Annotated in this window: 225 protein-coding genes, 3 tRNA genes, 3 rRNA genes, 4 pseudogenes and 1 riboswitch (2 of these 236 only partly in view); of the genes and pseudogenes, 132 read left to right on the top strand and 103 right to left on the bottom strand. The window is 67.8% G+C overall.

Annotated features, from left to right (window positions below; all coding sequences use genetic code 11):
* Positions 1-143 carry the 3' end of a superoxide dismutase gene (locus ACW173_RS06325; RefSeq protein ID WP_492084012.1) on the top strand. The gene continues 478 nt to the left of window position 1, outside the view, so the window shows 143 of its 621 coding nt (coding positions 479-621); its start codon lies beyond the left edge, outside the window; its stop codon occupies positions 141-143.
* A gap of 93 nt (positions 144-236) precedes the next feature.
* Complete coding sequence (locus ACW173_RS06320; RefSeq protein WP_454718380.1) at positions 237-413, top strand: DUF1328 domain-containing protein; 177 nt, start codon at positions 237-239, stop codon at positions 411-413.
* A gap of 73 nt (positions 414-486) precedes the next feature.
* Here the strand turns inward: ACW173_RS06320 and ACW173_RS06315 are convergent, their stop codons facing one another.
* Both ACW173_RS06315 and ACW173_RS06310 read right to left on the bottom strand, forming a co-directional pair.
* Positions 487-1,275 carry a metallophosphoesterase family protein gene (locus tag ACW173_RS06315; RefSeq protein WP_492084011.1) on the bottom strand — a complete coding sequence of 263 codons (789 nt, stop codon included), beginning with the start codon at positions 1,273-1,275 and terminating at the stop codon, positions 487-489.
* Positions 1,276-1,277: 2 nt separating this feature from the next.
* Positions 1,278-2,135, bottom strand: a complete 858-nt coding sequence (locus ACW173_RS06310) for a diacylglycerol/lipid kinase family protein (protein WP_492084010.1) — start codon at positions 2,133-2,135, stop codon at positions 1,278-1,280.
* A 137-nt stretch (positions 2,136-2,272) separates the two neighbouring features.
* Between ACW173_RS06310 and ACW173_RS06305 the strand changes: the two genes are divergently transcribed.
* The 3 genes from ACW173_RS06305 to ACW173_RS06295 all read left to right on the top strand — a co-directional run bounded on the left by ACW173_RS06305 (position 2,273) and on the right by ACW173_RS06295 (position 4,009).
* Positions 2,273-2,617 (top strand): YMGG-like glycine zipper-containing protein, encoded by a 345-nt coding sequence (locus ACW173_RS06305; RefSeq protein ID WP_492084009.1) that lies wholly within the window; start codon positions 2,273-2,275, stop codon positions 2,615-2,617.
* Positions 2,618-2,702: 85 nt separating this feature from the next.
* Positions 2,703-3,173 (top strand): OmpA family protein, encoded by a 471-nt coding sequence (locus ACW173_RS06300; protein ID WP_492084008.1) that lies wholly within the window; start codon positions 2,703-2,705, stop codon positions 3,171-3,173.
* Positions 3,174-3,748: 575 nt separating this feature from the next.
* Positions 3,749-4,009, top strand: coding sequence for a hypothetical protein (locus ACW173_RS06295; protein WP_492084007.1), 261 nt, complete (start codon positions 3,749-3,751; stop codon positions 4,007-4,009).
* Positions 4,010-4,246: 237 nt separating this feature from the next.
* On the opposite strand, the gene phyR is transcribed toward ACW173_RS06295, so the two are convergent.
* Positions 4,247-5,050, bottom strand: coding sequence for an anti-anti sigma factor/receiver protein PhyR (gene phyR, locus ACW173_RS06290; protein ID WP_492084006.1), 804 nt, complete (start codon positions 5,048-5,050; stop codon positions 4,247-4,249).
* A gap of 233 nt (positions 5,051-5,283) precedes the next feature.
* Between phyR and nepR the strand changes: the two genes are divergently transcribed.
* From nepR to ACW173_RS06265, 5 genes are all read left to right on the top strand, one after another.
* Positions 5,284-5,469: an anti-sigma T factor NepR gene (gene nepR, locus ACW173_RS06285; protein WP_492085926.1), complete on the top strand. Its 186-nt coding sequence runs from the start codon at positions 5,284-5,286 to the stop codon at positions 5,467-5,469.
* Positions 5,470-5,471: 2 nt separating this feature from the next.
* Complete coding sequence (locus tag ACW173_RS06280) at positions 5,472-6,077, top strand: sigma-70 family RNA polymerase sigma factor (RefSeq protein ID WP_492084005.1); 606 nt, start codon at positions 5,472-5,474, stop codon at positions 6,075-6,077.
* Complete coding sequence (phyK, locus tag ACW173_RS06275) at positions 6,074-7,768, top strand: sensor histidine kinase PhyK (protein WP_492084004.1); 1,695 nt, start codon at positions 6,074-6,076, stop codon at positions 7,766-7,768. The genes ACW173_RS06280 and phyK overlap by 4 nt, the downstream gene beginning before the upstream one ends.
* Before the next feature lie 95 nt (positions 7,769-7,863).
* Complete coding sequence (locus ACW173_RS06270) at positions 7,864-7,998, top strand: entericidin A/B family lipoprotein (RefSeq protein ID WP_492084003.1); 135 nt, start codon at positions 7,864-7,866, stop codon at positions 7,996-7,998.
* A 182-nt stretch (positions 7,999-8,180) separates the two neighbouring features.
* Positions 8,181-9,302: a hypothetical protein gene (locus ACW173_RS06265; RefSeq protein ID WP_492084002.1), complete on the top strand. Its 1,122-nt coding sequence runs from the start codon at positions 8,181-8,183 to the stop codon at positions 9,300-9,302.
* Here ACW173_RS06265 and ACW173_RS06260 read toward each other — a convergent pair.
* The 3 genes from ACW173_RS06260 to chpT form a co-directional block, all read right to left on the bottom strand.
* Positions 9,257-10,093, bottom strand: a complete 837-nt coding sequence (locus ACW173_RS06260) for a CheR family methyltransferase (RefSeq protein ID WP_492084001.1) — start codon at positions 10,091-10,093, stop codon at positions 9,257-9,259. The two genes, ACW173_RS06265 and ACW173_RS06260, sit on opposite strands and share 46 nt — an antisense overlap.
* Positions 10,090-10,467, bottom strand: a complete 378-nt coding sequence (locus ACW173_RS06255) for a response regulator (protein WP_492084000.1) — start codon at positions 10,465-10,467, stop codon at positions 10,090-10,092. Before ACW173_RS06255 ends, ACW173_RS06260 begins: the two co-directional genes overlap by 4 nt.
* A gap of 156 nt (positions 10,468-10,623) precedes the next feature.
* A complete protein-coding gene (gene chpT, locus ACW173_RS06250; protein WP_492083999.1) occupies positions 10,624-11,301 on the bottom strand; it encodes a histidine phosphotransferase ChpT in 678 nt (225 codons plus the stop codon).
* Between the two features lie 164 nt (positions 11,302-11,465).
* Here chpT and ACW173_RS06245 point away from each other — a divergent pair, with 164 nt between their 5' ends.
* Both ACW173_RS06245 and cysQ read left to right on the top strand, forming a co-directional pair.
* Positions 11,466-11,651, top strand: a complete 186-nt coding sequence (locus tag ACW173_RS06245; RefSeq protein WP_492083998.1) for a DUF3553 domain-containing protein — start codon at positions 11,466-11,468, stop codon at positions 11,649-11,651.
* A 3-nt stretch (positions 11,652-11,654) separates the two neighbouring features.
* On the top strand, positions 11,655-12,440 hold the full coding sequence (gene cysQ / locus ACW173_RS06240; protein WP_492083997.1) for a 3'(2'),5'-bisphosphate nucleotidase CysQ: 786 nt from the start codon (positions 11,655-11,657) through the stop codon (positions 12,438-12,440).
* Here the strand turns inward: cysQ and ACW173_RS06235 are convergent.
* From ACW173_RS06235 to dapB, 8 genes and pseudogenes are all read right to left on the bottom strand, one after another.
* Positions 12,437-13,309: an EamA family transporter gene (locus tag ACW173_RS06235; protein WP_492083996.1), complete on the bottom strand. Its 873-nt coding sequence runs from the start codon at positions 13,307-13,309 to the stop codon at positions 12,437-12,439. The genes cysQ and ACW173_RS06235 overlap by 4 nt on opposite strands.
* 32 nt (positions 13,310-13,341) lie before the next feature.
* Positions 13,342-13,488, bottom strand: a pseudogene (locus ACW173_RS06230) (hypothetical protein); the annotation flags it as partial.
* 24 nt (positions 13,489-13,512) lie between these two features.
* Entirely contained in the window at positions 13,513-13,644 is a 132-nt protein-coding gene (locus ACW173_RS06225; protein WP_492083995.1) for a type II toxin-antitoxin system RelE/ParE family toxin, read from the bottom strand.
* On the bottom strand, positions 13,634-13,906 hold the full coding sequence (locus tag ACW173_RS06220) for a type II toxin-antitoxin system ParD family antitoxin (protein WP_492083994.1): 273 nt from the start codon (positions 13,904-13,906) through the stop codon (positions 13,634-13,636). Before ACW173_RS06220 ends, ACW173_RS06225 begins: the two co-directional genes overlap by 11 nt.
* 58 nt (positions 13,907-13,964) lie before the next feature.
* On the bottom strand, positions 13,965-14,318 hold the full coding sequence (locus ACW173_RS06215; protein ID WP_492083993.1) for a YdbL family probable chaperone protein: 354 nt from the start codon (positions 14,316-14,318) through the stop codon (positions 13,965-13,967).
* Between the two features lie 13 nt (positions 14,319-14,331).
* Complete coding sequence (locus ACW173_RS06210) at positions 14,332-14,517, bottom strand: YnbE family lipoprotein (protein WP_454718363.1); 186 nt, start codon at positions 14,515-14,517, stop codon at positions 14,332-14,334.
* 32 nt (positions 14,518-14,549) lie between these two features.
* Entirely contained in the window at positions 14,550-17,792 is a 3,243-nt protein-coding gene (locus ACW173_RS06205) for an intermembrane phospholipid transport protein YdbH family protein (RefSeq protein ID WP_492083992.1), read from the bottom strand.
* Between the two features lie 52 nt (positions 17,793-17,844).
* Positions 17,845-18,618, bottom strand: a complete 774-nt coding sequence (gene dapB / locus ACW173_RS06200; RefSeq protein WP_492083991.1) for a 4-hydroxy-tetrahydrodipicolinate reductase — start codon at positions 18,616-18,618, stop codon at positions 17,845-17,847.
* A 251-nt stretch (positions 18,619-18,869) separates the two neighbouring features.
* Here dapB and ACW173_RS06195 point away from each other — a divergent pair, with 251 nt between their 5' ends.
* Positions 18,870-21,155 (top strand): NADP-dependent malic enzyme, encoded by a 2,286-nt coding sequence (locus ACW173_RS06195; RefSeq protein ID WP_492083990.1) that lies wholly within the window; start codon positions 18,870-18,872, stop codon positions 21,153-21,155.
* A gap of 149 nt (positions 21,156-21,304) precedes the next feature.
* Here ACW173_RS06195 and ACW173_RS06190 read toward each other — a convergent pair whose 3' ends face one another.
* Complete coding sequence (locus ACW173_RS06190) at positions 21,305-21,907, bottom strand: YdeI/OmpD-associated family protein (RefSeq protein WP_492083989.1); 603 nt, start codon at positions 21,905-21,907, stop codon at positions 21,305-21,307.
* A gap of 740 nt (positions 21,908-22,647) precedes the next feature.
* Between ACW173_RS06190 and ACW173_RS06185 the strand changes: the two genes are divergently transcribed.
* The 6 genes from ACW173_RS06185 (at position 22,648) to ACW173_RS06160 (ending at position 27,883) form a co-directional block, all read left to right on the top strand.
* Positions 22,648-23,307, top strand: a complete 660-nt coding sequence (locus tag ACW173_RS06185; RefSeq protein ID WP_492083988.1) for a phosphoribosylanthranilate isomerase — start codon at positions 22,648-22,650, stop codon at positions 23,305-23,307.
* 64 nt (positions 23,308-23,371) lie between these two features.
* Entirely contained in the window at positions 23,372-24,592 is a 1,221-nt protein-coding gene (gene trpB, locus ACW173_RS06180) for a tryptophan synthase subunit beta (RefSeq protein ID WP_492083987.1), read from the top strand.
* Positions 24,593-24,604: 12 nt separating this feature from the next.
* On the top strand, positions 24,605-25,432 hold the full coding sequence (trpA, locus tag ACW173_RS06175; RefSeq protein WP_454718356.1) for a tryptophan synthase subunit alpha: 828 nt from the start codon (positions 24,605-24,607) through the stop codon (positions 25,430-25,432).
* A gap of 12 nt (positions 25,433-25,444) precedes the next feature.
* The gene (locus ACW173_RS06170) at positions 25,445-26,368 is read left to right on the top strand and encodes an acetyl-CoA carboxylase carboxyltransferase subunit beta (protein ID WP_492083986.1); all 924 of its coding nucleotides are present in this window, start codon (positions 25,445-25,447) and stop codon (positions 26,366-26,368) included.
* A gap of 8 nt (positions 26,369-26,376) precedes the next feature.
* Positions 26,377-27,690 carry a bifunctional folylpolyglutamate synthase/dihydrofolate synthase gene (locus tag ACW173_RS06165; RefSeq protein ID WP_492083985.1) on the top strand — a complete coding sequence of 438 codons (1,314 nt, stop codon included), beginning with the start codon at positions 26,377-26,379 and terminating at the stop codon, positions 27,688-27,690.
* A gap of 85 nt (positions 27,691-27,775) precedes the next feature.
* Entirely contained in the window at positions 27,776-27,883 is a 108-nt protein-coding gene (locus ACW173_RS06160; protein WP_492083984.1) for a hypothetical protein, read from the top strand.
* 79 nt (positions 27,884-27,962) lie between these two features.
* Here the strand turns inward: ACW173_RS06160 and trxA are convergent, their stop codons facing one another.
* From trxA to ACW173_RS06125, 7 genes are all read right to left on the bottom strand, one after another.
* A complete protein-coding gene (gene trxA / locus ACW173_RS06155) occupies positions 27,963-28,295 on the bottom strand; it encodes a thioredoxin (protein WP_013077346.1) in 333 nt (110 codons plus the stop codon).
* A 121-nt stretch (positions 28,296-28,416) separates the two neighbouring features.
* Complete coding sequence (addA, locus tag ACW173_RS06150) at positions 28,417-31,887, bottom strand: double-strand break repair helicase AddA (protein WP_492083983.1); 3,471 nt, start codon at positions 31,885-31,887, stop codon at positions 28,417-28,419.
* Entirely contained in the window at positions 31,884-34,886 is a 3,003-nt protein-coding gene (gene addB, locus ACW173_RS06145; RefSeq protein WP_492083982.1) for a double-strand break repair protein AddB, read from the bottom strand. The genes addA and addB overlap by 4 nt, the downstream gene beginning before the upstream one ends.
* Positions 34,883-35,611: an N-acetylmuramate alpha-1-phosphate uridylyltransferase MurU gene (gene murU, locus ACW173_RS06140; RefSeq protein WP_492083981.1), complete on the bottom strand. Its 729-nt coding sequence runs from the start codon at positions 35,609-35,611 to the stop codon at positions 34,883-34,885. Before murU ends, addB begins: the two co-directional genes overlap by 4 nt.
* Positions 35,608-36,696, bottom strand: a complete 1,089-nt coding sequence (gene amgK / locus ACW173_RS06135; RefSeq protein ID WP_492083980.1) for an N-acetylmuramate/N-acetylglucosamine kinase AmgK — start codon at positions 36,694-36,696, stop codon at positions 35,608-35,610. The genes murU and amgK overlap by 4 nt, the downstream gene beginning before the upstream one ends.
* A complete protein-coding gene (gene tsaE / locus ACW173_RS06130; protein WP_492083979.1) occupies positions 36,686-37,132 on the bottom strand; it encodes a tRNA (adenosine(37)-N6)-threonylcarbamoyltransferase complex ATPase subunit type 1 TsaE in 447 nt (148 codons plus the stop codon). Before tsaE ends, amgK begins: the two co-directional genes overlap by 11 nt.
* Positions 37,129-38,010 (bottom strand): GNAT family N-acetyltransferase, encoded by an 882-nt coding sequence (locus ACW173_RS06125; RefSeq protein WP_492083978.1) that lies wholly within the window; start codon positions 38,008-38,010, stop codon positions 37,129-37,131. The genes tsaE and ACW173_RS06125 overlap by 4 nt, the downstream gene beginning before the upstream one ends.
* Before the next feature lie 110 nt (positions 38,011-38,120).
* Between ACW173_RS06125 and zapE the strand changes: the two genes are divergently transcribed.
* Entirely contained in the window at positions 38,121-39,239 is a 1,119-nt protein-coding gene (gene zapE / locus ACW173_RS06120; protein WP_492083977.1) for a cell division protein ZapE, read from the top strand.
* 10 nt (positions 39,240-39,249) lie between these two features.
* Positions 39,250-39,831, top strand: coding sequence for a GDP-mannose pyrophosphatase (locus tag ACW173_RS06115; RefSeq protein WP_492083976.1), 582 nt, complete (start codon positions 39,250-39,252; stop codon positions 39,829-39,831).
* Here ACW173_RS06115 and ACW173_RS06110 read toward each other — a convergent pair.
* On the bottom strand, positions 39,828-41,273 hold the full coding sequence (locus ACW173_RS06110) for a sensor histidine kinase (RefSeq protein WP_492083975.1): 1,446 nt from the start codon (positions 41,271-41,273) through the stop codon (positions 39,828-39,830). The genes ACW173_RS06115 and ACW173_RS06110 overlap by 4 nt on opposite strands.
* 183 nt (positions 41,274-41,456) lie before the next feature.
* Here ACW173_RS06110 and sdhC point away from each other — a divergent pair, with 183 nt between their 5' ends.
* From sdhC to ACW173_RS06050, 12 genes are all read left to right on the top strand, one after another.
* Positions 41,457-41,864, top strand: coding sequence for a succinate dehydrogenase, cytochrome b556 subunit (gene sdhC / locus ACW173_RS06105; protein WP_492083974.1), 408 nt, complete (start codon positions 41,457-41,459; stop codon positions 41,862-41,864).
* A complete protein-coding gene (gene sdhD, locus ACW173_RS06100) occupies positions 41,831-42,286 on the top strand; it encodes a succinate dehydrogenase, hydrophobic membrane anchor protein (RefSeq protein ID WP_492085924.1) in 456 nt (151 codons plus the stop codon). The genes sdhC and sdhD overlap by 34 nt, the downstream gene beginning before the upstream one ends.
* Positions 42,286-44,076, top strand: a complete 1,791-nt coding sequence (gene sdhA / locus ACW173_RS06095; RefSeq protein ID WP_492083973.1) for a succinate dehydrogenase flavoprotein subunit — start codon at positions 42,286-42,288, stop codon at positions 44,074-44,076. The genes sdhD and sdhA overlap by 1 nt, the downstream gene beginning before the upstream one ends.
* A gap of 7 nt (positions 44,077-44,083) precedes the next feature.
* On the top strand, positions 44,084-44,866 hold the full coding sequence (locus tag ACW173_RS06090; protein WP_492083972.1) for a succinate dehydrogenase iron-sulfur subunit: 783 nt from the start codon (positions 44,084-44,086) through the stop codon (positions 44,864-44,866).
* Positions 44,867-45,071: 205 nt separating this feature from the next.
* Positions 45,072-46,310 carry an NAD(P)/FAD-dependent oxidoreductase gene (locus ACW173_RS06085; protein ID WP_492083971.1) on the top strand — a complete coding sequence of 413 codons (1,239 nt, stop codon included), beginning with the start codon at positions 45,072-45,074 and terminating at the stop codon, positions 46,308-46,310.
* 30 nt (positions 46,311-46,340) lie between these two features.
* On the top strand, positions 46,341-46,661 hold the full coding sequence (locus tag ACW173_RS06080; RefSeq protein WP_492083970.1) for a 2Fe-2S iron-sulfur cluster-binding protein: 321 nt from the start codon (positions 46,341-46,343) through the stop codon (positions 46,659-46,661).
* A gap of 925 nt (positions 46,662-47,586) precedes the next feature.
* Positions 47,587-49,072: ribosomal RNA gene (locus tag ACW173_RS06075) — 16S ribosomal RNA — on the top strand.
* 186 nt (positions 49,073-49,258) lie between these two features.
* A tRNA-Ile gene (locus ACW173_RS06070) sits at positions 49,259-49,335 on the top strand.
* Positions 49,336-49,402: 67 nt separating this feature from the next.
* Positions 49,403-49,478 (top strand) — tRNA-Ala (locus ACW173_RS06065).
* Between the two features lie 293 nt (positions 49,479-49,771).
* Positions 49,772-52,560, top strand: a 23S ribosomal RNA gene (locus ACW173_RS06060).
* Positions 52,561-52,674: 114 nt separating this feature from the next.
* Positions 52,675-52,789 (top strand): 5S ribosomal RNA (gene rrf, locus ACW173_RS06055).
* The 16S, 23S and 5S rRNA genes sit together here with 3 tRNA genes alongside, the layout of an rRNA operon.
* Positions 52,790-52,853: 64 nt before the next feature.
* Positions 52,854-52,930: transfer RNA gene (locus ACW173_RS06050), tRNA-Met, on the top strand.
* A 76-nt stretch (positions 52,931-53,006) separates the two neighbouring features.
* Here the strand turns inward: ACW173_RS06050 and ACW173_RS06045 are convergent.
* Complete coding sequence (locus ACW173_RS06045; RefSeq protein WP_492083969.1) at positions 53,007-54,488, bottom strand: CYTH and CHAD domain-containing protein; 1,482 nt, start codon at positions 54,486-54,488, stop codon at positions 53,007-53,009.
* Between the two features lie 112 nt (positions 54,489-54,600).
* On the opposite strand from ACW173_RS06045, the gene bioB reads away from it, so the two are divergent.
* The gene (bioB, locus tag ACW173_RS06040) at positions 54,601-55,629 is read left to right on the top strand and encodes a biotin synthase BioB (protein WP_492083968.1); all 1,029 of its coding nucleotides are present in this window, start codon (positions 54,601-54,603) and stop codon (positions 55,627-55,629) included.
* Here bioB and ACW173_RS06035 read toward each other — a convergent pair.
* Complete coding sequence (locus tag ACW173_RS06035; protein WP_492083967.1) at positions 55,613-55,915, bottom strand: hypothetical protein; 303 nt, start codon at positions 55,913-55,915, stop codon at positions 55,613-55,615. The two genes, bioB and ACW173_RS06035, sit on opposite strands and share 17 nt — an antisense overlap.
* Positions 55,916-56,673: 758 nt before the next feature.
* Here ACW173_RS06035 and ACW173_RS06030 point away from each other — a divergent pair.
* Positions 56,674-56,757, top strand: a pseudogene (locus tag ACW173_RS06030) (hypothetical protein); the annotation flags it as partial.
* Between the two features lie 278 nt (positions 56,758-57,035).
* On the opposite strand, the gene ACW173_RS06025 reads toward ACW173_RS06030, so the two are convergent.
* The gene (locus ACW173_RS06025; protein ID WP_492085922.1) at positions 57,036-58,415 is read right to left on the bottom strand and encodes a transposase; all 1,380 of its coding nucleotides are present in this window, start codon (positions 58,413-58,415) and stop codon (positions 57,036-57,038) included.
* Between the two features lie 227 nt (positions 58,416-58,642).
* Here ACW173_RS06025 and ACW173_RS06020 point away from each other — a divergent pair, with 227 nt between their 5' ends.
* Positions 58,643-59,044, top strand: a complete 402-nt coding sequence (locus tag ACW173_RS06020) for a VOC family protein (RefSeq protein ID WP_492083966.1) — start codon at positions 58,643-58,645, stop codon at positions 59,042-59,044.
* 184 nt (positions 59,045-59,228) lie between these two features.
* A complete protein-coding gene (locus ACW173_RS06015) occupies positions 59,229-60,329 on the top strand; it encodes a glycoside hydrolase family 43 protein (RefSeq protein WP_492083965.1) in 1,101 nt (366 codons plus the stop codon).
* 3 nt (positions 60,330-60,332) lie between these two features.
* On the opposite strand, the gene ACW173_RS06010 is transcribed toward ACW173_RS06015, so the two are convergent.
* The 5 genes from ACW173_RS06010 to chvI form a co-directional block, all read right to left on the bottom strand.
* On the bottom strand, positions 60,333-60,602 hold the full coding sequence (locus ACW173_RS06010) for an HPr family phosphocarrier protein (RefSeq protein ID WP_492083964.1): 270 nt from the start codon (positions 60,600-60,602) through the stop codon (positions 60,333-60,335).
* 5 nt (positions 60,603-60,607) lie between these two features.
* The gene (locus tag ACW173_RS06005) at positions 60,608-61,015 is read right to left on the bottom strand and encodes a PTS sugar transporter subunit IIA (RefSeq protein WP_492083963.1); all 408 of its coding nucleotides are present in this window, start codon (positions 61,013-61,015) and stop codon (positions 60,608-60,610) included.
* Positions 61,016-61,090: 75 nt separating this feature from the next.
* The gene (locus ACW173_RS06000) at positions 61,091-61,561 is read right to left on the bottom strand and encodes an HPr kinase/phosphorylase (protein ID WP_492083962.1); all 471 of its coding nucleotides are present in this window, start codon (positions 61,559-61,561) and stop codon (positions 61,091-61,093) included.
* Positions 61,558-63,177, bottom strand: coding sequence for a two-component sensor histidine kinase ChvG (gene chvG / locus ACW173_RS05995; protein ID WP_492083961.1), 1,620 nt, complete (start codon positions 63,175-63,177; stop codon positions 61,558-61,560). Before chvG ends, ACW173_RS06000 begins: the two co-directional genes overlap by 4 nt.
* On the bottom strand, positions 63,152-63,865 hold the full coding sequence (gene chvI / locus ACW173_RS05990) for a two-component response regulator ChvI (RefSeq protein ID WP_492083960.1): 714 nt from the start codon (positions 63,863-63,865) through the stop codon (positions 63,152-63,154). The genes chvG and chvI overlap by 26 nt, the downstream gene beginning before the upstream one ends.
* A gap of 317 nt (positions 63,866-64,182) precedes the next feature.
* Between chvI and ACW173_RS05985 the strand changes: the two genes are divergently transcribed.
* The 5 genes from ACW173_RS05985 (at position 64,183) to ACW173_RS05965 (ending at position 68,830) form a co-directional block, all read left to right on the top strand.
* Positions 64,183-65,883 (top strand): hypothetical protein, encoded by a 1,701-nt coding sequence (locus tag ACW173_RS05985; RefSeq protein ID WP_492083959.1) that lies wholly within the window; start codon positions 64,183-64,185, stop codon positions 65,881-65,883.
* A gap of 131 nt (positions 65,884-66,014) precedes the next feature.
* Complete coding sequence (locus ACW173_RS05980; protein ID WP_492083958.1) at positions 66,015-67,562, top strand: hypothetical protein; 1,548 nt, start codon at positions 66,015-66,017, stop codon at positions 67,560-67,562.
* Positions 67,562-68,086 carry a hypothetical protein gene (locus ACW173_RS05975; RefSeq protein ID WP_492083957.1) on the top strand — a complete coding sequence of 175 codons (525 nt, stop codon included), beginning with the start codon at positions 67,562-67,564 and terminating at the stop codon, positions 68,084-68,086. The genes ACW173_RS05980 and ACW173_RS05975 overlap by 1 nt, the downstream gene beginning before the upstream one ends.
* Positions 68,087-68,097: 11 nt before the next feature.
* Positions 68,098-68,397: a hypothetical protein gene (locus ACW173_RS05970; RefSeq protein ID WP_492083956.1), complete on the top strand. Its 300-nt coding sequence runs from the start codon at positions 68,098-68,100 to the stop codon at positions 68,395-68,397.
* A gap of 121 nt (positions 68,398-68,518) precedes the next feature.
* The gene (locus ACW173_RS05965) at positions 68,519-68,830 is read left to right on the top strand and encodes an EthD family reductase (RefSeq protein ID WP_492083955.1); all 312 of its coding nucleotides are present in this window, start codon (positions 68,519-68,521) and stop codon (positions 68,828-68,830) included.
* On the opposite strand, the gene pseC is transcribed toward ACW173_RS05965, so the two are convergent.
* Entirely contained in the window at positions 68,827-69,999 is a 1,173-nt protein-coding gene (pseC, locus tag ACW173_RS05960; RefSeq protein WP_492083954.1) for a UDP-4-amino-4,6-dideoxy-N-acetyl-beta-L-altrosamine transaminase, read from the bottom strand. The two genes, ACW173_RS05965 and pseC, sit on opposite strands and share 4 nt — an antisense overlap.
* The gene (gene pseB, locus ACW173_RS05955; protein ID WP_492083953.1) at positions 69,996-71,036 is read right to left on the bottom strand and encodes a UDP-N-acetylglucosamine 4,6-dehydratase (inverting); all 1,041 of its coding nucleotides are present in this window, start codon (positions 71,034-71,036) and stop codon (positions 69,996-69,998) included. The genes pseC and pseB overlap by 4 nt, the downstream gene beginning before the upstream one ends.
* 130 nt (positions 71,037-71,166) lie before the next feature.
* Between pseB and ACW173_RS05950 the strand changes: the two genes are divergently transcribed.
* Positions 71,167-71,577: a hypothetical protein gene (locus ACW173_RS05950; RefSeq protein ID WP_492083952.1), complete on the top strand. Its 411-nt coding sequence runs from the start codon at positions 71,167-71,169 to the stop codon at positions 71,575-71,577.
* On the opposite strand, the gene tadA is transcribed toward ACW173_RS05950, so the two are convergent.
* Positions 71,570-72,055 (bottom strand): tRNA adenosine(34) deaminase TadA, encoded by a 486-nt coding sequence (gene tadA / locus ACW173_RS05945; protein ID WP_492083951.1) that lies wholly within the window; start codon positions 72,053-72,055, stop codon positions 71,570-71,572. The two genes, ACW173_RS05950 and tadA, sit on opposite strands and share 8 nt — an antisense overlap.
* Positions 72,056-72,109: 54 nt before the next feature.
* Here tadA and ACW173_RS05940 point away from each other — a divergent pair, with 54 nt between their 5' ends.
* Positions 72,110-73,402 (top strand): pseudouridine synthase, encoded by a 1,293-nt coding sequence (locus ACW173_RS05940; protein WP_492083950.1) that lies wholly within the window; start codon positions 72,110-72,112, stop codon positions 73,400-73,402.
* Here the strand turns inward: ACW173_RS05940 and ACW173_RS05935 are convergent.
* On the bottom strand, positions 73,399-74,409 hold the full coding sequence (locus ACW173_RS05935; RefSeq protein WP_492083949.1) for a CPBP family intramembrane glutamic endopeptidase: 1,011 nt from the start codon (positions 74,407-74,409) through the stop codon (positions 73,399-73,401). The two genes, ACW173_RS05940 and ACW173_RS05935, sit on opposite strands and share 4 nt — an antisense overlap.
* 110 nt (positions 74,410-74,519) lie before the next feature.
* Here ACW173_RS05935 and ACW173_RS05930 point away from each other — a divergent pair, with 110 nt between their 5' ends.
* Both ACW173_RS05930 and rsmD read left to right on the top strand, forming a co-directional pair.
* A complete protein-coding gene (locus ACW173_RS05930) occupies positions 74,520-75,143 on the top strand; it encodes a TMEM175 family protein (protein WP_492083948.1) in 624 nt (207 codons plus the stop codon).
* Positions 75,143-75,706: a 16S rRNA (guanine(966)-N(2))-methyltransferase RsmD gene (rsmD, locus tag ACW173_RS05925; RefSeq protein ID WP_492083947.1), complete on the top strand. Its 564-nt coding sequence runs from the start codon at positions 75,143-75,145 to the stop codon at positions 75,704-75,706. Before ACW173_RS05930 ends, rsmD begins: the two co-directional genes overlap by 1 nt.
* A gap of 57 nt (positions 75,707-75,763) precedes the next feature.
* On the opposite strand, the gene ACW173_RS05920 is transcribed toward rsmD, so the two are convergent.
* From ACW173_RS05920 to ACW173_RS05910, 3 genes are all read right to left on the bottom strand, one after another.
* Positions 75,764-76,039 (bottom strand): YjhX family toxin, encoded by a 276-nt coding sequence (locus ACW173_RS05920; protein WP_492083946.1) that lies wholly within the window; start codon positions 76,037-76,039, stop codon positions 75,764-75,766.
* A gap of 213 nt (positions 76,040-76,252) precedes the next feature.
* Complete coding sequence (locus ACW173_RS05915) at positions 76,253-78,343, bottom strand: AsmA family protein (protein ID WP_492083945.1); 2,091 nt, start codon at positions 78,341-78,343, stop codon at positions 76,253-76,255.
* A gap of 240 nt (positions 78,344-78,583) precedes the next feature.
* Positions 78,584-79,090 carry a hypothetical protein gene (locus tag ACW173_RS05910; RefSeq protein ID WP_492083944.1) on the bottom strand — a complete coding sequence of 169 codons (507 nt, stop codon included), beginning with the start codon at positions 79,088-79,090 and terminating at the stop codon, positions 78,584-78,586.
* Between the two features lie 138 nt (positions 79,091-79,228).
* Here ACW173_RS05910 and ACW173_RS05905 point away from each other — a divergent pair, with 138 nt between their 5' ends.
* Genes ACW173_RS05905 through ACW173_RS05895 form a run of 3 tightly spaced genes read left to right on the top strand, consistent with a single transcriptional unit; the run spans position 79,229 to position 81,014 of the window.
* Entirely contained in the window at positions 79,229-79,870 is a 642-nt protein-coding gene (locus ACW173_RS05905; protein ID WP_492083943.1) for an HAD-IA family hydrolase, read from the top strand.
* 29 nt (positions 79,871-79,899) lie between these two features.
* Positions 79,900-80,184: a 4a-hydroxytetrahydrobiopterin dehydratase gene (locus ACW173_RS05900; RefSeq protein ID WP_492083942.1), complete on the top strand. Its 285-nt coding sequence runs from the start codon at positions 79,900-79,902 to the stop codon at positions 80,182-80,184.
* Positions 80,185-80,228: 44 nt separating this feature from the next.
* A complete protein-coding gene (locus ACW173_RS05895) occupies positions 80,229-81,014 on the top strand; it encodes an SDR family oxidoreductase (protein ID WP_492083941.1) in 786 nt (261 codons plus the stop codon).
* Positions 81,015-81,145: 131 nt separating this feature from the next.
* On the opposite strand, the gene spdR is transcribed toward ACW173_RS05895, so the two are convergent.
* On the bottom strand, positions 81,146-81,703 hold the full coding sequence (gene spdR, locus ACW173_RS05890) for a stationary phase response regulator transcription factor SpdR (protein WP_291880393.1): 558 nt from the start codon (positions 81,701-81,703) through the stop codon (positions 81,146-81,148).
* Between the two features lie 76 nt (positions 81,704-81,779).
* Positions 81,780-83,180: an ActS/PrrB/RegB family redox-sensitive histidine kinase gene (locus ACW173_RS05885; RefSeq protein ID WP_492083940.1), complete on the bottom strand. Its 1,401-nt coding sequence runs from the start codon at positions 83,178-83,180 to the stop codon at positions 81,780-81,782.
* A gap of 74 nt (positions 83,181-83,254) precedes the next feature.
* Here ACW173_RS05885 and ACW173_RS05880 point away from each other — a divergent pair, with 74 nt between their 5' ends.
* From ACW173_RS05880 to ACW173_RS05870, 3 genes are all read left to right on the top strand, one after another.
* Positions 83,255-83,845, top strand: coding sequence for an SCO family protein (locus tag ACW173_RS05880; RefSeq protein WP_492083939.1), 591 nt, complete (start codon positions 83,255-83,257; stop codon positions 83,843-83,845).
* Positions 83,846-83,960: 115 nt separating this feature from the next.
* On the top strand, positions 83,961-85,223 hold the full coding sequence (locus tag ACW173_RS05875) for a polyhydroxyalkanoate depolymerase (RefSeq protein ID WP_492083938.1): 1,263 nt from the start codon (positions 83,961-83,963) through the stop codon (positions 85,221-85,223).
* 49 nt (positions 85,224-85,272) lie between these two features.
* Complete coding sequence (locus tag ACW173_RS05870) at positions 85,273-85,992, top strand: M48 family metallopeptidase (protein ID WP_492083937.1); 720 nt, start codon at positions 85,273-85,275, stop codon at positions 85,990-85,992.
* Between the two features lie 135 nt (positions 85,993-86,127).
* Here the strand turns inward: ACW173_RS05870 and ACW173_RS05865 are convergent, their stop codons facing one another.
* Positions 86,128-88,092, bottom strand: a complete 1,965-nt coding sequence (locus ACW173_RS05865) for a transglycosylase domain-containing protein (RefSeq protein ID WP_492083936.1) — start codon at positions 88,090-88,092, stop codon at positions 86,128-86,130.
* Between the two features lie 276 nt (positions 88,093-88,368).
* Here ACW173_RS05865 and recQ point away from each other — a divergent pair, with 276 nt between their 5' ends.
* Together recQ and ACW173_RS05855 are read left to right on the top strand one after the other, a co-directional pair.
* A complete protein-coding gene (gene recQ, locus ACW173_RS05860) occupies positions 88,369-90,210 on the top strand; it encodes a DNA helicase RecQ (RefSeq protein ID WP_492083935.1) in 1,842 nt (613 codons plus the stop codon).
* A gap of 47 nt (positions 90,211-90,257) precedes the next feature.
* Entirely contained in the window at positions 90,258-90,581 is a 324-nt protein-coding gene (locus ACW173_RS05855) for a hypothetical protein (protein ID WP_492083934.1), read from the top strand.
* Here ACW173_RS05855 and mmcB read toward each other — a convergent pair whose 3' ends face one another.
* From mmcB to ACW173_RS05835, 4 genes are all read right to left on the bottom strand, one after another.
* Positions 90,582-91,040, bottom strand: a complete 459-nt coding sequence (gene mmcB, locus ACW173_RS05850) for a DNA repair putative endonuclease MmcB (RefSeq protein ID WP_492085920.1) — start codon at positions 91,038-91,040, stop codon at positions 90,582-90,584.
* Positions 91,041-91,142: 102 nt separating this feature from the next.
* Positions 91,143-91,676 (bottom strand): lipocalin family protein, encoded by a 534-nt coding sequence (locus tag ACW173_RS05845; RefSeq protein ID WP_492083933.1) that lies wholly within the window; start codon positions 91,674-91,676, stop codon positions 91,143-91,145.
* Positions 91,673-92,221 carry a lipocalin family protein gene (locus ACW173_RS05840; RefSeq protein ID WP_492083932.1) on the bottom strand — a complete coding sequence of 183 codons (549 nt, stop codon included), beginning with the start codon at positions 92,219-92,221 and terminating at the stop codon, positions 91,673-91,675. The genes ACW173_RS05845 and ACW173_RS05840 overlap by 4 nt, the downstream gene beginning before the upstream one ends.
* A 130-nt stretch (positions 92,222-92,351) precedes the next feature.
* Positions 92,352-93,494, bottom strand: coding sequence for a ferritin-like domain-containing protein (locus tag ACW173_RS05835; protein ID WP_492083931.1), 1,143 nt, complete (start codon positions 93,492-93,494; stop codon positions 92,352-92,354).
* 149 nt (positions 93,495-93,643) lie between these two features.
* Here ACW173_RS05835 and ACW173_RS05830 point away from each other — a divergent pair, with 149 nt between their 5' ends.
* Together ACW173_RS05830 and ACW173_RS05825 are read left to right on the top strand one after the other, a co-directional pair.
* Positions 93,644-94,342, top strand: a complete 699-nt coding sequence (locus ACW173_RS05830; RefSeq protein WP_492083930.1) for an NAD-dependent deacylase — start codon at positions 93,644-93,646, stop codon at positions 94,340-94,342.
* 174 nt (positions 94,343-94,516) lie between these two features.
* Complete coding sequence (locus ACW173_RS05825; RefSeq protein ID WP_492083929.1) at positions 94,517-94,999, top strand: GFA family protein; 483 nt, start codon at positions 94,517-94,519, stop codon at positions 94,997-94,999.
* Here the strand turns inward: ACW173_RS05825 and ACW173_RS05820 are convergent, their stop codons facing one another.
* Together ACW173_RS05820 and ACW173_RS05815 are read right to left on the bottom strand one after the other, a co-directional pair.
* Positions 95,000-95,419, bottom strand: a complete 420-nt coding sequence (locus tag ACW173_RS05820; protein ID WP_492083928.1) for an SWIM zinc finger family protein — start codon at positions 95,417-95,419, stop codon at positions 95,000-95,002. It abuts the gene before it with no gap.
* Positions 95,416-95,817, bottom strand: a complete 402-nt coding sequence (locus ACW173_RS05815) for a metallopeptidase family protein (RefSeq protein ID WP_492083927.1) — start codon at positions 95,815-95,817, stop codon at positions 95,416-95,418. Before ACW173_RS05815 ends, ACW173_RS05820 begins: the two co-directional genes overlap by 4 nt.
* 154 nt (positions 95,818-95,971) lie before the next feature.
* Here ACW173_RS05815 and divL point away from each other — a divergent pair, with 154 nt between their 5' ends.
* Positions 95,972-98,299, top strand: a complete 2,328-nt coding sequence (gene divL, locus ACW173_RS05810; RefSeq protein WP_492083926.1) for a cell cycle protein kinase DivL — start codon at positions 95,972-95,974, stop codon at positions 98,297-98,299.
* 10 nt (positions 98,300-98,309) lie between these two features.
* Here the strand turns inward: divL and ACW173_RS05805 are convergent, their stop codons facing one another.
* Entirely contained in the window at positions 98,310-99,116 is an 807-nt protein-coding gene (locus tag ACW173_RS05805; protein WP_492083925.1) for a hypothetical protein, read from the bottom strand.
* Between the two features lie 196 nt (positions 99,117-99,312).
* Between ACW173_RS05805 and ahcY the strand changes: the two genes are divergently transcribed.
* The 3 genes from ahcY (at position 99,313) to ACW173_RS05790 (ending at position 102,841) form a co-directional block, all read left to right on the top strand.
* A complete protein-coding gene (gene ahcY, locus ACW173_RS05800; RefSeq protein WP_492083924.1) occupies positions 99,313-100,704 on the top strand; it encodes an adenosylhomocysteinase in 1,392 nt (463 codons plus the stop codon).
* A 159-nt stretch (positions 100,705-100,863) separates the two neighbouring features.
* Positions 100,864-101,712 carry a PfkB family carbohydrate kinase gene (locus ACW173_RS05795; protein WP_492083923.1) on the top strand — a complete coding sequence of 283 codons (849 nt, stop codon included), beginning with the start codon at positions 100,864-100,866 and terminating at the stop codon, positions 101,710-101,712.
* A 1-nt stretch (position 101,713) separates the two neighbouring features.
* Positions 101,714-102,841 (top strand): serine hydrolase domain-containing protein, encoded by a 1,128-nt coding sequence (locus ACW173_RS05790; RefSeq protein ID WP_492083922.1) that lies wholly within the window; start codon positions 101,714-101,716, stop codon positions 102,839-102,841.
* Here ACW173_RS05790 and ACW173_RS05785 read toward each other — a convergent pair.
* The 4 genes from ACW173_RS05785 to ACW173_RS05770 form a co-directional block, all read right to left on the bottom strand.
* On the bottom strand, positions 102,826-104,196 hold the full coding sequence (locus tag ACW173_RS05785) for an MFS transporter (protein WP_492083921.1): 1,371 nt from the start codon (positions 104,194-104,196) through the stop codon (positions 102,826-102,828). The two genes, ACW173_RS05790 and ACW173_RS05785, sit on opposite strands and share 16 nt — an antisense overlap.
* A 22-nt stretch (positions 104,197-104,218) precedes the next feature.
* Positions 104,219-105,130, bottom strand: coding sequence for an EamA family transporter RarD (rarD, locus tag ACW173_RS05780; RefSeq protein ID WP_492083920.1), 912 nt, complete (start codon positions 105,128-105,130; stop codon positions 104,219-104,221).
* 94 nt (positions 105,131-105,224) lie between these two features.
* The gene (locus ACW173_RS05775) at positions 105,225-106,253 is read right to left on the bottom strand and encodes an aspartate-semialdehyde dehydrogenase (RefSeq protein ID WP_492083919.1); all 1,029 of its coding nucleotides are present in this window, start codon (positions 106,251-106,253) and stop codon (positions 105,225-105,227) included.
* A 98-nt stretch (positions 106,254-106,351) separates the two neighbouring features.
* Complete coding sequence (locus tag ACW173_RS05770) at positions 106,352-107,680, bottom strand: TonB family protein (RefSeq protein ID WP_492083918.1); 1,329 nt, start codon at positions 107,678-107,680, stop codon at positions 106,352-106,354.
* A 127-nt stretch (positions 107,681-107,807) separates the two neighbouring features.
* Between ACW173_RS05770 and polA the strand changes: the two genes are divergently transcribed.
* Positions 107,808-110,732 carry a DNA polymerase I gene (polA, locus tag ACW173_RS05765; protein ID WP_492083917.1) on the top strand — a complete coding sequence of 975 codons (2,925 nt, stop codon included), beginning with the start codon at positions 107,808-107,810 and terminating at the stop codon, positions 110,730-110,732.
* Between the two features lie 253 nt (positions 110,733-110,985).
* Complete coding sequence (locus ACW173_RS05760; RefSeq protein WP_492083916.1) at positions 110,986-112,914, top strand: methyl-accepting chemotaxis protein; 1,929 nt, start codon at positions 110,986-110,988, stop codon at positions 112,912-112,914.
* A gap of 61 nt (positions 112,915-112,975) precedes the next feature.
* Here the strand turns inward: ACW173_RS05760 and ACW173_RS05755 are convergent, their stop codons facing one another.
* A complete protein-coding gene (locus tag ACW173_RS05755) occupies positions 112,976-113,113 on the bottom strand; it encodes a hypothetical protein (RefSeq protein ID WP_492083915.1) in 138 nt (45 codons plus the stop codon).
* A 309-nt stretch (positions 113,114-113,422) separates the two neighbouring features.
* On the bottom strand, positions 113,423-114,610 hold the full coding sequence (locus tag ACW173_RS05750) for an acetyl-CoA C-acyltransferase (protein WP_492083914.1): 1,188 nt from the start codon (positions 114,608-114,610) through the stop codon (positions 113,423-113,425).
* Positions 114,611-114,875: 265 nt separating this feature from the next.
* Here ACW173_RS05750 and ACW173_RS05745 point away from each other — a divergent pair, with 265 nt between their 5' ends.
* The gene (locus ACW173_RS05745; RefSeq protein WP_492083913.1) at positions 114,876-117,263 is read left to right on the top strand and encodes a TonB-dependent receptor; all 2,388 of its coding nucleotides are present in this window, start codon (positions 114,876-114,878) and stop codon (positions 117,261-117,263) included.
* 39 nt (positions 117,264-117,302) lie between these two features.
* Here the strand turns inward: ACW173_RS05745 and ACW173_RS05740 are convergent, their stop codons facing one another.
* The 5 genes and pseudogenes from ACW173_RS05740 to ACW173_RS05720 form a co-directional block, all read right to left on the bottom strand.
* On the bottom strand, positions 117,303-117,710 hold the full coding sequence (locus tag ACW173_RS05740) for a YybH family protein (RefSeq protein ID WP_492083912.1): 408 nt from the start codon (positions 117,708-117,710) through the stop codon (positions 117,303-117,305).
* A 71-nt stretch (positions 117,711-117,781) separates the two neighbouring features.
* The gene (locus ACW173_RS05735; protein WP_492083911.1) at positions 117,782-118,483 is read right to left on the bottom strand and encodes a TPM domain-containing protein; all 702 of its coding nucleotides are present in this window, start codon (positions 118,481-118,483) and stop codon (positions 117,782-117,784) included.
* A gap of 1 nt (position 118,484) precedes the next feature.
* Positions 118,485-119,270, bottom strand: coding sequence for a TPM domain-containing protein (locus ACW173_RS05730; RefSeq protein WP_492083910.1), 786 nt, complete (start codon positions 119,268-119,270; stop codon positions 118,485-118,487).
* A 34-nt stretch (positions 119,271-119,304) separates the two neighbouring features.
* Positions 119,305-119,956 (bottom strand): annotated as a pseudogene (locus tag ACW173_RS05725) (LemA family protein).
* A gap of 94 nt (positions 119,957-120,050) precedes the next feature.
* Positions 120,051-121,343, bottom strand: a complete 1,293-nt coding sequence (locus ACW173_RS05720; RefSeq protein ID WP_492083909.1) for an acyl-CoA dehydrogenase family protein — start codon at positions 121,341-121,343, stop codon at positions 120,051-120,053.
* A 144-nt stretch (positions 121,344-121,487) separates the two neighbouring features.
* Here ACW173_RS05720 and ACW173_RS05715 point away from each other — a divergent pair, with 144 nt between their 5' ends.
* The 11 genes from ACW173_RS05715 to sugE all read left to right on the top strand — a co-directional run bounded on the left by ACW173_RS05715 (position 121,488) and on the right by sugE (position 129,749).
* Entirely contained in the window at positions 121,488-121,910 is a 423-nt protein-coding gene (locus ACW173_RS05715) for a hypothetical protein (protein WP_492083908.1), read from the top strand.
* A 268-nt stretch (positions 121,911-122,178) separates the two neighbouring features.
* Positions 122,179-122,517, top strand: a complete 339-nt coding sequence (locus ACW173_RS05710; protein ID WP_492083907.1) for a DUF8200 family protein — start codon at positions 122,179-122,181, stop codon at positions 122,515-122,517.
* Positions 122,518-122,670: 153 nt separating this feature from the next.
* Positions 122,671-122,910 carry a hotdog family protein gene (locus ACW173_RS05705; protein WP_492083906.1) on the top strand — a complete coding sequence of 80 codons (240 nt, stop codon included), beginning with the start codon at positions 122,671-122,673 and terminating at the stop codon, positions 122,908-122,910.
* 180 nt (positions 122,911-123,090) lie between these two features.
* Positions 123,091-123,645, top strand: coding sequence for a F0F1 ATP synthase subunit delta (locus ACW173_RS05700; protein WP_492083905.1), 555 nt, complete (start codon positions 123,091-123,093; stop codon positions 123,643-123,645).
* 50 nt (positions 123,646-123,695) lie between these two features.
* A complete protein-coding gene (atpA, locus tag ACW173_RS05695; protein WP_492083904.1) occupies positions 123,696-125,228 on the top strand; it encodes a F0F1 ATP synthase subunit alpha in 1,533 nt (510 codons plus the stop codon).
* Positions 125,229-125,263: 35 nt separating this feature from the next.
* A complete protein-coding gene (locus ACW173_RS05690) occupies positions 125,264-126,139 on the top strand; it encodes a F0F1 ATP synthase subunit gamma (RefSeq protein ID WP_492083903.1) in 876 nt (291 codons plus the stop codon).
* Between the two features lie 46 nt (positions 126,140-126,185).
* A complete protein-coding gene (gene atpD, locus ACW173_RS05685; protein WP_492083902.1) occupies positions 126,186-127,820 on the top strand; it encodes a F0F1 ATP synthase subunit beta in 1,635 nt (544 codons plus the stop codon).
* Positions 127,820-128,071, top strand: a complete 252-nt coding sequence (locus ACW173_RS05680) for a hypothetical protein (protein WP_252632713.1) — start codon at positions 127,820-127,822, stop codon at positions 128,069-128,071. Before atpD ends, ACW173_RS05680 begins: the two co-directional genes overlap by 1 nt.
* A complete protein-coding gene (locus ACW173_RS05675) occupies positions 128,071-128,331 on the top strand; it encodes an ATP synthase F1 subunit epsilon (protein ID WP_492083901.1) in 261 nt (86 codons plus the stop codon). The genes ACW173_RS05680 and ACW173_RS05675 overlap by 1 nt, the downstream gene beginning before the upstream one ends.
* 149 nt (positions 128,332-128,480) lie before the next feature.
* Complete coding sequence (locus tag ACW173_RS05670) at positions 128,481-129,242, top strand: hypothetical protein (RefSeq protein WP_492083900.1); 762 nt, start codon at positions 128,481-128,483, stop codon at positions 129,240-129,242.
* A 183-nt stretch (positions 129,243-129,425) separates the two neighbouring features.
* Positions 129,426-129,749, top strand: coding sequence for a quaternary ammonium compound efflux SMR transporter SugE (sugE, locus tag ACW173_RS05665; protein ID WP_492083899.1), 324 nt, complete (start codon positions 129,426-129,428; stop codon positions 129,747-129,749).
* Here sugE and ACW173_RS05660 read toward each other — a convergent pair.
* The 4 genes from ACW173_RS05660 to ACW173_RS05645 all read right to left on the bottom strand — a co-directional run bounded on the left by ACW173_RS05660 (position 129,746) and on the right by ACW173_RS05645 (position 133,690).
* The gene (locus ACW173_RS05660) at positions 129,746-130,495 is read right to left on the bottom strand and encodes an alpha/beta fold hydrolase (protein WP_492083898.1); all 750 of its coding nucleotides are present in this window, start codon (positions 130,493-130,495) and stop codon (positions 129,746-129,748) included. The two genes, sugE and ACW173_RS05660, sit on opposite strands and share 4 nt — an antisense overlap.
* 66 nt (positions 130,496-130,561) lie before the next feature.
* A complete protein-coding gene (locus tag ACW173_RS05655) occupies positions 130,562-131,950 on the bottom strand; it encodes an alpha/beta hydrolase (RefSeq protein WP_492083897.1) in 1,389 nt (462 codons plus the stop codon).
* Positions 131,951-131,983: 33 nt separating this feature from the next.
* Positions 131,984-132,472, bottom strand: coding sequence for an RNA pyrophosphohydrolase (locus ACW173_RS05650; RefSeq protein ID WP_492083896.1), 489 nt, complete (start codon positions 132,470-132,472; stop codon positions 131,984-131,986).
* 39 nt (positions 132,473-132,511) lie between these two features.
* Entirely contained in the window at positions 132,512-133,690 is a 1,179-nt protein-coding gene (locus ACW173_RS05645) for a divergent polysaccharide deacetylase family protein (protein ID WP_492083895.1), read from the bottom strand.
* Between the two features lie 207 nt (positions 133,691-133,897).
* On the opposite strand from ACW173_RS05645, the gene ACW173_RS05640 reads away from it, so the two are divergent.
* Genes ACW173_RS05640 through ACW173_RS05630 form a run of 3 tightly spaced genes read left to right on the top strand, consistent with a single transcriptional unit; the run spans position 133,898 to position 137,771 of the window.
* Positions 133,898-135,307, top strand: a complete 1,410-nt coding sequence (locus ACW173_RS05640; protein ID WP_492083894.1) for a CHASE2 domain-containing protein — start codon at positions 133,898-133,900, stop codon at positions 135,305-135,307.
* Entirely contained in the window at positions 135,304-135,696 is a 393-nt protein-coding gene (locus tag ACW173_RS05635) for a hypothetical protein (RefSeq protein ID WP_492083893.1), read from the top strand. The genes ACW173_RS05640 and ACW173_RS05635 overlap by 4 nt, the downstream gene beginning before the upstream one ends.
* Positions 135,684-137,771, top strand: coding sequence for a M48 family metalloprotease (locus ACW173_RS05630; protein WP_492083892.1), 2,088 nt, complete (start codon positions 135,684-135,686; stop codon positions 137,769-137,771). The genes ACW173_RS05635 and ACW173_RS05630 overlap by 13 nt, the downstream gene beginning before the upstream one ends.
* 40 nt (positions 137,772-137,811) lie before the next feature.
* Here ACW173_RS05630 and ACW173_RS05625 read toward each other — a convergent pair whose 3' ends face one another.
* The 10 genes from ACW173_RS05625 to ACW173_RS05580 all read right to left on the bottom strand — a co-directional run bounded on the left by ACW173_RS05625 (position 137,812) and on the right by ACW173_RS05580 (position 146,423).
* Positions 137,812-139,203 (bottom strand): S41 family peptidase, encoded by a 1,392-nt coding sequence (locus ACW173_RS05625; protein WP_492083891.1) that lies wholly within the window; start codon positions 139,201-139,203, stop codon positions 137,812-137,814.
* Positions 139,204-139,317: 114 nt separating this feature from the next.
* A complete protein-coding gene (locus ACW173_RS05620; protein WP_492083890.1) occupies positions 139,318-140,373 on the bottom strand; it encodes a murein hydrolase activator EnvC family protein in 1,056 nt (351 codons plus the stop codon).
* Between the two features lie 15 nt (positions 140,374-140,388).
* On the bottom strand, positions 140,389-140,853 hold the full coding sequence (gene rlmH / locus ACW173_RS05615) for a 23S rRNA (pseudouridine(1915)-N(3))-methyltransferase RlmH (RefSeq protein WP_492083889.1): 465 nt from the start codon (positions 140,851-140,853) through the stop codon (positions 140,389-140,391).
* A 57-nt stretch (positions 140,854-140,910) separates the two neighbouring features.
* The gene (rsfS, locus tag ACW173_RS05610; protein ID WP_492085918.1) at positions 140,911-141,342 is read right to left on the bottom strand and encodes a ribosome silencing factor; all 432 of its coding nucleotides are present in this window, start codon (positions 141,340-141,342) and stop codon (positions 140,911-140,913) included.
* Positions 141,343-141,486: 144 nt separating this feature from the next.
* A complete protein-coding gene (locus tag ACW173_RS05605) occupies positions 141,487-142,170 on the bottom strand; it encodes a nicotinate-nucleotide adenylyltransferase (protein WP_492083888.1) in 684 nt (227 codons plus the stop codon).
* On the bottom strand, positions 142,136-143,410 hold the full coding sequence (locus tag ACW173_RS05600; protein WP_492083887.1) for a glutamate-5-semialdehyde dehydrogenase: 1,275 nt from the start codon (positions 143,408-143,410) through the stop codon (positions 142,136-142,138). The genes ACW173_RS05605 and ACW173_RS05600 overlap by 35 nt, the downstream gene beginning before the upstream one ends.
* Positions 143,411-143,523: 113 nt before the next feature.
* A complete protein-coding gene (locus ACW173_RS05595; RefSeq protein ID WP_492083886.1) occupies positions 143,524-144,495 on the bottom strand; it encodes a DUF6624 domain-containing protein in 972 nt (323 codons plus the stop codon).
* A 64-nt stretch (positions 144,496-144,559) separates the two neighbouring features.
* Entirely contained in the window at positions 144,560-145,399 is an 840-nt protein-coding gene (locus tag ACW173_RS05590; protein ID WP_492083885.1) for an aldo/keto reductase, read from the bottom strand.
* A 20-nt stretch (positions 145,400-145,419) separates the two neighbouring features.
* A complete protein-coding gene (locus tag ACW173_RS05585; protein WP_492083884.1) occupies positions 145,420-146,064 on the bottom strand; it encodes a Pr6Pr family membrane protein in 645 nt (214 codons plus the stop codon).
* Positions 146,061-146,423, bottom strand: coding sequence for an MmcQ/YjbR family DNA-binding protein (locus tag ACW173_RS05580; RefSeq protein WP_492083883.1), 363 nt, complete (start codon positions 146,421-146,423; stop codon positions 146,061-146,063). Before ACW173_RS05580 ends, ACW173_RS05585 begins: the two co-directional genes overlap by 4 nt.
* Positions 146,424-146,452: 29 nt before the next feature.
* Between ACW173_RS05580 and ACW173_RS05575 the strand changes: the two genes are divergently transcribed.
* Complete coding sequence (locus ACW173_RS05575; protein WP_492083882.1) at positions 146,453-147,313, top strand: SDR family oxidoreductase; 861 nt, start codon at positions 146,453-146,455, stop codon at positions 147,311-147,313.
* Between the two features lie 163 nt (positions 147,314-147,476).
* Here ACW173_RS05575 and ACW173_RS05570 read toward each other — a convergent pair whose 3' ends face one another.
* From ACW173_RS05570 to ACW173_RS05560, 3 genes are all read right to left on the bottom strand, one after another.
* Entirely contained in the window at positions 147,477-147,830 is a 354-nt protein-coding gene (locus tag ACW173_RS05570) for a VOC family protein (protein ID WP_492083881.1), read from the bottom strand.
* A gap of 44 nt (positions 147,831-147,874) precedes the next feature.
* A complete protein-coding gene (locus ACW173_RS05565) occupies positions 147,875-148,534 on the bottom strand; it encodes a class I SAM-dependent methyltransferase (protein ID WP_492083880.1) in 660 nt (219 codons plus the stop codon).
* Between the two features lie 86 nt (positions 148,535-148,620).
* Positions 148,621-149,565 carry a fatty acid desaturase family protein gene (locus tag ACW173_RS05560; protein WP_492083879.1) on the bottom strand — a complete coding sequence of 315 codons (945 nt, stop codon included), beginning with the start codon at positions 149,563-149,565 and terminating at the stop codon, positions 148,621-148,623.
* A gap of 66 nt (positions 149,566-149,631) precedes the next feature.
* Between ACW173_RS05560 and ACW173_RS05555 the strand changes: the two genes are divergently transcribed.
* Positions 149,632-149,994 (top strand): lysozyme inhibitor LprI family protein, encoded by a 363-nt coding sequence (locus tag ACW173_RS05555; RefSeq protein WP_492083878.1) that lies wholly within the window; start codon positions 149,632-149,634, stop codon positions 149,992-149,994.
* Here the strand turns inward: ACW173_RS05555 and ubiA are convergent.
* Positions 149,991-150,923: a 4-hydroxybenzoate octaprenyltransferase gene (gene ubiA, locus ACW173_RS05550; RefSeq protein WP_492083877.1), complete on the bottom strand. Its 933-nt coding sequence runs from the start codon at positions 150,921-150,923 to the stop codon at positions 149,991-149,993. The two genes, ACW173_RS05555 and ubiA, sit on opposite strands and share 4 nt — an antisense overlap.
* 141 nt (positions 150,924-151,064) lie before the next feature.
* Here ubiA and ACW173_RS05545 point away from each other — a divergent pair, with 141 nt between their 5' ends.
* From ACW173_RS05545 to ACW173_RS05535, 3 genes are read left to right on the top strand one after another with little or no spacing between them, the layout of a single operon-like run.
* Entirely contained in the window at positions 151,065-151,310 is a 246-nt protein-coding gene (locus ACW173_RS05545) for a hypothetical protein (RefSeq protein ID WP_492083876.1), read from the top strand.
* Positions 151,311-151,348: 38 nt separating this feature from the next.
* Entirely contained in the window at positions 151,349-151,645 is a 297-nt protein-coding gene (locus tag ACW173_RS05540; RefSeq protein WP_492083875.1) for a DUF454 family protein, read from the top strand.
* A gap of 32 nt (positions 151,646-151,677) precedes the next feature.
* A complete protein-coding gene (locus ACW173_RS05535) occupies positions 151,678-153,471 on the top strand; it encodes an ABC transporter ATP-binding protein (protein WP_492083874.1) in 1,794 nt (597 codons plus the stop codon).
* Positions 153,472-153,512: 41 nt separating this feature from the next.
* On the opposite strand, the gene ACW173_RS05530 is transcribed toward ACW173_RS05535, so the two are convergent.
* The gene (locus ACW173_RS05530) at positions 153,513-155,297 is read right to left on the bottom strand and encodes a DUF4153 domain-containing protein (protein ID WP_492083873.1); all 1,785 of its coding nucleotides are present in this window, start codon (positions 155,295-155,297) and stop codon (positions 153,513-153,515) included.
* A gap of 131 nt (positions 155,298-155,428) precedes the next feature.
* Here ACW173_RS05530 and ACW173_RS05525 point away from each other — a divergent pair, with 131 nt between their 5' ends.
* Positions 155,429-155,812 carry an iron chaperone gene (locus ACW173_RS05525; protein WP_492083872.1) on the top strand — a complete coding sequence of 128 codons (384 nt, stop codon included), beginning with the start codon at positions 155,429-155,431 and terminating at the stop codon, positions 155,810-155,812.
* Here the strand turns inward: ACW173_RS05525 and ppk2 are convergent.
* The gene (gene ppk2 / locus ACW173_RS05520) at positions 155,809-156,570 is read right to left on the bottom strand and encodes a polyphosphate kinase 2 (RefSeq protein ID WP_492083871.1); all 762 of its coding nucleotides are present in this window, start codon (positions 156,568-156,570) and stop codon (positions 155,809-155,811) included. The two genes, ACW173_RS05525 and ppk2, sit on opposite strands and share 4 nt — an antisense overlap.
* A gap of 46 nt (positions 156,571-156,616) precedes the next feature.
* Here ppk2 and ACW173_RS05515 point away from each other — a divergent pair, with 46 nt between their 5' ends.
* Together ACW173_RS05515 and ACW173_RS05510 are read left to right on the top strand one after the other, a co-directional pair.
* Positions 156,617-157,333: a 16S rRNA (uracil(1498)-N(3))-methyltransferase gene (locus ACW173_RS05515; RefSeq protein WP_492083870.1), complete on the top strand. Its 717-nt coding sequence runs from the start codon at positions 156,617-156,619 to the stop codon at positions 157,331-157,333.
* A 138-nt stretch (positions 157,334-157,471) separates the two neighbouring features.
* A complete protein-coding gene (locus ACW173_RS05510; protein WP_492083869.1) occupies positions 157,472-158,833 on the top strand; it encodes a glutamate--cysteine ligase in 1,362 nt (453 codons plus the stop codon).
* A gap of 14 nt (positions 158,834-158,847) precedes the next feature.
* Here the strand turns inward: ACW173_RS05510 and ACW173_RS05505 are convergent, their stop codons facing one another.
* Both ACW173_RS05505 and ACW173_RS05500 read right to left on the bottom strand, forming a co-directional pair.
* Complete coding sequence (locus ACW173_RS05505) at positions 158,848-159,009, bottom strand: hypothetical protein (protein ID WP_492083868.1); 162 nt, start codon at positions 159,007-159,009, stop codon at positions 158,848-158,850.
* A gap of 86 nt (positions 159,010-159,095) precedes the next feature.
* Positions 159,096-159,623 (bottom strand): DUF427 domain-containing protein, encoded by a 528-nt coding sequence (locus tag ACW173_RS05500; RefSeq protein ID WP_492083867.1) that lies wholly within the window; start codon positions 159,621-159,623, stop codon positions 159,096-159,098.
* Positions 159,624-159,715: 92 nt separating this feature from the next.
* On the opposite strand from ACW173_RS05500, the pseudogene ACW173_RS05495 reads away from it, so the two are divergent.
* Together ACW173_RS05495 and ACW173_RS05490 are read left to right on the top strand one after the other, a co-directional pair.
* Positions 159,716-159,784: pseudogene (locus ACW173_RS05495) on the top strand (hypothetical protein); the annotation flags it as partial.
* 53 nt (positions 159,785-159,837) lie between these two features.
* Positions 159,838-161,742: a peptide MFS transporter gene (locus ACW173_RS05490; protein WP_492083866.1), complete on the top strand. Its 1,905-nt coding sequence runs from the start codon at positions 159,838-159,840 to the stop codon at positions 161,740-161,742.
* Positions 161,743-161,874: 132 nt separating this feature from the next.
* On the opposite strand, the gene ACW173_RS05485 is transcribed toward ACW173_RS05490, so the two are convergent.
* Positions 161,875-163,935 (bottom strand): TonB-dependent receptor plug domain-containing protein, encoded by a 2,061-nt coding sequence (locus ACW173_RS05485; protein ID WP_492083865.1) that lies wholly within the window; start codon positions 163,933-163,935, stop codon positions 161,875-161,877.
* 195 nt (positions 163,936-164,130) lie between these two features.
* Between ACW173_RS05485 and ACW173_RS05480 the strand changes: the two genes are divergently transcribed.
* Positions 164,131-164,622 carry a GNAT family N-acetyltransferase gene (locus tag ACW173_RS05480; protein ID WP_492083864.1) on the top strand — a complete coding sequence of 164 codons (492 nt, stop codon included), beginning with the start codon at positions 164,131-164,133 and terminating at the stop codon, positions 164,620-164,622.
* A gap of 30 nt (positions 164,623-164,652) precedes the next feature.
* Here ACW173_RS05480 and tldD read toward each other — a convergent pair whose 3' ends face one another.
* The 4 genes from tldD to ACW173_RS05460 all read right to left on the bottom strand — a co-directional run bounded on the left by tldD (position 164,653) and on the right by ACW173_RS05460 (position 167,879).
* Positions 164,653-166,083 carry a metalloprotease TldD gene (tldD, locus tag ACW173_RS05475; RefSeq protein WP_492083863.1) on the bottom strand — a complete coding sequence of 477 codons (1,431 nt, stop codon included), beginning with the start codon at positions 166,081-166,083 and terminating at the stop codon, positions 164,653-164,655.
* A 72-nt stretch (positions 166,084-166,155) separates the two neighbouring features.
* Positions 166,156-166,974 (bottom strand): GIN domain-containing protein, encoded by an 819-nt coding sequence (locus tag ACW173_RS05470; RefSeq protein ID WP_492083862.1) that lies wholly within the window; start codon positions 166,972-166,974, stop codon positions 166,156-166,158.
* 18 nt (positions 166,975-166,992) lie between these two features.
* Positions 166,993-167,556, bottom strand: a complete 564-nt coding sequence (locus ACW173_RS05465; protein ID WP_492083861.1) for a DUF1700 domain-containing protein — start codon at positions 167,554-167,556, stop codon at positions 166,993-166,995.
* Complete coding sequence (locus ACW173_RS05460) at positions 167,553-167,879, bottom strand: PadR family transcriptional regulator (RefSeq protein ID WP_492083860.1); 327 nt, start codon at positions 167,877-167,879, stop codon at positions 167,553-167,555. The genes ACW173_RS05465 and ACW173_RS05460 overlap by 4 nt, the downstream gene beginning before the upstream one ends.
* 410 nt (positions 167,880-168,289) lie before the next feature.
* Here ACW173_RS05460 and coxB point away from each other — a divergent pair, with 410 nt between their 5' ends.
* The 12 genes from coxB (at position 168,290) to ACW173_RS05400 (ending at position 180,007) form a co-directional block, all read left to right on the top strand.
* The gene (coxB, locus tag ACW173_RS05455) at positions 168,290-169,228 is read left to right on the top strand and encodes a cytochrome c oxidase subunit II (protein ID WP_492083859.1); all 939 of its coding nucleotides are present in this window, start codon (positions 168,290-168,292) and stop codon (positions 169,226-169,228) included.
* Between the two features lie 26 nt (positions 169,229-169,254).
* Positions 169,255-170,919, top strand: coding sequence for a cytochrome c oxidase subunit I (gene ctaD / locus ACW173_RS05450; RefSeq protein WP_492083858.1), 1,665 nt, complete (start codon positions 169,255-169,257; stop codon positions 170,917-170,919).
* A gap of 103 nt (positions 170,920-171,022) precedes the next feature.
* Positions 171,023-172,045 carry a heme o synthase gene (cyoE, locus tag ACW173_RS05445; protein ID WP_492083857.1) on the top strand — a complete coding sequence of 341 codons (1,023 nt, stop codon included), beginning with the start codon at positions 171,023-171,025 and terminating at the stop codon, positions 172,043-172,045.
* Between the two features lie 50 nt (positions 172,046-172,095).
* Positions 172,096-172,233 (top strand): cytochrome c oxidase system small membrane protein, encoded by a 138-nt coding sequence (locus tag ACW173_RS05440; RefSeq protein ID WP_492085916.1) that lies wholly within the window; start codon positions 172,096-172,098, stop codon positions 172,231-172,233.
* Complete coding sequence (locus ACW173_RS05435) at positions 172,214-172,870, top strand: cytochrome c oxidase assembly protein (RefSeq protein WP_492083856.1); 657 nt, start codon at positions 172,214-172,216, stop codon at positions 172,868-172,870. Before ACW173_RS05440 ends, ACW173_RS05435 begins: the two co-directional genes overlap by 20 nt.
* A gap of 70 nt (positions 172,871-172,940) precedes the next feature.
* Entirely contained in the window at positions 172,941-173,813 is an 873-nt protein-coding gene (locus ACW173_RS05430) for a cytochrome c oxidase subunit 3 (RefSeq protein ID WP_492083855.1), read from the top strand.
* 127 nt (positions 173,814-173,940) lie between these two features.
* Positions 173,941-174,303, top strand: coding sequence for a DUF983 domain-containing protein (locus ACW173_RS05425; RefSeq protein ID WP_492083854.1), 363 nt, complete (start codon positions 173,941-173,943; stop codon positions 174,301-174,303).
* Positions 174,296-174,982 carry an SURF1 family protein gene (locus ACW173_RS05420; protein ID WP_492083853.1) on the top strand — a complete coding sequence of 229 codons (687 nt, stop codon included), beginning with the start codon at positions 174,296-174,298 and terminating at the stop codon, positions 174,980-174,982. Before ACW173_RS05425 ends, ACW173_RS05420 begins: the two co-directional genes overlap by 8 nt.
* Positions 174,982-176,379 (top strand): threonine synthase, encoded by a 1,398-nt coding sequence (gene thrC / locus ACW173_RS05415; RefSeq protein WP_492083852.1) that lies wholly within the window; start codon positions 174,982-174,984, stop codon positions 176,377-176,379. The genes ACW173_RS05420 and thrC overlap by 1 nt, the downstream gene beginning before the upstream one ends.
* Before the next feature lie 46 nt (positions 176,380-176,425).
* Positions 176,426-177,694: a M16 family metallopeptidase gene (locus tag ACW173_RS05410; RefSeq protein WP_492083851.1), complete on the top strand. Its 1,269-nt coding sequence runs from the start codon at positions 176,426-176,428 to the stop codon at positions 177,692-177,694.
* 40 nt (positions 177,695-177,734) lie between these two features.
* Positions 177,735-178,313 carry a GNAT family N-acetyltransferase gene (locus ACW173_RS05405; RefSeq protein ID WP_492083850.1) on the top strand — a complete coding sequence of 193 codons (579 nt, stop codon included), beginning with the start codon at positions 177,735-177,737 and terminating at the stop codon, positions 178,311-178,313.
* A 26-nt stretch (positions 178,314-178,339) separates the two neighbouring features.
* Positions 178,340-180,007: a putative bifunctional diguanylate cyclase/phosphodiesterase gene (locus ACW173_RS05400; RefSeq protein ID WP_492083849.1), complete on the top strand. Its 1,668-nt coding sequence runs from the start codon at positions 178,340-178,342 to the stop codon at positions 180,005-180,007.
* Here the strand turns inward: ACW173_RS05400 and ACW173_RS05395 are convergent.
* Entirely contained in the window at positions 180,004-180,597 is a 594-nt protein-coding gene (locus ACW173_RS05395; RefSeq protein WP_492083848.1) for a YqgE/AlgH family protein, read from the bottom strand. The genes ACW173_RS05400 and ACW173_RS05395 overlap by 4 nt on opposite strands.
* 129 nt (positions 180,598-180,726) lie before the next feature.
* Here ACW173_RS05395 and ACW173_RS05390 point away from each other — a divergent pair, with 129 nt between their 5' ends.
* A complete protein-coding gene (locus ACW173_RS05390; protein ID WP_492083847.1) occupies positions 180,727-181,209 on the top strand; it encodes a peroxiredoxin in 483 nt (160 codons plus the stop codon).
* Positions 181,210-181,245: 36 nt separating this feature from the next.
* Here the strand turns inward: ACW173_RS05390 and ACW173_RS05385 are convergent, their stop codons facing one another.
* Complete coding sequence (locus tag ACW173_RS05385) at positions 181,246-181,689, bottom strand: MarR family winged helix-turn-helix transcriptional regulator (RefSeq protein WP_492083846.1); 444 nt, start codon at positions 181,687-181,689, stop codon at positions 181,246-181,248.
* A gap of 127 nt (positions 181,690-181,816) precedes the next feature.
* On the opposite strand from ACW173_RS05385, the gene ACW173_RS05380 reads away from it, so the two are divergent.
* On the top strand, positions 181,817-182,827 hold the full coding sequence (locus ACW173_RS05380; RefSeq protein ID WP_492083845.1) for an alpha/beta fold hydrolase: 1,011 nt from the start codon (positions 181,817-181,819) through the stop codon (positions 182,825-182,827).
* 157 nt (positions 182,828-182,984) lie between these two features.
* Here the strand turns inward: ACW173_RS05380 and ACW173_RS05375 are convergent, their stop codons facing one another.
* Positions 182,985-184,742, bottom strand: a complete 1,758-nt coding sequence (locus ACW173_RS05375) for an acyl-CoA dehydrogenase family protein (RefSeq protein ID WP_492083844.1) — start codon at positions 184,740-184,742, stop codon at positions 182,985-182,987.
* Between the two features lie 185 nt (positions 184,743-184,927).
* Between ACW173_RS05375 and ACW173_RS05370 the strand changes: the two genes are divergently transcribed.
* From ACW173_RS05370 to ACW173_RS05360, 3 genes are read left to right on the top strand one after another with little or no spacing between them, the layout of a single operon-like run.
* Positions 184,928-185,575: a YceI family protein gene (locus ACW173_RS05370; RefSeq protein WP_492083843.1), complete on the top strand. Its 648-nt coding sequence runs from the start codon at positions 184,928-184,930 to the stop codon at positions 185,573-185,575.
* A gap of 33 nt (positions 185,576-185,608) precedes the next feature.
* On the top strand, positions 185,609-186,880 hold the full coding sequence (locus ACW173_RS05365) for a YceI family protein (RefSeq protein ID WP_492083842.1): 1,272 nt from the start codon (positions 185,609-185,611) through the stop codon (positions 186,878-186,880).
* Positions 186,811-187,803, top strand: coding sequence for an L-threonylcarbamoyladenylate synthase (locus ACW173_RS05360; protein WP_492083841.1), 993 nt, complete (start codon positions 186,811-186,813; stop codon positions 187,801-187,803). The genes ACW173_RS05365 and ACW173_RS05360 overlap by 70 nt, the downstream gene beginning before the upstream one ends.
* Here the strand turns inward: ACW173_RS05360 and ACW173_RS05355 are convergent.
* Both ACW173_RS05355 and ACW173_RS05350 read right to left on the bottom strand, forming a co-directional pair.
* Positions 187,800-188,195 carry a type II toxin-antitoxin system VapC family toxin gene (locus ACW173_RS05355; protein ID WP_492083840.1) on the bottom strand — a complete coding sequence of 132 codons (396 nt, stop codon included), beginning with the start codon at positions 188,193-188,195 and terminating at the stop codon, positions 187,800-187,802. The genes ACW173_RS05360 and ACW173_RS05355 overlap by 4 nt on opposite strands.
* Complete coding sequence (locus ACW173_RS05350) at positions 188,192-188,476, bottom strand: type II toxin-antitoxin system VapB family antitoxin (RefSeq protein WP_492083839.1); 285 nt, start codon at positions 188,474-188,476, stop codon at positions 188,192-188,194. The genes ACW173_RS05355 and ACW173_RS05350 overlap by 4 nt, the downstream gene beginning before the upstream one ends.
* Before the next feature lie 79 nt (positions 188,477-188,555).
* Here ACW173_RS05350 and ACW173_RS05345 point away from each other — a divergent pair, with 79 nt between their 5' ends.
* Entirely contained in the window at positions 188,556-189,965 is a 1,410-nt protein-coding gene (locus tag ACW173_RS05345) for an FAD-binding oxidoreductase (protein WP_492083838.1), read from the top strand.
* Here ACW173_RS05345 and ACW173_RS05340 read toward each other — a convergent pair.
* The gene (locus ACW173_RS05340; protein ID WP_492083837.1) at positions 189,957-190,277 is read right to left on the bottom strand and encodes a hypothetical protein; all 321 of its coding nucleotides are present in this window, start codon (positions 190,275-190,277) and stop codon (positions 189,957-189,959) included. The two genes, ACW173_RS05345 and ACW173_RS05340, sit on opposite strands and share 9 nt — an antisense overlap.
* A gap of 86 nt (positions 190,278-190,363) precedes the next feature.
* Here ACW173_RS05340 and map point away from each other — a divergent pair, with 86 nt between their 5' ends.
* Entirely contained in the window at positions 190,364-191,110 is a 747-nt protein-coding gene (gene map / locus ACW173_RS05335; RefSeq protein ID WP_492083836.1) for a type I methionyl aminopeptidase, read from the top strand.
* Between the two features lie 6 nt (positions 191,111-191,116).
* Here the strand turns inward: map and ACW173_RS05330 are convergent, their stop codons facing one another.
* Together ACW173_RS05330 and ACW173_RS05325 are read right to left on the bottom strand one after the other, a co-directional pair.
* Positions 191,117-191,413 carry a transcriptional regulator gene (locus tag ACW173_RS05330; RefSeq protein WP_492083835.1) on the bottom strand — a complete coding sequence of 99 codons (297 nt, stop codon included), beginning with the start codon at positions 191,411-191,413 and terminating at the stop codon, positions 191,117-191,119.
* On the bottom strand, positions 191,410-191,862 hold the full coding sequence (locus ACW173_RS05325) for a hypothetical protein (protein ID WP_492083834.1): 453 nt from the start codon (positions 191,860-191,862) through the stop codon (positions 191,410-191,412). The genes ACW173_RS05330 and ACW173_RS05325 overlap by 4 nt, the downstream gene beginning before the upstream one ends.
* 168 nt (positions 191,863-192,030) lie before the next feature.
* Here ACW173_RS05325 and yaaA point away from each other — a divergent pair, with 168 nt between their 5' ends.
* The 8 genes from yaaA to ACW173_RS05285 all read left to right on the top strand — a co-directional run bounded on the left by yaaA (position 192,031) and on the right by ACW173_RS05285 (position 198,202).
* A complete protein-coding gene (gene yaaA / locus ACW173_RS05320) occupies positions 192,031-192,798 on the top strand; it encodes a peroxide stress protein YaaA (RefSeq protein ID WP_492083833.1) in 768 nt (255 codons plus the stop codon).
* A gap of 96 nt (positions 192,799-192,894) precedes the next feature.
* The gene (locus tag ACW173_RS05315; RefSeq protein WP_492083832.1) at positions 192,895-193,692 is read left to right on the top strand and encodes a 3-hydroxybutyrate dehydrogenase; all 798 of its coding nucleotides are present in this window, start codon (positions 192,895-192,897) and stop codon (positions 193,690-193,692) included.
* Between the two features lie 56 nt (positions 193,693-193,748).
* Complete coding sequence (locus ACW173_RS05310) at positions 193,749-194,822, top strand: patatin-like phospholipase family protein (protein ID WP_492083831.1); 1,074 nt, start codon at positions 193,749-193,751, stop codon at positions 194,820-194,822.
* Complete coding sequence (locus ACW173_RS05305) at positions 194,819-195,256, top strand: NUDIX hydrolase (RefSeq protein WP_492083830.1); 438 nt, start codon at positions 194,819-194,821, stop codon at positions 195,254-195,256. The genes ACW173_RS05310 and ACW173_RS05305 overlap by 4 nt, the downstream gene beginning before the upstream one ends.
* 19 nt (positions 195,257-195,275) lie before the next feature.
* On the top strand, positions 195,276-196,037 hold the full coding sequence (locus ACW173_RS05300; RefSeq protein ID WP_492083829.1) for a site-2 protease family protein: 762 nt from the start codon (positions 195,276-195,278) through the stop codon (positions 196,035-196,037).
* 63 nt (positions 196,038-196,100) lie between these two features.
* Positions 196,101-196,883 carry an SDR family NAD(P)-dependent oxidoreductase gene (locus ACW173_RS05295; RefSeq protein WP_492083828.1) on the top strand — a complete coding sequence of 261 codons (783 nt, stop codon included), beginning with the start codon at positions 196,101-196,103 and terminating at the stop codon, positions 196,881-196,883.
* A 136-nt stretch (positions 196,884-197,019) separates the two neighbouring features.
* The gene (locus tag ACW173_RS05290; RefSeq protein ID WP_492083827.1) at positions 197,020-197,169 is read left to right on the top strand and encodes a hypothetical protein; all 150 of its coding nucleotides are present in this window, start codon (positions 197,020-197,022) and stop codon (positions 197,167-197,169) included.
* Between the two features lie 67 nt (positions 197,170-197,236).
* On the top strand, positions 197,237-198,202 hold the full coding sequence (locus ACW173_RS05285; protein WP_492083826.1) for an NAD(P)H-dependent flavin oxidoreductase: 966 nt from the start codon (positions 197,237-197,239) through the stop codon (positions 198,200-198,202).
* Positions 198,203-198,314: 112 nt separating this feature from the next.
* Here the strand turns inward: ACW173_RS05285 and ACW173_RS05280 are convergent, their stop codons facing one another.
* On the bottom strand, positions 198,315-199,076 hold the full coding sequence (locus tag ACW173_RS05280) for a Crp/Fnr family transcriptional regulator (RefSeq protein WP_492083825.1): 762 nt from the start codon (positions 199,074-199,076) through the stop codon (positions 198,315-198,317).
* Between the two features lie 107 nt (positions 199,077-199,183).
* Here ACW173_RS05280 and ACW173_RS05275 point away from each other — a divergent pair, with 107 nt between their 5' ends.
* A complete protein-coding gene (locus ACW173_RS05275) occupies positions 199,184-199,726 on the top strand; it encodes a hypothetical protein (protein WP_492083824.1) in 543 nt (180 codons plus the stop codon).
* On the opposite strand, the gene ACW173_RS05270 is transcribed toward ACW173_RS05275, so the two are convergent.
* Positions 199,723-199,932 (bottom strand): hypothetical protein, encoded by a 210-nt coding sequence (locus ACW173_RS05270; RefSeq protein WP_492083823.1) that lies wholly within the window; start codon positions 199,930-199,932, stop codon positions 199,723-199,725. The two genes, ACW173_RS05275 and ACW173_RS05270, sit on opposite strands and share 4 nt — an antisense overlap.
* Before the next feature lie 191 nt (positions 199,933-200,123).
* Here ACW173_RS05270 and ACW173_RS05265 point away from each other — a divergent pair, with 191 nt between their 5' ends.
* The 5 genes from ACW173_RS05265 to ACW173_RS05245 all read left to right on the top strand — a co-directional run bounded on the left by ACW173_RS05265 (position 200,124) and on the right by ACW173_RS05245 (position 203,974).
* A complete protein-coding gene (locus tag ACW173_RS05265) occupies positions 200,124-200,558 on the top strand; it encodes a TIGR02301 family protein (protein ID WP_492085914.1) in 435 nt (144 codons plus the stop codon).
* A gap of 115 nt (positions 200,559-200,673) precedes the next feature.
* Complete coding sequence (locus ACW173_RS05260) at positions 200,674-201,681, top strand: SPFH domain-containing protein (RefSeq protein ID WP_492083822.1); 1,008 nt, start codon at positions 200,674-200,676, stop codon at positions 201,679-201,681.
* A gap of 1 nt (position 201,682) precedes the next feature.
* On the top strand, positions 201,683-202,147 hold the full coding sequence (locus ACW173_RS05255; protein ID WP_492085913.1) for an NfeD family protein: 465 nt from the start codon (positions 201,683-201,685) through the stop codon (positions 202,145-202,147).
* A gap of 118 nt (positions 202,148-202,265) precedes the next feature.
* Complete coding sequence (locus tag ACW173_RS05250) at positions 202,266-203,216, top strand: ABC transporter ATP-binding protein (protein WP_492085911.1); 951 nt, start codon at positions 202,266-202,268, stop codon at positions 203,214-203,216.
* A complete protein-coding gene (locus ACW173_RS05245; RefSeq protein WP_492083821.1) occupies positions 203,213-203,974 on the top strand; it encodes an ABC transporter permease in 762 nt (253 codons plus the stop codon). Before ACW173_RS05250 ends, ACW173_RS05245 begins: the two co-directional genes overlap by 4 nt.
* Here the strand turns inward: ACW173_RS05245 and ACW173_RS05240 are convergent.
* Together ACW173_RS05240 and ftrA are read right to left on the bottom strand one after the other, a co-directional pair.
* Complete coding sequence (locus ACW173_RS05240) at positions 203,971-204,456, bottom strand: recombinase family protein (protein ID WP_492083820.1); 486 nt, start codon at positions 204,454-204,456, stop codon at positions 203,971-203,973. The genes ACW173_RS05245 and ACW173_RS05240 overlap by 4 nt on opposite strands.
* A gap of 151 nt (positions 204,457-204,607) precedes the next feature.
* Complete coding sequence (gene ftrA, locus ACW173_RS05235) at positions 204,608-205,573, bottom strand: transcriptional regulator FtrA (protein WP_492083819.1); 966 nt, start codon at positions 205,571-205,573, stop codon at positions 204,608-204,610.
* An 86-nt stretch (positions 205,574-205,659) separates the two neighbouring features.
* On the opposite strand from ftrA, the gene ACW173_RS05230 reads away from it, so the two are divergent.
* The gene (locus ACW173_RS05230) at positions 205,660-206,085 is read left to right on the top strand and encodes a rhodanese-like domain-containing protein (RefSeq protein ID WP_492083818.1); all 426 of its coding nucleotides are present in this window, start codon (positions 205,660-205,662) and stop codon (positions 206,083-206,085) included.
* Here the strand turns inward: ACW173_RS05230 and rnhA are convergent.
* The 3 genes from rnhA to ispH are packed head-to-tail and all read right to left on the bottom strand — an operon-like array spanning position 206,082 to position 208,471.
* A complete protein-coding gene (gene rnhA, locus ACW173_RS05225; RefSeq protein ID WP_492083817.1) occupies positions 206,082-206,531 on the bottom strand; it encodes a ribonuclease HI in 450 nt (149 codons plus the stop codon). The two genes, ACW173_RS05230 and rnhA, sit on opposite strands and share 4 nt — an antisense overlap.
* Positions 206,531-207,481 carry a homoserine kinase gene (thrB, locus tag ACW173_RS05220; protein ID WP_492083816.1) on the bottom strand — a complete coding sequence of 317 codons (951 nt, stop codon included), beginning with the start codon at positions 207,479-207,481 and terminating at the stop codon, positions 206,531-206,533. The genes rnhA and thrB overlap by 1 nt, the downstream gene beginning before the upstream one ends.
* Before the next feature lie 42 nt (positions 207,482-207,523).
* On the bottom strand, positions 207,524-208,471 hold the full coding sequence (ispH, locus tag ACW173_RS05215; RefSeq protein WP_492085909.1) for a 4-hydroxy-3-methylbut-2-enyl diphosphate reductase: 948 nt from the start codon (positions 208,469-208,471) through the stop codon (positions 207,524-207,526).
* 167 nt (positions 208,472-208,638) lie between these two features.
* Here ispH and ACW173_RS05210 point away from each other — a divergent pair, with 167 nt between their 5' ends.
* From ACW173_RS05210 to ACW173_RS05165, 10 genes are all read left to right on the top strand, one after another.
* Positions 208,639-209,328 (top strand): Tat pathway signal sequence domain protein, encoded by a 690-nt coding sequence (locus ACW173_RS05210; RefSeq protein ID WP_492083815.1) that lies wholly within the window; start codon positions 208,639-208,641, stop codon positions 209,326-209,328.
* A complete protein-coding gene (locus ACW173_RS05205; RefSeq protein WP_492083814.1) occupies positions 209,325-211,127 on the top strand; it encodes an arginine--tRNA ligase in 1,803 nt (600 codons plus the stop codon). The genes ACW173_RS05210 and ACW173_RS05205 overlap by 4 nt, the downstream gene beginning before the upstream one ends.
* Positions 211,128-211,207: 80 nt before the next feature.
* Positions 211,208-213,706 carry a zinc-dependent metalloprotease gene (locus ACW173_RS05200; protein WP_492083813.1) on the top strand — a complete coding sequence of 833 codons (2,499 nt, stop codon included), beginning with the start codon at positions 211,208-211,210 and terminating at the stop codon, positions 213,704-213,706.
* Between the two features lie 49 nt (positions 213,707-213,755).
* Positions 213,756-213,846: riboswitch (glycine riboswitch) on the top strand.
* A 166-nt stretch (positions 213,847-214,012) separates the two neighbouring features.
* Entirely contained in the window at positions 214,013-215,125 is a 1,113-nt protein-coding gene (gene gcvT, locus ACW173_RS05195) for a glycine cleavage system aminomethyltransferase GcvT (RefSeq protein ID WP_492083812.1), read from the top strand.
* A 17-nt stretch (positions 215,126-215,142) separates the two neighbouring features.
* A complete protein-coding gene (gene gcvH / locus ACW173_RS05190; RefSeq protein WP_492083811.1) occupies positions 215,143-215,508 on the top strand; it encodes a glycine cleavage system protein GcvH in 366 nt (121 codons plus the stop codon).
* Between the two features lie 27 nt (positions 215,509-215,535).
* Positions 215,536-216,882, top strand: a complete 1,347-nt coding sequence (gene gcvPA, locus ACW173_RS05185) for an aminomethyl-transferring glycine dehydrogenase subunit GcvPA (protein WP_492083810.1) — start codon at positions 215,536-215,538, stop codon at positions 216,880-216,882.
* Positions 216,879-218,456, top strand: a complete 1,578-nt coding sequence (gene gcvPB, locus ACW173_RS05180) for an aminomethyl-transferring glycine dehydrogenase subunit GcvPB (RefSeq protein ID WP_492083809.1) — start codon at positions 216,879-216,881, stop codon at positions 218,454-218,456. The genes gcvPA and gcvPB overlap by 4 nt, the downstream gene beginning before the upstream one ends.
* Before the next feature lie 134 nt (positions 218,457-218,590).
* Positions 218,591-219,013: a hypothetical protein gene (locus ACW173_RS05175; RefSeq protein WP_492083808.1), complete on the top strand. Its 423-nt coding sequence runs from the start codon at positions 218,591-218,593 to the stop codon at positions 219,011-219,013.
* Positions 219,010-219,450, top strand: coding sequence for a hypothetical protein (locus tag ACW173_RS05170; protein WP_492083807.1), 441 nt, complete (start codon positions 219,010-219,012; stop codon positions 219,448-219,450). Before ACW173_RS05175 ends, ACW173_RS05170 begins: the two co-directional genes overlap by 4 nt.
* A gap of 71 nt (positions 219,451-219,521) precedes the next feature.
* The gene (locus tag ACW173_RS05165; protein WP_492083806.1) at positions 219,522-220,298 is read left to right on the top strand and encodes a transglutaminase-like domain-containing protein; all 777 of its coding nucleotides are present in this window, start codon (positions 219,522-219,524) and stop codon (positions 220,296-220,298) included.
* Between the two features lie 82 nt (positions 220,299-220,380).
* Here ACW173_RS05165 and ACW173_RS05160 read toward each other — a convergent pair whose 3' ends face one another.
* Together ACW173_RS05160 and ACW173_RS05155 are read right to left on the bottom strand one after the other, a co-directional pair.
* Complete coding sequence (locus ACW173_RS05160; protein WP_492083805.1) at positions 220,381-220,890, bottom strand: F0F1 ATP synthase subunit B; 510 nt, start codon at positions 220,888-220,890, stop codon at positions 220,381-220,383.
* 10 nt (positions 220,891-220,900) lie between these two features.
* Positions 220,901-220,951 carry the 3' end of a F0F1 ATP synthase subunit B family protein gene (locus tag ACW173_RS05155; protein ID WP_492083804.1) on the bottom strand. The gene runs 483 nt beyond the window's last position, so the window shows 51 of its 534 coding nt (coding positions 484-534); its start codon lies off the right edge, out of view; its stop codon occupies positions 220,901-220,903.

Here is a 220,951-nt window from a genome sequence, read left to right as displayed (position 1 = left end):
CCTACTATCTGGACTACCAGAACCTGCGTAAGGGCTTCCTGGAAGCCGTCTTCGACAACCTGATCAACTGGACCCTGGCCGACAGCCAGTACGCGGCCGCCAAGTCGGGCGCTCAAGGCTGGGCTTACCCGGCGCCCACCTAAGGTTCTCGGGTTTCCGGAACGTCCGGCGAGTCGGGTGCGTTGTTCTCAAGCGAGACAACAATCCCGGCGTCGCCGGATTTTTCGGAGAGACCCATGCTGAACTGGGCCGTGACCTTCCTGGTGATCGCCTTGATCGCCGCCCTGCTGGGCTTCACCAGCATCGCGGGCACCGCGATCGGGATCGCCAAGATTCTGTTCTTCGTCTTCCTGATCCTGTTCGTGGTGTCCCTGGTCGCCAACGGCTTCCGAGGGCGCGGCGCGCCACGCTAGGCGGAAACGACCGAACGAAGAGCGGCGCGGCCTTCGGGTCGCGCCGTTTTCGTAACTGGGTCCCGTCTTTGACTTAAGACCGACGATCGAAGGCCCAGGTGCGCCAGACGTCGAACTTGCCGCGCTCATAGGCCATGGCCGCCACCCGCACGCAGTGGGGCTCGACCTCGATGACGTTGAAGCCGGGCGCGGCTCCCCGCTCGCGATGCGACAGGGTGCCCGAGCCGACCGCCTGGGTCTTGCCGTCGCCGAACGGGATGGCGGTGACGAACGGCAGGTGGATGTGGCCCGACAGGATGACGTCTACGCCGGCGTTGACGAACCGGTTGGCCGCGTTGATCCCACCATGCACCTTGGCGGTCATCGGTCCGCCCAGGATTTCCATCAGCGGATGGTGGCAGACCACGATCCTCAGGTCGCCAGCCGGGGCGGCCTCCAGCTCGCGGACGACCCGGCGGATCTGGCCGCGCGACACCGCGCCCTTCGACCAGTTCCAGCGGATCTGGGCGGCGCGGGCGGTGTTCAGCGAGGTGACGGTCACCCCCGGCGCCCGCCAGGCCGCGCCGTCCTCGTCGCCGAAGCGGTCCTTGAACCGGCCCCAGGTGCGGGTGAAGCGCTCGAAAAGCTCGCGCGGACCGACGAACGGCGTGTCGTGGTTGCCGGGCACGACGATCATCGGGTCGGGCAGGCGCTTGAACCAGGCGGCGGCGGCGTCGAACTCGGGGACCTTGCCGTCCAGGGTCAGGTCGCCGGCGGCGATCACCAGGTCCGGCGCGGCGTCTAAGATCCAGGCCGTGGCCGCCTCTATGGCTTCTTTGTTCTCGCCGCCGAAATGGATGTCGGAGACCTGGACGAGCTTCATGGTCAGTCTTGTTCCGGGGGGACCAGTGCGCGGAAGGCCTTGGGCCGGAAGCGGATCGAGACCTCGGGATCGAGCCTTGCCGGCTCGCCGTCGAAGATCGCCGGGATCCGGCCCCGAGCCCAGACCTTGCCCACCCGGCAACGGCCGACCGACACCGAAGGATCCTCGCGCCACTGGCCGCGGGCGGCGTTGAAGCCCAGGCGAAAGACGTCCAGGGCGCTGGACGGGTCCATGGCGGCGGCTTCCAGGGCGCGCTCCTCGGCGTCCAGGGCGGTCGAGACCAGAGGGCACATCAGGGTCAGGGCCTCGGCCTTCTGCTTGGGGCGGCCGTCCAGGGTGAAGCGTAGCCGGCCGGAGAAGGCGCTGCGCAGGGCTCGACGGGCGCGGGCGACGGCGATGGCGGCCTTGCCCTCGCGCGCGGCCTCGCGGGCCGTGGCCCACAGGGCCGGGCTGCCCAGGATGGCGGCGACGAAGAACAGGCGTCCGCCGACCTCGCCGCCCGAGATCATCCGCGCCTCGCCGCTCTCCAGGCAGGCCTTCATGGCCGCCTGCCAGTCGCGCTCGCCATAGAGGGCGCGGGGCAGCATGTTCATGGTGCCGCCGGGCAGCGGCGCGATCAGCGGACCGTCCGGCCCGGCCAGCTCGGCCGCGGCCCGCGCGGTGCCATCGCCGGCCAGCACCAGCACCGCATCCGGCGCGCCGTCGATCACCGCGCGCAGGCAGTCGGAGAGCTCGTCCGTCGTCGGCGCATGAACCACGCCCGAGACGCCGTATTCGGCCAGCAGCTTCTCGGCGATCTTCGGCGCGTCGGGACCGACCGATCCCGATGCGGTGTTGGCGATGACGTCGATACGCTTCACGCGGCGTCCCCTCTCGTGAAAGTCGCTGACGCAACGGCTGCCCGCGTCCCATGGTTCCGCTTGCGAACGGAACCGTCGCTCCTGGGAGCCGTTTGCTCCGGCACGGGGACAGGAAGCTCGGATCGGAGAGAGCCACCATGAAGATGACCATGATCGCCCTTATGGGCGTGGGCGTGCTGGCCTCGGCCTGCACCTCGACCGGCAATGTCGAACGCAACGCCGCCGGCGGCGCCGCCCTGGGCGCGCTCGCGGGCGCGGTGATCGGCAACAATGTGGGCAGCGGCAGCGCCGGCACCGGGGCCGCCATCGGCGCGGCCATCGGCGGCACCGCCGGCGCCGTCAAGGGTTGCCGCGAAGATGGCGGTTGCGGCTCGACGTCGGTCAATCGCCGCCAGTACTATGACGAGCGCGCGGGGCGTTACTACTATTACGACTCCCGCAGCGGTCGCTACTATTGGGAAGACGGCAGCTCCCGCTACTAGTAGCGGTCGGCGACGACGCCCAACGAAAGGCGATCGGCCTGGCCGGTCGCCTTTCTTGTGTTCGCAAGCTTCGGTGGAGGGTGGAATGAGAACGACGAAGACGATCATGGTCTTGGGCGCCATGGGCGGCCTGGCGCTGGCCTTGGCCGGCTGCGCCGAGACGCAAGGCCCGTGGCGCACGCTGCGCAAGCCGGTGGCGGCCGCGACGCCCAGCTGCGACGGCTTCCAGTCCTCTGTCTATTTCGAGCAGGACAGCGCCGCCCTGACCAAGGAGGCCAGGATGGTTCTCTCCGGCGCCCAGACCCAGGCGCGCGGCTGCAAGGTCAAGTCGGTGCGGGTGATCGGCCTGGCCGACGCGGTGGGGGCTTCGCAGACCAATCTTGCGCTCTCCAGGCGCCGGGCGGAGACGGTGATCTCGGCCCTGGCCAAGGTCGGCTTCAGCAAGGTCGACATCGACGCGGCCGCCGTGGGCGACGCCGGCGCCGTGTCGGCCTCGGGCGCGTCCGCGCCGCTGCGCCGCCGGGCCGACATCCTGTTTGATCTGGAAACGCCCTGATGTTCAAACAAGGCCGCCTTCCTGGGCCCCGCGCCCGGGACGGCGGGCCGGGCGGTTAACGACCGTCCACGAAGAAGGGCGGGCCGGATTGCACCGGTCCGCCTGAGTTCGCATCAACAAAGGGGGGTGCGAAGGCGGCAGACTGGCTATCGCCAGTCTCAAGTCGGGGGGGCGTCGCCGCCTTCGCAAAGATGAAAACGACAAGTCGCGCGATGGGTTCCCGCCCCGCGCGATTTTTTTCGCACGCGATTTGCTGGACGCTTCTTGGTCCCGTTGAACCGTCGGTCCAGAGACCAATCGTGGAACGGCCAAGGCCGCGGGACGTTGGAATCCCAGGCGGACATGGTGTCCGCCGGGGCAGGGGAGCAACGTCGTGATCCGGACATATGTGGCCGAACATGGCGGTACGGTTTTTGTCTCGACGCTGAGTCAGCGTCAAAAAAGGATGCGTTCGCGGATCATGGCCTTGGCCGTGATCGTGGCGGTCGGCGTCTCGGCCGGGATGGTCCAGGCGTTCAACGACCGTGAGCGTGCGAGCGCCGCCGCCATGTGGACGCCATAGGAGGTATGAGATCATGCCCGCCGACATTCATCACAACGCCACGCCTGAACACGCGCCCAGGCTGAACGCCACCCGCGCCCGTCAGGGCCGTTGGGGCAAGCACGTGTTCTGGGTGCTGATCGTCTCGACCGTCCTGGCCGCCATCGCCCTGTTCGGCGCCTGGACGTATCGCTCCAACGACCTGGCTTCGGTCGAGGTCAACAACGGGGCGAAGACTCCGGCGGAGGCCCAACGGTATGACACGCCGCAGCAGCCGGCCCGCCAGACGCCTTAAGGGGCCTCTTCCCTCTCCCCTTGCGGGAGAGGGTGGCCCTGGCGAAGCCAGGGTCGGGTGAGGGGTTGAAAGCAGAAACCGCCGCGACGCGCCTAGCCGCCGTCGCGGCGGTTTTCGTTTGTGCGACCCCTCATCCGCCGACTTCGTCGCCACCTTCTCCCGCAAGGGGAGAAGGGACAAAAGAAAAACGGCCTCCCTTTCGGAAGGCCGCTTCGCGTCTCGGGAAGTCGCTAAACCCTACGCCGCCTTGGTCTGGGTCCGGCGCGGGTGGAAGAACAGGGCCTGGCCGATCGCCGCCTTCACCGTTTCCGGCTGGAAGGGCTTGGTGATCAGGAAGGTCGGCTCCGGGCGCTCGCCGGTCAGCAGGCGCTCGGGGAAGGCGGTGATGAAGATCACCGGCACGTCCATCCGGCCGAGGATGTCCTTGACCGCGTCGATGCCCGACGAGCCGTCGGCCAGCTGGATGTCGGCCAGCACGAGGCCGGGGGTGTTGCGGGCGACCGCGTCGACAGCCTCGCCTCGGGTGGCGGCGATGTCGATCACATCGTGACCCAGTTCCTTGACCAGCGCCTCGATGTCGGCGGCGATGACCGGCTCGTCCTCGATGATCAGGACCTGGGTGGCGAGCTCGGCGTCGATCTCGGCCTGGGCGTCGGAAATCAGGCGTTCCACCTCGCCGAAGTCGCAGTCCAGGATCTGGGCCGCTTCGGTCGGCGTGAACCCTTCCAGCGCGGTCAGCAGGAATGCCTGGCGAGACCGCGGAGCGATGCGCATCAGGCGCTGCGAAGCATCCGTGCCCTCGATCGCGCCGTCTTCGCGGCGGGCTTCCAGCTGGGCGCCGGAGCTGAGCCAGATGGCGTGGAACACACGATACAGCGCCACGCGCGGCGACAGATCGGCGTCCAGCGAGCGCTCACCGGCCGCCAGGGCCTCAAGGGCCACGCGGACATAATGATCGCCGGTCTGCTGGTCGCCGGTGAGGGCGCGGGCGTAGCGGCGGATGTAAGGCAGATGCGGCGCCAGCCGAGCTAGAAGACTCATGACCCCTCCCGATGCGGTGTCTTCGAAAACAACAAAACGAACGGCAAAGCTAAGCCGTTCCGTCGAAGTCCGATAACGCCCCCTCAACTGAGCGGTTCCGCGAACGACGGAATTTTGACATCTTACGCCCAAGCTTATGGAACCGGGCACGGAAAACCACGTTGTCGTTTGGCGGAAAGACATTCGGCCAAAGGGGGCGGACGCCGATGCAAATGCAGTTCGGTGTCGAGGACATGATCGAACACGTACCCATGGAAGATAAACGCAAGAGCGCCGCGGCGCTGGATGAAGCGCGTCTGCGTCAGCAGGCCATCGGCGTGAAACTGCGTCAGATGTTCGATGAGGTCGTCAACGAGGCGGTGCCCGACGAATTCCTCGATATTCTTCGCAAGGCCGAGCCTCCGAAGGGAGAGCGCTGAGCATGAGCGAACCGCAAGTCGGCCGCTCGCCGCCCGACCCCGTCCGTGACGTCGCCTTCAAACGCGAACTGGTCACGCTGATTCCGCATCTGCGCGCCTTCGCCCGCACGCTGACCGGTGACCCTACCGCCGCCGACGATCTGGCGCAGGACGCCATGATGAAGGCGTGGGACGCGCGGGCCAGCTTCCAGCTGGGCACCAACATGAAGGCCTGGACCTTCATGATCCTGCGCAACCAGTTCTATTCCGAGAAGCGCCGCAGCTGGCGCCAGAGCCAGCTGGACCAGGAAGCCGCCGAGCGGACGCTGGTGGCGGTCGACGATCCGGAGGCCCCGGTGGCCCTGGACGAGCTGCGCCTGGGCCTGGCCATGCTGCCGGCCGAACAGCGCGAAGCCCTGATCCTGGTCGGGGCCGGCGGCTTCGCCTACGAGGAGGCGGCCGATATCTGCGGCTGCGCCGTCGGCACGGTGAAGAGCCGGGTCAGCCGGGCTCGCCGGGCATTGCAGGCCATCCTGGAAGCGGGCGCCTATGACCGAGACGGCGCCTCCGCCGGCGACGCCATGCACGCGATCCTGGCCGACGCGGAGCGGTTGAGCTCTCTACGGTGAACGCCCTCGCCGGCCGCGCCGCGCAGGCCGTAACCTCCATCCGCGTCCGCCTGGCCGTCGCGCTGTTCGTGGCCTTGCTGCCCGTGCTGCTGCTCGGCGCCGCGCAGTCGATCTTCGCCTTCCGGGCGGAGGCCGACGCGCGCCGCCAGAGCCTGGAGCTGGCCGCCAGACACAGCGCCACGCTCGCCCGCGCCCGCATCGAATCCGCCAGCGTGCTGCTGCAGACCCTGGCCCCAGGCTCCGTGGGGCTGGAGTGCGCCCAGCGGTTGGCCGACGTGCGCGCCCGCCTGACGGGTTATGCGAACCTGATCCGCTTCGACAGCCGAGGCCGGGTGGCCTGCGCGGCCGCCACCACGCCCTATGACGCCCAGCGCGGCGAGCGGTCGTGGTTCCAGGCGCTGCGCGATGGCGATTCGACCGTGGTGGCCAGCGCCCCGGGCGCGGTCTACGCCAACGAGCCGGCGGTGCTGGCGGCGAAGCGCGCGGGCACGCCCGACAAATTCGAAGGGGCCATGGCCGCGGTCCTGACCCTGACCGATCTCAAGTTGGAAACCGCCAGTCGCATCATGCCCGACGGGGCCGAGGTGGCCCTCGCCGACAGCAATGGCAACGTGTTCGCCGCCACCGACCCGCGGGCCTTCGAATCGGTCGCGGCCCGCTGGCGCCAGGAAGCGACCAAGAATCGCTCGGCCTTGTGGAACGGCCGCGACGCCCAGAAGCGCGCGCGCACCTATTCGGCCGCGCCGCTGGTCGACGACGACGTCTTCGTGGTGCTGTCCGCGCCGGCCCCGGGCCTGTGGTCCTGGGCCTCGCTGAGCCCGATCTCGCGGATGCTGCTGCCGCTGCTGGCCTTCGCCTTCGCCCTGGCCGCCGTGCTTTATGTGGCCGAGCGGGGCGTGGTGCGCTGGATCGTCTATCTGCAGCGCGTGGCGGCCATCTACGCCCGCGGCCGCTTCACCGTGCGGCCCTTGCAGGCCGAGCGCGCGCCGCCCGAGATCCGCGAACTGGCCGCCACCCTGGACGCCATGGCCGGCACCATCGTCACTCGCGACGCTTCGCTGATGGACAGCCTGGCCGAGAAGGACGCGCTGATGCGCGAGATCCATCACCGGGTGAAGAACAACCTGCAGATCATCACCTCGCTGCTCAACATGCAGCAGCGGGCGCTGGCCGATCCGGCGGCCAAGGCGGCGATGAACGATACCCGCCAGCGCATCACCGCCCTGGCCCAGATCTATCGCGCCCTCTACCAGGGACCGGACCTGAAACGGGTGGACCTGAGGCCGTTCCTGGAGGAGCTGACCGCCCAGCTGCTGGCCAACGACATGTCGACCTCGTCGCTGGTGCGGACCGAGGTGCACGCCGATCCGCTGGTCATCGATCCCGACCGGCTGGCGCCGATCGCCCTGTTCGCGGTCGAGGCCATCACCAACGCCCAGAAACACGCCTTCGGACCCCATGGCGGGACGCTGGAGGTCGGTTTCCACGTGCGCGGCGAAGAAGCCGAGCTGTCGATCAGCGACGATGGTCCCGGCGTGGCCGAAGGCCTGGGCGGCGGGGTCGGCCGAACCCTGATGACCGCCTTCGCGCGCCAGCTGCGCGGCAAGGTCAGCTTCGAAAGCCACGCGCCGCGCGGCCTGACGGTGCGCCTGATCTTCCCGACGCCGCAGGCCGTGACGCCGCGAGTTTGAATCCGGAACCGAGCTTCGCTGCTGGCGTTCTCTGGGGGCACTTATTCACACGCCCCTTACCTCCCCTTCCCCGGGGCGCATTAGCGGAGAAGACCATGCGCAAGCTCGTGATTATCGCTGCCGCCCTCGCGTCCCTGTCGGTCGCGGCCTGCAACACCGTCGAAGGCGCCGGCAAGGACGTCTCGTCGGCCGGCAAGGCCGTCAGCGACACCGCCAACGACGTCAAGTAAGGCCTAAAACCCTTACGGATCAGAGGCCCGCCGGTTCCGCCGGCGGGCCTTTTGTCTTTCCAGAGCATTCTTGCGACAGCTGGCGAAGTGTTTCTTCATCGCAACCTTAGGGCGGTCCGCCGCCATCGGGCTGAAAAACTGCCCGATCAAACTCGGCTTGTTCGTCGAGGAGATCCGGGAGCTTGGCCGCCAGCAACACCATCTTCGTGCATAGCGGCTGGCGTTGCTCCAGCACCTATGTCTGGCATCGCTTCCGGGCCTTGGCGGGCGTCCGCGCCTATTACGAGCCCTGGCATGAACAGCTGGCGCGGGTGACCGCCGAGACGATCAACACCGAGACCCCCGACAACAGCGGCCTGCGCCATCCGGGCGGGACCGAGCCCTATCTCAAGGAATTCGAGGTCGTCCTGGATCCGGCCGGCGGCGTGGCGGGCTTCGATGCGAGCTTCGCCCTGGACCGCTTCTGGATCGAGCCCGAGGCCAGCGACCTGGCCCAGCAGGCCTATGTCGAGGGTCTGGTGCGCGCGGCGCGCGCGCGGGGCGAGACGCCGATCTTCGCCTGCTGCCGCAGCTTGGGCCGGGCGGGCTGGCTCAAGCGCCGGTTCGGCGGTTTCCACGTCATGCTGGTCCGCGACCCGGTGCAGCAATGGTTGTCATTCTATTCGCTGCGCAGGCGGCCCAGGCCAACCTATTTCGAGCTCTGCCACTATGTGCTGCTGTCGGAGATGGCTGGCGGGCGAGACGTGTCGCGCGTCCTTCTGGGGCGGGACTTCGACGGTGGTGGAACCCTGGACCAGCGCCTGGCGGCGGTTCGTCGCCGGCTGAAGCGCGCCCCGGCCAGCGTCTCGTTCCAGGCCTTCCTGGCGGTGTGGCTTCGCTCGTATCTGAAGGCTCTGCCCGAGGCCGACCTGGTGGTCGATGTCGACCGCCTGGCCCGTGACCAGGCCTATGCCCGCGAGATCGAGGCGGCGATCGAGGCGGGTTGCGGCCTGAGGCCGGACTTCTCCGACTGCCGCGCCCCGGCTCCGCACGGCATCGTCCCGCCGGTGCGGTGGCGCAAGGCCGCGCGCGAAGTCGTCGACCTGATGGATTTGCACGGCGCGATCGTCGGCCAGGAGGCCCATCCGATGCTGTTCCGCAAGCTGGCCCCGGCCTTCGCGGCGGTGACGCGGGCGCCGGTGGGGGCGGCGAGCAAGATCGGGGAGGCCGTCGGCGGCCTGTTCGGCGGGGCGGCGGTGGCCCGCGCGCCGGCGAAAGCCTATGCGGCGGCCGCGGCGACCCGCACGGACGGATCGCGCAGATAGATCCCGGAATTGCCCGGCGCGGCGACCAGCAGGTCGTCCATCACACTGGCGTCGTCTTCAGGATCCAGCACCAGCACGCCGTCTTCGGGCAGCAGGGCGACCAGCGCCTGAACCACTTTCGCCCGTAGCGTAGCGTCCATGCCGCGCAGCACGCCGCGCAACAGGATGACGTCGAAGCGGCCCATCACCGAAAGGTCGGCCAGCAGGTTGATCCGCTTCCAGCGCACCACCTGGCGAATGCGCGGCGAGATCGCCCAGGTGTCGTCGTGGTTCTCGAAATACTTGACCAGCAGGCGGATCGGCAGGCCGCGCTGGATCTCGAACTGGGTGTAGATGCCGGCCTGCGCCTTCTCCAGCGAGCGCTCGGACAGGTCGGAGCCGAAGAATTCGAAGCGGGCGCCGGTCGCCAGGCCGGTCGCCTCGTTGGCGGCCATGGCGATCGAATACACCTCCTGGCCCGTGGCGCAGGCGGCGCTCCAGATGCGGATCGGCGCTTCGCGGCGGCGCTGCGACAGGGCCGGCAACACGTCGTCGCGCAGCTGAGCGAAGGCCTCGCGGCCGCGAAAGAAGGTGGTCTCGCTGCGGCACAGGGCCTCGACCACGGCCCAGATCAGGCGCTCCTCGCGGTTGGCGCGCAGGGCCGCGATCAGGGCGTCGATCGAGTCGTAGCCCTCGCGGCGAGCCAGCGGCGAGAGACGGCTTTCGACCAAGTAAGGCTTCTCGGTCTCGACCCGCACGCCGGCGCGGGCGCGGGCCAGGGCGGCCAGCAGGTCCATGTCCTCGGGCGTCACAGCAGCCCCGCCTCGGCGAACTTCGCCTCGATGATGTCGCCGTCGAAAGGCTTCATGATGTACTCGTCCGCCCCGGCCTCCAGAGCCGTGCGGATGTGGTCGACGCTGTTCTCGACCGTGCAGAAGATCACCTTGGGCGCATCGCCGCCGGGCTCGCCGCGCAGCTGGCGCAGGAATTCGATGCCGTTCATCACCGGCATATTCCAGTCGAGCAGCACCGCGTCGGGCATGGCCGCGCGGCACCACGCCAGGGCCTCCATGCCATCGGCGGCCTCGGCGATCTCGAAGCCGATGTCCTCGAGGACTCGGCGGGCGACCTTGCGGATCACCCGGCTGTCGTCGACCACCAGACAGGTCTTCACGGCATGCTCCAATTCAGACCGCCATGGTGCGAGCGGTCTGGTTAAGGAGCGGTTTGCCTCAACCCGGATCGGGGTGCGGCAAATGTAAACTTTGCGGTGAAGCTTACGGAGCGTGGCGGCCGAAAGCGGTCGCCGGTTCCGGCGCCCGCCACGCGACAAGGAAAGAGCTTAGGCGGGCACCCAGGCGGCGATGCTGGCCCGCTCTTCGCCGATCTCGACGGCGATCTGGCCGCCGGCCGCGCGGACCAGGGCGTTCAGATAGGCCGCCTGCACCCACGGACCGCCAAGCCCTTCGGCCAGGGGCTCGCCGCGCAGGCCGGCCAGAACCTCCGGACGCAGGCGCGCGCGGGGGCCGACCGAGTCGGCGATGATCGAGAACCGGCCATCGGCCGCGACGCCCTTGACCGTGGCCACGCCGCCGGCCGGGAGGGCGCTGGCGGCGATCTGGGCGATGTTGAGGATGGCGCGCGACGACGGCTTGTTCATCGCCTGCGGCTCGATCTGCCAATCCAGGCTGGGGCGCACATGAGCGAAGACGCCCTGGGCCAGCTTTTCCAGCTCGCGGGAGTCGAAGTTCTCGGCCGAGGCCGAGGCGCCGAAGGCCACGCGGGTGAATTGCAGCAGGTCGGCCAGCTTGCGGGCCGACGAGGCGATCAGGCCCATGGCGTCGTCGCGCATGTCCTGGGCGGCCGGATCGTCCAGCAGGTCCAGGCCCGAGACGATGGCGCTGGCCGGGCTGATGAAGTCATGGCACAGGCGCGCGGCCAGCATGGCGGCGAAGTCGGGGCCTTGGACGTCCGTTTCGGGGGACGCGGGCGCGGGGGTCTCGGAAACGGTGTCGGTCATGGCGGCGAACTCTGCCGTGATTTGAGATTTTGGCAAACCGGGCCGTGAGCGGAAGGCCCTCGGCGCGGCCCGCCATGGGTTGGATAACGCCCCGGCGGAAAATCCGACTCATTCGGCGGAAGCCAATTTCCACGGGACCCGGCGAGCGCTACAGGGAGCGCGTCATGGATCCGTTTCTCGAACCCGGCGTGCTCGTGCGCCATCCTGGCCAGCCCGACTGGGGCCTGGGCCAGGTGCAGTCGGTGATCGGCCATCGCGTGACCGTCAATTTCGAAGAGGCCGGCAAGCAGACCATCGACGCGACGCGCGTCTCCCTGGTCTTCGTCGGCGACGACCCCCGGGGACAATAGAACATGATCGAGAACCTCGCCGCCCAAGATCTTGCTGACTGGGGTCGCGCCCTCGCGAAAATCACCGAGGAAGCGGCGGCGGTCATCCTGCCGTTCTGGAAAACCGAACTGGCCGTGGCCCAGAAGGCCGACGAAAGCCCGGTCACCGAGGCCGACCGCGCCGGCGAGCGCCTGATCCTGGAGCGCCTGGCGGAGCTTTATCCGGACGTCACGGTGATCTCCGAGGAGCACGCCAGCGAGTTCGGCGCGCCGGACGCGGTGGGGCCGCGGTTTTTCCTGGTCGATCCGGTCGACGGCACCAAGGCCTTCGTGCGCGGCGATCCCAACTTCACGGTCAATATCGGCCTGATCGACAATGGCGTGCCCGTCGCTGGCGCGGTCTGCGCCCCGGCCACGGGTGAGGTCTGGTTCACGACGGCCGCCGGCGCGGTCAAGCGCACCGGCGTCGATGGCGCCGAGGTTCCGGCCCGCGTGCGTCCCTGGCCGACCGGCCAGGCGCTGGGCCTTGTCAGCCACACCATGGGCGAGGAAAAGGCCGCCGAGCTGGCCGCCGAATACGGCTTCGACCTGCGCGCGCCCATGGATAGCTCGATCAAGATGTGCCGCATCGCCGAGGGCTCGGCCGACATCTATCCGCGCCATGGCCCGACGTCGGAGTGGGACACCGCCGCCGCCCACGCGGTGCTGGTCGCCGCCGGTGGGCGCTTCACCCAGCCGGACGGCTCGCCCTTCACCTACGGCAAGGCCGACCAGGCTTTCCGCAACGGCTGGTTCGTGGCGCGCGGCTAGGGCGCGGCCTCGGGGGCCTTTTCCGGCGGCGTCGTCAGGATGGTCCCGACCGAGGCCGCCACGATCGCGACAATGGCCAGCCACTGGGTGACGGCCAGGCGCTCGTGCAGGATGACGAGGCCCGCCAGCGCTCCGACGGCTGGCTCGGCGCTCAGCATGACGCCGAAGCTGCGCTTGGGGATGCCGCGCAGGGCGATCATTTCCAGCGAATAGGGGATGGCGCTGGACAGCACCGCCACGATCAGGCCCAGCACGATCAGCTTGGGCTGGAACAGCGCCGCGCCCGCCGTGAACAGGCCGACCGGCGTGACGATCAGCGCCGCCGTGGTCATGCCCAGCGCCACCGAACGGCCCGCGTGCAGGTGGCCGATCCGCTTGCCCAGGATGATGTACAGCGCCCACAGCACCGCCGCCGCGCAGGCGAACCCGACCCCGACCGGGTCCAGGTGCGCCGCGCCGGAGTGGATCGGCAGCAGCAGGCCAAGGCCCAGCACCGCCAGGCCGATCCAGACGAAGTGGATCAGCTTGCGCGAGCTGGCCACGGCCAGGGCCAGCGGGCCGCAGAACTCGATAGCGATGGCCAGGCCCAGCGGAATGGTGCGCAGGGCCAGATAGAACACCAGGTTCATCAGGCCGACGGAGGCGCCGTACAGGGCGACCTTGGAGAGGTCAGCGCGCGCGATCGGATGCCGCCACGGCCGCCAAATGATCAGCAGGATCAGCGCCGCGAAGAACACCCGATAAGCGGCGACCCCCTGCGCCCCGACCAGCGGAAACAGGCTCTTGGCGAACGACGTACCAACGCACAGCGTGACGATGGCCCCGAACAGGGCGGCGTAGGGCAGCAGGTGCGGGCGGGAGGCGGGCATGGGCCGCTTTTAGGGGGCGGCGAGGGTGCGCGCTAGCTGGGCGCGTCGTGGGGTTGCCCGACCCAATCTTCGCTCGCGTGGCGGACGCGCTGGATGAAGATGTCCGGACCGTCGACGCGATAGAGAATGATCTGGCTGCGATAGGGATGGACGCGTGAGCCGCGTTCCAGTTCACCGCGCTCCGGCGCCGTGAATGGAAAATCCTAGAGAAGCTCGAAGGTGCGTTCGAGACCTTCATGATAGCGCTCAGCCTGATCGACGCCGAACATCTCCACGCCCGTGACGTAGATCTGGATGATGTCTTCTTCGGCCTTTCCGCTGAGCCTATACGCCACGACCGACCTTGCGGCGTGCCTCGGCCAGGATCTCGCTCATGGACTTGGTGCTCGGGCCGCTGTCTTCGGCTTCGTCTACGAGGCGTTGCAAGGTCGCGATCTTGTCGGTGCGTTCCTGATCGCGTCGGATCAGGTCGCGGACATAGTCGCTGGCATTGCTGTAGCGACCGGTTTCGGTCTGTTCCTCGACCCATTCCTTCATTGCGGCGGGAAGGGAGACGTTCATCGTGGCCATGGCGCACCTCTGGCCGAATAATGGCATACTTTGCCAAAGCTTGCCACGGGGTTAGGCGACTATACCGACTAACCCCGTGAAATCGCTACTTCTTCACCCAGCCGCCATCCAGCGGCTTCCAGAACTGACCCGGCGCCAGGCGGCTGTAGAGCTGCTTGGCGGTGGCCTGGCCGGCGGCTTCGGGCGTCACGCCGGTCTTGGCGGCGATGTCCTTGTAGGCGGCGGCGCGGCCGGTGTTGATCTCGGCCACGGCCGAGCGCAGCCCGGCGTCGCCGCCGGCCACGATGCCCAGATAGCCGTCGGCCTGCTCGCCGACCGTGCCAGCCGACTTGGCGGCGTCGACGGCGGCCTTGGCGGCGGCCGACTGGGCGAAGGCGGGGGCGGACACGGCGGCGAGGGAGAGGCCCATCGCCAGAACCGTCATCGTCTTGCGGATCATGTCGGTTCTCCTCCTAGAACAGGTTGGGGTTCTGCTGGATCAGCGACTGGACTTCCTTGTCCAGTCGCACGCGCACGTCGGCGTCCAGCTTGGCGTAGATGTTGATCGGGTCGACCTTCACGCGGACGGTGGGCGTGCAGGCGGCCGCGCCGAGCGCCGCCGTCGCGATAAAGCCCATCAAGAGGGCGCGCTTTCTCATGCGTTTCTCCAGTTCGTATTCAGGATGATCGGTCACGGTTGAACCGGACCTGAACGAGGTTGGGTGGCCGTCGCTTCTTCCTCGGCGAACGAGCGGCGCCAGGCCGCCAGAAGCTCGTCGAAGTTCAGCGACGTGTCGAGGGTCAGATCGACCGGCGTCTTGGCCGGAAGGGCGATACGTTTGTCGAAGGCCCGCCCGCGCAGCAGGTCCAGGATCCCGACCCGAGCCTTTTCAGCGACTTTCGGGTCGTGCTCGCCCTTGATGTGGAAGAGAATGCCCAGGCGCCCCTTATCGGTGCTGTTCACGCCGGCTTCCAGCTGGTCGAAGGCCAGGTTTTCCATGGCCTGGTAGGCGAAGTCCCGGATGGCGTTGACCTGAGCCGGGGCGGCGGGCGGTGCGCCGGGGCTGTCATTGGGGCTGTCGGCGGGCGAGGCCGCGACATTGGTCAGGGCCGCGCGCGACAATTCGATCCGGCCGGGCTGGATCGCGCGGATCTTGCCCTGCTGGAAACGCAAGCCCTCGGGGCCGAAGGTGAAGGGCAGGCGGCCGTCGACCACGGCCTGGGCCTTGACCTTGTCGCCCAGGGACGAGGCGGCCAGCACCTCGCCCAGGTCCAGGTGCTCGATGACGATGACGCCGCTGATCGTCTTGCCAGGCTCGAAGGACACGTCGGTCGGCTCGATCGAGATGCGGCCCTTGGCGGCCTCGAACGTCGCCTTCGATACGTGCAGGGCCTCGGCGCCCAGCTGGAACACCGACTCGACGGCGGTCAGCGGCACGAGGCTGTCGATCTTGACGATCTTCAGGGTCTGGTTCGAGGCGGTGGTCAGCGGCGCCAGGCTGTTGAAGTCGACGGTCCCGTCCAGGGTGGCGACGAAGCCGATCGGGCTGGTGAAGTCGATCTTGTCGACGACCAGGCGGCCGCGGCTGGTCGCGCCCTGGGCGTCCCAGGCGAAGACGCCGGTGAAGCTGGCCGGGCCTTGCGCGCTCTGGGCGAAGGCGGCCATCGGCGACAGCTCGGCCGGCTGCAGTCCGCCCTTGGCGAAAGCCAGCTTGGAGGCGTCGATGTCGGCCTGGCCCTTGCCGGTCGCCACGACGTGGCGCAGGCGGATCTCGCCCAGCGGCGCGCCGACCGGCGTCGAGCCCTGGAAGGTCCCGCTCCAGAGGCCGCTGGCGAGAGCCAGACGCCCTTTAGCAAGAATGGTGTTGAAACGGCGGCTTTCGGCGACATCGGAGATTGCCGCGCCGTCGACCCGGACGGTCGAGCGATCGAAACCGCCGGCTCCGCCCAAGGTCGCCTCGCCCTTGATGTCGCTCAGTTTGGCCTCGGCCACGGCCAGCGCGCCTTCGCCATCCTGGAAGCGCAGGGCCGCGCTCCAGCCGTTGGCGCCGGCCGTGACCAGCGGGGCCTTGGCCGGGCACAGCTGGGCCTTGATGGCGGTGACGGGCGCGTCGCCCAAGGCATAGGCCTTGGCGGTGATCGGGACGCACTTGGCCGTGGTCAGCGTGAAGCGGCCGCCGGCGATGCGAGCCTGGCCGTCGACCTGGCCGGTGACCCCCTCGATCGGCGGCAGGTCGAAGTTTTCGGTGGCGATCGACAGGGGCGAGGTCATCACCCCGCCGTTGGCTTGCCAATTCGGGGCAGAGACCTTCACGACCGGCAGGCCGCCGCCGGACAGCGCGGCGCGCAACGTCCCGCGCGCGGCGTTCGGGCCAGCGTCCAGCGATGCACCGGCCGTCAGGACGACGCCGTTGGGGGCGGAGAGACGCGCGTCCTGGCCCATCTTGAGCCGTGCGCGGCCGCCGTTGACGTCCAGGCCGACGGCCGGCAGCGACAGGGTGAAGGTCCGCAGGGCCTGGGCCAGCGGCTTGCCATAGGCCGGGTTGGGGATCAGGGCCGCCAGGCGTTCGGCGTCGGGACCCGAAATGCCGCTCTTGCCCCCGGCCGAGCCGTTCAGCGCCAGGATGAGCCCGGCGGGACCCTGGTCGATCCGCCCCCGGGCGTTCAGTTTCGCCGAGGACAGGGCCAGGGCGCCGCCGGCCAGGCGCGCGGCCGTGGCGTCGATCTCCAGCGGGCCCTTCAGCGTCGGGCTTTTGCCGTCGGTGGTCATGGCCAGGCCGCGCGAGGCGGTCTTGGCGCGCAGGTCGCGCACGGCGGTTCCGGCGGCGACCGCCTGGCCCGCCCGCAGCTCGGCGCGGGCGTCGCCCTGGGCGCTGACGCGGCCGTCGGCGCGGCCGGCGGTGACATGGTCGAGGTCGAAGGTCAGGCCGGTCTCGCGGGCGTCCAGCGCCGGGGCCGACAGGCGTCCGCCGCGCACGGCGCCGTGCGAACGCCCCAGGAAGGCGAAGCGCTCCAGCCCACCGTCGAGACGTCCGGCCAGGGCGATGTCGCCGGCCAGGTCCCGCGCCTGGTTGTCGCCGACCCGGCCGCCGCCGGCCCGCAGGTCGAGGCGCGCTTCCAGCGGTCCGCTGGCGGTCCGTTGGCCCAGGTCAGGATAAGGCAGGTCGGCCGACAGCTTGGCCCTGGCCTCGGACAGGTCGGCGGCCTCGCTCTCCAGGCTGTCGATGGCCAGCGAGACCTCGAGCGTCAGGCGGCCGCCGCGCTTGCGGGCCGAGACGGTCGCGCCCTTGCTGTCGATGACCAGGTCGCGGGCGGCGTAGCGCAGCGGCGCCAGGCGGCCGTCGAAGCGCAGCAACTGGCCGTCGTCCAGGCTGGCGTCGCCGGTGATCCTGGCGCGGCCGCCGGGGGTGATCAGGTCCAGACGCGCGTCCTCGACCAGGACAGCCGGGCCGGGGACGTTGGGTTTCTTCGGCGACTTCAGCGCCTCGTCGATCAGCGGCTGCAGGGCGCCGAAGCGGACCTGACCCTTCTCGTCGATGCTGGCCAGCACGCGGGGGCGGACCAGGCGCACGGCGCGGGTCTGGATGCCGAACTTTTCGCCATTCCACGGGGCGGCCAGGTCGTAGGCCACTTCAAGCCGGTCGGCGGAGAAGACGGGGTTGTCGCGCGCGCCCAGACGGATCTTGCCGGTGAAGCCGGTGGCGTCCAGGTCGTCCAGCTCGACGGCGGCCTCGACGCCGCGGTCGCGCAGCCAGGCCTCGGCCAGCTCGCGGCTGATTTCACGGCGGCCCGACCAGACGACCAAGCCCGTGGCGATGAAGGCCAGCATCGACAGCGACAGCGCTTCCAGGCCGAGATCGACCAGGCGCGCGCGGTCCCACGATCCGTGAGGCGCTGTCTTATCGGTCGAGGGGGTGGTCGCGGGGTCGGCCATCAGGTCCTGAAGTCTAGCGCCTTAAAAAGCCCCCCGGCTAAGCTTTAGATCCCTACTTCGAAAAACCCAGCACGTCCTGCATGTCGTACAGGCCCGGTGGCCTGCCCTTGACCCAGACGGCGGCGGCGATGGCCCCGCGGGCGAACAGGCCCCGGTCGATGGCCGAGTGCGACAGGGTCAGGCTCTCGGACTCGCCGGCGAAGATCACGCTGTGCTCGCCGATGATCCCGCCGCCACGCACGACCGAGAAGCCGATCGCGCCCTCCTCGCGGGCTCCGGTGACGCCGTCGCGGGCCCGCTCGGCGACCTGGGCCAGGCCCACGCCGCGCCCCTCGGCGGCGGCTTCGCCCAGCATCAGGGCCGTGCCCGAGGGCGCGTCGATCTTGCGCTTGTGGTGGGCCTCGAAGACCTCGATGTCCCAGTCTTCGGCCGGCAGGGCGGCGGCGGCCTGGCGGACCAGGCCCATCAGCATGTTGACGCCCAGCGAGTAGTTGCCAGAGCGGACGATGGCGATCTTGCTCGCGGCGGCGTCGATGCGGGCCAGCTGTTCGTCGCTGAAGCCGGTCGAGCCGATGACCAAGGCCGGCCCACCCTTCGCGGCGGCCTCCTCGGCCAGCAGCACCGAGGCTTCCGGCAGGGTGAAGTCGATCACCGCCTCGGCGATCGCCAAGGCCTCGTCCCGCGAGACCAGGTCAGCGCCTTCGACGCCCGGACGTTCGAAGCGGGCGGCGGCGACGGCGTCGGCGCGGCCTTCCAATGTTTTCGCCACGGCCTGGCCCATGCGGCCGTTGGCGCCGGCGATCGCGATCTTCACGGGCTGGGACAAGGCAGGCTCCGACGGACTCACAGTAAGCGCAGATCGCCCATTCCGCCCTCCGAGGTCAACCTCACGCGGCCTTCCCGAAGGTCAGCGAGGTTGACGCAAGGCCAAGTCCAACAAGCGTTTGCTGGCGCTTTCGAGGTCTTGAGCGGTTGTGACGCTCCGCGCCCGTCGCTACGGTGACCCCACATAAGGGCGTGTTCGCATCGACGGCGCGCCCCTTCTTCGACTTGCGCAGCAGGAATGGGAAACGCCGGATGAGCGACGCGGAACGCAAGACCTTCACGGACGAGGAGGCCTTGGCCTTCCACCGTTACCCCCAGCCCGGGAAGCTGGCGGTGACCCCGACCAAGCCGATGGCGACCCAGCGCGACCTGTCGCTGGCCTATTCGCCCGGCGTCGCCGTTCCCGTGCACGCCATCGCCGCCGATCCGGACGCTGCCTACGAATACACGTCCAAGGGCAACATGGTCGCCGTGATCTCGAACGGCACCGCCATTCTGGGTTTGGGTGATCTGGGCGCGCTGGCCTCGAAGCCGGTGATGGAAGGCAAGGCGGTCCTCTTCAAGCGCTTCGGCGACGTCGACAGCATCGACATCCTGGTCAGCTCCAAGGATCCCGACGAGATCATCACGGTGGTCAAGAACATCGGGATCACCTTCGGCGGCATCAATCTGGAGGACATCAAGAGCCCCGAGTGCTTCCGCATCGAGACCGAGCTGCAGGAGCTGCTCGACATCCCGGTGTTCCACGACGACCAGCACGGCACGGCCATCATCTGCGCCGCCGGCCTGATCAACGCCTGCCACATCACCGGCAAGAAGCTGGAGGACGTGAAGGTCGTGCTGAACGGCCCTGGCGCGGCGGGCATCGCCTCCCTGGAGCTGATCAAGGCCATGGGCGTGCGGCCCGAGAACTGCATCGCCGTCGACAGCAAGGGCGTGCTCTACCAGGGCCGCACCGAGGGCATGAACCAGTGGAAGAGCGCCCACGCGGTCAAGACCGACAAGCGCACCCTGGCCGAGGCCGTCGCCGGCGCCGACGTGCTGCTGGGTCTTTCCGCCAAGGGCGCCTTCACGCCCGAGATGATCGCCTCGATGGCCCCCAATCCGGTCATCTTCGCCATGGCCAATCCCGATCCGGAGATCACCCCCGAAGAGGTGCACAAGGTCCGCAAGGACGCGATCATGGGCACGGGCCGCAGCGACTATCCCAACCAGGTCAACAACGTCCTGGGCTTCCCCTACATCTTCCGCGGCGCGCTGGACGTGCGGGCTCGTCGCGTCAACCACGAGATGAAGATCGCCTGCGCCCAGGCCCTGGCCATGCTGGCCCGCGAGGACGTGCCCGACGAGGTCGCCGCCGCCTATCACGGTCGCCAGCTGAAGTTCGGCCCCAACTACATCATCCCCTCGGCCTTCGATCCGCGCCTGATCTGGTACGTGCCGCCGTTCGTGGCCCAGGCGGCCATGGACACGGGCGTCGCCCGCAAACCGATCGCCGACATGGACGCCTATCGCGCGGGCCTCGCCCAGCGCCTGGATCCGACCGCCGGCTTCCTGCAGAAGATCTCCAACGCGGTCCTGGCCAAGCCCAAGCGCATCGTGTTCGCCGAGGGCGAGGATCCCAGCGTCATCCGCGCCGCCTACGCCTACCAGACCGGCGGCTACGGCCGGGCCATCCTGTGCGGCCGCGAGAACCTGGTGCACGAGAACATGCGCCTGGTGGGCCTGGATCCCGAGGTCGTCGACCTGGAGATCATCAACGCCCGCCTGTCCGACCGCAATCCGGACTATGTCGACGCGCTCTATCACCGCCTGCAGCGCCAGGGTTACCTGAAGCGCGACGTCCAGCGCCTGATCAACCAGGATCGCAACAGCTTCGCCGCCTCGATGGTGGCGCTGGGCGAGGCCGACGGCATGGTCACCGGCGTGACCCGCAGCTTCGACCAGGCCCTGGAGGAGGTGCTGCGGGTCATCGACCCGGCCCCTGGCGGCCGGATCATGGGCATGTCGGTGGTGCTGGCCAAGGGCCGGACGATCTTCGTGGCCGACACCAACGTCACCGAGCTGCCGGAAGCCGACGAGATCGTCGAGATCGCCTGCGAGGCCGCCCGCGCCGTCAAGCGCCTGGGCTTCAAGCCGCGCGTGGCCTTCATGAGCTATTCGACCTTCGGCAACCCGATGGGCCTGCGCTCGGAGAAGGTGCGCGAGGCCGTGGCCATGCTCGACGAGATGGAGGTCGAGTTCGAGTATGAGGGCGAGATGCCGCCCGAGCTGGCGCTGGATCCGGAAAAGCGCGCCAACTACCCGTTCATGCGCCTGACCGACAGCGCCAACATCCTGATCATGCCGGCCATCCACTCGGCCTCGATCGCCACCAAGCTGGTGCAGTCGCTGGGCGGGGCCACGGTGATCGGCCCGATGCTGCTGGGCCTGTCCAAGTCGGTGCAGATCGCGCCGCTGTCGGCCTCGGTCTCCAAGATCCTCAACATGGCCATGATGGCCGCGTACGACCAACCGGTGGACGCGTCGGCGGAATAGGCTCCGCGCCTCCCCGCCGCCCCTCTGTGTCAGGGCGCCGCACCGCCTTTATCGGCGGTCGCGGCCTCCCATCTAAGTCCTGTCGGCAAGAGTAAGCCGACGCGTAAGCCCTCCGGCCGGCGTCATTCCCTTGCGGCGCCGGCCGGCCCTTACACCTTCTTCTTCTGCGGGTAAGGCGTTTCGCCCCGGTCCAGCATGGCGACCAGGTCGGCGATCTTTTTCTTACGACCTGCCTCCGTCTTCATGTTGTGCACCCTGAACGCCAGGGCGAAGCGGTTCTGGGCCGACAGCGTTTCCATCATCTCTTTCGCCTTCGGGCTGGCGTCGATCGCCGCCTGGAAGTCGTCCTGGATCTTCATGTCCTGGCCGCTGCCATAGGCGCGGTCCCACCGGCCGTCAGCCTTGGCGGCCTCGACCTCGCGCAGGCCGTGCGGCGTCATCCGGCCTTCGGTGATCAGCCGCGCGACATTGTCGACATTGATCTGGCTCCAGATGCTCTTCCTGCCGCGCGGCGTGTAGCGCTGCAGGAAGCTTTTCTCGTCGAAGCTCTTCTTCACCCCGTCGATCCAGCCCCAGCACAGGACGACGTCGATCGCCTCCTTGGCGTTGATCGAGGCCAGGCCCGAACCGACCTTGTGGATCTTGATCCAGGCCTCCGGGGCCTTGTCGTGGTTCTTGGCCAGCCAGGCATAGAAGGCCTCGGCGTCGACGAATTCGTGGACGCGGTCGGGATCGACGTGAACTGGGGCCATCGGAACCTTCGGACGGGGATTGGGGACGCTGTATCCCCGTTCTTTTCGAGACAAAGCCGCGCCGGATCAACGACTTCCGAAAAAGATCACCGCGCCAATGATCCGCGTTCAGAACCGCCGCACAATCATAGCCATCCCCGTCGCGGGGGAGGGCGTTTGGATCCGGCCCAATACGGCGGCGGGGCTAGGTTGAGCGGGGCCGCTGGCGGTTCCCGGTCGTCCGAAGGTCGTCGCATCCTCCGGGATAGGCGGGCGATCGGGTGGCGTCGGGATCAAGGCCGAGCAGCGGAGCGACAGGGCGGTGATCGTACAAGCCGCCTATCGTGGATCGCCGAGCTGGAGACGGATTGAGCCGATCCAGTTGGTCCACGCCCGTCCGGGGGCTCTTGGGGACCCGAGCTGAAATACGCTCACGCCTCCCGTCCTCACGGAAAAAACAGCCTGGCGGAGCGGTCAGCGAGCCGAAACAAAAACAACCACACGGTCTCCGGGTTCGCCCGGCCGCTCCGTCGCCTCCCCATCCACTCGTGGCCGCACGGCGCGAGGGCGATAAAACACGTCCCCTCCCCTCGATGGGGAGGCGCAGGGGTGGGGTGAACACGGCGGTCGATGCCGCGCACGGCCCTCATCTCAGCAGGTCACCTCCATCCTCGACCCTTCCCCCATCAAGGGGGAAGGGGGCGATTGTCAGAATCCCTGGGCTTGCATGCCCGCTTCCTCGCACGTAACTCCCCCTGACCATGAGCATTCCAGCCCTTGGGGCCAAGATCTGCGGACTATCGACCCCAGAGACGGTAAAAGCCGCCTTCGACGGCGGGGCGGCATTCCTGGGCTTTGTCTTCTTCGAGAAGAGCCCGCGCGACGTCGCGCCCGAAACCGCCGCGCGGTTGATCGAGCCGGTCCGTGGGCGCGGCGTGAAGACGGTGGCCGTCACGGTCGATCCCGACGACGTCCTCATCGACCGCCTGATGGCCACCATGCGCCCCGACCTGATCCAGGTGCACGGCAAGGAGACGCCCTCGCGGGTCCGCGAGATCGCCGCCCGGGCCGGTGTCGGCGTCATCAAGGCCTTCTCGGTCTCCAGCAGCGCCGATGTCGACCAGGCAGGCGCCTTCGACACGGTCGCCGAGCACCTGATGTTCGACGCCAAGCCCGTGGAAGGGTCTGCCCTGCCCGGCGGCACGGGCGCACGGTTCGACTGGGGACTGCTGGCCGGACGGCGATTTTCTCGCCCGCATTTCCTGGCCGGCGGGCTGGATCCGTGGAACGTGGCGGACGCTGTTCGGACCTCCGGAACCCCCATTGTGGACGTTTCTTCTGGCGTGGAGCGCGGTCCCGGCCTAAAGGACCCCGCTCTGATCACGGCGTTCCTCGACGCCGTCAAACGCGTGCAAGCGTGACAGCCGAAAGTGGACACCGGTTTCGGCGCCCGTCACGCGCCAGAACAGAATTTTGGATGAGCCTGTGAACGCTCCCGCGAAGCCTAACGATTGGTCCGCCTATCCGGACGCCAAGGGCCGCTTCGGCGACTACGGCGGCCTCTATGTGGCCGAGACGCTGATGCCGCTCGTGCTCGAGCTGGACCGCGCCTACACGGAAGCCAAGAACGATCCCAGCTTCCAGAAGGAGCTCCGGGGCTACCTGACCCACTATGTGGGCCGGCCCTCGCCGCTCTATTTCGCCGAGCGTCTCTCCAAGCACCTCGGCGGCGCGAAGATCTATTTCAAGCGTGAAGAGCTGAATCACACCGGCGCGCACAAGATCAACAACTGCATGGGCCAGATCCTGCTGGCCCAGCGCATGGGCAAGACCCGGATCATCGCCGAGACCGGCGCTGGCCAGCACGGCGTGGCCTCGGCCACCGTCACGGCCCGCTTCGGCCTGCCCTGCGTGGTCTATATGGGCGCCGTCGACGTCGCCCGGCAGAAGCCCAACGTCTTCCGCATGAACCTGCTGGGCGCCGAAGTGCGACCGGTGACCTCGGGCGCGGCGACGCTGAAGGACGCCATGAACGAGGCGATGCGTGACTGGGTCACCAACGTCGAAGACACCTACTACATGATCGGCACCGCCGCGGGGCCCCACCCCTATCCGGCCATGGTCCGCGACTTCCAGGCGGTGATCGGATCCGAGACCCGCGAGCAGATCCAGGAGATGGAAGGCCGTTTGCCCGACGCCGTCGTCGCCTGCGTGGGGGGCGGCAGCAACGCCATCGGCATGTTCCACCCGTTCCTGGCCGACGAGAGCGTCAAGATCTACGGCGTCGAGGCCTCGGGCCACGGCCTGGAGACCGACAAGCACGCCGCGTCCCTGACCGGCGGCCGTCCGGGCGTGCTGCACGGCAACAAGACCTACCTGCTGCAGGACGAGGACGGCCAGATCCTGGACGCCCACTCGATCTCGGCGGGCCTGGACTATCCGGGCATCGGTCCCGAGCACTCGTTCCTGCACGACATCGGCCGGGCCCAGTACCTGACCTGCACCGACGACGAGGCCCTGAAAGCCTTCCAGCTGTGCGCCGAGCTCGAGGGCATCATTCCGGCCCTGGAAAGCGCCCACGCGATCGCCAAGCTGCCGCAACTGGCCAAGGAGATCGGCGAGGGCGGCGTCATCGTGCTCTGCCTGTCGGGTCGGGGCGACAAGGACATCTTCACCGTGGCCGACGCCCTCGGGCGGACGATCTAGGGTACAGACCGCTTGACCAAAGACCGTATCGACCGTCGCTTCGCGGCGCTGAAGGCCGAGGGCCGCGCCGCTTTCGTGGCTTACGTCATGGCCGGGGATCCGGACGCGGCGACCGCGCTCGAGATCGTCAAGGGCCTGCCGGCCGCCGGCGCCGACCTGATCGAGCTGGGCTTCCCGTTCTCGGACCCGATGGCCGAGGGCCCGACCATCCAGCGCGCCAGCCAGCGGGCTCTCGCCCAGAAGATGACCCTGAATGGAACGCTGGACATCGTCCGCGCCTTCCGTGAAGGCGACCAGGACACGCCGATCATCCTGATGGGCTATCTCAATCCGCTGGTGAACCGCGGCTTCGAAACGTTCGCCAAACAGGCCAATGACGCCGGCGTCGACGGCCTGATCGTCGTCGACTGCCCGCCGGAAGAGGCCGATCCGCTGTCGGACGCTCTGGAGGCCGAAGGCCTGTCGCTGATCCGCCTGGCCTCGCCGACCACCGACGACAAGCGCCTGCCGGCCGTGATCCGCCGCACCTCGGGTTTCGTCTATTACGTCTCGGTCGCCGGCGTGACCGGCGTCAAGGAAGCCAATGCCGACGCGGTGGCGCCGGCCGTCGAGCGCATCCGCAAGGCTTCGGGTCTGCCGGTCGCCGTCGGTTTCGGCATCCGCACGCCGGAACGCGCCGCCGAGGTGGCCCGCGTGGCCGACGCGGCCGTCGTGGGCTCCGTGCTCGTCGATGAAATCGAGTCGGCGGCCAAGTTGAACGAAAACGTGACCGAGAAGGTTCTTCTCAAGGCGTCGGAGCTGGCTAAGGCTGTGCGTTCGGCGCGAGTCGGGACGAAGTGAGGCTCTAAGGCTATGGCTATGGCTGAACCCCAGGACCCGAAGAAGGGCGACAAGAAATTGGCGACTGACCGCCGAGGCGGCTGGCTGTCGCGGATCGCACCGGGTGTGCGCGGCGCGTTCGCCAAGCGCGAGACGCCCGAGAACCTCTGGGTCAAGTGCCCCGACACGGGCGAGATGATCTTCCGCTCCGATCTGGAGGCGGCCCTGTGGGTCACGCCGGCCGGTCGTCACATGCGGATCGGGCCGGAAGCCCGCTTCAAGTTCACCTTCGACGACGGTGAGTTCGAGGCCCTGCCGACCCCGTCCGTGCCGGAAGATCCGCTGAAGTTCTCGGACGGCAAGCCTTACAAGGATCGCCTGATCGCGGCCCGCAAGGCGACCGGCGAGCCGGACGCCATGGCCATCGGCTACGGCAAGGTCGGCGGTGTCGACGCCGTGGTGCTGGTCCAGGACTTCGCCTTCATGGGCGGCTCCCTGGGCATGGCCGCGGGCGAGGGCTTCATCGCCGCCGCCCAGGCCGCCGTGGCCCGTGAAGTCCCGCTGATCGCCTTCACCGCCGCCGGCGGCGCCCGCATGCAGGAAGGCGCGCTGTCGCTGATGCAGATGGCCCGCACGACCCTGGCGATCAACGAGCTGAAGGACGCGGCCCTGCCCTACGTCGTGGTCCTCACCGACCCGACCACCGGCGGCGTCACCGCCTCCTACGCCATGCTCGGCGATATCCACCTGGCCGAGCCGGGCGCCCTGATCGGCTTCGCCGGTCCGCGCGTCATCGAGCAGACCATCCGCGAGACCCTGCCGCCGGGCTTCCAACGCTCGGAATATCTGGTCGAAAAGGGCATGGTCGACCGCGTCACGCACCGCAAGGACCTGCCGGAAACGCTGGGTTCGGTGCTGGGCACGCTCATGATGGGCCGCAAGCGCAAAGCCGCCTGAGCTCTGCTTTGAGCGACCATCTCCGCGCCCATGACGCCGCTCTGGCGCGGCTCCAGGCGCTGCATCCCAAGCTGATCGACCTGTCGCTGGACCGGATGCGGCGGCTGTGCGCCGCCTTGGGCGACCCGCAGGACCGCCTGCCGCCGGTGATCCACGTGGCCGGCACCAACGGCAAGGGCTCCACGGTCGCCTATCTGCGCAGCATGGCCGAGGCGGCGGGGCTCAAGGTCCACGTCTTCACCTCGCCGCACCTGGTGCGTTTCGCTGAGCGCATCCGGCTGGCCGGATCCCTGATCACCGACGACCACCTGGCCGACGTGCTGGACCGTGTCGAACAGGCCAATGCCGGCCTGCCGATCACTTTCTTTGAGATCACCACGGCGGCCGCCTTCGTCGCCTTCGCCGAGGTCCCGGCCGATCTGTGCATCGTCGAGGTCGGCCTGGGCGGGATCCTGGACGCGACCAACGTCGTCACGCCCAAGGTTAGCGTCATCGCGCCGGTCGACATCGATCACCGTGAATTCCTCGGCGATAACCTGACGGCGATCGCCGGAGAGAAGGCGGGGATCATCAAGCGCGGCGCGCCCGCCGTCTCGGCCCGCCAGCAGGAAGAGGCCGAGACCGTCATCGAGGCCGCCGCCGAGCGTGCTCGCGTGCCGCTGACCCTGATGGGCCGCGACTTCGACGCCTGGAACGAGCGCGGCCGGCTGCTGGTCCAGATGGAGGACCGTCTGCTCGACCTGCCCGGGCCTTCGCTGCCCGGCGATCACCAGTTCGCCAATGCCGGCCTGGCCGTCGCCGCCCTGCTGACCTTGGCCGATCCGCGCATCGACGAAGCCGTCATGGGGCGCGGCATAGCCGCCACGGTCTGGCCCGCCCGCTTTCAGCGCCTGACCGCCGGTCCGCTCGCCGACCGGGCCAAGGCGGCGGGGGCCGACCTATGGCTGGACGGCGGCCACAATCCGCATGCCGGCCGCGCCGTCTCCCGCGCCGTCGCCGATCTGGCCGCCCGCGACAACCGGCCGGTGGCGCTGATCTCTGGCCTGCTGGCCAACAAGGACGCGACCGGCTTCTTCGGCGCCTTCCGGGGCGTGGCGGCCAAGGTCTTCACGGTCACCTTCGAAGGCCACGCCGCCGCTAGCGCCGCCGACACCGCCGCCGCCGCCGAACTGGCCGGCCTGCGAGCCTGCGCCTGCGATTCGGTGGAAGACGCCCTGGATCGGGCCCTCAAGCTGGAACCGACACCTCACGTGCTGATCTGCGGCTCGCTGTACCTGGCCGGTGAGGTCCTGGCGATGAGCCCCGAGACTTGGCCGGCCTAAGCGGGTAAGCCTTCCATACGCCGATAGGGCGGCTCGGCCGGCCGGACATCCTCGGCGGGCGCGTTCGCCCTGGCAGGAACCGCCAATGGCCAAGGGTCAGAAGAAGTCGAACAAGGAAGTCCGCAAACCGAAGGCCGAGAAGAAAGCCCCGCCGGTCTCGGTCTCGCCGTTCATCGTCACGGGAAAGAAGTGACGCCCCAAAAGGGTTTCGAACGCAAAACGCCCGCCCCGGAGACCGGAGCGGGCGTCTTCAATTCAAGCCTGAAAGCCGCTTAGGCCGGTTGGACGCCGGCTTCGTTCAGCCATTCCAGGATCTTCTGCTTGGGCATGGCGCCGACCTTCATCGAGGTCATCTGGCCATCGCGGAACAGCATCATGGTCGGGATGCCGCGGACGCCGTAGCGCGACGGGGTCGTCGGGCTGTCCTCGATATTGACCTTGGCGACGGTCACGACGTCGGCCAGTTCTTCCGAGATCTGCTCCAGGGCCGGGGCGATCTGCTTACAGGGACCGCACCACTCGGCCCAGAAGTCGACCAGCACGGGCTTGCTGGCCTTCAGGACGTCGGATTCGAAGGTGGCGTCGGTCACCACAACGGTGCTCATGGTCTGCTCCAGTCTGGCGTCACGCGGTCGGCGCGGAGGACGCGATAAGGTCAATGTTCCCGGATTCGTTCCGGGCTCTTGCACAAAGATGTAGGGGGACGTTGGCCGTCCGGCAACGGGATTAGGTCAGGCGGGCCAGGGCTTCGACCATCACCTTTTCTGGAACCGGCATCAGTTTGGGGCCGTCCGTCCACACCAGGGCCGCCTCCACGGTGCGTCCCGGGAACACCTCGCGCAGCACGGCGGCATAGACCGCCATCTGAGCCAGATAGGCGGGATCGGCGTCCTCGATCCGGTCGGGCGAGGGGCGATTGGTCTTGTAATCGACCACCAGCACGCGGCCTTCGTCGACCACCAGCCGGTCGACCCGGCCCGAGACCGCGAGGCCTTTCGGCAGATGGACGCTGGTCCCGGCCAGGGCGACCTCGGCGCGGGAGCCGGGGCCGAACACGGCGGCGAAACGGGCGTCGTCCAGCACCCCGAACGCGGCGGCGGTCATTTCCTCGCGCTGCTCGTCGGTCAGGTCGCGTTCGCCGGCCAGGAGACGCCCCGCCGCGCTGGCCCGCTGGTCCGGCGCGACGTCGGGCAGCAACTGCAGCAGCTTGTGAACGATCTCGCCCCGACGATAACGACCCAGGCCCGAGACCCTGGCCAGCGGTGACGGCGCGGGAACCCGGGCATTGTCCTCGATCCGCGAGGGGGCGGCGTAGCGGGCGGCGGCCGGCTCGGGCGGGGCCACGGCCTTGGTCCAGGCCGGCGCGGTCGCCGAATCGCGGGCTGTTTCTTCAAGGCGGGGCGCGCTCTCGGGATCAGGGCCGTAGCGCAGGAAAGCCGCCTCGTCCTCGCCGATGGTGCGCACCTCCGGCGCGATCTCGGCATGGGCGAAGGCGGCGCGGGCGGCGGCGTACCAACCGCCGACCTTGTCATCCTTGGTGCGGGCGTCGATGCGGCCGCACAGGATCAGCCGGTCCCGGGCCCGGGTCAGGGCCACGTACAGCAGGCGCAGGGCCTCCTGACTTTCCTTGTCTTCGCGCAGCTTCCGCGCCTTGGCCGAAGCGTCGCAGTCGCCCTTGCTGGAGCCGCACCACAACAAAGCCCCGTCTTCGGTGACCAGCAACGGCGAGCCGCTGGCCCCGCGCTTCACGGTCGTCTCGGGCAGGAAGACGATCGGCGCCTCCAGGCCCTTGGAGCCGTGCGCGGTCATCACCCGCACCTCGCGGCGGGCGCCTTCCATCTCGCGCTTGACCACGATGTCCAGGGCCGCGAAGTCGGCGACCAGAGCCTCGAGGTCACGCACGCCGCGCTGCTCGGCCTCCATCACCTGGGCCAGGAACTCGTCGAGCGCTTCCTCCGCTTCCGCGCCGAGGCGGGTCAGCACCTTGGCGCGGTGCGAGCGGCCGTCGGCGTCCGCCAAGCCCAGCCAGCCGGCGAAGAACTCGAACGGCTGCCGGCGGCGCCCTTCGGTGATCGCCCAGTCCAGCACGGTCCCCGCCATGGTCCACTCGGGACGCTCCTCGGCCCGGCGGCGCAGCTCGGCCCACAGCGTGGCGCGACGGCCCTTGGCGAGGGCGTAGACGTCCTCGTCGGTCAGCGCGCAGAACGGCGTCTTCAGCAAAGCCGCCAGGGTCAGGTCGTCATCCGGGAACAGGATGAACCGCCCCAGGGCCAGCAGGTCCTCGAAGGCGATGTGGCTGGATAGCGAGAGGCGATCGGCCCCGGCCACCGGCACGCCGCGTCGCTTCAGCGCCCGGATGATCTCCTCGAACAGCACCTTGCGGCGGCGGACCAGCACGAGAATGTCGCCGGCGTGGGCGGCGCGATGACGGCCGATCTCCTTGTCGAAGACGGCGTCGCCTCGGCCGAGGATCGCGGTGGTCTCGGCGGCGATGGCCTCGGCCAGACGGCGGTTGGCGCTGCGCTCGCTTTCGGAATCGACCGGGGCCTCCCAGGCCTCGCGCTCCTCGCCGGGCCGTTCGCGGGTCAGGGGCCACAGGTCGACGCAGCCGGGATGGCCGTGACGGAACAGTTCGTGGCGAACCAGGTCCTGGCCGACCGGCGGCGGCACGCCCTCGCGGGTCTCCGGATCGGAGAACAGCGCGTCGACGAAACTCAGCACCTCGCGGGTCGAGCGGTACGACACGGTCAGCGGCACGCCCTTGCCGACCGCGCCGACCGCCTCGATACGGGTGATATAGTTCTGCGTCTCGATCAGCAGTCGCTGCGGATCGGCGCCCTGGAACGAATAGATCGACTGCTTCTCGTCGCCGACCACGAACAGGGTCCGCTCGGCCCGCCGCTCGCCGCCCCAGCCCCGCGCCGTCTCGCCGGCGAAGAAGTCGGCGGTCAGGGCGGATAGGATCTCCCACTGCTCCGGCGCGGTGTCCTGGGCCTCGTCCAGCAGGATGTGGTCGATGCCGCCGTCCAGCTTGTAGAGCACCCAGGCGGCCTCGACCTTCTCGGTCAACAGCACGCGGGTCTTGTCGATCAGGTCGGTGAAGTCGAGCGCGCCGCGCGCTTCCTTCTCGATCCGGTGGGACTCGACGTAGAGCACCGCCAGTCGCAGGGCGCCCTCGGTATCCTCGGCCACCTTGGCGGCGCGGACCCGTTCGCGGGCGACCTCCAGCTTGGCCTGTTCCAGCAGCAGGGCCTCGCGCAAGTCCTCGCGGCTCTTCAGGCCCGAGGTCTTGCCGGGCCAGGTCGCCGGCGTGCCTTCGCCGCCTTCGGTGAACAGGGCGCGCAGGGCCAGGTCCAGCGTCGCGTCCGGATCGCGGGCCACGGCGGCCAGCGCCTCGGCGTTCTTGGCGTCAGCCTTGCCGCCGCCGTCGAACAGCACCGTCGCGGCGGCCCGCCAGGCGCCGAGGTCCAGCCGCGCCATCGCCTGGACGGCCAAGTCGCCGGCCGAGGTCGGCTCATTGAAGCCGCAGCGCATCCAGGCGTCGGCCACCGCTTCCGATAGGCCGCCACAGCGCCGGACATAGTCCATGATCTGGCCACGCCGCGCTTCGAAGCCGGCGAACATCGCCTCGAAGCTCAGGAAATCCAGCGCCACCGAGAAGCGGGCATAGGCCTGGGCGAAGGCGTCCTCATGCGTGTCGACCCACTGGGCCGTGGAACGGCGAGCGGCGCGGGCGATGGCGGCGCCGGCCTGATCGTCCATCACCGTGAAGCCGGGCGACACCCCGGCCTCCAGCGGGAAACGCCGCAACAGCTTCTCGCAGAAGGCGTGGATCGTCTGGATCTTCAGGCCGCCAGGCGTCTCCAGCGCCTGGGCGAACAGGGCGCGGGCTTCCGACAGCCGCTTGGCGTCGTAAGTGACCTCGGGCTCGCCGACCAGTTTCATCAGTTCGGCGCGCAGATCCGCGTCGCTGGTCACCGACCACTTGCCCAGCCGCTCGAACAGGCGCCGCTGCATCTCGGCGGCGGCGGCCTTGGTGTAGGTCACGCACAGGATCGCCTCGGGCGCCACCTTGGCCAGCAGCAGGCGCGCGACCCGGTCGATCAGGGTCTTGGTCTTGCCGGATCCAGCGTTGGCGGTGACGAACGCCGAGATCGCCGGATCGGCGGCGATGCGCTGCGGATCGAGGAGGGTCATTCGCCCTCCCCATCATCGCCGCTGGTCGACCATTCGAACACCCGGGCCAGGTGGGCGTAGTCGCCGGGGTGTTCCTTGACGAACTGCGGGGCGACCCGCGAGCGGTAGGGCTCGGCGGGGTCGTCATAGCGGGCGATCAGGGTCGAGAGGCCTTCCAGCGCCTTGGTCGCGGCGGCGCTGCTTTCCTCGCCGGCCAGGGCGCGGACTTGCTCTTCGCCAGCCGGCTTGCGGCCGGTGACGCGGACGTAGGTCAGGTCGCCGGGCGTGGGTTTGCCCAGGTCCGGAAAGCCGCCATGCATCAGGATCGCCGCCGTCAGGGTCAGCTGCGGCGAGAAGCCGGTGTCGACCTGCTTTTGCGACGGCGCGGCGCCGGTCTTGTAGTCGAGGATGTGGGCGGTCCCGTCGGCGGTCGGCTCGATCCGGTCGGCCTTGGCGGTCAGGGTGAACGGGCGGCCGTTGATGGATAGCGACAGCTCGCCCGCCGCCTCGACGACGACCTTGCGAGCCGTGGTCCGGCGCGAGCGCTCCCAGTCGGCGACCCACAGCGCGGCCTCACGGGCCAGGGCTTTTTCACGCGCCAGCGCCGTCGGCGGCATGCCGGCCTCGACCAGGGCGTCGATATAGAACCGCTCGAACACCCCGGCCGCCTCGACCGGCACGGCGTCCGGATAGGTCTCGGCGAACTTCTCGAACGCGGCGTGGATAGCGGTGCCGCGGGCCCGGGCCTCGACCGGCTCGTCGGGGCGCTCCAGCGGATAGAGCTTGAGGATGTCGCGGGCCCAGACGGCGTAGGGATCGCGGGTCAGGGCCTCGACGCGGGTGACGGCCATCTTGCGCGGGCGGTCCTCGACCGGCGGCGTCGGGGCCGGGCGGCCGATCGGGGCGTAGGGATCGGGCGCGTCCAGGGCGCGGACCCAGTCCAGCACGTCGTCGCGGCGGGGCAAGGCAAGGCCCGCGCCGGCGGCCAGGGTCTTCAGCCGCCACAGCCAGCGGGATTCGACGGCCGGCGCGCCGCCCCGGCGTTCGCAGTGGACCAGCACCACGTCGGGCGCGCTGGCGGCTTGGGCGAAGTCGTGGGCGGTCAGGCCGACGCGGCGCTCGGGCGGCGGCAGGCCCAGGCGCTGGCGCATCGGCCGCGACAGGAACGGATCGATCGGCGCGCCCTGCGGCCAGACGCCTTCCTCCAGGCCGGCCAGCACCAGGCGGTCGGCGCGGACCAGGCGGGCCTCGATGGCGCCCAAGATGCGCAGGCGCGGATGGGTGGCGCCGCCGACCCGGACGGTTTCCTCATTGACCAGGCGGTCGAAGATGTCGGCGAAGGCCTGGGGCGAGGCGTCGGGCAGGGGCTCGCCGTCCTGGATCAGGGCGGCCATCAACGCGCCCAGGCTCTCGCCCGCGCCACCGGCCCAAAGGCGGTTGGTCGCGATCAGGCTTTCCAGCGCCTCGACGATCGCCTGGGCGGCGCGGCAGGGCGGGGCGAAACCGTCGGCATAGACGGACGCCGCATGGTCGACGGCGGCCAGGACCCGGTCACACAGGGCGAGAGCCTCGGGGAAGTCCTTCAACCGAGCGCGCAACACGTCCTTTGAGCTCGGCGCGGCGCCACGCAGGCCCTTGCGTTCCAGCGTCGCGGCGGCTGGGGCCTCGTCTTCGGCCAGCACCAGCGGGTGCTTGGCGAAGGCCAGCAGGCGGACGGGGTTCAACGGCTCCTCGACCAGCCGCGCCAGGTGCAGGGCCAGGATCGCCGAGCCGGAGGCGGCCAGCGGCGCGCCGGCCGAGCTGTCGGGGATGACGCCCCAGCGCTGCAGGCGGGTCATCACCCGGCGGGCCAGGGTCTGGTCGGGCGTGACCAGGGCGGCGGTCATGTCCGGGGTCTCCAGGGCCTCGCGCAGCAGCAAGGCGCAGGCCCCGGCGGCCTCTTCCTCGGCGCGGGCGGCGATGACCGAGAAGCCGGTCAGGCCCTCGGCGATCGGGTCCAGCCCTGGGGCCTCCGCCCGAAGAGAGGCGATCTGGGCCAGCCAGTCGGCGGTCGCCTCGGCCGGGCGCAGGGCCTCGTTGACGATGCGTCGGCGCCAGCGACCCCGGCTGTCGACATCGGGGACCCAGGCGCGGACGTCCGAGCGCGAGACGCCAGCGCGGTCCAGCAGGCGTTTCATCGCGCCCTGCGGATGCTGCTCGCCGGGCGTTCCCTCGATACGGTCCCAGGCGCTGTCGGCCAGATCCTCGTCCAGGCCGGGCAGGACGACGGCGCCCTTGGGCGCGGCGGCGACGACACGGAGCAGATCCGCGGTGGCGGGCGCGGTGCCAGTCGAGCCGGCGGCGACCAGCACCTCGGTCGGCGGGTTTTCCGACCACTGTCTCTCCAGGGCGCGCAGCAGGCGGACGCGGCGGTCGGAGACGTCGATCAGGCCCAGGGCGTCCAGCCGCTGGGTCCAGGCGCGCAGCACGCTCTTGAGGAAGCGCGCCGAGACCTGCCAGTGCTGGGCCAGGTCGCCTTCGGCCAGGCCGTCCAGCCTGTCCTCGAATTCGATCTCTTCGATCTGGCAGCTGTCGAGGAAGTCGGACAGGGCCTTGGCCAGTTCCAGCGCCTGGACCGGGCCGGGCTTGAACGACAGCTTGTCGCCATGGTCGACGACCAGCCGCGCCAGCTCGAACCGGCGGCGGCGCGAGGAGATGGAGGGCGGCAGGTCCAGCGCCAGATCGCCCGGCTCGAACGGCGGCTCGCCCTCGTCCAGGTCGCCCAGCGGGCGGATCTGCGGCAGCAGCAGGGCCCGCCCGCCGCCGACCGCCAGGAAGGCGTCGGCCAAGGCGCGGGCGCCGCGGCGGGTGGGCGTCAGGACCGTGGCGCGGGGCAGGGCCTCGGGACCCAGGGGCTCCAAGGTGTTCAACAGGCCGCGCGCCAGGTCGTCGACGAACGGGCGGTGGGCGGGGATCGAGAACCAGCGCGGCCCCTCACGCTCGAAGAATGGGCGCTCGAAGAAGGGGCCCGGTCCGGTCATCCTTCTGAGAGTTTCGCTTCGGCCGCCAACTTGGCGTCGGGATCGCCGACGTGCATCCAGAGGCCGTCGGGCGTCACCCCGTGAACACGACGGTCAGAGGCCAGACTCCTCCACAGCGGGGTCAGGGAGAACGGCCCCTCCGGACCATCCTTGACGATGGCCGGGTCGCAGATGTGGACGCCGACATAGACCAGCGGCCCGGTCTCGCCGGTCGCCTTGAAGCGGATCGCCCCATCGTCTTCCAGGAAGACGTCGCCACTGTCGTGGAAGCCCAGCGACGTCGCGGTCGGGGCCAGCATCAGCAGGACGTCCATGCGCTCGGGATCCCAGGCGGCGACCATGGCCTCGAGCGCCGGGACCCCGGTCTCGATCCAGACCGAGTCGATATTTGCGACCCAGACGGGCCCTTTACCCAGCAGCGGCATGGCGTGCTTGAGCCCGCCGCCGGTCTCCAGCGCCTCGGGGCGTTCGTCGGAGATGATGATTTTCGGGGCCGTCTGGCGCGTCTTGAGATGCGCCTCAAGTCGGTCGGCGAAGGCGTGGACATTGACCACGGCGGTCTCGACCCCGGCGGCGGCGAGGCGGTCCAGCATGTGGTCGATCAGGGCCTTGCCGTGCACCTCGACCAGGGCCTTGGGCCGGTCGTTGGTCAGGGGGCGCATGCGGGTGCCGAGGCCGGCGGCCAGGACCATCGCGACTTTAGGTCCTATGGGCGGGCCGCTCATCGGCGAGCCTCCGTGGGCACATACTGGTCGAACCAGGCCTTGAGGCCGGTCATGGCCGGATCGCTCAGGTTCCGCTCCAGATAGCGCCAGGTGCGCGGCATGTAGGCCTCGTACTGCTGGCGGCCCAGCAGCGCCTGGCGGGCGAAGACCCGGCCGAGAATCCGAGCAGCGTTCGAGGCGGCTAGGGCGCGGTAGTCGGCGATGAAGGCCTCGCGGTCGACGCCGGGGCGAGCAGCCAGGTAGCGGTCCAGCATCGCCGACTCCAGGTCCGGCGACACGTCGCGGCGGGCGTCCTGCAGCAGGTGGGTCAGGTCCCAGGCGGGGTGGGCGCGCAGGGCGTCCTGGAAGTCCAGCAGGCCGACGCGGGCGACGCCGTCGCGCTCGGGCAGCCAGAGCAGGTTCTGAGCATGATAGTCGCGATGCGTGAAGACGCTGGCCCCGGCCTCGCCGCGCACCCAGACCGGCGCCCACAGCGCGTCCCACGCGGCGACGGCCTCGGGGTTGAACGCCGGGATGCCGGCGAACCGTGGCCACCATTCCAGGAAGGTGTCGGTGGCGTGCTTCAGGGCCAGGGTGTCGTAGGTCAGCAGCGGCCAACGGATGTCGTCGACGGCCAGCACGTCCGGCGGCGTTTCGGCGTGCAGGGCCACCTGCAGATCGACGGCGGCTTCGTACAGCGGGCGCTCGTCCTGGCCGTCGGCGATCAGGGTGGCGTAGAGGCCATCGCCCAGGTCCTCCAGGACCGCCAGGCCTTGGGCGACGTCATAGGCGAAGATTCGCGGGGCCGAGAGGCCGCGCTGGCGCAGATAGTCCGCCGTCGCCACGAAGGCGCCGACCGAACCGGCGGCCAGGCGCGCGGCGGCGTTGTAGCCCAGGGCCAGGCGCTCGGCGTCGGTGGCGCCCGGCGGGCAGACCACGCTTTCCAGCGCCGGCGGCTGGTCCATGAAGATGAAGCTCTGATCGCCCCGGTGCAGGCGCTCGTACGACCGTGTCGAGGCGTCGCCGCCGAGCGACTCGCGGCGAACCTCGCCGAAGCCGTGGGCTTCCAGGAACGCGGCCTTGGCCGCCTCGCGTTCAGAACTCAAGGGAACGTCCTTTGAAACTGCCGTGCGCCACGATGACGGCGCGTCGCCCGTCGCCGTCCAGGGCGATGTCTATATCGAGCCGATTCGCCGGCAAACGCCCTTCGAGCCGCTGGGGCCATTCGATCAGCGTCACGCCGCCGTCCAACGCCTCGTCCAGACCGATCTCATAGGCCTCGTCGGGATCCGACAGGCGGTAGAGGTCGAAGTGGGCCAGCGGGAATTCGGCCGTCTCGTAGAACTGCACCAGGGTGAAGGTCGGGCTGGGCACTTCCTCGTCCGGCGTCGTCAGGGCGCGGATCATGGCGCGGGCTAGGGTCGACTTGCCCGCGCCGAGCGGGCCGGTCAGGCACAGGGCGTCGCCGGGCCGCAAGCTGGCGGCCAGCGCCCGACCCAGGTCCTGGGTCGCGGCCTCGTCGGCGAGGAAAACTTCAGTCACGTCAGGCGGCTCTCGAGCACCATTTGGGGGTCAGTCGGCAACACACGCTCCACATAGCGCTTCAGCGCCTCCGTGGCTTCTCCGGCGTCGCCCGGCAAGGCCTCGGGATCGATCGGCGCCCCGACGATCAGCGAAAACCGCCGGCCCTTCTTGTTCAGCAGCTCGTGGAACAGGGTGATGTCACGCAGTTCCTTCCAGCGCTTGTCGAACAGGTGAAACAGGGTCGACCATGGGCCGGTGAGATGGATCGGGACGATCGGCGCCGCGTACTTGCGGGCGATCGAGACGGCCGAGGTCATCCAGGGCGGATCGGTCAGGCGCTCCTCGGCGTCCTTTACCGCCAGGCGTCCGGCCGGGAAGATCATCAGCGCGCGCTCGGCCTCCATCGCCTCGCGGGTCATGGTCAGTGTCAGGCGCATGCGCTCGCGGCTGCGCTTTTCCTCGACCCACTCGACCGGGATCAGCATCTCGTCGAAGCGGCGGCACACCCGGTGAGCGTCGGCGTTGGCGTAGAAGACGACGTCCGGCCGCCGGGCCTTCATGGCGTCGTAGACCGCCACCCCGTCGCCGATGCCGGTCGGATGGTTGGAGACCACGACGACCCGGCCGGTCGCGGGCAGGTTCTCCAGCCCCTGGACGTCGACCTTCAGGGCCAGGAGGTCGGAGACGTGGTCCAGCGCCGCGCGGCCGCCCAACTGGCGGATGGTCTGCGCCATCCGCCGGGCTTTGCGATAGTCCAGCAGCCTGTAGAGCGCCGGTCGAACCAGGGGCCAGGCCGCGGATGACGTCAGGCGCGGGGCGCGCTCGGCGATCAGCGTGTCGATGATATGGGGCTCGGGCGGTTGTCGCGCCCACCCGATGGCCGGAACATGAACCATCTCGAGAGCTTAGGCCGCGTCGGCGACGCTGTCAGCCTTGGGGGCTCCTTGGAGGTTGACGCGTCGGCGGGCTTCCATTGATCGCCCTCACGCGCTAACCGCACATCCCGATGCCGACATCTCTTCGCACCGCCTATCGCGAGCGCCTGGCCCAGGGCGAGATCAAGCCGGACGTCGCCCAGGCCGCCGCGGTCGAGGCGTTGTCGCGGCTGGAGGCCGACCTGGACAACGCTGGCGAGCCCGGCTTCTCGCTGTTCGGCCGCAAGCCCAAGAGCCAGCGGGGCGTCTACCTGTGGGGCCCGGTGGGGCGCGGCAAGTCCATGCTGATGGACCTGTTCTTCGACAGCGCCCCGGTCACGAAGAAGCGCCGCATCCACTTCCACGCCTTCATGGCCGAGGTTCACGCCGACATCGACGCCTGGCGCAAGGGCGACCCGGCGACGCGCAAGGCGCGCTTTGGCCAGCACAAGGGTGATGATCCGATCGCCCCGACCGCCGAGCTGATCGCCGCGAGCGCCCGCCTGCTGTGCTTCGACGAGCTCCAGGTCACCGACATCGCCGACGCCATGATCTTGGGCCGGCTGTTCGAGGCCCTGTTCGCGCGCGGCGTCACTCTGGTGGCCACCTCGAATCGGCCGCCGGAGGACCTCTATAAGGACGGCCTCAACCGCCAGCTCTTCCTGCCGTTCATCGGCATGCTGAAGGACGCGATGGATGTCGTGGCCGTGCGCGGTCCGGTCGACTTCCGCCTGGACCGCCTGCGCGCGGCCCGCACCTGGCTCGCCCCGAACGACAAGGCCAACCAGGCCGAGTTCGAACGGCTATGGGGCGACCTGCTGGACGGCGCGGCCGAAACCGGCGCGACTCTGGAGGTGCTGGGCCGCAAGATGCGCCTGCCGCGCGCCGCCGGCGGCATGCTGCGCTCATCCTTCGCCAGCCTGTGCCAGCAGGCCTTGGGGCCGCAGGACTATCTGGCGATCGCCGAGCGCTTTCACACCATTTTCCTGGAAGACGTGCCGCCGCTGTCGCCCGCCCGGCGCGACGCGGCCAAGCGCTTCAACACCCTGATCGACGCCCTCTACGAAGCTGACGCCAAGCTGGTGGCCCTGGCCGAGGCCGAGCCCGAGGCGCTGTATCCTGAGGGCGACGGGTCGTTCGAGTTCGAGCGCACGGTCTCGCGCCTGCAGGAGATGCGCTCGGCCGACTACGTGGCGCGGGTTCGCGACTAGGAGAAGTCAGATGACCGTCAAAGATCGCCTCCGGGTCCGCGAGACCAAGCTTCTGTCCGACAACTGGTACGTCCTGAAGACGACGGCTTTCGACTGGAAGCGGCGCGACGGGACCTGGCAAACCCAGCACCGTGAACACTACGACCGGGGCAACGGGGCGGTTCTGCTGCCCTACAACCTGACCAATCGCACGGTGCTGCTGGTCAAGCAGTTCCGCTGGCCGGCCTTCGTCAACGGCTATGACGACCTGCTGATCGAGGCGGCCGCCGGCCTGCTGGACGACGCCGCGCCGGAAGTCCGCATCCGGGCCGAGGTGGAGGAGGAGTTGGGCTATCGCCTGGGCGAGGTCCGCAAGGTCTTCGAGGCCTTCATGAGCCCGGGCTCGGTGACCGAGATCCTGCACTTCTTCGTCGCCGAGTACGACGCCTCGATGCGGATCGGCGACGGCGGCGGCCATCCCGACGAGGGCGAGGACATCGAGGTGCTGGAGCCGACGATCGACGAGGCCCTGGCCATGATCGCCGACGGCCGCATCCGCGACGCCAAGACCATCATGCTGCTGCAATACCTGGCGCTGACGGTGTTTCGTTAGTCGAAGTCCCGGGCCAGCGGCACGTCGAAGCCGACCGCCAGTCCAGCCTCGCCATAGTCCGTCTGGATCGTTCCGCGCAGTTCGCTGGTGATGCTGCGTTCGATCAGGCGGGAGCCGAAGCTCTTGCGTTCGGGATGCTTGGCGGGTGGTCCGCCGCGCTCGCGCCATTCGAAATGCAGGGCGTCGCCGTCGCCGGACAGGGTCCAGCCCAGCATCAGCCGGCCGCCACCGGTCGACAGCGCTCCGTACTTGGCGGCGTTGGTGGCCAACTCGTGGAACACCATGCCCAGCGACAGGGCGACCCGCGCCGGCAGGTGCACATCCGGCCCGTCCATGCGGATGCGCTCGGGACCGTAGGGGCCAAGTTCCTGAAGCAGGATCTGCTTGAGGCCCGCGCCGGCCCACTGGCTGTCGGTCAGGGCGTTATGGGTCTGGGACAGGGCCAGCAGTCGCGCCTCGAACGCGGCCGCGAAGGTCTCGGGCGTCGTGGCGCCGCGCAGGGTCTGCTGGGCGATGGCCTGCACCGTGGCCAGGGTGTTCTTCACGCGGTGGTTCAGCTCGTCCATCAACAGGCGCTGGCGCTGGTTGGCGAGCACCCGGTCGGTCATGTCCGAGCCCTCGACGAACACGCCGGAGATCGAGCCGTCGCTCTCGACGATCGGTTGGTAGATGAAGTCCAGGAAGCGTTCCTGCGGCGGCGCACCGGGCTCCCGCGCCAGCATGACGCTGACCTCGCGGCCGATGAACGGTTCGCCCGAGCGCATGACCTCGTCCAGCAGTTGGGTGAAGCCCTGGTCCTGGATCTCGGGCAGCGCCTCGACCATCGGGCGGCCGACGATGTCCTGACGACCGATCAGGCGCAGATAGGCCTCGTTGGCGAAATCGAAGATGTGCTGGGGGCCGCGCAGGATGGCCACGAAGCTGGGCGCGCGCATGAACAGCCGGCGGATCTGCACGCTCTGGGACTGCAGGACCTCGACGCGGCGCAGCACGGAGTCACCCAGCATGGCGGTGGTCGGCGGCGCCTCCGGGCGAAAGGCGTTGTCCTTCATCTTCCGCAGTTCGGTGATGTCCTGGGTGTTCTGCAACACGAAGCCGCGGCCATCGGGCGAAGGCACATAGCTGTGCGTGGCGCTCCAGTAGCTGTCGTAGACGCCGCCGCCCTTCGCCTCGGAAATGGGAATGGCGTAGTGCAGCACCGCGATGACGTCGGTCTCGCCAGTGTCGCGCGTACGGTGCAGGGACTCCTCGAGCAGGCGACGGCTCTCGCCTTCGGACGGAAAGGCCTCGAACACGTAGCGGCCCTGCAATTCCTCGCGAGTGCGGCCGGTGACGTCCAGGTACGCCTGGTTCATTTCGATGATGGTCAGGTCGTGATCCATCAGCATGTAAGGCGTCGAAATCCGGTCGAACACCGCTTTGAAATCGATCGAACTGGCCATCAAGCGCTCTTGTTTCCCCCTGGAGCGATTGATCGTAACGCAACCTTTGCTTTTGTGGTTCCAGACCGTACTCGAAGCGGGACGTGCGAACGTTTCTCAAGAGGGCGCCGTTTAATTGACACCCTGGCCTTCGCGCTTAAAAGCGTCCCGCAACGCACAAAGGCTACTGAGGTTGGACCTCCCATGACCGATACGAGCCGGGGGCTGCCCGAGCGCCCGATGTCGCCACACCTGCAGGTGTGGCGTTGGCATATCACCATGGCCTGCTCGATCCTGCACCGCGCCTGCGTCATCGGCCTATGGGTCGGCGCCGTGATCCTGGCGGGCTGGGCCGCGGCGCTGGCCGCTGGTCCCGACGCCTACGCCGGCTACCTGGCCATCCTGGGATCGCCGATCGGCAAGCTTGTCTTGCTGGGCGAGACCTTCGCGGTGTTCTTCAACGTCGCCTACACCCTCCGCCAGACCTTCTGGGACACCGGCAAGGGCTTCCAGCCGCGGATCGCCGACATGACCGGCGCCATGGCGATCGCCTTCGCGGTCGTGGCGACGATCGTCACCTGGGTGATCGCTGGCGCGAACGGAGCGTTCTGATGAGCAGCAACAAGGACCTCTTCCAACCCATCCAGTTCCGTACGCCGCTGTCGCGCGCTCGGGGCATGGGCTCGGCCCACCACGGCGTCAGCCACTTCATCACCGAGCGCGTGTCGGGCCTGGCCCTGGCGCCGCTGACCATCTGGGGCGTCTACGGCGCCCTGAAGCTGATCGGCGCCGACCAGCACACCGTCGCGACCTGGATCGGCCAGCCGGTGAACGCCGTGCTGCTGGGCCTGCTGCTGATCTCGGCCCTGGTGCACTTGCAGAGCGCGGTCCAGGTGGTGATCGAAGACTATATTTACAGCTTCACGAGCAAGTCGGCCCTGGTGATCGGCAATCTGTTCGTCTGCGTGCTGGCCGGCGCCGTGGGGATCTTCTCGATCCTCAAGGTCGCCCTGAGCGTGACCGGAGCCCATTGATGTCGGCCTACAAGTTCATCGACCATAAGTTCGACGTCGTCGTCGTCGGGGCTGGCGGCTCTGGCCTTCGCGCCGCGCTGGGCTGCGCCCAGGCCGGCCTCAAGACCGCGTGCATCACCAAGGTGTTCCCGACCCGCAGCCACACGGTCGCGGCGCAAGGCGGCATCTCGGCCTCGTTGGGCAATATGGGCCAGGACGACTGGCGCTGGCACATGTTCGACACCGTCAAGGGTTCGGACTGGCTGGGCGACCAGGACGCCATCGAGTACCTGACCCGCAACGCTCCGGCGGCGGTCTATGAGCTCGAGCACTGGGGCGTGCCCTTCTCGCGCACCGAGGAAGGCAAGATCTATCAGCGCGCCTTCGGCGGCATGACCAAGAACTACGGCGAGGGCCCGATCCAGCGCACCTGCGCGGCGGCCGACCGCACCGGTCACGCCATGCTGCACACGATGTACGGCCAGTCGCTGGCCCATGACACCGAGTTCTTTATCGAGTACTTCGCCCTCGACCTGATCATGGACGACGACGGCGTTTGCCGCGGCGTGACGGCGTGGAAGCTCGACGACGGCACCCTGCACCGCTTCCAGGCCCAGCAGGTGATCCTGGCCACGGGCGGTTACGGCCGCGCCTACTTCTCGGCCACCTCGGCCCACACCTGCACGGGCGACGGCAACGCCATGGCGCTGCGCGCCGGCCTGCCGCTGCAGGACATGGAATTCGTGCAGTTCCACCCCACCGGCATCTACGGCGCCGGTTGCCTGATCACCGAAGGCGCCCGCGGCGAAGGCGGCTACCTGACCAACTCGGAAGGTGAGCGCTTCATGGAGCGCTACGCCCCGTCGGTTAAGGACCTGGCGCCCCGCGACATGGTCAGCCGCGCGATGACCATCGAGATCCGCGAAGGCCGCGGCGTGGGTCCGAACAAGGACCACATCTTCCTGCACCTGGATCACCTGGATCCCAAGATCCTGCATGAGCGCCTGCCGGGCATCTCGGAAACGGCGAAGGTGTTCGCCGGCGTCGACGTGACCAAGGCCCCGATCCCGGTGCTACCGACCGTCCACTATAACATGGGCGGCATCCCGACGAACTATCACGGTGAAGTCGTGACCAAGTCGGGCGAGAATCCCGACCAGGTGATCCCCGGCCTGATGGCCGTGGGCGAAGCGGCCTGCGTGTCGGTGCACGGCGCCAACCGCCTGGGCTCGAACTCGCTGATCGACCTGGTGGTGTTCGGTCGCGCCGCCGCCCTGCGCTGCGCCGAGATCCTGAAGCCCAGCGCCAAGCAGCCGGAGCTGAAGGACGCCTGGACCGACGGCCATCTGGCCCGCTTCGACCGTTTCCGCAACGCCTCGGGCTCGACCCGCACCGCCGACCTGCGTCTGGAGATGCAGAAGGCCATGCAGGAAGACGCCGCGGTGTTCCGCACCGGCGAAAGCCTGGTCAGCGGCGTCGATCGCCTGCAGGCCGTCTGGGACAAGAAGGCCGACCTCCAGGTCAGCGATCGCGGTCTGGTGTGGAACACCGACCTGATGGAAACCCTGGAGTTCGACAACCTGATCGGTCAGGCCGTCGTGACGGTGAACGGCGCGGTCAACCGCACCGAAAGCCGCGGCGCCCACGCCCGCGAGGACTTCTCGGACCGCAACGACACCGAATGGATGAAGCACACCTTGGCCTGGCTCGACATGGAGTCCGGCAAGGTAAAGATCGATTACCGCCCGGTGCACAGCTACACCATGTCGGACGACATCGCTTATATCCCGCCGAAGCAACGGGTCTACTGAGGGTACGATGGTCGAACTCGCACTCCCCAAGAACTCGCAGGTCAAGTCGGGCAAGCATTGGCCCGCTCCGGCTGGCGCCAAGAAGGTCAAGACCTTCAAGATCTACCGCTACGATCCGGAAACGGGCGGTAATCCGCGTTGGGACACCTACGACGTCGACATGGACGCCGTGGGCCCCATGGTCCTTGACGCCCTGCTGTACATCAAGAACACCATCGACCCGACCCTGGCCTTCCGCCGGTCGTGCCGGGAAGGCGTCTGCGGCTCGTGCTCGATGAACATCGGCGGCCGCAACACCCTGGCCTGCACCCACGGCTGGGCCGAGGTGCCGGGCAAGGCCGTCCAGATCAGCCCGCTGCCGCATCTGCCGGTGGTCAAGGACCTGATCCCGGACCTGACGCTGTTCTACGCCCAGTACGCCTCGATCGAGCCTTGGCTGCACACTGACACGCCCGAGCCGCAGTCGGAGTGGAAGCAATCGCCGAAGGACCGCGAGAAGCTCGACGGCCTGTACGAGTGCATCCTGTGCGCCTGCTGCTCGACCTCGTGCCCCAGCTACTGGTGGAACGGCGACAAGTATCTGGGTCCGGCGGCCCTGCTGCACGCCTATCGCTGGCTGATCGACAGTCGCGACGAAGCCACCGGCGACCGCCTCGATGCGCTCGAGGATCCTTTCAAGCTGTATCGCTGCCATACGATCATGAACTGCGCCCAGGTCTGCCCCAAGGGTCTGAACCCGGCCAAGGCCATCGCGGAAATCAAGAAGATGATGGTCGAGCGCGTCGTCTGACGGGTTCTCCACCAAGGCAAGCGCGGGGCGGCTTCGGAAACGGGCCGCCCCGTAGAGCCTGCACTAGCAGGCTCTTTTCGTATGGGGAGGGCGTCCGGGCGGGAAACCGCGGACACTTTCCCTGACGCCCTCTATATGCGGCCTTATCGAAGGCGCTTGCCAATAGGTGACGCCGGCGTCATTTTTGACGAAAGGGAGGGCGTCGTTGAGCGCTGAGACCAATCAGAACGCATGCGTCGTCATCGTCGGCGCGGGGCACGCGGGCGGCTCGGCCGCGGCGTTCTTGCGTCAGTACGGCCACGAAGGCCGGATCGTGCTGATCGGCGACGAGCCTCTGCTGCCCTATCAGCGCCCCCCGCTCTCGAAAGCCTGGTTGAAGGGCGAGGCCGACGCCGACTCGCTCTCGCTGAAGCCCGCCGAATGGTACGCCGACAACAATGTTTCTCTGCGCCTCGAAGGCGTGGCCGAGCGCATCAATCGCTCCGAGAAGACGGTGACCCTGGCCTCTGGTGAGGTCATCGCCTACGACTTCCTCATCCTGGCCACCGGCGCCCGCGCCCGTGAGCTGCCGATTCCAGGTTCCGACCTGGCCGGCGTCCTGGCGCTGCGCACGGCGGCCGACGCCGAGTTGCTGAAGGACGCCCTCGGTCCCGATAAACGCCTGGCCGTGATTGGCGGCGGCTATGTCGGCCTGGAGGCCGCCGCCTCGGCCCGCGCCTTGGGCAGCCATGCCTTGATCGTCGAACGCGAGAGTCGAGTGCTGGCCCGCGTGGCCTGCGAGACCCTGTCGTTGTTCTTCCAAGATTATCATGCCCGGCACGGCGTCGCGTTCGAACTGAACGCCGGCGTTGCGGGCTTCGAGGGCGCGGATGGCCGCGTTACCGGCGTGAGGTTCACCGACGGCCGGGTGGTCGCCTGCGATGTCGCCCTGGTCGGGGTCGGCGCGGTCCCCAATGACGAGCTGGCCAAGGACGCGGGTCTCGAAACCACCAATGGCGTGGTCGTCGACCTGGAGGCGCGGACCGCCGATCCCTCGATCTTCGCGATCGGCGACGTCACCCATCGTCCGCTCCCCTTATATGAGCGCCAGTTCCGCCTGGAGAGCGTGCCCAACGCGCTCGAGCAGGCCAAGCAGGCGGCCTCGGCGATTCTGGGCCGACAGGGTCCTTCGCCTGAAGTGCCGTGGTTCTGGTCCGACCAGTATGATCTCAAGCTGCAGATCGCCGGCCTGCCGTTCGAGGCCGACCGCCAGGTGGTGCGTGGCCACGTCGCCGCCGCCAAGTTCGCGGTCTTCCATCTGAAGGGCGACCTGCTGCAGGCCGTCGAGGCGGTCAATGCGCCGCCCGAGTTCATGGCGGGCAAGCAACTGATCGCCAAACGCACACCGGTGAGCGCCGAGAAGCTCGCTGACATCACGGTGTCCATGAAAGAGGTGGCGGCTTAAGTTCGCCAGAGGGGAATAGAGAAGAACCACATGGCCAAGATCACCTACATCGAACACGACGGCACTGAGCACGCGCTCGACGTGAAGCCGGGCCTTACCGTCATGGAAGGCGCGGTGAAGAACAACGTCCCGGGAATTGACGCCGACTGCGGCGGAGCCTGCGCCTGCGCGACCTGCCATGTCTATGTCGACGACGCCTGGCTGGATAAGACGGGCGACAAGTCGGCCATGGAAGAGTCGATGCTGGACTTCGCCGAGAACGTGGAGCCCAACAGCCGCCTGTCGTGCCAGATCAAGGTGAGCGACGCGCTGGACGGGCTGATCGTGCGATTGCCGGAAAGCCAGCATTAATTACGACGTCAAAAGAGCGTCGTTATATTGTCGCGAGGGGGTTGCCAGTCGTCCGAGGGAGGACTAGATCACCGCCTCGCTCGGAACGGCATCGCGACCGGACGACGCGGCCCCCGAAAGGGAGTTGCATCGGTTCAGACGCTTCGCTAGAAACCGCGCTTCAATCGACTCGATGACGGATCCGCGAGGGCGGCCACGGCGGCCCTAGGATCCTCTTTTTGTCTCTTTCATCCGGATTTTCCGGGCTTTGAAAAAGTCGAAAAGAGTTGGTTGACTTCGGAATGTCGCCTCTTTAGAAGCGCCGCTCCGAAGCATCGCAGACAAGAGTTCGCAAGAGTTCAGCGTCGCGATGCAAGGGTTAGGCAAGTAATCGCTTCGAAGTTTCTTCGAAATAATTTCTTGACTGACTTTAGCGGCTTCGTTAGAAGCCGCGCTCCAAGAAATTCTTAGGTGGTTCTGTTGAGCTTCTAAGCATTTCGGTCCGGGAGAGCTTCGAAGTTTCTTCGAAAAATAGCTTGACTGGTTTCGGTGGTTTCTTTAGAAGCTGCCGGCTTCCGCCGAAGACCTCCGGGTCGGTTGGCGGTGAGGTCGGAAAGTTTTGAAAAAAACGATTTGACACGGAATTCGAGGTTGGATAGATAGCCGCCTCCGCCGACATCGGGCGCTAAACGGATGGTTCGCCGGAAGGCGAGCGGGTCTTTGACATTGTTGATTTGGAAAGAGAAACGCAGGCGGCGGCGCTCTGGCGGTGGACTTTAGGTCCACCTCGACGCTGACAAATGCGGTCTCTTGAAGACACCATTAATACGGTGGCTGGCTTTCGAGCTGGTCATTGTGTGATGGGAACTCGTCAAGAAACTATGCAAACCAGATACCTGGTTCTGGGTTTTCCCCCGGGACTGGAAGTCTGAAGTCAATGTCAACTCAACCTGAGAGTTTGATCCTGGCTCAGAGCGAACGCTGGCGGCAGGCCTAACACATGCAAGTCGAACGGATCCTTCGGGATTAGTGGCGGACGGGTGAGTAACACGTGGGAACGTGCCCTTTGGTTCGGAACAACTCAGGGAAACTTGAGCTAATACCGGATGTGCCCTTCGGGGGAAAGATTTATCGCCATTGGAGCGGCCCGCGTCTGATTAGCTAGTTGGTGAGGTAAAGGCTCACCAAGGCGACGATCAGTAGCTGGTCTGAGAGGATGATCAGCCACATTGGGACTGAGACACGGCCCAAACTCCTACGGGAGGCAGCAGTGGGGAATCTTGCGCAATGGGCGAAAGCCTGACGCAGCCATGCCGCGTGAATGATGAAGGTCTTAGGATTGTAAAATTCTTTCACCGGGGACGATAATGACGGTACCCGGAGAAGAAGCCCCGGCTAACTTCGTGCCAGCAGCCGCGGTAATACGAAGGGGGCTAGCGTTGCTCGGAATTACTGGGCGTAAAGGGAGCGTAGGCGGACTGTTAAGTTAGAGGTGAAAGCCCAGGGCTCAACCTTGGAATTGCCTTTGATACTGGCAGTCTTGAGTACGGAAGAGGTATGTGGAACTCCGAGTGTAGAGGTGAAATTCGTAGATATTCGGAAGAACACCAGTGGCGAAGGCGACATACTGGTCCGTTACTGACGCTGAGGCTCGAAAGCGTGGGGAGCAAACAGGATTAGATACCCTGGTAGTCCACGCCGTAAACGATGAGTGCTAGTTGTCGGCATGCATGCATGTCGGTGACGCAGCTAACGCATTAAGCACTCCGCCTGGGGAGTACGGTCGCAAGATTAAAACTCAAAGGAATTGACGGGGGCCCGCACAAGCGGTGGAGCATGTGGTTTAATTCGAAGCAACGCGCAGAACCTTACCACCTTTTGACATGCCCGGACCGCCACAGAGATGTGGTTTTCCCTTCGGGGACTGGGACACAGGTGCTGCATGGCTGTCGTCAGCTCGTGTCGTGAGATGTTGGGTTAAGTCCCGCAACGAGCGCAACCCTCGCGATTAGTTGCCATCAGGTTTGGCTGGGCACTCTAATCGTACTGCCGGAGTTAATCCGGAGGAAGGCGGGGATGACGTCAAGTCCTCATGGCCCTTACAAGGTGGGCTACACACGTGCTACAATGGCGACTACAGAGGGCTGCAATCCCGCGAGGGGGAGCCAATCCCTAAAAGTCGTCTCAGTTCGGATTGTTCTCTGCAACTCGAGAGCATGAAGTTGGAATCGCTAGTAATCGCGGATCAGCATGCCGCGGTGAATACGTTCCCGGGCCTTGTACACACCGCCCGTCACACCATGGGAGTTGGCTTTACCCGAAGGCGCTGCGCTAACTCGCAAGAGAGGCAGGCGACCACGGTAGGGTCAGCGACTGGGGTGAAGTCGTAACAAGGTAGCCGTAGGGGAACCTGCGGCTGGATCACCTCCTTTCTAAGGATGCTTCTCCAATCTCTCACGAGGTTATTGAGGCTCCAATTCGTGCGCTTGACGCACACAAATGAGCGGATCGCCGCCGTCTTCGTTTCTCTTTCCACTTGTTCTGGACCGTCGAGGTTCAGGACACGATCGCGAGCCCTGGAGCGGGTCCACTAGCTGGACTTGATCTGAGCGGCCTATGGGCCCGTAGCTCAGTTGGTTAGAGCGCACGCTTGATAAGCGTGAGGTCATAAGTTCAAGTCTTATCGGGCCTACCACTCTTCCATCCTACGGATACCGCAACCGACCAGGCTCCCCTGGGCAAGCAACTCACACCGAGTGTGAGGGGCCATAGCTCAGTTGGTAGAGCGCCTGCTTTGCAAGCAGGATGTCGTCGGTTCGAATCCGTCTGGCTCCACCATCTTTGTTGGAAATCTTCGCATCGTCTTCGCTCAAGCAGCGAAGCGGTAGCCAAGACGATAAAACAAAGTCGCGATCGAGGAATGATCAAGTTTGCAGCGGCTTTCGAGCCGATGCGAAATGACATTGTGAAGGCAGGGTTCCTCCGCCAACCGTAGCTCACCCCTGGGATACGGACCTGGTTCAAGGATGGACTTAAGAAGACATCATTGTCTGACTAAAGGTAGAGCTCATGCTCGAGACCTTCCCGCGTGACGCGGCTAGGTCTCGAAACGCATGGGTTTTGCTGAGAACGATCAAGCGCATAAGGGCTTCTGACGGATGCCTTGGCATTGAGAGGCGATGAAGGACGTGGCACGCTGCGATAAGAGCCGGGGAGGCGCGAGCACCCTTTGATCCGGCTATCTCCGAATGGGGAAACCCACCTTTATGGTCACCCAACTTAGTCTCAGCTTCGGCTGGGGCCAGGATTGGTTGATCAGAAGAGGTATAATGGGCTGAATACATAGGCTCCATTAAGCAAACCCGGGGAACTGAAACATCTCAGTACCCGGAGGAAAGGACATCAACCGAGACTCCCGTAGTAGTGGCGAGCGAACCGGGACCAGGCCAGTGCTGTCGTGACATAAAGCTGAATGTGTTGGGAAACACAGCCATAGTGGGTGATAGCCCCGTAAGCGTCAAATAGCGACAGACTCGAGTAGGGCGGGACACGTGAAATCCTGTCTGAACATGGGGGGACCACCCTCCAAGCCTAAGTACTCCTCAATGACCGATAGCGAACAAGTACCGTGAGGGAAAGGTGAAAAGCACCCCGACAAGGGGAGTGAAACAGATCCTGAAATCGGAAGCCTACAAGCAGTCGGAGCCACCGCGCGTGGTGACGGCGTACCTTTTGTATAATGGGTCAGCGACTTCATGTGCCGTGCAAGCTTAAGCCGTTAGGTGTAGGCGCAGCGAAAGCGAGTCTGAATAGGGCGAATAAGTACGTCGCATGACGACCCGAAACCAGGTGATCTATCCATGAGCAGGTTGAAGGTAAGGTAACACTTACTGGAGGACCGAACCGGTGAATGTTGAAAAATTCTCGGATGACTTGTGGATAGGGGTGAAAGGCCAATCAAACCTGGACATAGCTGGTTCTCCGCGAAAACTATTTAGGTAGTGCCTCGGACGTATTCCTTGGGGGGTAGAGCACTGAATGGATGCGGGCGGCGCGAGCTGTACCAATTCTAATCAAACTCCGAATACCCAAGAGAACTATCCGGGAGACACACGGCGGGTGCTAACGTCCGTCGTGAAAAGGGAAACAACCCTAACCATCATCTAAGGCCCCCAAGTTCTGGCTAAGTGGGAAACGATGTGGGTTTGCTTTGACAACCAGGATGTTGGCTTAGAAGCAGCCATCATTTAAAGAAAGCGTAACAGCTCACTGGTCAAGCGAACCTGCGCGGAAAATGTAACGGGGCTCAAGCCAGACGCCGAAGGTATGGGTGTGCACTCTGTGCACGCGGTAGCGGAGCGTTCCGTAAGCCGATGAAGGTGAGGCGTGAGCCTTGCTGGAGGTATCGGAAGTGAGAATGCTGACATGAGTAGCGATAAAGAGGGTGAGAGACCCTCTCGCCGAAAGCCCAAGGGTTCCTGCGTAAAGCTAATCTGCGCAGGGTTAGTCGGCCCCTAAGGCGAGGCCGAAAGGCGTAGTCGATGGGAATCAGGTGAATATTCCTGAACCAGTTGGAAGTGACGGATCTGGTAAATTGTCAGGGCTTATTGGATTGCTCCTGGCAGTGAACAGGTCCCTGGAAATAACTCCAACGGAGACCGTACCCGAAACCGACACAGGTGGGCAGGTAGAGTATACCAAGGCGCTTGAGAGAACTGTGCTGAAGGAACTCGGCAAATTGCACGCGTAACTTCGGGATAAGCGTGACTCTCTTTTGGGCAACCAGATGAGAGTGGCACAAGCCAGGGGGTAGCGACTGTTTATCAAAAACACAGGGCTCTGCGAAGCCGCAAGGCGACGTATAGGGTCTGACGCCTGCCCGGTGCCTGAAGGTTAAAAGGAGGGGTGCAAGCTCTGAATTGAAGCCCAGGTAAACGGCGGCCGTAACTATAACGGTCCTAAGGTAGCGAAATTCCTTGTCGGGTAAGTTCCGACCTGCACGAATGGCGTAACGACTTCCCCACTGTCTCCAGCACAGGCTCAGCGAAATTGAATTCCCCGTGAAGATGCGGGGTTCCCGCGGTCAGACGGAAAGACCCTATGAACCTTTACTGCAGCTTCGCCTTGGCGTTAGCAGCAACATGTGTAGGATAGGTGGGAGGCTATGAATCCGGGGCGCCAGTTCCGGGGGAGCCATCCTTGAAATACCACCCTTATTGTTGCTGACGTCTAACCGCGGCCCGTTATCCGGGTCCGGGACATGGCGTGGCGGGCAGTTTGACTGGGGCGGTCGCCTCCCAAAGTGTAACGGAGGCGCGCGATGGTGGGCTCAGACCGGTCGGAAATCGGTCGTCGAGTGCAATGGCATAAGCCCGCCTGACTGCGAGACTGACAAGTCGAGCAGAGACGAAAGTCGGCCATAGTGATCCGGTGGTCCTGCGTGGAAGGGCCATCGCTCAACGAATAAAAGGTACTCTAGGGATAACAGGCTGATTTTGCCCAAGAGTCCATATCGACGGCAAAGTTTGGCACCTCGATGTCGGCTCATCACATCCTGGGGCTGGAGCAGGTCCCAAGGGTTCGGCTGTTCGCCGATTAAAGTGGTACGTGAGCTGGGTTCAGAACGTCGTGAGACAGTTTGGTCCCTATCTGCCGTGGGTGTACGAGACTTGAGAGGATCTGTCCCTAGTACGAGAGGACCGGGATGGACACACCTCTGGTGGACCTGTCATGGCGCCAGCTGTGCAGCAGGGTAGCTAAGTGTGGAATAGATAACCGCTGAAAGCATCTAAGCGGGAAACTAACCTCAAAACAAGGTCTCGCTGAGAGCCGTGGAAGACCACCACGTTGATAGGCCGGGTGTGGAAGTGCGGCGACGCATGGAGCTTACCGGTACTAATAGCTCGATAGGCTTGATCGTTCTTCAGTCAAACCCATGCAAGCGCATGGCTCTACTTCAGACACTGATGTCTTCTTCACAATCCTCCCCCAACGGGCGCAAGCCCGAAGGGAAGAGTGATATCCTTTTCGCTGACCTGGTGGCTTTGCCGGGGGTTCCCCACCCGATCCCATTCCGAACTCGGTCGTTAAGTCCCCCTGGGCCAATGGTACTTCGTCTCAAGGCGCGGGAGAGTAGGTCGCCGCCAGGTCCGCCAAAAGGATATCCTCCAAGCTTAAGTCCAAAACCCTGCCCACAATCTCAAAACACCCTGACGCGGGGTGGAGCAGCCCGGTAGCTCGTCAGGCTCATAACCTGAAGGTCACAGGTTCAAATCCTGTCCCCGCACCCAAGGGTCTTCTAGAAAACAGCCGCCTTCGGGCGGCTTTTTTCGTTTCTGGACCCCAATTTCTCGTCACACGTCAGCGTCACCAGAACGGCTTGGCGTCCAGCAGGTCATCCAGCGCCTTGCCGGCAGCCTTCAGTAGTTCGTCTTCGTCGTCGGCCAGAATAACCCGGGCGGCGTCGCGGGCCAGGGTCCCGTCGCCGTGGGTCGCGGCCTCGATCAGGGCCTGGCGGACGTTGCGATCGTTCAGGTCGCCCAGGAGATCCTGCACGGCCTTGGAAGCCTCGATGAAAAGCGCGGCGCGTTTCGGATGCTCGGGGAACAACGGCGCGAGGTCCTCGGCGGCATAACGCAGGGTCTTGCCCTTGAGCCGCAGTTTGTGGCGCGCATGGGCGTCGAGGTCGCCGAAGCGCTTGGCGCGTGTCTTCACCTGCTTGCGCCGATGGGCGAGGACCTGGGCGGCGAAGGCGGCGGCGCGGCCGTCGCGCAGGTCCGCCAGCGCCGGGTCGGTCGACCAGGGGCCGGCTTCCAGCCAGGCCGCGGCCTCCAGCAACACCTCGCGCGTGCGCGGGCTTTCCAGCGCCGCTTCCATGCGCAGATAGGCGTTGGCGTGAGCGGCCTTCAGGCCCCGCTCGAAGGCGTCGCGGCCGGCGAAGCTGACGCCGGCGGCCTGCTTGGCCCACACGTCGCCGACAAAGACGTCGAGATCGCGGGCCGCGTCGAACTCTCCCGCCAGCCAGTCCAGCTCTTCGTCCAGGCGCTGGGCGGCCTCGTCGCCGGTCAGGGGCTTGAAGACCTTCAACAGCGCCCGCAGTCGGCGGGTCGCGACCCGCGCCTGGTGCACGGCGTCGGGCTCGGGCCCTTCGCGCAAGGCTTCCAGGCCCGCGCACAGGTGGGTCAGGCCGGCCTGACCCAGCGCCTGCAGCGCCTCGGCGACCGTCGCCTTGGGATCGAGGGGCGTGGCCTGACGGCGTGGGGCGGGCTCGTCGGGACCAGCGGCCAGGCCGTAGCCGCGCTCGGCCTTGCTGATCAGCGACAGCCGCAGCGGCACGCGCTTGGACAATTGCCGCGCCAGGTCGAACAGCGCCCCGGGCTCTCCGGACTTCAGCTCCAGCTCCAGCTCGCAGACCGGCGCGCGCCGGCCGTCGGCGCTGAGTTCGCCGCGATCCAGGGCGGCCTCGATCACCGCCTCGCCGACATGCACGATCCGCACCGTCCGCTCGACGCGGGTGGTGAAGACGGGCGAGAGATCCTCGCCATCCAGCATGGCGGCGGCCGGGGTGCGGGCCAGGGCGTCGCGATCGGGGCCCGGCCCGACGATTTTCTCTTCCCATTCGCCGCGCGAGAACACGCCCCCGGCGGAGGCCGATTTCAGGGTCTGCTTGCGACCGCCCTCGCCGTCGCGCACGCGCAGGCCAAAGCCCGCCTTGCGCAAGGCGTGGTCGCGGGTGTCGAAATAGGTGGCGTCCAGCTGCCGCACCGCGCCTTCGCCCTTCAGCTGGGCCAGGGCCAGGGCCGCCGCTTCCGGCGGGATCAGGAACTTCAGCTCGATCTCGCGATCCATAGCGACCAACTCCAGAGCCCCGTCTCGCGCCACACCTCTAGCCCAAGTCTTGCCCCCAAGTCTTGCCCCCAAGTCTTGCCAAGCGTCATGTCCGGGTCCAAACGTGCGCGCCATGAGCCAAATCAACGCCGCCCCCCGCCACGACTGGACCCTCGCTCAAGTCGAGGCCCTGTTCGAGCTCCCCTTCATGGAGCTGGTCTTCCAAGCGGCCAACGTGCACCGCGCATGGTTCGATCCCTCCGAGATGCAGCTGTCGCAACTGTTGTCGGTCAAGACCGGCGGCTGCGCCGAAAATTGCGGCTATTGCAGCCAATCCGCCCACTTCAAGACCGGCCTGAAGGCCGAGAAGCTGATGGCCACCGAGGACGTGGTGGCCAAGGCCCGCGCGGCGCGCGACGGCGGGGCCCAGCGCTTCTGCATGGGCGCGGCCTGGCGCGAGCTGAAGGATCGCGACCTGCCCAAGCTGGCCTCGATGATCGGCGAGGTTAAGGCCATGGGCATGGAGACCTGCGCCACCCTGGGCATGCTGACGGCCGACCAGGCCAAGGCCCTCAAGGCGGCCGGCCTCGACTACTACAACCACAACCTCGACACCGGTCCGGACTATTACAAGGACGTCGTGACCACGCGCACCTACCAGGAGCGCCTCGACACCCTGGCCCACGTCCGCGACGCGGGCATGAGCACCTGCTGCGGCGGCATCGTCGGCATGGGCGAGCAGCGCCGCGACCGCGCCGGCCTGCTGCACCAGCTGGCCACCCTGCCGGCCCACCCCGACAGCCTGCCGATCAACGGCCTGGTGCCGGTCAGCGGCACGCCGCTGGGGGACAAGGTTCTGGCCGAGGGCAAGGCCATCGATTCCATCGAGTTCATCCGCACCATCGCCGTCGCGCGCATCGTCTGCCCCAAGTCCATGGTCCGCCTGTCGGCCGGCCGCGAGGGCATGAGCCGCGAGCTGCAGGCCCTGTGCTTCATGGCCGGCGCCAACTCGATCTTCGTTGGCGGCAAGCTCTTGACCACGCCGCTGCCGGGCATGGACGAGGACTCAAGGCTGTTCCAGGACCTGGACCTGCGGCCGATGGGCGGCCAGGTCCCGGTCCAGGCCAAGGCGCATACGCACGACGTCATCGCGGCCGAGTAAGGTTCTCTTTCTCGCGCTTCCTGGGCATCGGGTTCAGCAGAATATCGCGACGCTGGGCTTCGAGCTCGCGTCGCGTTTCGGCCGCGCCCGCTAGATATTCGGCCAGGATGTGGGGCGGATAGTCTTGGGTCATCGCGCGCATGTCGTGCTCGGCCTCGTCCAGGATCGTCATCACGCGATCGATCAGGCCTAGCCAGATGTCGTCGCTATTCGCCAAGCGACGTTTGCGGCGCCGTCCCTTGCCGAACATGCGCTCGTGACGGGCGAGGATCAGGGATTGGGTCATCGGAGCTTCTCTCTTTCCGCTCCCTTCCCCCATCCGCCAACGGGAGGGAACGTGATTGATCGACCTCGCGCCGGATCGGCCGCGAGTGGGTGTGGGGAGGCGGCGGAGCGGCCGGGCGAACCCGGAGACCGTGAGGTTTTGTTTTGCGTTTCGGCTCGTCGACCGCTCCGCCAGGCTGTTTTTTCCGTGAGGACGGGAGGCGTGAGCGTATTTCAGCTCGGGTCCCCAAGAGCCCCCGGACGGGCGTGGACCAACTGGATCGGCTCAATCCGTCTCCAGCTCGGCGATCCACGATAGGCGGTTTGTACGATCACCGCCCTGTCGCTCCGCTGTCGGCCTTGATCCCGGAGACTGCCCGTTCGCCAGCCGATCCGCCTAAAGAGTACGGATGGAGCGACTTTCGAGCCTCCAGGAACCGCCAGCGGCCCCGCTCAACCTACCCCCGCCGCCGTATTGGGCCGGATCCAAACGCCCTCCCCCGCGACGGGGATGGCTATGAGTATGGGGGTGGTTCTGAACGCGGATCATTCAGCGACGTGTAAAATCGACAAGCGCTTGATTTCGCTGGGTTCGATCTCGCGAATTCCGAGGATGGAGGCGGCCCAATCCCCATGAATCCCTCTCTCTGAGAGAGAGGGAGGGGCCCACGCCTTCGGCGTGGGAGGGTGAGAGGTTGCACCCGAGGCCGCCGCGCCGGCGCCGAGCCAACGCCCTCGCGCCACCATCCTCCGTCATCCCGCGCCTTGTGCGCGGGACCCATGGTTCAGCTTCCGCGTGAGAGAAAAGCCTCGCTCCGCCCGTGCGGCGGACAAATGGGTCCCGCGCACAAGGCGCGGGATGACGGGTGAAGTGTGTTCGAAAGCTCGGCCCCCGAAGGCCGAAGCCTCCTTAAATCTCACGGAGAGACGATCGCAGGGCTGATCAGGTCACTCAAGGACCGCCCTCCGGGCGGCCGCTCCGCGGCGGCGCAGCCGTCCTTGACTGACCTGATCAGTCCTGCACGCCGCAGCCTCCAAGAGATGAAAGGATCGCACCGACCGGGAGGTCGGCTTTCGACCGATGTTGTTGAAAAAGGCCTCTGATCTGGCGAGCGCTGAGCAGCGTTGAGAGTTGTTGTCGCTCAGGCTGGTGAGACCTGAGGCTGCTGCTGGGCGAGCTTGGCGAGTTTGCGGAGGTTTTGGGCGGTGGCGGCGAGGAGGAACTCGTCTTTGGCGCCGTTGGGACCTCGTAACCTGAGGCGATCGAGCCCGACGATGCGCTTGAGGTGGGCGAAGAGCATCTCGACCTTTTTCCGTTCGCGCCGGGAGGTGATGTAGGCGTCGGTCTTGGCGATGTCGCGGGCCATGTCGCGCGCGCCCTCGTGGATCGAGCGGGTCACTTTTCGATAGGGCTGCTTGGGACAGCAGGCCGCCTTGAGCGGGCATGGCTGACAGTCGTGGGTGCTGGCGCGATATCGGATGGTGTCGTCGGCCGGAGCGTTGTTGCGAGGGACCTTGAAGGCGCGCCGGCTGGACTTGAGCAGCTTGCCGCCCGGACAGGTGTAGGCGTCGGCCTGGTGGTCGAAGCTGAAGTCGGCTCGGGAGAAGGTCCCGTCATCGCGCTGGGATTTGTCGAAGACAGGAATGTGGGGCTCGATGCCCTGATCATGGACCAGCCAGTCGAGCATCTCGGCCGTGCCGTAGGCGGTGTCGGCGGCCAGGCGCTCGGGATAGAGACCAAGGCGGTCGTTGGCCCGCTCGATCATGGTGCGACAGGCGGCCAGCTCGCCCTGGCGGACCGCCGTCGAGGGCTCAACATCGACGATCACCGCATGATCCAGGTCGATCAGGTAGTTGGTGCAGTAGGCGAAGCTGGCCGGCCCGGCTTGGGCGGCGGTCCATCGCGAAGCCGGATCCGAAAGTGAGATATACTTGGGGGTGACGGGCGTGGCCGCGCCGAAGGCCGCGTCGTCCAGGACCGCCAGATACTCCTCGACGGCCCGCCCGGCGGCCTCTGCCGGCAAGCCTGCGGCGCCGTCGACGGCGGTTCTGTGCCGGCTGGCGTCGGCGCGGATGATACTGGCGTCAACGGCGAAGCCCTCGCCACCGACCAGGCCCTCGGCCATGCAGCGGCGCACCACGCTCTCGAACAGCTCTCGCAGCAGATCGCTGTCACGGAAGCGGCCGTGGCGGTTCTTGGAAAAGGTGGAGTGATCGGGCACGTCGCCGTCCAGGCCCAAGCGGCAGAACCAGCGGTAGGCGAGGTTGAGGTGGACCTCCTCGCACAGTCGGCGCTCGGAGCGCACGCCCATGCAGTAGCCGATCAGCAGCATCCGGATCATCAGCTCCGGATCGATCGAGGGCCTGCCGATCGCGCTGTAGAACGGCGCCAAATGGGCCCGCACGCCTTCCAGATCGACGAACCGATCGATGGCGCGCAGCAGGTGATCCTGGGGCACGTGCCCATCGAGCGAGAACTCGTAGAACAGAGCCGGCTGCTCGATCCGACGCTCGCCCATCATGGCCGAAACCTCCTGCTTCAACAGGAGTGAATCAGGCCAGAGGCGCCGCTTCAACCGGCCTTTTTCAACACAATCGACCCTAGTCGGACATTCGATGCGTCCCATGACATTCGATGTCGGCGCGGACTTTTCAAAAGCGGGACGACGTGCCAAGGAAATGGGCTAAGGGACACCGCTCCTCGATTGGGCAAGCGCACCGCCGCCTCTGCCTACCGCAGGCAAGATCGATGACCGAAATCAACATTCACAATATCATTTTTGGCCGCGCCGCGCCGGGCTTAGCCGTTCGCGACATCCAAGCCGCTTATGCCTTCTACTCGAGTATTTTGGGATTTTCGAAGGTCTTCGAGAACGGGGATCCCGTCGGCTTCATGGTGCTGAAAAAGGATAGAGCCGAAATCCATCTCAGCCAGTCGCGAGATCATCGAGCGACCACGGTGAACAGTTTTCATATGCTAGTGGACGATGTGGCCGCGCTGTACGCGGTCTGTCAGATGGCCGACGTCAGGATCATAAAATCCTTACAGGATAAGGACTACGGGCAAAGAGCGTTCGTTTTCGCCGACCTCGATGGCAATCGCATCGACGTTGGGGAAGCCCGTCCAAGGCGGACCGATCCAGCAGACTGATTTAGCGGGACGGTAAAGCCCGCTCACCACCCAAAGCGGACTTTTGGCATGTCCGCTCTCGGCGGTGGCTAGGGACATGATCCTCCTCCGAGCGCCTCACAGCCCCCTCGTCCTTGACAAACACCGCCGCCCTTGACTTGGATCCGGCTAATAGTCAGACAAAATGAACAGGGCGGAAGCGGCGATGAAACGGTTCTGGACCACGGCCGCCGCCGCCGTTCTGCTGGTCTTCGCCGGCGGCGCCCTGGCGGCGCCCAAGACCCTCGAACTGGTCGACAAGCTGGCCGGCCGCGCCGCCGCCGTTCCCGCCGACAAGGCGCGGACGGCCTATCTTTTCGTCTACTTCAAGGACGAGACCCACGCGGTCTATTTCGCCACGTCTACCGACGGCTACACGTTCACCGACGTCAATGGCGGCGAGCCGATCTTCACCGGGGCCCAACTGGCCGAGCAGAAGGGCGTGCGCGACCCCTACATCCTGCGCGGACCGGACGGCGCCTTCTATCTGGCCATGACCGACCTGCACATCTACGCCCAGCGCGAGGGCTTAAGGACCACGCAATGGGAGCGTCCGCGGGCCGAGTGGGGCTGGGGCAACAACAAGAACCTGATCCTGATGAAGTCGTACGACCTCATCCACTGGACCCACGCCCGCGTGGCCCCCGACGACCTGTTCGATGAGGTGAAGGACCTGAGCGCGGCCTGGGCCCCGGAGCTGATCTGGGATCCGGCGGTCGGCAAGCTGATGGTCTACTACACCACCCGCGTCCACGACGACCCGGCCTATCTGGTTTATTCGTACGCCGACCCGGCCTTCACCACCCTGACCACGACCCCCAAGCGCCTGTTCGACTATCCGACCAAGGGCAAGGCCGCGATCGACGCCGACATCACCAAGGTCGGGGGCAAGTACCGGATGTTCTACGTGACCGACGAGGCGCCCGGGAACATCCGCCAGGCGGTCTCGGATCGTCTGACCGGCGGCTACGTCTTCGATCCGACCAAGGTCGATCCCGAGACCGTCCACGCCGAGGCGCCCAATGTCTGGCGCCGTCACGGGACCGGGACCTATGTCCTGATGTACGACGCCTTCGGAGCCAAGCCGAAGAACAACATGGGCTTCTCGGAGACGACCGACTTCGTCCACTTCAGGAACCTGGGCCGCTTCAACGCGCCGGACTCGCCGATGAAGGCGACGAACTTCGAGAGCCCCAAGCACGGGGCGGTGATCGCCATCACGCCGGAGGAGGCGGAGCGGTTGAAGGGGTGGTTTGGCGGGAAGTAGGCCCTACCGCTCCTCGTCGAACCGGTTCTCGACCAGTTCGCACAGCGCTTCGAGCGCCGCCTGGGCCTCGGGGCCCTCGGCGGTGATGTCGATGGTCGAGCCGATGCCGGCGGCCAGCATCATCAGGCCCATGATCGAGCGGGCGTCGACGGAGGAGCCTTCGCGGCTGACCGTCACCTCGGCGTCGAAGCCGGACGCCATCTTCACGAACTTGGCCGAGGCGCGGGCGTGCAGGCCGCGCTCGTTGATGATCTCGACCGTCCTTGACGTCATGCCCGCTACTTTTCTCCGGCGAGCACGTAGGAGGCCACGGAGATGTACTTGCGTCCAGCCTCCTGGGCGTGGGCGACGCAGGCTTGCAGGGTCTCGTGCTGACGCACGCTGGCCAGCTTGATCAGCATGGGCAGGTTCAGGCCGGCGATGACCTCGGCCTTGGTCTGCTCCATGACCGAGATGGCCAAGTTGCTGGGCGTGCCGCCGAACATGTCGGTCAGCAGGATGACGCCGTCGGCGTCGGCGTCGACCTCGGCGCAAGCCTTCAGGATATCCGAACGGCGACGTTCCATGTCGTCTTCGGGGCCGATGCAGATCGCCTTCACGGCGGCCTGCGGGCCGACGACATGTTCCATGGCGGAGACGAACTCTTCCGCCAGACGCCCGTGCGTCACGATCACGAGCCCGATCATGCCTTGTGTCTCAAACGGGATCCCCATTCCCCTTCACGACGGGAGAGCGTCGCGCGGGCGGTCTTGATACGCCCGTTAGGATGGGACTCCAAGAGACTGAAGCATGCGGCCGACTTTCGCGAGGGCGGCGGGTTCTCGCGGCCACAGGTCGAAGACGGGGATGGAAACGCCCAGGATCGTCGCGGACTGGGGATCCGGCAGGCGCTCGACGGCCTCGGGCGTGGCGACGCAGCGGATCAGCAGCGCGATCTCGCAGAAGGCCAGGGCAGGGGTCGGCGCGACGCCCAGGCCCCGGATCTCGAGCAGGCCGGCCAGGGTCTCGTGGGCCTTGCCCCACAGGCGGCCGCCGGACGTGAAGGCCACCACCCGGTCGTCGGCGACCAGGCGGAAACCGGCGTCGAGGGCGCGCAGGGCCAGGTCGCTCTTGCCGGCGCCCGACGGTCCCTCGATCAGGACGCCACGCCAGAAGCCGGCGTGGCGGTGGGCGATCAGGCCGCCATGGAGCACCTCGGGGAGGACCTCGGGGAGGCTCTCCGGCCGAATCACGCGTAGGCCTCCGGCAGTTCGACGACGAACCGCGCGCCGATCACCGCGCCAGCCTCGTCCTTGCGGTTCTCGGCGTGGATCTGGCCGCCGTGCGCCTCGACGATCTGGCGGGCGATCGACAGGCCCAGGCCCGAATTGCCGCCGAACGCCCGGCCCTTGGGGCGCGAAGTGTAGAAGCGCTCGAAGATGGTCTCGAGGTTTTCCGGCGGAATGCCGGGGCCGTCGTCGTCGACGATCACCGCCACGGTGGTCTTGCCGCGCGGACGCAGCAGCGTGACCCGAACCTCGCCGTCCTCGGGACTGAACGAGCGGGCGTTGTCGACCAGGTTGCGGAACACCTGCCCGATCGGGGTCTCGCGGGCCAGGATCAGCGGCGTCTTCTGCGTCGGCTCGACGCTCAGGCGCACCCGCACGCTGCCGGGCGCGGGACCCGGCCGCAGCTGGGCCTCGTACAGGGCGGCGACCTCGACCAGCAGCTTGGTCAGGTCCAGCGCCTTGGGGTGTTCGCGTGAGAGCTCCGCGTCCAGGCGCGAGGCGTTGGAGATGTCGGTGACCAGGCGGTCCAGGCGGTTGACGTCGTTCTGCAGGATGGCCAGCAGCCGCGCCCGGGCGGCGGGGTCGGTGACCAGGTCCAGGGTCTCGATGGCCGAACGGATCGAGGTCAGCGGGTTCTTGATCTCGTGGGCCACGTCGGCGGCGAAGCGCTCGATGCCGTCCATGCGCTCGGACAGCGAGTGGGTCATGTCCTCCAGCGAGCGCGACAGGTCGCCCAGCTCGTCGCGGCGTTCGGACAGGTCGGGCAGCGAGATGGCGCGCGCGCCCTGCAGGCGGACATGGTCGGCGGCGCGAGCCAGGCGCAGCACCGGCACGGCGATCAGGCGGTGCAGCAGCACGCTGGACAGCACGATCGCGACCATGGCCACGATGATGAACGGCAGCAGGGCCTTGCGCTCGGCCGAGATGATCTCGTCGACGTCGCCGGCCTCAAGGGTCAGGACACCCAGCACCGCGCGGACGTGCTGGATCGGGATCGAGACCGACACCACCCGCTCGCCGCTCTCGTCGATGCGCGTGCCGGCGGCGATCTTGCCCTTCATGGCCCGGGCGATCTCGTTGGTCAGGTCCTGGCGCGCGCGGTCGGCGCGCGCCTGGGCGGCGGGGCTCAGATGCGTGGCGGGCGGCTTTTCGCCCGGCTTGCGGGCCGGCGGCAGCACCTTCCAGTCCACCCGGTCGGCGACCACGAACGAGTCCGCCAGAGTCTTGCCGTCGGAGTCAAAGAGGCGCGCTCGCTGGTTCTTCGGAATGAACAGCACCTGCAGGATCTGGCTGGCCAGGATCGGATCCAGCATCGGCTCGGGCTCGCCCAGGGTGGCTCCCTGGTCGATGACCTTGGCGATCAGGACGCCCTGAGTCGTGAGGGTGTCGATCCGCGCGTTGATCAGGCCGCTGCGCAGCTCGTTCAGCACCAAGGCCCCGACGATCACGATCGCCAGGGCCAGCACGTTCAGGGTGATGATCAGCCGGCCGAGCCGCGAGCCGCGCGGCCAGGCGAAGCGGCGCCGAGGCCCGGCGCCGCTCCGGGAGTCCGGCTCAGGCTTCGCGGTAACGATAGCCAACGCCGTACAGGGTCTCGATGGAGTCGAATTCCGGATCGACCTGACGGAACTTCTTGCGCATGCGCTTGATGTGGCTGTCGATCGTGCGGTCGTCGACATAGACCTGATCGTCGTAGGCCGCGTCCATCAGGTTGTCGCGGCTCTTCACGAAGCCTGGACGCTGGGCCAGGGCCTGCAGCAACAGGAACTCGGTGACGGTCAGGCGCACGGGACGGCCGTCCCACAGGCTGTCGTGGCGGGCGGGATCGAGCGTCAGCTTGCCGCGCTTCATGACCTTGGAGCCGGCGGCCCCGGCCGCGGCGGTCCCGCCGACCTCTTCGTCTTCCGGACGGGCGCGGCGCAGCACGGCCTTCACCCGCTCCAGCAGCAGGCGCTGGCTGAAAGGCTTGTGCATGTAGTCGTCGGCGCCGAGGTTGAAGCCGAGGATCTCGTCGATCTCGTCGTCCTTGGACGTCAGCATGATCACCGGGATCTCGGACGTCTGGCGCAGGCGGCGCAGCACTTCCATGCCGTCCATGCGCGGCATCTTGACGTCCAGGATCACCAGGTCGGGCGGGCTGGCCTCGACGGCTTCCAGGCCGGAAGCCCCGTCGTAATAGGCCTTCACCGCGTGGCCGTGGCTTTCCAGCGCCAGCGAGACCGAGGCGACGATGTTCTCGTCATCGTCAATGAGGGTGATGGCGGCCATTGAATCGATCTTGTCCTTCGCCTTCCGAGCCTGTCCGGTTCTGATGTAAGCATCAGAACCGGATAAACAGGCTCGATCTATACTTTAGAGCGTGACAGACGCCGAAACCGCTTACACTTTCGGCCGCCACGCTCACCAGTCGATCCTATAGAGCGACCGATCCAGCTTCAACGCGCTGAGCGGTAAAGCTTTCCCCAGCTTCTCGCCGGGCTTTGCGGCCCCAGGAAGGCGCGATTGGGGCCGCGCCAGGCCTGAACCTTCAACCTGACCTTAAGGTCTTGAGACCCATAGTGAGGTTTCCTGGAGCAGGTCGGCAGATGAGCCAAGTCCATTACGAGCTTTTTGTCCGGCGGAAAGTCGGCGCGCAGTGGACGCTCGAGATCGCTTCCGAGAACCGCGCGCATGCGCTCCAGGTCGCCGAAGACGTCCTTGAACAGGGCCGCGCCGTCGCCGTCCGGGTCAGCAAGGAAACCCTCGACAACGCCACCGGCGAGTACAAGTCGATCGCCATCTTCACCAAGGGCATGGTCGACGGCGGCAAGCCGAAGAAGGAAGTCGAGGAGCGCGATCCGCTGTGCGTGCAGCCGGCCGACCTCTACACCGCCCACGCCCGTGACCGGATCGGCCGCCTGCTGGAAGGCTTCCTGGTCCGGCACAAGGCCACGCCGTTCGAACTGCTGCACCGCCCCGATCTCGTCGAGAAGCTCGAGGCGTCCGGCACCGACCTGCAGCACGCGCTGCAGAAGATCGCCATTCCGGAAGCCGAGGCGCGCGGCCAGTCCGTGCACGAGGTCATCCGCCACTTCCAGGGGCTGGTCGAGCGCACGATCGCCAACCTGACCAAGGCTTTCAAGAAGGGCGCGCTGCCCGACCTCGACAAGGAAGGCTTCGCCAAGGCGGCCGAGCGCCTGGTCGCCGACCCGGACCGCGCCTTCCTGCTGGGCGCCGGCGTCGCCGCCTCGATCGCCGTGGCCACCAACTGGTCGGACAAGATCGCCCGTCTGCTGGACCTGGCCGACGCCGCGCCGCAGGAGCCGCGCGCCCGCGTCGCCGCCCTGGCCGCCATCGAACAACCGCTGTCGGAGATCATCGGCTCACGCGCCGGCATGGCCGATCTGCTGGACACCACCAACGAGGACCTGGGCGCCACCCTGGCGGCCATGACCCGCCTGACCGGCGGCGTCGCGGTCGAGGCCCTGATCAAGATCGAGAACAGCGTCCGCCACGTCATGCCGGAGCTGTCGGGTACGGCCTATCGCCTGGGCGACTGGCTGTCGCGCGACGAGTTCCCCAGCGTGCGCAAGGCCATCGCCCAGCGCGTGCTGACCGAGCTGAACGGCGTGCGCCGCCTCAAGCCCAGCGACGCCGAGCAGGAGATCGAATACCTGCGGGCCCTGGCCATGAGCCTGACCGCCGCCGCCGGCCGCATCCTCCAGGCCGAGGACATCCAGAACGCCTTCACCACCCGCTCCAAGACCCTTTTGAACGGCGACTTCATCGAGTCGCTGCTGGGCCGTGACCGTTCGGCTCACGAAGAGATCAAGATGCTGATCCGCCTGGCCGAGAACGTCATGGGCGCGGTCAATAAACGCAACGCCGCCCGCTGGCTGAACGCCAACATCAGCGCCATGCGTTTCGAGAAGGAACTGCGTCAAGGACCCGACTCCCCGGTCGCCAAGCTCAGCCAGCTGGCCGGGCTGCAACGCCAGCTGGTCCGCTCGGGCCTGGTCCGCGAGGACTTCGAACCGCTCTGCACCAAGCTGGGCGACATCGGCGCCCTGATCGAGGCCGACTCCCGCCTCCTGACCATGCTTGTCCGCGCGCCCGCGCCGCTGCCCCACCGCCTGCAGCTTCTGGCCAAACTGGCCCTGGGCGAGGCCGGGCCCAGCGGCCCCGTGGCCGAAAAGGCTCGCATGGAAGCGCTGAAACTGGCGCGAGATCCGAGCTCTCGCGAACAGCTGGCGGGGTCGCCGCAGACCATGGACCTGATCAAGACGCTGGTGGGGCAGGCGGCTTAAGCCAGTCGCCAACAGCGGACCCGCCGTCCCGACGGGAGATCGCATAACATCGTTCGCCCTATTGAGCCCGCCTGGATTGTGTGAATAACTATCGCCATCCTGCGTAGTGACCGCGCGGGCGGGGGCGTTCCATGCAAGTTCTGATACGAGCGCTCGCCGCCGCGAGTGCGATCGCGCTTCTGTGCGCGCCTGTCTGTGCGCAGGCCCAGAAGCTTTACGACGCCAGTCTCGAGAAGACGACCGCCGACCTCCTGGCGGCGCACAAGGCGGCCGACGTGTCCGGCGCCATGCAGGCGGTCATGGATCAGCAGGGAACGCTGGACCGCGGCGAACTGGAGAACATCCTCAAGGTCGACGCGGCCAATCACGAACGCGCCCTGTCGGAACTGCTCAGCGCCGATCCCCAATTCCGCGGAACGGGCCGATTGGACTTCCTGATCACCACGCGTGTCGACTGGCTGGCCGGCACGGGCTTTCAACTCGATCCAGCCGCGTGGTTGAACCGGCGCGAAAACCTGATCGGCCTGCGGACCACGCTCGCGCCTCAGGAACTGATCCTCAAGGATATGGTGCGCGACTACGAAAGGGCCGGTGGTCACGACTTCGTCGACTGCGACGGGTTTCTATCGGCGCATGCAGCACCTCCTCCGGGCTCGTCCGAGGACAAGGTCTCCACCCAGTGTCAGATCATCGCGTTGGCCCGCGCGCCGGAGGCGACCTACAATCAACCCGTCAAGGCGCTGGAGACTGGAAAGGGTGAGTTTGGGCAGGTCACTAGGCAACTGGCCAAGGCGACAAAAGACCTGAAGTATCAGGAGACCGAGCGCAAGACGGCCAAGGAAGAACTGGCCAAGGCTAAGACGGCGCTGGATCAAGCGAAGGCCGCGCCGACGCCGCAGGCTCGGGTCGCCGAGCAGCTGAAGAAGCTCGACGAGTTGCTCACCAAGCTGGACGACGAAGCGGGCCTGCGGGGCGTTGGCGGGCTGGCTCCCGGAAAGGCCCTGGCCCTTGTCGAGTTCCGCAAGACCAACCTGCGTGAAGTGATCGCGGCCACGGGCTCATCCGAGGACACCGCGGCCGCAAAGCTCAACCGCGCTGCCGCCGGCGTCATCGCCGGGATCATCCGCTATGACGAGGCCGACAAGACGCCGAGCCAGGCCGCGCTGACCATCGCGCTGGCGCACCAAACGGGACTCGAGGCGGTGGTCGCCGTCCAGATGGATTCCCTCAAGGCCGAGGTTTCGCTTCTTCAGGAGCAGCGCGAAGCGGCCTTGCGTGAGCTCGAATATCTGGCCATGGCGCGCAACGCGCTCGGCGTCATTCCAGCCAACACCAGCTGTGTCAGGCGTCCCCTAGCCCAAGTGTCCCTGGCCGAGTTCGTCCGCAACCCGGCCTGTCCGCTGGATGCGCGGCAGTCGGCGGCCCGGGCGATCAGCGCCTACAACATGGCCTGGGCGACCGGTCGGGCGCCCGCGCGGATCGCCGACGCCCGGGTCAGCCAGGAAATCTACATGCGCAAGCTGCGGGTCACAAACCAGGTGATCCGAGCCCGCTACAGCGTCCAGCAAGCCGCTCTGCAGGAGCTGGCGGATTATGGCGCTTCAGGCATCAAGGTGTCCGAGGTCGCCGCGATCCTCCAGGCCATCGGCGTGCAGGCCATCGCGATCGGAGTGAACTGATGAAACGACGCCTTGTGCTCCTCATGGGTTTGCCCGTCCTGCTCTCGGCCTGTGCGACCGGTGAGATCCGGGGGCCGGCCAAGACGATCGGCGCGGACGTGTCCAGTCTCAGCGCCAATCTCTCGCGCCTGCAGGACGACCTGGGCGCCTATCAGGCCGCTGTTCAGTCGCGCTCGGCCGGACATCTGGAACGGGCCGATGCGGCGGAGGCCGCGGCGCGGCAGCGGCAGACCGAGTGGAAGCTGCTCGACGCGCCCAGCACCGGCGACGCCCTGGCTGCCCTGCTCACGCAAGCCCACGCCGAGACTGACCGCCTGGCCGTCGCCAAGGCCCCGGCCGCAGCGGCGCCGAAAGTCTCGTTGCCCGTGCAGCCCCTGGCGAAGGTGGCCAGAGGCGTGGACGGCCTGGCCCAGCCCAAGCGGCGCGAGGACGAACTGAAATTCCTGATCCGTTATGCCGGCGACGTGAACGAGCAGCTCGCAACGCTCGACGACAAGGCCGGCGCCAAGCCCGCCGCGCCCTAGAGGGGGATCCCATGGACGAAATTGGCCGCCTGCAAAAGATGCTGTTGGCGCTGTTCGCGGCGCGCAACCACCTGCTCGATCTGCAACCCTCCGACCCCGTCGTCATCGCGGAAGTGAACGAGCGGATCATCGCGGCGTCCGCCCGGCTGCTCGCCGAGGTGGCTGATCCGACCGCGCATGAGCTAACCGACGAGGAGGTCGCGACCCTACAACATGCGGTCGATACGCTGAACGGCAGCGTGCAGCGCTCCGCCGCTGTCAGCGAGATCTTCGCGGCGCTGCTCGCGTTTCGATCGGTCTTCGCCAGCTAGAGCTCGACGGCCGAAGCGAAAGCATGTGGGAAGCCCGGCTTGATAGCGGTTTGACTCTTCCCCGACGGCGCCCGGTAGGCTCCTCCGCGCCGGTCGCCAAGGACCGCTCCGGGAGACCGCCATGGCCGTGTTCACCGTCCTCTATCCCGCCGTCGACGGGGCGAAGTTCGATCTCGACTACTATGAGGCGACCCACATTCCGCTGGTCAAGGACGCCTTCACGGCCACGGGGCTGGAGAGCGTCCAGGTGCTCAAGGGCCTGGCCGGCGGAGGCGGTGGTCCCGCGCCCTATCTGGTGATGGTGAACCTGACCTTCCGTGACGCGGCGGCGCTGCGGGCCTCGCTGACCGGACCTCGCGGAGCGGAGGTGATGGCCGACGTCGCCAAGTTCACGGACATCCAGCCGATCGCCCAGATCAGCGAGCCGCGCTAGCCCAAGATCGCGGCGAGAGCGTCGACCACCCGCTCGACGTCGCCGTCGGTCATGGCCGGATAGAGCGGCAGGGTCAGGCAGCGGGCGTACCAGGCGTCCGCGCCCGGCAGGTCGGCCAGGCCCTGGCGGTTCACATAGTAGGGCTGGCGGTGCACCGGGATGTAGTGAACCTGCGTCCCGATCCCCTGGCTTTTCAAGCTGTCGACCACGGTGCGGCGCGACAGGCCCTCGGCCTCGAAGTCGATCAGCACGGTCAGCAGGTGCAGGGCCGGATCCGAATGGGCCGGGCTGGAGGCCAGCCGCGCGCGCGGCGCGCGCCGCGCCAGCAGCTTGGCGTACAGCGCCGTCAGCTCGCGCCGGCGGGCGACGAAACGGTCCAGCTTGGCCAGTTGCGACAGGCCCAGCGCGCACAGCACGTCCGGGATGCGGTAGTTGAAGCCCAGCTCCGGCATCTCGTACCACCACGGATCGCCGCCCGGCTGGCGGACCATGCCGTGCGAGCGCAGCAGGCGGGCCTTGGCGGCCAGCGCGGCGTCGTTGGTGGTCAACATGCCGCCTTCGCCGGTGGCCAGCGTCTTGACCGGATGGAACGAGAAGCTGGCGAAGCTGGAATAGGCGCAGTCGCCGACGGGATGCTGAACGCCGCCGAAGGTCCCGATCGAACCAAGCGCATGCGGGGCGTCCTCGACCAGCACCGCGCCAGACGCCGAGGCCATGGCCTTCAGGGCCGGCAGGTCGCAGACGTCGCCGCGCAGGTGCACGGGCAGCACCGCCTTGACCCGCTTGTTCCGCGCGCCGTTCAGCGCCCCCCTACTCAAGGCTTGGGCCAAGGTGTCGGGCGTCATCAGGCCGCTGTCGGGATCGACGTCGGCGAACACCACCTCGGCCCCGACGTAGCGGGCGCAGTTGGCGGTGGCCAGGAAGGTGACCGAGGGGGCGACGCAGACATCACCCTCGCCGACGCCAAGGGCCATCATCGCCAGGTGCAGGGTGGCCGTGCCGTTGGAGACGGCGATCGCGTGCTCGGCGCCGACCTTGGCCGCGAAGGCGGTTTCGAACGCCTCGACGGTCGGGCCGGTCGTGAGAAAGTCGCCACGCAGCGCCTGCGCGACGGCGGCGATGTCGTCGTCCTCGATCGTCTGGCGACCGTAGGGCAGGAAGCCGCTCATCGCGCGGTCTTCTCCTCCAGCATGGCCAGCAGGCCCTGGGGCGAGAGCCAGTCCTGGTTGTTGTCGCTGCTGTACGAGAAGTCCTCGGCGACGCGCTTGGCGCCGTCGGCGGCCGAATAGGGCGTGCGGCCGAACTCGGCGAAGTTGGGCTCGATGGCGAAGCGGTCCTCGAACTCGACGGTCGAGCGCGCGTCGTCGGCGCTGATCATGATCTCGTGCAGCTTCTCGCCGGGGCGGATGCCAACGACCTTCATGCCAACGTCCGGCGACATGGCTTTCACCAGGTCCGGCATCGCCATCGACGGGATCTTGGGCACGAAGATCTCGCCGCCGCGCATCATGGTCAGGGACGACAGCACGAAGTCGACGCCCTCGTTCAGGGTGATCCAGAAGCGGGTCATGCGCGGGTCGGTGACCGGCAGTTCCGTCGCGCCGTTGGCCAGCAGGCGACGGTACAGGGGCACGACGCTGCCGCGCGAGCCCACGACATTGCCGTAGCGCACCACGCAGAAGCGCGTGCCGATGTCGCCCGACAGGTTGTTGGCGGCCACGAAGGTCTTGTCCGAGGCCAGCTTGGTCGCGCCATAGAGATTGGTCGGGTTGCAGGCCTTGTCGGTCGACAGGGCCACCACCTGCTTCACGCCGTTGTTGAGGCTGGCCCAGACCACGTTCTCGGCGCCCATGATGTTGGTGTGGATGCACTCCGAGGGATTGTACTCGGCCGCCGGCACCTGCTTCAGGGCCGCGGCGTGGATGACGATGTCGACGCCGCGCAGGGCCAGGGTCAGGCGCTCGCGATCCCGGACATCGCCGAGGAAGAAACGCAGCTTGGCGACCGTCGCCTCGTCGAACTGCTCGCGCATTTCGAGCTGCATGTCGCTCTGCTTCAATTCGTCGCGGGAATAGATGATGACCTTCCGCGGGTCATAGCGGCGCAGCACGGTTTCGATGAATCGCCGACCGAAAGAGCCTGTGCCGCCGGTGACCAGGATCACCTTGCCGTCCAGATCGAGCGATTTGGGAGAAAAACGGCCCAAGTTCAGCCTCCTGCGACGTTCGCGGCGCTTCCAGGCCCAAAGGGGCGTGATCGCCGAATCGTGGTTAACGCCCCTTGATGCGCTCGCAGATGTAAAGAGGACGTCAACCACGTTGCGGTAGCAAGGCGTCATGCGCCGTCGCCACCTCCTCGCCTCGCTCCTTCTGGCCGCCCCGACGGGGTATCTTTTCGGCGCGACGCCGGTCCTCGCCAAGGAGGCCAAGAAGGAAGAAAAGCCGGTCACCTATTTCGCCCTGGACCCGATCAACGCGATCGTCCTGCGCCGCGACGGTCGCCGGGGCGTGATGACCGTGGAAGCCGGCATCGAGGTCAAGGATCCGGAGCTGATGAAGCGGGCCCAGGCCTCGACCCCGCGCCTGCGCGCCGCCTTCGCCCAGGTGCTGATGATCTATTGCGCCGGCCTGCGCGGCGGCGTGGCCCCCGACATCGACTATGTCGCCCGCGAACTGCAGAAGGCCGCCGACCAGGTGCTGGGCAAGCCTGGCTCGAAGGTCATGCTGGGCTCGGCCATGCTCAGCTAGGTTTCTTGCGGCGGGCCCTGAAGAACCCGCGCAGCAGGTCCGCGCTCTCCCGCGCCAGCACGCCGCCCGTCACCTCCGGCCGCCAGTGGCAGGTGGGCTGGGCGAAGAACTTCGGGCCGTGCACGACCGCGCCCCCCTTGGGATCCTCGGCCCCGAACACCACCCGTCCGATCCGCGCATGGCTGATCGCGCCAGCGCACATGGCGCAGGGCTCCAGCGTCACGACCAGGGTCAGGTCGGTGAGGCGATAGTTCTCCAGCTTGGCGGCGGCCGCGCGCAGGACCGCGATCTCGGCATGGGCGGTGGGATCGTGGGCCGCGATCGGGCCGTTGCCGGCCGTGGCGATGACCTCGCCGGTCTTGGGATCCAGGATCACCGCGCCGACCGGCGTCTCGCCCGCTTCGGCGGCCGCGCGGGCGGCGTCCAGCGCCAGCCGCATCATGGCGTGGTCTTGATCGTCAGTCGGATCGGTGTGCATTAGCGTCTTGAAAGCCCATCGAGAGATGCGCCCAGCCCGAGAAGGACGCCGAAAATGACCAAACCACACGATCCCCTGTACGAGCCTCACCTCGAGGGTCAAGACGGCGAGCTCGATGGCGGCCCCGGCGAGCGCGTCGCCAAGGCCCTGGCGCGGGCCGGCGTGGCCTCGCGGCGCGAGGTCGAGCGGCTGATCGAGGCCGGTCGCGTGGCGATCAACGGCAAGGTGCTGACCACCCCGGCGATCAAGGTCCAGCCCGGCGACTTCCTCACCGTCGACGGCCAACTGGTGGCCGAGCGCGAGCCGACCCGGATCTTCCGCTACCACAAGCCCACCGGGCTGATGACCACCCACAACGATCCCAAGGGCCGGCCGACGGTGTTCCAGTCGCTGCCCAAGGACCTGCCGCGCCTGATCTCGGTCGGCCGCCTGGACTTGAACTCCGAAGGCCTGTTGCTGCTGACCAATGACGGCGAGCTGTCGCGCGCCCTGGAGACGCCCAGCAACGCCTGGGTGCGCCGTTATCGCGCTCGCGCCTTCGGCGACACCACCCAGGCCAAGCTGGACACGCTGAAGGACGGCGTCACCGTCGAGGGCGTCAAGTACGGCTCGATCGAGGCCAAGATCGACAAGGCCCACGACAAGGCCGGCGGCGGCAAGAACATCTGGATCACGGTCAGCCTGTCGGAAGGCAAGAACCGCGAAGTCCGCAAGGTGCTGGAGGCGCTGGGCCTGAAGGTCAACCGCCTGATCCGCATGTCCTACGGCCCGTTCGCCCTGGGCCCCCTGGAAGCCGGCCAGATCGAAGAGGTCGGCCCCCGGGTGATCCGCGAGTTGCTGGAAGGCATTGTCTCCGAGGAGAACATGCCGACCGGCGATCGTCCCAAGTTCGGTGGCGTCGCCGCGGCCGTGAAAGCGCCTGGCACGCCCGGCGGCGGCGACCTGCAGCGCCGGGGCGCGCCGCGCGCCGACCGCGCGGTGGCGCCCGACGCGCCGGCGAAGCCCGAGAAGCCGGTCTACAAGGCCGGCTGGGCCAAGCCGAAGAAGAAGATCTCGCCCCACGCCCCGGCCAAGGGCGCCAGCAAGGGCGTCGCCCAGCCCAAGGCCAAGCGCGCGCCCAAGTCGATGGAGACCAAGTTCATCGATATCGGCAAACCCGCCGCGCGGGGGAAACCAGCCGCGGCGCGTCCGGGGGCGAAGCCCGCCGAAGGCGCGGCGCGTCGGGTGTCGGAGAAGCCGGGTCGGGCCGCGCCACGTCCGGGGGCGTCCAAGCCGAGCGGTGGCGCTGGGCCGCGTGGTCCGGCTCCGCGTGGAAACGCTCCGCGCGGTGGTCCCGGTAAACGTTAGGCCGCGGCGGGGGTCCGAACCCCCGTCCACCGCCTGAGCGCCGGCCAGCGGATCGACAGTTCGGCCACCGCGATGAAGCCGGCCAGCACCACCAGGGCGCTGGCGATCAGTCCGGCCTTGAACTCGTGCGGGGCGTCGGGGCGGGTGGTCATCGGCCGGATCAGCAGCAGGATGACGGCGTTGTTGGCCGCGTGGGCGCCGATGCCCAGCTCGACGCCGCCCAGGCGCAGGGCCATCCAGGTCAGGCCAGCGCCCATGGCCGCGCGCACCAGGAAGGCGTCGATATTGGGATCGAAGTGGATGGCGGCGAACAGCAGGCCGTTCAGCGCCATCAACGCGACCGGATTGTGGATGTAGGCCGCGCTCTGCTTCAGCAGCCAGCCGCGGAAGACCAGCTCTTCGGCGGCGGCCGCCAGGATCAGCAGGCCGATCGCCAAGGCCGCGTAAAGCGCCTGTCCGGCAAGGTTGGGGGACATGCGGGCCAGCGGGGGCTCGATCGCCTCGCCGCCCAGGGCCGCGAAGCCGACGACGGCGATCATCACGACGCCGACCAGGACGAGGCCGCCCAGCAGCAGGCGCCAGCGCACGGCCTCGCCACGATTGACGTAGTCGGTGATCTTGCGGTGGTGGATGGCGCCGGCGGCGAACACGAAGCCGACCGCCGCGCCCAGGTTCACGCCGGCCAGCACCGTCAACAGGAACAGCGACTCGCGGGCGGATGGATAGTCCATGGGCGAGGCGGAGAATACGGCGAACAGGTCGCCGGCGGCCGGCGCGCCGTCCAGGCCGCTGACGACCAGCACGGCGATCAGGATCGCCGCCGCTCCGCCAAGCAGGGCTCCCACGGCCCCGGCCAGAACCCCGATCGGCACGGCGAATGCCGTCCGCCACGGGTCGCGGTCATAGGGCGACAGGTCGGCCAGGAAGCGCGACTGCTTCATCGCCTCCATCAGCTCGCCCATGCGCATCGCCCGATCGCCTTTCCCCAGCGTGTTGGCCTCGTCCATCCGACCATTCGGGCGACTAAGAGGGAACGGCCGCGATCTTGTAAAGCGCGTGCTTGCCGCAGGGCGCTCGGGACGGCACACATCCCGTTACCGGTTGTAAGGGGACAGGCATGAGCGACGGCGTTTTGAGCAATGGGGGGCACGACAGCACGCCCGGACACCTGCATCGGCTGGTGTTGTTCTCGGACGCCGTGTTCGCCATCGCCATCACCTTGCTGGCCATCGAGATCCATCCGCCGCACCACTGGCACGGCGTGGCCGACCTGTTCGGGCAGATGGGCGCGAAGCTTACCGCCTATGCCGTCAGCTTCGCGGTGGTCGGGGTCTGCTGGTTCAGCCATCGCCGGGTGTTCGCGCGCCTGGTGCGGGCCAATGGCGGGCTGGACTTCGTGAACTTCTTGGTGCTGGGCCTGATCGCCCTGCTGCCGCTGGCCACGGAACTGCTGTGGGAATCGCGGGGCGGCCAGGCCGTGCCGATCTATCTGGGGCTGGTCGCCCTGATCGGCGTGGCGATGGGCCTGGTCTGGGCCTATGCCGCCTTCGTCGGCAAGCTGACCGAACCGATGCCGGCCGGCGAGGCCTGGTTCGTGCTGCTGCGCGTGGCGCTGCTGCCGGGCCTGATGTGTGGCCTGACCCTGTTCAGCCTGGTCCATGCCTGGGGCTGGATCCTGATGATCCTGCTGGTGGTCGGCCTCAACCTGGCCGGCCGTCGCCTGACGTCGAAGGCGGCCTGATGCGTATCGTCTCGGGCCAGTATCGCGGCAAGGCGATCATCGCGCCGCCGGGTGGCGCCACGCGCCCCACCTCCGACCGCGCCCGCCAGGCCGTGTTCAACATCCTGGAGCACGCCGCCTGGGCGCCGGCGCTGCACGGTGCGCGGATCATCGACGTGTTCGCCGGGTCGGGCGCGCTGGGGCTGGAGGCCCTGTCGCGGGGCGCTGGCTTCTGCCTGTTCGTCGAGACCGACGACGCCGCGCGCGGCGCGATCCGCGAGAACATCGACGCCATGCACCTGTTTGGCGTCACCCGCGTGCACCGCCGCGACGCCACCGACCTCGGGCCGCGCCCGGCCAGCGCCGGCGCGCCGTTCGACATCGCCTTCCTGGATCCGCCCTACGCCAAGGGCCTGGGCGAGAAGGCGGTGGCCGAGTTGCGCGCCCACGAATGGCTGGCCCCCGGCGCGATCCTGATGTTCGAGCGCGGGCGAAGTGAAGCGGACCCGGTGCTCGAGGGTTTTGAGCAGATCGACGCGCGCGACTACGGCGCCGCGCGCGTCCTGTTCTACAAGCTGACTTGATGCTTGGCGCGTGACGGGCGCCGAACCCGGTCTCCACTTTCGGCTGTCACGCGGGGCTCACCACGCCTTAGCGCCCACCCGGTTGTCGAGCTGGGCGCGGAGGCTGCCGAGTCCCAGCCGGGTGATCCGGTAAGGGCCGCCGTCCTGGCTGGCGATCAGCCGCTTTCGTTTCAACGACTGGAAGACCCCGACCGAACAGTCGGTCAGCGCCCAGCCGTCGCGGGTGATGCAGTCGGCCGCGACGATCTTGCCGTGGTCGTCACGTTCGAGTTCGATCCGGCCGCCTTGGGCCAGAGCATGCAGCGTGCGTTGCTGCGGTTTGGAAATGTTCAAGGGATTGTCCGAGGGATCGAGGCATACGATCGCGCACCGCGCCGGCGGATACGCGGGCGGAAGCGGGCCTGATCGACTTTCGAACCGAGGTTCGGAGCCTGTTAGGCCCGCGCCTCGCGCACAATCTCGGACATGAACCACACAAGAGAAGTTGGTGTGGGGAAGATGGGGCAGGACGCGGCGAAGCTCAAGCGCTCGCCGTGTCCGTAGCCGCTACTTCTTGGCCTTGGCGGGCGTGGTCTGGGTCACCTTGACCGGCGCGCCCTGTTGGCGAGCATCGCTGACCAGGCCGGCGCAGTCGGCGTCCTTGGCCTCGCCGGTCGTGACGAAGGGCAGGAGCGCCGCCAGCGGATTGATGATCGACCCCAGGGCCGCGGCGACGCCGCCCTGACCGACCGCCTTGCTGGCGTCCAGGCCGGGCTTCGGGGCCATGATCGGACCCTTGATGGTGATCGGGATGAACAGGCGCACCAGGCGCGGCTTCTTGCTGTCGCCCTCGATGCGGAAATCGATCCGCTCGGTCGCCAGGTTCACCGTGCCCCGGCCCCGCGCCAGCACGACGCCGGTGTCGGCCACCAGGTGGTTGGTGGTCATGATCCCGTTCTTGACCGAGAAGTCGGCGACGGCGCAGCGCACCGGCGTCTCCTTGTTGCTCTTGGACAGCAGCAGGATCAGGCCCTTGGAGGCGTTGACGCCCAAGAGCTCGGCGAAGGCCTGGCGGATCTCGCCGCGCGGCGCGACCACGGTCACCGAGCCGTCGGCCGAGGCGGCCGCGCGGTGGACGCTGTTGCCGGCGCCGGTCAGCTTGGCCCGGGCCATCAGAGCGCCTTCGATAGCCGGCTTGCCGTCGGTCTTCAGCGGGATGAAGTCCTCGATGCGAGCGTTGGTCAGGCGCACGTCCATGTCGGTCCGTGGCACGGCCGGACGGGCGTCCAGGCGCACCTTCCCGCGCAGATCGCCGCGCGAGAAGGTGAAGGCGATCGGGTCCATGGTCAGCACGCCCTTGTCCAGGGTCAGGTCGACGCTGACCTTGCGCAGCGGCAGGTTCGGGGCGTTCACCGTGTCGGCGCGATAGGTGACCTTGGCGTCCATGGCGCGGACGCGATCGACCTGCAGGGTGGCGTCGGGCAGCAGGCGCTGGACGGCGTCGCGCTGGGCGGCCTCGACCTTCTGGCCGGCCGAAGCGGTCTCGCCGCGACCCGTGGCCGGGGCGGCGCCGAACAGGCTGCCCAGGTCGTCGAAGTCCAGCCGGCGCGAGCGCAGCGCGGCTTCCAGATAGGGCCGCTCACGCCCGGTCAGCACGAAGAGGTCGCCGCGGATGTCGCTGTCGCCGATCCGGCCCGACAGCGTCTCGAAGTCGTAGCGGTCGCCCTTGCGCACCAGGTGGCCCGAGACCTTGTAAGGCGGGGTGTTGGGCAGGGTCAGGCCGGTCAGGTCGTGCAGCCGGTTCAGGTCGGCGCCCGCGATCGACAGCTGGGTCTCGAAGCGGCCCAGGTCGAACGGTTTGGTGACGTTGCCCTCGGCCGTGATCCGGGTGGAGCCGGCGCGGATGTCGGCGTCGAACGGATAGGGGCGGCTGGGCGAGATGTTCAGCAACGGGCCGCCGGTGACCTGAGCCACGAAGGCGGCGTTGTTCAGACTGCCCTTGCCCTCCAGCACGAAACGGCCGCCGCGCTCGCCAGCGCGCTCCTGGGCGTTGACCGTGCCGACAAACAGCGCGCCGCGCTGGCGGTCATCGACCCGCAGCTTGCCCTCATTGATCACGAAGCGTTGGATGGCCGGCAGCTTCAGCGGCGGCGCGTCCTTGCGCGGCGCGCCGAAGGTCCAGTTGGCTCGGCCGTCCTTGTCGCGCAGCAAGCGCACGTCGGCCCTGTCGATGGCCAGGAACGGCAGGATCACCTGGCCCCGCAGCAGCGGCAGGATCTTGATCTGCACGGCGATGCGCTGGACCTGGGCCATCTGGCCGGAGCCGGAGTCCTTGTCGACCGACTTGGCCCAGGCCGGCTGGCCGATGCGCAGGTTGTAGGCCTCGGCCTTGGGCGAGAACGACCAGGGGTGGACCCGCAGGTCGCCGGCGATCACCACTTCGCGCTGCAACTGGACCGAGGCGTAGCGCCCGATCGGGCCGCGCAGCCAGTTCCAGTCGAAGATCACCAGGAAAATGATGATCGCCGCCAGCAGCGTCAGGGCCGCGCCGATCCCGATGCGAGCGCGTCGCGAAAGGCCTCGGAAGGGGTTCCGGGGCGGCCTGGGCGCGGGCATGACGTCGACGTTGGACAGGATCGTGGCTCCGGTTGAACCCACACAACGCGTGGAGCCGGCGATACTGTTCCAATTTGAAGCGCGTTAGCCTCGAAAGGCCTCGTCAGTAAACGAGACCGATCCGGCAGACGACCGCCCCCGCGATCAGAAATACGGCGATGGCCACGAGTTCATAGGCCTTGAAAAACGGCCGGCTTGGCGTGCGCATGGTCTGTTGTTCCCCCGTCCCATTTTGGTGCAACTCGACGCACTTGGCGCAAGGGCGGCGCCACCCGCTTTGGGTTAGGGCGTCTTTCCGGGCCAGATCAGATAACCGGCTTCGTCGCGCCCGGCGGCGACATAACCGTAATGCACATAAGGCGGACGGTGGTTCACGGCAGGGTCCCCACGACCCTGGTCGTGTCCGTCGCCATAGGCGCGAACGCGTTCGTACTCGTACTGGTCGACCCGACGGTCGTGGCGGCGTTCGCCATAGCGGTCGCCCGCGTAACGATCGCCATAGGAGGGCTCGTAACCGCCGCGTGTCTCGATATCCAGACGGCGATCGCCGTAGCCCCACTGATCATGATCGGCCCAGCCTTGCTGGGCGTCGCACTCGACACGGTCCCAGCGATAGGCGCCGCCCGGACCGGTCACCCGGCGCGCGACGCAGTCGCCGGGCCCCGAGTTCGGCGGCAGCAGCTCCGAATCCAGCGGCAGGCCCACGCCCCGATGCGGCTGAGCCATCGCCGGCGCGGCGAGGCTGACCAGGGTCAGAACCAGAGCGGGAAAGAGGCGGAACGCGGTCATGGAGGTTAACAAAACATTTCCCGAGCGACCGTGAGCGCCTTTTCACCCAGCAAGCGAGCGTGGCCTTGCACGCAAGTGAGGCTTCCCTTGGCGGCGGGCCGCGGCTAGCGTGGATCAAACAATTGTTTGAGGGCGGCCATGGCGATCGAGGCGGTGATCTGGGACTTCGGCGGCGTGTTCACGACCTCGCCCTTCGAGGCCTTCCGCCGCTACGAGACCCAGCGCGGCTTGCCCGCCGACTTCATCCGCGCGGTCAACGCCACCGACCCTGACGTGAACGCCTGGGCCCGGTTCGAGCGCGCGGAGATCGACGCGGCGGCCTTCGACGTCCTGTTCCTGGAGGAAGCCACGCGCCTGGGCCACGCCGTGCGCGGGGCCGAAGTGCTTCCGCTGCTCTATGGCGACCTGCGGCCTCGGGTGCTGGACGCGCTGAAGACCTGCAAGGCGCGGTTCAAGGTCGGCTGCATCACCAACAATGTCCCGACCGGCCACGGACCCGGCATGGCCCAGAGCGCCGACAAGGCGCTGGCGGTCGGTGAGATCATGGCCCTGTTCGACGCGGTGATCGAAAGCTCCAAGGCCGGGGTGCGAAAGCCAGACCCCCGCATCTACCAGATGATGTGCGAGCTGCTGGGCGTCGCGCCCGCGCGGTGCGTCTACCTCGACGACCTGGGCGTCAACTGCAAGCCGGCGGCGGCGCTGGGCATGAAGGCCATCAAGGTCTCGACCGAGGCCCAATTGCTGGCCGACCTTGCCGAAGCGACGAGATTGTCGTTCTGAGGGGACGAAGTTCCTTCGGAGAGACCTCCATGTCCCGTCCCCGCATCGGCGCCGCCGCCGCGATCGCCCAACTGCAAGGCTGGAGCGCCGCGCCGGATCACAAGGACGCCATCGCCAAGACCTTCAAGTTCGCGGACTTCAACGAGGCGTTCGGCTTCATGACCCGCGTGGCGATCATGGCCGACAAGCTCGACCACCACCCCGAATGGTTCAACGTCTACAACCGCGTCGAGGTGCTGCTGACCACCCACGACGCCGACGGGGTGACGGAGCTGGACGTCCAGCTCGCGAAGTTCATGGACAGCGCGGCCTGAAGAATTCAAACTCCCGTTTGAATTATAATCGGGAGGACGCCTCGATGGCGCAGAGCACGGGCCGGGTCGCCGGCAAGAAGGCTTTCATCACCGGCGGGGCCCAGGGGCTGGGCGCGGCGGCGGGGCGGATGTTGGCCAAGGAAGGCGCCAGGGTCGCGCTGGCCGACCTCAACCTGGCGGGCGCGCAAGCCGTGGCCGACGAGATCAACGCCGCCCACGGCGCCGGCACGGCCTTCGCCTATCAGCTGGACGTCACCCAGGAAGACCAGTGGATCGAGGTCCTGGAACAGGCGACCCAGGCCATGGGCGGCCTGTCGGTGCTGGTCAACAACGCCGGCATCGGCGGCGACGGCCCGATCGAGAATCTGGATTTCGGCCTCTGGAAGAAGGTGATGTCGGTCAATGTCGACTCGGTCTTCCTGGGCGCCAAGCACGCCCTGACCCATATGCGGGCCCATCAGCCCGGCTCGATCATCAATCTCTCGTCGATCGCCGGCCTGATCGCCAACGGCAATTCGCCAGCCTACAACGCCTCGAAGGCGGCGGTCTGGCTGCTGTCCAAGAACATCGCGCTGTACTGCGCCAAGATGAAGCTCGACATCCGCTCGAACTCGATCCACCCGACCTTCATCGACACCCCGATCCTGGACGGCTTCTCGGCGCGGTTCGGCAAGGAAGAGGCCTTCGCCAAGCTGGCGCGGCAGGTGCCGCTGGGCCGCATCGGCGAGCCGAACGACATCGCCAACGCGGTGCTCTACCTGGCCAGCGACGAGAGCAAGTTCATGACCGGCGCCGAGATCAAGGTCGACGGCGGCATCTCGGCGATGTGATGCGCCGACGGGTTCTCCTCCCCCTCTGGGGGAGGTGGCCCAGAGGGCCGGAGGGGGCAGCTCCGCATAGGCCGAGCCGCCCCCTCAGTCGCTTCGCGACAGCTCCCCCAGAGGGGGAGCAGATTCAGAACCTACCGCGGCGCGCGCTTGGCCAGGATCCGCTGCAGGGTGCGCCGATGCATGTTCAGCCGGCGCGCCGTTTCCGACACGTTGTGGCCGCACATCTCGTAGACACGCTGGATGTGTTCCCAGCGGACGCGGTCGGCGCTCATCGGGTTTTCCGGCGGGGCTGGAGCGGCGTCCTTGGCGGCCAGCAGGGCGCGGGCCACGTCGTCGGCGTCGGCCGGCTTGGACAGGTAGTCGACCACCCCCGCCTTCACCGCCGCCACGGCCGTGGCGATGTTGCCGTAGCCGGTCAGCATGATGACCTTGGCGTCGGGACGCGCGTCGCGCACCGCCTCCACCACCTTCAGGCCCGACCCGTCCTCCAGCCGCATGTCCAGCACCGCGTGGGCCGGAGCGGCGCCGCGCAGGATGGTGAGGGCCTCGGCGACGGAAGCTGCCAGGGTCACCTCGAAGCCGCGCTGCTCCAACGCCCGTCCGAGTCGGGTCCGCAAGGGTCCGTCATCGTCCAGAAGCAGCAGCGTCTTGTCCGGCAGGGCCGCGACCAGCTCTCCAATATCCGCCATGAAGTCCGCGCCTCCCCAGCGCCAATACTCAACAGGCCAAATAACAACCCATAGTTTCCAGGATACGCACCGTACTTCAAGCCCCGATAAATCCGGGAGCTTCAAGCGCGGGTCTGGGCCAGCGGGCCGACACCACGGCGCCGCCACGGCGTCCATTACGGAAATCCACGGTGGCGCCGGTTCGTTCCAGCAGAGTCTTGGCGATAAAGAAGCCAAGCCCCATGCCGATATGTCCCGTGCGAGAGCCTTCCGCGCCGGGGCGGGTGGTGACGTACGGTTCGCCCAGCTTGGCCAGCACTTCCGGCGAGAAGCCGGCGCCGTCGTCGCGGGCCTCGATGACGATGTAGCGGGCGTCGAAGCGGGCGATGACGATCACCTCGCTGCGGGCGAAATCGACCGCGTTCTCGACGATCGAGGTCATGGCGTGGATGATCTCGGGGCGCCGCCAAATGTCCGGCGCGGTCTCGCCCGACGGACCGTTGACCACGGCCTCGACGCGAATGCCATGCACCAGGTGCGGCTCGATGACGTCCTGGACCAGCTGCACCAGGCTCATGCGCTCGTGCACGGCGTCCTTGGCCTCGGGCATTTCGGTCAGGCGTTGCAGGATCTCGCGGCACCGCGCCGCCTGGCCGATCAGCAGTTCGGCGTCCTCGCGAATCTCCTCGCTGGCGGCGTTGCGAGCCATTTCGCGCGACACGACCGAGATGGTGGCCAGCGGCGTCCCCAGCTCGTGGGCGGCGGCCGCGGCCAGGGCGCCCAGGGCCGACAGGCGCTGCTCCCGGGCCAGCACGGTCTCGGTGACGTTCAAGGCCAGCTCCATCCGCGCCGACTCGCTCGCCGCCTGCCAGGCATAGGCGGCCGTCAGGATGATGCCGACGATCCGCGCCGCGACGATCGTCCAGAGCATCAACGGGCTGGGCTCGAACGGCATGGGCTGGCCGTTGATCGTGGGGAGCGGCATGTGGAACAGCGCCAGCAGGACCGACGAGGCGATGGCCAACAGGCCCAAGGCGATCGCATAGCGCGCCGGCAGGGTCGCCGCCGCGAGGGTGACCGGAGCGATCAACAGCAGCGCGAAGGGATTGTGCGCGCCGCCGGTCAGGTAGATCAGGCCGGACAGCTGCAGGATATCGAAGGCGATCTGGGCGGTGGCCTCGCCGTCGCGAGCCAATCTTTGGCCGCTGGACGCCAAGCCCAGCAACACGTTCAGCCAGGCCGACAGCGCGATCAGGGTGAAACAGAGCGCCCAGGGCACCTGCAGCTTCAGGGCGAGGCCGCTCACCAACAGCACGGCGGTCTGCCCGACCACCGACACCCAGCGCTGCGTCAGCAGGGTGCGAACCCTTAAGCGTCCGCGGCGAAGCCCAGGCGCGGTCCAGGACCAGGCGTCATCTTGCGCCGGTTCGTCACCCGGATTATCGAGCCCTTTATGACGTTGATCGTCGGGCGTCCTCGCGAACGAAACGTCAGTCATGTCCGCAAGATTGTCCATATTCTCGCGCGTGGCGAGAGTAAAAGATCGGGCGGCCGCAAATGGATGAAATGCACATGCCTCGCCACCGCCTCATCCTGATCCTGGCCTGCGTGATTGGCCTCGCGGTAACCGCGGGTCTGGCCTGGAACGCCGGCGTGTTCAAAACCGAGCCGCCCGTGCCGATCGGCGGGCCGTTCCAGATGGTCGACCAGAACGGCAAGCCCGCCACCGAGAAGGTGCTGAAGGATAAATGGAGCCTGGTGTTCTTTGGTTTCACCTACTGCCCCGATGTCTGCCCCGGCACGCTGCAGGCCTTGTCGGCGGCGACCGATCAGCTGGGGCCCAAGGCCAAGGACCTACAGATCGTCTTCGTCTCGGTCGATCCAGGCCGTGATACGCCCGAGCAGATGAAGACCTATCTGTCGAACGACTACATTCCCAAATCGACGATCGGCCTGACCGGCACGCCCGAGCAAGTCCAGGTCGCGGCCAAGGCTTACAAGGTCTATTACGCCAAGAGCGGCGAGGGGCCCGGCTACACCATGGACCACTCGACGGTGACCTACCTGATGGACCCCAAGGGCCGGTACAAGACCGTGATCCCCTATGGCACGCCGCCGGACGAAATCGCCCGCCGGATCTCCGACGCGATGCGGGAAGGTTGAGAGCGCTACCATCTCGGCGTGAGGCGACGCTGTGACGCGCCGCAAAAAGTCCTCGCGGGGTAGACTCTCTTAGGCTTTGGCGTGCTATGTTGCATCGCAACATAGCGGATGCGCCATGCTCTACGCCATGCACGAGGCGGCTTACTACGCCTCCACCCCCATGCGCCTCGCGGCGCGGGCGGCCCGGGACTTCTGGGGATCGCCGCTGAACCCGGCCGCCGACTCGGCCATGGGCCGGCGCATGCACGCCGGCGCGGACCTGTTCGCCAACGTCACGCGGCGCTACGGCAAGCCCAAGTGGAACCTCGACACGATCAAGGTCGGTCAGGTCGACGTGCGGGTCCGCCCGACCGTGGTCTGGGAAAGTCCCTGGGCGCGTCTGATCCAGTTCGACCGCGACATGGCCGACATGCGCCGGGCCGGCAAGTTCAGCCTCGATCCCGCCGTGCTGATCGTCGCGCCGCTTTCGGGCCACTACGCCACCTTGCTGCGCGGCACGGTCGAGGCTTTCCTGCCCGACCACGCCGTGTTCATCGTCGACTGGGTCAATGCTCGCGAGGTCTCGGTCCTGGAGGGGCGTTTCGACTTCCACGACTATATCGATCACATCATCCAGATGCTGTCGGTGCTGGGGCCCCGCCCCAATGTCGTGGCCGTCTGCCAGCCCGGCCCGCCGGTCCTGGCCGCCGCCGCGCTGATGGCCGAGCAGAACCATCCCTCGCGCCCGGCCAGCATGACCTTCATGGGCTCGCCGATCGACGCGCGCCTGTCGCCGACCGTGACCAACCAGCTGGCCGAGGAAAAGCCGTTCACCTGGTTCCAGTCGAACATGATCTACACCGTGCCGCCGCCCTATCCGGGCGCGGGCCGGCGCGTCTATCCGGGCTTCGTCCAGCTGGCCAGTTTCATGAGCATGAACGCCGAGCGCCACCAGGAAGCCCACCGCCGCTATTTCGACGACCTGGTGAAAGGCGACGGCGACAGCGCCGACAAGCACCTGGAGTTCTATGACGAGTATCTGTCGGTCCTGGACCTTACCGAGGAATTCTACCTCCAGACCATCGACATCGTCTTCCAGCAGTATCTGCTGCCCAAGGGCGAGCTGATGCATCGCGGGACACGCGTGAAGCCCGAGGCGATCACCGATATCGGCCTGATGACGGTCGAAGGCGAGAACGACGACATTTCCGGCATCGGCCAGACCCAGGCCGCCCACGGCCTGTGCTCGAACATCCCCGAGGACCTGAAGCTGGACTATGTGCAGCCCAGCGTCGGCCACTACGGCGTGTTCAACGGCCGCCGCTTCCGCGAGGAGATCTATCCGCGCGTGCGCAAGTTCATCCGCAAGTGCGACCCGCATTTCGACGAAGAGGCGTAACGCCACGGACGCTTGCGGGCGGGCGCGGCGCACACGATCTTAGGCGTTGATGTTCGCGCGCGCTGCCCAACGTTTTTCCGACGGTGATCGACTGGAGATCGGCGGCTGGCCGGTTCGCCTGCGGGTGGACGGCCGGGCCCGGCGGATCTCGCTGCGCGTCGACCGGGCCAAGTCCGAGGTCGTCGCCCTGGCCCCCAACCCCAAGCGCCTGAACGAGGCCGTCGCCTTCGCCCAGGAGAAGTCCGGCTGGATCGCCAAGCAGCTGGCGGCCTTGCCCGAAAGGATGAGCCTGGCGCCCGGCGGGATCCTGCGCCTGAACGACCGGGCCTATCGCCTGGAGGTCGGTCCTGGCCGCGCCCGGATCGATGGTGACCGTATCGTCGCCCCCGACGACGCCAACTGGGGCCTGAAGGTCGTGCGCCTGGCCAAGCGCGAGGCGCTGGCGATCCTGACCGACCGCACCGCCGTCCACGCCGCCGCCCTGAACCGGCCCATGCCCTCGGTGGCCGTGGCCGACCCGAAGGCGCGCTGGGGCTCGTGCCGTCCAGCCACGTCCCGCGCGCCAGCGGCGATCCGTTACAGCTGGCGGCTGATCCTGGCCCCGGCGGCGGTGGCCGACTACGTCGTCGCCCACGAGTGCGCGCACCTGATCGAGGCCAACCACGGCCCGAGGTTCTGGGCGCTGTGCGAGGAACTGGTGGGCGACCCCGCGCCGCACCGGGCATGGCTGCGGGCCCACGCGGCGGAACTGCACGCGATCGGGGCTTAAGGCGCGGCCAGGCAGCCTGCTCCCCTTCTGGGGGAGCTGTCGCGAAGCGACCGAGGGGGCGTCGCCGGCCTATGCGGAGTTGCCCCCTCTGGCCCTCTGGGCCACCTCCCCCAGAGGGGGAGGAGATTTCAAACCTCAGTAAGGCAGCTGGTCCGCCGGCGGCGTCGTGCCCGCGGGGGTCTCGGCCGCCGGGCCTTCCGGCGTCGGCGTCGGGTTGATCAGGTCACCGATCGGGTCGGTGCTCTCGACCGGCGGAGGCTCGACCACGCCGCCCGGGATCGGGGTCGCCTTCAGGCGCGGCAGCGCGGCGGACATGAAGGTGCGCCAGACCTCGGCCGGAGCGCCGCCGCCGGTGATCCGCTTCATCGGTGTGTTGTCGTCCTTGCCGGTCCAGACGGCGGTGACGAAGCCGCCGGTGTAGCCGACGAACCAGGCGTCCTTGTAGTCGCTGGTCGTGCCGGTCTTGCCGGCGATGTCGTAGCCGGCGACCTTGGCGCGGGCCCCCGTGCCCGAGGTCACGACTTGGCGCATCATCTGGTTCATGTACTGCAGGGCCGGCGAGCCGATCACGGCCGAGCGGGCCTGCCTGTCGACCCCGTGGTCGTAGAGGACCTTGCCGCTGGCGGTGCGGATGCGCTCGATGCCGTAGCCCTTGGCCAGGAAGCCGCCGTTCGAGAAAGGAGCGTAGGCCTGGGCCATTTCCATCGGCGACACCTCGACGGCGCCCAGGGCCATCGACGGATCCAGCTGAATCTTGCTGGTGATGCCCAGGCGGCGGGCGGTGGCGGCGACGTTGCTGGTGCCGACCTCGTTGGCGAGGCGCGCGGCGACCGTATTGATCGACTGGGCCAGGGCCGTCTGCAGGGTGATCGGACCCAGGTACTTGTTGGTGTAGTTCCGCGGTTCCCAATTGCCGATCTTGACCGGTTCGTCGACGACCATGACCGCCGGCGTGCGGCCGGCCTCCATGGCGGTCAGGTAGACGAACGGCTTGAAGGCCGAGCCGGCCTGGCGGCGGGCGGTGGTGGCGCGGTCGAATTGGCTGTCGGTATAGTCGGCGCCGCCGACATAGGCGCGGATGCGGCCTTCGCCATCGATGGCGACCAGGGCCGCCTGCTGCACGCCCTGAGCCACATGGCCCTCGACGCCCAGCTTGACGGCGCGCTCGGCCGAGACCTGGATCGGCAAATCAAGGGTGGTCTCGACGACGAGGTCCTCGGTCGGTTCGCCGACCAGCGACCGGACCTGGGCGTCGATATAGTCGGTGAAGTACTGGGCGCGCTGGTTGGCCAGGGTGGCCGAGACCTGCACCGGCGTCTTGAAGGCCTCGTCGCGCTGCTCGGCGGTGATGGCCTTGATGCGCACCATCTCGTCCAGGACGATCGTGGCGCGGCGCGCGGCGCGTTCCTTGGCCGAGACCGGCGAGTAGCGGGCCGGGCCCTTCATCATGCCGGCCAGCAGGGCCGCTTCGCCGATCGTCAGTTCCTTGGCCGGCTTGTTGAAGTATCGCTGCGAGGCGGCCTCGATGCCGTAGGCGCCGGCCCCGAAATAGACCCGGTTCATGTACAGGGCCAGGATCTGCTTCTTGGAGAACTTCAGCTCCAGCCAGACAGCCAGGATCAGCTCCTGGGCCTTGCGGCGATAGTTCTGGGCCGGGCTCAGGAACAGGTTGCGGGCCAGTTGCTGGGTGATGGTCGAGCCGCCACGCTGCGGGCCGCCGTCATGGGTGGCGTTCCAGACCAGCGAGCGGGCGATGCCCCAGGGGTTGAAGCCGAAGTGGTGATAGAACTGGCGGTCCTCGATCGCGACGAAGGCGGCCGGCACGTATTCGGGCAGGGCGTCGATGTCGACCGGCGGCGCGTACTGGCTGCCGCGCACCGCGAGCAGGGCGCCCGAGCGGTCCAGATAGTTGATCGAGGGCTGGCGCTTGACGTCATAGAGCTTGGACGTGTCGGGCAGGTCGCTGGCGAACACCGCGAAGAAGGCCACGACGAAGATCAGGCCCCAGACGCCCAGGACGGTGCCCCAATAGACCAGGGCCTGGAGCGGGGTGCGCTGCGGCTTGGCCGCCTTGTTCCCGCCGAAGGGTCCGTTCGCCATGGTCGTCCTGTTCCAAGTGCGCCGAGAGGCGCGCGATCACACGCGCTCACGCGCGTTCCGTTTAGCCGAAGCCCACAGAACGCGCGACAAGATTGACGAGAAGTGAACGTCCGTTGCGGCGCTCTTGTGGCGGTGGTTTCTCGGCGCCATTGCGCTACCTATAATTGAGGAAACAAACAACGAACGACCAGGACGTTTATGGCTTCGTCATCTGAGGACCCCCAAGTCGCGCCGGACTCCTTGGCCTCGCCGCCCGAGGCTGCCAAAAGGACCCCCGTGTACGTCCCTCCCGAATCCCCCGAACTCGACCACGCCCGCGAAGTCCTGCGGCGCACGTTTGGCCATGCCGACTTCCGAGGCATGCAGGCGGGGGTGATCAACGAGATCCTGGCCGGCCACAGCGCCATGGCCGTGCTGCCCACCGGCGGCGGTAAGAGTCTGTGCTACCAGATCCCGTCGCTGATCCGGCCCGGCGTGGGCCTGGTGATCTCGCCGCTGATCGCCCTGATGGCCGACCAGGTCCAGGGCCTGCGCCAGGCCGGCGTCGCGGCCGAGCGGCTGGACAGCAACGTCTCCATGGATGAGCGCGGCGACATCTGGCGGCGCATCGACGCCGGCGAGGTGGACATGCTGTACCTCTCGCCCGAAGGCCTGATGCAGCCGTGGATGCTGGATCGCCTGGCCCGCACGCCGCTGGCCCTGATCGCCGTCGACGAGGCCCACTGCGTCAGCCAGTGGGGGCACGACTTCCGGCCTGAATACCGGATGATGGGCCGCTTGGCCGAGCTGTTCCCCGGCGTCCCGCGCCTGGCGGTCACCGCCACGGCCGACGCCCGGACACGCGACGACATCCGCGCCGAGCTGCGCCTGCAGGGCGCGGCCGAGTTCGTGGACAGCTTCGCCCGGCCGGAGCTGGCGCTCAGCGCCGAGCGCAAGCGGGGCAAGGGCCACGATCGTGTCGTCGAGCTGGTTCTGGAGCGTCCGGGCCGCGCCGGGGTCGTCTACGCCGGCAGCCGCGACTCCACCGAGAAGCTGGCCGAGAAACTGATCGCCGAGGGTATCCCGGCCGTGGCCTATCACGCCGGCCTCGACAAGGCCGTTCGGGCCAAGCGCCTGGAGGACTTCCTGGAGGCCGACGCGGCGGTGATGGTGGCGACGATCGCGTTCGGCATGGGCGTCGACAAGCCCGACGTCCGCTTCGTCATCCACGCCGACCCGCCGGCCGCCATCGAGGCCTATTGGCAGGAGGTCGGCCGCGCCGGCCGCGACGGCCAGCCGGCCGAGGGCATCACCCTGTACGGCTCGGCCGACATGGCCTGGGCGGGGCGCCGGATCGAGACCAAGGACGCGCCCGACGAGGTCAAGCAGGCCCAATCGCGCAAGCTGCGGCAATTCTATTCGATGCTGGAAGGCGTCACTTGCCGCGCCGCCGCCGTCCGCCGTTATTTCGGCGAGGAGGGCGTGGCGCGCTGCGGGGTGTGCGACGTCTGCGTCTCGCCGCCCACGGGAATCGACGCCACCGAGGCGGCCCAGAAGGCCCTGTCGGCGGTCCACCGCATGGGCGGCCGCTATGGACGCGGCCGGCTGATCGAGCACCTGCTGGGCAAGACCAAGGACGTCACCCCGCAGGAGGCCCAGCTGCCGACCTTCGGCATCGGCCGGGAGTTCAGCCAACCGGTCTGGCGCGACCTGTTCGACACGCTGATCTTCGAAGGCCTGCTGCGCGAGGATCCCAATGACGGCCGGCCCCTGATCGGCCTGGGCGACGTCGAGGGCGTGCGCCAGGTCTATCGCGCCGAGCGCCGGGTGGCCCTGCGCCAGATGGCCGAGGCCCCCGAGATCGGCCGCGCGACCGGCGCCCGCAAGCGCCGCGAGGGCAAGGCCCTGACCATCCCGACCGAGAACCAGGTGCTGTTCGAGGCGCTGCGCTCGTGGCGCAAGGAGCAGGCCCAGGCCCAGCACGTGCCGCCTTACGTCATCTTCCACGACGCCACCCTGGCCGAGATCGCCGCGGCGCGTCCGGCGAGCTTGGCCGCGCTGGGCAAGGCCGGCGGCGTGGGCCAGGGCAAGCTGGATCGCTACGGCGAGGCGGTTTTGAAGGTCGTGCGAGAGAACTAAACGGCGCGCGGGGTGTTAGCTCCCAGTCAAGCCGAGGAGCCTCCCCCATGACTGACATCAGCAGCCTTACCCCCGACACCTCGTCCGCCGCCGCCGCGCTGGACGGCGCGAAGAAGACGACCGCCGAAAAGACCAAGCAGGCCAAGGAAGCGGTGAGCAAGGCCGTGAAGTCGGCTCGCGAAACCGCCACCGAAGTGGCCGCCCAGACCCGCACCTTCGCCAGCGAAAAGGCCAAGGTCGGCGCCGCCTGGACCCGCGACAAGGCCCAGGTGGCCCATCACGCCGCCGAGGAACACCCCATGGGCGTCGCCATCGGCGCGTTCGCGATCGGCCTGGGCGTGGGTTTTCTGATCGCGCGGAATTTGGACTAGTTACAAACTCAGGCGCTCGGCGTTCACGCCCGCGGCCCGCAAGGCCGCGAGGCGGGCGAACGCCAGCGTCAGGGCCTTGCGACGCGCCGGCGCCAGGGGCGTGAGCGGCGCTTCCCGTACGACCGCGCCCCCGAAGCCGTCGGCGACGATCAGGCCGGGTTCCTCCGGCAGGACGCCTTCCGGAAAATGCGGCGCGACGGCGAAGTAGAAGGCGTCGCAATAGGGCGCGTACTCGCCCCACTTCCGATCGACCCGGAAATCCTCCAGCCCCGACTTCACCTCGACGATCAGCACGTCGCCCTTGGGACCCAGCGCCATCAGGTCGGCCCGCCGCCCGTTGGGCAAGGTCACCTCGGCCAGCGGCGCGTAGCCGAGGTCGATCAGCAGCCGCGCGGCGCCGCGCGTCACGGTCAGGGTCGTCTCCGGGCGGGAGGGCTGAAGCTGGATGATCACGTCCATCGCCGGAATAATGTTCCAGCTTTGTTCGCGGATCAAGCGTCGCTTAGCGAGCCGAGGTGTGGCGTTCGCGCCCGTCCTGCGGAAACGCCAGGCGGCCTCGTTCTAGGGCGCGGGTTGCTTCGTCGGCCGTAGCATCGCGACGTCATACCCCAGCGCCTTGGCGCGCGCCGTCAGCGCCGCGCGATCGGCGTCCGTCGGGAGCTCGCGCGACAGCAGCCACAGATAACGCCCCGAGCCCTCGCCGACGATCGACCAGCTGTAGTCGTCAGCGTGGTCCATGACCCAGTAGTCGCCAAAGAACGGGCCGAAGAAGCTGACCTTCAGCTTCGCGTTCGTGGTCTTGTCCGCGACCTTGGCCTTGCCTTCGCTGACCTTGACGGGGCCGTCGACCGCGCCCTGGTGGCAGGTGTTCAGCACCCGGATCAGGCCATCGGGGCGTTTGGAGTATTCGGCGGTGACGCCCTCGCAACCCTTCTCGAACCGCATGTCGTAGCGGGCGACCTCGTACCAGCGACCGGCATAGCGCTCGAGGTCGACGGCCTTGGCCGGTTGCGGCGGATTTGGGTTGCCGACCGGGCCGGCGACACAGGCCGACAGGCCGAGCGCCGCCGTGAGTGCGAGGAGAAGAAGTTTCAAGCGCCGGCTCCGGGTGGATGTTGCGGGAACTCCAGCTTCTCATAGCCCAGTTCCTTGACCCGCTCGAGGGCGACGGCCTTGGTCGAGGTGGGCATGTCGGCGGTGCGAGAGATCAGCCAGACATAGTTGCCGCCCGGCGTCGCCATGATCGCCCATGAGCCGTCGGCGGCGCAGTCCAGGACCCAGTACTCCTGCTTTCGCAGGCCGCCCAGGAAGCTCATCGTGAAGCGGGTGTTCTGGCTGTTGGGCAGGACCCGGCCGGTGGTCGCGAAGACCTTTTCCTCGCCCAGCGGCGAGCCGCGATGGCAGATCTGCCGAACCCTGAAACTGGAGCGCCCGCCTTGGGTATCGGTCGTGGTGAAGTCGGTTGTCGGGGCCTCGCAATTGCGCTGGCCGGCGTTGGGCGTCCGGGCGATCTCGTACCAGCGGCCTGAATAGAACGCGGCCGAGACCGGCTTGGCCGGCGGTTTCGCGGCCGCCAAGGCGTCCCCGGCGGTCAGGGTCATGGCGAACATGGTCGCCAGGACGATCTTGGAAAAGCGCATGGGCGAACCTTTGCCTCGGTTCGCCCAAACGCGGAGGGCGCGGTGAAGTTCCGCCTATTCGGCCGATCTCGATCGCCGGCCCCCTTTACCTTTTACTCGGCCGCGATCTCGATCGCGGCCCCTTTACCTCTTATTCGGCCGCGATCTCGATCGCGGCCAGGGGCCGGTTCTTGAAGTTGATGGCCTGCAGGTGGCGGATACCTTCCTCGGCGATGTCGTCGCCGACCATCCGGTCGCCCTCGGCCTTCAGCTCGTCGATGTCGACATACATGGCGTAGAAGGCCCGCGTGCGATCGGTGATGATGCCGGCGTTCAGCAGCGTCTTGACCAGCACCCGGAAGATGTTGGTCTGTTCCTTCATGTTCTCCCGACGCAGGTCGTCGGTCATGATCTTCCCGTACTCCTCGACCACCTTGTCGGGATCCAGGCCGAACTCGGCATAGAGGTCCAGCTGCTGGTGCGGCGAAACCAGGTTGAACAGCAGGGTCTGGAAGCAGTGCGCCGCCCAGTCCTCGATGATGGCGTGTTCTTCGGGGCTCAGCTTGGGCACCGTGCGATCGGCCCAGATCTTTCCGAATTTGTGGTGGAAGGCCTCGTCGGTCATCACCAGCTGCAGCAGCTTCTTGCCGACGGGATCGTTGATCTGGTTGAAGAAGGTGGCGAAGGCGCCCATGGCCAGGCCTTCCACCAGCATCTGCATGCCGATGATCTTCTTGTAGACCTCGGGCGCGCCGATGATCTCGACCAGCAGGGTCTTCAAGGCCGGGCCGCACTCGACCGGCTTGCCCCAGCGGGCCTTGATATATTTGGCGAAGGCCGTGACGTGGCGGGCCTCTTCGCGCGTCTGGTTGGCGGCGTATTCCTGGGCGCCCTGGTCCTTGAGCACGTGGCACAGGCTGGCCGACAGGTTCAGCGCGCCCTGCTCGCCGTGCAGGATCGACGAGAAGCTGCGCAGCACCGACTGATTGATGAAACGGATGCGCTGCTTGGGGTCGGACAGGTGGTTGGAGACGTAGTCGGTCGACAGCGCGATCACGAGATCCTCGGGCACCAGGGCCTGGTTCTCCATGTCGAACGGCTCGTCGAAGTCGATATAGGCCTTGTCCAGCGGATCCCAGAAGTGGTCGTGGGTCGCGGAAATGATCTTGTCGAAGGCGCTGGAGCGGGCGCCGTAGCGGTCGAGTTCGAGCATCGACTCGAAGTCGTCCGGCGCGACCGCGTCGTACATGGCGTCCTTGGTGATGTTCCGGTCTTTAGTGACTTGGTCTGTCATGTCGCGGCGCTCCCTATCGGCCGGGTGACGTCCATCAGCGGGGCCCGTCTTGCGCGGGTCTCCGGCTATCTAAACACTGTCAACTCAACTCTCGCCGTCGGTCAAATGAAAAATGACGGCGGCGTCACCTTCGGTCGTCTGGAGTCGGAATGAGGATCTTCGTGCTGACCGGGGCCGGGATTTCCGCCGAGAGCGGCCTGGGGACCTTTCGCGACAAGGACGGGGTGTGGACCAAGTACGACCTGTCGGAGGTGGCCACGCCCGAGGGTTTCGCGCGCGATCCGGCGCTGGTGCGCGACTTCTACAATGCTCGCCGCGCCAACCTGGCGGGCGCGGCGCCCAACGCGGCGCATGTCGCCTTGGCGCGGCTGGAGCGCGAACTGGAAGCGCGTGGTGGCGAGCTGTGGCTCTGCACCCAGAACGTCGACGACCTGCACGAGAAGGCGGGTTCCAAGCGGGTGATCCACATGCACGGCGAGCTGGCCGTGACCCGCTGCGCTCACTGCGAGGCGACACGGCCGGACGTCGGGTCTCTGACGGCCGAGGCTGTGTGCGAGACCTGCGGGCGGGACGGTGGCGCGCGGCCGCACGTCGTGTGGTTCGGCGAGAGGCCGCTCTTCATGGACGAGATCGAGGAGGCGCTGAGCGAGGCCGACCTCTTCGTGTCGATCGGCACCTCGGGTTCGGTCTACCCGGCGGCGGGGTTCGTGACCGAGGCGCGGGCGATGGGCGTGGCGACATGCGAGATCAATCTGGAGCCGTCGGCCAACGCCTATGTGTTCGACGAGAAGCACTATGGCCCGGCGAGTGAGGTCGTGCCGGCGTGGGTGGAGCGGGTGCTCAGATAGCCCCCTTCCCCCTTGATGGGGGAAGGGTTGGGGATGGGGGTGATGCTGGGTTGGCGCCGCGCCTGGATCAACCGCCGTACTCACCCCACCCCTACCCCTCCCCATCGAGGGGAGGGGATCCTGACGAAGATTGGCAGCAGTCGGGATATGGAAGAACAGTACAGGAGCCCCGCCATGCCCAAGCCCCTAAAACCGCCCGCCGAGGAAGCCGAAGGCGCCTGCGCCTGCGGGGCGGTGCGTCTGGCCATCGGCGTCCCGGCGCGGTGGTCCTTCCACGACCATTCGGCCGCCAGCCGCCGCGCCCAGGGCTGCGCCTATGTCACCTACACGGCCAGCTATCGCAGCCGCTTCCGCTGGTTGGACGGTGAAGAGCTCGTCACCCGCCACGAGCACGAAGGCACGACCCGAGGGTTCTGCGCCCGCTGCGGCACGCCGATCTTCATGGAGCGCGAGCGCGCCCCGACCATGATCAACCTGCCCCGCGCCCTGTTCGCCGGCCGCACCGGCCGCGAACCGCGCTACCACACGGCGCTCGATGAGGCCCCCGACTGGGCCTATGCCGGCGGCAAGCTGGTCCCGCTGAAGGGTTATCCCGGCGTGATGTGGGAGCGGCCCAAGCCGAAGGCCAAACGCAAGGCGCTCGACGACTTCCTCTAGCTAACGGCCCTCCAGCGCCGCCAGCACCGCCGGTTGCACGCGCGCCAGTTCGGCCAGGCGTTCGACCAGGGCGTCCTTGCTGTCCAGGGCCAGGCCATCGCGCAGCTTGGCCATGCGCTCGCGAACCTTGCCGAGGTCGGCCGCGTTGGCCGCCGTCACCACGGCCGCCTGGTGCTTGCAGGCGCCGAACTTCTCGAAGCCGGGGCAGGTGCACGAACCCTCGCCGGCCGGGGCGCGCAGCTCCACGACATAGAGGTCGCCGACGCTGCCGGTGACATGGGCGGTGACCTTCTCGTCCTCGACCGAGACGAGGTCGACGGCGCCGGCCTCGGCCATCGCCGCGCCGGTGTCGAACCAGCGCTCGTCCATGCGTTCGCGCCAGGACTCTACGTCGAAGACTTGGCTGGGATTGGGGCTCATTCCTCGTCCTCGATGCGGTGGATGTCGTCGTCCGACAGGCCGAAATGGTGGCCGATCTCATGGACCAGCACGTGGGTGATCAGGTCGCCCAGGGTGACGTCGCCGCGCTCGGACCACTCGTCCAGGATCGGGCGGCGATAAAGAAAGACCCGCGAGGGCTCGGTTCCGTAGTCGAGCACCGAGCGGCGGCCCAGGTCGACGCCCTGGTAGAGGCCGGTCAGCTCGAACGGATCCTCGATCCCCAGGCTGTCCAGCACCTCCTCGGACGGAAAGTCGTCGACCCGGATGACCACGTCGCCCGAAAGCTGGCGGAAGTCGTCGGGCAGGGCGTCGAAGGCCTGCTTGGCCAGGACGGCGAAGTCGTCGAGCGATGGCGCGGAGCGGTCGGACCAGGTCATGGGCATCCAAATAAAGCGATTGGCGCGTTAAACCAGCCGGCGGCTAGATCAAATCGCGACAAGCGGCCACGCTCTGGTTAGATCGCGCTCTGGTCATGGCCCGACTAATCTGGGATTCTGATTCGAGGACCCGCTGGGGTAAGCGACGCGCCTGATGACTTCCTACGACCTGATCCTCGCGGCGGCGGCTGGCGCGGTTTGCCTCGCCATTTGCGTCACATTGTGGTCGCTGGGCCAGCGCCGAGGCTTCGAGACCCGTATCGCCGCGCTGAAGAGCCGACTGACGCAGCAGGGCGGCGACGCCCTGGACGCGCCCGCCTGGGTCGAGGCCTTCGACACCGCCGTGCTGGCGGTCGAGGGCGGCCGTCCCAGCCTGGCCGCCGGGGCCGAGGGCCTGGCGGCCTGCGCCCGGGTGCTGGGCGTGCCCGCCGGCGTCGACGAGGTCGTGGCCGCCCTGGGCGACAGCGATCCGGGCCATGCCCTGAAGCTGGCGGCCCTGTTCGAGCGCGGCGAGGCCTGCGTGTTCGAGGCGCGTGGGAGCGGCGGCTGGATCTCGGTCGAGGGCCGCACCGCCGGCGCCCTGGCCTGGCTGCGCCTGGCCCCCGCCAGCGGCGGCGACGCCGGCCTGCCGTCGGCGGCCCGCTTCGCCGCCTTCATCGACAGCGTGGCCGAGCCCGCCTGGATCGCCGGCGCCGACGGCCAGCCGGCCTGGGGCAACGACGCCTTCGTCCGCGCGGTCGGCGCGACCTCGGCCTCGGCCGAAGCCCTGGCCGGCAAGAGCTTCGACCGCGCCGCCGACGCCCTGGTCGTCGAGGCCGCCGAGAAGGGCGCCAAGGGCGAAGAGGGGCGCCGCGAGGCGCTGCGCTGGATCAATCTGGAAGGCCGCCGCCGCGCGTTCCGCCTGTCGGCCCAGCCGCTGGACGGCGGCGGGGTGGGCGTGTTCTGCGCGGACGTCACCGAGATCGAGGATGTCCGCGACGCCTTCCGCAAACATGTCGAGGCCCACGACGAAACCCTGAACCACATCGCCGAGGCCGTGGCGATCTTCAGCCAGACGCGGCGCCTGTCGTACCACAACACCGCCTTCGCCGAGCTGTGGGGCCTGGAGCCGGCCTGGCTGGCCGAGCGCCCGACCCATGGCGAGGTGCTGGACCGCCTGCGCCAGCGCCGTCGCCTGCCCGAGAGCATCGACTATTCGGGCTGGAAGGCCGCCGAGCTGGCGCGCTACGAGGATCTGGGGCCCCAGGCCGACGACCTGTGGCACCTGCCCGACGGTCGCACCCTGAAGGTGGTGCGCCAGCCCCACCCGCTGGGCGGCATGCTGCTGATCTATTCCGACATCACCGGCGAGCTGCGCCTGAAGGCCCAGTACAACGCCCTGATTCAGGTGCAGCAGGCCACGCTGGACAAGCTGAACGACGCCGTCGCCGTGTTCGGCTCGGACGGGCGCCTCCGCCTGCACAACGAGGCGTTCGAGACCTTCTGGAACGTCAGCGCCTTCTCGCTGGAAGCGGCTGGCGACTTCGAGGGCGTGGTCGAGCTGTGCGTGCCGCGCCTGCACGACCTGGCCTTCTGGCGCGAGCTGAAGGGGCGGGTGGCCGATCCCGATCCGCAGATGCGCGCCCCGACCTCGGGCGAGGTCCGCACCTCGGACGACCGGATCGTCGTCTATCAGAGCCGGCCGCTGCCGGATGGCGCGACCCTGATCGCCTTCGCCGACGTCACCGACACCCGCGACCTGCAGAATGCGCTGAGCGACCGCTCCGCCGCCCTGGCCGAGGCCGAGCGTCTGAAGCGCGACTTCGTCGGCAACGTCTCGTACGAATTGCGCACGCCGCTCACCACGATCATCGGCTATTCGGAGCTGCTGGAGCGGGCCGACGGCATCTCCGAGCGCGGCCGCAACCATGTGGCCGCCGTCCGCGCCGCCGCCACCCAGCTGGCCCGCTCGATCGACGACGTGCTGGACATGGCCCAGATCGACGCTGGCGAGATGGCGCTGGAGATCGAGGACATCCGCGTCGCCGACCTGCTGCTCAACGCCCAGGAGCGCGCCCTGAAGGACGCCCAGCTGGGCGCGGTCACCCTGGCCGTCGAGTGCGAGGAAGACGTCGGCCTCATCCGCGGCGACCGCAAGCGCCTGACCCAGACCCTGGACCACCTGGTCGAGAACGCCCTGCGCCAGACCCCGCCCGGCGGCCGTGTGACGCTGCAGGCGCGCCGCGCTCTGGGTGAAGTCCGCCTCGATGTTTCCGACACTGGCCGGGGCGTGCCGTTCCACGTCCAGGCCCATATCTTCGACCGTTTCGTCGGCCGCGATCGTGGCGGTCCGGGCCTGGGCCTGGCCCTGGTCAAGGCGCTGGTCGAGCTCCACGGCGGCTGGGTGGCGCTGGAGAGCGAGCCGGGCGCCGGCTCGACCTTCACCTGCCATCTGCCCGAGACCCAGCAGCCCGGCGCGATGCAGCCCGAGCTGGGGTTCTAGCCCGTCGGTCCTAGTCGGCGCTGGGCGTCGCCTGGGGCCATGAAGCCAGCATCTCGCCGCCACGCATCACGGTCACCTTGTCGATCCGCGCGGTGACGAAGCACTGCTTGGCGTGGATCGAAATGGACTGGTCGCCGGTGATGAGCTTGGACGTCACCGCGCCCCGGAAGCCGCCGCAGAAGGTCGGCGGCCGCTGGCCAAGGTCGGTGATCTCGCCCTCCAGCACCAGGGTCATGCGGCTGACATAGCGGCGCAGCTCGCGCTCGGGCAGGTGTTCGACCTTGTGGATCTTCAGCGGCTTGAAGCCGGCCGGCAGGCCCGACACGCCCTTTTCGGCGTAAGGCACGGCGATGGCGAAGCTGTACAGCCACGACCGCGTGCCCAGATCCACCGAGTCGCCGCGCCCGTCCGCAAGGGTTCCCGGCTCCATCTTGTGGGCCTTCGTCTGGTTCTCGATCGTGAACGAGGTCTCGTTGGTGACCTCGTGGGAGTCGAAGACGAAGCTCTGCAGCGGCGGCAGCTTGTCCAGGCCCTGGGGGGCGAACTGATCGTAGTTGGTCGGCGTGACCTCGCCGGGGCCGATGATCAGGTCCAGCTGGTCGTGCTTGTAGTCATAGACCCAGCGCGCCGGGCTCTGGAAGGTCGGAATGTTGCGCTTGCGGCCGTTGACGAACGGGATCTCGATCCGGAACTTTCGACCCACGGGCTGGGCGGCCCGCGCCTGCCTGGCGCCCTCCATGGCCGACTTCAGCGTGATCGTGTCCAGCGGCGCGTCGCTCGTCGATAGGGCGGCGGCGAAAAGAAGACCACCTAACATAGCAAGCCCTCCAGAGAGCATACTTAAGGAAGCGCTGGGCGGGGCGGCCTGTCAAGCGGCGAACCCTTGCCCCATCAAGGCGCGGGGTCATCGCATAAAGATATCTTTATGCGTTAATTGCTCGGAAGGGCTCGCGGTTGTATAGACTGCCGCAAGACCTTCACTCACACGACTTCATCCGACGCAGGAGCCGCACGTGGCCGACTACATCGTCAAGGACATCTCGCTCGCCGACTACGGCCGCAAGGAAATCGCCATCGCCGAGACCGAGATGCCGGGCCTGATGGCCACGCGCGCCGAGTACGGCCCCAAGCAGGTCCTGAAGGGCGCCCGCATCGCTGGCAGCCTGCACATGACCATCCAGACCGCCGTGCTGATCGAGACCCTGGTCGCCCTGGGCGCCGAGGTCCGCTGGGCGTCTTGCAACATCTTCTCGACCCAGGACCACGCCGCGGCCGCCATCGCCGCCGCTGACATCCCGGTCTTCGCCTTCAAGGGCGAGAACCTGGTCGAATACTGGGAATACGCCCACAAGATCTTCGAGTGGCACGACGGCGGCTACCCGAACCTGATCCTGGACGACGGCGGCGACGCCACCCTGCTCTGCGTGCTCGGCCCCAAGGCCGAGAAGGATCCGTCGATCCTGAACAACCCGCAGAACGAGGAAGAAGAAGCCCTCTACGCCGTGATGAAGAAGTACCTGGCCGAAAAGCCGGGCTTCTACTCGGCCATCCGCGCGGCCATCGGCGGCGTGTCGGAAGAGACCACCACGGGCGTGCACCGGCTGTACCAGATGGCCGCCAAGGGCGACCTGCCGTTCCCGGCCATCAACGTCAACGACAGCGTCACCAAGTCGAAGTTCGACAACCTGTACGGCTGCCGTGAATCGCTGGTCGACGCGATCCGCCGCGGCACCGACGTCATGCTGTCGGGCAAGGTCGCGGTGGTCTGCGGCTACGGCGACGTGGGCAAGGGCTCGGCCGCCAGCTTGCGCCAAGGCGGCGCTCGCGTGATCGTCACCGAGATCGACCCGATCTGCGCCCTGCAGGCGGCGATGGAAGGCTATGAGGTCCAGACCCTGGACGACGTCGCCGGCCGCGCCGACATCTTCGTCACCGCCACGGGCAACAAGGACGTCATCACCGTCGATCACATGCGGCAGATGCGCAACAACGCCATCGTCTGCAACATCGGCCACTTCGACAGCGAAATTCAGATCGCCGGCCTGCGCAACTTCAAGTGGGACGAGATCAAGCCGCAGGTCCACCACGTGGAATTCCCGGACGGCAAGAAGATCATCGTCCTGTCGGAAGGCCGCCTGGTGAACCTGGGCAACGCCACCGGTCACCCCTCGTTCGTGATGTCGGCCTCGTTCACCAACCAGACCCTGGCCCAGATCGAACTCTGGACCAACAAGGGCGCCTATCAGAACCAAGTCTACACCCTGCCCAAGCACCTGGACGAGAAGGTCGCCTTCCTGCACCTGGAAAAGCTGGGCGCGAAGCTCTCGGTCCTGCGCAAGGACCAGGCCGACTACATCGGCGTGCCGGAAACGGGCCCGTTCAAGCCGGACCACTATCGCTACTAGGCAGCGGACGGACGTTACGGGAGAACGCGACATTTCCGTTACGGAAATCACGTGATTTTCCAAGGGGAAAGGCCTGCCAGCGATGGCGGGCCTTTTCTTTTCACGTCTCCCGCGAACACGCCCTATTCAAGTCCGCAATGCTCGGCTAATCGCTCTTCCATGCCGTTAGCCTTGATCCTTTCCAGCCACGTCGCCGGCAGCCAGGTGGGCGCGACGGCGCAAGCCACCGCCCTGGCGCAATTCCGCATCGACTCGATGGTCGTGCCGACGGTCCTGTATGGCCGCCACCCCGGCTGGGGTCTGCCCGGCGGCGCGCCCGTGCCGATCGAGGTGTTCGAGGGCATGCTGGACGGCATCGAGGCCAACGGCCTGTTCGGCCTGGTCGATCTGGTCATCACCGGCTACTTCGCCACCGCCGCCCAGGTGCGGGCCGCCGCGCGGGTCATCGACGCCGTGCGCGAGGCTCCCCGCCAGGGCGCGGCCACCCGCAAGGCGGTGGTCATCGTCGATCCGACCATGGGCGACGCCGGCAAGGGCCTCTACATCCCGACCGAGACCGCCGACGAGATCATCACCGACCTGATCCCGCGCGCCGACGTCGTGGCCTGCAATTCCTGGGAGCTGCGGAAGCTGACCGGAACCGACGCCCGCGACCCGGTCTCGGCCATGAAGGCCGCCCGGCTGCTGGGCAAGACGACCCTGGTTTCCTCGGTGCATCGCGGGGCCGAGATCGGCGCCGTGCTGGCGGACAAGAAGGAAGCCTGGCTGGCCGCCCACGCCAAGGCCGACCGCTCGCCCAACGGCGCCGGCGACCTGCTGACCGCGCTGTACGCCGCCTCGATCCTGGAGGGGCAGACCTTCTCGTACGGCCTGGCCCGGGCCGTCGGCGGCGTGGCCGAGACGATCACCGCCGCCAACATCTGGAACGCCCCTGAGCTGCCGATCGTGGCCATGGGCGCGCGCATCAAGCAGACCTCGCCGACCGTGCGCATCGAGCGGCTGGCCTAGGATGAGCGTCGATATCACCGGTCTGTGCCCCGACCGCTTCGCCCGCGTCCGCGAGACCTTCGAAGCCAATTTCGCGAACAACGGCGAGCTGGGCGCGCGCTTCGCCTTCGCCATCGACGGCGAGATCGTCGTCGACCTGATGGGCGGCTTCGCCGATCGCAAGCGCGAGGTCCCGTTCGGCCCCGACACCCTGACGGCCTTGTTCTCGACCACCAAGGCCGTCGCGGCCCTGCTGGTCGCGCGTCTCGTCGACGAGGGCCGCCTGGCCTATGACCAGCCGGTCGCCGACGTCTGGCCGGAGTTCGCGCGGGCCGGCAAGGGCGAGGTCACGGTCGAGCAGGCTCTGTCGCACCAGGCCGGCCTGTCGGGTTTCCTGGACGAGACAGATCCGGCGATCTGGTTCGACTGGGACGCCACCTGCGCCAAGCTGGCGGCCATGGCCCCGCTGTTCCCGATCGGCTCGGCCAGCGGCTATCATCCCGTCACCTACGGCTATATCGCCGGCGAGATCTTCCGCCGCGTCGACGGCCGGACCATGGGCGCGGCCCTGCGCGAGGACATCTGTGGCCCGCTGGGCCTGGATATCTGGATCGGCCTGCCCGACAGCGAGCACGGCCGCGTCGCCGACCTGATGCGCCCGACGGCGATGCCCCAGTTCGGCGAGATCAATCCCGCCCTGACCGCCGCTTTCTTGAAGCCCTGGTCGTCGCCAGGCGGCAAGAGCGCGGCCGAGTGGCGGCGGGTCGAGATCCCCTCGGCCAACGGCCACGCCACCGCGCCGGCCCTGGCGCGCCTGATGGGGGCCCTGGCCAACGGCGGAAGCCTGGACGGCCGGTCGCTGATCACGCCGGCGGGGATCAAGGCCGCCAGCGCCGAGCGTATCCGGGGCCAGGACCTCGTCTTGCCCTACGAGATCAGCTGGGGCGCGGGCTTCATGCGCAATGAGCCCAACATGTATTATGGGCCCACGGCCGAAACGTTTGGCCACTCCGGCTGGGGTGGCTCGTGCGCCTTCGCCGATCCGACGCGCGGCGTCTCGGGGGCCTATGTCATGAACAAGCAGGGCGCCGCCCTGATCGGCGATCCCCGCGCCGTGCGCCTGATCGAAGCGGCCTACGCCTCGCTGTGAGGCTTGGGTCGGATCGTGGCGAGGCCGACTAGACCCGCCACGATCGCCGCCACGGCGCTGATGCCCATGACCCAGGGATAACCGCCGCCTCCCGGGGCGAAATAGACGAGACCCAGCACCGCCACGGCCAGTAGACCCGCCACGCGGGCGACGGCGTTGTTGACGCCCGAGGCGATGCCCGAGTGACTGGAGGGGACCGCCGCCATCACCGTGCTGGTCAAGGGCGCGACGCTGATCGTCATGCCCAGCGCCAGCACCAGCAGGCCCGGCAGCACGCCGGTCCAGAAGCCGCCGCCGATCCACGGCGCGCCCAGCAGGGCGAAGCCGATCCCGGCCGTGATCGGACCGACCGTCAGCATGGCTCGCGCCCCCACCTTGTTGGCGATCCGTCCCGCCAATCCCGAAAACGTCCCCATCACCGCCGACAGCGGCAGCAGGGTCGCTCCGGCCTCGGCGGCCCTGTAACCGTGGTGGGCGATCAGCTCGTAGGGCAGGAAAAACATCGCCCCGGTCAGGCCGAAATACAGCGCCAGGGTCAGCAGGTTGGCGCCGCTGAAGGTCGGCGAGCGGTACAGCGACGGTGGCATCATCGGATGCTTTTCGCGGCCTTGCAGCACGACGAAGCCGACCAGGATCGCGGCGCCGGCGACGATGGCGCTCCAGACGGCCGGGCTGGTCCAGCCACGCGCGCCGGCCGCCGTCAGGCCCCAGGTCAAGGCGCCCAGGCCGGCGGCGGCCAGGATCGCGCCGCGCCAGTCCAGGTGCTCGACGTCCGGATCTCGGCTCTCGGGCACGGCCTTCAGAGTCAGCCAGACGGTGGCGGCGGCGATCGGCAGGTTGATCAGGAAGACCGCGCGCCACGACACCGCGTCGACCAGCCAGCCGCCCAGCACCGGTCCGAACGCGCCGGTCACCGCGCCGAACCCGGCCCAGGCTCCGATCATCGGCCCGCGCCGCTCTTCGTCGAAGGCCGCGCCCAGTATGGCCAGGCTGGCCGGCACGACCATGGCCGCGGCGACGCCTTGCAGAGCTCGGGCGGCGATCAGCCAGGCGATGGTCGGGGCCAGGGCGCAAGCCAGGGAGGCCAGGGCGAACAGCGTCACGCCCACGACGAACACCTTGCGCCGCCCCCAGCGATCGCCAGCCGAGCCGCCGATCAAGACCAGCGAGCCGAGCAGCAAGAGGTAGGCGTTGACGATCCACTGGATCTCCTCGGGCCGCGCGCCCAAGGCCTGGCGGATCGTCGGCAGGGCGACGTTGACCACCGAGCCGTCGATGAAGGCCAGGCTGGAGCCCAGCACCGTCGCGGCCAGGATCAGCCGGCCTCGGCCCTTGGAGATCGTCGCGTCATCCATGGCCGCGACCATGGCCCGCCGTTCAGGCGGGCGCCAGGGCCCTGGCCCGCTTCCAGGCGCCGTGGGCGAAGACCGCCACGCCGGCCCAGATGAACACGAACGACAGGGCGCGCATCGGCGTGAAGGGCTCGCCCAGCGCCACGCCCACCGCGAACTGCAGGGTTGGAGCGATGAACTGCAGGAAGCCCATGGCGCTGAGCGGCATCCGGCGCGCGGACCAGGCGAACAGAGCCAGCGGCACGACCGTGGCCGGACCCGCCAGCAACAGCAGGAGCGTCACGCCGGGGGCGGCCCCCAGGTGGCCCTCGCCGGCGGACCGCAGGTGCAGCACATAGAGCAGTCCCGGCACGGCCAGATAGGCGCATTCGATGAACAGGCCGGTCTGGGCGTCCGCCTTCACCTGCTTGCGCAGAATGGCGTAGACGCAGAAGCTGAGCGCCACGCCCAGCGAGATCACCGGCAGGTGGCCCAGGGCGGCGGTCTGGATGGCCACGCCGATCGCGGCCAGGCCGATGGCGATGGCGCCCTCCCGGCTGATCCGCTCGCGAAACAGCAGCGCCCCGGCCGCCACGTTCATCAGCGGGTTGATGTAATAGCCAAGGCTGGTCTCGATCACGTGGCCCGCGTTCACCGCGAAGACGTAGATCGACCAGTTGATGAAGATCGCCAGGGTCGACGCGGCCAGCACCGCCAGGGTCTTGGGCTGGCGCAGCACGGTCATCACCTGGCCGCCCTGACGGGCCAGCAGCACGATCAGAAGCGCCCACGGCGCGGCCCACAGGGTGCGGTGAGCGATCATCTCCCAGGAGCTGACGCCCAGGGTCGACAGCAGGTGGAAGTACAGCGGCAGAAAGCCCCACAAGGTGTAGCAGCCGATGCCGGCGAGCAAGGCCGCGCGCCCCTCGTCTCGGGTCTCGTTCACATCCGCCGTCATGGCGTGTCGTCCTCGCTGTCGAAATGAAAAAGGGCTCCCGGGAGGTCTGCCCCGGGAGCCCTGATTTCCACCCGCTTGTTGCGGATCGTGGATCTTAGGCGGGGGTCTTCTGCTTGATCAGGCCCTTGTCGTGCAGGAGCTGGGCGATCTGCACGGCGTTCAGCGCCGCGCCCTTGCGCAGATTGTCGGCCACGCACCACAGCGCGATGCCGTTCTCGACCGTCGGGTCGGTGCGGATGCGCGAGACATAGACCGGGAACTCGCCGGCGGCTTCCTTCGGCGTCATGTAGCCGCCGTCCTCGCGCTTATCGATGACTTCCACGCCCTCGGCGTCGCGCAGGATCTCGCGGACATCTTCCTCGTCCAGCGGGGTCTCGAACTCGATGTTCACCGCTTCGGCGTGGCCGACCATGACCGGCACGCGCACGGCGGTGGCGGTCAGCTTGATCGACGGATCCAAGATCTTCTTGGTCTCCATCATCATCTTCCACTCTTCCTTCGTGTAGCCGTCCTCCATGAACACATCGATGTGCGGGATGACGTTGAAGGCGATCTGCTTGGTGAACTTCTTGGGCGGCGGGGCGCCCAGGACGAAGACGCCCTTGGTCTGGTCCCACAGTTCGTCCATGCCCTCTTTGCCGGCGCCCGACACCGACTGGTAGGTCGAGACGACGACGCGCTTGATCTTGGCTTCGGCGTGCAAGGGGGCCAGCACCACCACCAGCTGCGCGGTCGAGCAGTTGGGGTTGGCGATGATGTTCTTGGGCATGCGGTTGACGGCGTCCGGGTTCACTTCCGGCACCACCAGCGGCACGTCCGGATCCATCCGGAAGTGGCTCGAATTGTCGATGACGATCGGACCGGCCGCGCCGATCTTCTCGCCCCATTCCTTGGAGATGGCGCCGCCGGCGCTCATCAGCACGATGTCGACGGTGGAGAAATCGAACTGCGCCAGATCCTCGCAGTGCAGGATCTTGGCGCCGAACGAGACTTCCACGCCGATGGATTTGCGGCTGGCGATGGCGTGCATCTTGTCGACGGGGAATTTGACTTCCTCGAGGATGTTGAACATCTCGCGGCCCACATTGCCCGTGGCGCCGACCACGGCGACCCGGTAACCCATCGCGCTCTCCTGAAACTTCTGTCCGCGTACCGCGCGGAGCGTGGTTCCCGTACGCCTCATGCCCAGTTGGCGCAAGGCGAGGAAAGCTGGCGTGGCGTTTAGGGCTTAGGGGGCGGCAGGTCCTCCAGGGTGAAGGTGATCGGCAGGGTGATGCGCAGGCCCTCGACCGCGTCGCCCTCCTTGGTCCAGGGGTTCATGCGCATGACCGCGGCGGCCTTGATCGCCGCCGCGCCGAAGTCGAGGCCGGCGGGCTCCTCGCGCGCGGCCTGGCAGTCGGTCAGTTCGCCCGTCGCCGTGACCGTGCAGGTGGCCGCGCCGACGCCCGTCTTGACCCCGGCCTTGATCGCCGCCTCGGGATAGACCGCGACCATGCCTTCCGGCGACAGGGTGCGGATCCAGCGCGGCTTGGTCAGCTTGCGCGCGTCGGGCAGGGCCGGATCGCGGAAGCGGAACGGCACGTCGATCTTGAAGTTCTTCACGGACTTCGCGTCGTCGGGGGCGAAGGTGATCCGGAAGTCCCTGGCCAGCGCCTGGGCGGCCTTGCCGAAACCCCGGCCGCGCGGGCTCTCGGAGATCACGTTGCAACCGCGCAGCACGCCGGTCTTGTCGAGGGCGCAGCGCAGGGCCGCCTGGCCCGAGGCGAGGCCGGCGGCGTCCTTGGGCCAGGCCGCATCGACCTCGGCCTGGGTCGGAACACGGGTCCAGGGCGGGTCCAGGACGATCGTGGTGCTGCTCATCAGCGAGGAGGGATTGGGGGCGCCCCAGTTGATCGGGATGGTCACCGAGCCGCCGGGCACGGCCTTGCCGCCGCGGATCTTGGGCGTCATCCGAAACTGCGGGGCCAGCTGCAGACCGGCCGCGCCGAAATTGTAGTCCTTGGGCGACTCGCTGGTCACCTTGCAGTTCTGCAGGAAGCCTTCGACCGTCACCTGGCAGGCGATCGTCGCCTTCCCGGCCCTGCCGTCCTCGATGGCCTTCTTCGGGAAGACGTTGGCCAGGTCCTGGCCGGTGGGCTTGCGCAGCCAGTCGGGATTGGCGTCGCCGGGCGCCAGGAACTCCAGATAGGTCCGCACCGGACGGCCGACCACCGAGGCGCCGGCGTCGTCGGTGGCCCTGATCCGCTCGTAGCCGACCACGGACAGCGCCGCTTGGCCAAAGCCCTGGCCGGGCGGATCTTCCTTGGCGATCTCGCAGTCGGCCAGCTTGCCGCCTTCGGCCGCGACGCAGTCGAGCGCCGCCTTGCCGGTGACGGTCGCGCCCTTGGGATAGGCGGCTTTCATCTTGGCCTTGGGCGCGCCGGCGACGAAGACCGCCTTCCAGCCGCCGGTCTTGGCCGGTGTGTCGTCGTCCTCATCGGCCCAGGCGGCGTGGAGGGAGGCGAAGGACAGACCCGCGGCGAGCAGCGCCGGCAGAAGCTTACGCGTCACGGTGAAACCCTGAGCAGAGGCCGGCGCGCGACCTCTTCGGAGCTCGACCTTAGGTGGAGATTAGGGCAGTCATTCCGCGCCCGCCAGAGGGTTTCCGACGCGCGCCGCGCCCCCTATGTTGCCGGCCATGACCGACGTCGCCGATCCCCCGCTGCCGCACGCTTCCGAACTGACCCAGGACGGTCCCGCTGTCCGGCTCTTCCTGGTCGACGGCTCGGCCTATCTGTTCCGCGCCTATCACGCGCTGCCGCCGCTGACCCGCAAGAGCGACGGCCTGCCGGTGGGCGCCGTCCAGGGCTTTTGCAACATGCTGTGGAAGCTGATGCGCGACATGCAGGGCGACACGCCCACGCACCTGGCCGTGATCTGGGACCACTCGGAAAAGACGTTCCGCAACCAGCTCTACGACAAGTACAAGGCCCACCGTCCGCCGCCGCCCGAGGACCTGATCCCGCAGTTCCCGCTGGTGCGCGAGGCGACCCTCGCGTTCGGCGTGCCGGCCATCGAGCTGCCCGGCTACGAGGCCGACGACCTGATCGCCGCCTATGCCTGCAAGGCCCGCGACGTCGGCGGCGAGGCGATCATCGTCTCGTCCGACAAGGACCTGATGCAGCTGGTCGGCGACGGCGTCTCGATGTTCGACCCGATGAAGGGCCTGCGCATCGAGCGCGAGCAGGTGTTCGAGAAGTTCGGCGTCTATCCCGACAAGGTCGTCGACGTTCAGGCTCTGTGCGGCGACAGCGTCGACAACGTTCCGGGCGCGCCGGGCATCGGCATCAAGACCGCCGCCCAGCTGATCACCGAGTATGGCGACCTCGACACGCTGCTGGCCCGGGCTGGCGAGATCAAGCAGCCCAAGCGCCGGGAGACGCTGATCGAATTCGCCGACCAGATCCGCTTGTCGAGAGCCCTGGTCAAGCTGGACTGCGACACGCCGCTGCCCCAGCCGCTGGACGAGCTGAAGGTGCGCGAGCCGGACAAGGAGGTGCTGGCCGCCTTCCTCGAGCAGATGGAGTTCCGCACCCTGGCCCGCCGGGTCGGCGACGGCTCGGCCGCCATGGCGCCCGGCACGCTGGGCGGTCCGTCGGGCGACCGCGCTCCCAGTCTTGGAGGCGGGGGCCAGCCCAAGGCCCCGGTCAGCACCGTCTCATACATGGGCGCGGCCGCCCGCGCCGCCGCCAATGCGGTGGCCGAGCCGGTCACGATCGACCACGCGACCTATGTCTGCGTGCGCGACCTCGACACCCTGAAGGCCTGGGTGGCCAAGGCGACGGCCAAGGGCGTCGTGGCCTTCGACACCGAGACGGACGCGCTGGGGTCGGCGACCGCCGGTCTGTGCGGAATTTCCCTGGCCGTGGCGGCCGGCGAGGCCTGCTACATCCCGCTGGGCCACTGCGAAAAGGCCGATGGCCTGGCCTTCGAGGCGCCCGCCGACATCGAGCAGATCCCGCTGGCCGACGTGATCGCGACCCTCAAGCCGCTGCTGGAAGACCCCGCGGTGCTGAAGGTGGCCCAGAATGCCAAGTACGACATCGCGGTGTTGTCGCGGCACGGGATCCAGGTCGCGCCGATCGACGACACCATGCTGATCTCCTACGTGCTGGAGGCCGGCCTGCACGGCCACGGCATGGACGAGCTGTCGGAGTTGTGGCTGGGCCACAAGCCGATCCCGTTCAAGCAGGTCTGCGGCACGGGCAAGGGCCAGATCAGCTTCAAGCACGTGGCCCTGCCGGAGGCGACCGCCTACGCCGCCGAGGACGCCGACGTCACCCTGCGCCTGTGGGAAGTGCTCAAGCCGCGTCTGGCGCGCGAGGGCCTGGCGACCGTCTACGAGACCCTGGAGCGTCCGCTACCGGCGGTGCTGGCGATGATGGAGAACAACGGCGTCCGCGTCGATCCCGAGGCGCTCCGCCTGCTCTCCAACGAGTTCTCTCTGCGCATGGCCAAGTTCGAGGAGCGCGCCCAGGAGCTGGTCGGTCGTCCCTTCAACCTGGGCAGCCCCAAGCAGATCGGCGACGTGCTGTTCGGCGAGATGGCTCTGAAGGGCGGCAAGAAGACCGCCACCGGCCAGTGGTCCACCGACAGCGACGTGCTGGAGAGCCTGGCCCTGGAGCACGAGCTGCCCCGCGTCCTTCTGGACTGGCGGCAGCTCAGCAAGCTGAAGGGCACCTATACCGAGAACCTGATCGCCGCGATCGCGCGGAGCACGGGCCGGGTCCACACCTCCTACGCCCTGGCCGCGACGACGACGGGCCGCCTGTCCTCGTCCGATCCCAACCTGCAGAACATCCCGGTCCGCACCGAGGAAGGCCGCAAGATCCGCAAGGCCTTCATCGCCGAGCCGGGCAAGGTGCTGATCAGCGCCGACTACAGCCAGATCGAGCTTCGGCTGCTGGCCCACATCGGCGACATCCCGCAGCTGAAGAAGGCCTTCCAGGAGGGCCTGGACATTCACGCCATGACGGCCTCGGAGATGTTCGACACGCCGATCGAGGGCATGGACCCGATGATCCGCCGCCGGGCCAAGGCGATCAATTTCGGCATCGTCTACGGCATCTCGGCCTTCGGCCTGGCCAACCAGCTGGGCATCGGCCAGGGCGAGGCCGGGGCCTATATCAAGACCTATTTCGAGCGTTTCCCCGGCATCCAGGCCTATATGGACGCGACCAAGGCCTTCGTGCGCGAGCACGGCTATGTCTCGACCATCTTCGGGCGGAAGATCACCATTCCCGAGATCCAGTCCAAGTCGGTCGGCCAGCGCCAGTTCGCCGAGCGGGCGGCGATCAACGCCCCGATCCAGGGCGCGGCCTCCGACGTGATGCGTCGGGCCATGATCCGCATGCCCGCCGCCCTGACGGCCGCGGGTCTCGAGGCTCGGATGTTGCTGCAGGTGCACGACGAACTGGTCTTCGAGGCTCCGGAAGCCGAGGCCGAGCGCGCCTGCGAAGTGATCAAGTCCGTGATGGAGAACGCCGCCGAGCCGGCCGTCGCGCTGTCGATCCCGCTGACCGTCGAGGCCCGCGCCGCCAAGAACTGGGACGAGGCGCACTAGGGAATTGATCCGTGTCCGGAGTGTGTGATGGTGAGGCCCGCCATCGCTCCGGTCGCGCGCGGGCGTCAGGCGAGCGTTTGCAACTTCTGAGCAAGTCTTTGAGATTGTGACGGAATCTCAAACAATCCTGCGACGTTCGGTCACAGTAGAGTTAACAGCCCGGCAACCTTGTAAGCCGCACAAAGGGGCGATGTGTTCGGTTGCACGGTCCCCCTCCGTCGCGACCGGACCTGCGAAACCTTCGGAGGCTGCGGTGAAGTTCGGCAATTTCAAGATCCCTACGAAGCTGTTGGTCGTGTTCGGCGTGCTGCTGGCGACCATCGCGACGATGGGCGTGGCGTTGTTCATTAACTCCAAGGTCCTGGAATATTCGGTCGCGCGCACCGATCGGGCCTACAAGGTGATGCAGGCGGCCGACACGGCCACTTTCCGCCTGACCCGCCAGGAGAACTCGCTGCGCGGCTACCTGCTCTCGGGCGACGACTATTACGTTCAGCGCATCGAGACCGTGCACAAGGTCAAGTTCTTCGATGCGCTGGACAAGCTGGATCAGCTGAGCGCCGACAAGGCTCAGGTGCAGGCGATCCGCGACGCCTACGCGGGCTATCGCCAGCAGGCCATCGACCCGGGCCTGACGCTGGGTTCGGATCCGGCGACCCGTCCGCAAGCCGTCGAACTGGTTCGTAACGACGGCGTCGCCGACAAGGCCGTGGCGCCGGTCGAGGACGCCCTGGACGCCATCCAGGCCTGGGCTCAGAAGCAGATCGACGCCGAAGCGCTGGCGCAGAAGCAGGCCCAGGCCTTGTCGAACACCGTGCTGATCGCCGGCATCCTGCTGAGCGCCGCGATCGCCCTGGGCGGCGGCCTGCTGCTGTCGAGCTCGATCGCCAAGCCGGTCGCGGCCATGACCGCCGCCATGCGCCGCCTGGCCTCGGGGGACAACGCCATCGAGGTTCCGGCCACCGATCGCGCCGACGAGGTGGGCCAGATGGCCGCCGCCGTCATCTGCTTCAAGGAAGCGGCTATCGCCAAGATCCGCGTCGAGAAGGAGGCGGAAACCACGCGCACCGCCGCCGAGCGTGACCGCGCCGCCAATGACGACGAGCGCCGCGCCGCCGAGGCCGAGCAGGCCGAAGTGGTCGAAGCCCTGGCCTCGGGGCTGTCGCGCCTGGCCGGCGGCGACCTGACCGCCCGCATCGACGCGCCGTTCGCCGGCCGCTACATGAAACTGCGCGAGGACTTCAACGAGGCCGTCGCCAAGCTGCAGGAGGCCATGAAGGCCATCGTCGCGGCCACTGGCGGCGTCAACGCCGGCTCCGACGAGATCGCCGAAGCCTCCAACAACCTGTCGCGCCGCACCGAGCAACAGGCCGCCGCCCTGGAAGAGACCGCCGCCGCCCTGGACGAGATCACCGCCACCGTCCGCAAGACCGCGTCGGGCGCCAAGGAAGCCTCGCAGGTCGTGGCCGCCGCCCGTTCGGACGCCGAGCGTTCTGGCCGGATCGTCGGTCAGGCCGTCTCGGCCATGACCGAGATCGAGACCTCGTCCAGCCAGGTCAGCCAGATCATCGGGGTGATCGACGAAATCGCCTTCCAGACCAACCTGCTGGCCCTGAACGCCGGTGTCGAGGCCGCCCGCGCGGGTGAAGCTGGCCGTGGTTTCGCCGTCGTCGCCCAGGAGGTTCGCGCGCTGGCCCAGCGCTCGGCCGACGCGGCCAAGGAAATCAAGACCCTGATCTCGACCTCGACCCAGCAGGTCGGCGCCGGCGTGGATCTGGTCGGCCAGACCGGCGAAGCGCTGAACCGCATCGTCGAACAGGTCGCCTCGATCGACGCCCTGATGCAGGAAATCTCGGCCTCGACCACCGAACAGGCCACCGGCCTGAACGAGGTCAATACCGCCGTGAACCAGATGGACCAGGTCGTCCAGCAGAACGCCGCCATGGTCGAAGAAGCCACGGCCGCGACGCATTCGTTGAAGAACGAGGCCACCTCGCTGGCCAGCATGGTCTCGCGGTTCAATGTCGGCGCGGAAAACGCCGCCCTGACCCCGGCCGCCCGTCCCGGTCAACGCCCGGCGACGCCGGTGGTCAACCGGGCAAAGCCGGTATCGCGTCCCAGCGCGCCGATTTCGCGTGGCAACACCGCCGTGGCGGTCAGCGAAGACTGGGAAGAGTTCTGATCGTCTAACGATCGATGAGACCTTGAAGGGCTCTCCGGAAAACCGGGGAGCCCTTTTTCTATCAACCCTTGTTCAGGGCGATGGTCTGGAACGACGACTGGGTCGTCCGCGGCCCATGGGACGCATTGGGGGTCGGCAACGCCAGGCCGATGGCGGCGGCGATGAGAAGGGCGACGGCGAAGAAGGCCTTGCTGGCCATGGTCCTGATCTCTGGTCTGCGTCGTGAAGCGACAATCGCGGACGCTGACGGAGCCACAGATGGCCCCGCTCGCGCCGGGTTCAAGAGTTTCGCGTATCCAGGGTTTCTGAGTGCGCCGCGAGACCTCCTGATCCAACAAGAAAGGCCGGAAACCGCCTTCACGGTTCCCGGCCTTATTTGCGGGTCGCTGTGGAACTTTTTGGGCTCGGTTTAGAAGATCTCGAAGAGACCGGCGGCGCCCCGCTGATATCGCGAAAGCGATCTCAGCCACTTTTCGTTGATGGGCGCCGTCCTCCGGTCTTTTCGAGATCAGAAGATCTCGAAGAGACCGGCGGCGCCCATGCCGCCGCCGATGCACATGGTCACCACGCCCAGCTTGGCCTTGCGGCGCTTGCCTTCCAGCAGCAGGTGGCCGGCGCAGCGGGCGCCGGTCATGCCGAACGGGTGGCCGATGGCGATCGAGCCGCCGTTGACGTTGTACTTCTCCGGATCGATGCCCAGCTTGTCGCGGCTGTAGAGGCACTGCGACGCGAAGGCCTCGTTCAGTTCCCACAGGTCGATGTCGTCGACCTTCAGGCCGTGACGTTCAAGCAGGCGCGGCACGGCGAAGACCGGGCCGATGCCCATCTCGTCGGGCTCGCAGCCGGCGATGGCGAAGCCCTTGAACAGGCCCAGCGGCTCCAGGCCACGCTTGGCGGCTTCCTTGGCTTCCATCACCACCACGGCGGCGGCGCCGTCCGAAAGCTGGCTGGCGTTGCCGGCGGTGACGAAGTTGCCCGGCCCCTTGACGGGTTCGAGCTTGGCGAGGCCTTCGAGGGTCGTCTCGGGACGATTGCACTCGTCCTTGGTGACGACGTAGTCGACCAGGCTCTCTTCCTTGGTCTCCTTGTTGACCACCTTCATCTTGGTGGCCATCGGCACGATCTCGTTGTCGAACAGGCCGGCGGCCTGGGCGGCGGCGATGCGCTGCTGGCTGCGCAGGGAGTACTCGTCCTGGTACTCGCGGCTGATGTTGTAGCGCTTGGCGACGATGTCGGCGGTGTCGATCATCGCCATCCACAGGGCTGGCTTTTCCTTCATCAGCTTGTCTTCGGTGATGTGGAAACGGTTCATGTGGCCGCCGCCTTGCACCAGCGAGATCGATTCCACGCCGCCGCCGATGGCGACCGGAGCGCCGTCGTTGCGGACATAGTTGGCGGCCGTGGCGATGGCCTGCAGGCCCGAGGAGCAGAAGCGGTTGACGGTCTGGCCCGAGGTGGTGACCGGCAGGCCGGCCCAGATGGCGGCGTTGCGGGCCACGTTCATGCCGGTGGCGCCTTCGGGGCCGCCGCAGCCCAGGACCACGTCCTCGACCTCCGGACCCTCAAGTCCGGCCCGGCTCACCGCATGTTGGATCGCATGGCCGGCCATGGCGGCGCCGTGGGTGTTGTTGAAGCCGCCCCGATTGGACTTGGCCAGGCCCGTGCGGGCGTAAGAGACGATGACCGCTTCGCGCATTGAGGCGCACTCCCCGTTAAAACATTAGTTTGAATTGCCCTCACCCTAGACCGCCTTTTCGCGGTGCGAAAGATCACGTGCGCGTAAAGGTGAGATCGGTCCACTTTCCGTACGCCATGTTCGAACCGGCCCGACACCGGTGTCTAAAATGCTGATTTCCCTCGGATTCGTTTCGCGTTGACTTTCCCCGTTTCCGGGATGAACGCTGCGGTGGCGCCGCGAGCTCGACCTCGCGCCGCGAAAAAACGAGGTTCGGGAGGTTACCATGACCAAGGCTACATCGCGCCGCCTGGCGCGCCGCGCGCTGCTGGGCGCCAGCGCGCTTTCGACGATCCTGCTACTGCCCGCCCTGGCGGCGGCCCAGCAGGACAACACCGCCATCGAGGAAATCATCGTCACCGCCACCAAGCGCGACGCGACGATTCAGGACATCCCCTTCTCGATCAACGCCCAGACGGAGAAGGACATTCAGCGTTCGGGCGCGGTCACCCTGGAAGATCTGTCGCGCAACGTCGCCGGCCTGACCATCCAGAACCTCGGCCCCGGCCAGAGCCAGGTGTCGGTGCGCGGCGTCTCGGCCGGCCAGGTCGTCCGCGATCAGCCGGGCGTCAAGGAACAGGTGGGCGTCTATCTCGACGAATCCGTGATCTCGCTGTCGCTGTTCACGCCCGATATCGACCTGTTCGACCTGAACCGGGTTGAGACCCTGCGCGGTCCGCAAGGCACGCTGTTCGGCTCGGGCTCGGTGGGCGGCACGATCCGCTACATCACCAACCAGCCCAAGCTGGGCGTGCAGGAAGGCACGTTCGAGGCCAACGCCAGCCTGGTCGGCGGCGACGACTTCGGCGGCCACGTGAAGGGGGCGGTCAACATGCCGATCTCCGACAAGGTGGCCATGCGCGCGGTCGGCTACCTGACCCGCTACGGTGGCTTCATCGACGCCCGCGAGGAAGGCGGCAAGATCGAGAAGAACGTCAATGACGGCACGCGTCGCGGCGGCCGGGTCGCGTTCTACATCGAGCCCAGCGAGACCTTCAATTTCACGCCGCGCGTGGTCTATCAGGAGATCCGCGCCCACGGCTTCAACCGCCAGGAAGAGTTCAACCTCTTCGCCAATCCCAACACCACGACCCGGCCCAGGATCACCCTGGGCGAGCGCGAGCAGTACCTGCTGCTGGACGAGAGCTTCGCCGACGACACCCTGCTGGCCGACCTGACCGCCAATCTCGATCTGGGCGCGGCCACCCTGACCTCGGTGACCAGCTATATCGACCGCGACATCACCGTGAACCGCGACGCCAGCGCCCTGAGCGGCAGCGTCTCGGTCGACCTGGGCTTCCCAGCGGCGGCGGTGACCTTGCCGTCCAAGCTGGTGGACACGACGGACCTGGAGCAATTCACCCAGGAATTGCGCCTGGCCTCGACCGGCGAGGGGCCGTTGCAGTGGGTGTTCGGCGGCTTCTATTCGAAGGTCGACCGCGTCTACGAGCAGACCCTGCCGACCCCCGGCTACGACGCCTATACCGACGCCGTTCTGGGCGCGGGCACCTCGGCCGCGGTGCGCAACGGCTTCGCGGCCAACTCGCCCTACAACGCCTACCTGCCCTACAACATCAAGCAGAAGGCCGTGTTCGGGGAGGTCAACTACACCCTGGGCAAGCTGACGGCGACGGCGGGCGGCCGCTACTACGACTTCAGCGAGACGCGGCAGTTCAAGTCCGGCGGCCTGTTCGCCAACGGCGACAACCGCACCGACAAGACCTCGTCGGACGGCTTCACCCCGCGCTTCCTGCTGAGCTATGAGGCCAGCAATACCGTCACCTTCAACGCCCAGGCTTCGAAGGGCTTCCGCCTGGGTGGTGTCAACGATCCGCTGAACCTGCCGCTGTGCAGCCCGCAGGACGCGGCGATCTTTGGCGGCTACCAGAAGTACGACGACGAGACGCTGTGGAACTACGAGGGCGGGGTGAAGTCGCGCTTCGGCGGCGTCACCTTCAACGGCGCGGTGTTCTACACCGACATCAAGAACCTGCAGACCACCCTGGACGCCGGCTCGTGCTCGTCGCGCGTGGTGTTCAACGTGGCCAAGGCCCACACCAAGGGCGTCGAAGGCGAGCTGACCGCGCGCCTGGCCTCGGGCCTGGACATCGGCCTGTCGGGCAGCCTGCTGGAAGCCGAGTTCGACACCACGGTGAAGGACGGCACGGGCGCGGTGATCGGCGGCATCCGCGAGGGCAACCGCCTGCCGTCGGTGCCGAAGTTCCAGGTCTCGTTCGACGTCACCTACAGCCGCGAGGTCTGGGACGGCGCGAACGGCTATCTGAAGGCCTCGGTCCAGCACATCGGCAGCCGCTTCACCCAGGCCAGCGACCAGGAGAACAATCCGCGCTCGTTCGTCTCGGGCCTGCCGTTCGGCGGGGCCACGGGCACGGTGCCGACGGTCGTGAACCTGAAGCTGCCCGGCTACGAGGTCGTCAATCTCAGCGCCGGGGTCGAGATGCGGGACGGCGTGGACATCACCCTCTACGTCAACAACCTGTTCGACGAGAACGCGCTGCTGTCGTTCGATCGTGAACGCGGCGGCCGGGCGCGCCTGGGCTATTCGGTGGGCCAGCCACGAACGGCGGGCGTGACGATCCGCAAATCGTTCTAAACCGTGAGAGGGCGGTCGCTTCGGCGGCCGCCCGCTTCGCTATTCCGCCTTGGTCTCGACCAGTGGGTCGGCGTGACGATGGATCAGCCGCCAGGCGCCGTCCTCGTGCCGGAACAGTTCTGTGATCCGCAGGTGCATCTCGATCGGCTCTTCATGGCCGCTCAGGCGCACGGTGGCGTGCTGCAGGCCGGTCCAGTAGGCGAGGTCGCCGACGGAGTCGCTGTGCAGGATCTCCAGCGTGCTCTCGCCGCCCTCGCGGAACGACTCCGCATCGCGCGCATAGACGTTCGCCACCCACTCGGCGCCTTCCTCACGTCCGCCGCGCGGCGGAAAGAAACTGGCCGGACAGGCGGTGGCGGCCAGCTGATCCAGCGGTCCGGCCTGACCGTTCACATAGGCCTGGGCGGCGTGGCGGCGGATCTCCAGGAATGTGTCGAAATCGGTCATGGCGGCGCTCTCCTGCTGGTCGTCAGGAAAGCGCGCGAGAGACGGCTTAGGTTTCCCCGCGACGTCTGGCTCTACCGCTTCGGCAGGATGGTCAGGCCGTCGGGGAGTTCGTTGCGGTCGTCGCCGCGCGGCGGGACGTGGGTGGCCAGGATCGCGCCGGCGCGGGCCACGGCGGCGACGAAACCGTCGGCGATCTTGCCCTGCTTGAGGCCGGCGACCAGGTCGCCCACGACCGCGTCCCAGACCGTGTCGGGCGCGGCCTTGTAGATGCCCTCGTCGGCGATGACCTCGACGCGGTGCTCGGCCAGGGCGGCGAAGATCAGGACGCCGGTGCGGTCGCGGGTGACGTGCAGGCCGTGGCTTAGGAACTGCTCCATGGCGGCGCGGCGGACGCGGGCGGTCTTCAGCGAGCCGGGCGTCAGGGCGCGGCGCACGGGCGGGATCGAAACCACCAGGGCGGCGACCACGAACACCACGACCTGGAGGGCGATATAGGTCGACAGCGCCGACAGGATCGCGCCGTCCAGCGCCGCCGCGTGGCCGACGCTCCAACCGCCGAACAGGCGGGTCAGCATCTCGGGCCGGAAACCCGCCAGCAGGGCGCCGGCCGGCAGGACCAGGGCCGCGACCGCCGCCCAGGCCAGCGGCGTCTCGCGATAGTCCGACACCTCGGGCGCCAGGACGCAGAAGATCTCGCCAGCGGTGGTCTTTTCGGCCTCGGCTACCGCCGCGGCGATGCGGTCGAGGTCCTGCGGGGTCATGCGTCGCGCCATCTTACCAGCTCCCCGAACTACCGCCGCCGCCAAACGACCCGCCGCCGCCGGAGAAGCCGCCGCCGCCTCCGCCGCCGCTCCAGCCGCCGCCGCCTCGGCCACTGTTGTTCAGCGCGCCCAGGATGATCCACGGCAGCGCCGAACCCAGGCCGCCGCGCCGATTACGCCGGCCTCCGAGCATGCCGCCGAGCACGAAGATGATGAACATCAGGATCAGAACGCCGGTGAACAGCGAGCCTGGGCCCTTCTGATGCCGAGGTTGGCTGGCCGCCGCGATGCGGGCCTTCGCCTGGTCGACGGGCAGGCTGAGCTGCTCGACCAGGGCGTCGGTCCCCGCGATGATGCCGCCCTGCATGTCGCCGTCGCGGAACTTCGGCAGGATGGCGCTCTGGATGATGACGCTGGACAGCGCGTCGGTCAGGACCGGTTCCAGGCCGTAACCGACCTCGATCCGCACCTTCCGGTCATTGGGCGCGACCAGCAGGATGGCGCCCGTGTCCTTGTCCTTCTCGCCAATGCCCCAGGTTCGGCCCAGCTGATAGCCGTAGTCCTCGATCGGATAGCCTTGCAGGCTCGGGACCGAGACCACGACCAGCTGGCGGCCGGTCGTGGTCTCGAGGCTTTCCAGCTTGGTGGCGATGTCACGCTCGGCGTCGGGCGACAGGATGCCGGCCTCGTCGACCACGCGCCCGGTCAGGGGCGGGAAGGTCGGCGCGGCGAGGGCGGGCAGGGCGATGAGCGCGGCCGCCGCCAACGCCACTATGGGGGCCAGCGTCCACGCCTTCACGCTCGCTCCGATCCTGGGCAAGGCGAGTTGCAACTCAGTCGACCTTCGGCGGCGTGGCCGTCGGCGGGGTGCTGAAGTCCACCGTCGGAGCGCTTTGCGCCGCGGCCGAGGCCTGGAACAGCTGGGCCGGCTTCTGGCCGCTGTAGACGGTCTTGGCCCACAGCATGCTGGGGAAGGTGCGCAGGGTGGTGTTGTACTTCTGGGCGGTCTCGTTGTAGTCGCGCCGCGCGATCGTGATGCGGTTCTCGGTGCCTTCCAGCTGGCTTTGCAGGGCCAGGAAGTTCTGGTTCGACTTCAGGTCCGGATACTGCTCCTGGATGACCATCAGGCGGCCCAGAACGCCCGACAACTGGTCTTGGGCGGCGGCGAATTTCTGGAACTGGGCTGGATCGGTGATGGTCGAGGCGTCGACCTTGACCTGGGTGGCGCTGGCGCGGGCCTGGGTGACGGCGGTCAGCACGTCCTTTTCCTGGGCCGCGTAGCCCTTCACGGTGGCGACCAGGTTCGGCACCAGGTCGGCCCGGCGCTGATACTGGTTCTGCACCTCGGCCCAGGCGGTCTTGGTCGCCTCGTCCTGCGTGGGGATGGTGTTGATCCCGCAGCCGGCCAGCGTCGCGGGAATGGCGACGATCAGGGCCACGCGGGCTGCGTTACGAGCCAGACGGTTCATCAAGATATCCCTCCAGGTGCGAACATGTATGCCCGCGTATCGCTGTTAGATAGCGAGCCTATCGGTACACGTGAGAGGGCGACAGATTAAACCTTGTCCATCTCCGCGCCCTAGGTCTGGGAGAGCGCCTGCTTGCGCGGACCCATGTAGCCGAACAGCCAGGCGGCCACCTTGCGCATCTGGATCTCCTCGGCCCCCTCGGTGATCCGGTAGCGACGGTGGTGGCGATAGATGTGTTCGAAGGGCTTGTGGCGGGAATAGCCGATGCCGCCGTGGATCTGCATGGCCCGGTCGGCCGCCTCGCAGCACAGCCGGTTGGCCCAGTAGTTACACATCGAGACCTTGTCGGAGAGGCGCTTTTCGACCTCCACCTTGGACATCTGGTCCATTTCCCAGGCGGTCTTGCGGATCAAGAGGCGCAGCATTTCGGCCTGGGTGGACAGCTCGACGATCGGGAACTGGATGGCCTGGTTCTCCGACAGCGCCTTGCCGAACGGCTTGCGCGCGCGTGCGTACTTTATGCTCTCCTCGATGCAAAAGACCGCCGCGCCCAGGCTGGAGGCCGCCTGGCGGATGCGGTTTTCGTGCACGAAGTGCTGGGCGATGGCGAGGCCGCCGCCCTCCGGGCCGAACATCGCGCTTTCCGGAACCCAGACATTGGTGAAGCTGACCCGGGGGTGGTCGGTCGGCATGTTGAAGGTCCAGAGGTACTCCTCGATCTTCACGCCCGGCGCGTGGGCCGGGACCAGGAAGGCGGTGACGCCGCGCGCGTCGCCGTCCTCGCCGCTGGTCCGCGCGAACAGGCAGCAGTGGGTCGCGGCGTGCATGCCGGTGGTCCACATCTTCTCGCCGTTGATCCGCCAGCCGGCCTCGCCCTTGTGGTCCTCGCGGACCGCGCGGGTCTCCATGAAGGTGGCGTCCGAGCCGTGGTCGGGCTCCGTAAGCCCGAACGTCGGGCGGAAGGCGCCCTTGTCCAGCATGTCGCTGATCAGGTGCTGCTGGTCGGGCCGGCCGAAGTCGCGCAGCATCAGCACGAACGGGTTGTTGCCGACGATCGAGTGTTCGTTCTGCAGGTCGTTGAACAATCCGAGGCCCTTGGCCGCCAGGTGCTCGCGGATCACCGCCATCCAGAGGTTGGAGCCGTCCTGGCCGCCATATTCCTTGGGCAGGGCGAAGCGATAGTAGCCCGCCTGGTCGGCCAGCTTGCGGGCCTTGGCCAGCAGCTCCTCCCACTCGTGCCTGGGCAGGCCGCCCATGTCCCAGTCGGTGCGGGCCCATTCGCGGCGGTGGTCGAAGAAACGTTCGTTGTCGTCGCGCGCCTGCAGGGGCGCGATCTCGCGGTCGATGAAGGCGTCGAGCTCGCCCAGATAGGCGGTCAGCGCCCGCGGCGGTTGGAAGTCCATGGCAAAGCCTCCCTGCTCATCTTTTCGTTTCGCGGGAGACTAAGCGCGACGGGCGATCGCGGCCAACCTGCCCCTTGGGAACTGGAACTGAAGAGGAACCGGCCTTAACTCGTCCTTGACCAGGCGGGGCGTACGGTTAGCGCCATGATCACCATGGCCGCCTTCGCGATCATCGGCGCCGCGCTCGGACTGTTCGTCCGTCCGCGCCTGCTGGGCGTGGCGCTGCCGGTCCTGCTGGCCTTGATCGTCGAGGGCGGGGTCTATTGGGCGATCGGGGTGATGGCGCATCAGCCCAACCGCGAGGTGCTGATCATGCGCCTGCGGGCGATCTTCGGCGGAGAGCTCATCGACATGGCCGGCCCGGTCGCCGCCGCGGCGATCGGCGCCGTGGTGGCCGCCGTGCTGGGGGCCATCACCGACCCGAAGGCCGAGTCCGTGCTCAGCGCCGAGGGCATCCGCCGTCGCGTCGGCAAGGACGGCCGCTACGCCCGCGCCGAAGGCATGATCGAAGACCGCGCCATCCACGCCAAGGCCGAAAGCCGGATCGACAAGATCCTGGGGCTCTGAGCTCGCCGTTTCCGCGCGGCGTTCGCCGCATCTCGCTGGAAATCCCCGTTTTCTGAAAAGTCGGCGCGCTCGCGAAATTCCGCTTGCGCAATTTCTTATCACTGATATCTAAGCGATGCTTAGTTCGGATCCGAAGCACCGGTGGGGATACCGGTTCTGTCATCCAGATGGGGTGGCCCAGATGGAGTGGCAAGGTCCGGGCGGCCAGTACCGCTTATCACCGATCAACGATCTGACCGCAACTTCCCCATCACCGGAGGGCTTTCTGATGAAGCTCCGCACCCTGACGGCTGTCGCCGCCATCTCTTTCTCCATGTTCGCGGGTTCGGCCCTCGCCGACGGCCGCATCGCCGCCGCGCTTGACGCGCCGGTCGCCGCCAAGACCAAGGTCGTCGCCGGCGGCGCCGTCTTCGTCTGCGAAGGGGCCGAGTGCGTCTCGACCCAAGCCCCCTCGCGGGCGCTCACCGCGGTGGCCTGCAAGGCCCTCGCCAAGGAAGTGGGTCGCGTCGCGGCCTTCGGCGGCGAAACCAAGTCGCTGGACGCCGATGACCTGACCCGCTGCAACGCCTCGGCCAAGGGCGGTTCCGCCCTGGCCTCGGCTAAGTAAGAACACGTATCGCTTTACCTTAAGTACCGGACGCTTTGGGGTCTTCGTTTCTCCGACCCTGTCTGGCTGTTTCCTCGAGCATTCGCCTGAACGGGGCGGCGGATTTGTTCCGCCGCCTCTTTTCTTTTCCGCCCGCGTGATTAGTTGAGCGTCATGGACACGAGCTTGGCCGCCCAGCTGGAATCCGTTCTGCGCAAGGCCGCGGGCGATGGAACGGCCTTGACCTCGATGACCGTGGACTATGCTGGCGAACCCGGCGACGGCGCCTTGGAGCCCAAGGGCTGGGTCGAGCGGGCCACCCGCAGCCTGGTCTTCGCCCAGGGCGAGCTGCGTCGTCCGGACGGCGCCCTGGCGGCTTCGGCCTCGGCCGTGTTCCGCCGCGCCGGAGACTGAACGCGCCCCTTTGGTTGCGACTGCGAAAGGCCCGTGTTATCAGGCGCGCGGCTTCGGAAGGGGCGGTGCGGCTGCACCGGCCGTCCATGTGCTTTTTACAAGCGCGCTCAAGCCTTTAAGCCGCGATAAGAGTTAACCTTCTTGTTCGCGGCCATTTGCAACGCACCGGGCGGATACCAAGTGGCGGACGAAACCAAGGCGACGGATGCGGGTCAGCGCTATGCGCAGTCCCTCTTCGAACTGACGATCGAGAACGGCTCCCTGCAAAAGGTTGAAGCCGACCTGAAAAGCCTGAAGGCGATGTACGCCGACAGCGCCGATCTGCGCCGCCTGATCGCCTCGCCCGCCTTCTCGGCCGAGGATAAGGCCAAGGGCCTGGCCGCCATCGCCACGAAGGCCGGCTTCCAGCCGCTGACCGCCAAGTTCCTGGGCGTTGTCGCCAACAATGGCCGCGCCGGCGACCTGCTGGGCGCCATCTCGGCCTTCTCCGAGCTTTCGGCCAAGCACCGCGGCGTCGTGACCGCCGAAGTCGTTTCGGCCATCGCCCTGTCGCCCGCCCAGCTGAAGGGCGTGCAGACGGCCCTGGCCGAGGCCCTGGGCAAGACCCCCGAAGTTTCCACGCGCGTCGACCCGTCCCTGCTGGGCGGTCTGAAGGTGCGCGTCGGTTCGCGTCTCTTCGACGCTTCGCTCCGTTCGAAGCTCGATTCCCTGAAATTCGCCCTGAAGCGCGCTTAAGCCTTTAAGTAAGCGCCAGAAAAATTAGATCGCAGAGAGCCCAGAAGACCATGGACATCCGCGCCGCCGAGATTTCGGCCATCCTCAAGTCGCAGATCGCCAACTTCGGCGAAGAAGCCGCCGTCTCGGACGTCGGCCAGGTGCTGTCCGTCGGTGACGGCATCGCCCGCATCTACGGCCTGGACAACGTCCAAGCCGGTGAAATGCTGGAATTCCCGAAGGCCGGCGTGAAGGGCATGGCCCTGAACCTCGAGCGCGACAATGTCGGCGCCGTGATCTTCGGCCAGGACCAGGCCATCAAGGAAGGCGACGAAGTCCGTCGTCTGGGCGAAATCGTCGACGTGCCGGTCGGCCGTGGCCTGCTGGGCCGTGTCGTCAACCCGCTGGGCGAGCCGATCGACGGCAAGGGCCCGATCCAATACACCGAGCGTCGCCGCGTCGACGTCAAGGCTCCGGGCATCATCCCGCGCAAGTCGGTGCACGAGCCCGTGCAGACCGGGCTGAAGTCGATCGACACCCTGATCCCCGTCGGCCGCGGCCAGCGCGAGCTGATCATCGGTGACCGTCAGACCGGCAAGACCGCCGTCGCCATCGACACCATCCTGAACCAGAAGGCCGCCAACGCCGGCACGGACGAGAGCGCCAAGCTCTACTGCGTGTACGTCGCCATCGGCCAGAAGCGCTCGACCGTCGCCCAGATCGTCAAGACCCTGGAAGAGCACGGCGCCCTGGAATACACGATCGTCGTCGTCGCCTCGGCCTCGGAGCCGGCCCCGCTGCAATATCTGGCGCCGTTCTCGGGCTGCGCCATGGGCGAGTGGTTCCGCGACAACGGCCTGCACGGCCTGATCATCTATGACGATCTGTCCAAGCAAGCCGTCGCCTACCGCCAGATGTCGCTGCTGCTGCGCCGCCCGCCGGGCCGCGAAGCCTATCCGGGCGACGTGTTCTATCTGCACTCGCGCCTGCTGGAACGCGCCGCGAAGCTGAACGAAGACAACGGTTCGGGCTCGCTGACGGCTCTGCCGATCATCGAAACCCAGGCCAACGACGTCTCGGCCTATATCCCGACCAACGTGATCTCGATCACCGACGGCCAGATCTTCCTGGAAACCGACCTGTTCTACCAGGGCATCCGCCCGGCCGTGAACGTCGGCATCTCGGTGTCGCGCGTCGGCTCGTCGGCTCAGATCAAGGCGATGAAGCAAGTCGCCGGCCCGATTAAGGGCGAGCTGGCCCAGTACCGTGAAATGGCCGCCTTCGCGAAGTTCGGCTCGGACCTGGACGCCTCGACCCAGAAGATGCTGGCCCGCGGCGAACGCCTGACCGAGCTGCTGAAGCAGCCCCAGTACGCCCCGCAGTCGGTCGAAGAGCAGGTCTGCGTGATCTACGCCGGCACGCGCGGCTATCTGGACAAGATCCCGACCTCGTCGGTTCGCCGTTTCGAGACCGAGTTCCTGGCCCGTCTGCACAGCGCCCACAAGGACCTGCTGGACGGCATCCGCACCAAGAAGGCCCTCGACAAGGATCTGGAGAACACGCTGAAGAGCGCGCTCGACAGCTTCTCGTCGACCTTCGCCTAAGCCCCCTCGGAACCGCTCGGAGAGAGTAGCGCCGAATGGCCAGTTTGAAGGAAATGCGCAATCGGATCTCGAGCGTCAAGGCGACGCAGAAGATCACGAAAGCGATGCAGATGGTGGCGGCCGCCAAGCTGCGCCGGAGCCAGGACGCGGCGGAAGCCGCCCGTCCCTACGCCCGGCGCCTGGCTTCGGTCATCGCCAATCTCGCGGCCGGCGTGTCGGGCGACGGGGCTCCGGCCCTGCTGACCGGCACGGGGCGCGACGACCGCCACCTGATCGTCGTCGCGGCGGCCGATCGCGGCCTCGCCGGCGGCTTCACCTCGTCGATCGTGCGGGCCGCGCGCCAGCACATCGACGGCCTGATCGCCCAGGGCAAGGACGTCAAGATCGTCTGCGTCGGCAAGAAGGTCTCGGCCCAGCTGAAGCGCCCGTACGGCGACAAGGTTGTCGAGAACTTCGACCTGTCGGCCTACCGCCAGTTCACCCTGTCGGTCGCCCAGCCGATCGCCGACGTCGTCACGCGCCTCTACGAGGCCGGCGACATCGACGTGGTCACGCTATTCTACAGCCGCTTCAAGTCGGTGGTCATCCAGACCCCGACCGCGCTGCAGCTGATCCCGGCGACCGTGGAGGGCGTCGACGCCCCGACGGGTCCGGCGGCGGTCTACGAGTACGAGCCCTCGGAAGAGGCCATCCTCGAGACCCTGCTGCCGCGCAACCTGACGGTTCAGATCCTGTCGGCCCTGCTGGACAACATGGCCGGCTTCTACGCCAGCCAGATGACCGCGATGGACAACGCCACGCGCAACGCCGGCGACATGATCAAGCGCTACACCCTCGAGTACAATCGTTCCCGCCAGGCCCAGATCACCAAGGAGCTGATCGAGATCATCTCCGGCGCCGAAGCCGTCTGATCTAGCCTAACGACACAAGCACGCAGAGACCGAAAGACCGCACGCCATGGCCAAGACCCCCGCTGCAAAGCCGGCGACCGCCGCCGCCCAGACGCCTGCCGCCAAGACGCCCGCCGCCCCCAAGGCCGCGGCGGCTCCGAAGGCCGCCGCCACGAAGGCTCCGGCCGCCGCTAAGGCTCCCGCCGCCAAGAAGCCGGCTGCCCCCAAGGTCGCCGCGCCGACCAACGCCGCCGTCAACCTGGATGGCGCCACCGGCCGCCTGGTGCAGATCATCGGCGCCGTCGTCGACATCGAGTTCGACGGTCCGCTGCCGGCGATCCTGAACGCCGTCGAAACGACCAACACCGCCACCGGCCAGCGCCTGGTGTTCGAAGTCGCCCAGCACCTGGGTCAGAACACCGTCCGCGCCATCGCCATGGACGCCACCGAAGGTCTCGTTCGCGGCCAGCCCGTGCGCGACACCGGCGAGTCGATCCGCGTTCCGGTCGGTCCGGGCACCCTGGGCCGCATCATGAACGTCATCGGCGAGCCGATCGACGAGCAGGGCCCGATCAAGTCGGACATCTATCGCACGATCCACCGCGACGCCCCGACCTTCGCCGAGCAGACCAACACCGCTGAAGTGCTGGTCACGGGCATCAAGGTCATCGACCTGATGTGCCCCTACACCAAGGGCGGCAAGATCGGCCTGTTCGGCGGCGCCGGCGTCGGCAAGACCGTGACGATGCAGGAACTGATCAACAACATCGCCAAGGCTTACGGCGGTTACTCGGTTCTGGCCGGCGTGGGTGAACGCACCCGCGAAGGCAACGACCTGTATCACGAGATGATCGAGTCCAACGTCAACGTCGACCCGAAGGCCAACAACGGCTCGACCGAAGGCTCGCGCTGCGCCCTGGTCTACGGCCAGATGAACGAACCCCCGGGCGCCCGCGCCCGCGTCGCCCTGACCGGCCTGTCGATCGCGGAATACTTCCGCGACGAAGAAGGCAAGGACGTGCTGCTGTTCGTCGACAACATCTTCCGCTTCACCCAAGCCGGCGCCGAAGTGTCGGCTCTGCTGGGCCGCATCCCCTCGGCCGTGGGCTATCAGCCCACTCTGGCCACCGAGATGGGCAACCTGCAGGAGCGCATCACCTCGACGAACAAGGGTTCGATCACCTCGGTTCAGGCCATCTACGTGCCCGCCGATGACTTGACCGACCCGGCGCCCGCCGCCTCGTTCGCCCACTTGGACGCCACCACCGTTCTGTCGCGCGACATCGCCGCCCAGGCCATCTTCCCCGCCGTCGATCCGCTGGATTCGACCTCGCGGATCATGGACCCGCTGGTCATCGGCGAGGAGCACTACAACGTCGCTCGTTCGGTCCAGGAAGTCCTGCAGCAGTACAAGGCCCTGAAGGACATCATCGCCATCCTGGGCATGGACGAGCTGTCGGAAGAGGACAAGCTGGTCGTTTCGCGCGCCCGCAAGATCTCGCGCTTCCTGTCGCAGCCGTTCCACGTCGCCGAGCAGTTCACCAACACGCCGGGCGCTTTCGTCCAGCTGAAGGACACGATCCGCTCGTTCAAAGGCATCGTGGACGGCGAGTACGACCACCTGCCGGAAGGCGCCTTCTACATGGTCGGCGCGATCGAGGAAGCCGTCGCCAAGGCCGAAAAGATGGCGGCTGAAGCCTGATGACCGAAGAAACGGAACTGGCCGGCTTCTGCTGCGAAGAACTGGCGGAGGCGGTGTCCCCGGACACCAACGCCGGCCTCATCGAGCATGACAGCGGCCTGATCCTGCTGAACCTCGGCGAGCGGGAAGAAGAGGGCGAGACCGGCCTGATGCTGGCGACGATCCACTTCTGCCCGTTCTGCGGGACCGAGATCCAGACCGACGAAGACATCGAAGCCGCGCTTGGCGGCGTCGAGGAGACTTTCAACTGATGGCCAAGCTGCACTTCTCCCTGGTCGCGCCCGAGCGCGAACTGTTTTCCGGCGACGTGGACCTGGTCCAGGCTCCCGGCTCGGAAGGCGACTTCGGCGTCCTGGCCGGCCACGCCCCGTTCATGACCACCCTGCGCGAAGGCAAGGTGACCGTGAAGGACGGCGCGACGACCAAGGTGTTCGACATCCAGGGCGGCTTCGCCGACGTCGGTCCGGAAGGCCTGACGATCCTGGCCGAGCACGCCGTCGAAGCGGCCTAGGCTCGGGTCGCCCGCATGCTTACGAAACGCCCTCGTTCCTTGTGGAGCGAGGGCGCTTTCGTGTCTGGGGTGAAAAAATTACACTTGTGACCCAATCTCCGCCTCAATCGGTAGCCATAAGGGTTGCGAGGGACCGTCTGTCGGTTTTAATGCCGACCTCTCGTCTTGTTGGGGATAACCAGCCTATGCGCCTTGCGCTCGTCACCTTGATCGCCCTCGGCGCGGTCTCGACCGCCGCCGTTGCCCAGGAGCAAACCACCGCTCCCGCCATGCCCGCTCCGGCTCCGGCCGCCGCGCCGGCCCCGGCCGATCAGGCCGCTCCCGCTCCGGCTGACCAAGCCGCTCCGGCCTCGGCCGACCAGGCCGCCCCGCCGGTCGCGGCTCCCGCCGCCGGCCAGGCTCCGGCCGAGGCCTACACGGCGCCGGTCCGTGGTCCGCGCACGACCGACCCGCTGTCGGTCCGCCTGATGGACGTGCTGGACAAGGTCTGCAAGCCGTCGGTCGCCGGCGGCGACTTCGCCCAGCTGGTCAAGGACTACGGCTTCAAGAAGAAGAAGGAACAGTGGGTTCTCGCCCTCGAGAAGCCCTACAACATCACCCTGGACAACCCGGGCTCGAACAAGAACGTCTGCACGGTCACCATCGACTACGCGCAGACCGCCGAGCAGGCCCAGGAACTGGCCAACGCTCTGCACGATTACGCGACCTGGGAAAACAGCCCGCAGCTGCGCCTGATCCGCAATGACCAGACGGTCGGCAGCGACTACCGCCGCTTCACCGTGTCGTGGGACGACGCCTGGGCCGGCGGTCACGCTGGTCTGGTGTTCATGCGTCTGAAGAAGCTGGACGAGTCCTCGTTTGGCAAGAACTTCGAGCGCGCCCAGATCCTGTACAGCACGACCAGCCGCTAAGACGCGATATCCGAAAGTGGTCGCCGGTTTCGGCGGCCGTCGCGCGATATCGAAGAGCGGCTTGCCCCTCGGGGGCGCTGGAACTATTTAGGCGAGGCGCGGGGGACGACCCCCGCGCCTTTTGCTTTGGCGATTGTCGATTTGCAGGGGACGACCCCACCTTTTCAGGAAAAGGGGCTCGTCGTGGCCTGGATCATTCTTTTCATCGCCGGACTGTTCGAAATCGGCTGGGCCGTCGGCCTGAAATACACCGAGGGCTTCACCAAGCTGGTCCCCACGGTGCTCACGGGCGTCAGCCTGGTGCTGTCCATGGGCCTCCTGGGCTGGGCCGTGAAGACCCTGCCCCTGGGCACGGCCTATGCGGTCTGGACGGGCGTTGGCGCGGTCGGCACGGCGATCATCGGCATCATACTGTTCAAGGAGCCGGCGACCGCCGCGCGGCTCGTGTGCCTGGGCCTGATCGTGGCTGGCATCCTGGGGCTTAAGGTGTTCACGCCGGCCGCCTAAGCGGCGGCGCGGTCTTCAGCGCTGATGAAATCGAGGCAGCGCTGGGCCACCTGCTCCCAGCCGGGTTCCCCAGGCAGCCAGTGGCTCATCTCGGGGAACACCTCGACGCCGCCGCCCAGGCGCGCGGCCGTCTGACGGACCGTGGCCGGCGGGTGGATCACGTCATGGCCGCCGGCGATCGCCAGCACCGGGCAGCCCGGAGCCGACACCGACGTGGTCATGAACGGGTCCAGCCACCAATTCAGCGTCTCCCACAGCGCCCGCCCGCTCTCGGCCGTCATGCGGGCGAAGATCGCCTTGCGCTCGGGGCGGGCCAGCTTGTCGACGCTGTAGCGGCGTACGACGCCGTAGTCGGGCGCGATGGCCTGCAGCCAGTAGGGACCGAAGGTGTAGAGGCTGACGGCCGAGACGGCCTCCTCCAGGCTCGCGCCGGAGACGCCCCAGGGCGCCGAGGGGGCCAGCAGGATCAGCTTGGAAATCTTGGCGCGGCTGGCGGCCATCTGGGCGACCAGGCCGCCCATCGAGTGGCCAACCAGGATCGGCGGCGTCTCGCAGGTCTCGGCCAGGCGCGAGATCTGGCGGGCATAGTCGGTCATCGAGACGCCAGCGGCGCTGCTCTGGCCGTCGTGTCCAACCAGGTCGGGCGTCAGCACGCGATGACCCGCCGCCTCGAAGGGCTGACGGAAAGCGTCGAAGGTCCAGCCACCGCAAAAAGCGCCGTGGACCATGATCACGGGTGCGAGCATGGACGCCCCAAAAAACGAGACTAATAAACCCCGCCGACGAAGCAGCCGGCGGGGTTAAGCCTACACTTACTTCGACGCCTTGGGCGAGGTTTTGGCGGGCGTCTTTGTCGCAGGCTTCTTGGCGGCCGCGGGGGCCTTGGCGGCGGCCGGCTTGGCAGCGGCCTTCGGAGCCGCGGCAGCCTTAGGCGCGGCGGCGGCCTTGGCCGGAGCCTTCGCCGCCGGCTTGGCGGCCGGAGCGGCCTTGGCGGGCGCGGCGGCCTTCGGAGCGGCCTTGGCGGCGGCCTTCGGCGCCGGAGCCTTGGCGGCGGGCGCCTTGGCCGGAGCGGCGGCGGGCTTCTTTGGCGCGGCGGCCTTCGGAGCCGGCGCGGCCTTCTCGGCGGCGGCCGGCTTGGCGGCGGCCTTCGGTGCGGCCTTGGCGGCCGGAGCCTTCGCGGCCGGGGCCTTGGCCGGAGCGGCGGCCTTCGGCTTGGCTTCAGCCTTCGGTTTCGCCGGCGCCTTGGCGGCCGGAGCCTTCGCGGCGGGGGCGGGCGCCGGGGCTGCCGCGACCGGGGCCGGTTCGGCCGCCTTCACGGGTTCCGCCGCCGGGGCGGGAGCGGGCATGGGGTCCGGGGTCTTCACCGGGGTGGGCGCGGGCGCTGGAGCGGGCGTGGGGGCGGCCGCGGCGGGGGCGGCCGTCGTTTGCTTCTTGCCGCTCAGCCAGGCGATCAGGTCGTCGAGGATCTTCATCGTGTTTGGCTCGTCTATGAGGTAATGGGCGTTGTGGGGATATTCTCGATACTCGGCGCCGGCGTACTTTTTGCCGACGAGCCGCACGTCCTCGACGGGTGTCGTGCGATCTAGGGCGCCCGCCATCACCAGCACCGGCACGGTGACCTTGCTGGCGTCGACATGGGCGGTCTTGTTGGGGTCCTTGTGCGGCCAGGCCAGGTCGGCCAGCACCTGTCCGCTGTCATAGACCATCTTGGCGTAGAGGCCGTCGTGGCGCTCGGCCGGCACGGCGTTCATCACGCCGAACTTGAAGCCCGTCTTCCACATCTTGCCCGCCTTGGTCTCGGGCTTGGATTGCAGGGCCATGTTCAAAAAGGTGAAGACTGGCGTCAGCTTCGGCTTGCCCCGCGCGTCGGCCGGCGAGCCCGGCGCGAACAGGGCGATGGCGGCGGCATGGCCAGCCTCGGCGACCTTCTGGGCGATCAGGCCGCCCATCGAGTGGCCGATGACGATGGGCTTGGCGCCCGTGTCCTTGGTCAGGGTCTGGGCCAGGGCGCTCATCTCGGCGACATAGTCCGCCAGGGTCAGGCCGGCCAGACCCGCGCGCGGACCCTCGACCGTGCGCACGGCCGAACGGATCGTCGGGGCCACGACACGATAGCCTTCGGCGCGCAGGCGCGCGGCCACGGGGTCCCAGACGTCCCCCGCGCAGCCATAGCCGTGAATCAGCAGAACCGTGTCCGCCATACCGTTTCTCCCCAGCGCGACGGACCCTGAAACTCAGAGGCCGCGCGCGTACCCCGCAAAGGCGGCGACCACCGCTTCGTAAACGCCACGCTTGAAAGGTACGATCAGTTCGGGCGTTTCGTCGAGCCTGCCCCATTTCCAGGCGTCGAACTCGATATGGTCGTCCGCTTCCAGATCGATCTCTGACTCCTCGCCGATGAAGCGATAGGCGAACCAGACCTGTTTCTGCCCCAGCCAGCCGCGCGAGTGTTTCTTGTCGGCCAGGATCTCGGGCGGGAAGTCGTAGGCGATCCAGCCCTCGGTGCGGCCAAGCAGTTCGACGGAGCTGACGCCGGTTTCCTCGGCCAGCTCGCGACGGGCGGCGGCTTCCAGGTCCTCGCCGTCGTCGACCCCGCCCTGCGGGAACTGCCAGTTGTACGGTGGCGCCTGGCGATAGCGGCGACCCAGCCAGACGCGGCCATCCTTGTGGAACAGGACAACGCCGACATTGGGACGATGCTTGGGATACTCACGCTCGGTCATGCCGAGCTTTGTTCCACGACTAGTCGTGGCGCGCCAGTTTTACCGGTGAGCGAGGGCCGAAGCGGGAGCCAGTTGCAGGCCGCGCTGTTGCAGGCCGGCGGCCCAGATGCGCACCTGGGTGATGGTCACCGGATAGGCGAAGCCCGAGCCGAGCGATTGGCCGCGGCCGGCCGCGCCGTTCTCCAGCGCCCGCAGCTGCGCATCAATGGCGCCCGCGGAAAGTTCGTCGTCGATCACACGGTCGGCCGAGGCGCGCGGGATCGGGCCGGCGCGGCGCGAGGCCAGGCCGTCGTCGACGAAGGCCAGGCCCCGGGCCTTCAGCACGGCGTTGAAGGTCGACATCGCCTGGTCGTTCTCGACGAAGCGGGCGCCCAGATAGTTGGAGAGGCCGAAATAGCCGGTGGCGCGCGACATCAGCCATTCCAGCTTGCGCACGGTGTCTTCCGGCCGGTTGGCGGCGATCAGGGTGTAGGGACCCGGATCGTTGGCCGGATAGTCGGCTGGTTCCATCGGGGTCTCGAGCAGCACCTCGTGGCCATGGGCGCGGGCCAGGTCGATCCAGCCCTGCAGGCCCTCGGCATAGGGCGCGAACGACAGGGTGACTTCGCCCGGCAGGGTCTCGATGGCGGCGCGGGTGGTCTGGGCGTTGAGGCCGAGGCCGCCGATGACCACGGACACCTTGGGGCGGCCGTTCGGCTGGAAGGGACGGGCGTAGGCCTCGGCGACCGTCCGGCCGTCCGCGCCGATGATCGGCAGCGGACCGCCGCCGGGACCGGGCGCGGTCAGGCCGGCGATCGGAGCCTGGGCCAGGCCAGGGCCCTGCTGGACCGGCGGCAGGTTCTGGAGACCTTCGGCGGGCGGCGGCTCGGCCTCGGCGTTCGGGGGCGCGAAGGGATTGCGCGACAAGCCCAGTTGGCCCGGAACCAGTTCGGCCTCGTGGGCGGGATCGCCGCCCAGCGCCTCTCGCCAGCCGTCGGGCGCGTTCTTGGTGGCGCCAATCTCGGTCAGGGGCAGGCGAATCACCGGTGAACCGGCGTGTGGGTCGCTGGTGATCAGGATCACGGTCGCCAGCGAGGCCAGGAACAGCACGGCCGCGCCGCTGGCGGCGATGTAAGGATTGCTGACGGCCGCCATCAGCTTGGCGCGCAGGTCGCCGGTCCCGCCCGAAACGGGCGCGGCGGCGGCATAGGCGGGCTTGCGCGAGAAGGTGACGGCCATGACCCGCTCAGGCTAGTCGGGAAGCTTCGAACATATGGTTAACGAGATGCTGCCGAAGACGGATCGCGGCGCGGCGCGACGTCGCGGTGGCGTCACCATTTCGGGGCCCGCGAGGCCCCAGTTCTCGAATAGCGATTGCGAACATGGCTAAGGCCACTCAAAGTAGCGTTCTGGATCGGGGGATCCAGGGGCGGGGCGCTCATGTTCATGTTCGCGGCACTGGCGACTGCTGCGCTCTGCCTAGGCCTGGCCTGGTGGGGAGCCCGAGCGCTTTTCCGGCCATTCCAGCCGGCGGCGACCGCCCTGGCGCAACGGCTCAGCCCCGTGGCCCCGTTCATCGCGGCGGGTGTCGTGCTGTTTGGGGGGCTCGCCGTGCAGGCCTTGGGCTCGTTCGGCATGGCGCGGAGCGTCGACGACACGATGAACCGCGCGGCGGGCCTGATCACCGGGCCGCTGTATGGCGGCTGGAGCCGGCCGGGACAGAAGGCGATCGTGATCGTCGCGCTGGACGACGCCTTCGTCCAGGAAGCCGGCGGCGTCTGGCCTCCGCCCTATGACAAGACGCGCGCCGTCATCGAGACGATCAGCGCGGCCCATCCCAAGGCGATCTTCCTGGACTCCTATTATCGGCACCCGCATGTGGCCGGCTCGGGTTGGCCCGACGTGGCGGGCATCGCGGGACTTTCCGAGGCGTTCGCCAACGCGCGCAAGGCCGGGACGCCGGTGTTCATCGGCCCCGTGGCCGGGGACCAGCCGCTGCTCCAGCCCCTGGCGGCGACGGCCGGCCAGGTGGGCCTGGCCTCGGTCGGCGACAAGACCTTCGCCTACAATCTGCGCGATCCCGACAACCGTCCCATGGCCGCCGTCCAGCTCTACGCGGCCTGGAAGGGGCGCCCCGTCGAGCAGTTGAACCTGCCGATGGAGACCCTTTCGGTGGACTGGGGCTTCGGGGCCACCGACTGGATGCGCTCGCACCTGGCCGCCGGCGAGGCGTTCTGTGTCGCCGAAAAGCCCATGGCCCGACTCGCCAGCTTTCTCTGGCTGGGCTGGCGGGCCGTGGCGCCGCAGCTGAACACCGACATGGAGGGGCGAGATCGCCTGGAGGTCTCATGTCCATACTTCGATGTGGTGTCGGTCGGCTGGCTGTCGGACTCCGAAGTGCGCGACCGCCTGAGGGGCAAGCTGGTCCTGGTGGGCTCGACCGTGCCGTGGCTGCGAGACCAGGCGCGCACGCCGCTGTTGGGCGAGGCGCCGGGCGTGATGGTCCACGCCATGGCGCTGGACAATCTCATCCAGAACGGCGCGAGCGCGACCCGCTATCCGAACGACGTGGGCGAGACCGCGCTGGACTACGCCGACCTGGTCCAAGCGGGCCTGTTGCTGCTGGGGTTCATGGCGCTGTGGTGGATCCACCGGTTGGGCCCGGCGCCCGACGAGCCGCTGTCGGCGGCGACGAAGGCGCGGGTGTGGGCGAGCGTGGCGGGCGTCGGCCTGGCGATCGCCTGCTTCGCCAACTGGCCGCTGTTCAAGCTGATGGCCGCCGCGCTGGGCGGCGAGATTTTCACCGAGGCGTGGGACGAGTTCCATCGCCGTCGCAAAGCTGGAGGGGAAACATGAAGCGTCCGCTCATCACGATCCTAACCGCGATGGCGGTGCTGGCCCTGCCGGGAGCGGCCTACGCCCAGGCCTGTCGGTCGATGTCGATCATCACCGCGCAACTCAATGTCGATGGACTGATGCTGTTCAGCCTGCAGGGCGCGCCCGTGGATCGCGCGCCCAAGGCGTCCCTGCCGACCCGACTGGACGCCACGGACTGCGGTGACGCCAACTACGTGATGATCCCGTTGGCCAAGAGTCATTATCTGGTCCGCAAGTCCGATCTGAACATGCCGAAGATCGATGTGGGCTGCCGTTGCCGAGCGCCGGTCGGAGCTACGGACCTGGGAACGCCCGGCGCGGGCGGCGCCGTCTATTGCGAGCGCGAGGCGCCGCAATGCCGGCGCTGAGCCGGGCGCTGTTGCCAGCCCTCGGTATCGTTCTGGCCGTCCTGGTCTCCCCGGAGGTCGGCTCGGCGCAGGCGCGAAAGGCTCCGGCCAAGAAGGCCGCCGTCGTCAAGGCGGCGACGCCGCCACCGCCCCGCAAGCCGCCGCCGCCCCGCGAGATCACCTGCGGCCCGCCCTTGCCCGAGGCCATGCCGGTCAAACCCGAGAAGAAGAAGGGCCTGCTGGGCAAGATAGGCTCGATCGGCAAGAAGGAGGTCAAGCTGCCGGAAGCGTGCGTGCTGGCGCGCTTCAAGGATCCCGCCTTTCCGATCACCGATCCCAACGCCCTCGGCGGCTCGGCCGTCGGCCTGTTCGGTGGCGAGGGACCCGTTCAGGCGGAATGGCTGATCTCGATGGCGGAGCTCCAGGAGGTCGCCGATGCGATCGCCGACCTCGGGCCAAGGCCGACCGTCCGCGCCACCGTTCTGATGTCGAACCTGACCATGGCCGAGGCGCACGCCGTCTATCTGAAGCCCGGGGGCCGGGACGGGGTGATCATCCTGACCACCCAGCTGATCCAGAGCCTACGGAACCTGAGCCTGAAGATGGCCGGCCACGACGCCGATGCGAAGGTCGCGCCGGGCGCGGCCCCTGTCGTCGAGACCGAGGAGCAGAGGATCCAGGCCAACAAGCTGACACAGCAGTACCTGGCCTTCATCATCGCTCACGAATACGCGCACTTGGTGCTGAACCATCCGCAGAAGCAGACGAAGGCGGCGCGGGACTATCAGGAACTGGGGCAGGCCATCGCCATGGCGGGTCTCGCCTACGCCGTGATCAACCAGATGAAGATCGATTCCAAGGCCTCCTACAGCGAGAAGGAGCGCGAGGGACGCAAGTCGGCGGGCGTCTTTCTGGCCGCAAGCTTCGCGGGCGACATCGCCGCGACCGAGGGCACGCGTTTCATCTTCCCGATCTTCAACCGCGGCGTCGAGCGCGACGCCGACATGCTGGCGGTCGACATCCTGCGGCGGTCCAAGGTCGATCCCGGCGTCGGCGTGCGCGGGCTGAACATCTTCCTCAAGGAGAACAAGGAAAACGTCCGCAAGAGCGGCCAGATGTCCGACGAGGCCAAGCAGACGGCGGCCGAGGCCGCCTTGCTGATGGCCGCCGTGGCGCCCGACCTGATCAATGGCGACAAAGAAGAGTTCGAGAAGAAGCTGAAGACCGCCGCTCTGCTGTTCGCCGCCAGCTTCGCCCTGCGCAAGCTGGAGGAGCACAGGATGATGGTCGAGGCGCATCTGCACGACTCGCCGGGCGAGCGCGAACATCTGGTCACGGAATACCAGAAGGCCTTCTACGGGCTGGCCAGCGTGATGCGTGACGCGCCCGCGCCGATGTCGAAGTTCGCGGAGGTCGCCGAGGCGGAGGCGGCGAAGGGGGCCAAGCCGCCCGTCGTCGCGCCGCCGCCCAAGGACGACAAGGTCGCCATCCCGGAGGTCGACTTCAAGAAGATCGGCGCCGAGGTCGACGGCTATGTCGCTACCGAGGCGGCCAAGACCGCCTTGGCCAGGGGAGACCTGGTCGAGGCGCGCCGTCAGGTCGACGTGGCTTTGAAGTCACCGATCAAGGCCACGATCGACGTCCAGCTGGTGGCCGGCGGCCTGGCTCAGGCCGAGGGCGATCAGGACGCGGCCATCCGCCACTTCCGCGCCGTCCTGGCGCACGGCTTTCGGTCGCCGTCCGTCTATCGGAACATCGTCGACAGCCAGCGGCTGAAGAAGGACGACGCGGGCGCGCTGAAGACCATCGCCGAGGGCGTGAGCGCCACGGGCCAGCTCAGCGAGTTCATCCTCGAGCGCATGGACATCCACCGCTTCCTCAAGAACGACAAGGCCCTGGCGGAAGACCTGGAGGCCTGTATCGCGCTCAAGGATCTGAAGCTGGAGGCGGCATGCCGACGCGCGGCCCAGCCTGATCCGTTTGACGAGCCTGCTCCGGCAGCCAGTACGGCGACGGCCAAACCCGCCGCCGCCGCGCCTGCCCAGAAGGCGGCCACGAGCAAGGCGACGACCCCGCCGCCCGCCAAGAAGAAATGAGCCACGCGCCGTCCGGATGACCGGACGGCGCCGCTCGAACCTACTTGTTCTGGGTCACCGGGCCCTTGCCGGCCGCGGCGGCCGCCTTGGCGGTGACCTCGGCGACCTTGGCCGCGGGCTTGGGCAGCTTCGGCGTGTTGGCGACTCCGCCCGACTGCAGCACGGCGATGGCGCGTTGCAGCTGGAAGTCGCCCTTCTTGTCGTCGAAGGCGGTCGGCGGGGCTTCGGCCGGCGCGTGCGGCGCGACGCGGGTCTTGCCCTCGTCGGCGTTCAGCGCGTTCTTGAAGCTGGCTTCGCTGAACCACACGCGGTTGGCGATGTCCTGGGCCTGGTCGCGGGTCTGGGCGACCTCGAGGTCCGGGGCGATGCCGGTCTTCTGGATCGAGCGGCCCGACGGCGTGAAGTACTTGGCCGTGGTCAGCTTCAGCGCGCCGTCGGCTCCGCCGCGCAGCGGGATCACGGTTTGCACCGAACCCTTGCCGAAGCTGGTCAGGCCGACCAGTTCGGCGCGGTGACGATCCTGCAGGGCGCCGGCGACGATTTCAGCCGCCGAGGCCGAGCCTTGGTTGATCAGCACCACCATCGGCAGGCCGTTCAGCATGTCGCCCGCGCGGGCGTTGTAGCGCTGGATGTTGCGCGGGTCGCGGCCGCGCTGGCTGACCACCTCGCCGCCGTCCAGGAACACGTCGGCCACGCCGACCGCCTGGTCCAGCAGACCGCCCGGATTGTTCCGCAGATCGAGGATCAGGCCCTTCATCTTCGGGTTCTTGGCCTTCAGGTCGCTGATCGACGACACGAGGGCGTCGGTGGCCTTCTCGTTGAAGCCGGGCAGGCGGACATAGCCATAGTCGCCTTCCATCTTGGCGATGGCGGCCTTGGGCTTGATCACTTCGCGGATCAGTTTGACGTCGAATGGATCGGTCTTGTCGCGGGCGATGGTCAGGGTGACGCCCTCGCCGGCCGTACCGCGCATCTGCTTGACGGCCTCGGTGACCGTCAGGCCCAGCACGCTCTGGCCATTGACGGCGGTGATGTAGTCGCCGGCCTGGATGCCCGCGCGCGAGGCGGGGGTGCCGTCCATCGGCGAGATGACCTTCACGACGCCGTCCTCGCTGGTGACCTCGATGCCGAGGCCGCCATATTCGCCGCGCGTGGTGTCCTGCATGTCCTCGTAGCTGTCGGGCGACAGATAACCCGAATGCGGGTCGAGGCTGGTCAGCATGCCGTCCAGGGCCGCCTCGATCAGCTTCTTGTCGTCGACCTCGGTGACATACTGGTCCTCGACGGTGCCCAGCACGTCGCCGAAGAGCTCAAGCATCTTGTAGGTCTTGGTCTTGGGGGCGTTGTTCGCCTGAGCGATCGGGCTGACATAGGCCATGGCCCCCGCACCGAGGACGAAGGCCGAAACTCCGATGAGCAGATACTTGCGCATTAAGGCCCAGAAGGCTCCCTAGCGACGCGCGGCGTCGCAAACCGTGTTTAGCCCCGTCCACACACTGACGGCGGCCGTAGGTGGAATTACGGCCACCATTACTGAAAAAGTCGTCTATCGCGACTCTTGTTTGAGCCAGCGCTCCGGGTCCGCCGGTTCGCCGTTCTCCCGGACCTCTAGATAGAGCTCCGGATCGGAAGATACATGATCCGGCATCTTCCCGATGGGGGCGCCGGCCGCGACAGATTGTCCGGGCGCCGCCGTTATCTGGTCGAGGCCGGCCATGACGAGGTGGTAAGCGCCTTGCGAGCGCAGGATCAGCACCGCGCCCCAACCATTCAGCGCGCCGGCATATTCGACGGTTCCGGCGGCGGGGGCGGCGACGGTCAGGCCCTTGTCGGTGCGGATGGTCAGGCCGGGCGACTTGCCGCCGGCCGGCATCTCGGCGCCGAAACGCCGGACGATGGCCCCGGCGGCGGGCGAGCGCAGGTGCAGCGGCCCCGTGGCCTCGACCCGGCCAAGACCATCCGTAAGCACGCCGAGCGTGCGCAGCTCGTTCTCCTCGGTCAGGGCCTCGTGGGCGTAGGCGCGCTCCAGCTGGGTCTTCTCGATGATCAGGCGCTCGATCTCGCCCTTGCGGTCGGCGACCACGCTCTCGGCGGTGAACAGCTCGGCCGAGGCGGCGGCGGCCTCGCGGCGCAGGGTCCCGATGGCGGTGGCCTGGCGGGCATAGGCGTCGGCGCGGCGTTGCAGGTCGGGCGTCATGGCGCGGATCAGGATGGCGGCCCGCACCGCGTCGCGGGCGTTCTCGGGCGCCACCAGCAGGGCCGGCGGCGGATCGCGGCGAAACAGCTGCAGGGCCGACAGCAAGAGCGACAGCCGTTGCCGGTTGACGCCCAGATCGGCCAGGATCGAGCGTTCGCGGGCGTTCAGGGCCTCCAGCCGGGCGCGCTTGGCGTCGACATCGGCGCCGGCGCTGATGCGGGCGTGGTCCAGGCGGTCCAGCTCGGTCCGCAGGTCCTGGATCTCGCGGCGAGTGTCGGCGGCCTGCTGGCGGTCCTTGGCGCGCTGGATCTCCACCGCGCGATCGGCGCGCTGCCAGCCGACCACGGCCGTCGGAACGGCGAGGGCGGCAAAGATCAGACCGATGACCAGGGGGCGGCGAAGCATCAGGGTCTTGATGCCCTAATCCCGATGGTAGGGCGAGCCCGACAGGATGGTGGCGGCGCGATAGATCTGCTCGGCCAGCATGGCCCGGGCCATGGCGTGCGGCCAGGTCTGGACGCCAAAAGCCATGGTCTCGTTGGCCGAGGATAGGATCGAGGCGTCCAGGCCGTCGGCCCCGCCGATCAGGAACACCACGCGCCGGGCGCCGTCATCGCGGAGCCGAGCCAGATGGTCGGCGAAGGCGCGGCTCTTCCAAGCCTTGCCGTGCTCGTCGCAGGCGATGACGTGGGCGCCCTCCAGGTGCGGGCGCAGCACCTCGGCCTCGGCGGCCTTGCCGGGCTTGCGGGCCTCGACCTCGACGATCTCGACCGGACCCAGGGCCAGGGCGCGGCCCGAGGCGGTGGCGCGCGCGGCGTAGTCCACGGCCAGCTGCGCCTCGGCCATGCGGCCCAGCTTCCCTACGGTGAGGATGGTGATCTTCATGGGGAAAAGCGCTCAAGGCCGCCGACCCCTTTCAGGGCGGCGGCCGAGCACGATAGATCAGTTCGCCGCGGTGCGGTGCGGGGCGTCGACCGCCCAGATCTTCTCGATGTTGTAGAAGCTGCGCACTTCGGGACGGAACAGGTGGATGACGACGTCGCCGGCGTCGATCAGCACCCAGTCGCAATGCGGCAGGCCTTCGACCCGCGCCTTGCCGTAACCGTTTTCCTTGAGCGCCCGCAGCAGGTGGTCGGCCAGAGCGCCGACGTGACGGTGCGAACGGCCCGACGCCACGATCAGGCTATCGGCCACCGAGCTCTTGTCAGCCAGGTCGATGTGGACGATGTCCTGGGCCTTATCGTCGTCCAGGCGTTCCAGGATCAGGCGCTCCAGCGCCTTGATGTCCAGGGGCAGACTCAGGCCCGGGGATTCGTTCGAGGACTCGGCGCCGGCCGGGCCTTCGTGCGCATTAAGCGCGGGGTCGCTACGCAGCGTATTGCTCCTTATGGGGTCGCTGTGGATATCCCCCATAGCATGGAATTGGGCGAAAAGTGAGAGTTCGCGCCAGAAAGGCGCCGGAGGCGTCAATTCGACCCGGCGCTTGAGGCGTTCGAGCAACGCCAAAAAGCTTCGCCTTTAGCCCTTTTCGCGCGACCGCATGGCGGTCGACTCTTCCCTTTGCCTCGACCGCAGAGCGGTCGAGGACGCGAAGTTCAGCGGTCCCGTCAGATAGACCCAGGCCGGCGACTTGGCGTCCGGCAGCTTGGCGGCGGCGCTGGCGGGCCAGCGGGCGAAGGCGAAGCGGCGAGCGGCGGGCGAGGTGCGGGCCCTCAGCGAGATCCAAGGGCGAGAGATCACCGCGACGGGGACTTCGCGCATGATCTGGGTCCAGCCACGCCAGCGGTGGAAGGTGGCCAGGCTGTCGGCGCCCATCACCCAGACGAACTTCACGCCCGGGAAACGCGCCCGCAGCACCCGCAGGGTGTCGATGGTGTATCGCGAGCCCAGCCGGGTCTCGGCGTCCGAGACGATCATGCCGCTGCCCCGCGCCCAGCGACGGGCGGCGGCGATCCGCTCGGCGACGGGGCGGGTCTCATGCGACGACTTCAGCGGGTTCTGCGGCGAGACCAGCCAGATGACGCGGTCCAGCTCCAGGCGGCGCATGGCCGTCTCGGCCACGTGGGCATGGCCCTCGTGCGCCGGGTTGAAGCTGCCGCCGAACAGGCCGACGCGCATGCCCGGCTCCAGATGGAAGCCAAGACGCTGAGCGTTGGGCCGGCCGGCCTCAGGGACGAGTCTGGCCGGTCCCGCGAACCACATATTTGAACGTCGTCAGTTGCTCGGCCCCGACCGGACCGCGGGCATGAAGTTTGTCGGTGGCGATGCCGATCTCGGCCCCGAAGCCGAATTCGCCGCCATCGGCGAACTGGGTCGAGGCGTTGACCAGCACGATGGCGCTGTCGACCTCGGTCACGAAGGCGTCGGCCGCGCCGGCGTCCTCGGTGACGATCGCGTCGGTATGGCCCGAGCCGTAGGTGGCGATGTGCTTAGCCGCGCCGGCCACGCCGTCGACCACGGCCACGGCCAGGATCGGCGCGAGGTATTCGGTGGTCCAGTCGTCGACCGTCGCCTTCTTCATCGTCGGCTCGATGGCGCGCGCGGCCGCGTCACCACGGAGTTCGCAGCCGGCCTTGATCAGGGCGTCGGCGATCGGCGGCAGCAGCTTTTCAGCGGCGGCCTTGTCGATCAGCAGGGTCTCGGCCGAACCGCAGACCGACACCCGGCGCAGCTTGGCGTTGACGACGATGTCGACGGCCTTCTTCAAGTCCGCGCCGGCATGGACGAAGACGTGGTTGAGGCCTTCCAGGTGGCCCAGCACGGGCGCGCGGGCCTCGGCCTGGACGCGGGCGACCAGGCTCTTGCCGCCACGCGGGATAATCAGGTCGATGGCCTTGTCCAGGCCCGACAGGATGGCGCCGACGGCGGCGCGGTCGGGGGTCTTGACGATCTGGACGGCGGCGGCGGGCAGGCCAGCGGCCTTCAAGCCGCGTTCAATCGAAGCGTGGATGGCGAGGTTGGAGTGGATGCACTCCGAGCCGCCGCGCAGGATCACCGCATTGCCCGACCGCACGCACAGAGCGGCCGCGTCGGCGGTCACGTTGGGACGGCTCTCATAGATCATGGCGATGACGCCGATCGGCGTGCGCACGCGGGCGATGTCCAGGCCGTTGGGCCGGGTCCAGCGCGAGGTCGCCACGCCGATCGGATCGGGGATGGCCGCGACGGCTTCCACGCCGGCGGCCACGCCTTCCAGGCGCGCCTCGTCCAGCAGCAGACGCTCCTGCATCGGGGCGGTCAGGCCATTGGCGCCGGCGCGGGCCAGGTCCTTGGCGTTGGCGGCGAGGATGGCGGCGGCGTCCTCGCGGATCGCGGCGGCCATGGCCTGGATGGCGGCGGTGCGCTGCTCTGGCGTGGCGAGACGAAGCGCGCGCGCGCCTTCGCGAGCCGTCCGGCCCATCCCCGCCATCGTCGCCTGGAGGCTCGCGCCCGCGTCGTCCATTGTCCTCGGTCCCTTGTGCGCAAGGATATGCTCAGGTTGAGGCTTACCTAGGCGCTTTCAGGCACGGATGAAACCGGGTTCGTCTGAAAACGAATGGAGTTTGTCTGTGGCGGTCAGGGCTTGCAGGTGAACAGCGCGTTGTATTCGGCCAGGGTGTTCATCCCCACCTCCGCCCGGAATTGGTCGACCTTGGCGGGGTTCTCAAGCGGCTGCGTGAAGCGCTGGCCGTCGCGACAGCCGCCCTGGGTGCCATAGCGCTGAGGTCGCCCGGCGTTGGCGGCGACCCGATCATACAGGTAGGCGTAGCTCTTCGGATCGGTCTCGCCCTGGCGCCGCAGCTTGTCGAGTAGGGTCAGAATCTCCGTCTGAAAGGCGGCATCTTCGTCCGCGTGCTGAACCAGCAGCCAGGCGTCCTTTTCGGCCTCTCGTCCGTAGCGTGAGATCTCGAACCAGCCGCGGCTTCGCACTTCGTGTTTGATCCAGGCGACATTGTCGGCGTCCACCCGGCAGACGCGGCTCCACAATGGCCAGTTCGCCAGGTCGCGCGCCGAGGCGGTCATGGGGCCCAGCATGGCCTCGTTCTCGAAGCCCCTGCGCATGGCCTGGTCCCGGGCGACACGTAGGGCCAGTTCACGACTTCGCGCGGTCTTGGCAGCCTTGGCGCGGACGAGGAAGGGGCGGATGAGGCCGTCGAGCGTCGCATCGCCGCTGGAGCCGCCGACCATCAACGCGGAGAGGGCGCGGTCGAAGCGGCGAACGGCGGCGGCGGCCGCGTCGCGGTCCTCGCGCCATCGGCGCGGCGAGTTCGCCGCCTCGACGCCCTTCAGCCCCGCCAGGACTTCGACCTCGGCGTCCGTGAGGCAGCGGGCGGAAAGCTCGCCCTCCTTCAGCGACATGGCCGCATAGGCCGCTGTCCGCAGCGGTCCGATCGCCTTTGGCCCGGCGTCACCACGCAGTCGCCAGTAGTCGAAGGTACGGGCGGCGGCGGGATCTTTCACCAAGGCGGCGACGGGAAAAATGGCCGGTCCAGGACCAGCCGTCACCGCCAAAGCGGCCATAAGGGCCGCCGCCTTCGCCATCACCATTCGCCAACCCCATGGAAGTCAATTCAAGATTGTGAACCTGATGGGTTTGGCATGCAAGTTGAGCCTATTCGGCGTCCCAGGCGTAGGCCTTGTCCAGCCAATCCCCGAGCCGCCCGTCCGGCCGCGCCAGGGCGTGGATGCGGGTCATCTCGTCTTCCGAGAGGCTGAAGTCGAGGATGTCGAAGTTCTCCGCGATGCGCGCCGGGTTCTTGGTGCGCGGGATGGCGATGACGCCCTGCTGGATGATCCAGCGCAGGGTGACCTGGCCGGGGGTCTTGCCGTGGGCGGCGCCGATCTGGGCCAGCACCGGGTCGGTGGCGATCTTGCCCTGAGCCAGCGGCGACCAGGCGGTGATCGAGGTCCCCAGGGCGTCGGCCTTGGCCTTCAGGGTCTTCAGTGACAGGTAGGGGTGGTACTCGACCTGGTCGGTGGCGATGGGGGCTTCCGACAGCTTGCTGGCCTCTTCCAGCAGGGGCGAGGGGAAGTTCGACAGGCCGATGGCGCGGGTCCAGCCGCGGGCGCGGACCTCGGTCAGGGCCTTCAGGGTTTCGGCCAGCGGCACCTCGGGCTTGGGCCAGTGCAGCAGCAGCAGGTCGACATGGTCGACACCCAGCTTTTCCAGGCTCTTCTCGGCCGAGCGTTGCAGGTCGCCGTCGGCGAACTTGTCGATCCAGACCTTGGTGGTCAGGAAGATCTCGTCGCGCTTGACGCCACTGTTCTTGATGCCCGCGCCGACGTCGCGCTCGTTGCCATAGATCTGGGCGGTGTCGATGTGGCGGTAGCCGACCTCAAGCGCCTTCTCGACCAGCGGGACGGCCGTGCCGTTCTCCAGCTGCCAGGTGCCGAAGCCGAGGGCGGGCATCAGGACGTCGCCCGAGCGGATGGCGGGTACGAGCTTGGACATGGAGAACTCCGGAAAAGGCGTCAGGCCGATATGGGCTCTGGCTTGGCCAGCGCCACCTTGGTGCGAACGCGCAGGAGGGCGATGAAGATCAGCGCCACGGCGGCGAAGGCCAGGCTCATCTCGACCATGGTCAGCACCACGGCGGGGTAGCCGCGCTTGGCGACGTTCATGAACGGGTACGGATAGAAGCCCGACAGCGCCCCGTGGACCAGGGTCCAGGCGCCGAACAGGGCCGGGAAGGCCATGGCCTTGGCCGCCGCCATCCACCGCGCCGCGCCCTGGCCGCCGCGCGAGGCGACGTCGGCGAGGTAGGCCAATGGCGTGACGGTGTGCAGGATCGTGTTGGAGACGAGACGCAGGCCCCGCGGGTTCCACTGGCTGGCCAGCATCGTGTGATAGACCACGGCGGTGATGGCCAGGTAGGTCGCGATCGCCGCGCGCGGGCCGCTCCGCTCGGCCCAGATCGCGAAGCGGCTGCTCGGCGCCACGAGCGGCGCGACCAGGGCCGCGGCGGCCAGCATGTTCGACAGGATCGTGAAGTAGCTGAAGAACTCGATCGACTTCACGGCGGCCGAGACCAGGGTCTCGTCATGGACCATCAGACCATATTGCAGGGCCGGGCCCAGGCAGGCGACGACGGCGATCAGGATGCGCCAGGCTTTCATACGCTCTCCGTCGGGTGGGTTTCGTCCCAGGCCCTCAACACCTTCTTGGGCGCCGTGGCGCGCCACTGGCGGGTGATCAGTCGCTCGACCGTGCCCGGATGGGCCTGGGGCAGGCGGACCAGGACGTAGGGATAGTTCCTGAAGTGATCGGTGAAGTGGAAGACGTCCGGCTCGGCCTCGATCAGCATCTCGCGCTCGTCGAACGGCACGGCGGGGCAGACTAGGCTTTCGCCGTCCTCGAACAGGCGGGTCAGGAACTTGCCGTGCGCCTTCAGGCATGGGCGGCCATAGGCCGTGCCGTCCTCGACGCCGGGCAGTTTGAACGCGAAGGCTCTCACGTCTTCGTATGTCATGGGCAACCCCTCGGAACCGCGACTATATGTTGCGAATGGACACCGACAACACCCTGAAGACGCCGGTCCTGGTGCTGGGCGCGACCAGCCTGATCGGCGGCCATCTGCTGGAGCGGCTCAAGGCCGAGGACCTGGACCCGGTGGCCTTCAGCCGTCGCCCGCCGTCGCAGGACGCCTGCTGGATCGGCGGCGACCTCAAGGATCCGGACCTGGACGAGCGCCTGCCCCCGGCGGCGACGGTGTTCTCGCTGTCGCCGATCTGGCTGCTGCCCCACGCCCTGCCGACCTTGAAGGCGCGGGGGATGGAGCGCCTGATCGCCTTCTCCTCGACCAGCCGCTTCACCAAGACCGACTCGCCGGATGAAGGCGAGCGGGCCGTGGCCCTGGAGCTGGCCGGCGCCGAAGCCGCGGTCGAGACCTGGTGCGCCGAGCATGGCGTGGCCTGGACCATCCTGCGGCCGACCCTGATCTATGACGAAGGCCACGACGAGAACGTCAGCCGCATCGCCCGCCTGGTGAAGCGCTTCCACCTCATGCCGCTGTCGGGCAAGGGCGAGGGCCTGCGCCAGCCGGTGCACGCCGCCGACCTGGCCGCCGGCGCCCTGGCGGCGGCCCACGCGCCGGCGACGCGCAACCGCGCCTACGACCTGGTGGGCGGCGAGACGGTGACCTATCGGGTGATGGTCGACCGGGTGTTCGAGGGCCTGGGTAAGCACCCGCGTAGCCTGACGATGCCGACCTGGCTGTTCGCCCTGATCATGCGCCTGGCCAAGCCGTTCTATCCCGGCGCGACCACGGCCATGGGCAGCCGGATGGGCCAGGACCTGACGTTCGACTCGTCGGACGCGATGCGGGACTTCGAGTGGAACCCCCGCAAGTTCCACCCGCGCTTCTAGAGCATTTTCCGATCCGAACGGATCGACAAGATGCTCCAGGGTGGTGATCTAGAGGCTCCAGCCCGGGACCTTTCGCGGCACAGGCCGCGCGAGCCCTGTCGGTGGCCGCTCCCGTCCCCATCATGACCGGCGCCAACAGCAAGACGCTCGCCAGACGCATGCTCTATTCGACCCCGGTCGCGCTCCAGACGCCCAGTTCATTGCCGGACGGATCGGTGAAATGAAAGCGGCGACCGCCGGGGAAGCTGAAGATCGGGGCGGTGATCACGCCACCGGCCTTGGTCACCTTGTCCAGCATGGCTTCCAGGTCGTGGGCGTAGAGGATGACCAGCGGTCGGTCGGTCGCGCCCTCCTGCGGCTTGGCGAAACCGCCGTCGGCGCCCTGGCCTTCGAAGGCGACATAGTCGGGACCGTAGTCGACGAAGCTCCAGCCGAAGGCGTCCGCGTAGAAGCTTTTCGTCGCCGGCAGGTCGCCGCCGGGCCACTCGATATAGTCGATCTTGCCGTCTTCGCGCATGGGTCGTTCCTCAAACGATGTTCCGCAAATGTTCTAGTCGGCGCTCAAGGCAGAGTCCAGACGCAGGTGCGCTTGACGGCGTAGTCCTCGAGCTCGCGGGTGGTCTCGACCTGGTACTCGGCCAGCTTCACCAGGTCGTCCTTACGGAAATAGGTGCGCCCCGGATCGCCGATCAGCACGCTGGAGCCGCTGGCCCGGCCCTGCCGCAGCCAGCCCATCACCGCCTCGGCCATCGGCTTCTCGTAACAGATGTCGCCGGCCAGCAGCACGTCGGCCGCCGGTGGCGGGGCGTCCAGCAGGTTTATGTCGGTGAAGCCGACCACGACGCCGTTGGCCTCGGCGTTCAGGCTGACGGCCGCCTCGCAGAAGGCGTCGATGTCGGCCGCCAGCACGCTGGCCGCGCCGGCCTTCATCGCGGCGATGGCGACGATGCCCGAGCCGGTGGCGAAGTCGATGACCCGCTTGCCGGCGACGGTCTCGGGATGGTCGAGAATGTAGCGCGCCAGGGCCTGGCCGCCGGCCCAGGCGAAGGCCCAGAACGGCGGCGGCAGGCCGATCTCCTCCAGGGCTTCCTCGGTCAGCTTCCAGATCGGGGTGATCTCGTCGGCCAGATGCAGCGACAGCTCCGGCGCGTGCGGCGTCGGCTGGAAACGGGTGTTGTCGCGGATGAAGGCGCGGCGGCCTTCCAGGGTCTGGACGATCATGGCGCGCTTAGAGCCTGTCTGGTTCGGATGTGAAACAGCCGAACCAGAAAAACAGGCTCGCCAACAAACAGAGCGCACGCCCTAGGCTAGGCGGTGACCGTCTTGCTCGACGCGGCCTTCAGCACGGTCAGATAGCCCGGCGCGGTCAGCATGCCGGACGTCAGGCCCTTCTTGGCCAGCAGCCGGTGCGCCATCGGCAGGTTCCAGCACGGCGTGTGCATGAACATGTGGTGCTCGGCGTGGAAATTGACGTGGTAGGGCGCGATCAGGGCGCGCTCGAGCCAGTTGGCCTGGGTGGTGCGCGCGTGGCGGAACGGGTCGGGCTCGTCCTTGGCCACCAGGGCGTGCTCGGCGATGTTGCGCAGGCGGGTGACCAGCGGGAACCAGGTGGCCATCGGCACGATCCAGAGGGCCAGCCACGCCCACCACAGGCCCATCGCCGACAGGACGACCAGGATGCCGAGGTTCCACAGCAGGAACGGCTTTTGCCGCGCCACCTCGCCGGCGAAGATCGCGCCCTTGGGGGCGTCGCCTTTCATCTTCCCGAACAGCGGTCCGAACCGCTGCTTGAAGAAGGTCTGGCCGGTCAGGTCGCGGATGATCTTGCGGCGCAGGGACGCCCGCGTCGTCGGAAACGGCGCCGACAGGATCAGGTCCGGATCCTCGGCCTGCTGGGCGAACTTGTGGTGGGTCAGGTGATAGGGCCGGTACTTGGCCAGCGAGGCGCCGGTCGGGGCGGCGCACAGCCATTCGCCCAGCCAGTCATTGACCTTGAGGTTCGGGTGCAGCCCGCCGTGCGCGGCCTCGTGCATCAGGATCGCCAGGCCCAGCTGTCGCGCGCCGATCAGCATCACGGCCAGCACATAGGTCAGCGGATTGGGAAAGAAGACGAACAGCGCCCCGGCGAAGAGGATCACGGCCCAGGCGTGGGCGACCATGGCGACGCCGCGCCAGGACGAGCGGGCGGAAATCCGCGTCCATTCGGCGGGCGTGAACAGGTCCTGCGGTTTGACGCGGGGTGCGACGGCCATGGAACGATCATCGCACATTCAGCTTAGGCCTGACAGGATGACCCAACGTCACATTTGGAGCCGCTCATGCGCCGACTGATCCCCGCTCTCGTTCTGGCCGCCACGTGCGCCGGCATCTTCGTTTCTGGCGCGCTACCGGCCAGCGCCGCCAGCTTCGACTGCCGCAAGGCCCGCACGGCCGACGAGAAGGCGATCTGCGCCGAGCGGTCCTTGAACGACAAGGACGTGCGGATGGATGTGCTCTACGGGATCAATCGCCACACCCTGGCCATGGGCGGGCGCGGCGCGCTGATCGACCGGCAGCAGGAGTGGCTGCGTGATCGCCGCACCTGCGGGGCCAACAAGGCTTGCCTGAACCGCGCCTACGACAAGCGGCTGGGCGAGCTGGAGAACGGCATGCAGCGCATCTACCAGCAGGGGCCGTTTTAGAACCTGACCCCCGGCTTCCACAGCCCCGCGACCAGGCCGGCGAAGACGATCAGGCCGGCGACGGCGTTGGACTTGAAGAGCTTCAGCGCCAAGGGGCCGTCGTCCACGCGGACGGCGGCCGCCTGGCGCGACAGGTGCAAGGCGAACAGCGCCGCCAGCGGCAGGAACAGCGGTCCGACATCGCCCACCCAGCCGGCCGCGAACACGAAGCAGAACGAGGCCAGGTAGAAGGCCGCCACGCCGATCTGGAGATGGTTGCCCAGCCTCCGCGTCGACGACTTGATCCCGGCCAGGGCGTCGTCCTCGATGTCCTGGATCGCGTAGATCGTGTCGTAGCCCAGCGTCCAGAAGATGCCCGAGGCGTAGAGCAGGGCGGCCGACCACGACAGGTGGCCCACGGCGGCGGCGTAGCCCAGCAGCGCGCCCCAGTTGAAGGTCAGGCCCAGCCAGGCCTGCGGCCACCAGGTGATCCGCTTCATGAACGGGTAGCCGGCGACCAGGCCCAGCGAGAGCACGCCCAGCCCGATCGCCACCCAGCCCAGGCATAGCAGGACAGCCAAGCTGACCAGGCTGCAGCCCACAAGGAACAGCCAGGCCTGCTTGACCGTGATCAGGCCGGCCGGGATCGGGCGCATCGCCGTTCGCGCGACTTGCGCGTCGAAGTCGCGGTCGACGATGTCGTTGAAGGCGCAGCCGGCCGCGCGCATCAAGGCCGCGCCGACGAACACCGCCAGCAGCAGCAGCGGATTGGGCCAGCGGCCCTGCTCGGCGGCGGCCAGGGCGACGCCTTGCCAGCCGGGCAGCATCAGCAGCCAGATTCCCGCCGGCCGATCGAACCGACCCAGCTTCAGCCAGGGCCGCAGGCCCTCGGGGGCGTGGCGGTCGACCCAGTTGGTCGCGGCGGCGTCGGGCAGGATCGCGGTGTTCATGGGGCGAGGCTTAACCCGCAATCAGCGGGTCGGGAAAGCCATCATAGGGAAATCCAATCCTGCCGAAAGGAACGATCAATTGGATTTATCCGGCCTGTGAGGCGAAGGTCCTCCTGCAAGCCATTCGCAGGAGCGATTCAGATGACCACCGCCGCCATTCGTCTGTCCGGCTGGAGCCTGCTGATCGCCGGCGTCGGCGCCGGGATCGTCCTGCCCCATCCGGTGACCACCACCCTGTGGACCGCCGCCGCCAAGCTGTTCGCCCGCGTCGGCGACCAGAAGATGGTCCGCCGCCTGACCACAGCTGCCAAGTTCGGCCCTCGCGTCGAGCGCGGTCTGAACCGCCGTCCGCCGCGCCGGGTCGGTGGCGTGGCCGAGGCGTTCTGAGGCTTTCGGCTGCGGCGCCGAAGCGCTAGCGTCTGAGAATGAGTCTCAAGCCTCGCCGCAAGCGCCGCGACCTGACCCGCATGGAGCGCCGGCTGCTCGACGGCCTGGGCGGTACGCTGTTCGCCACGGGCGCGGTAGGCCTGGTCGTTCCTTACATGCCGACGACGGTGTTCTGGATCGGCGCGGTGCTGTGTTTCCTCAAGACCCGCCCGCACACGGTCCGGCCGATGCTGCGCGTGCCGGTGATCGGGCCGGCGATCCGCTGGTTTCTGCGCTGGCGGCCCTTCGGCGGCGGGCGCAAGCGCAAGCGGAAGGCTAAGATCAGCGCGGGATGACGGCGGGCCGTTAAAGCACTATCTCCCCGCCCATGACCGACGCGATCGAGGATGAAGACGAAACCGGCGCTCGCAAGCGCGCGCTGTCGAACCGCCAGGTGCTGGCCTTCGTGGCCCGTTTCTGGAAGCGGCGGCCGGTGCTGTTCGGCCTCGGCGTTTCACTGACCCTGGTGGCCATCGCCTTTGACCTGGCCCTGCCCTACGCCTCGGGCCATCTGGTGGATATCATCGGCAGCAGGCCGCGCGGCGACGTCGCCGCCTGGCGGGCGCTGGGGGTGTTCGTCGGCGTCTATTTCGCCTTCGCGGTGGTGCGCAACATCGCCCACCGGTTCTGGATCCCGCTGGCGGCCCGGAACATGGAGGAGATGACCAACGAGGGTTTCGCCAAGGTGCAGGCCTTCTCGTCGGACTGGCACGCCGACAGCTTCGCCGGCGCGACGGTGCGCAAGCTGACCCGGGCCATGTGGGGTTATGACAGCGTCACGGACGCCGTGACCATCTGGCTGGGTCCGGGGATCATCGTGCTGATCGGCCTGTCGATCGGCATGCTGCTGCGCCAGCCCCTGGCGGGCGCGATCTCGCTGATCGTGGTGGTGGCCTATCTGTCGGTGAACCTGTGGATCACCGAGCGGTACGTCCGGCCCAGCAACCTGCGCTCCAACGCCCTGGATTCGCGGATCGGCGGGGCCCTGGCCGACGCCGTGACCTCCAACCCGACCGTCAAGAGCTTCGGCGCGGAGCAGCGCGAGGCCGCGCGTCTGGCCGAGGTGACGGCGCAATGGCGCGACGCGGTGATGGTCACCTGGAGCCGCTTCACCGACGTCTGGCTGGGCCAGAACCTGCTGCTGGTGGTGCTGCAGGCCGGGCTGACGGGCGCGATGGTCTGGGGCTGGGCCAAGGGCACGGCCACGCCCGGCGACGTGGTCTTCGCCATCACCGCCTTCATGCTGATGAGCGGCTATCTGCGGAACCTGGGCGAAAACATCCGCATGCTGCAGAAGGGCATCGACGACACCGAGGACGTCGCGGCCTGGACGCGCCTGCAGCCGCAGATCGCCGACATTCCCGATGCGCCCGACTTCCAGCGGGGTCCCGGCAGCATTGAATTCAAGGACGTGACCTTCCGCTACAAGGCGGCGGGAGCGCCCCTGTACGACCACTTCTCCCTGAAGATCGCGCCCGGCGAGCGGGTGGCGCTGGTCGGGCCGACGGGCTCGGGCAAGTCGACCTTCGTCAAGCTGGTCCAGCGGCTGCACGACCTGCAGGACGGCGCGATCGTCATCGACGGCCAGGACGTCTCGCGGGTCAGCCAGGCGTCCCTGCGCCGCGCCATCGCGGTGGTGCCGCAGGACCCGGCCCTGTTCCATCGGTCCTTGCTCGAGAACATCGCCTATGGCCGCCCCGGCGCCACGCGCGAAGAGGTCGAGGCGGCGGCGAAGAAGGCCAAGGCCCACGACTTCATCCTGCGCCTGCCCCAGGGCTACGACACCCTGGTCGGCGAGCGCGGCGTCAAGCTGTCGGGCGGCGAGCGCCAGCGGGTGGCCATCGCCCGCGCCTTCCTGACCGACGCGCCGATCCTGGTCCTGGACGAGGCGACCTCGTCGCTGGACGTCGAGACCGAGGGCCAGGTGCAGGCCGCGGCGGAGGCGCTGATGGACGGCCGGACGACGATCGTCATCGCCCACCGCCTGTCGACCGTGCGCGGCGCCGACCGCATCCTGGTCTTCCAGGGCGGCCGCGTCGTCGAGGAAGGCCGCCATGCCGAACTGGCGGCCAGCGGCGGAGTCTATGCCAGGCTCAACGCCATCAGCGCCGGGGTGGCGTAGAGCCTGATAAACAGGCTCTACAGTTAAAAAGATTGAGCGCGCTAACGCGCTCGCGGCGGGCGGATATCCGTCGGCAGCCACACGCCGGGTTTGTTGGTGACGCTGCCGTTGCAGCCGTCGCCGGTGGGGGCCAGCACCAGCCGCTGGTCGCCGACCAGCAGGTCGCGGCGCGCGGTCGGCTCCTCGGTCCGCACGGCGCCGGCCTTCAGCGCCGCGTCGATGTCGAGACCGGGGCAGGACGAGCCGGCCTGGGCGATCCGCCGCCAGCCGTGGTCGGTGGACTTGAAGACGTCGAAGCTGCCGCCGCTGGCCAGCAGCACCTCGTCGGCGCCGTCGCCATCGATGTCCAGCACCAGGGCCGCGCACTGCATGCCGGCGAAGGTGCAGACCGCGTCGGAGTCGTTGGCGGTCCAGTCCTGGGCGCGGAAGCTGTCGGGTAGCGCCTTGCCGGCCGGATAGACCTTCATGTTGCCGAAGTCCGGCCCGCGGTTGGCGGGAGCGTAGGTCTTCTCCTTCATCGCCACGGCGTCGGCGGCGCGCTTGGCGATGTCGGGGTTCTTGTCGGACTTCAGCCGGTCCAGGGCCTCGCGGCCGTAGCGACCGCTGTCGAAGCGCAGGAACTGATAGTCGAACTTGTCGGGCGCGACCTTGCCGGCCTCCAGGCGCTGGGCCTGGCTGTTCACCGACAGGCGGGCCGGATCGGCGATCGGGGTGAACAGGGCGACCAGCAGCACGACCGCGACCACCGCCATGGCCAGGTTGGTCGGCTCCAGCGTCTTCATCCAAGAGCCGGGACGGATCGCGGCGACCGCGTAGCCCAGGGCGTAGCCGGCGGCGACCACGACGAAGGCGGCGGCGAACACCCGCTCGGGCGTCAGGCCGTACTGGTCGACGCGCAGATAGAGGGCGTAGCTGGCCAGGATGGCGATCGGGATCAGCAGCGCCCCTGCGATCCGCGCGGCCCAGCGCAACACGACGGGGCCGGGCTCGGTCCCATCCTGGTACGCGGCGTTGATCAGCACGATCAGGTGGGCGGCGGCCGACAGCAGGAGCGCCGTGGCGGCCTTGGTCTTCCAGAGCGGCGCGAGGCCCGTGAACGGCAGGCTGGCCAGGAAGCCGGCCGCGATCAGGGTCATCAGCGGCAGCAGCCAGGCGAGCAGGGTCAGGGCGACGCCGCGCACGCCGCGCACCAGGCCGGCGCGGACATCGGTCAGCTGCACGGCGGCGGCGAACATCACGCAGGTGGCCGGCATGGCGAAGGCCGCCTCGTTGGTCAGCTTCTGGATGGCGTCGATGCCGATCAGCTTGAAGAGGGCTCCGCCCAGCGCGATCACGATCCAGAACACGCCGGTGAAGGCGATCGACAGCGCCAACTGGACGCCATGCATCCAGGCCAGGTCGAAGTAGTCCGCGTAAGGCGCCACCGGCTTGCGGGCCGCCTCGGCCGGCTGGATCAGGTGGTGGGCGATGAACAGCAGGGCCGCCACGGCGGGGAACACCGCCGGCGACAGGGCGCCCGCGCCGATCCGGCCGGGCGCGGCTCCGGTCCAGGCGGCGTGGACCGCCAGCACGGCGGCCAGGACAACGGCGATCCCGCTCCAGACGATCAGCGGCAGGCGGCGCATGGCCGACAGCCCGCCCAACGCGATCAGCGGGACCATCAGCACGCAGACCAGCAGCGGCGCGAACAGCAGCGGCTGGGTGGCCGGCCAGGTCTTGGTGTCGTCGGCATGGTGCAGCAGGAACAGCAGCACGCCCTGGGCGAGGCCGATCGCCAGTCGCGTCACGGCGGCGGTGCGAACCGTCTTGGCGTCAGTCGCGTCCATGCGGGCGTTTCTCTCCGTTTCGGGGACAGCACCATGCTAACGCACCGTTGTGAAGCTGCGTGTCGGGATCGGGACTTTTCGAACGTCCTGGTTTCGTGGCCGGATGGGCCGCGTTCTCGGAGGATCTCGCGATGATGAAGCCGCCCGCCGCCTCGATCGACGACTACCTGGCCAAGCTGCCGGCCGACCAGCGCGCGGCGCTGGAGACCTTGCGCGGCCAGATCCAGGCGCTGGCGCCGGAGGCCGAGGAGGCGATCAGCTACGGCCTGCCGACCTTCAAGCTGAAGGGGAACCTGGTCCACTTCGGCGCGGCCGCCAAGCACTGCGCCTTCTATCCGGGGGCGCTGATCAGCCAGTTCGCCGATCGGCTGAAGGGTTTCGAGACCGCCAAGGGCACGATCCGCTTCCAGCCCGACGCGCCGCTGCCGCCGGACCTGATCCGCGACATCGTCCAGCATCGCATCGCCGAGAACCTGGAGATCGCCGCCGAGCGCGCGGCGCGGAAGAAGCGTTAGCGGGCCAGTCGCCCGTCCTCCAGCGCCGCCGGCTCGAACGAGAAGATGACGCTGGGGTCCGGCTTGGCCACGCCCTTGGCCAGCTTCTTGTCGCCGGCCGCGTGCAGCAGCCAGCGGATGACATTGAGCCGGGCGGCCTTCTTGTGGTCGGCGCGCACGCAGATCCACGGCGCGATGTCGCTGTGGGTGCGCATCAGCATCTCGTCGCGGGCCTTGGTGTAGTCGTCCCACCTGTCCTGGGCGACCTTGTCGAGATCACTGGTCTTGAAGGCCTTCAGCGGATCCTCGCGGCGGGCCTTCAGGCGCTGGGCCTGCTCCTCGCGGCTGATATCCAGCCAGAACTTGACGTAGCGCAGGCCGTTCTCGACCAGCATCCGCTCGAAAGCCGGCACGTCACGCAGGAATTGCTCCTGCTGCTCGGGGCTAGAGAAGTCCATCACGCGCTCGACCCCCGCCCGGTTGTACCAGGAGCGGTTGAAGATCACCGCCTCGCCGCAGGCCGGCAGATAGTCGACATAACGCTGGAAGTACCACTCGCTGCGTTCGCGCTCGGTCGGCTTGGGCAGGGCGACGACGGTGGTGGCGCGCTTGGACAGGTGCTCGGTGACCCGGGCGATCGTGCCGTCCTTGCCGGCCGAGTCGCGGCCCTCGAAGATCACCAGGATCTTCCAATTGTCCTTGATCGCCTTCTGCTGCATCGCGATCAGGGCGAGCTGCAGTTGCATGAGTTCGTTGTCGTAATCGTCGTGCTTGCTCATTGGCTGAGCCTACCCCCGGAAAGAAGAGTTGCGCTAGAAGGACGAAATGATCCGCCTTTTCGTTCCCAATGACCTCTCCGCCGGCGTCGGCGTCGTCCCGACCGTCGACCAGTCGCGCTACCTGACCTCGGTCATGCGCCTGGGCGTCGGAGCCGAGCTCCTGCTGTTCAACGGCCGCGACGGCGAGTGGCGGGCGACCATCGTCGAGGCCACCAAACGTGGCTGCCTGCTGAAGACCGAGGAACAGACCCGTCCGATGGAGGCCGGTCCGGACCTCGACCTGATCGTCGCCATGGTCAAGCGCGGCCGGGTCGAGACCATCGTCGAGAAGGCCGCCGAGCTGGGCGCGCGCCGGGTGCGGCTGACCATCACGCGGCGGACGAACGTCGACTTCGTCAAGCTGGGGCGCCTGGACGCCATCGCCATGGAGGCCGCCGAGCAGACCGGGCGCCTGGACGTGCCGCGGGTCGCCGACCCCGAGAAGCTGGACAAGATCCTGGACGACTGGGATCCGGCCCGGCGCCTGGTGTTCTGCGATGAGGGCGGCGACGCCAAGCCGGTGATCGAGGCGGTGGCCGGGACCAGCGCGCCGGCCGCCATCCTGATTGGTCCCGAAGGCGGTTTCGCCCCCGAGGAACGCGAGCGCCTGCGGGGCCTTTCCTTCGTCACGCCGGTGTCTCTGGGGCCGCGCATCCTGCGCGCCGACACGGCCGCGATCTCGGCCATGACGCTGTGGCAGGCGGCCGTCGGAGACTGGCGATAGAAATATATGCTCAAGGTGACCCCTTGAGGTTCGTAAAGAAAACGCCCAACTGGGCGTGACCGATTAGTATAGCCGTCGGTGGAGAGAATGGGCCCTCTCCTCCCTCAGCATCGCAACCCCTGGGGAGGGACGGCTTGCATGGCCGACACCGCTAGCGTCCAAGAGCGTCAACTGACGCTCGCCGATCTGACCGACTATTTCGCCCAAGGGTCCAAGCCCAAGGAGGCCTTCCGCGTGGGGGCCGAGCACGAGAAGTTCGGCTTCTACCTGGGCTCTCACGCCCCCGTTCCATACGACGGCGACAAGGGCGTCCACGCCCTGCTGACGGGGCTGCGGCGCTTCGGCTGGAAGCCGGTCATGGAAGGCGAGGTCATCATCGGCCTCGAGCGCAACGGCGCCAATGTCAGCCTGGAGCCGGGCGGCCAGTTCGAGCTGTCGGGCGCGCCGCTGGCGACCATGCACGACATCTGCGACGAGACCGGCCAGCACCTGGACGAGGTCAAGACCGTCGCCGACGAGCTGGGCCTGGGCTTCCTGGGCTTGGGCTTCTCGCCGGTGTGGAAGCGCGCGGACGTGCCGATCATGCCCAAGGGCCGGTACGTGATCATGCGCGAGTACATGCCCAAGGTCGGCAACCTTGGCCTGGACATGATGCTGCGCACCTGCACGGTGCAGGCCAATCTGGACTTCTCCAGCGAAGCCGACATGGTCGCCAAGTTCCGTATGAGCCTGGCCCTGCAGCCGATCGCCACGGCGCTGTTCGCCAATTCTCCGTTTACGGAAGGCAAGCCGAACGGCTTCCTGTCGGCTCGCGCCAACGTCTGGACCGACACCGATCCCAACCGCACGGGCCTGCTCGACTTCGTGTTCGAGGACGGCTTCGATTTCGAGCGCTATGCTCGCTACGCCCTCGACGTGCCGATGTATTTCGTCAAGCGCGGCGACAAGTATATCGACGTCGCCGGCCGGTCGTTCCGCGACTTCATCGAGGGCAAGCTGCCCGAGCTGCCCGGCGAGATCGCCACGATGAAGGACTGGGCCGATCACACGACCACGGCCTTCCCGGAAGTACGCCTGAAGACCTATCTGGAGATGCGCGGCGCCGACGCCGGCCCCTGGAGCCGTCTGTGCGCCCTGCCGGCGCTGTGGACCGGCGTGTTCTACGACGACGCGGCCCTGGCCTCGGCCTGGGACCTCTGCAAGCACTGGACACTCGAGGACCGCGAGGGCCTGCGCCGCGACGTGCCCAAGCTGGGCCTGAAGGCCAAGGTCGCTGGCCGCGCCGTGCGGGACGTGGCCAAGGACTTCGTGGCCATCGCCAAGTCCGGCCTGAAGAACCGCGCTCATATCAATGGCGGTTTCCTGGACGAGACCATCTATCTGGGCGAGCTGGAACAGATCGCCGACAGCGGCATCACCCCGGCCGAGCGCTTGCTATCGCTCTACAACGGCGAATGGCGGGGCGACATCAGCCGCGTCTTCACCGACTGCGCCTACTGAGCAGGCGGGCGGACCTAAAGGATCGCCCGCACGCCGGCGATGATGCCGACCCATAGGCTGATGGTCGCCGCCAAGGCGAACAGGCGGCCCCAGGCGAGCTTGCGCTGGGCCAAAGGAACCTGGATTTGGGTCGTCGTCGCGTGAACAGCGTCCGTCCGATAGGAGACGTAGGCCATGGTTTCCTCCGCGCCCCTCTGATGGGAGCTAGACCGGTATGGTCACGCTCCCAGCGGTTAACGCGGGCTTAAGCCCGAGCTTGATCCTACAGCGACCCCGTGCCGCGGTAGGGTTGGTCGACATCGGGCTCGATCTGATCCGGATCAGGCATGTCGACATTGGGCGGCCATCGCTCCGCCTGGCTGGACCCGGAACCGCTGTCGGTATGGCGCACCACGTCGTCGACGTTGACGGCTTCCGTCTCGGCCGCCGTGCGCTCGCCCAGCTGGAACTCGACGTGCTCGGGATAGAAGGCCACGCGGTCGCCGATCTGGCCGACCGACGGATACGGGTCCTCGTAGGACCAGACCGCGTTCTCGATCAGCTGGGCGTCGCGATAGATGGTGAAGTAGCTGGCGTCGCCCTTGTAGGGGCAGTGGGTCACCTTGTCGGTGCGGCGCAGGAAAGCCATGCGCACGTCGTCGCGCGGGAAGTAGAAGACGGCCGGATAGTTGGCCTCCTTCAGCACCAGCACGTCGTCGCTGTCGGCGATCTCGTGGCCTTCGAACAACACCCGCACCGTGTTCGGCGCGCGGGTGATGGTGATGGGGTGGCTCTCGTCGGGGATCTTCATGGGGCGCTCCCGCCAGAAAAGGGTTCGCCATGCAAACGCACGAGGCGACCGCCAAGCTTCATGCCCTAGATCGGAACGCGAAACCTGTCCGGCAAGCCGTTGCTTGTGAAACCGCCGTGCGCGTGATCTTCTCCCCGCCAAATTGGGGCCGGCGGGGATGATTTGACCACTGGGGGGTCCGTCCGCGCCACTCGTTACGTTTCAAGGCTAGCGTATGAACATCGTTATCGCCGCGGGCATCCTGGTCACGCTCGTGACCGGCATTCCCGTCCTTGTGCAGCTGCTCAGAGGCCACCCGCGCGGCCTGATCATCTGCTTTCTGGCCGAGATGTGGGAGCGGTTCTCCTACTACGGCATGCGGGGCCTGCTGATCTTCTACCTGACCCAGCATTTCCTGTTCGACCCCAAGGTCGCCAGCGGCCACTACGGCTCCTACACCTCGCTGGTCTATATCGTGCCCCTGCTGGGCGGCTTCCTGGCCGACCGTTATCTGGGCACCCGCAAGGCGGTGGCGTTCGGCGCGATCCTGCTGGTGGCCGGCCACCTGGCCATGGCCGTCGAGGGCAAGCCGGCCGTTCAGACCCTGACCTATGCCGGCCAGACCTATGAGTTCCAGGCCGAGGGCCGGGGCGAGACGCGCGTGGCCAAGATGATCGTCGCGGGCAAGCCCTACGACGTCACGGCGACCGAGGCGGGCGACTTCACGGTCAAGAACCTGCCGGCCGACGCGGGCCTGCCCGCCGTGCTGCCCAAGGGCGCGTACAAGCTGGACGTCAAAGACCGCGACCCGATGTACCTGAACATTTTCTGGCTGGCCCTGTCGCTGATCATCGTCGGCGTCGGCTTCATGAAGTCGAACGTCGCGGCCCTGGTCGGGCAGCTCTATCCGCAGGGCGATCCGCGCCGCGATCCGGGCTTCACCCTCTACTATTTCGGCATCAACCTGGGCTCGTTCTGGGCCTCGATCCTGTGCGGCATCCTGGGCGTCAACGTCGGCTGGTGGGCCGGCTTCGGCGCGGCGGGTCTGGGGATGCTGGCCGGCTTCGTGATCTTCGTGCTGGGCAAGCCCTGGCTGCTGGGTCGTGGCGAGCCGCCGGAAGGCGCGAAGCTGAAGGAAAAGGTCGCCGGCCCGATCACCCGCGAGGTGGTGATCTATGGCGTCTCGCTGTTGGCCGTGGCGGCGGTGTTCCTGGTCGTCCAGCGCACGCCGGTGGTCAATGTCACCCTGCTGGCCGGCATGTTCGGCTCGCTGGGCTATATCCTGTGGGTCGCCTTCGCCAAGTGCGAGAAGGTCGAACGCGAACGTCTCCTGCTGGCCACGGTGCTGGTGCTGGGAGCGGTGGTGTTCTGGACCCTGTTCGAACAGGCCGGTTCTTCGCTGAACCTGTTCGCGGCGACCAACGTCAACCTGACCCTGATCTCCAAGCCGATCGAATGGTTCGGCGGTTCGGTGGTGCTGGGCTCACCCGCCCAGCTGACCGCCGCCGGCATCTCGACGGTCGGCAAGTTCTGGGTCAACACCGACTTCAACGCCGCCCAGACCCAGGCCATCAACGCCGGCTGGATCCTGATCTTCGCTCCGGTCTTCGCCGCTCTCTGGACGCTTCTGACCGCGCGCGGGATCAACCCGAACCCGATGATCAAGTTCGGCCTGTCGCTGATCCAGGTCGGGGCCGGCTTCCTGATCCTGCTGGTCGGGGCTCAGTTCGCCGACGGCGCCTTCAAGATGCCGCTGATCTTCCTGGTGCTGATGTACATGCTGCACACGGGCGGCGAGATGTGCATGTCGCCGGTCGGCCTGTCGCAGATGACCAAGCTGTCGCCGCTGCACATGGTCTCGTTCGTGATGGCCGTCTGGTACATGGCGCTGGCCATGGCCAATCTGTTCGGCGGCTGGATCGCCGCCATCGCCGCCACCGAGACGATCGGCGGGCAGGTCCTGAACCCCGCCGCCGCCATGGCTCAGTCGCTGCTGGTCTTCAAGATCATCGGCCTGGCCGCCATCGGCCTGGGCGTGGTGTTCCTGATCCTGTCTCCGCTCCTGAAGAAATGGTCGCACGGCGCCGACGAGACCGATCCGCAACCGATCGCGGACTCGACGGTCACGGGTCAGGCCTAAGCCAGGCCCAAATGAAAGAAGGGCCCCGGCGGTTTGCCCGGGGCCCTTCACGAGGCGTGGAGGGGCCACGCCTCACCTTCGGGTGGGACGGTCTCGGGGGTGGCTCAAACCGCCCGAGACCGTTTCCGTTCCCTACCCAAAGCTCTTGCGCACCTTGATGAACAGGTACGGCTCGAACGGCAGCTCGCGCTGTTCGACCTGGGTGACGACGCCAGTTCCCCGGCCGCCGGCATAGATCTCCCGCGTGCGGATCTTGTGCCGACTGGTCCAGTTGGCCAGCTCGGTGCGAATGGTCAGGTCCTTGCGCGGCCGCCACTCGAAGAAGCCTTCCACCCACTGCTCGAACCGGAAGGTGCGCACCTCGCCGACGCGGTAGTAACGCTGCTCGTTCGGGCAGAAGGTGATCACGCCCCAGCTCCACTTGCCGCCCGGCATGTCGCGCGTAAAGCGCACGTCGCAGGTGAACGGCGTCTGGGCCGAGATGCGGCGCTTGCCGTGGGTGACGGGGTCGGTGACCTCGCTTTGCGCCCACGAGGCCCGCATCTTCAACTGGCCGCCGCTGACGCCCAGCTTGTCGGTCGGCAGGGTCAGGTTGACCTGGTAGAAGTCGCTCGTCCCGTTGCCGATATTGCCCGGCGCCTCGAACACCTTGTTGATCGGGATGACGTCGACCACGTCCTGGATCTGCGCGTGACGCCACAGCAGCACCAGGGCGCCGCCGCCCCAGAAGCGCTTTTCCCAAGCCGTCTCCAGCACCCACTTGCGCTCGGGCGCCAGGTCGGGATTGCCGGCGTCCACGGTGCCTGTCTCGACGCCCGCCGACGAGACGAAATCGCCGAAGTCCAACTGGCCGACCTCGCGCTCGACCCGCACCCGCAGCTGGTCGGTCGTCGTCGGCGACCAGGTCGCGAGCAGCCGGGGCTTGGGATAGAAAAACCGCCTGGAGAGGTCGGTGTCGCCGCTCTGGCTGATCTTCGAGACCTCCAGACGCGCCCCGGCCTCGACGTTCAGCTTGGGGCTGGCCCGCCAGATCGCCTTGCCCGACAGCTCGCCGCGCAGCTCCTCGACCTTGACCTGGGCGGCGGGCAAGGGGATGGCGACGCTGTTCTCGAAATAGCGCGTGTCGCCGTCCAGGACGTTGTAGGCGCCCTCGAGCCCGGCCTCGAACGACAGGCTGTCGCCGCGGCGATGACGCAGTTCCGAGCGGAGAATAGTCTCGCCGGTGTCGGTGCGTGACCTGTAGTCCACGAACAGGCGCGGATCCTCGAAGGTCGAGCCGTAGATCTCGCGGTTGATGTTCTGCAGCACGACCAGCTGCAGGTCCGAGCGGGCCGACAGGCCGCGGTCGAAACGGGCGCCGAACTCGCCCGACCAGTTGTGCAGCTTCTCGCCGGTGACCTCGCGGCCGGGAGCGGGGAACACCCGCGTGGCTGTGACGTCGCGATCGTAGCCGAAATATTCGAGCTTGGCGTTGACCCGCGCCTTGCCGCCCAGGCTCGGCCGCTGCGCCGCGCCGCGCAGCACGTAGTTGTAGATGGTGTCGTAGCCCTTCAGGGCGTCCTTGGCGGTCGGCGCGCCCTTGCCGTCGGTGCGCAGGCGCACGCCGCCGTCGAAGGTGTTGTCGGTGCGGTCCTGGGTGGCCTTCAGCGAGCCTTCCAGCGCGTGGTCGCCCTCGCGGCGCGAGCCTTCCAGCTCGATGATCGGGCCGAACAGGCCATCCGGATAGACATAGGTCTGGACGTTGATGACCTTCTGCACCTGGACCGTGCGCTTGAGCACGATGTTGGCCATCACCGTGCGGCCCTGCATGTCGACGCCCGGCGCGCCGCCGCGGATCAGGTCGATGCGCTCGACGGTCGGGGCCGCGATGCGGCGCAGCATGTCCTCCAGCGATTCGTTCTTGGTGGTCGGGCGCTCGCCGTTGATCAGCACATTGCCGGCCGCGCCCGCGAAGCCCCTGACATTGTCGCCCTGCTCCAGGTTGAAGCCTGGCAGGCGGGTGATCATGTCCAGCGCCGTGCTGGGCTGGGCGGCGGCGAAGAACTCGGGCGCATAGGGGATGACGCCGCGCTGGGTCGGGTCGGCGTCCTGCGCCGCCGGGATGGGGGCGGCCAGGTCGGCGGTCGCGACCGGCGGATCCGCATCGAGCGGGGCCATGCTCGCCAAGGCCATGATCAGCACGCTTGCCAGCATCGCGGTCGTCCCCTTGGAGGCCCTCCCCAGGGCCTTCGTTCTGCCGGGGCAACGTGGCCGTGGGCGCGGCGCGTTGAAAGTTACAAGCGTGAAATGTGGATTAAATCGCGGACACGTTGCCAGTGATCACTGTCGCGGGCCGGCTTGCGGCCAGGCTCGCGCAGCCCTAGGTGCTCATCCCTTGGGGAGACCGACATGACCGTGACGTCGCTGACGACGAACGACCTGGCCGGCGCGGACGGCGCGGCCCTGCTGGCGCTGAACAACGCCCATGCGGTGGAGCTGTCGTGGCTGGAGCCCGAGCGCCTGGCGCACCTGGTGGATCAGGCCTTCGTCGCCCGCCGCGTCGGCGTGGCCGACGCCCTGCTGCTGACCTTCGACCAGGCGGCCGACTACGACAGCGTCAACTATCTGTGGTTCCGCGAGCGTTACCCCGCCTTCGTCTATGTCGACCGGGTGGTGGTGGCCGACAGCGCGCGGGGCAGGGGTCTGGCGCGGGCGCTCTATGACGACCTGTTCGTGGCGGCCAAGGCGGCGGGGCACGAGCGGATCGTCTGCGAGGTCAATTCCGATCCGCCCAACCCGGCGTCGGACAGGTTCCACGCGGCGCTGGGGTTCGTGACCGTGGGCGCGGCGGCGATCCATGGCGGCAAGAAGACGGTCACCTACCTGGAGCGCCTTCTCTAATTCCGATTTCGCCGGGGAAAAGGATAGTGGTTAAACCGCCGTCCCGCCCACGGTCAGCCCGGTGATCTTCAGGCTCGGCTGGCCAACACCCACCGGCACGCCCTGACCGGACTTGCCACACACCCCGATGCCGGGGTCGAAGGCGAAGTCGTTGCCGATCATGGTCACGCGGGTCAGGGCCGACGGACCGTCGCCGATCAGCGTGGCGCCCTTCACGGGCGCGGTGATCTTGCCGTCCTCGACCAGATAGGCCTCGGTGCACTGGAAGACGAACTTGCCGTTGGTGATGTCGACCTGGCCGCCGCCGAAATTGGCGCAGTACAGGCCGCGCTTCAGCGAAGCGATCATCTCCCGCGGATCGTCGTCGCCGGCCAGCATGCCGGTGTTGGTCATCCGCGGCATCGGCATGTGGGCGTAGGACTGGCGGCGACCGTTGCCGGTGGCCTTCATGCCCATCAGGCGCGCGCTCATCCGGTCGTGCATGTAGCCGACCAGGATCCCATCCTCGATCAGCACGGTGCGTTCGGTGGGGGTGCCCTCGTCATCGACGGTCAGCGAACCCCGGCGACCGGCCAGCGAGCCGTCGTCGAACACGGTGACGCCCTTGGCGGCCACGCGTTCGCCGATGCGGCCCGAGAAGGCGCTGATGCCCTTGCGGTTGAAGTCACCTTCCAGGCCGTGGCCGACGGCCTCGTGCAGCAGCACGCCGTTCCAGCCCGGGCCCAGGACCACGTCCATCTCGCCGGCCGGGCAGGCGACGGCGTCGAGGTTCACCAGCGCCATGCGCAGGGCCTCTTCGACCTGGCCCTGCCACCTGTCGGGGCTGATCCAGGCCGAGAAGCCGGCGCGGCCGCCGGCGCCGGACGAACCCGTTTCGCGCCGGCCGTCCTTCTCGACGGTGACCTGGACATTGACCCGCACCAGCGGGCGTACGTCGCGGATCAGCTTGCCGTCGGCGCGCAGGATCTCGACCACGCGGCGCTCGCCGGCCATCGAGGCCATGACCTGGACGACGCGCGGGTCGCGGGCGCGGGCGAAGGCGTCGATCTCCTGGAGCAGGCTGACCTTGTCGGAGAAGTCGGGCGAACTGACGGGGTTGTCCTCGCCGTACAGCTTTTCGTTGGTGGAGCGGGGACCTTCGGCCGAGACGCCGGCGTGGCCGCGCTTGGCCAGGCTGGCCGAATCGGCGGCGCGGCGGATGGCGGCCTCGGAGATCTCGGCGGCGTGGGCGTAGCCGGCCGTCTCGCCGGCCACCACGCGCAGGCCGAAACCCTCGCCGCTGTCGTAGGAGGCGCTCTTGAGGCGACCGTCATCGAAGACGAAGGCCTCGCTCTCGGAGCGTTCGAGGAACAGCTCGCCGTCGTCGGCGCCGGCCAGGGCCTCGCCAAGGATCGACTGGGCGCGGTCGCGATCGACGCCGGCGGCGTCCAAAAGGGAAGGGGCGGAGATGGGAGCGTTCATGGTCCTACAGGTAGGACTTCCGAGCGCATCCGTCACCCCGCCCCGTTGTCGCGCGTGTGTTCCGCGACCGGATCAGTACTCGCGGCGAACCTCGCCCGAGCCGGTGATCTCGCTGCTGACCGACTTGGGTTCGGTGCGCAGCTCGACGTCGCCGCTGCCGGAGATGTCGACCTTGGCCTTGTTGGTGGCGAAGATCGCGCCGCCGCCGCTGCCCGAGACGTCGACGACCGCGTCCTTGGCCTTCAGTTCCGTCAGATTGACGTAGCCCGAGCCGGAATTGTCGACCGCGATGGCCTCGACCCGGCCGGAGGCGTCGACGTCGCCGCTGCCGCTGACCGATACGGCGAAGGACGGGTGGTCGTACTTTCGGATATCGAGATCGCCCGAGCCGCGCACGTCGAACTTGGTGACGTCCGGCGCGACGACGGTGATCTTCACCCGATCGGAGTCGCTCTCGACTCGCAGGCCGAAGGAATCGATGGTCAGGCGATCATGGTCGATGTCGTCGCTGCCCTCCAGCCGGACGTGGCCGCCGTCGACGCGCAGGCGGTCGATATAGTCCTTGGGGCCAGAGGCCACGATCTTGGCCTCGGCGCCCTGGACGAAGACGACGTCCACCGGCAGGTCGATGACCAACTGGTCCTTGCCCGTCCAGGGGAAGGTGCGGTCGACGCCTGGCGCGGGGCGCTGGCCGGCGATCGTGACGCGGCGAGTCGACCGGATCACCTGGCCGTTGTCGCGGACGACGACGGTCTCGCCGCCGCCGTCGAACGGCAAGGTCCAGCCGTTCTTCATGATCTCCGGGCCGGCGATGGCCGCCACCCCCGCGAAGCAGCCGACGGCGAGCGCGAAGCTGGCCCCGGCGACGATGAGCGTATTGCGGATCAACATGGTCCCCTCCTCAGCCGCTCAGGCTTGTTCGATGGCCGGCTTCAGCAGCCGGTAGTGCAGGCGGGCGTACCAGACGACCGCGTTGAAGACCCCGATGGTCACCAGCGTCAGCAGGGCGCCGAGGCTGGTCGCCAGGCCCATCAGGCCCAGGCCCGCCAGGAAGGCGACGATCGGGCCGCCGGGCGGCCCGGTCAGCGGGCCGGCGGCGAAGACGAAGCCCCCGGCGATGAACATGGTCACCACGGCGACCAGGAACCCGAACAGCGCGCCCAGCACGCCCATCAGCAGGGGCAGCAGGATCATCACGTCCAGGGCGCCCAGGCCGATCAGGGCGATGACGGCGGCCATGGCGTTGGAAGGATTCTTCTTTTCCTCCCACTGCTTCAGGCCGTTCTCGGCGCGCATCTCGCGAGCCAGGCGGTCGGGATCGCCGAGGGCGGCGGCCGTCTCGGCTTCGCTGCGGCCGGCGGCTTGCGCGTCGGCGAAGTGGGCCTCGTGGTCGGCGACGATGTCGGCGATGGTGGTGACCGGCAGGCCGGCCAGGCCACGACGCAGGCGGGTGATGAACTCGGCGCGGGTCATGCGGCGGCTCCCACGATGTCGTTGACCGCGTTCGAGAAGGCGGTCCATTCGGCCTTCTGCTGTTCCAGGCTCTGGCGCCCCACCGCGGTCAGGCGGTAATATTTGCGCGGCGGACCGCTCTGGCTTTCCACCAGATAGGTCTCGACCAGGCCATCCGACTGCATGCGACGCATCAGCGGATAGATCGTCCCTTCCCCCATATCGATGTCCCTCGTCAGCCTGCTGGCGATCTCATAGGCGTAGCTGTCGGCGTGCGAGAGCAGGGCCAGCACGCACAGCGCCAGCACGCCTTTCTTCAGTTGAATTTCTATCGTTTCCGGCACGGCGTCCTTGCCTCCGTTGATGTGCCCTTGTACCGCCAGGTACTGTGCATCACAAGGTACCTATCAATGAACGATGCGTAATGTTTCGGGCGGTTCCGACGCACGTCCCGGCGCCGCTTCGCGGATCCTGTTGAGAGGCGCTCGCAACTGGGCCCGCCCTTGTGGCGATAACCGGACAATCCCATGTCGCACACGTGGTCTCTGGCGCTTGGCAACCGCTGGCGATGCGCGTATGCAGCCTCCGGACCGACCATCGGGCGGACTGGGCGTCGACGCGCGACTCACCTGTGAGCAGCATCGATCGCAGAGGGCCGGCCCGGGGGTCGTAATACGCAAAGTCGGCGCGGCGCGGTCTTGGATTCCCGTTTGGATCCAGGGCCAAATCGCCGCCGAAACGGGCCGTGAGGGATATGAAGGCGCAATTTTCGGGGATTCGGCGGATCATGTCGGGCGCGTCCGCGCTCGCCGCCACGATGATGTTCGCGGGGAACGCCCTCGCCGAGGATCTGCTGGGCCAGCCGACGCCGGGGGCGATCGACCTTCAGCCGGCCGCTTCCGAGCTGAAGCACCACGCGATCCAGTTCCATAACCTGGTCCTGATGCCGATCATCACGCTCATCACCTTGCTGGTGCTGGGCCTGCTGATCTGGATCGTGGTGCGCTACAACAAGAAAGCGAACCCGGTTCCAGCCAAGTTCAGCCACAACACCACGGTCGAGATCATCTGGACCCTCGTTCCGGTCCTGATCCTGATGGTCATCGCCATCTTCTCGTTCCGTCTGCTGTTCCACTACAACGACATGCCCAAGCCCTACATGACCGTGAAGGCCACGGGCTATCAGTGGTACTGGGGCTACGAGTATCCGGATCAGAAGATCAGCGAGATCGTGTCGCTGCCGCTGACCAAGGAACAGGCCGACGCCAAGAAGGTCCCGTACCTGCTGGCCGCCGACAAGGCGATGGTCGTCCCGGTCAACCAGGTGGTCCGCGTGCAGGTCACCGGCGCCGACGTGATCCACGCCTTCGCGCTGCCGGCGTTCGGTCTGAAGACCGACGCCATCCCGGGCCGCCTGAACGAAACCTGGTTCAAGGCCGAGAAGGTCGGCGTCTACTACGGCCAGTGCTCGGAACTGTGCGGTGTCGATCACTCGAACATGCCGATCGAGATCCAGGTCGTGACCCAGGCCCAGTTCGACGCGTGGGTTAAGGAAAAGGTCGCGCCGCCGGCTCCGGCCGCCGCGCCCGCCGCGCCAGGGGCTGCTGCTCCTGACGCCGCGGCGACCCCCGCCTCGGCTCCCGCCGCCCCCGCTTCCGCTCCGGCCGCGGCTCCCGCCGCGCCGGCGGCCTAAGAATACGATCGTAGGATAGAAGTCCGATGGCTCACGCCGCAGACACTCACGGCCACGGCGGTCACGACGACGCCGACCACAAGCCGCCCTTCATCGCCCGTTGGTTCTTCTCGACGAACCACAAGGACATCGGCACGCTGTACATCCTGTTCGCCATCATGGCGGGCATCGTCGGCGGCGCCCTGTCGGGCCTGATCCGCTGGGAGCTGATGCACCCGGGCATCCAGGTGTTCACCGACAACGGCCTGCTGGCCCAGCTCGGCATCTTCAAGGGTAAGCACGGCTTCAACGCCGTCGTCACCGCCCACGCCCTGATCATGATCTTCTTCATGGTCATGCCCGCCATGATCGGCGGCTTCGGCAACTGGTTCGTCCCGATCATGATCGGCGCGCCGGACATGGCCTTCCCGCGGATGAACAACGTCTCGTTCTGGCTGCTGGTCGCCGCCTGGATCCTGCTGGTCACCTCGATGTTCGTCGACGGCGGCCCGGGCCACGGCTTCGGCGGCGGCTGGACGATCTATCCGCCCCTGTCGACCATCGGTCACAAGGGCCCGGCCATGGACCTGGCGATCCTGTCGCTCCACCTGGCCGGCGCTTCGTCGATCCTGGGCGCGATCAACTTCATCACCACGATCTTCAACATGCGCGCGCCGGGCATGACCCTGCATCGCATGCCGCTGTTCGCCTGGTCGGTGTTGATCACCGCCTTCCTGCTGCTGCTGTCGCTGCCCGTCCTGGCCGGCGCCATCACCATGCTGCTGACCGACCGCAACTTCGGCACCCACTTCTTCGACCCGGCCGCCGGCGGCGACCCCGTCATGTTCCAGCACCTGTTCTGGTTCTTCGGTCACCCGGAAGTGTACATCCTGATCCTGCCCGGGTTCGGCATCGTCAGCCACATCGTCTCGACCTTCTCCAAGAAGCCGGTCTTCGGCTACCTGGCGATGGCCTACGCCATGGTCGCCATCGGCTTCGTCGGCTTCGTCGTGTGGGCGCACCACATGTACACCGTCGGCATGAGCATCAACCTGCGCGCCTACTTCGTGGCCGCCACGATGATCATCGCCGTCCCGACGGGCGTGAAGATCTTCAGCTGGATCGCCACGATGTGGGGCGGTTCGCTGGACTTCAAGACGCCGATGCTGTGGGCGATCGGCTTCATCTTCCTGTTCACCGTCGGTGGCGTGACGGGCGTCGTCCTGTCGAACGCCGGCATCGACTACAGCCTGCACGACACCTATTACGTGGTGGCCCACTTCCACTACGTGCTGTCGCTGGGCGCCGTCTTCGCGATCTTCGCCGGCTTCTACTACTGGTTCGAGAAGATGTGGGGCGTGAAGTACAATGAGTTCCTCGGCTGCGCCCACTTCTGGGTGATGTTCGTCGGCGTGAACCTGGTGTTCTTCCCGCAGCACTTCCTGGGCCTGCAAGGCATGCCGCGTCGCTATGTCGACTATCCGGAAGCCTTCGCGAAGTGGAACTACGTCTCGTCGGTGGGCTACATGATCACCGTCGCCGGCGTGGGCATCTTCCTGCTGGTGCTGCTGGAAGCCGCGATCCGTCGCCGTCCGGCCGAGGCCAACCCGTGGGGCGAAGGCGCCACCACGCTGGAATGGACCCTGTCGTCGCCGCCGCCGTTCCACCAGTTCAGCGAACCGCCGGTGATCAAGGAAGACAGCCACCACTAAGGCTGATCCTCCGACACTGGACCAAAAAGAGGGGCGTGGCCGGGATCCTTAAGGGTCTGGGCCGCGCCCTTCGCCCTTTGAAGACCGATATATACCAACCACCATGTCGAAGATCGCCGCCATGACTCCGGACAGCGTTCAGCCGGACACGCCAAAGTCTGATCTGACTCAGACCGCTCGCTGGCAGGATTACTTCCAGCTGATGAAGCCGCGCGTCATGTCGCTGGTGGTGTTCACGGGCCTGACGGGCCTGCTGGCCGCCCGCGCGCCGATCCATCCGGTGCTGGGCGCGATCGCGGTGCTGTGCATCGCCGTCGGGGCCGGCGCCTCGGGCGCGCTGAACATGTGGTACGACGCCGACATCGACCAGCGGATGCGCCGCACGCGCGGCCGCCCGGTGCCCGCCGGCAAGGTCAAGGCCGAGGAGGCCGCCTCGCTGGGCGTCGTCCTCAGCCTGCTGTCGGTGATGTTCCTGGGCTTCGCGATCAACTGGTTCGCGGCCGGCCTGCTGGCCTTCACCATCGTCTTCTACGCCGTCGTCTACACGATGTGGCTCAAGCGCTGGACGGCGCAGAACATCGTCATCGGCGGCCTGGCCGGCGCCTTGCCGCCCGCCATCGGCTGGGCCGCGGCCACGGGCTCGGCGCCGCTGAACGCCTGGCTGATGGTGGCGATCATCTTCTTCTGGACCCCGCCGCACTTCTGGGCGCTGTCGCTGTATGTCACCACCGACTACGCCAAGGCCGGCGTGCCGATGCTGCCGGTGGTCAAGGGCGCCAAGGAAACCCGCAAGCAGATCCTGCTCTACAGCCTGCTGCTAATCCCGATCTGCCTGACGCCGGTCCTGACCGGCCTGGGCGGCCCGATCTACCTGGCCGTGGCGGCCCTGGGCGGGGCGGTGTTCCTGGTCCTGGCCTGGCGGGTGTTCGCCAGCAAGGCCGGCGACGCGGCCGATCCACGCGTGGCCGACCGCGCCCTCTACGAAGTCACCGAGGACGATAAGGCCGCCGGCTCGAAGGCCGCGCGCAACCTGTTCGCCTTCTCGATCCTGTATCTCTTCGCCCTGTTCGCCGCCCTGCTGGGCGAGGCGGTGGCGAACGTGCACGCCCTGGAGCTGCTCAAGTGAATCAACCGGTCGACGACAAGACGGCCCTGGATCCGAAGGCCGCCGCCCAAATGGCCGCCCAAATGGCCGCCAAGAAGGCGCGCGACGGGCGCAACATCGCGCTCGCCCTGGGCCTGGTGGGCTTCGTGCTCCTGGTGTTCGTGGTCACCCTCGTGAGGCTCGGCGGCAATGTCGCGCACCCGCACTAAGAAGCCCGATAGCGAATTGACGCCGGGGGAGCTGACCGCCCGCCGCAACGGCAAGGTGGCCCTGATCTGCGCGGCGGCCTTCTTCGGCATGATCGGCGCGGCCTATGCCGCCGTGCCGCTGTACAAGCTGTTCTGCCAGGCCACCGGGTTCGACGGCACGGTGCGCAAGGCCGAGGCCAAACCGACCCGGATCCTGGACCGCAAGGTCACCATCCGCTTCGACGCCAACATCCGCGAGCTGCCGTGGCGGTTCCAGACCCTGCAGGCCAGCCAGGACATCCGCATCGGCGACACGGGCCTGGCCTTCTTCAAGGTCACCAACCCCACCGACAAGCCGCAGACGGGCCGGGCGCTGTACAATGTGGTGCCGGAATCGGCGGGTCCGTACTTCCAGAAGCTGGAGTGCTTCTGCTTCACCAGCCAGACGATCCAGCCCCACCAGACGGTCGAGTTCCCGGTCGTCTACTTCGTGGATCCCCAGTTCGCGGACGATCCAGAAACCAAGGGCAAGAACGAGATCACGCTCAGCTACACGTTCTTCCCGGCCGTCGAGGGCGGAAAGAACGAAAAAGTCGCCGCCGAGGCGACGCCTCGTATCGTGGAACCCCTTGGCGGCGCACCGTCGAGAGGGCTATAGCGTTCACAACGACCATGTCGCGGGGGGAACCGGCGATGTGATCAAGAGGGATATAAGGGTTAGCAGCAACATGGCCGGCGCCGTCAAACACGACTACCACATCCTTCCGCCCAGCCCGTGGCCGTTCGTCGGCTCGATGGCCGCGACCGTCATGGCGATCGGCCTGATCGGCTGGATCAAGGGCGGCGTCTTCGGCATCGACAAAGGCAATTGGGCCATCTTCGCCGCCGGCTTCGCGGGCGTGCTCTACACCTTCTTCGGCTGGTGGTCGGACGTGGTGAAGGAAGCCAACGCCGGCGACCACACCCCGGTCGTCTCGATCGGCCTGCGCTACGGCATGATCCTGTTCATCGCTTCGGAAGTGATGTTCTTCGTGGCGTGGTTCTGGATGTTCTTCGAGATGGCGCTGTTCCATCACCACCGCACGCTGTCGGCGATCGAGGAAGTCCGCACCGCCTGGGCCACCTGGCCGCCCGCCGGCGTCGAGACCGTCTCGCCGTGGCACCTGCCGCTGGTCAACACCCTGACCCTGCTGCTCTCGGGCACGACCGTCACCTGGGCGCACCACGCGCTGCAAGTCGGCGACCGCAAGGGCGCCAAGTGGGGTCTGATCCTGACCGTCCTGCTGGGCGCGCTGTTCACCGCGATCCAGTTCTACGAATACGCCCACATCAACCACGAGCAGCTGTTCTACTCGGAAGCCGCGGTGAACTCGGGCCTCTATGGTTCGACCTTCTTCCTGGCCACCGGCTTCCACGGCTTCCACGTGTTCGTCGGCACCCTGTTCCTGATCGTCTGCCTGATCCGCCTGATGAACGGAGCCTTCACGCCCAAGCAGCACTTCGGCTTCGAAGCGGCCGCCTGGTACTGGCACTTCGTGGACGTGGTCTGGCTGTTCCTGTTCGCGTTCATCTACGTGATCTTCGGGGCCTCGGCCCACTAGAGCCTTCACTAGAGGGCTCTAGCTCACAAAGGATGAGCGCGGCCTCGCGCTCGGATCCAGAGGATCCAAGGGGCCCGGAACGCAGACCAGCGTTCCGGGCCTTTTTCGTTTTTAGGTCCCGCTTCGAATGACCAAGACCAATCCCTACGCCGCCGGCGCGCGCGGCCTGTGCCCCCACTGCGGCGAGGGCTACCTGTTCGAGGGCTTCCTGAAGGTGGCCCCGAGGTGCGAGGCGTGCGGCTTCGAGCTGGGCAAGTTCGAGACCGGCGACGGGGCCGCGACCTTCGTCATTCTGATCGCCGGGACGGTCTGCGCGTTCGGGGCGCTGTTCTCGATGTTCGCCTGGAACTGGCCGGTGTGGCTGCTGCTGCTGATCTGGCTGCCGGCGGTGCTGGTCATCACCCTGGGACTGATGCGCCCGGCCAAGGGCCTGATGGTCGCCGCCCAGATCGCCCAGAAGGCCTCGGAAGCGGGACGTGGCGATGTCTGAGCCTCAAGTAAAGAAACCCGGCTTCCCGATCGGCCTGACGATCGCGACGGGCATCGCGTTCGCCATTCTGTGCGGCCTGGGCGGCTGGCAGATGCAGCGCCTGCGCTGGAAGGAAGACCTGCTGGCCAGGGTCGAGAAGCTGAAGACCGCGCCGGCCGTGCCGTTGGCCAGCGTGCTGACCGCCAGCGCCAAGCCCGAGGCCCTGGCCTGGGAGCGAGTCAGCGTCGACTGCGCCGACGTCCCTGGCGGGCCCCTGCCGCTGGCCTATGGCGTGCGCGACGGCGACATGGTCTGGCGGGCCCAGGCGGCCTGCGGGATCCAGGCGGGCGGCTACGACCTGATCCTGGTCGATCGCGGCGTCGTGCCCGGCCTGACCGGCCAGGTCAGCGCCCCGGCCAAGGCCTTCGCCGCCCCGCGCCGAGTGGTCGGCGTGCTGACCCCGATCAAGCAGCTGGGCGGCGACCGCGCCCAGGTCTTCGCTCGTTACCCCGGCCGCGAGCCCGCGCCGCTGGTGCTGATGGCCGAGCGCGAGGCCCCGGCGCCGACCGAAATCACGCCCGCGCCGCTGCCGGCAGAAATTTCCAATCGACACCTGGAATACGCCCTGACGTGGTTCGGTCTTGCCGTAACCCTGCTGTTTATCTATGCCGCCATGCTCTGGCGGAGAGTGAGACCCTGATGCGCTACGTGTCGACCCGCGGCGAGTCCGCCCCTATCGGCTTCCTGGATGCGGTGCTGGCCGGCCTGGCCCCCGACGGCGGCCTGTACGTGCCGAACGAGTGGCCCAGCTTCAAGCCGGCGGAAATCGCGGCGTTCGCGGGCAAGCCCTATGCGGAAGTCGCCGCCGCCGTGGTCGGCAAGTTCGTCGGCGACGACATCCCGGCCGAGGATCTGCGGCACATGTGCGAGGAGGCCTATGCCAGCTTCGCCCACACGGCCGTCGTCCCGATCAAGCAGCTGGCTCCGAACCGCTATCTGCTGGAGCTGTTCCACGGTCCGACCCTGGCGTTCAAAGATGTCGCGATGCAGCTCTTGGGTCGCCTGTACGACTACGTGCTGGAGCGCCAGTCGCGGAAGATGACCATCATCTGCGCCACCTCGGGCGACACCGGCGGCGCGGCCGTCGAGGCCTTCCGGGGCCGGAAGAACGCTCGCATCGTCGCCCTCTTCCCGGAAGGCCGCATCAGCGAGGTGCAGCGCCGGTTCATGACCACGGCCGTCGACGGCAACGTGGCCTGCATCTCGGTGCTGGGTTCGTTCGACGACTGCCAGGCCATCGTCAAGCAGGCCTTCCAGGACGACCAGTTCCGCCACGCCGTCGATCTCTCGGGCGTCAACTCGATCAACTGGGCCCGGATCGCGGCCCAGAGCGTCTACTACTTCACTGCGGCCGTCGCGCTGGGCGCGCCCGAGCGGGAAGTGGCCTTCGTGGTCCCCACCGGCAATTTCGGTGACGCCTACGCCGCCTTCGTGGCCAAGAAGCTGGGCCTGCCGATCCATTCGGTGACCGCCGCCACCAACTCCAACGACATCCTGGCCCGCGCCATCGAGACCGGCCGCTACGCGCGCGGCGCGGTGGCCGCGACCCAGAGCCCGGCCATGGACATCCAGGTCGCGAGCAATTTCGAGCGCCTGTACTTCGAGGCCGTCCGCCGCGACGGCGCCGAGACCGGCCGCGCCTTCCGCGCCTTCGCCGCCACGGGCCTGCTGGACATCCCGCCGGGCGCTCATGGCTGGATGCGCGAGCTGTTCCGCGGCGCCTCGGTCAGCGAGGCCGACACCGCCAAGACCATGCTGGCGACGCTGAACGAGACCGGCGAGGTCGTCGACCCGCATACCGCCGTCGGCCTCGCCGCCGCCGCGGGCGTTCGTGTCGATCCGTCGATCCCGGTCGTGGTGCTGTCGACCGCCCACCCGGCCAAGTTCCCGGAAGCCGTCCTGGCCGCCACGGGCCTGGCGCCCACCACCCCGCGCGCCACGCCCGACCTTTCCAAGAAGCCGGAGAAGTTCGAGCGCCTGCCGGCCGACGGCTCGTCGATCAAGGCCTTCGTGCGGACCTTCGCGGCCAATACTTGAGGCGAGACTGGTATTTAGAGGCGCGGCGTCCTAGATACCGCCCCTTATGACGACCACTCTCCGCACCCTCCCCAACGGCGTCCGCGTCGTCTGTGACCCGATGCCGGGCCTTGAAACCCTGGCCCTGACGGTCGTGGCGGGACGCGGAGCGGCCTACGAGGATCCGGCGCGGTCGGGCTGGTCGCACCTGCTCGAGCACATGGTGTTCAAGGGCGCGGGGTCCCGCTCGGCCCGCGACATCGTCGAGGTCATCGAGAACCAGGGCGGCTCGATCAACGCCGCCACCGGCTATGAGCGCACCAGCTTCCAGGTCCGCGCCCTGAAGGGCGGGCTGGACTTGGGCATGGACGTCATCGCCGACCTGGTCCGCCGTCCCACGCTGGATCCCGCCGACCTGACCCGCGAGAAACAGGTCGTCGCCCAGGAGATCGCCGAGGCCGCCGACGCGCCCGACGACTACGTCTTCGACCTGATCCAGCGCGCCAGCTGGGGCGACCACCCGGTGGGCCGGCCGATTCTGGGCGGCGACGATACGGTCAACGCCGCCACGGTCGACGCCCTCTCGGACTGGCGCGCTCAGCTCTACGCCGCCGACCACCTGGTGGTCAGCGCCACCGGCGCGGTGAACGAGGCCGAGCTGATGGCCGCCGCCGAGCGCGCCTTCGGCGACCTGCCGGCCACGCCGGGCGCGACCGTGCCCGAGCCGGCGACCTTCATCGGCGGCTCGCGAGCCGAGGCCCGCAAGCTGGAACAGGCGCACCTGGTGTTCATGCTGCCGGCCTGCGGCTCGCGTCACACCGACTATTTCGCCTTGCGCATCTTCGCCGAGACCTTGGGCGGGGGGATGTCCTCGCGCCTCTTCCAGGAAGCCCGCGAGAAGCGCGGCCTCGCCTACAATATCGACGCCTATGCCGACACCTACGCTGATCATGGAGCGCTTGGCATCTATGCCGGCTGCGCGGCCGGCGACGCGGTCGAGACCGCCAAGGTCTGCGCCGAGGAGCTGGTCAAGCTGATCGGTGCGATCGACCACGCCGAACTGGCCCGCGCCAAGGCCCAGTTGAAGGCCCACATGTTCATGGCCCGCGAACAACCCCTCTCTCGCGCCGAGCAGGGAGCGGGGCAGGTGCTGCTGTTCGACCGACTGTATCCGCCGTCGGAACTGGCCGCCGAGGTCGATGCGGTCACCCACGCCGACGTCGCCCGCCTGGGCGCTCGCCTGCTGAGCGGTCCGCCCGCCACCGCCGTCCTGGGCGCCAAGTCGGCTCTGAAGGCCGGTGAGGCGTTCTCCAAAGCGTTGTCCTCCAAGGCCTGACATCGGAAGGTGCGGCCGTGATCGAGTCAGAGCGTCGCCCTTGTCCGCCTTGCTGCCGTTCCTGAAGACCCGGCCCCGTCTGCGCCTGGAGGGCCGCGCCGTCTATCTGCGGCCGCCGCGTCCCGGCGACCATCGCGCCTGGGCCGCCCTGCGCGCCAAGTCCCGGCCCTTCCTGGAGCCGTGGGAGCCCAGCTGGCCCGAGCACGACCTGACCCGTCCCGCCTTCCGCGCGCGGCTGTCGGCCTATGCCCGCGAACTGGAGCTGGGCGAGGCCTATCCGTTCTTCATTTTCCGTCGGGAGGACGACGCACTGGTCGGCGCGGTGCGTCTGTTCCATGTGCGGCGTGGTGTCGCCCAGACCGGATCGGTCGGTTACTGGATCGGTGAGCCCTTTACTCGCCAAGGACACATGCGCGACGCGGTGGAGACCGTGATCCGCTTTGCTTTCAAGGGCCTTGGCCTCCATAGACTTGAAGCCGCCTGCATGCCGGAAAACCACGCTTCGGCCGCGCTTCTGCTGAAATGCGGCTTTTCCGAGGAAGGATATGCGCCCGCTTATTTGAAAATTAACGGCGGTTGGAGAGATCATCGTCTGTTCGGCATGGTCGCGCCCGAGTAAGCGCACGCCGGCAAGTCGGGATGGGCATGTCTTTTCGTACCGGTGAGCGACGGATCTGGGACACCACCGCCACGCTTGAAGCGTTGGGCGGGGCCGATGTCGCGCTGTGGATCTGGGAACCCGAAGCCGACCGGCTGCGCCTGAACGGCGCGGCGCGGGCTCTGGGCCTGGGTCCGCTGGCCCCGGAATGCTCGTCGGCCGCCTTCCGCGCGCTGGCCCTGCCGCAAGACCGCGCCCAGGCCGAGGAAGTTCTCAAGGTTCGCGAACCCGGCTGCGAAGTCGTCGCCCGCTTCCGCGTGCGCGGCGGCGATACCTGCCTCTGGCGGGGCGTCTGGCTGGAAGAGGGCGTCCGCGCCGCCGGCGTCGTCGCCCCCGAAACGAAATTCACCGCCTCCGAGCGTTGCGAGCTCACCGGCCTGCTGGACCGCCGCAGCTTCATCGCCCGCGCCCGCGAGCGTCTGGGCCAGGATGGCGTGCACGAGCTGGTCGTGGCCGACCTGGACCGCCTGCGCCGCCTGAACGAGGCCCTGGGCCACGAGCGCGCCGACCTGGTGCTGGCCGCCCTGGGCTCGCGCTTGGCCGCCGCCTTCCCGTCCGACGCCCTGCTGGGCCGGATCGGCGAGGACGAGTTCGCCGTGCTGTGCGAGCCGCGGGGCTACGAGCCGGCCGAGATGCTGCGCCAGGCCCTGGAGCAGCCGCTACGCGTGGCTGGCTTCGATATCCACCCCACCTTGTCGATCGGCGCCGTCAACGCCGAGGGCGGCCTTGACGCGCCGGACGCCGCCGAGCTGCTGCGCCGCGCCGAACTGGCGGTCGAGGTCGCTTCGTCCGCCGGTCGTGGCGGCGCGGCCGCCTATGGCCGCTCGATGGAGACCGACGGCCTCTCGCGCCTGGCCCTGGAGGCCGACCTGCGCGGCGCCATCGGCCGTGGCGAGATCACGCCCTACTTCCAGCCCGTCGTGCGCCTGTCCACCGGCGCGCTGTCGGGCTTCGAGGCCCTGGCCCGCTGGATCCACCCGCGCCGGGGCATGCTGCCGCCGGACGAATTCCTGCCGCTGATCGAAGAGATGGGCCTGATGAGCGAGCTGGGGGCGCACATGATGCACACCTCGGCCAAGCAACTGGCGACCTGGCGCGACGCCCACCCGGCGATGGGCGCCCTGACCGTCAGCGTCAACCTGTCGACGGGCGAGATCGATCGTCCGGGTCTGGTGGCGGACGTCGCCGAGACCCTGCGCGTCAATCGCCTGCCACGCGGCGCCCTGAAGCTGGAAGTCACCGAAAGCGACATCATGCGCGACCCCGAACGGGCCGCCGTGATCCTGAAGACCCTGCGCGAGGCGGGCGCCGGTCTGGCGCTGGACGACTTCGGCACCGGCTTCTCGTCGCTGTCGTACCTGACGCGCCTGCCCTTCGACACGCTGAAGATCGACCGCTACTTCGTCCGCACCATGGGCGGCAACGCCGGCTCGGCCAAGATCGTCCGCTCGGTCGTCAAGCTGGGCCAGGACCTGGACCTGGAAGTCGTCGCCGAGGGCGTCGAGAACGCCGAGATGGCTCGCGCCCTGCAATCGCTGGGCTGCGACTACGGCCAGGGCTTCGGCTACGCGCCGGCCCTGTCGCCGCAGGAGGCCGAGGTTTATCTGAACGAGGCCTATGTCGACGGCGCGGCCCCGGTGAAGGCGCGCGGTTAGGCCCGACCCGCCGTCGCCGAAAGGTGGTCGGCGGTGATCCCCAGCTTGGCGAGAGCCCGGGTCCATTTGTGCTCGTGGTCCTCGTCGAACAGGATGCCCTCGTCGGCGTCGCAGATCAGCCAGATGTTGTCGCGCAACTCCTGTTCCAACTGTCCCGGACCCCAGCCGGCATAGCCTAGCGCCAGGATCGCCTTACGCGGCCGGCGCATGCGGCTGGCCATGGCGTCAAGCACGTCGCGGGTGGCGGTCAGGCCCAGGCCGTCGGCCACCGGCAGGGTCGAGTCCGGCGAGTTGAAGTCGTCGGTGTGCAAAACGAAGCCCCGCTCACGTTCGATCGGTCCGCCCAGCAGCACCAGATCGCTGGGCGTCTGGGTTTCGGACTTCACGCCCAGGCGCTCCAGCAGTTCATAGACCGAGAGGCCGTCGACCGGGCGATTGACCGCCAGCCCCATGGCCTGCTCCTCGTCGTGGGCGCACAGGTACAGGACCGTGCGCTCGAAACGCGGGTCCTCGATTCCCGGCATGGCGACCAGCAGTCGCCCCGTGAGAAAGTCCGCGTCGTCATCTTCGTCGTCGATGAAGCTGGCCATGATCAGAGCATTGGCTTTCGGTGTGACGGTTTCAAGTCGATCAATGCATCAAAGCGTGCTTGGCGACCGCCTCGGCGAGGGATATGCGATCAGACGCAATTCAATCGCACACACGAGGAAACACGGCCCATGGCGATCAAGGTTGGCGACACGCTCCCGGCGGCGACTTTCATGACCAGCACGGCCGAAGGGCCGGCGCCGATCACCAGCGACGACATCTTCAAGGGCAAGACCGTCGCCCTGTTCGCGGTGCCGGGCGCGTTCACCCCGACCTGCTCGGCCAAGCACCTGCCGGGCTTCAAGGAGAAGGCCGACGAGCTGAAGGCCAAGGGCGTCGACACGATCGCCTGCGTCTCGGTCAACGACGTCTTCGTGATGAAGGCCTGGGGCAAGGACCAGGGCATCGACGGCGAAGTCCTGCTGCTCGCCGACGGCAACGGCGACTTCACCCGCTCGATCGGCCTGGACTTCGACGGTTCGAAGTTCGGCATGGGCGGCCGCTCGCAGCGCTATTCGCTGATCGCCAAGGACGGCGTCGTCACCCAGCTGAACATCGAGGAAGCCGGCCAGTTCAAGGTCTCGTCGGCCGAGTACCTACTGGAACAGCTGTAAGTTCAAGGGACGCGGCGGCCTGGCCGCCGCGTCCATCTACGCTTTCACGATCTCGGCCTTCAGCGCCTGGATCCGCTGGTTCAGCGCGCCCAGCGCTTCGCCGTCCATGCCCGACCGTTCCAGCATCAGGTCGCCCAGGCATCCCGAGCGCTCCAGCAGGGCGCGTCCCGCGTCCGTCATCGTCACCTCGACCTTGCGCTCGTCCTCGAGCCCACGGCGGCGTTCCACCACGCCGGCGGCTTCCAGGCGCTTGACCAGCGGCGTCACCGTGCTGGACTCCAGGTCCAGCCGCGCCGCGATCCCGCCGATCGTCAGGCCGTCGTTTTCCCCCAGCACGCTCAGCACCAGATACTGCGGATAGGTCAGGCCCAGGGCGTCGAGCAGGGGCTTGTAGGCCCGCGTGATCGCCATGCTGGTGGCGTACAGGGTGAAGCAGATCTGCTGATCCAGCGGGCGGGGAGAAGGGCTCTTCGTTGTCATGGATCCTTCTTATCACGAAAAAGGATATCGCGATAAAGAAAATGGTGGACAGCGTCGCGGCGACGGTCTAGGTCATGTCTCGTTATCGCGATAACGATTATCGCGGCCAAGAAATGAAGGTTGATCCATGAGCCAGTCGAACCAAGCTTCCCGCCGCGGCGTCATGACCGCCGGCCTCGGTCTCGCCGCCGTGGCGGCCGCCTCGCTGGGCCAAGCCGCCCAGGCCGCGACTTCCAAGCCCGCGACTTCCAAGCCCGCGACTTCCAAGCCCGCGACTCCTAAGGCCTCGGGCAAGGCCCGCGCCGAGAGCGGTTTCGTCACCACCCAGGACGGCGTCCAGATCTTCTACAAGGATTGGGGTCCCAAGGACGCTCAGCCGGTCGTCTTCCACCATGGCTGGCCGCTCAGCGCCGACGACTGGGACGCCCAGATGATGTTCTTCCGCCTGCAAGGCTACCGCGTCATCGCCCACGATCGTCGCGGCCACGGCCGCTCGACCCAGACCGACACCGGCAACGAGATGGACACCTACGCCGCCGACGTCATCGCCCTGGCCGAAGTCCTCGATCTGAAGAACGCCATCCACGTCGGCCACTCGACCGGCGGCGGCGAGGTCGCCCATTATGTCGCCCGCGCCAGGCCGGGCCGCGTGGCCAAGGCCGTGCTGATCGGCGCGGTGCCGCCGACCATGCTGAAGACCGCCGCCAATCCGGGCGGCCTGCCGATCGAGGTGTTCGACAGCTTCCGCGCCGCGCTCGTGGCCAACCGCGCCCAGTTCTATCGCGACGTCGCCGCCGGTCCGTTCTACGGCTTCAACCGTCCCGGCGCGAAGGTCAGCCAAGGCCTGGTCGACAACTGGTGGCGCCAGGGCATGGAAGGCGGCGCCAAGGCCCACTACGACTGCATCAAGGCCTTCTCGGAAACCGACTTCACCGATGACCTGAAGAAGATCGACGTGCCGGTGCTGATCCTGCACGGCGAGGACGACCAGATCGTGCCGATCGCCGACAGCGCCCACCTGGCCATCAAGCTGCTGAAGAAGGGGACGCTGAAGACCTATCCGGGCCTGCCGCACGGCATGGCGTCGACCCATCCGGAGGTGATCAACGCGGACCTGCTGGCGTTCTTCAAGGCGTAGGTTTCAACCTAACCCCAACCCGTCATCCCGCGCCTTGTGCGCGGGACCCATGGTTCAGCTTTCACGTGAGAGCTCGATCCGGCTCCGCACCCGCGGCGGACAAATGGGTCCCGCGCATGAAGCGCGGGATGACGGCTGTTTGGATTGGTGAGGAGGTTTAAGCCCCCAGCACCTCCGGCGTCATCGCCTCCAGATCCGCCGCCCCCAGCATAACCCCAGCCGCCGCGCCCGGAACCAGGGCCAGCACCGACTCGGCGAACACGCGCGCCAAGGCCCGTTTGCTCTCCGCCCAAGCCGCATCCGCCTCGCCAGCCGCCGCGAGCGCCCCCTTGGCCAGCATCCAGCCACCCACGACGTCACCCAGCAGCTTCTGATAGGCCGTGGCCCCCGACAGGGCGTCCGGCATCGACTTGGTCCGGCGCTCGATCAGCCAGGCGGTGGCCGAGGCGGCCGCGTCCAGGGCCGCTTCGAGGCGCAGCCCGACGGCCTTGAGGTCGCTGCCGACCAGCAATTCGATCGTATCGCGGATGTCGTCCATCAGGTCGCCGACCGCCTGGCCCTCGCCCAGCATCAGCTTGCGGCCCACCAGATCGATGGCCTGGATGCCGTTCGTGCCTTCGTAGATCGGGGCGATGCGGGCGTCGCGATAGTGCTGGGCCGCGCCGGTCTCCTCGATGAAGCCCATGCCGCCATGGATCTGCAGTCCTTGCGAGGCGACCCAGACGCCCACGTCGGTCGACCAGGATTTGGCGATCGGGGTCAGCAGCTCTTCACGCAGCTTGGCGGCGGTGCGGGTCGTCTCGTCGGTCGCGGCGCGCGACAGGTCGGCGGCGACGGCGGTCGACAGACAGATGCCCCGCGCGGCCTCGATATGGGCCTTCATCAAAACGAGCGCGCGGCGCACGTCCGGATGATCGAAGAGGCGCGACGGATAGGCGCCGGTCCAGGCCGAGCGGCCCTGGGCGCGTTCCTGGCTGAAGGCGAGGGCTTGCTGGTAAGCCCGCTCGGCGATGGCGGTCCCTTGCGTCCCGACCTGCAGGCGCGCGGCGTTCATCATCGTGAACATGTTGGGCAGGCCTTGGCCCAAGCCCCCGACCAGCTCGGCCTTGGCGCCCTCGAACAGCATCACGCAGGTGGGCGAGCCGTGGATGCCCAGCTTGTGTTCCAGTCCGCCGACCCGCACGCCATTGGCCTCGCCCAGCGAGCCGTCCTCATGGACCAGCACCTTGGGGGCCAGGAACAGCGAGACGCCCTTCACGCCGGGAGGCGCGTCGGGGGTGCGGGCCAGGACCAGGTGGACGATGTTGTCGGCGGCGTCGTGGTCACCCCAGGTGATGAAGATCTTCTGGCCGGTGATCTTCCAGCCGCCGTCGCCATCCGGCGTGGCCACCGTGGTCAAGGCGGCCAGGTCCGAGCCGGCCTGGGGCTCGGTCAGGTTCATGGTACCGGTCCACTCGCCCGAGACCAGGCGCGGCAGGTAGAGGCGCTTTTGGCCGTCCGTGCCGTGATGCTCCAGCGCCTCGATCGCGCCGAGGCTCAGCATCGGGCACAGGCCGAAGGCCATGTTGGCGGCCTGGACCATCTCCAGCACCGCCACTTCCAGCGTCTTGGGCAGGCCCTGGCCGCCGTGTTCTGGCGGGGCCGCGAGGCTGGCCCAGCCGCCTTCGGCGAACTGCTTGTAGGCGTCGGCGAAGCCAGGGGCGCAACGGACCACGCCATTCTCGAGCTTGGCGCCGACCAGGTCGCCCTGGCGGTTCAGCGGGGCCAGCACATCGGCCGCGAAGGCGCCGGCCGCCTCCAGCACCGCCGCCACGGTGTCGGCGTCGGCCTCGGGGAAGGCGTCGGCCAGCCGCCCGAAATCCGCCGCATGGCGCAGTGAGAAGGCGAGGTCGCGAACGGGGGCGCGATAGGTCATGCCGAGAACTCCAGACTGTCGGCGACCTGTTTAGGCGGGGTGACGTTACGTCGCCAAGCCGACCGCGGCTTTCCGCGCATGATCACGACCTCGTGATCGCGAGCCCCTTCAATCGCAAGGTGGAGTTCTTAAGTCGGGAAAACCGTAACCGGTGCTGTTTTAGTTTCTCTGGAGCAACCTCCCCGATGTCCCGTCCGTTCGCCGTTTCCAAGCTCGCTTATGGCGCGCTCGCCGTCGCCCTCCTGACGGCCCCCGCCGCGCTGGCCGCGCCGGGCGTCTCCTCCACCAAGCCGGCCGATCTGCCCGCCGGTCACTACGTGCTCGACAAGACCCACGCCGTGCTGACCGCCAAGCTCAAGCACATGGGCTTCTCGAACTACACCCTGCGCTTCACCAAGCTGGACGCGGATTTCCACTATGATCCCAAGGCCCCCGAGGCCTCGAAGATCAATGTCACGATCGACCCGGCCTCGCTGGACACCGCCACGGGCGCCGACGCCTTCGGCCTGAAGTTCAACAAGGAGCTGACCGGCGACGGCTGGCTGGAAGCGGCCAAGTATCCGACCATCACTTTCGTCTCGACCGGCGTCAATGTGGGCGACGGCCAGCACGGCTCGGTGACCGGCGACCTGACCTTCCACGGCGTGACCAAGCCCGTCGTCCTGGACGTCACCTTCAACGGCGTCGGCTCCGGCATGAACCCGCTGCAGACGCGGACGGGCTTCTCGGCCATGACAACGATCAAACGCTCGGACTTCGGCGTCGGTAAGTATGTCCCGCTGATCGGCGACGACGTGACCTTGAACATCGAGGTCGAGTTCGAGAAGAAGTAGACGGTACCTGGTTCAGGAATCTGGGAGATGTCCATGGCCGAGAGCCGTACGCGCTACACGACGGTGGCGATCATCATTCACTGGCTGATCGCCGCGGCCATCATCTTCCAGATCATCCTGGGCTGGCGGATGGGGGATGGTCCGAAGGGGCCGACCACCTACGCCCTGTTCCAGCTGCACAAGTCGATCGGCATCGCCATCCTGCTGCTCAGCCTGGCGAGGCTGGCCTGGCGGCTGTTCAACAAGCCGCCCGCGCCGCCGGTCGGCCAGCCCAAGTGGGAGCGGATCGCCTCGCACGTCGTGCACTGGGGCTTCTACGTCATCATGATCGGCCTGCCGTTGACCGGCTGGATCATCGTCTCGACCAGCCGCGTGCCGATCCCGACCCTGTTGTTCGGGGCCGTGCCGTGGCCGCACGTCCCGGGCCTGCCCGAGCTGGCGGCCGGGGCCAAGCACGCCTGGCACGAGGCCGGTGAGCTGGGTCACGGCGTGCTGGTCAAGACCACCTACCTGCTGCTGCTCCTGCACCTGGGCGCGGTGGCCAAGCACCAGATCCTGGATCGCGACGCGGTGTTCAGCCACATGGCCGCCGGCGCCAAGCCGGGGATCAAGGAGCCGCGCCTGTGGCTGGCCGCCGCGGGCCTCGTCGCCGTCATCGCCGCCGGCTACCTCTACATGCCCGCCGTGAAGGCTCCGGCCCCGGCGCCCGCGCCCGTCGAGGAGCCCGCTCCGGTCGCCGCGCCGGCCGAGACCACGCCGGCCCCCGCCGCTGAAACCGCTGCGCCGCCGGCCGAATCCGTCCTGAAGGACCCGGTCGCCTGGGCCGTCCAGAAGAGCTCGACCCTGACCTTCACCGCCACGTGGTCGGGCAGCGGCATCGACGGCCGGTTCAAGACCTGGAGCGCCGACATCCTGTTCTCGCCCGAGGCCCTGGACCGCTCGAAGGTCAGCGTCAGCATCGACATGGCCTCGGCCGCCACCGGCGACGACCAGCGCGACCAGAGCCTGCCCAGCGGCGACTTCTTCGACACCGCCGAGCACCCGAAGGCGACCTTCACCGCCACCAGGTTCCGCAAGACCGGCGAGGGCAAGTTCGTCGCCGATGGGACCCTGGACCTTCGTGGCGTGAAAAAGCCGCTCAGCCTGCCGTTCACCCTGAAGATCGACGGCGACACGGCGACCGCGCGCGGTGTAACCACCCTCGACCGGACGACGTTCGGAGTTGGACAGGGCGAATGGGCGTCGACGGACGAAATCGCGGCGAAGGTGAAGGTCAGCTTCGCGATCACCGCCAAGAAGAAATAGCGGCGGCCGCTGACGCGCTGCGCGCCGGCGGGCTGGTTCTGCTGCCGACCGAGACGGTCTACGGGCTCGGGGCCGACGCCGCGAACCCGACGGCCGTGGCGACGATCTTCGAGGCCAAGGGTCGCCCGCGCTTCAACCCGCTGATCGCCCATGTCGCCGACCTCGCGACCGCCGCGCGGATCGCCGACCTGGACGACCGCGCCTACGCCCTGGCCCGTGAGTTCTGGCCGGGGCCTCTGACCATCGTGGCCCCGATCAAGGACACGGCCGCGGTCTGCGACCTGGCCCGCGCCGGCCTCGACACCGTGGCCATCCGCGTGCCCGGTCATCCGATTTCGCACGCGGTGCTGGAGGCGTTCGGCGGCGCGGTCGTGGCCCCGTCGGCCAATCGCTCGGGCCGGCCCAGCCCGACCACCTTCGCCGACGCCATGGCCGAGACCGGCGACAAGGCCGCCGCCGCCCTGGACGGCGGACCGTGCGCCGTGGGCCTGGAGAGCACCGTCGTCTCGGTGCTGGACGGCTATCCGCGCCTGCTGCGGCCCGGCGCGGTCACTCGCGTCCAGCTGCAGCAGATCGTGGGCCCGCTGGCGGAAGCCGACGACGACGCCAGGCGCTCGCCGGGCCGCCTGGCCCTGCACTACGCGCCCGACGCGCCGGTGCGGATCAACGCCAAGGCGCCGGAGGCTGGCGAAGCCTATCTGGCGTTCGGCCCCCTCCCACAGGAAATGGGGCCGGAAAGTCCGCGCGTCTTCAACCTCAGTCCGGCCGGCGATCTCGCCGAGGCCGCCGCCAACCTTTTCGCTTACCTGCGCGCCGCCGACCGTCTCCGCCCCTCGGCCATCGCCGTGGCGCGGATCCCCGAGGACGGCCTGGGCGAGGCGATCAACGACCGCCTGCGTCGCGCCGCGGGTTTCGTCGGCTAGAGCGCCGAGCGGATGTCGGTCTGGCTGAAGTCATTGCCCTTGTAGAGCAGGGGCGCGTCCAGCGCCTTGGCCAAGGCGTATGAGAAGCAGTCGCCCAGGTTCAGTCGCGCGGGATGCCAGCCTTTGCCATAGATCAGGTAGGCGTCCAGCGCCGCCGCGTCGATGACCGGCTCCCGAGCGACCTCTATCCGATAGATGGCCAACCACTCGTCCACAACATGGCGATTAGGGAAATGATCGCGTCCTATGAGCACCGTGCCCAGTTCGACGTAGCTCATCGGCGAGATGAGCGGGTCAGTCGCGGTTTCAAGAACGCCGATGAACGCGTCGCATCCCGGCTCCTCGAAGGCGATGGCGACCAGGGCGGAGGTGTCGATGACGACCCTGCTCACGAATCGACGTCAGTAACGCCCGGGATTTCCCAGAGCTCGTCAAAGTCCGCCTTGGTCGGCGGCGAGGTCAGTCCGGCCAGCGCCTTGGGCGTCAGGAACTTCCGCGTAAGCGCCTTCATCTCTTCGGGACTGCGCGGCGCATGCTTCGGCTTCTCGCCCCGCTTGGCCGCCAGTCGTTCCTTGACCGCGACCTCGACCGCCGTGGTCAGGCTCTCGCCCGTCAGTTCCGCCAGCTCGCGCACCGCGCGTTCGGCCTCGGGGTTCTTGATCAGGATGCCCATCGCGGTTCCTTGGCGGCGCCTCCGTATAGCCTTCAGTATATACTGACAGCCTCCCCCTCGAAAGCGTATCCTCGGCGCCATGACCAAGCCCGTCCCCGCCGATGTCGTCTCCCGCCTAAAAGCCGTGCTCGGCGAGGGCGGGTGGAGCCAGGATCCCGACGTGATCGCGCCCAAGCTCGTCGAGTGGCGGGGCCGCTGGACGGGCGAGACGCCGCTGCTGGTCACGCCGCGCTCGACCGCCGAGGTCGCCGCCGTGGTCGGCATCTGCGCGGCCGAGGGCGTGGCGATCACGCCCCAGGGCGGCAATACCGGCCTCGTCGCCGGCCAGATCCCGCACGGCGAGATCCTGCTGTCCACCCAGAAGCTGACCGCCATCCGCGACGTCGACCCGATCGACGACGCCATGGTGCTGGAGGCCGGGGTCACCCTGTACGAGGCCCACCAGCAGGCCGCCAAGGTCGGCCGCCGCTTTACCGTCGGCGTGGCCTCGGAAGGCTCGTGCACGATCGGCGGCCTGGTCTCGACCAATGCCGGCGGCACCGCCGTCCTGCGCTACGGCATGATGCGCGAGCAGGTGCTGGGCATCGAGGCCGTCCTGCCCAATGGCGAGATCTGGAAGGGCCTGAAGCGCCTGCGCAAGGACAATACCGGCTACGACCTCAAGCAGCTCTTGATCGGGGCCGAGGGCACGCTGGGCGTGGTCACCGCGGCCTCTCTGAAGCTGCACGCGCCGCTGGCCTCGCGGGCCGTGGCGATCGTGGGCCTGGCCTCGCCGGCCGACGCCATCCAGCTGCTGGCCCGCGCCAAGGACGAGACCGGCGGCGCGGTCGAGGCCTTCGAACTGATGGGCCGGCTGGGCTTCGCCCTCACCGTCCGCAACGTGCCCGGCCTACGCGATCCGCTGCCCGAAGAGCATCCCTGGTATGTGCTGATCGAGATCGCCAGCGGCGAGCCCGGCGCGGCCGAGGCGGCGCTGGAACGCCTGCTGGCCGGCGCGCTGGAGCGCGGCCTGATCGCCGACGCGGCGGTGGCCCAGACCGAAACCCAGATGAAGGCCTTCTGGCGCATCCGCGAGGGCCACTCGGCCGGCCAGAAACCCGAGGGCGCGGTGTGGAAGCACGACGTCAGCGTGCCGGTCTCCAAGATCCCCGACTTCATCGGCCAAGCCAACGCCGCGATCGACAAGGCCTTCCCGGGAACCCGCATCGTCGCCTTCGGCCATGTCGGCGACGGCAATGTCCATTACGACGTGCTGAAGGCCCCCGGCGTCGACGACGACGCCCACGACGCCCTGCGCGAGGCCGGCGCCAAGATCGTCCACGACATCACCGCGACGTTCTCGGGCTCGATCAGCGCCGAGCACGGCCTGGGCGCGATGAAGACGGCCGAAGCCCTGACCTACAAGGACCCGATCGAGGTCGCGGCGCTGCGGGCGATCCGCGGGGCGTTGGACCCCAGGCGGATCATGAATCCCAGGGTCCTATTCTGAGGAGGGCGCTGTTCTAACGGCGGCGCGCTTGCGGGCTCGCAGGTACAGCACGAACAACACGGCGAAGGCCCCGACCGGGATCGTGGCCCGGTAGAAACCGGGCTGGAAGCTGGGCAGCAGGTTGATCGCCACCGGGATGAAGCCCCACTTGCCGGTCGACTGCTCCATCCAGAACGCTCCGACCCCGACAAAACAGGTCACCGCCCACACGATGCGGTATTTCAGGCCCCCGTCACGCAGGACAAAGAACACGGCCGCGAACATCGGGATCGGCCAGGCGAGGGCGGCCAGCAGGCCTAGGGTCTGGTTCATCCGCTGCTGATAGCCGGGAGGCGGGCGTTGCGCCAACCCGTCGAAGCCGACATCGTGCGCCTCGCGTGCCTAAGGAGACCTCCGCCATGACCATCGAGAACGAAGACCAGCTGGAGAAGCTCCGCGTCGTCGGCAATCTGGTGGCCCGCACCCTGGCGGCCATGGGCAAGGCGCTGGAGCCCGGCATGACCACCAAGCAGTTGGACGATTTCGGCCGCGCCCTGCTGGAGAAGGAAGGCGCGCGCTCGGCTCCGGAGCTGACGTACAACTTCCCGGGCGCGACCTGCATCTCGGTGGGGCCCGATTGCGCGCACGGCATACCGGACGACACGGTGGTCAAGGCCGGCGACCTGATCAATATCGACGTCTCGGCCGAGCTGGACGGCTATTTCGGCGATACCGGCGCCAGCTTCGCCGTGCCGCCGGTCACCAAGCGCGTCGAGCGCCTGTGCCGCGACGGCCGTCGGGCGATGTGGGCGGGCATCCGGGCCGTTCAGCCTGGCGCGCGGCTGAACGAGGTCGGCCGCTCCATCGAGGCCTTCGCCCAGAAGAACGGCTACAGCCTGGTCCGCAACCTGGCCAGCCACGGCGTCGGCCGCTCGCTGCACGACGACCCGCGCGAGATCCCGACCTGGTACGAACCGCGCGACCGCCGCACCATCCCCGAAGGCCTGGTCTTCACCATCGAGCCGTTCCTGTCGCTGGGCGCCGACCGGGTCGAGGAACTGGACGACGGCTGGACCCTGCGCCCGCCGCGGCGCCAAGCCACCGTGCAGTACGAACATACGCTGGTCGCGACGCGCAACGGACCGCTGGTGCTGACGCTGGTCTGAGGCCAGTCAGGCGTCCGGCACGCCGGCCATCAGCGCCTTCAGCGCCGAAAGATGGCCCTTCAGCGCCTTACGGCCGGGCGCGCTCAGCGACAGCCAGGTCCTTTGCCGACCGTCCGAGGCGGCCTTGCGAACCTTGACGTAGCCGGCCTCTTCCAAGGTCTTCACGTGTTTGGAGAGCACCGACTCCGAGACGTCCAGCGACTCGCGGATCGTGGCGAAGTCGATGGTGTCGACCGCCGCCAGCATGCAGCACATCCGCAGGCGGTTGGGAGCGTGGATCACCGGGTCGAGATCAGCGCTCACAGCGAACCGCCATCGCGCAGGTCGCGGCGGAAGGCGGCTTCCCAGACGAAGCCCGCGACGGTGGCGGCCACCGCGATGACGCCAGCGGCGATCAGGGGCGCTTGGGTGATGTGCTTGACGTGGAACAGCCAGGCCGAAGTGACCATGGCCCCGCCGGTCAGGATCGCCAGGGCGACGGCGACGATCCGCGTGCGGCCGGCGCGGTAGCCGTGCACCCACATGCCGGTCTTGCGCATATAGGTCTTCACCAGCGCCCAGACGCTGATCCCGCAGACGATGAAGTAGCCGTACTGCCAGGCGAGCGGCGCGGCCTGTACGGCGGCAAGCCCGCCCACCAGCAGACCCAGAGCCGGATGATACCAGACCGGCGCCTTGGCGCGTTCGGCCATGTCGGTATTGGCGGCTTGAACCTCGGCCAGCATCCGCAGGGCGTCTTCGTCTCGGGTCATGGGATATCCTTACTTTCCAGCGCGGAAAGTTATGCCGCATGACTTTCCGAGTTGGCAAGTAAAAACTTTCCAATATGGAAAGCGGCGGCCATGGGAAAGGATCACGACCGTTCAACTCCGGCGCCTCCCGGCTAGCGAAGCTCACCCGAACCCTCTATCTCCCCGCCCATGCTGATGGTCATCTCGCCCGCCAAGTCGCTGGACTTCACCGCGCCCGCCCAGGCGCTGCCCCTGACGACGCCGGAGCTCAAACCCCAGATCGCCGAACTGGCCAAGATCACGCGCAAGCTCACGGCGCCCGACCTGAAGCGGCTGATGCACATCTCCGACGCCCTGGCCAAGCTGAACCGCGAACGGTTCCAGGCCTTCGACGCCCAGGTGGAAGAGGGCCTGCAGGCCGTGATCGCCTTCAACGGCGACGTCTATGCCGGTCTGGCCGCGCGTGAGCTGGACCGCCCGGCCCTGGAGTGGACGCAGGATCACCTGCGGATCCTGTCGGGCCTGTACGGCGTGCTGCGCCCGTTCGACGCGCTGCAGCCCTATCGCCTGGAGATGGGCACGCGTCTGAAGACCAAGAAGGGTTCGAACCTTTACGACTTCTGGGGCGAGACGATCTCCAAGACCCTGAACCAGGCGGCCGAGGGCCACACCGATCCGACCCTGGTGAACCTCGCCAGCCAGGAATATTTCGGCGCCGTCGACGCCAAGGCGCTGAAGCTGCCGGTCGTCACCTGCCACTTCAAGGAAGAGAAGCACGGCGAGTTGCGGGTGCTGGGCTTCTTCGCCAAGAAGGCGCGCGGCCGCATGGCCCGCTACGCCATCGACAACCGCGTCGACCGCGCGGAAGGGCTGAAGGGCTTCGACCTGGACGGCTATCGTTTCCAGCCGTCGCTTTCGACGCCGTCCGATTGGGTTTTCGCTCGCCCGCAGCCCTGAATTCATCTAGTGATGAATTTATAAGCGCTCGCCTCTCGCAAGGGCGAGCTATATGTTGCATTGCAATATCGTTGGGGCGTTATCCAGGAGCGCGTGATGGCCGTCGATTTCGGTTTGCAGGGGCAGGTCGCCATCGTCACCGGGTCGACCAGCGGCATCGGCCACGCCCTGGCCGACGCGCTCGCCGCTCAGGGCGTCAACATCGTCATGAACGGCCTTGGCGAGATGAACGCCATCGAGCGGGCCCGGGCCGAGCTGGCCGAGAAGCACGGCGTCGAGGTGCTGTACCACGGCGCCGACATGACCAAGCCCATCGAGATCGCCGACATGGTCCGCGCGGCCAAGGCCGAGTTCGGCGAGCTGGATATCCTGGTCAACAACGCCGGGGTCCAGCACGTGGCCCCGATCGAAGAGTTCCCTGACGACAAGTGGGACCTGATCATCGCGATCAACCTGTCCTCGGCCTTCCACGCCACCAAGGCGGCGGTGCCGATCATGAAGGAGCAGGGGCGCGGCCGGATCGTCAACATCGCCTCGGCCCACGCCCTGGTCGCCTCGCCGTTCAAGGCGGCTTATGTCGCCGCCAAGCACGGGATCATGGGCCTGACCAAGACGGTGGCCCTCGAGGTCGCCCAGAACGGCGTCACCTGCAACGCCATCTGCCCGGGCTTCGTGAAGACTCCGCTGGTCGAAGCCCAGATCACCGACCAGGCCAAGGCGCGCGGCATCTCGGAAGAGGCCGTGATGAAGGACGTGATCCTGGCCGCCCAGCCGACCAAGCAGTTCGTCACCTTCGACCAACTGTCGGGCATGCTGCTGTATCTGGTCTCCGACGCCGGGGCTTCGGCCAATGGCGCGGCGTTCCAGGTCGACGGCGGCTGGGTCGCTCAATAAGCCGACCAGAGGAAGCGCGCTTGCCCAAGGGCTCCCTTTCGAGAGAGCTTCTCCGCATGCCCATACCGCCTTTCACCAAGAAGAAGTCCGGCCCCAAGGGCCTGAGCCTCGCCCTTCAGGGCGGCGGTTCGCACGGCGCCTTCGAATGGGGCGTCCTCGATCGCCTGCTCGAGGAAGACGATCTGGAGATCCGCGCCGTCACCGCCGCCTCGGCCGGAGCGATGAACGCGGTCTGCCTGGCGCAAGGGCTGATTGACGACGGCAAGGCCGGGGCCCGCAAACGCCTCGACTCGTTCTGGCGGCAGGTGAACCGGCAGGGCGGCCGCAACGTCTTCGGCGACACCTCGATCTGGACCACCGCCTTCGGGGGCGCCTTCGGCAGCGGGGCCGACTGGCTGAAGAACACGCCCGGCTGGCGGATGGCCGAGACCTTCGCCCTGTCGCTCAGCCCCTACGAGTTCAACCCGTTCAACCTGAACCCGCTGCACGACACGCTGGAAGCCGAGATCACCTTCCAGCAGATCCGCGAGAACAGCCCGATCAAGCTGTATGTCGCCGCCACGGCGGTGCGGACCAGCAAGTCGGTGATCTTCCGCGAGACCGAGCTGACGTCCCGCCACATCATGGCCAGCGCCTGCCTGCCCCAAGTCTTCCAGGCGGTGGAGATCGACGGCGAGCCCTATTGGGACGGCGGTTTCCTGGCCAATCCGCCGCTGTGGCCGCTGTTCTACGAGGACACCCCCGACGACATTCTGATCGTCAGCCTCAATCCGTTCGTCCGCGAAGAGACGCCCAAGACGCCGGGCGAGATCATGGACCGGCTGAACGAGATCACCTTCAACGCCTCGCTGGCCTCGGAACTGCGGGCGATCGGCTTCGTGCAAAAGCTGCTGGACGAGGGCCTGCTGAAGGACAACGCCAGGGGCCGCTATCGTCGGATGTTGGTCCACGCCATCACCGCCGACAAGCCGCTGGCGGACCTGTCGATGTCCACCAAGTTCAACACCGAATGGAGCTTCCTGAGCGACCTGAAAGAGCGCGGCCGGAAGGCGGCGGAGGCCTGGCTGGCCGACTGCGGAACCTGTATCGGCGTCAAGTCCTCGGTCGATCTGAAGGTCGGTTTCCCATGAGCGGCAACCCCGTGCCGACCGTCGGCGTCGTCTGCCTGAAGGGCGACCAAGTGCTGCTGATCCGGCGCGGCCAGCCGCCTCGGCTGAACCAGTGGAGCCTGCCGGGCGGACGGCTGGAATGGGGCGAGACCCTGCGGGTCGCCGCCCTACGCGAGCTGAAGGAGGAGACCAGCGTCGAGGCTGAGCTTCTGGGCCTGCTCGACGTGGTCGACGGCGTGTTTCCGGCCAGGCCCGGCGGCGAGATCAGCCGCCACTACGTGATGATCGACTACGCCGCTCGCTGGACCGCCGGCGAGCCGGTGGCCGGCGACGACGCGGCCGAGGCCAGGTTCGTTTCGCTGGACGAGGCCATGGCCCTGGTGGAGTGGGACGAGACCCGGCGGGTGATCGCCGAGACGTTCGCGACGTTCGGGACGCTTGCGCTCCCGGTCTAGCTGCACGACATCATCACCGATGACCGTTATCGAAGCCCGCGCGCCGCGCACTCCCATCAGTCCCAACGCGCTGATCCTGATCGCCGCCTGCGTGGGCCTGGGCTGGGCGGTGGCGGCGCAGCTGCCGCCGGTGGGGCCGCTGACCTTCGCCTTCGTGGTGGCGGCCTGGATCCTCAGCGTCGGGATCCACGAGTTCGGCCACGCCTTCACCGCCCACAAGGCTGGCGACACGACCATCGTCGAGAAGGGCTACCTGACCCTCGATCCGCTCAAATATTCGGACCTCGTCACCACCATCATCTTCCCGCTGATCGCCCTGGCCCTGGGCGGCATCGGTTTTCCCGGCGGGGCGGTCTATCTGCGCGAGGACCTGATGCGGTCCAGGAGCTGGCGGTCGCTGGCCTCGCTGGCCGGGCCGCTGGGGACCTTGCTGGTGCTGGTCGTGCTGGCCGTCAGCCTGCCGTTCGTGGTCTCCGAGCCGCTGCGCAACGCCCTGTCCATGCTGGCCTTCCTGCAGGCTAGCGCGCTCGTCTTGAACCTGCTGCCCATCCCGGGCCTGGACGGCTATGGCGTCATCCGGCCGTTCCTGCCCGACAGCGTCCGCGCGGCGATGGTCAAGGTCGAGCGGGTCGGGTTCCTGATCCTGTTCGCGCTGATCTTCTGGGTCCCGGGCGCCAGCCGTTTCATCTTCGCCGCGGCCCTGACGATCACCGACCTGATGGCCGTGCCGCGCGGGGCGATCGCCGGCGGCTGGCAGGCCTTCCACTTCTGGGGCTCTTGACCGCGACGGCCTGACCGCTTCTTCTTCAAACAAGCGTTTCAAGAAGAATGAGGGAGGTTCGCCATGGCCTACGCGCCGTTCAATCTGGCTGGCAAGGTGGCCCTGGTCACCGGCGGCAATCGCGGCATCGGTCTGGGCATGGCCAAGGCCATGGCGCAAGCCGGCGCCGACATCGTCATCTGGGGCTCCAACCCCGAGCGCAATCTCGAGGCCGAAAAGCAGCTGACCAGCCTGGGCGTCCGGGTGAAGGCCCAGACCGTCGACGTCTCCGACGAGGACCAGGTCCGCGAGGGCATGGAGGAGGCCGTCGCCGCCATGGGCCGGGTCGACAGCGTCTTCGCCAATGCCGGGATCGGCTACGGCTCGCCCTCGTTCGTCGAGATGAAGACCGAGACCTATCGCAAGGTGCTGTCGGTCAATCTGGACGGCGTGTTCTTCACCCTGCGCGAGGCCTGCCGCCACATGGTCGAGCGGGCCAAGACCGGTGACGCTGGCGGCTCGCTGGTCGGCATCGCTTCGCTGGCCGCCATCGAGGGCGCGGCGCGGAACGAAGCTTATGCCGCCACCAAGGGCGCGGTGATCTCGATGATCAAGTCGGTCGCGGTCGAGCACGCCCGCTATGGCGTCCGCGCCAACGCCATCCTGCCCGGCTGGATCGCCACCGACATGACGGCCGGCGCGCAAGGCAACGCCGCCTTCGCCGAGAAGGTCATCCCCCGCGTGCCGGCCCGCCGCTGGGGCGAACCCGAGGACTTCGGCGGCATGGCCGTCTACCTGGCCTCGGACGCGTCCAGCTACCATTCGGGCACGACCATCGTCATCGACGGCGGATACTCGATCTTCTAAAGGGGCGTTTCTTGGACTCTGAAGTCCAATAAAAGTTCATGTAAAACAGGGTCTTGCGGAACCGCTCCAGCGATGAGACAGTTTCTTGAAGGCAGCCCGGACATCAGATCCGGGCGCCGACGAGGAAACGAGAACGATGACGCCCCAAGACGTTGTCAGCCTGGCCCCGCCGCGTGGCTTCCTGATGCTGGTCGCCCTGGTCCTGACGGCCATGGCGAGCTGCTTCTGGACCGCCGAGACGGACGCCGAGACCGAGCTGGCCCGACACACTAACGGGCGCGAGTAACCTCGCGGCATACTTGCCGCGGTGGGCGCCGCCGGAAATCCTCCCTGAAAACATGGGAGGAATGGTCATGGGTCTGCGCACGCCGCTCTGCGATTTTCTGGACATCGAGCATCCGATCCTGCTGGCCGGCATGGGCGGGGTGTCCTATGCGCCGCTGGCGGCGGCCGTGTCGAACGCCGGCGGCTACGGCGTACTGGGCATGGCCGGAACCTCGCCGGACTTCATCCGCGAGCAGATGCGGGAGGTCAGAGGCCTGACCGACAAACCGTTCGGCGTCGACCTGCTGGCCGCCACGCCGGACGCCCTGACCGCCAGCGTCGAGGTCATCATCGCCGAGGGCGCCTCGTCCTTCATCGCCGGCCTGGGCGTGCCCCTGGCGATCATCGAACGGCTGAAGGCGGCGGGCCTCAAGGTCATGGTCGTCTGCGGGGCGGTGAAGCACGCGGTGAAGGCCGAGCAAGCCGGCTGCGACGCGGTCATCTGCCAGGGCGGCGAGGGCGGCGGCCACACGGGCCTCGTCGGGACCCTGCCGTTGGTGGCCCAGGCGGTCGAGGCCGTGAAGATCCCCGTCATCGCCGCCGGCGGGCTCCATGACGGCCGCGGCCTGGCCGCGTCCCTGGCCCTGGGCGCCCAGGGCGTCTGGATGGGCACGCGGTTCATCGCCTCGACCGAAGCCCATGCCGGTGACCTCTATCGCCAGGCGGTGGTCCAGGCCGCCGACGAGGACACCGTCCGCACCCGCTGCTACTCGGGCAAGCCGATGCGGGTGAAGAAGAACGCCTATGTCGACGACTGGGAGGCGCGGCCGGCCGACATCCAGCCGTTCCCTCAGCAGGCCATGATCTCGATCCAGGCCGGGGCCATGGGCGGCATCGGCGGACAGGTCGAGGGGCTGGATCCCGACAAGTCCTGCTTCGCCATGGGCCAGAGCGCCGGCGGGGTGCGTGAGGTCCTGCCGGCCGGCGAGATCGTCGCGCGGTTGGTCCGCGAGGCGGAAGCGGCGCTGGATCGAGCGTCGGCATATCGGACCTAGGTGATCCTTCCCCTGACGGGAGAGGTGGTCCGACGGACCGGAGGGGGAAGTTCCGCCGATCCCGCCCGTCCTCCTCCGTCGTCTCCTCGAGCCCCCGCGCTGGGGAGGATCTTTAGTCGGCCTCGAACTTTGGCAGCACGCGCTTGAAATGGTTTTCGACCGCGTCGTGGCACTCGCAGGCGCGCTTCTCCAGGCCCGGGCGGTCCAAAACCTCGACCCGGCCGCGGCCAATGTGGATGATCCCGGCGTCCTGCAGCACCCGGGCGACGGCGCTGATCGTCGTGCGCTGCACGCCCAGCATCTGGGCCAGGGTCTCCTGGGTCAGGCGGATCGGCTCGTCGGCCGAGCGATCGTGGGCGAACAGCAGCCAGCGGCAGGCGCGCTGCTCGATCGGATGCAGGGCGTTGCAGGCGGCGACCTGCATCATCTGGGCGATGAAGACGTCGGCGGCGCGATCGAACAGGTCCGCTATGGCCGGATGCTGGGTCTTCACCTCCTCCAGCCGCGCTGTGGGGACGCAGAAGGCGTGCCCCGGCACGCGGACCACGGCGCGGCCATAGGCGGGCTTGAAGCCTGCGCTCACGACGCCGCCGATCGCGCCCTCGAATCCGATACTGGCGGCCTCGATCTCCTGACCGTCCGAGGTCACCACCAGCAGAGAGACCTGGGTCGGGCCGCAGGGCAGATAGGTATGTTCGACATCGTCGCCGGCGTCGAACAGCACGGCCTCGGGCGGCAGGTCGACCAGGACGAGATAAGGCGTCAGGGCGTTCAGCGCGTCCGAACGCAGCGCGGCCAGCAGCCGGTTCGATCTATAGGGCGGAGCCGCGTCACCTTCGATGGTGCTGCGGGTGATGCGGGCGAAAGCGGTCATGCGGATCTCCCGTGAAGCTCGCCTGGTTAAGCGCGCGGCGCACGGCTTAGTTTCCCGTGGACGACAAGACTCTTCCGAAGCACCCTTCGACCGATCGGAGAAAAGCGATGATCGCCAAGCGGCATCTGAGGCGAAGGCTCAGCCAATATGGCGCCCTGTGGTTGGGCGCGTTCGTGATCACCTTGCTGGTGATGGCGATGATGGTGTTCGCCGTCGGCATGCCGGTGGCGCCGACCGCCGACCTGACCCTGCCGATCGCCTTCGCCCTGCTGGGCTTGGCGGTGATCGCCGGGGTCGGGATAACGGTCGTCAAGGACATCGGCCTGACCACCAAGTCGCTGATCACGGCGCTGGCGTTGTTGCTGATCCTGCCGCTGCTGTGGGCGCCGGTCCTGGCTGTGGTGGTCACGGCCGCGATCGCCGGCGCGTCGGTCGAATATTCGCAGGCCTACGCGCGGTTTCGCATCACGGTCAGCCACCTGATCTACCCGCTAGCGGCCATGCTGGGCGAGGATCCGCTGATCGGCTTCGTCTGGCGGGCGTTCCAGGTCGTGGCCTCGGTCGTCGGCGCGGTGGCCTCGGCCCTGCAGGTGTGGCGCGTGATCAAGCCGCTGCTGTACGGCGAGGATGAAGAGGCGGTCGAGACCTAGCTAAGCTGAGTGGGGCGTGGCAGCACCCAGTCATCTTCCTGCTCGTGCATCATCACGGACAGGCCAAGGCCGGCCGGATGCTCGGCCAAGCGGTGAGCGGCGGCGCTGGCTTCGCCACGCGTCTCGTAGGCGCCAAAACGCAGATTTTCGCCGATGATGGACCAATGGTCTCCGACGCGCACGACGCCGTAATGCACCTCAGTCATGAGCGCGACCTCCTTGCAGTATCCACAGGAAAGACCCGAACCGTGGCGATCACAAGGCCTTTATTGGAAAAGCTTTTTTGACACCGGGAGACATTCTGTCCCCAGACGCCCGCCGCGCTTTGGCGGGCCGTCGCTCGCCTTTTGGGCGCGGGCTCGTGACAGGAGAGGGGGCTTTGATGATAACTGACGGCATGTCGCGTCCGTTCCTCGTCGGCGTCGCCCAAGTCGCGCTGGTGCTTTCCGCCGTTGTCGTGTCCCCCGTCCTGGCTCAGGAGAGGGACGCGCATGATCGCCAGCGCCTGCTCGACCTGGCCTATACGCTGGGCGAGAGCCACGCCCTGCGCCAAGTCTGCCTGGGCGAGAGCGACCAGTACTGGCGCTCGCGGATGGTGCGCCTGACCGAGGTGGAGCAGGCCGACCAGGCCTTTGACGCTCAGATGCGCGAGCGGTTCAACACCGGCTTCGCCTCGCGCCGCAGCGAGTATCCGACCTGCGACGACGCCAGCCGCAAGGCCGAGCAGCAGGTCTCGCGCAAGGGCCAGTCCCAGGCCCAGAAGCTCTCGCAATCGGTGCGCCAGGCCCACGCGGCGCCGGATTCCATGGCGGACGACGAGGGCGCGCGCTAGAGCCCGCTTCGCGGGCTCGCCTCTAAACATAGGAGCGTGATAGCCGCCGAAACCGCTCACACTTTCGGCTAGCACGCTCTAAGCTCCACCCAAAGTTACCTTGGGGAGCATGGCCTTGGGCGGTATCGTCGTTCTGATTTTCCTGGGCTTCGCGTTCGTGCTGCTGTTCAGCGCGATCAAGATCGTGCCGCAGGGGCGTGAATTCACCGTCGAGCGGTTCGGTCGCTACACGCGCACGCTCAAGCCCGGCATCACCATCCTGACCCCGTTCTTCGAGTCCATCGGCCGCAAGGTCAATGTGATGGAGCAGGTCCTGGAGGTGCCGCAGCAGGAGGTCATCACCAAGGACAACGTCTCGGTGAAGGTCGACGCCATCGTCTTCATCCAGGTGATGGACGCCGCGGCCGCCGCCTATCGCGTCGACAACCTGATCTACGCCATCACCCAGCTGGCCCAGACCAACCTGCGCACCGTCGTCGGTTCGCTGGAGCTGGACGAGGTGCTGAGCCAGCGCGACCAGATCAACACCCGCCTGCTCTCGACCATCGATCACGCCACGGGCCCCTGGGGCGTGAAGGTGGCGCGCATCGAGATCAAGGATCTGACGCCGCCGTCCGACATCACCAACGCCATGGCCCGCCAGATGAAGGCCGAGCGCGAGCGCCGCGCGGTCATCACCGAGGCCGAGGGCGAGAAACAGTCCCAGATCGCCCGCGCGGAGGGGCAGAAGCAGTCGGCCATCCTGCAGGCCGAGGGCCGCCGCGAGGCCGCCTTCCGCGACGCCGAGGCGCGCGAGCGGGAAGCCGAGGCCGAGGCGAAAGCGACGGCCTTCGTGTCGGAAGCCATCTCCAAGGGCGACGTCAACGCGATCAACTACTTCATCGCCCAGAAATACGTCGAGGCATTCGGCGAGCTGGCGCGCAGCCCACAGCAGAAGACGGTGATCGTGCCGGCCGACTTCTCCGGCCTGACCGGGACCGTCGCGGGCGTCAGCGAGCTGATCAAGAGCCTGGGCGCGGACTCCCAGCGCCCGGCGCCGGCGCCGCGCGCGTCGTCCTCGGCTTCATCGTCTTCGGGCGCCGCCTCCACCAATACGCCAACCGGCGGCAAGCGCGGGGCCTGACATCATGGATGGCTTGGCAAGCTTCTACGCGCTGCATCCGTTCTGGGTCTGGCTGGCCGTCGCGGCCCTGTTCCTGGCGGTCGAGGTCTCGACCGGCACGGGCTGGTTGCTGTGGCCGGCGGCCAGCGCCTTCGTCGTCGGCGTGATCGCCCAGCTCCTGCATACGGGCCTGCTGGCGGACATCGGCATGTTCGCGGCGCTGACCATCGCCTCGACCTTGCTGGCCCGGCGCTATCTGCGGCCGGTGCTCGAGCCCACCAGTCCCGATCTCAACGACGCCACCCAACGGCTGGTCGGTCAGCGCGGCCAGGTGCTGTCGACCTTCGAGCAGGGCCGCGGCCGGGTGTTCGTCGACGGCAAGGACTGGGCGGCCGAGACCGACGAGCCGATCCCGGCGATCAGCCAGGAAGTGGTCGTCATCGGCGTCGATGGCGCGGTGCTGAAGGTCCGCAAGATCCCGACCTGACGGAAACCTGCTGACAGAACGCGGCGACTCCCCTGTTATCCGCCGGCAGCGACACCATTTACGCCCGCATCGGCCACCTGCGGGGCGCGCGCGACGCTGCTCCCGACCTTTTCTGGGCATCGTCGCGTTTAGGGGAGACGGCGTGACTTCAATCATATCGGTAAAGGGTCTGACCAAGACCTATGCGTCGGGCCATCAGGCCCTGAAGACGATCGACCTGGACATCCGCAAGGGCGAGATCTTCGCCCTGCTGGGTCCGAACGGGGCCGGCAAGACCACCCTGATCAGCATCATCTGCGGGATCGTCAATCCCAGCCTGGGCGTCGTCCTGGCCGACGGCCATGACGTCGTGAAGGACTACCGCGCCGCCCGGACCAAGATCGGCCTGGTGCCGCAGGAGCTGAACACCGACGCCTTCGAGACGGTGTGGGCCACGGTCAGCTTCTCGCGCGGCCTGTTCGGCAAGCCGCGCAATGACGCCCTGATCGAGAAGATCCTTCGCGACCTCTCCCTGTGGGACAAGAAGGACAGCAAGATCATGGCGCTGTCGGGCGGCATGAAGCGCCGGGTGATGATCGCCAAGGCGCTGAGCCACGAGCCGACCATCCTGTTCCTGGACGAGCCCACCGCCGGTGTCGACGTCGAGTTGCGCCGCGACATGTGGGAGATGGTCCGCCAGCTGCGCGAGAACGGCGTCACCATCATCCTGACCACCCACTATATCGAGGAGGCCGAGGAGATGGCCGACCGGATCGGGGTGATCAACAAGGGCGAGATCATCCTGGTCGAGGACAAGACCGTCCTGATGCGCAAGCTGGGCAAGAAGCAGCTGACCGTGCACCTGCGCGAGCCGCTGACCGCCCTGCCGGCCGGCCTGAACGAGCCCTCGCTGAGCCTGATCAACGACGGCGCCGACCTCGTCTACACCTTCGACGCCCAGGCCGACGACACCGGCATCGCCGATCTTCTCAAGCGCCTGGCCGAGCACGGCGTCGACTTCAAGGACCTGAAGACCGACCAGAGCTCGCTGGAAGACATCTTCGTCAGCCTGGTGAGGGCTCCGCAATGAACGTCCACGCGATCAAGGCCATCTACCGCTTCGAGATGGCGCGGTGGTTCCGCACCCTGCTGCAGAGCATCCTGGCGCCGGTCATCTCGACCTCGCTGTATTTCGTGGTGTTCGGCTCGGCGATCGGCTCGCGCATGCAGGCCATCGACGGCGTCAGCTACGGCGCCTTCATCATTCCGGGCCTGATCATGCTGTCGCTGCTCAGCGAGAGCATCTCCAACGCCTCGTTCGGCATCTACATGCCCAAGTGGGCCGGGACGATCTACGAGCTGCTGTCGGCCCCGGTGTCGTGGGTCGAGACGGTGATGGGTTATGTGGGGGCGGCGGCGACCAAGTCGATCTGCCTGGGCTTGCTGATCCTGGCCACGGCCCGGCTGTTCGTGCCGTTCGAGATCGCCCACCCGTTCGTGATGCTGCTGTTCCTGGTGCTGACGGCGGTGACCTTCAGCCTGTTCGGCTTCGTGATCGGCGTCTGGGCCGACAACTTCCAGAAGCTGCAGATCGTGCCGGCGCTGATCATCACGCCGCTGACCTTCCTGGGCGGCAGCTTCTACTCGATCAAGATGCTGCCCCCGATCTGGCAGAAGATCACCCTGTTCAACCCGGTGGTCTATCTGATCAGCGGCTTCCGCTGGGCCTTCTACGGCCAGTCGGACGTCGGCGTCGGGGTCAGCCTGGCCATGACGGCGGTGTTCCTGGCCATCTGCCTGACGGCGGTATGGTTGATCTTCAAGACCGGGTATCGGCTGAAGGTCTAGTCCTCGGCGTCTTCGGCCTCGGCTGCGACTTCGGTCTCGGCCGGGGCCTCCGCCTTCAATCCCTTCATGCCGCCGGCCTTGCCGCCCTTGGCGATCAGGGCCGTTTCGGCGGCGCGGACCATCGGCCGTTCGCGACTGAAGCCGGCCAGCATCTGGCAGGTCTCGAAGAAGCCGGGATCGCTGCGGGTGTCGACCTCTGGATGCTGCACGACCAGATGCAGGCCGCGCGCCTTGAGCTTCAGCACCGCATCGACTAGGCCGGCCATGTCGCCGCCCAGGGCGTGGAAGCTGGGCACGGCCAAGGCGCCGCCCTCCCCCAGCGCGTCCAGGGCCCGCGCCAGGCCCGGCCGCACGACGCCCGAGGCCAGGCATCGGTCGCTGAACACCTCCTCGCAGCCCAGCAGCAGCAGTCGTTCTTCCTGGGCGGGGCTGAAGAAGATCCCGCGCACGGGCGGCACGCGGTAGTAGCCGACGATTTTCATCCTGGGTGCTTGGCAAACCGGCTGGCGGTTGGCGAGGACTTTCGGTCGCGCCCGGCCAGCCGCCCACAGCTTCCTGGCCGGGCGTCTTCGGCCGCTTCAGCACAGCGCAGGGTATTGGGCGGCGTGCGGATGCTGGAGGAGGCTTGGTCCCTTAAGTCCTCGCGAAACGAGCCCGGTAAGTTCCTGGCGTTGTCGAGAACTGGCGTCGGAAGTGGTGGCGCAGCGCCGGCGCGCCCAGGCCGACGGCCTCGGCGATCTGGTCGATGCCGGCGGGCGAGGTCTCCAGCAGGTCCCGCGCCCGGTTCATCCGTTCGGCCAGCAGCCAACGGGCCGGGGTGTCGCCGGTGGCGGCTTCGAACCGCCGCAGGAAGGTCCGCTCGCTCATTCCCGCCGCTGCGGCCAGGGCCTTGATGGTGTGGGCGCGCGAGAGGTCGCCGCGCATGCGGTCCAGGGTCGGTCCCAGCCGCGAGGCCTCGTGCGCGACCGGCACCGGCCGCTGGACGAACTGGGCCTGGCCGCCGTCGCGATGTGGCGGCACGACCAGGCGGCGGGCGACGGTGTTGGCGGCCTCGGGCCCGAAGTCGCGGCGGATCAGGTGCAGGCCAAGGTCGATGCCGGCCGCGCTGCCGGCCGACGTGAGGAGGTCGCCCTCGTCGACATACAGCACGTCCGGCTGGACCTGGATCGCCGGATAACGTTCGCGCAGGGCGTCGGCATAGCGCCAGTGGGTCGTGGCCCGCCGGTTATCAAGCAGGCCCGTCGCGGCCAGGACGAAGACGCCCGAGCAGATCGACAGCAGCCGCGCGCCCCTGGCATGGGCCGCGCGCAGAGCCTCGACCAGCGGCGCGGGGACGGGCGCGTCCATGCCGCGCCAGCCGGGCGCGACGATGACACTGGCCTCTTCCAGCAGTTCCAGCCCGCCGTCGCCGACGATCCGCACGCCGCCCAGGCCCTTCAGGTCGCCCGGCTCCACGGCGGCGGTGGCGAAGCGGTACCAGTCCGGTCCCATCTCCGGCCGAGGCAGGGCGAACAGCTCGACCGCCACGCCGTACTCGAAGGTGCAGAGGCCGTCATAGGCAAGGGCGACGACGAGCGGGCCAAGGGCTAATTCTGGCATGATCTTTACGTCAGGTGTCGATCTCGCCAGCTAACGTGGCCAAGGCGCTTCGGGCAAGTCTCCAGCAACAACCGCTGGAGAGCGCCATGAGCTACGTGTCCGAGATCCCCGCCGCGTCGTTCCGCGACGCCGCCGCCCACTTCGCCGCCCGCCTGTCGCTGGAGACCGACTGCGCCGACGTCGCCGCGTCGATGAAGGCGGGCGAGGTCGACTTCGTCCTGCTGCACGTCGTCGGCTCGCGCGAAGCCTATGCCCGCCGCCACGTGCCGGGCGCGATCCACCTGCGCCACGCCGACATGACCGCCGAGCGCATGGCCGAATGGCCCGCCGACGCGCTGTTCGTCGTCTATTGCGCCGGCCCGCACTGCAACGGCGCCGACCGCGCCGCGCTCAAGCTGGCCAGGCTGGGCCGGCCCGTGAAGCTGATGATCGGCGGCGTCACCGGCTGGGAGGACGAGGGGCTGCCGTTCGCCACGGGCTCGGAGCCCGGCAACCCAGAGGCCGCCGCCTAGACGAAACGCGGATTGGCCTTGCGCAGGCCTTCATTGGCCAGGGCGTCGGCGCGTTCGTTCAGCGGATGGCCGGCGTGACCCTTGACCCAGCGCCAGTCGACGTCGTGCCGCTCGCGCGCGGCGTCGAGACGCTTCCACAGGTCGTCGTTCTTCACCGGGCTCTTGTCGGCAGTCTTCCAGCCGCGCGCCTTCCAGCCGCGGATCCACTCCTGGATGCCCTTCATCACGTACTGGCTGTCGGTGTGCAGTTCGATCTTGCAGGGACGATTGAGCAGCTCCAGCGCCTGGATCGCCGCCATCAGCTCCATGCGGTTATTGGTCGTCGCCGGCTCGCCGCCGGAGATTTCCTTCTTCTTGTCGCCATAGAACAGGATAGCGCCCCAGCCACCCGGGCCGGGATTCCCCTTGCAGGCGCCGTCGGTATAGATCGTGACCTTGGGTGTCATCAGAACAGCACGAGGCCTTCGCGGTGGACGGCTAGCTTGCGCTCGTATTCCAGCGGATCCTTGGGCCGAACCAGCGCGCCGGCGGGTGTCGAACCCCAGTCGGCCAGGCGGGTCAGGAAGAAGCGGATGGCCGCCCCGCGCGCCAGGATCGGCAGGGCTTCCTTCTCGGCCGGGCTCAAGGGGCGACGGCGTTCATAGCCGTTCAGCAGCGCCTTGGCGGCGGTGATGTTGAAGCTGCCGTCGGGCTCGAAGCACCAGGCGTTCAGGGTCACGGCCACGTCGTAGGCGTAAGCATCCTCGCAGGCGAAATAGAAGTCGATCGCCGCGGCGAACTTGCCGTTCGGCTGGAAGAAGACGTTGTCGGGGAAATAGTCGGCGTGGATCACGCCCGACGGCAGGTTCCGCGGCCACATCAAGGAGAGCTGCGCCAGGTCCTGGTCGATGGTCGTCGACAGGCCGGGTTTCAGGTCCTCGGCGGCCTTGCGGTGTTTGGCGAACAGCGGCGCCCAGGCGGCCTGGCCCAGATCGTTGGCGCGGCGAGCCGGATAGCCCTCGCCGGCCAGGTGCAGCCAAGCCAGGCCCTCGCCGGCTTCGCGGCAGTGGGCGGGGCTCGGCTTGCGCACCGACAGGCCCGGCAGGAATTCGACGATCGCCGCCGGCTTGCCGCGCAGGCTGGCCAGGGTGGAACCCTCGCGGTCCGGAATCGGCCGGGCGCTGGGATAACCCCGATCAGCCAGCCAGGTCAGCATGTTGAGGAAGTAAGGCAGGTCGTCGGCCTTCACCCGCCGCTCGTAGACGGTCAGGATGTAGCGACCCTTCTCCGTCTCCAGCAGGAAGTTGGAGTTCTCCACGCCCTCGGCGATGCCCTTGAACGCCAGAGCGGCGCCCAGGTCGTAGCCTTCCAGGAAGGTCGCGAGTTCTTGGTCGGTGATGTCGGTATAGACGGCCATGGCGCGGGGATGCTCGACGCGAGGCCTTCGGTCAAGCCGCCCTTATGCGGTGAGCAGCCGCGGCAGCTTGAAGGTGATCGTCTCGCGCGCCTCGACCAGTTCCTCGACGGTGGTGTCGAAGCGGGCCGAGATGGCGTCGATCACGCCTTGCACCAGGTCTTCCGGGGCAGAGGCGCCGGCGGTCAGGCCCACGCGAGAGACGCCCTCGAACCAGGACCAGTCGACGCCGCTGGCGTCGTCGATCAGATGGGCCGCCGTGGCGCCGGCCTTCAAGCCGACCTCCATCAGGCGCACCGAGTTCGACGAGTTCTTGGAGCCGACCACCAACACCAGCTCGGCCTGTTCGGCCAGGTGCTTGACCGCGTCCTGGCGGTTGGTGGTGGCGTAGCAAATGTCTTCCTTGTGCGGGGCGGCGATGTCGGGGAAGCGCTCGCGCAGCAAGGCGATCATGTCGGCGGTGTCGTCGACCGACAGGGTGGTCTGGGTCAGGAAGGCCACGTTGGAGACGTCCTTGGGCGTCCAGGCGGCGGCGTCCTTGATGTCCTCGATAAGGGTGACCGAGCCCTCGGGCAGCTGGCCCATGGTGCCGATCACCTCGGGGTGGCCGGCGTGGCCGATCAGCACGATCTCGCGGCCGGCGTCGAAGTGCTTCTGGGCCTCGACATGGACCTTGGAGACCAGCGGGCAGGTGGCGTCCAGATAGATCATCCGCCGCGATTGGGCCTCGGCCGGCACCGATTTCGGCACGCCGTGGGCCGAGAACACCACCGGGCGGTCGTCGGGAGCCTCGGACAGTTCCTCGATGAACACCGCGCCCAGGGCTTTCAGGCGGTCGACCACATGGCGGTTGTGCACGATCTCGTGACGCACATAGACCGGCGCGCCGAACTTCTCGACGGCGCGCTCGACGATCTGGATGGCGCGATCCACGCCGGCGCAGAAGCCGCGCGGACTGGCCAGCACGAGCGAGATCGGGCGACGAACCGGCATAGGGGCGGGCGTATGGGCGTTCATGCGCGGAAACTAGTCTCTCGAAGGGCCTGGCGCCAGGAGTCTGCGTCGTTGCGACGTCACGCATATGCCTTTATCAGGCTGCATGACGCCGAAGGGGCTCCATGGTCCCGCTTGGCTCTTCTTTTTCTGGAACCGGACGTTTCATGCGCCGCACCTTCTCGTTCGCCCTCAGCGCCCTGATGGCCGTCTCGATCGCCGCGACCACGGCGACGATCGCTCACGCCCAAGGCCCCGGCGGCGGCGGCCAGGACGACGGTGACCAGGCCGCCAAGAAGAAGAAGCGCGATGCGGAGTGGAACCAGCCCAAGGCGCCGCTGCCGCAGCTGCGTAACGCCGGCCCGTGCCCCTATGTGAAGGTGCTGTACGACGCCAGCCGTTACGTCGAGTTCAAGGACGCCAAGGAATCGGCCGGCCAGGCTGGCTTCACCGGCGAGATCCAGAGTCTCAGCTCGGGTTGCGCCTACAAGAGCGACGAGCCGATCAAGATTCGCGCCGAGGTCCTGTTCCAGCTGGGCCGTGGCCCGCAGGCCCAGGGCGACGAGCACGTCTACCGCTACTGGGTGGCGGTGACCGAGCGGAACCAAGCGGTCATCGCCAAGGAATATTTCGACCTGCCGGTGACCTTCGCCGCCGGCCAGGACCGCGCCTATGCGCGCGAGACCATCGAGCAGATCACCATTCCGCGCGCCGACGCGAAGGTCAGCGGCGGAAACTTCGAGGTGCTGATCGGCTTCGACGTGACGCCGGAAATGGCGGCCTTCAATCGTGAGGGCAAGCGCTTCCGGGTCAATGCCGGCCAGACTGCTCAAGCAGGGACGACTACCAAGCAATGAACGATTTGAAGCGGTCCCTGAGCGAGGCGGCCGCGGCCGCTTTCCAGGCCGCCGGACTTCCTCCCGAGTTCGGACGCGTCACCGCCTCCGACCGACCCGACCTGGCCGATTTCCAGTGCAACGGCGCCCTCGCGGCGGCCAAGAGCGCCAAGCGCAATCCGCGTGAGATCGCCGTGCAGGTCGTCGACATCCTCAAGGGCGACCCGCGCCTGGCCTCGGTGGAGATCGCCGGGGTCGGCTTCATCAACATGCGCGTCAGCGACGAGGCCCTGTCGGCCCGCGTCCGCGAGATCGCCTCGGACGACCGTGTCGGCGCCCAGCTGCTGGAAGAGCCCCGCCGGGTCTTGATCGACTATGCCGGTCCCAACGTGGCCAAGCCGATGCACGTGGGCCATCTGCGCGCCTCGATCATCGGCGAGTCGGTCAAGCGCCTGTACCGCTTCCGCGGCGACGACGTGGTGGGAGACGCCCACTTCGGTGACTGGGGCTTCCAGATGGGGCTGCTCATCTCTGCCATCATCGACGAGGACGCCTTCATCCGCGCCCTGATGGACAAGCTGCCCGAAGCCCCGCGCGGCTTTTCCGCCGCCGACGAAGCCAAGGTCATGGCCGAGTTCGAGAGCCGGATCACCCTGGCCGATCTCGACCGCATCTACCCGGCCGCCTCGGTGCGCCAGAAGGAAGACGCCGCGTTCAAGGAGCGCGCCCGCAAGGCCACAGCCGAACTGCAGAACGGTCGCTTCGGCTACCGCTTGCTGTGGCGTCATTTCGTCAATGTCAGCCGCGTGGCCCTGGAGCGCGAGTTCCATGCCCTGGGCGTCGACTTCGACCTGTGGAAGGGCGAGAGCGACGTCAACGACCTGATCGAGCCGATGGTCCATCAGTTGGAGGCCCAGGGCCTGCTGGTCGACGACCAGGGCGCGCGCATCGTCCGCGTGGCCCGCGAGGGCGACAAGCAGGACGTGCCGCCGCTGCTAGTGGTCTCGTCCGAAGGCTCGGCCATGTACGGCACGACCGACCTGGCCACCATCCTGGACCGCCGCAAGTCGTTCGATCCGCACCTGATCCTCTACTGCGTGGACCAGCGCCAGGCGCTGCATTTCGAGACGGTGTTCCGCGCCGCCTATCTGGCCGGCTACGCTCAGGACGGCGCGCTGGAGCATATCGGCTTCGGCACCATGAACGGCGCGGACGGCAAGCCCTTCAAGACCCGCGCCGGCGGCGTCCTGAAGCTGCACGACCTGATCGAGATGGCCCGCGAGAAGGCCCGTGAGCGCCTGCATGAGGCCGGTCTCGGCGCCGAACTCAGCGAAGAACAGTTCGAGGACACCGCCCACAAGGTCGGCGTCGCGGCCCTGAAGTTCGCTGACCTGCAGAACTTCCGCGGCACCTCGTACGTCTTCGACCTCGACCGCTTCACCAGCTTCGAGGGCAAGACCGGCCCGTATCTGCTGTACCAGTCGGTGCGCATCAAGAGCGTGCTCCGCAAGGCTTCCGAGGCCGGCGCCACGGCCGGCCGGATCGTGATCCACGAACCGGCCGAACGCGATCTAGCCATGCTGCTGGACGCCTTCGAGGGCGCCCTGCAGGAGGCCTACGACAAGAAGGCTCCCAACTTCGTGGCCGAACACGCCTACAAGCTGGCCCAGACCTTCTCGAAGTTCTACGCCGCCTGCCCGATCATGAGCGCCGACACCGAAGAGCTGCGGGCCTCGCGCCTGTCGCTGGCCGAGACGACGCTGCGGCAGCTTGAGCTCACGCTCGACCTGCTCGGCATCGAAGCGCCGGAACGGATGTAACCTCCCTCGCGCCCTCCGGCGTTGCAATCGCCGCGAGGGCGCAGGACAGTCCCCGCGCTTCTATGCGTTCGGGAGGGGTCATGAAGTTGTCCGTGGTCGCCATGTTGATGGCGGGCGTCTGCGCGAGCGCGATCGCCGCGCCGGCCTTGGCCGCTGACAAGCCCAAGCAAACCGACAAGTTCGCCGACGCCACCGCGGGGCTCGAGCGCAAGGACGGTCTGGTTCCGGTCTTCGTCGACAAGAAGGACGGCAAGGTCTTCCTGCTGTTGCCCAAGCCTGGTCCGGACGGGATCGCGGGGCGCTATCTCTACCAGACCTATCTGCGGGCCGGCCTGGGCTCGAACCCCACGGGGCTGGACCGTTCGGCGCCGGGCGACACCCAGATCATCGCCTTCCGCCGCGTGGGCGGGAAGGTCATCGCCCAATTCGAGAATTGGGGCTTTTCCGCCGCGCGCGGCTCGGCCGACGAGAAGCAGGCGGTGGCGGACTCGTTCCCGATCTCCAGCGTCTGGTCCAACGCCATCGAGGCCGAGAACCCCGACGGCCGTCCGCTGGTCGATGTGACCAGCTTCCTGGTCCGCGACGCGCAAGGCGTCGCCAAGACCCTCAAGCGCGGCAAGCAGGGCGATTTCCGCCTGAACGACGGCCTGTCCTATGCCGACACCGGCGAGGTCAACGTGTTCCCGCTGAACGTCGAGCTGGAGGCGGTCGAGACCTTTGTCGGCGACGATCCGGGCCCGGAGGTTCGCGGCATCGTCCCCGACCCGCGCAACGTCACCCTGGTGCTGCACCACTCGCTGGTGGCCCTGCCCGAGCCTGGCTACACGCCGCGCCAGAACGATCCGCGCGTCGGCGTCATCGACCACACGGTCGCCGACTACTCCGCGCCGCTGAACGCGCCGCTGGTCTATCGCCTGGTCCACCGCTTCCGGCTGGAGAAGACCGACCCGACCGCCGCCCGCTCGCCGGTCAAGAAACCGATCGTCTTCTATGTCGACCGCGCCGCGCCCGAGCCGGTGCGCTCGGCCCTGATCGAGGGCGGGCGCTGGTGGAACCAGGCCTTCGAGGCGGCCGGCTATGTCGACGCCTTCCGGGTAGAGGTGCTGCCCGATGGGGTGAGCCCGCTGGACGCCCGCTACAATGTCGTCAACTGGGTGCACCGCCAGACGCGCGGCTGGTCGTACGGCCATGCGGTGGTCGACCCGCGCACGGGCGAGATCGTCAAGGGCGACGTCCTGCTGGGCTCGCAGCGCATTCGCCAGGACCGGCTGATCTTCGAGGGGCTGGAAGGCGCGGCCGCCACCGGAAAGGGCGGTCCCAACGACCCGATCGAGATCTCCCTGGCCCGCCTGCGCCAGCTGGCGACCCACGAGATCGGCCACTCGATCGGCCTGCAGCACAATTTCGCGGCCAGCACCTACGGCGACCGCGCCTCGGTGATGGACTATCCGGCCCCCAGGATCGCCATCAAGGAGGGGCAGCTGGACTTCGCCGACGCCTATGGGCGCGGCGTCGGGGCGTGGGACAAGTTCGCGATCGACTGGCTGTACGGGCCCGCCCCGGCCGGGACCGACGAGAAGACCTGGCTGAAGGCCAAGGCCGACAAGAGCCAGGCTGACGGCCTGCGCTACGTCTCCGACGAGGACGCGCGCGCTGCGGACACCCCGCATCCGCTGGGCGCTGTGTGGGACAACGGGACCGATCCGGTCGCCGAGCTCGACCACCTGATGGCCGTGCGCAAGATCGCCCTGGACCGCTTCGGCCTGGCCAACCTGCCCAAGGGCGCGTCGGTCGCCGACCTGCGCCGCATGGTCGTGCCGATCTACATCTTCCATCGCTATCAGGTCGACGCGACTGCCAAGCTGGTCGGCGGGATCGACTTCACCTACGGCGCGGAGGGCGACGGCCACGAGGCGTCCAAGATCGTGCCGGCCGCCCGTCAGGCCGCCGCCGTCGACGCCCTGCTGCGCACCGTGACGCCGGCCGCGCTGGACCTCTCGGACAGGACCCTGGACGTGCTGACCTCGGGCCAGTCGCAGGGGACCGACCACGCCTACGAGATCGAGACGTTTGGCGCCGGCCCCGTTTTCGATCTGCCGGCGACGGCCGAGGTCGCCGCCGACCTGGTCTGGAGCGACCTGTTCGCGGCCGCGCGTCTGAACCGGCTGGTCGAGGCCAAGCGCCGCGATCCGGCTCAGCCGGGTGTCGAGGGCCTGTTGGACAAGGCCCTGGCCTTCGCCGCCTTCGACGGCAAGGCCACCGGTCGCCAGGCCGAACTCGCCCGCCGCGTCCGCCAACGGATGGTGGTCAGCCTGGCCGACGCCCTGGCCGACAAGAGCCTGTCGCCGACCGCCGCCGCCGTGATCCGCGCGCGCCTGGCCGACTGGGGCAAGGGGCTTAAAGCCGTCACGACCGGCGACGCCGCCGACCGCGCCCAGGCTCGCGCCTTGGCGGGGATCGTCACGGATGAAAGCGGCGGTCGTCTGGCGGCTCTGGTCGAGGACGGCAAGGCCAAGGTCGTCACCCCGCCCGGTCCGCCGATCGGCGAAACCGATTGGTTCGGGGATCTGTCCCTTTAGGCTGGTAGGCTCCGCTTGACTCCGCCTCGCCCCTCCCGCATTGACCCCGACGACCCCAGCGGGAGACATCGGGATTCGCTCCCGAGGCCGAAGGCGCAACCGCCCCGGAAACGCTCAGGCAAAAGGACCGCTCGGGTTTAGAAACGCTGGAAAGTAGTCTCCCGAAAGGGCGGCTCGCCGAAGGAGCAAGGCCGACCCCAAACAGCAGAGGGGGAAGGCCGGAATCTCTCAGGTCCAAGGGACAGCGGGGGCGCGACCAACCGGCGGACGCCGGTCGTCTCGCCGACCCCGCTAGGAGCCTGCCCAGTGTCTGATCAAGACCTCAAGAAGACCCCCTTGTTCGACGCCCACGTGGCGCTCGGCGCCCGCATGGTGCCGTTCGCCGGCTATTCGATGCCGGTGCAGTACAAGGACGGGGTGCTGAAGGAGCACCTGTGGACCCGCGAGCACGCCGGTTTGTTCGACGTCTCGCACATGGGCCAGGCCCGGATCCGCGGTCAGAACCCGGCCAAGAGCTTCGAGAAGGTGGTCTCGGCCGACTACCAGGGCCTGAAGGCCGGCAAGCAGCGTTATGGCGTGCTGCTGAACGCCGACGGCGGCATCATCGACGACCTGATGACCGCGCGTCCCGACGACGACGGCCTGTTCGTGGTGGTCAACGGCGCCTGCAAGGACAACGATTACAAGATCATCGCCGACGCCCTGGCGGGTGAAGCGACGGTGACCCGCCTGGAAGACCGCGCGCTGCTGGCGCTGCAAGGTCCGGAAGCCGCCGCCGTGCTGGCCGCTCATGCGCCGGAAGCCGCCGGCATGGTGTTCATGGACACGCTCGCCCTGACCGCCTTCGGCGTCGACGCGATCATCTCGCGCTCGGGCTATACGGGCGAAGACGGCTACGAGATCTCGGTCCCGGCCGACGCCGCCGAGCGCGTGTGGAACACCCTGCTGGCTGACGAGCGCGTCAAGCCGATCGGCCTGGGCGCCCGCGACAGCCTGCGCCTGGAGGCCGGCCTGCCGCTGTACGGCCACGACCTGGACGAGACCGTCTCGCCGATCGAAGGCGGGCTGAACTTCGCCGTCGGCAAGTCGCGCCGCGAGGCTGGCGACTATCTGGGCGCGGCCCGGATCGCCAAGGAACTGGCCGGCGAGCTGTCGCGCGTCCGCGTCAATCTCAAGGTGCTGGAAGGCGCTCCGGCCCGCGAAGGCGCCGAGATCGCCGACGAAGCGGGCAATGTCATCGGCAAGGTGACCAGCGGCGGCTTCGCGCCCAGCCTGGGCTTCCCCATCGCCATCGGTTTCGCGCCGCCGGCCTATGCGGCGATCGGGACCCAGTTGAAAGTCATCGTGCGAGGCAAGCAGGCGGCCGCCGAAGTGGTGGCGAGCCCGTTCGTTCCGAACCGTTACGTCCGCAAACTCTAATCAAGGGCCGACAAGAGATGCGTTTCACCAAAGATCATGAATGGGTCGTCGTCCAAGGCGACGTCGCCACCGTCGGCATCACCGCCTACGCCGCCGAGCAACTGGGCGACGTGGTGTTCGTCGAGGTTCCGGAAGCCGGCAAGACCGTGAAGCAGGGCGAGAACCTGGCGGTCGTCGAGAGCGTCAAGGCCGCCTCGGACGTCTACGCCCCGGTGTCGGGCGAGGTTGTCGAAGGCAATGCCGAGCTGGGCGACGCACCGGAAACCGTCAACGCCCTGCCGGAAAGCGGCGGCTGGTTCGCCAAGATCAAGCTGAGCAGCCCGGCCGAGGTCGACGCCCTGATGGACCGCGACGCGTACGAAGCGTTCCTGAGCACCCTCTAAACTTCCGCCTCCTCGCGAAAGCAGATCATGCGTTACCTCCCCCTGACCCCCGAAGACCGCGTCGAGATGCTCGGCGCGATCGGCGTGAAGTCGATCGACGACCTGTTCGTCGACGTGCCGGCCTCGGCCCGCCGCGACGGAACCGTCGACCTGCCGCCGCACGCCGGCGAGATCGAAGTCGAACGCGAGATGGCGGGCCTGGCCCGTCGCAATCGCGCCGCGGGGGAGGGACCGTTCTTCTGCGGGGCTGGCGCCTATCGCCACCACGTGCCGGCCACGGTCGACCACATCATCCAGCGGTCGGAATTCCTGACCAGCTACACGCCCTACCAGCCGGAAATCGCCCAGGGCACGCTGCAGGTCCTGTTCGAGTTCCAGACCCAGGTCGCGGCCCTGACCGGCATGGAAGTGGCCAACGCCTCGCTCTATGACGGCTCGACCGGCGCGGCCGAGGCCGTGATGATGGCCCAGCGCGTGACCCGCCGGAACAAGGCGGTGATGTCGGGCGGCGTCCATCCGCACTATGTCGAGACCATCGAGACCCTGGCCCACGCGGCCGGCGTCTCGACCCAGGCCATGGCCCCAGCCGTCGACGCCGAGGACGCGGTGATCGCCGCCATTGACGCCGACACCGCCTGCGTCGTTGTCCAGACCCCGAACGTCTTCGGCACGGTCACCGACGTCACGAAGATCGCCGAAGCCGCCCACGCGGCCGGCGCGCTGCTGATCGTGGTGACGACCGAAGCCGTCTCGTACGGCCTGCTAAAGTCGCCCGGCGAGATGGGCGCCGACATCGCCGTGGCCGAGGGCCAGTCGATCGGCAACGGCCTGAACTTCGGCGGTCCTTATGTCGGCCTGTTCGCCTGCAAGGAAAAGTTCGTCCGCCAGATGCCGGGCCGCCTGTGCGGCGAGACCGTTGACGCCGACGGCAAGCGCGGCTTCGTCCTGACCCTGTCGACCCGCGAGCAGCATATCCGCCGCGACAAGGCGACCTCGAACATCTGCACCAACAGCGGCCTGTGCGCCCTGGCGTTCAGCATCCACATGAGCCTGCTGGGCGAGACGGGCCTGCGCCAGCTGGCCGCTCTGAACCACCAGAAGGCTGTCGCCCTGCGCGACGCCCTCAAGGCGGTGCCGGGCGTCGAGATCCTGACCCCGCGCTTCTTCAACGAGTTCGCCATCCGCGTGCCGGGCAAGGCCGACGAGGTCGTCGAAACCCTGGCCGGCCACGGCGTCATCGCTGGCGTGCCGTTCTCGCGCCTCGACGCGGGCGCGGGCCTGGACGACGTGCTGCTGGTCGCGGCCACCGAGACCACGCTCGACATCGACATCAATTTCTTCGCCAAGCTGCTGACCAAGGTGGTGGGCCAATGAGCATGAACAACGTCGGCCGCCCCACGCGCCCCGAAGCCGCCAATGACACTCCGGCGGGTCACGAGACCCTGACCGGCAATCGCGGCCTGCTCCAGAACGAAGCCCTGATCTTCGAACTGGACGGCTGGAACAAGACCGGCGTCGACCTGCCGGAGGCCGCCGCCCCGTCGAGCGACCTGGCCGGCCTGCTACGCGACGCGCCGATCGGCCTGCCGGGCCTGTCCGAGCCCGAAGCCGTCCGCCACTACGTGCGCCTGTCCCAGAAGAACCACGCCATCGACCTGGCGCTATATCCGCTGGGCTCGTGCACGATGAAGCACAACCCGCGCCTGAACGAGAAGATGGCGCGCCTGCCGGGCTTCTCGGACATCCACCCGCTGCAGCCGCGGTCGACCGTGCAGGGCGCGCTGCAGCTGATGGACCGTCTGGCCCACTGGCTGAAGACCCTGACCGGCATGCCCGCCGTCGCCCTGAGCCCCAAGGCCGGCGCGCATGGCGAGCTGTGCGGCCTGCTGGCCATCCGGGCCGCGCACGAGGCGGCCGGCAATGGCCACCGCAAGACCGTCCTGGCCCCGACCAGCGCCCACGGCACCAACCCGGCCACGGCGGCCTTCGTCGGCTACACGGTCGTCGAGATCGCCCAGACCGATGACGGCCGCGTCGACCTGGCCGACCTGGAGTCCAAGCTCGGCGATCATGTGGCCGCCATCATGGTCACCAACCCCAACACCTGCGGCCTGTTCGAGCGCGACGTCGTCGAGATCGCCCGCCTGACCCACGCGGCGGGCGCGTACTTCTACTGCGACGGCGCCAACTTCAACGCCATCGTCGGCCGAGTGCGTCCGGGCGACCTGGGCGTCGACGCCATGCACATCAACCTGCACAAGACCTTCTCGACGCCCCACGGCGGCGGTGGGCCGGGCGCGGGCCCCGTGGTGCTCAGCGAGGCCCTCGCGCCTTTCGCGCCGACCCCCTGGCTTGTCCATGGCGACGATGGCTTCGCCCTGGTCGAACATGCCGGCGAAGAGGGCGCGGAAACCGCCTTTGGCCGCATGAGCGCCTTCCACGGCCAGATGGGCATGTATGTCCGCGCCTACGCCTACATGCTGAGCCACGGGGCCGACGGCCTGCGGCAGGTGGCCGAGGACGCCGTCCTCAACGCCAACTACATCAAGGCCCAGCTGAAGGACGTGATGAGCCCGGCCTTCCCCGAAGGTCCGTGCATGCACGAAGCCCTGTTCGACGACAGCTGGCTGGAAGGCACCGGCGTGACCACGCTCGACTTCGCCAAGGCGATGATCGACGAGGGCTTCCATCCGATGACCATGTACTTCCCGCTGGTCGTCCACGGCGCGATGCTGATCGAGCCGACCGAAACCGAGAGCAAGCAGGAGCTGGATCGCTTCATCGAAGCCCTTCGCCTGCTGGCCGGCGCGGCCAAGGCGGGCGAGGTCGAACGCTTCAAGGGCGCGCCGTTCCACGCCCCGCTGAGGCGTCTGGACGAGACCCAGGCGGCCCGCAAGCCCCGGTTGAGGTGGAAACCTGTGGCAGAAGCGCCACTAGCGGCTGAATAGCAAATTCCATACCCCCCTTGCGACGGAAGGGCGCCTTTACGGCGCCCTTATCCCTCCACATATCGGGGGTGCGCGTCGGGGCGATCTGGCTTTTCCAGGGAGCGAGCGGAGCGCAGGTCCGTTTCATCCTCCCAATGACTGCTCTCGCCCTCACCATGTCGCGCGCCCACCGCACCGCAGATGACCTCGCCCGCGAGCTCATCTCGCGTTTTCTGCGCGTGATCCTGGTGTCGCTAGGCGCGCTGCTGATCATCGGCGGCATCGTGATCGCGCCGCTGCCCGGCCCGATGGGCCTGCCGCTGACGGTGATCGGCCTGATGCTGGTGCTGCGCAACTCGTTCAAGGCCCGCAAGCAGTTCGTCCGCTTCCAGCACGCGCACCCCAAGCTGATCTTCCCGCTGCGTCGCCTGCTGCGCCGCGAGCCGGAAGTCGTGCTTGTGGCCTGGCAGCAGGCCCTGCGTGTCGAGCGCTTGGTGGTGCCGCGCAAGTGGCGGGTGGCCGTGCGCTGGCGCAAGTCGGCCAAGCGTCGCGCCGCCGCGAAGCAACCCGGTCGGTGAACGCGGTCGCCTCGACGATCGACATCAAGCACAGGGTCCGGCGCCGCGCGCGGCTGGCGCTGCTGCTGCGCGAGTCCGCCGCCCGCGCTTTCCGCTGGATCGCCATCGGCTTCGGCGCGCTGGTGATCGTCGCCGGCGCGGTGCTGACGCCGCTGCCGGGCCACGTGGGGCTGCCGCTGCTGGTCATCGGTCTGATGATCGTGCTGCGCTACTCGTTCCAGGCGCGCAAGACCTTCATCCGCTGGCAGAGGCGCCACCCCAAGCTGGTTTTCCCGATTCGCCGCCTGATGCGCCGCGAGCCGGAGGTGCTGCTGGTCGTCTGGCAACAGATGCTCCGCACCGAGAAGCTGGTCCTGCGCCGGGCCCGCTGGCGGCTGCTCAAGAAGACTCGCAAGCGCGTGAAGCGTTATGTGGAGCGGAAGATGGCCAAGGCCTGAACCCATTTGGGCCATGGGGATTGTTACACCGGCGCGGCCTTCCGGTCGCGCGGCCTACCCCGGAAAAATCGATGCATTTCGAAGTCGAAGCCTCGCTGACCTACGACTTCGCGGGCCCCTGCGAGGTCCTGCTGCTGGTCGAGGCGGCGCATGGACCCGACCAGGCCGTGGGCTTCGAGGCCCTGACCTTCTGGCCCAATGTCGACGCCGCGCGGGTCGACGATCCGGTCACCCACGAACGCCGGACGGTGTTCACGGCGTCGGGACGGGTCAACGCGCTCTATCGGGCCCAGGTCGAGGTCATGTATCGCGACCATGACCTGGCCGACGCCTCGGCCATGGCCATCCGCGACCTGCCCAGCGAGGTGTTGCCGTTCCTGCGCGCCAGCCGCTACGCGCCCTCCGACCGGCTGGAGCGGTTCTGCGAGCGCGAGTTCGGCCACCTGGCGGGCGGCCGCAAGGTCATGGCGATCCTGGACTGGATCGCCCAGCACTTGGACTACCGCGCCGGAGTCAGCGACGCGGCCACGACCGCCGTCGACACCCTGGTCGACCGGGCCGGCGTCTGCCGCGACTTCACCCATCTGGCGATCGGCCTGTGCCGCGCCGCCGACATCCCGGCCCGGGCGGTCAGCGCCTATGCCTGGCGCCTGGAGCCGCCGGACCTGCACGCCATCGCCGAGGTCTATCTGGGCGGCCGCTGGCGGCTGATCGACGCCACCGGTCTGGCGCCGATCGACGGCCTGGTGCGGGTCGCGACAGGGCGGGACGCGGCCGACATCGCGTTCATGACCATCTTCGGCCGGGCCACGCTGATCGAGCAAAGCTTCTCGATCCAGGCGATCTAGTCCGGCGACGCGGCCGCCGCCAAAAGAAAAGGGCGCGGACCTCGCGGTCCGCGCCCTCTTTGTCTTGTCGTGGAGCCCGCCGCTATTGCAGCTTGGCGCTCAGCTGGCCGATCGCCGCGTCGGCGAGCGGGTCGGTCTTGGCGCCGGCCAGGCGAGCCGTCAGCACGGCTTCGGCGGCCTGGGCGGCGAGATCGACCGCGGCGGCCTTCACGTCGGCGGCGGCTTGAGCCTCGGCCTGAGCGATCTTGCGTTCGGCCATCTCGGCGCGGCGCTTGATCTGCTCCTCGAGCTTCTCCTTGGCCTCTTCGGCCATCCGCTTGGCGTCGGCCTTGGCGGCCTCCATCATCGCGGCGGCCTGGCGTTCGGATTCCTCGCGCTGGGCCTTCACGTCCGCGAGCAGGGCCTGGGCCTCTTCACGCAGTTGCTGGGCTTCGTCGAGCTCGGCCTTGATCTTGGCGGCGTAGCCGTCCAGGGCGCCGAACAGCGCGCCCGGCAGGACCTTCAGGAAGACCAGGAGGCCGAAGAAGATCACCAGGGCGACCAGAACCCAGAACTCCGGGTTCGAGAAGCTGAACAGGGATTCGTGTTCCATCGTCAGCTCCTTAGGCCAGGGCCGACTTCAGCTCGGCGGCGGTGGCCACCTTGCCGGTCAG

Source organism: Caulobacter sp. ALps2 (genome assembly GCF_058681635.1).
This window is presented reverse-complemented; position numbering and strand designations above follow the sequence as displayed.

Bases quoted from the DNA above. Each gene is read 5' to 3' on its own strand.
- ACW173_RS05865 (WP_492083936.1), bottom strand. From the start codon at position 88,092: ATGGCGAACGGACCCTTCGGCGGGAACAAGGCGGCCAAGCCGCAGCGC.
- ACW173_RS06220 (WP_492083994.1), bottom strand. From the start codon at position 13,906: ATGCCATTATTCGGCCAGAGGTGCGCCATGGCCACGATGAACGTCTCC.
- tldD (WP_492083863.1), bottom strand. From the start codon at position 166,083: ATGAACGCTCCCATCTCCGCCCCTTCCCTTTTGGACGCCGCCGGCGTC.
- ACW173_RS05350 (WP_492083839.1), bottom strand. From the start codon at position 188,476: ATGGGCATCCTGATCAAGAACCCCGAGGCCGAACGCGCGGTGCGCGAG.
- ACW173_RS05795 (WP_492083923.1), top strand. From the start codon at position 100,864: ATGCCGTTAGCCTTGATCCTTTCCAGCCACGTCGCCGGCAGCCAGGTG.
- ACW173_RS05815 (WP_492083927.1), bottom strand. From the start codon at position 95,817: ATGACCTGGTCCGACCGCTCCGCGCCATCGCTCGACGACTTCGCCGTC.
- ACW173_RS06015 (WP_492083965.1), top strand. From the start codon at position 59,229: ATGAAACGGTTCTGGACCACGGCCGCCGCCGCCGTTCTGCTGGTCTTC.
- ACW173_RS05165 (WP_492083806.1), top strand. From the start codon at position 219,522: ATGCATTTCGAAGTCGAAGCCTCGCTGACCTACGACTTCGCGGGCCCC.
- ACW173_RS05200 (WP_492083813.1), top strand. From the start codon at position 211,208: ATGAAGTTGTCCGTGGTCGCCATGTTGATGGCGGGCGTCTGCGCGAGC.
- ACW173_RS06305 (WP_492084009.1), top strand. From the start codon at position 2,273: ATGAAGATGACCATGATCGCCCTTATGGGCGTGGGCGTGCTGGCCTCG.
- ACW173_RS05885 (WP_492083940.1), bottom strand. From the start codon at position 83,180: ATGACTGACGTTTCGTTCGCGAGGACGCCCGACGATCAACGTCATAAA.
- ACW173_RS05680 (WP_252632713.1), top strand. From the start codon at position 127,820: ATGACCGAAGAAACGGAACTGGCCGGCTTCTGCTGCGAAGAACTGGCG.
- ACW173_RS05675 (WP_492083901.1), top strand. From the start codon at position 128,071: ATGGCCAAGCTGCACTTCTCCCTGGTCGCGCCCGAGCGCGAACTGTTT.
- ACW173_RS05835 (WP_492083931.1), bottom strand. From the start codon at position 93,494: ATGACAGACCAAGTCACTAAAGACCGGAACATCACCAAGGACGCCATG.
- ACW173_RS05160 (WP_492083805.1), bottom strand. From the start codon at position 220,890: ATGGAACACGAATCCCTGTTCAGCTTCTCGAACCCGGAGTTCTGGGTT.
- ACW173_RS05670 (WP_492083900.1), top strand. From the start codon at position 128,481: ATGCCGACCTCTCGTCTTGTTGGGGATAACCAGCCTATGCGCCTTGCG.
- ACW173_RS05630 (WP_492083892.1), top strand. From the start codon at position 135,684: ATGCCGGCGCTGAGCCGGGCGCTGTTGCCAGCCCTCGGTATCGTTCTG.
- ACW173_RS05595 (WP_492083886.1), bottom strand. From the start codon at position 144,495: ATGGTGATGGCGAAGGCGGCGGCCCTTATGGCCGCTTTGGCGGTGACG.
- ACW173_RS05340 (WP_492083837.1), bottom strand. From the start codon at position 190,277: ATGAACCAGACCCTAGGCCTGCTGGCCGCCCTCGCCTGGCCGATCCCG.
- ACW173_RS05940 (WP_492083950.1), top strand. From the start codon at position 72,110: ATGACCAAACCACACGATCCCCTGTACGAGCCTCACCTCGAGGGTCAA.
- ACW173_RS06215 (WP_492083993.1), bottom strand. From the start codon at position 14,318: ATGATCCGCAAGACGATGACGGTTCTGGCGATGGGCCTCTCCCTCGCC.
- ACW173_RS05290 (WP_492083827.1), top strand. From the start codon at position 197,020: ATGACGCCCCAAGACGTTGTCAGCCTGGCCCCGCCGCGTGGCTTCCTG.
- gcvPA (WP_492083810.1), top strand. From the start codon at position 215,536: ATGCGTTACCTCCCCCTGACCCCCGAAGACCGCGTCGAGATGCTCGGC.
- ACW173_RS05535 (WP_492083874.1), top strand. From the start codon at position 151,678: ATGACCGACGCGATCGAGGATGAAGACGAAACCGGCGCTCGCAAGCGC.
- ACW173_RS05370 (WP_492083843.1), top strand. From the start codon at position 184,928: ATGTCCCGTCCGTTCGCCGTTTCCAAGCTCGCTTATGGCGCGCTCGCC.
- addB (WP_492083982.1), bottom strand. From the start codon at position 34,886: ATGACCGGACCGGGCCCCTTCTTCGAGCGCCCATTCTTCGAGCGTGAG.
- ACW173_RS05365 (WP_492083842.1), top strand. From the start codon at position 185,609: ATGGCCGAGAGCCGTACGCGCTACACGACGGTGGCGATCATCATTCAC.
- ACW173_RS05240 (WP_492083820.1), bottom strand. From the start codon at position 204,456: ATGAAAATCGTCGGCTACTACCGCGTGCCGCCCGTGCGCGGGATCTTC.
- ACW173_RS05590 (WP_492083885.1), bottom strand. From the start codon at position 145,399: ATGTCCAAGCTCGTACCCGCCATCCGCTCGGGCGACGTCCTGATGCCC.
- ACW173_RS05790 (WP_492083922.1), top strand. From the start codon at position 101,714: ATGAGCGTCGATATCACCGGTCTGTGCCCCGACCGCTTCGCCCGCGTC.
- rnhA (WP_492083817.1), bottom strand. From the start codon at position 206,531: ATGACACCCAAGGTCACGATCTATACCGACGGCGCCTGCAAGGGGAAT.
- ACW173_RS05605 (WP_492083888.1), bottom strand. From the start codon at position 142,170: ATGTGGTTCGCGGGACCGGCCAGACTCGTCCCTGAGGCCGGCCGGCCC.
- ACW173_RS05635 (WP_492083893.1), top strand. From the start codon at position 135,304: ATGAAGCGTCCGCTCATCACGATCCTAACCGCGATGGCGGTGCTGGCC.
- ACW173_RS06035 (WP_492083967.1), bottom strand. From the start codon at position 55,915: ATGACCCAATCCCTGATCCTCGCCCGTCACGAGCGCATGTTCGGCAAG.
- ACW173_RS06080 (WP_492083970.1), top strand. From the start codon at position 46,341: ATGGCCAAGATCACCTACATCGAACACGACGGCACTGAGCACGCGCTC.
- ACW173_RS05375 (WP_492083844.1), bottom strand. From the start codon at position 184,742: ATGACCTATCGCGCCCCCGTTCGCGACCTCGCCTTCTCACTGCGCCAT.
- ACW173_RS05880 (WP_492083939.1), top strand. From the start codon at position 83,255: ATGCCTCGCCACCGCCTCATCCTGATCCTGGCCTGCGTGATTGGCCTC.
- ACW173_RS05430 (WP_492083855.1), top strand. From the start codon at position 172,941: ATGGCCGGCGCCGTCAAACACGACTACCACATCCTTCCGCCCAGCCCG.
- ACW173_RS05585 (WP_492083884.1), bottom strand. From the start codon at position 146,064: ATGAAAGCCTGGCGCATCCTGATCGCCGTCGTCGCCTGCCTGGGCCCG.
- ACW173_RS06295 (WP_492084007.1), top strand. From the start codon at position 3,749: ATGCCCGCCGACATTCATCACAACGCCACGCCTGAACACGCGCCCAGG.
- ACW173_RS06185 (WP_492083988.1), top strand. From the start codon at position 22,648: ATGAGCATTCCAGCCCTTGGGGCCAAGATCTGCGGACTATCGACCCCA.
- ACW173_RS05525 (WP_492083872.1), top strand. From the start codon at position 155,429: ATGATGAAGCCGCCCGCCGCCTCGATCGACGACTACCTGGCCAAGCTG.
- cysQ (WP_492083997.1), top strand. From the start codon at position 11,655: ATGATCGAGAACCTCGCCGCCCAAGATCTTGCTGACTGGGGTCGCGCC.
- ACW173_RS06160 (WP_492083984.1), top strand. From the start codon at position 27,776: ATGGCCAAGGGTCAGAAGAAGTCGAACAAGGAAGTCCGCAAACCGAAG.
- rarD (WP_492083920.1), bottom strand. From the start codon at position 105,130: ATGACGGCGGATGTGAACGAGACCCGAGACGAGGGGCGCGCGGCCTTG.
- ACW173_RS05905 (WP_492083943.1), top strand. From the start codon at position 79,229: ATGGCGATCGAGGCGGTGATCTGGGACTTCGGCGGCGTGTTCACGACC.
- ACW173_RS06190 (WP_492083989.1), bottom strand. From the start codon at position 21,907: ATGGCCCCAGTTCACGTCGATCCCGACCGCGTCCACGAATTCGTCGAC.
- ACW173_RS06270 (WP_492084003.1), top strand. From the start codon at position 7,864: ATGCGCAAGCTCGTGATTATCGCTGCCGCCCTCGCGTCCCTGTCGGTC.
- ACW173_RS06125 (WP_492083978.1), bottom strand. From the start codon at position 38,010: ATGGTTCATGTTCCGGCCATCGGGTGGGCGCGACAACCGCCCGAGCCC.
- ACW173_RS06320 (WP_454718380.1), top strand. From the start codon at position 237: ATGCTGAACTGGGCCGTGACCTTCCTGGTGATCGCCTTGATCGCCGCC.
- ACW173_RS05275 (WP_492083824.1), top strand. From the start codon at position 199,184: ATGATCGCCAAGCGGCATCTGAGGCGAAGGCTCAGCCAATATGGCGCC.
- ACW173_RS05820 (WP_492083928.1), bottom strand. From the start codon at position 95,419: ATGAGCCCCAATCCCAGCCAAGTCTTCGACGTAGAGTCCTGGCGCGAA.
- ACW173_RS06005 (WP_492083963.1), bottom strand. From the start codon at position 61,015: ATGATCGGGCTCGTGATCGTGACGCACGGGCGTCTGGCGGAAGAGTTC.
- ACW173_RS05965 (WP_492083955.1), top strand. From the start codon at position 68,519: ATGGCCGTGTTCACCGTCCTCTATCCCGCCGTCGACGGGGCGAAGTTC.
- ACW173_RS05690 (WP_492083903.1), top strand. From the start codon at position 125,264: ATGGCCAGTTTGAAGGAAATGCGCAATCGGATCTCGAGCGTCAAGGCG.
- ACW173_RS05300 (WP_492083829.1), top strand. From the start codon at position 195,276: ATGACCGTTATCGAAGCCCGCGCGCCGCGCACTCCCATCAGTCCCAAC.
- ACW173_RS05205 (WP_492083814.1), top strand. From the start codon at position 209,325: ATGAACGATTTGAAGCGGTCCCTGAGCGAGGCGGCCGCGGCCGCTTTC.
- ACW173_RS05485 (WP_492083865.1), bottom strand. From the start codon at position 163,935: ATGCTGGCAAGCGTGCTGATCATGGCCTTGGCGAGCATGGCCCCGCTC.
- trxA (WP_013077346.1), bottom strand. From the start codon at position 28,295: ATGAGCACCGTTGTGGTGACCGACGCCACCTTCGAATCCGACGTCCTG.
- ACW173_RS05570 (WP_492083881.1), bottom strand. From the start codon at position 147,830: ATGCGCGAAGACGGCAAGATCGACTATATCGAGTGGCCCGGCGGCGAC.
- gcvH (WP_492083811.1), top strand. From the start codon at position 215,143: ATGCGTTTCACCAAAGATCATGAATGGGTCGTCGTCCAAGGCGACGTC.
- thrC (WP_492083852.1), top strand. From the start codon at position 174,982: ATGCGCTACGTGTCGACCCGCGGCGAGTCCGCCCCTATCGGCTTCCTG.
- ACW173_RS05930 (WP_492083948.1), top strand. From the start codon at position 74,520: ATGAGCGACGGCGTTTTGAGCAATGGGGGGCACGACAGCACGCCCGGA.
- ACW173_RS06110 (WP_492083975.1), bottom strand. From the start codon at position 41,273: ATGGCCAGTTCGATCGATTTCAAAGCGGTGTTCGACCGGATTTCGACG.
- ACW173_RS05560 (WP_492083879.1), bottom strand. From the start codon at position 149,565: ATGGCCGTCGCACCCCGCGTCAAACCGCAGGACCTGTTCACGCCCGCC.
- ACW173_RS05655 (WP_492083897.1), bottom strand. From the start codon at position 131,950: ATGGCGGACACGGTTCTGCTGATTCACGGCTATGGCTGCGCGGGGGAC.
- ubiA (WP_492083877.1), bottom strand. From the start codon at position 150,923: ATGAACACCGCGATCCTGCCCGACGCCGCCGCGACCAACTGGGTCGAC.
- ACW173_RS05625 (WP_492083891.1), bottom strand. From the start codon at position 139,203: ATGCGCAAGTATCTGCTCATCGGAGTTTCGGCCTTCGTCCTCGGTGCG.
- ppk2 (WP_492083871.1), bottom strand. From the start codon at position 156,570: ATGAGCAAGCACGACGATTACGACAACGAACTCATGCAACTGCAGCTC.
- ACW173_RS05745 (WP_492083913.1), top strand. From the start codon at position 114,876: ATGACCAAGGCTACATCGCGCCGCCTGGCGCGCCGCGCGCTGCTGGGC.
- ACW173_RS05465 (WP_492083861.1), bottom strand. From the start codon at position 167,556: ATGACCCGCGCCGAGTTCATCACCCGCCTGCGTCGTGGCCTGGCCGGC.
- nepR (WP_492085926.1), top strand. From the start codon at position 5,284: ATGATCGAACACGTACCCATGGAAGATAAACGCAAGAGCGCCGCGGCG.
- ACW173_RS05900 (WP_492083942.1), top strand. From the start codon at position 79,900: ATGTCCCGTCCCCGCATCGGCGCCGCCGCCGCGATCGCCCAACTGCAA.
- ACW173_RS05910 (WP_492083944.1), bottom strand. From the start codon at position 79,090: ATGACCGCGTTCCGCCTCTTTCCCGCTCTGGTTCTGACCCTGGTCAGC.
- ACW173_RS05530 (WP_492083873.1), bottom strand. From the start codon at position 155,297: ATGGACGCGACTGACGCCAAGACGGTTCGCACCGCCGCCGTGACGCGA.
- ACW173_RS06020 (WP_492083966.1), top strand. From the start codon at position 58,643: ATGACCGAAATCAACATTCACAATATCATTTTTGGCCGCGCCGCGCCG.
- sdhC (WP_492083974.1), top strand. From the start codon at position 41,457: ATGACCGATACGAGCCGGGGGCTGCCCGAGCGCCCGATGTCGCCACAC.
- ACW173_RS05855 (WP_492083934.1), top strand. From the start codon at position 90,258: ATGACTGACATCAGCAGCCTTACCCCCGACACCTCGTCCGCCGCCGCC.
- ACW173_RS05245 (WP_492083821.1), top strand. From the start codon at position 203,213: ATGAACGTCCACGCGATCAAGGCCATCTACCGCTTCGAGATGGCGCGG.
- divL (WP_492083926.1), top strand. From the start codon at position 95,972: ATGACTTCCTACGACCTGATCCTCGCGGCGGCGGCTGGCGCGGTTTGC.
- ACW173_RS05980 (WP_492083958.1), top strand. From the start codon at position 66,015: ATGCAAGTTCTGATACGAGCGCTCGCCGCCGCGAGTGCGATCGCGCTT.
- bioB (WP_492083968.1), top strand. From the start codon at position 54,601: ATGAGCCAAATCAACGCCGCCCCCCGCCACGACTGGACCCTCGCTCAA.
- ACW173_RS05650 (WP_492083896.1), bottom strand. From the start codon at position 132,472: ATGACCGAGCGTGAGTATCCCAAGCATCGTCCCAATGTCGGCGTTGTC.
- ACW173_RS05950 (WP_492083952.1), top strand. From the start codon at position 71,167: ATGCGCCGTCGCCACCTCCTCGCCTCGCTCCTTCTGGCCGCCCCGACG.
- ACW173_RS05640 (WP_492083894.1), top strand. From the start codon at position 133,898: ATGTTCGCGGCACTGGCGACTGCTGCGCTCTGCCTAGGCCTGGCCTGG.
- ispH (WP_492085909.1), bottom strand. From the start codon at position 208,471: ATGCCGGTTCGTCGCCCGATCTCGCTCGTGCTGGCCAGTCCGCGCGGC.
- ACW173_RS05935 (WP_492083949.1), bottom strand. From the start codon at position 74,409: ATGGACGAGGCCAACACGCTGGGGAAAGGCGATCGGGCGATGCGCATG.
- ACW173_RS05510 (WP_492083869.1), top strand. From the start codon at position 157,472: ATGGCCGACACCGCTAGCGTCCAAGAGCGTCAACTGACGCTCGCCGAT.
- ACW173_RS05805 (WP_492083925.1), bottom strand. From the start codon at position 99,116: ATGTTAGGTGGTCTTCTTTTCGCCGCCGCCCTATCGACGAGCGACGCG.
- thrB (WP_492083816.1), bottom strand. From the start codon at position 207,481: ATGGCCGTCTATACCGACATCACCGACCAAGAACTCGCGACCTTCCTG.
- murU (WP_492083981.1), bottom strand. From the start codon at position 35,611: ATGAGCGGCCCGCCCATAGGACCTAAAGTCGCGATGGTCCTGGCCGCC.
- ACW173_RS06195 (WP_492083990.1), top strand. From the start codon at position 18,870: ATGAGCGACGCGGAACGCAAGACCTTCACGGACGAGGAGGCCTTGGCC.
- ACW173_RS05480 (WP_492083864.1), top strand. From the start codon at position 164,131: ATGACCGTGACGTCGCTGACGACGAACGACCTGGCCGGCGCGGACGGC.
- ACW173_RS05735 (WP_492083911.1), bottom strand. From the start codon at position 118,483: ATGGCGCGACGCATGACCCCGCAGGACCTCGACCGCATCGCCGCGGCG.
- pseC (WP_492083954.1), bottom strand. From the start codon at position 69,999: ATGAGCGGCTTCCTGCCCTACGGTCGCCAGACGATCGAGGACGACGAC.
- ACW173_RS05755 (WP_492083915.1), bottom strand. From the start codon at position 113,113: ATGGCCAGCAAGGCCTTCTTCGCCGTCGCCCTTCTCATCGCCGCCGCC.
- ACW173_RS05230 (WP_492083818.1), top strand. From the start codon at position 205,660: ATGAGCTACGTGTCCGAGATCCCCGCCGCGTCGTTCCGCGACGCCGCC.
- ACW173_RS05420 (WP_492083853.1), top strand. From the start codon at position 174,296: ATGTCTGAGCCTCAAGTAAAGAAACCCGGCTTCCCGATCGGCCTGACG.
- ACW173_RS05720 (WP_492083909.1), bottom strand. From the start codon at position 121,343: ATGGACTTCCAACCGCCGCGGGCGCTGACCGCCTATCTGGGCGAGCTC.
- ACW173_RS05400 (WP_492083849.1), top strand. From the start codon at position 178,340: ATGTCTTTTCGTACCGGTGAGCGACGGATCTGGGACACCACCGCCACG.
- ftrA (WP_492083819.1), bottom strand. From the start codon at position 205,573: ATGCCAGAATTAGCCCTTGGCCCGCTCGTCGTCGCCCTTGCCTATGAC.
- sdhA (WP_492083973.1), top strand. From the start codon at position 42,286: ATGTCGGCCTACAAGTTCATCGACCATAAGTTCGACGTCGTCGTCGTC.
- ACW173_RS05410 (WP_492083851.1), top strand. From the start codon at position 176,426: ATGACGACCACTCTCCGCACCCTCCCCAACGGCGTCCGCGTCGTCTGT.
- ACW173_RS05310 (WP_492083831.1), top strand. From the start codon at position 193,749: ATGCCCATACCGCCTTTCACCAAGAAGAAGTCCGGCCCCAAGGGCCTG.
- ACW173_RS06315 (WP_492084011.1), bottom strand. From the start codon at position 1,275: ATGAAGCTCGTCCAGGTCTCCGACATCCATTTCGGCGGCGAGAACAAA.
- ACW173_RS06205 (WP_492083992.1), bottom strand. From the start codon at position 17,792: ATGGCCGACCCCGCGACCACCCCCTCGACCGATAAGACAGCGCCTCAC.
- ACW173_RS05540 (WP_492083875.1), top strand. From the start codon at position 151,349: ATGAGTCTCAAGCCTCGCCGCAAGCGCCGCGACCTGACCCGCATGGAG.
- ACW173_RS05975 (WP_492083957.1), top strand. From the start codon at position 67,562: ATGAAACGACGCCTTGTGCTCCTCATGGGTTTGCCCGTCCTGCTCTCG.
- phyR (WP_492084006.1), bottom strand. From the start codon at position 5,050: ATGAGTCTTCTAGCTCGGCTGGCGCCGCATCTGCCTTACATCCGCCGC.
- ACW173_RS05490 (WP_492083866.1), top strand. From the start codon at position 159,838: ATGAACATCGTTATCGCCGCGGGCATCCTGGTCACGCTCGTGACCGGC.
- ACW173_RS05785 (WP_492083921.1), bottom strand. From the start codon at position 104,196: ATGGATGACGCGACGATCTCCAAGGGCCGAGGCCGGCTGATCCTGGCC.
- ACW173_RS05505 (WP_492083868.1), bottom strand. From the start codon at position 159,009: ATGGCCTACGTCTCCTATCGGACGGACGCTGTTCACGCGACGACGACC.
- ACW173_RS06235 (WP_492083996.1), bottom strand. From the start codon at position 13,309: ATGCCCGCCTCCCGCCCGCACCTGCTGCCCTACGCCGCCCTGTTCGGG.
- ACW173_RS06090 (WP_492083972.1), top strand. From the start codon at position 44,084: ATGGTCGAACTCGCACTCCCCAAGAACTCGCAGGTCAAGTCGGGCAAG.
- tadA (WP_492083951.1), bottom strand. From the start codon at position 72,055: ATGCACACCGATCCGACTGACGATCAAGACCACGCCATGATGCGGCTG.
- spdR (WP_291880393.1), bottom strand. From the start codon at position 81,703: ATGGCGGATATTGGAGAGCTGGTCGCGGCCCTGCCGGACAAGACGCTG.
- ACW173_RS05985 (WP_492083959.1), top strand. From the start codon at position 64,183: ATGAGCCAAGTCCATTACGAGCTTTTTGTCCGGCGGAAAGTCGGCGCG.
- addA (WP_492083983.1), bottom strand. From the start codon at position 31,887: ATGACCCTCCTCGATCCGCAGCGCATCGCCGCCGATCCGGCGATCTCG.
- ACW173_RS06300 (WP_492084008.1), top strand. From the start codon at position 2,703: ATGAGAACGACGAAGACGATCATGGTCTTGGGCGCCATGGGCGGCCTG.
- ACW173_RS05285 (WP_492083826.1), top strand. From the start codon at position 197,237: ATGGGTCTGCGCACGCCGCTCTGCGATTTTCTGGACATCGAGCATCCG.
- chpT (WP_492083999.1), bottom strand. From the start codon at position 11,301: ATGACCGACACCGTTTCCGAGACCCCCGCGCCCGCGTCCCCCGAAACG.
- ACW173_RS06010 (WP_492083964.1), bottom strand. From the start codon at position 60,602: ATGACGTCAAGGACGGTCGAGATCATCAACGAGCGCGGCCTGCACGCC.
- ACW173_RS05710 (WP_492083907.1), top strand. From the start codon at position 122,179: ATGAAGCTCCGCACCCTGACGGCTGTCGCCGCCATCTCTTTCTCCATG.
- ACW173_RS05210 (WP_492083815.1), top strand. From the start codon at position 208,639: ATGCGCCGCACCTTCTCGTTCGCCCTCAGCGCCCTGATGGCCGTCTCG.
- zapE (WP_492083977.1), top strand. From the start codon at position 38,121: ATGCCGACATCTCTTCGCACCGCCTATCGCGAGCGCCTGGCCCAGGGC.
- ACW173_RS05175 (WP_492083808.1), top strand. From the start codon at position 218,591: ATGACTGCTCTCGCCCTCACCATGTCGCGCGCCCACCGCACCGCAGAT.
- ACW173_RS05515 (WP_492083870.1), top strand. From the start codon at position 156,617: ATGATCCGCCTTTTCGTTCCCAATGACCTCTCCGCCGGCGTCGGCGTC.
- ACW173_RS05870 (WP_492083937.1), top strand. From the start codon at position 85,273: ATGTTCGCGCGCGCTGCCCAACGTTTTTCCGACGGTGATCGACTGGAG.
- ACW173_RS05435 (WP_492083856.1), top strand. From the start codon at position 172,214: ATGTCGCGCACCCGCACTAAGAAGCCCGATAGCGAATTGACGCCGGGG.
- ACW173_RS05470 (WP_492083862.1), bottom strand. From the start codon at position 166,974: ATGTTGATCCGCAATACGCTCATCGTCGCCGGGGCCAGCTTCGCGCTC.
- ACW173_RS05395 (WP_492083848.1), bottom strand. From the start codon at position 180,597: ATGGCCAGCTTCATCGACGACGAAGATGACGACGCGGACTTTCTCACG.
- ACW173_RS06025 (WP_492085922.1), bottom strand. From the start codon at position 58,415: ATGATGGGCGAGCGTCGGATCGAGCAGCCGGCTCTGTTCTACGAGTTC.
- ACW173_RS05305 (WP_492083830.1), top strand. From the start codon at position 194,819: ATGAGCGGCAACCCCGTGCCGACCGTCGGCGTCGTCTGCCTGAAGGGC.
- ACW173_RS05565 (WP_492083880.1), bottom strand. From the start codon at position 148,534: ATGATCGTCCAGACCCTGGAAGGCCGCCGCGCCTTCATCCGCGACAAC.
- ACW173_RS05575 (WP_492083882.1), top strand. From the start codon at position 146,453: ATGGACACCGACAACACCCTGAAGACGCCGGTCCTGGTGCTGGGCGCG.
- ACW173_RS05270 (WP_492083823.1), bottom strand. From the start codon at position 199,932: ATGACTGAGGTGCATTACGGCGTCGTGCGCGTCGGAGACCATTGGTCC.
- map (WP_492083836.1), top strand. From the start codon at position 190,364: ATGACCATCGAGAACGAAGACCAGCTGGAGAAGCTCCGCGTCGTCGGC.
- ACW173_RS05425 (WP_492083854.1), top strand. From the start codon at position 173,941: ATGACCAAGACCAATCCCTACGCCGCCGGCGCGCGCGGCCTGTGCCCC.
- ACW173_RS06170 (WP_492083986.1), top strand. From the start codon at position 25,445: ATGGCTATGGCTGAACCCCAGGACCCGAAGAAGGGCGACAAGAAATTG.
- chvI (WP_492083960.1), bottom strand. From the start codon at position 63,865: ATGGCCGCCATCACCCTCATTGACGATGACGAGAACATCGTCGCCTCG.
- rlmH (WP_492083889.1), bottom strand. From the start codon at position 140,853: ATGAAGATCACCATCCTCACCGTAGGGAAGCTGGGCCGCATGGCCGAG.
- ACW173_RS05750 (WP_492083914.1), bottom strand. From the start codon at position 114,610: ATGCGCGAAGCGGTCATCGTCTCTTACGCCCGCACGGGCCTGGCCAAG.
- ACW173_RS05500 (WP_492083867.1), bottom strand. From the start codon at position 159,623: ATGAAGATCCCCGACGAGAGCCACCCCATCACCATCACCCGCGCGCCG.
- yaaA (WP_492083833.1), top strand. From the start codon at position 192,031: ATGCTGATGGTCATCTCGCCCGCCAAGTCGCTGGACTTCACCGCGCCC.
- ACW173_RS05545 (WP_492083876.1), top strand. From the start codon at position 151,065: ATGACCACCGCCGCCATTCGTCTGTCCGGCTGGAGCCTGCTGATCGCC.
- ACW173_RS06210 (WP_454718363.1), bottom strand. From the start codon at position 14,517: ATGAGAAAGCGCGCCCTCTTGATGGGCTTTATCGCGACGGCGGCGCTC.
- ACW173_RS06280 (WP_492084005.1), top strand. From the start codon at position 5,472: ATGAGCGAACCGCAAGTCGGCCGCTCGCCGCCCGACCCCGTCCGTGAC.
- ACW173_RS05315 (WP_492083832.1), top strand. From the start codon at position 192,895: ATGGCCGTCGATTTCGGTTTGCAGGGGCAGGTCGCCATCGTCACCGGG.
- ACW173_RS05360 (WP_492083841.1), top strand. From the start codon at position 186,811: ATGGGCGTCGACGGACGAAATCGCGGCGAAGGTGAAGGTCAGCTTCGC.
- ACW173_RS06045 (WP_492083969.1), bottom strand. From the start codon at position 54,488: ATGGATCGCGAGATCGAGCTGAAGTTCCTGATCCCGCCGGAAGCGGCG.
- atpD (WP_492083902.1), top strand. From the start codon at position 126,186: ATGGCCAAGACCCCCGCTGCAAAGCCGGCGACCGCCGCCGCCCAGACG.
- ACW173_RS05895 (WP_492083941.1), top strand. From the start codon at position 80,229: ATGGCGCAGAGCACGGGCCGGGTCGCCGGCAAGAAGGCTTTCATCACC.
- ACW173_RS05440 (WP_492085916.1), top strand. From the start codon at position 172,096: ATGGCCGCCCAAATGGCCGCCAAGAAGGCGCGCGACGGGCGCAACATC.
- cyoE (WP_492083857.1), top strand. From the start codon at position 171,023: ATGTCGAAGATCGCCGCCATGACTCCGGACAGCGTTCAGCCGGACACG.
- ACW173_RS05715 (WP_492083908.1), top strand. From the start codon at position 121,488: ATGATCACCATGGCCGCCTTCGCGATCATCGGCGCCGCGCTCGGACTG.
- ACW173_RS05645 (WP_492083895.1), bottom strand. From the start codon at position 133,690: ATGGCCGTCACCTTCTCGCGCAAGCCCGCCTATGCCGCCGCCGCGCCC.
- gcvPB (WP_492083809.1), top strand. From the start codon at position 216,879: ATGAGCATGAACAACGTCGGCCGCCCCACGCGCCCCGAAGCCGCCAAT.
- coxB (WP_492083859.1), top strand. From the start codon at position 168,290: ATGAAGGCGCAATTTTCGGGGATTCGGCGGATCATGTCGGGCGCGTCC.
- ACW173_RS05705 (WP_492083906.1), top strand. From the start codon at position 122,671: ATGGACACGAGCTTGGCCGCCCAGCTGGAATCCGTTCTGCGCAAGGCC.
- ACW173_RS05740 (WP_492083912.1), bottom strand. From the start codon at position 117,710: ATGACCGATTTCGACACATTCCTGGAGATCCGCCGCCACGCCGCCCAG.
- ACW173_RS05825 (WP_492083929.1), top strand. From the start codon at position 94,517: ATGCCCAAGCCCCTAAAACCGCCCGCCGAGGAAGCCGAAGGCGCCTGC.
- ACW173_RS05380 (WP_492083845.1), top strand. From the start codon at position 181,817: ATGAGCCAGTCGAACCAAGCTTCCCGCCGCGGCGTCATGACCGCCGGC.
- ACW173_RS05875 (WP_492083938.1), top strand. From the start codon at position 83,961: ATGCTCTACGCCATGCACGAGGCGGCTTACTACGCCTCCACCCCCATG.
- ACW173_RS05840 (WP_492083932.1), bottom strand. From the start codon at position 92,221: ATGCGCTTTTCCAAGATCGTCCTGGCGACCATGTTCGCCATGACCCTG.
- ACW173_RS06245 (WP_492083998.1), top strand. From the start codon at position 11,466: ATGGATCCGTTTCTCGAACCCGGCGTGCTCGTGCGCCATCCTGGCCAG.
- ACW173_RS05830 (WP_492083930.1), top strand. From the start codon at position 93,644: ATGAGGATCTTCGTGCTGACCGGGGCCGGGATTTCCGCCGAGAGCGGC.
- atpA (WP_492083904.1), top strand. From the start codon at position 123,696: ATGGACATCCGCGCCGCCGAGATTTCGGCCATCCTCAAGTCGCAGATC.
- ACW173_RS05385 (WP_492083846.1), bottom strand. From the start codon at position 181,689: ATGACAACGAAGAGCCCTTCTCCCCGCCCGCTGGATCAGCAGATCTGC.
- ACW173_RS05265 (WP_492085914.1), top strand. From the start codon at position 200,124: ATGTCGCGTCCGTTCCTCGTCGGCGTCGCCCAAGTCGCGCTGGTGCTT.
- mmcB (WP_492085920.1), bottom strand. From the start codon at position 91,040: ATGGACGTGATCATCCAGCTTCAGCCCTCCCGCCCGGAGACGACCCTG.
- ACW173_RS05325 (WP_492083834.1), bottom strand. From the start codon at position 191,862: ATGACCCGAGACGAAGACGCCCTGCGGATGCTGGCCGAGGTTCAAGCC.
- ACW173_RS05660 (WP_492083898.1), bottom strand. From the start codon at position 130,495: ATGCTCGCACCCGTGATCATGGTCCACGGCGCTTTTTGCGGTGGCTGG.
- ctaD (WP_492083858.1), top strand. From the start codon at position 169,255: ATGGCTCACGCCGCAGACACTCACGGCCACGGCGGTCACGACGACGCC.
- ACW173_RS05970 (WP_492083956.1), top strand. From the start codon at position 68,098: ATGGACGAAATTGGCCGCCTGCAAAAGATGCTGTTGGCGCTGTTCGCG.
- ACW173_RS05555 (WP_492083878.1), top strand. From the start codon at position 149,632: ATGCGCCGACTGATCCCCGCTCTCGTTCTGGCCGCCACGTGCGCCGGC.
- ACW173_RS05775 (WP_492083919.1), bottom strand. From the start codon at position 106,253: ATGGGTTACCGGGTCGCCGTGGTCGGCGCCACGGGCAATGTGGGCCGC.
- ACW173_RS05620 (WP_492083890.1), bottom strand. From the start codon at position 140,373: ATGCTTCGCCGCCCCCTGGTCATCGGTCTGATCTTTGCCGCCCTCGCC.
- rsmD (WP_492083947.1), top strand. From the start codon at position 75,143: ATGCGTATCGTCTCGGGCCAGTATCGCGGCAAGGCGATCATCGCGCCG.
- ACW173_RS05390 (WP_492083847.1), top strand. From the start codon at position 180,727: ATGGCGATCAAGGTTGGCGACACGCTCCCGGCGGCGACTTTCATGACC.
- ACW173_RS05345 (WP_492083838.1), top strand. From the start codon at position 188,556: ATGACCAAGCCCGTCCCCGCCGATGTCGTCTCCCGCCTAAAAGCCGTG.
- polA (WP_492083917.1), top strand. From the start codon at position 107,808: ATGACCGACGTCGCCGATCCCCCGCTGCCGCACGCTTCCGAACTGACC.
- ACW173_RS05600 (WP_492083887.1), bottom strand. From the start codon at position 143,410: ATGGACGACGCGGGCGCGAGCCTCCAGGCGACGATGGCGGGGATGGGC.
- ACW173_RS05295 (WP_492083828.1), top strand. From the start codon at position 196,101: ATGGCCTACGCGCCGTTCAATCTGGCTGGCAAGGTGGCCCTGGTCACC.
- ACW173_RS05280 (WP_492083825.1), bottom strand. From the start codon at position 199,076: ATGACCGCTTTCGCCCGCATCACCCGCAGCACCATCGAAGGTGACGCG.
- ACW173_RS06115 (WP_492083976.1), top strand. From the start codon at position 39,250: ATGACCGTCAAAGATCGCCTCCGGGTCCGCGAGACCAAGCTTCTGTCC.